The sequence below is a fragment of the Acidovorax lacteus genome, from assembly GCF_039540375.1.
Classification (GTDB): Bacteria; Pseudomonadota; Gammaproteobacteria; order Burkholderiales; family Burkholderiaceae_C; genus Acidovorax_G; species Acidovorax_G lacteus.
Genome location: NZ_BAABEX010000003.1, coordinates 1 through 176,156 on the forward strand (window position 1 = coordinate 1; position 176,156 = coordinate 176,156).

The 176,156-nt window shown below is 68.0% G+C and carries 141 protein-coding genes, 1 tRNA gene and 2 pseudogenes; 68 read left to right on the forward strand and 76 right to left on the reverse strand.

What is annotated here, in order from left to right; genetic code table 11:
* Positions 1-156: 156 nt before the first annotated feature.
* From ABD866_RS01365 to ABD866_RS01380, 4 genes are read right to left on the reverse strand one after another with little or no spacing between them, the layout of a single operon-like run.
* Positions 157-951, reverse strand: coding sequence for a type II secretion system protein (locus ABD866_RS01365; protein WP_345060476.1), 795 nt, complete (start codon positions 949-951; stop codon positions 157-159).
* 22 nt (positions 952-973) lie between these two features.
* Complete coding sequence (locus ABD866_RS01370) at positions 974-2,197, reverse strand: type II secretion system protein (protein WP_345060478.1); 1,224 nt, start codon at positions 2,195-2,197, stop codon at positions 974-976.
* Positions 2,194-3,321, reverse strand: a complete 1,128-nt coding sequence (locus tag ABD866_RS01375) for a hypothetical protein (RefSeq protein ID WP_345060480.1) — start codon at positions 3,319-3,321, stop codon at positions 2,194-2,196. Before ABD866_RS01375 ends, ABD866_RS01370 begins: the two co-directional genes overlap by 4 nt.
* Positions 3,318-5,477: a hypothetical protein gene (locus ABD866_RS01380; RefSeq protein ID WP_345060482.1), complete on the reverse strand. Its 2,160-nt coding sequence runs from the start codon at positions 5,475-5,477 to the stop codon at positions 3,318-3,320. Before ABD866_RS01380 ends, ABD866_RS01375 begins: the two co-directional genes overlap by 4 nt.
* Between ABD866_RS01380 and ABD866_RS01385 the strand changes: the two genes are divergently transcribed.
* Entirely contained in the window at positions 5,445-5,720 is a 276-nt protein-coding gene (locus ABD866_RS01385) for a hypothetical protein (RefSeq protein WP_345060483.1), read from the forward strand. The two genes, ABD866_RS01380 and ABD866_RS01385, sit on opposite strands and share 33 nt — an antisense overlap.
* A 153-nt stretch (positions 5,721-5,873) precedes the next feature.
* Here ABD866_RS01385 and ABD866_RS01390 read toward each other — a convergent pair whose 3' ends face one another.
* The 14 genes from ABD866_RS01390 to ABD866_RS01455 form a co-directional block, all read right to left on the reverse strand.
* Complete coding sequence (locus ABD866_RS01390; RefSeq protein WP_345060485.1) at positions 5,874-7,139, reverse strand: type II secretion system F family protein; 1,266 nt, start codon at positions 7,137-7,139, stop codon at positions 5,874-5,876.
* 3 nt (positions 7,140-7,142) lie between these two features.
* A complete protein-coding gene (locus tag ABD866_RS01395; protein WP_345060487.1) occupies positions 7,143-8,852 on the reverse strand; it encodes a GspE/PulE family protein in 1,710 nt (569 codons plus the stop codon).
* Complete coding sequence (locus ABD866_RS01400) at positions 8,836-10,314, reverse strand: ExeA family protein (RefSeq protein WP_345060489.1); 1,479 nt, start codon at positions 10,312-10,314, stop codon at positions 8,836-8,838. The genes ABD866_RS01395 and ABD866_RS01400 overlap by 17 nt, the downstream gene beginning before the upstream one ends.
* Positions 10,311-10,913, reverse strand: coding sequence for a tetratricopeptide repeat protein (locus ABD866_RS01405; protein ID WP_345060491.1), 603 nt, complete (start codon positions 10,911-10,913; stop codon positions 10,311-10,313). The genes ABD866_RS01400 and ABD866_RS01405 overlap by 4 nt, the downstream gene beginning before the upstream one ends.
* Positions 10,914-11,266: 353 nt before the next feature.
* Positions 11,267-13,117 (reverse strand): pilus (MSHA type) biogenesis protein MshL, encoded by a 1,851-nt coding sequence (mshL, locus tag ABD866_RS01410; RefSeq protein ID WP_345060494.1) that lies wholly within the window; start codon positions 13,115-13,117, stop codon positions 11,267-11,269.
* Between the two features lie 39 nt (positions 13,118-13,156).
* Positions 13,157-13,921, reverse strand: coding sequence for a type II secretion system protein (locus ABD866_RS01415; RefSeq protein WP_345060495.1), 765 nt, complete (start codon positions 13,919-13,921; stop codon positions 13,157-13,159).
* Positions 13,918-14,508, reverse strand: coding sequence for a hypothetical protein (locus ABD866_RS01420; protein ID WP_345060497.1), 591 nt, complete (start codon positions 14,506-14,508; stop codon positions 13,918-13,920). The genes ABD866_RS01415 and ABD866_RS01420 overlap by 4 nt, the downstream gene beginning before the upstream one ends.
* Positions 14,505-15,086 (reverse strand): hypothetical protein, encoded by a 582-nt coding sequence (locus ABD866_RS01425; RefSeq protein WP_345060499.1) that lies wholly within the window; start codon positions 15,084-15,086, stop codon positions 14,505-14,507. Before ABD866_RS01425 ends, ABD866_RS01420 begins: the two co-directional genes overlap by 4 nt.
* The gene (locus ABD866_RS01430) at positions 15,083-16,396 is read right to left on the reverse strand and encodes a hypothetical protein (protein WP_345060501.1); all 1,314 of its coding nucleotides are present in this window, start codon (positions 16,394-16,396) and stop codon (positions 15,083-15,085) included. The genes ABD866_RS01425 and ABD866_RS01430 overlap by 4 nt, the downstream gene beginning before the upstream one ends.
* Positions 16,393-16,878, reverse strand: a complete 486-nt coding sequence (locus ABD866_RS01435; RefSeq protein ID WP_345060503.1) for a hypothetical protein — start codon at positions 16,876-16,878, stop codon at positions 16,393-16,395. The genes ABD866_RS01430 and ABD866_RS01435 overlap by 4 nt, the downstream gene beginning before the upstream one ends.
* A gap of 7 nt (positions 16,879-16,885) precedes the next feature.
* Positions 16,886-17,815, reverse strand: coding sequence for a type II secretion system protein (locus tag ABD866_RS01440; RefSeq protein WP_345060505.1), 930 nt, complete (start codon positions 17,813-17,815; stop codon positions 16,886-16,888).
* 38 nt (positions 17,816-17,853) lie between these two features.
* Positions 17,854-18,675, reverse strand: coding sequence for a type II secretion system protein (locus ABD866_RS01445; RefSeq protein WP_425549529.1), 822 nt, complete (start codon positions 18,673-18,675; stop codon positions 17,854-17,856).
* A gap of 172 nt (positions 18,676-18,847) precedes the next feature.
* Complete coding sequence (locus tag ABD866_RS01450; protein WP_345060509.1) at positions 18,848-22,354, reverse strand: AAA family ATPase; 3,507 nt, start codon at positions 22,352-22,354, stop codon at positions 18,848-18,850.
* Entirely contained in the window at positions 22,344-25,688 is a 3,345-nt protein-coding gene (locus ABD866_RS01455) for an AAA family ATPase (RefSeq protein WP_345060511.1), read from the reverse strand. Before ABD866_RS01455 ends, ABD866_RS01450 begins: the two co-directional genes overlap by 11 nt.
* A gap of 501 nt (positions 25,689-26,189) precedes the next feature.
* Here ABD866_RS01455 and ABD866_RS01460 point away from each other — a divergent pair.
* Positions 26,190-27,890: a methyl-accepting chemotaxis protein gene (locus ABD866_RS01460; protein WP_345060513.1), complete on the forward strand. Its 1,701-nt coding sequence runs from the start codon at positions 26,190-26,192 to the stop codon at positions 27,888-27,890.
* A 29-nt stretch (positions 27,891-27,919) separates the two neighbouring features.
* Here the strand turns inward: ABD866_RS01460 and ABD866_RS01465 are convergent, their stop codons facing one another.
* Positions 27,920-29,548, reverse strand: a complete 1,629-nt coding sequence (locus ABD866_RS01465) for an ABC transporter permease (protein ID WP_345060515.1) — start codon at positions 29,546-29,548, stop codon at positions 27,920-27,922.
* A gap of 148 nt (positions 29,549-29,696) precedes the next feature.
* On the opposite strand from ABD866_RS01465, the gene ABD866_RS01470 reads away from it, so the two are divergent.
* Positions 29,697-30,809: an ABC transporter ATP-binding protein gene (locus ABD866_RS01470; RefSeq protein ID WP_345060517.1), complete on the forward strand. Its 1,113-nt coding sequence runs from the start codon at positions 29,697-29,699 to the stop codon at positions 30,807-30,809.
* Positions 30,810-30,911: 102 nt separating this feature from the next.
* Here the strand turns inward: ABD866_RS01470 and ABD866_RS01475 are convergent, their stop codons facing one another.
* From ABD866_RS01475 to ABD866_RS01500, 6 genes are all read right to left on the reverse strand, one after another.
* Complete coding sequence (locus ABD866_RS01475; protein ID WP_345060519.1) at positions 30,912-31,649, reverse strand: lysophospholipid acyltransferase family protein; 738 nt, start codon at positions 31,647-31,649, stop codon at positions 30,912-30,914.
* A 1-nt stretch (position 31,650) separates the two neighbouring features.
* Positions 31,651-32,943, reverse strand: coding sequence for a dihydroorotase (locus ABD866_RS01480; protein ID WP_345060521.1), 1,293 nt, complete (start codon positions 32,941-32,943; stop codon positions 31,651-31,653).
* Between the two features lie 185 nt (positions 32,944-33,128).
* A complete protein-coding gene (locus ABD866_RS01485) occupies positions 33,129-34,091 on the reverse strand; it encodes an aspartate carbamoyltransferase catalytic subunit (RefSeq protein WP_345060523.1) in 963 nt (320 codons plus the stop codon).
* 2 nt (positions 34,092-34,093) lie between these two features.
* Positions 34,094-34,615 (reverse strand): bifunctional pyr operon transcriptional regulator/uracil phosphoribosyltransferase PyrR, encoded by a 522-nt coding sequence (gene pyrR, locus ABD866_RS01490; RefSeq protein WP_345060525.1) that lies wholly within the window; start codon positions 34,613-34,615, stop codon positions 34,094-34,096.
* Complete coding sequence (ruvX, locus tag ABD866_RS01495; RefSeq protein WP_345060527.1) at positions 34,612-35,031, reverse strand: Holliday junction resolvase RuvX; 420 nt, start codon at positions 35,029-35,031, stop codon at positions 34,612-34,614. The genes pyrR and ruvX overlap by 4 nt, the downstream gene beginning before the upstream one ends.
* Complete coding sequence (locus ABD866_RS01500) at positions 35,028-35,627, reverse strand: YqgE/AlgH family protein (protein ID WP_345060529.1); 600 nt, start codon at positions 35,625-35,627, stop codon at positions 35,028-35,030. Before ABD866_RS01500 ends, ruvX begins: the two co-directional genes overlap by 4 nt.
* A gap of 23 nt (positions 35,628-35,650) precedes the next feature.
* Here ABD866_RS01500 and ABD866_RS01505 point away from each other — a divergent pair, with 23 nt between their 5' ends.
* Positions 35,651-37,117, forward strand: a complete 1,467-nt coding sequence (locus ABD866_RS01505; RefSeq protein ID WP_345060740.1) for a cryptochrome/photolyase family protein — start codon at positions 35,651-35,653, stop codon at positions 37,115-37,117.
* A 401-nt stretch (positions 37,118-37,518) separates the two neighbouring features.
* On the opposite strand, the gene ABD866_RS01510 is transcribed toward ABD866_RS01505, so the two are convergent.
* Genes ABD866_RS01510 through ABD866_RS01535 form a run of 6 tightly spaced genes read right to left on the reverse strand, consistent with a single transcriptional unit; the run spans position 37,519 to position 47,761 of the window.
* Positions 37,519-43,884 (reverse strand): hybrid sensor histidine kinase/response regulator, encoded by a 6,366-nt coding sequence (locus tag ABD866_RS01510; protein WP_345060531.1) that lies wholly within the window; start codon positions 43,882-43,884, stop codon positions 37,519-37,521.
* A 47-nt stretch (positions 43,885-43,931) separates the two neighbouring features.
* Positions 43,932-46,211, reverse strand: a complete 2,280-nt coding sequence (locus ABD866_RS01515) for a methyl-accepting chemotaxis protein (RefSeq protein ID WP_345060533.1) — start codon at positions 46,209-46,211, stop codon at positions 43,932-43,934.
* Between the two features lie 21 nt (positions 46,212-46,232).
* A complete protein-coding gene (locus ABD866_RS01520; protein ID WP_345060535.1) occupies positions 46,233-46,760 on the reverse strand; it encodes a chemotaxis protein CheW in 528 nt (175 codons plus the stop codon).
* 14 nt (positions 46,761-46,774) lie between these two features.
* A complete protein-coding gene (locus ABD866_RS01525; RefSeq protein ID WP_005796104.1) occupies positions 46,775-47,140 on the reverse strand; it encodes a response regulator in 366 nt (121 codons plus the stop codon).
* On the reverse strand, positions 47,140-47,538 hold the full coding sequence (locus ABD866_RS01530; protein ID WP_345060537.1) for a response regulator: 399 nt from the start codon (positions 47,536-47,538) through the stop codon (positions 47,140-47,142). The genes ABD866_RS01525 and ABD866_RS01530 overlap by 1 nt, the downstream gene beginning before the upstream one ends.
* Positions 47,539-47,587: 49 nt before the next feature.
* Positions 47,588-47,761 (reverse strand): rubredoxin, encoded by a 174-nt coding sequence (locus tag ABD866_RS01535; protein ID WP_338795771.1) that lies wholly within the window; start codon positions 47,759-47,761, stop codon positions 47,588-47,590.
* A gap of 94 nt (positions 47,762-47,855) precedes the next feature.
* On the opposite strand from ABD866_RS01535, the gene thiD reads away from it, so the two are divergent.
* A complete protein-coding gene (thiD, locus tag ABD866_RS01540) occupies positions 47,856-48,803 on the forward strand; it encodes a bifunctional hydroxymethylpyrimidine kinase/phosphomethylpyrimidine kinase (RefSeq protein ID WP_345060542.1) in 948 nt (315 codons plus the stop codon).
* The gene (gene hemL, locus ABD866_RS01545; RefSeq protein ID WP_345060544.1) at positions 48,787-50,091 is read left to right on the forward strand and encodes a glutamate-1-semialdehyde 2,1-aminomutase; all 1,305 of its coding nucleotides are present in this window, start codon (positions 48,787-48,789) and stop codon (positions 50,089-50,091) included. The genes thiD and hemL overlap by 17 nt, the downstream gene beginning before the upstream one ends.
* 334 nt (positions 50,092-50,425) lie before the next feature.
* Here the strand turns inward: hemL and garD are convergent, their stop codons facing one another.
* From garD to kdgD, 4 genes are all read right to left on the reverse strand, one after another.
* Positions 50,426-51,967 (reverse strand): galactarate dehydratase, encoded by a 1,542-nt coding sequence (gene garD / locus ABD866_RS01550; protein ID WP_345060546.1) that lies wholly within the window; start codon positions 51,965-51,967, stop codon positions 50,426-50,428.
* Positions 51,964-53,289: a glucarate dehydratase gene (gene gudD, locus ABD866_RS01555; RefSeq protein WP_345060548.1), complete on the reverse strand. Its 1,326-nt coding sequence runs from the start codon at positions 53,287-53,289 to the stop codon at positions 51,964-51,966. Before gudD ends, garD begins: the two co-directional genes overlap by 4 nt.
* Before the next feature lie 9 nt (positions 53,290-53,298).
* Positions 53,299-54,258, reverse strand: coding sequence for a Bug family tripartite tricarboxylate transporter substrate binding protein (locus tag ABD866_RS01560; RefSeq protein ID WP_345060550.1), 960 nt, complete (start codon positions 54,256-54,258; stop codon positions 53,299-53,301).
* Positions 54,259-54,454: 196 nt separating this feature from the next.
* Complete coding sequence (kdgD, locus tag ABD866_RS01565) at positions 54,455-55,372, reverse strand: 5-dehydro-4-deoxyglucarate dehydratase (protein WP_345060552.1); 918 nt, start codon at positions 55,370-55,372, stop codon at positions 54,455-54,457.
* 134 nt (positions 55,373-55,506) lie between these two features.
* On the opposite strand from kdgD, the gene ABD866_RS01570 reads away from it, so the two are divergent.
* Together ABD866_RS01570 and ABD866_RS01575 are read left to right on the forward strand one after the other, a co-directional pair.
* On the forward strand, positions 55,507-56,271 hold the full coding sequence (locus tag ABD866_RS01570; RefSeq protein ID WP_345060554.1) for a FadR/GntR family transcriptional regulator: 765 nt from the start codon (positions 55,507-55,509) through the stop codon (positions 56,269-56,271).
* A gap of 124 nt (positions 56,272-56,395) precedes the next feature.
* Positions 56,396-57,868, forward strand: coding sequence for an aldehyde dehydrogenase (NADP(+)) (locus tag ABD866_RS01575; RefSeq protein ID WP_345060556.1), 1,473 nt, complete (start codon positions 56,396-56,398; stop codon positions 57,866-57,868).
* A 222-nt stretch (positions 57,869-58,090) separates the two neighbouring features.
* On the opposite strand, the gene purH is transcribed toward ABD866_RS01575, so the two are convergent.
* The 3 genes from purH to dusB form a co-directional block, all read right to left on the reverse strand.
* Positions 58,091-59,704, reverse strand: a complete 1,614-nt coding sequence (gene purH, locus ABD866_RS01580; protein WP_345060558.1) for a bifunctional phosphoribosylaminoimidazolecarboxamide formyltransferase/IMP cyclohydrolase — start codon at positions 59,702-59,704, stop codon at positions 58,091-58,093.
* A gap of 105 nt (positions 59,705-59,809) precedes the next feature.
* Positions 59,810-60,043, reverse strand: a complete 234-nt coding sequence (locus ABD866_RS01585; RefSeq protein ID WP_345060560.1) for a Fis family transcriptional regulator — start codon at positions 60,041-60,043, stop codon at positions 59,810-59,812.
* On the reverse strand, positions 60,040-61,092 hold the full coding sequence (gene dusB, locus ABD866_RS01590) for a tRNA dihydrouridine synthase DusB (RefSeq protein WP_345060562.1): 1,053 nt from the start codon (positions 61,090-61,092) through the stop codon (positions 60,040-60,042). Before dusB ends, ABD866_RS01585 begins: the two co-directional genes overlap by 4 nt.
* Positions 61,093-61,395: 303 nt before the next feature.
* On the opposite strand from dusB, the gene ABD866_RS01595 reads away from it, so the two are divergent.
* Positions 61,396-61,878 carry a YqaA family protein gene (locus tag ABD866_RS01595; RefSeq protein ID WP_345060564.1) on the forward strand — a complete coding sequence of 161 codons (483 nt, stop codon included), beginning with the start codon at positions 61,396-61,398 and terminating at the stop codon, positions 61,876-61,878.
* Here ABD866_RS01595 and ABD866_RS01600 read toward each other — a convergent pair whose 3' ends face one another.
* The 7 genes from ABD866_RS01600 to ABD866_RS01630 form a co-directional block, all read right to left on the reverse strand.
* A complete protein-coding gene (locus tag ABD866_RS01600) occupies positions 61,879-63,108 on the reverse strand; it encodes an efflux RND transporter periplasmic adaptor subunit (protein ID WP_345060566.1) in 1,230 nt (409 codons plus the stop codon).
* A 14-nt stretch (positions 63,109-63,122) separates the two neighbouring features.
* Positions 63,123-65,498 (reverse strand): ABC transporter permease, encoded by a 2,376-nt coding sequence (locus ABD866_RS01605; RefSeq protein WP_345060568.1) that lies wholly within the window; start codon positions 65,496-65,498, stop codon positions 63,123-63,125.
* 7 nt (positions 65,499-65,505) lie between these two features.
* On the reverse strand, positions 65,506-66,243 hold the full coding sequence (locus ABD866_RS01610) for an ABC transporter ATP-binding protein (RefSeq protein WP_345060570.1): 738 nt from the start codon (positions 66,241-66,243) through the stop codon (positions 65,506-65,508).
* A gap of 175 nt (positions 66,244-66,418) precedes the next feature.
* On the reverse strand, positions 66,419-67,594 hold the full coding sequence (locus tag ABD866_RS01615; RefSeq protein WP_345060572.1) for a GGDEF domain-containing protein: 1,176 nt from the start codon (positions 67,592-67,594) through the stop codon (positions 66,419-66,421).
* Positions 67,595-67,792: 198 nt separating this feature from the next.
* On the reverse strand, positions 67,793-68,686 hold the full coding sequence (gene rarD, locus ABD866_RS01620; RefSeq protein ID WP_345060574.1) for an EamA family transporter RarD: 894 nt from the start codon (positions 68,684-68,686) through the stop codon (positions 67,793-67,795).
* Between the two features lie 119 nt (positions 68,687-68,805).
* Entirely contained in the window at positions 68,806-69,900 is a 1,095-nt protein-coding gene (gene ychF / locus ABD866_RS01625; RefSeq protein WP_345060577.1) for a redox-regulated ATPase YchF, read from the reverse strand.
* A 177-nt stretch (positions 69,901-70,077) separates the two neighbouring features.
* Positions 70,078-70,947 (reverse strand): MOSC domain-containing protein, encoded by an 870-nt coding sequence (locus ABD866_RS01630; RefSeq protein ID WP_345060579.1) that lies wholly within the window; start codon positions 70,945-70,947, stop codon positions 70,078-70,080.
* A 94-nt stretch (positions 70,948-71,041) separates the two neighbouring features.
* Here ABD866_RS01630 and ABD866_RS01635 point away from each other — a divergent pair, with 94 nt between their 5' ends.
* From ABD866_RS01635 to miaB, 7 genes are all read left to right on the forward strand, one after another.
* Complete coding sequence (locus ABD866_RS01635; protein WP_345060581.1) at positions 71,042-72,184, forward strand: FAD-dependent monooxygenase; 1,143 nt, start codon at positions 71,042-71,044, stop codon at positions 72,182-72,184.
* A 39-nt stretch (positions 72,185-72,223) separates the two neighbouring features.
* The gene (locus ABD866_RS01640) at positions 72,224-72,937 is read left to right on the forward strand and encodes a DsbC family protein (protein WP_345060583.1); all 714 of its coding nucleotides are present in this window, start codon (positions 72,224-72,226) and stop codon (positions 72,935-72,937) included.
* Positions 72,938-72,999: 62 nt separating this feature from the next.
* Positions 73,000-74,823 carry a M61 family metallopeptidase gene (locus tag ABD866_RS01645; protein WP_345060585.1) on the forward strand — a complete coding sequence of 608 codons (1,824 nt, stop codon included), beginning with the start codon at positions 73,000-73,002 and terminating at the stop codon, positions 74,821-74,823.
* A gap of 179 nt (positions 74,824-75,002) precedes the next feature.
* Entirely contained in the window at positions 75,003-75,782 is a 780-nt protein-coding gene (locus ABD866_RS01650; RefSeq protein ID WP_345060586.1) for an enoyl-CoA hydratase, read from the forward strand.
* Positions 75,783-75,953: 171 nt separating this feature from the next.
* Positions 75,954-76,030: transfer RNA gene (locus ABD866_RS01655), tRNA-Met, on the forward strand.
* 153 nt (positions 76,031-76,183) lie between these two features.
* Complete coding sequence (locus tag ABD866_RS01660) at positions 76,184-76,687, forward strand: hypothetical protein (RefSeq protein ID WP_345060588.1); 504 nt, start codon at positions 76,184-76,186, stop codon at positions 76,685-76,687.
* Between the two features lie 93 nt (positions 76,688-76,780).
* Entirely contained in the window at positions 76,781-78,124 is a 1,344-nt protein-coding gene (gene miaB, locus ABD866_RS01665) for a tRNA (N6-isopentenyl adenosine(37)-C2)-methylthiotransferase MiaB (RefSeq protein ID WP_345060590.1), read from the forward strand.
* A gap of 323 nt (positions 78,125-78,447) precedes the next feature.
* Here the strand turns inward: miaB and ffh are convergent, their stop codons facing one another.
* Positions 78,448-79,830: a signal recognition particle protein gene (ffh, locus tag ABD866_RS01670; protein WP_345060591.1), complete on the reverse strand. Its 1,383-nt coding sequence runs from the start codon at positions 79,828-79,830 to the stop codon at positions 78,448-78,450.
* Between the two features lie 95 nt (positions 79,831-79,925).
* Here ffh and ABD866_RS01675 point away from each other — a divergent pair, with 95 nt between their 5' ends.
* From ABD866_RS01675 to ABD866_RS01710, 8 genes are all read left to right on the forward strand, one after another.
* Positions 79,926-80,723 carry a cytochrome C assembly family protein gene (locus ABD866_RS01675; RefSeq protein ID WP_345060593.1) on the forward strand — a complete coding sequence of 266 codons (798 nt, stop codon included), beginning with the start codon at positions 79,926-79,928 and terminating at the stop codon, positions 80,721-80,723.
* Positions 80,720-80,950 carry a PP0621 family protein gene (locus tag ABD866_RS01680; RefSeq protein WP_345060595.1) on the forward strand — a complete coding sequence of 77 codons (231 nt, stop codon included), beginning with the start codon at positions 80,720-80,722 and terminating at the stop codon, positions 80,948-80,950. The genes ABD866_RS01675 and ABD866_RS01680 overlap by 4 nt, the downstream gene beginning before the upstream one ends.
* A gap of 11 nt (positions 80,951-80,961) precedes the next feature.
* Positions 80,962-82,671, forward strand: coding sequence for an ATP-binding protein (locus ABD866_RS01685; RefSeq protein WP_345060597.1), 1,710 nt, complete (start codon positions 80,962-80,964; stop codon positions 82,669-82,671).
* Between the two features lie 11 nt (positions 82,672-82,682).
* Positions 82,683-84,179, forward strand: coding sequence for a sigma-54-dependent transcriptional regulator (locus ABD866_RS01690; protein WP_345060599.1), 1,497 nt, complete (start codon positions 82,683-82,685; stop codon positions 84,177-84,179).
* On the forward strand, positions 84,166-84,768 hold the full coding sequence (ampD, locus tag ABD866_RS01695) for a 1,6-anhydro-N-acetylmuramyl-L-alanine amidase AmpD (protein WP_345060600.1): 603 nt from the start codon (positions 84,166-84,168) through the stop codon (positions 84,766-84,768). The genes ABD866_RS01690 and ampD overlap by 14 nt, the downstream gene beginning before the upstream one ends.
* Positions 84,769-85,162: 394 nt before the next feature.
* Positions 85,163-88,090, forward strand: coding sequence for a ribonucleoside-diphosphate reductase subunit alpha (locus tag ABD866_RS01700; RefSeq protein WP_345060601.1), 2,928 nt, complete (start codon positions 85,163-85,165; stop codon positions 88,088-88,090).
* 147 nt (positions 88,091-88,237) lie between these two features.
* On the forward strand, positions 88,238-89,413 hold the full coding sequence (locus ABD866_RS01705) for a ribonucleotide-diphosphate reductase subunit beta (RefSeq protein WP_345060603.1): 1,176 nt from the start codon (positions 88,238-88,240) through the stop codon (positions 89,411-89,413).
* Positions 89,414-89,593: 180 nt separating this feature from the next.
* Entirely contained in the window at positions 89,594-90,016 is a 423-nt protein-coding gene (locus tag ABD866_RS01710; RefSeq protein WP_345060605.1) for a histone, read from the forward strand.
* 415 nt (positions 90,017-90,431) lie between these two features.
* Here ABD866_RS01710 and ABD866_RS01715 read toward each other — a convergent pair whose 3' ends face one another.
* From ABD866_RS01715 to ABD866_RS01745, 7 genes are all read right to left on the reverse strand, one after another.
* Positions 90,432-91,337 (reverse strand): carbohydrate kinase family protein, encoded by a 906-nt coding sequence (locus tag ABD866_RS01715; protein ID WP_345060607.1) that lies wholly within the window; start codon positions 91,335-91,337, stop codon positions 90,432-90,434.
* Positions 91,338-91,369: 32 nt separating this feature from the next.
* A complete protein-coding gene (locus ABD866_RS01720) occupies positions 91,370-93,151 on the reverse strand; it encodes a DUF3426 domain-containing protein (RefSeq protein ID WP_345060608.1) in 1,782 nt (593 codons plus the stop codon).
* Positions 93,152-93,205: 54 nt separating this feature from the next.
* Positions 93,206-94,099, reverse strand: a complete 894-nt coding sequence (prmA, locus tag ABD866_RS01725; RefSeq protein WP_345060610.1) for a 50S ribosomal protein L11 methyltransferase — start codon at positions 94,097-94,099, stop codon at positions 93,206-93,208.
* A 76-nt stretch (positions 94,100-94,175) separates the two neighbouring features.
* On the reverse strand, positions 94,176-95,525 hold the full coding sequence (gene accC / locus ABD866_RS01730; protein ID WP_345060612.1) for an acetyl-CoA carboxylase biotin carboxylase subunit: 1,350 nt from the start codon (positions 95,523-95,525) through the stop codon (positions 94,176-94,178).
* Positions 95,526-95,915: 390 nt separating this feature from the next.
* A complete protein-coding gene (accB, locus tag ABD866_RS01735; protein WP_345060614.1) occupies positions 95,916-96,377 on the reverse strand; it encodes an acetyl-CoA carboxylase biotin carboxyl carrier protein in 462 nt (153 codons plus the stop codon).
* Positions 96,378-96,537: 160 nt separating this feature from the next.
* Entirely contained in the window at positions 96,538-97,146 is a 609-nt protein-coding gene (locus tag ABD866_RS01740) for a TlpA family protein disulfide reductase (protein WP_345060615.1), read from the reverse strand.
* Entirely contained in the window at positions 97,143-97,739 is a 597-nt protein-coding gene (locus tag ABD866_RS01745) for a hypothetical protein (RefSeq protein WP_345060616.1), read from the reverse strand. The genes ABD866_RS01740 and ABD866_RS01745 overlap by 4 nt, the downstream gene beginning before the upstream one ends.
* 143 nt (positions 97,740-97,882) lie before the next feature.
* Between ABD866_RS01745 and mpl the strand changes: the two genes are divergently transcribed.
* On the forward strand, positions 97,883-99,385 hold the full coding sequence (gene mpl, locus ABD866_RS01750) for a UDP-N-acetylmuramate:L-alanyl-gamma-D-glutamyl-meso-diaminopimelate ligase (protein ID WP_345060618.1): 1,503 nt from the start codon (positions 97,883-97,885) through the stop codon (positions 99,383-99,385).
* Positions 99,386-99,439: 54 nt separating this feature from the next.
* Here mpl and ABD866_RS01755 read toward each other — a convergent pair whose 3' ends face one another.
* Both ABD866_RS01755 and ABD866_RS01760 read right to left on the reverse strand, forming a co-directional pair.
* Positions 99,440-99,751: a hypothetical protein gene (locus tag ABD866_RS01755; RefSeq protein ID WP_345060619.1), complete on the reverse strand. Its 312-nt coding sequence runs from the start codon at positions 99,749-99,751 to the stop codon at positions 99,440-99,442.
* Between the two features lie 166 nt (positions 99,752-99,917).
* Positions 99,918-101,039 carry a 3-deoxy-7-phosphoheptulonate synthase gene (locus tag ABD866_RS01760; protein ID WP_345060621.1) on the reverse strand — a complete coding sequence of 374 codons (1,122 nt, stop codon included), beginning with the start codon at positions 101,037-101,039 and terminating at the stop codon, positions 99,918-99,920.
* Here ABD866_RS01760 and ABD866_RS01765 point away from each other — a divergent pair.
* The gene (locus ABD866_RS01765; RefSeq protein WP_345060623.1) at positions 101,038-101,217 is read left to right on the forward strand and encodes a hypothetical protein; all 180 of its coding nucleotides are present in this window, start codon (positions 101,038-101,040) and stop codon (positions 101,215-101,217) included. The genes ABD866_RS01760 and ABD866_RS01765 overlap by 2 nt on opposite strands.
* A gap of 118 nt (positions 101,218-101,335) precedes the next feature.
* Here ABD866_RS01765 and ABD866_RS01770 read toward each other — a convergent pair whose 3' ends face one another.
* The 4 genes from ABD866_RS01770 to rodA form a co-directional block, all read right to left on the reverse strand.
* Positions 101,336-101,878 (reverse strand): hypothetical protein, encoded by a 543-nt coding sequence (locus ABD866_RS01770; RefSeq protein WP_345060625.1) that lies wholly within the window; start codon positions 101,876-101,878, stop codon positions 101,336-101,338.
* 100 nt (positions 101,879-101,978) lie between these two features.
* Positions 101,979-103,463 (reverse strand): metalloprotease TldD, encoded by a 1,485-nt coding sequence (tldD, locus tag ABD866_RS01775; RefSeq protein ID WP_345060627.1) that lies wholly within the window; start codon positions 103,461-103,463, stop codon positions 101,979-101,981.
* Between the two features lie 63 nt (positions 103,464-103,526).
* Complete coding sequence (locus ABD866_RS01780; RefSeq protein WP_345060629.1) at positions 103,527-103,868, reverse strand: YegP family protein; 342 nt, start codon at positions 103,866-103,868, stop codon at positions 103,527-103,529.
* Between the two features lie 127 nt (positions 103,869-103,995).
* Positions 103,996-105,156 (reverse strand): rod shape-determining protein RodA, encoded by a 1,161-nt coding sequence (gene rodA, locus ABD866_RS01785; protein WP_345060631.1) that lies wholly within the window; start codon positions 105,154-105,156, stop codon positions 103,996-103,998.
* Between the two features lie 294 nt (positions 105,157-105,450).
* Here rodA and ABD866_RS01790 point away from each other — a divergent pair, with 294 nt between their 5' ends.
* Positions 105,451-106,035, forward strand: coding sequence for a YqiA/YcfP family alpha/beta fold hydrolase (locus ABD866_RS01790; protein WP_345060633.1), 585 nt, complete (start codon positions 105,451-105,453; stop codon positions 106,033-106,035).
* 19 nt (positions 106,036-106,054) lie between these two features.
* Here the strand turns inward: ABD866_RS01790 and ABD866_RS01795 are convergent, their stop codons facing one another.
* Entirely contained in the window at positions 106,055-107,668 is a 1,614-nt protein-coding gene (locus tag ABD866_RS01795) for a PglL family O-oligosaccharyltransferase (RefSeq protein ID WP_345060635.1), read from the reverse strand.
* A gap of 114 nt (positions 107,669-107,782) precedes the next feature.
* On the opposite strand from ABD866_RS01795, the gene ABD866_RS01800 reads away from it, so the two are divergent.
* The 8 genes from ABD866_RS01800 (at position 107,783) to ruvC (ending at position 115,335) form a co-directional block, all read left to right on the forward strand.
* Positions 107,783-109,864: a ribonuclease catalytic domain-containing protein gene (locus ABD866_RS01800; protein WP_345060637.1), complete on the forward strand. Its 2,082-nt coding sequence runs from the start codon at positions 107,783-107,785 to the stop codon at positions 109,862-109,864.
* Positions 109,861-110,721: an energy transducer TonB gene (locus ABD866_RS01805; protein ID WP_345060639.1), complete on the forward strand. Its 861-nt coding sequence runs from the start codon at positions 109,861-109,863 to the stop codon at positions 110,719-110,721. Before ABD866_RS01800 ends, ABD866_RS01805 begins: the two co-directional genes overlap by 4 nt.
* 45 nt (positions 110,722-110,766) lie before the next feature.
* The gene (gene aroE, locus ABD866_RS01810; RefSeq protein WP_345060641.1) at positions 110,767-111,606 is read left to right on the forward strand and encodes a shikimate dehydrogenase; all 840 of its coding nucleotides are present in this window, start codon (positions 110,767-110,769) and stop codon (positions 111,604-111,606) included.
* 17 nt (positions 111,607-111,623) lie between these two features.
* Positions 111,624-112,358 carry a transglycosylase domain-containing protein gene (locus tag ABD866_RS01815; protein WP_345060643.1) on the forward strand — a complete coding sequence of 245 codons (735 nt, stop codon included), beginning with the start codon at positions 111,624-111,626 and terminating at the stop codon, positions 112,356-112,358.
* A 19-nt stretch (positions 112,359-112,377) separates the two neighbouring features.
* Complete coding sequence (locus ABD866_RS01820) at positions 112,378-112,878, forward strand: flavodoxin family protein (protein ID WP_345060644.1); 501 nt, start codon at positions 112,378-112,380, stop codon at positions 112,876-112,878.
* A 60-nt stretch (positions 112,879-112,938) separates the two neighbouring features.
* On the forward strand, positions 112,939-113,715 hold the full coding sequence (locus tag ABD866_RS01825; protein ID WP_345060646.1) for a lysophospholipid acyltransferase family protein: 777 nt from the start codon (positions 112,939-112,941) through the stop codon (positions 113,713-113,715).
* A 4-nt stretch (positions 113,716-113,719) separates the two neighbouring features.
* Positions 113,720-114,700, forward strand: a complete 981-nt coding sequence (locus ABD866_RS01830; protein WP_345060648.1) for a phosphatidate cytidylyltransferase — start codon at positions 113,720-113,722, stop codon at positions 114,698-114,700.
* 86 nt (positions 114,701-114,786) lie between these two features.
* Complete coding sequence (gene ruvC / locus ABD866_RS01835) at positions 114,787-115,335, forward strand: crossover junction endodeoxyribonuclease RuvC (RefSeq protein WP_345060650.1); 549 nt, start codon at positions 114,787-114,789, stop codon at positions 115,333-115,335.
* Positions 115,336-115,355: 20 nt separating this feature from the next.
* Here ruvC and ABD866_RS01840 read toward each other — a convergent pair whose 3' ends face one another.
* Entirely contained in the window at positions 115,356-115,853 is a 498-nt protein-coding gene (locus tag ABD866_RS01840; RefSeq protein ID WP_345060652.1) for a CZB domain-containing protein, read from the reverse strand.
* A 271-nt stretch (positions 115,854-116,124) separates the two neighbouring features.
* Between ABD866_RS01840 and ABD866_RS01845 the strand changes: the two genes are divergently transcribed.
* Complete coding sequence (locus ABD866_RS01845; RefSeq protein WP_345060654.1) at positions 116,125-117,156, forward strand: LLM class flavin-dependent oxidoreductase; 1,032 nt, start codon at positions 116,125-116,127, stop codon at positions 117,154-117,156.
* 29 nt (positions 117,157-117,185) lie between these two features.
* Here the strand turns inward: ABD866_RS01845 and ABD866_RS01850 are convergent.
* Positions 117,186-118,135, reverse strand: a pseudogene (locus ABD866_RS01850) (SDR family oxidoreductase).
* 68 nt (positions 118,136-118,203) lie between these two features.
* On the opposite strand from ABD866_RS01850, the gene gspF reads away from it, so the two are divergent.
* The 3 genes from gspF (at position 118,204) to ABD866_RS01865 (ending at position 120,873) form a co-directional block, all read left to right on the forward strand.
* Positions 118,204-119,427: a type II secretion system inner membrane protein GspF gene (gene gspF / locus ABD866_RS01855; protein ID WP_345060656.1), complete on the forward strand. Its 1,224-nt coding sequence runs from the start codon at positions 118,204-118,206 to the stop codon at positions 119,425-119,427.
* A gap of 11 nt (positions 119,428-119,438) precedes the next feature.
* Positions 119,439-120,356, forward strand: a complete 918-nt coding sequence (locus ABD866_RS01860) for a 5'-nucleotidase (RefSeq protein ID WP_345060658.1) — start codon at positions 119,439-119,441, stop codon at positions 120,354-120,356.
* Between the two features lie 238 nt (positions 120,357-120,594).
* Positions 120,595-120,873, forward strand: coding sequence for an EF-hand domain-containing protein (locus ABD866_RS01865; RefSeq protein ID WP_345060660.1), 279 nt, complete (start codon positions 120,595-120,597; stop codon positions 120,871-120,873).
* Between the two features lie 190 nt (positions 120,874-121,063).
* On the opposite strand, the gene ABD866_RS01870 is transcribed toward ABD866_RS01865, so the two are convergent.
* The 3 genes from ABD866_RS01870 to ABD866_RS01880 all read right to left on the reverse strand — a co-directional run bounded on the left by ABD866_RS01870 (position 121,064) and on the right by ABD866_RS01880 (position 124,479).
* Positions 121,064-121,495 (reverse strand): hypothetical protein, encoded by a 432-nt coding sequence (locus ABD866_RS01870; protein ID WP_345060662.1) that lies wholly within the window; start codon positions 121,493-121,495, stop codon positions 121,064-121,066.
* A 175-nt stretch (positions 121,496-121,670) separates the two neighbouring features.
* A complete protein-coding gene (locus ABD866_RS01875) occupies positions 121,671-122,153 on the reverse strand; it encodes a cyanophycin metabolism-associated DUF1854 family protein (RefSeq protein ID WP_345060663.1) in 483 nt (160 codons plus the stop codon).
* A gap of 13 nt (positions 122,154-122,166) precedes the next feature.
* Positions 122,167-124,479, reverse strand: coding sequence for a cyanophycin metabolism-associated ABC transporter (locus ABD866_RS01880; protein ID WP_345060665.1), 2,313 nt, complete (start codon positions 124,477-124,479; stop codon positions 122,167-122,169).
* A 193-nt stretch (positions 124,480-124,672) separates the two neighbouring features.
* Between ABD866_RS01880 and ABD866_RS01885 the strand changes: the two genes are divergently transcribed.
* From ABD866_RS01885 to ABD866_RS01895, 3 genes are read left to right on the forward strand one after another with little or no spacing between them, the layout of a single operon-like run.
* Entirely contained in the window at positions 124,673-126,877 is a 2,205-nt protein-coding gene (locus ABD866_RS01885; protein ID WP_345060667.1) for a cyanophycin synthetase, read from the forward strand.
* Positions 126,878-126,918: 41 nt separating this feature from the next.
* Positions 126,919-129,495, forward strand: a complete 2,577-nt coding sequence (gene cphA / locus ABD866_RS01890) for a cyanophycin synthetase (RefSeq protein ID WP_345060669.1) — start codon at positions 126,919-126,921, stop codon at positions 129,493-129,495.
* Positions 129,492-129,983 carry a CreA family protein gene (locus ABD866_RS01895; protein WP_425549528.1) on the forward strand — a complete coding sequence of 164 codons (492 nt, stop codon included), beginning with the start codon at positions 129,492-129,494 and terminating at the stop codon, positions 129,981-129,983. Before cphA ends, ABD866_RS01895 begins: the two co-directional genes overlap by 4 nt.
* Positions 129,984-130,080: 97 nt before the next feature.
* Here ABD866_RS01895 and ABD866_RS01900 read toward each other — a convergent pair whose 3' ends face one another.
* Positions 130,081-130,758 (reverse strand): DsbA family oxidoreductase, encoded by a 678-nt coding sequence (locus tag ABD866_RS01900; RefSeq protein ID WP_345060671.1) that lies wholly within the window; start codon positions 130,756-130,758, stop codon positions 130,081-130,083.
* A gap of 419 nt (positions 130,759-131,177) precedes the next feature.
* Here ABD866_RS01900 and ABD866_RS01905 point away from each other — a divergent pair, with 419 nt between their 5' ends.
* From ABD866_RS01905 to ABD866_RS01915, 3 genes are all read left to right on the forward strand, one after another.
* On the forward strand, positions 131,178-132,266 hold the full coding sequence (locus ABD866_RS01905; RefSeq protein WP_345060673.1) for a DUF533 domain-containing protein: 1,089 nt from the start codon (positions 131,178-131,180) through the stop codon (positions 132,264-132,266).
* A gap of 142 nt (positions 132,267-132,408) precedes the next feature.
* Positions 132,409-133,761, forward strand: coding sequence for an SPOR domain-containing protein (locus ABD866_RS01910; RefSeq protein WP_345060675.1), 1,353 nt, complete (start codon positions 132,409-132,411; stop codon positions 133,759-133,761).
* A gap of 195 nt (positions 133,762-133,956) precedes the next feature.
* A complete protein-coding gene (locus ABD866_RS01915; RefSeq protein ID WP_345060677.1) occupies positions 133,957-136,434 on the forward strand; it encodes an EAL domain-containing protein in 2,478 nt (825 codons plus the stop codon).
* A gap of 21 nt (positions 136,435-136,455) precedes the next feature.
* Here ABD866_RS01915 and ABD866_RS01920 read toward each other — a convergent pair whose 3' ends face one another.
* Positions 136,456-138,174, reverse strand: a complete 1,719-nt coding sequence (locus tag ABD866_RS01920; protein ID WP_345060679.1) for a PAS-domain containing protein — start codon at positions 138,172-138,174, stop codon at positions 136,456-136,458.
* A 275-nt stretch (positions 138,175-138,449) separates the two neighbouring features.
* Between ABD866_RS01920 and ABD866_RS01925 the strand changes: the two genes are divergently transcribed.
* Together ABD866_RS01925 and ABD866_RS01930 are read left to right on the forward strand one after the other, a co-directional pair.
* The gene (locus ABD866_RS01925) at positions 138,450-139,541 is read left to right on the forward strand and encodes an alpha/beta hydrolase family protein (protein ID WP_345060681.1); all 1,092 of its coding nucleotides are present in this window, start codon (positions 138,450-138,452) and stop codon (positions 139,539-139,541) included.
* A gap of 207 nt (positions 139,542-139,748) precedes the next feature.
* Positions 139,749-140,339, forward strand: coding sequence for an IPTL-CTERM sorting domain-containing protein (locus ABD866_RS01930; RefSeq protein WP_345060683.1), 591 nt, complete (start codon positions 139,749-139,751; stop codon positions 140,337-140,339).
* 8 nt (positions 140,340-140,347) lie between these two features.
* Here ABD866_RS01930 and ABD866_RS01935 read toward each other — a convergent pair whose 3' ends face one another.
* Positions 140,348-140,803: a hypothetical protein gene (locus tag ABD866_RS01935; RefSeq protein WP_345060685.1), complete on the reverse strand. Its 456-nt coding sequence runs from the start codon at positions 140,801-140,803 to the stop codon at positions 140,348-140,350.
* Positions 140,804-141,167: 364 nt separating this feature from the next.
* On the opposite strand from ABD866_RS01935, the gene ABD866_RS01940 reads away from it, so the two are divergent.
* The 3 genes from ABD866_RS01940 to ABD866_RS01950 all read left to right on the forward strand — a co-directional run bounded on the left by ABD866_RS01940 (position 141,168) and on the right by ABD866_RS01950 (position 144,899).
* Complete coding sequence (locus ABD866_RS01940; protein ID WP_345060687.1) at positions 141,168-143,150, forward strand: methyl-accepting chemotaxis protein; 1,983 nt, start codon at positions 141,168-141,170, stop codon at positions 143,148-143,150.
* Between the two features lie 157 nt (positions 143,151-143,307).
* The gene (locus ABD866_RS01945) at positions 143,308-143,616 is read left to right on the forward strand and encodes a c-type cytochrome (protein ID WP_345060689.1); all 309 of its coding nucleotides are present in this window, start codon (positions 143,308-143,310) and stop codon (positions 143,614-143,616) included.
* 11 nt (positions 143,617-143,627) lie between these two features.
* Positions 143,628-144,899 carry an FCSD flavin-binding domain-containing protein gene (locus ABD866_RS01950; protein WP_345060691.1) on the forward strand — a complete coding sequence of 424 codons (1,272 nt, stop codon included), beginning with the start codon at positions 143,628-143,630 and terminating at the stop codon, positions 144,897-144,899.
* Positions 144,900-144,988: 89 nt separating this feature from the next.
* Here the strand turns inward: ABD866_RS01950 and ABD866_RS01955 are convergent, their stop codons facing one another.
* Positions 144,989-146,053: a YeeE/YedE thiosulfate transporter family protein gene (locus ABD866_RS01955; RefSeq protein ID WP_345060693.1), complete on the reverse strand. Its 1,065-nt coding sequence runs from the start codon at positions 146,051-146,053 to the stop codon at positions 144,989-144,991.
* A 151-nt stretch (positions 146,054-146,204) separates the two neighbouring features.
* Here ABD866_RS01955 and soxY point away from each other — a divergent pair, with 151 nt between their 5' ends.
* Both soxY and soxZ read left to right on the forward strand, forming a co-directional pair.
* Positions 146,205-146,660, forward strand: a complete 456-nt coding sequence (gene soxY, locus ABD866_RS01960) for a thiosulfate oxidation carrier protein SoxY (protein ID WP_345060695.1) — start codon at positions 146,205-146,207, stop codon at positions 146,658-146,660.
* Between the two features lie 19 nt (positions 146,661-146,679).
* The gene (gene soxZ / locus ABD866_RS01965) at positions 146,680-146,997 is read left to right on the forward strand and encodes a thiosulfate oxidation carrier complex protein SoxZ (protein ID WP_345060697.1); all 318 of its coding nucleotides are present in this window, start codon (positions 146,680-146,682) and stop codon (positions 146,995-146,997) included.
* 68 nt (positions 146,998-147,065) lie between these two features.
* Here soxZ and ABD866_RS01970 read toward each other — a convergent pair whose 3' ends face one another.
* Positions 147,066-147,485, reverse strand: a complete 420-nt coding sequence (locus ABD866_RS01970) for an Lrp/AsnC family transcriptional regulator (RefSeq protein WP_345060699.1) — start codon at positions 147,483-147,485, stop codon at positions 147,066-147,068.
* A 136-nt stretch (positions 147,486-147,621) separates the two neighbouring features.
* Here ABD866_RS01970 and ABD866_RS01975 point away from each other — a divergent pair, with 136 nt between their 5' ends.
* From ABD866_RS01975 to ABD866_RS01985, 3 genes are all read left to right on the forward strand, one after another.
* The gene (locus tag ABD866_RS01975; protein WP_345060701.1) at positions 147,622-148,800 is read left to right on the forward strand and encodes an ornithine cyclodeaminase; all 1,179 of its coding nucleotides are present in this window, start codon (positions 147,622-147,624) and stop codon (positions 148,798-148,800) included.
* A gap of 1,022 nt (positions 148,801-149,822) precedes the next feature.
* A complete protein-coding gene (locus ABD866_RS01980; protein WP_345060703.1) occupies positions 149,823-151,148 on the forward strand; it encodes a hemolysin family protein in 1,326 nt (441 codons plus the stop codon).
* A gap of 424 nt (positions 151,149-151,572) precedes the next feature.
* The gene (locus tag ABD866_RS01985; RefSeq protein WP_345060705.1) at positions 151,573-152,211 is read left to right on the forward strand and encodes an exopolysaccharide biosynthesis protein; all 639 of its coding nucleotides are present in this window, start codon (positions 151,573-151,575) and stop codon (positions 152,209-152,211) included.
* A 60-nt stretch (positions 152,212-152,271) separates the two neighbouring features.
* Here the strand turns inward: ABD866_RS01985 and ABD866_RS01990 are convergent, their stop codons facing one another.
* Complete coding sequence (locus ABD866_RS01990) at positions 152,272-153,696, reverse strand: short-chain fatty acyl-CoA regulator family protein (RefSeq protein WP_345060707.1); 1,425 nt, start codon at positions 153,694-153,696, stop codon at positions 152,272-152,274.
* A 124-nt stretch (positions 153,697-153,820) separates the two neighbouring features.
* Between ABD866_RS01990 and ABD866_RS01995 the strand changes: the two genes are divergently transcribed.
* The 5 genes from ABD866_RS01995 (at position 153,821) to ABD866_RS02015 (ending at position 160,330) form a co-directional block, all read left to right on the forward strand.
* Positions 153,821-154,234: an acyl-CoA thioesterase gene (locus tag ABD866_RS01995; protein ID WP_345060709.1), complete on the forward strand. Its 414-nt coding sequence runs from the start codon at positions 153,821-153,823 to the stop codon at positions 154,232-154,234.
* The gene (prpC, locus tag ABD866_RS02000; protein WP_345060710.1) at positions 154,215-155,384 is read left to right on the forward strand and encodes a bifunctional 2-methylcitrate synthase/citrate synthase; all 1,170 of its coding nucleotides are present in this window, start codon (positions 154,215-154,217) and stop codon (positions 155,382-155,384) included. The genes ABD866_RS01995 and prpC overlap by 20 nt, the downstream gene beginning before the upstream one ends.
* A gap of 113 nt (positions 155,385-155,497) precedes the next feature.
* Positions 155,498-158,128 carry a Fe/S-dependent 2-methylisocitrate dehydratase AcnD gene (acnD, locus tag ABD866_RS02005; protein ID WP_345060743.1) on the forward strand — a complete coding sequence of 877 codons (2,631 nt, stop codon included), beginning with the start codon at positions 155,498-155,500 and terminating at the stop codon, positions 158,126-158,128.
* A 39-nt stretch (positions 158,129-158,167) separates the two neighbouring features.
* On the forward strand, positions 158,168-159,394 hold the full coding sequence (gene prpF, locus ABD866_RS02010) for a 2-methylaconitate cis-trans isomerase PrpF (RefSeq protein WP_345060712.1): 1,227 nt from the start codon (positions 158,168-158,170) through the stop codon (positions 159,392-159,394).
* A 75-nt stretch (positions 159,395-159,469) separates the two neighbouring features.
* Complete coding sequence (locus ABD866_RS02015; protein WP_345060714.1) at positions 159,470-160,330, forward strand: isocitrate lyase/PEP mutase family protein; 861 nt, start codon at positions 159,470-159,472, stop codon at positions 160,328-160,330.
* A 270-nt stretch (positions 160,331-160,600) separates the two neighbouring features.
* Here ABD866_RS02015 and ABD866_RS02020 read toward each other — a convergent pair whose 3' ends face one another.
* Complete coding sequence (locus ABD866_RS02020; RefSeq protein WP_345060716.1) at positions 160,601-161,515, reverse strand: LysR family transcriptional regulator; 915 nt, start codon at positions 161,513-161,515, stop codon at positions 160,601-160,603.
* 121 nt (positions 161,516-161,636) lie between these two features.
* On the opposite strand from ABD866_RS02020, the gene metE reads away from it, so the two are divergent.
* Positions 161,637-163,931, forward strand: coding sequence for a 5-methyltetrahydropteroyltriglutamate--homocysteine S-methyltransferase (gene metE / locus ABD866_RS02025; protein WP_345060718.1), 2,295 nt, complete (start codon positions 161,637-161,639; stop codon positions 163,929-163,931).
* 521 nt (positions 163,932-164,452) lie between these two features.
* Here the strand turns inward: metE and zigA are convergent.
* Positions 164,453-165,664 (reverse strand): zinc metallochaperone GTPase ZigA, encoded by a 1,212-nt coding sequence (gene zigA / locus ABD866_RS02030; RefSeq protein ID WP_345060720.1) that lies wholly within the window; start codon positions 165,662-165,664, stop codon positions 164,453-164,455.
* A 538-nt stretch (positions 165,665-166,202) separates the two neighbouring features.
* Entirely contained in the window at positions 166,203-166,604 is a 402-nt protein-coding gene (locus ABD866_RS02035; RefSeq protein WP_345060722.1) for a hypothetical protein, read from the reverse strand.
* 147 nt (positions 166,605-166,751) lie between these two features.
* Here ABD866_RS02035 and ABD866_RS02040 point away from each other — a divergent pair, with 147 nt between their 5' ends.
* On the forward strand, positions 166,752-167,744 hold the full coding sequence (locus ABD866_RS02040) for a GlxA family transcriptional regulator (protein WP_345060724.1): 993 nt from the start codon (positions 166,752-166,754) through the stop codon (positions 167,742-167,744).
* A gap of 16 nt (positions 167,745-167,760) precedes the next feature.
* On the opposite strand, the gene ABD866_RS02045 is transcribed toward ABD866_RS02040, so the two are convergent.
* Positions 167,761-168,690, reverse strand: a complete 930-nt coding sequence (locus tag ABD866_RS02045; RefSeq protein ID WP_345060726.1) for a LysR family transcriptional regulator — start codon at positions 168,688-168,690, stop codon at positions 167,761-167,763.
* A gap of 115 nt (positions 168,691-168,805) precedes the next feature.
* On the opposite strand from ABD866_RS02045, the gene ABD866_RS02050 reads away from it, so the two are divergent.
* The 5 genes and pseudogenes from ABD866_RS02050 to ABD866_RS02070 all read left to right on the forward strand — a co-directional run bounded on the left by ABD866_RS02050 (position 168,806) and on the right by ABD866_RS02070 (position 173,224).
* Entirely contained in the window at positions 168,806-169,498 is a 693-nt protein-coding gene (locus ABD866_RS02050) for a type 1 glutamine amidotransferase domain-containing protein (protein WP_345060728.1), read from the forward strand.
* A 35-nt stretch (positions 169,499-169,533) separates the two neighbouring features.
* Entirely contained in the window at positions 169,534-170,640 is a 1,107-nt protein-coding gene (locus ABD866_RS02055) for an NADH:flavin oxidoreductase/NADH oxidase (RefSeq protein WP_345060730.1), read from the forward strand.
* Positions 170,641-170,695: 55 nt separating this feature from the next.
* Entirely contained in the window at positions 170,696-171,949 is a 1,254-nt protein-coding gene (locus tag ABD866_RS02060) for an L-dopachrome tautomerase-related protein (protein ID WP_345060732.1), read from the forward strand.
* A 9-nt stretch (positions 171,950-171,958) separates the two neighbouring features.
* Positions 171,959-172,316 (forward strand): annotated as a pseudogene (locus ABD866_RS02065) (VOC family protein).
* Positions 172,313-173,224 (forward strand): aldo/keto reductase, encoded by a 912-nt coding sequence (locus tag ABD866_RS02070; protein ID WP_345060734.1) that lies wholly within the window; start codon positions 172,313-172,315, stop codon positions 173,222-173,224. The pseudogene ABD866_RS02065 and the gene ABD866_RS02070 overlap by 4 nt, the downstream one beginning before the upstream one ends.
* A gap of 7 nt (positions 173,225-173,231) precedes the next feature.
* On the opposite strand, the gene glmS is transcribed toward ABD866_RS02070, so the two are convergent.
* Positions 173,232-175,154: a glutamine--fructose-6-phosphate transaminase (isomerizing) gene (glmS, locus tag ABD866_RS02075; protein WP_345060736.1), complete on the reverse strand. Its 1,923-nt coding sequence runs from the start codon at positions 175,152-175,154 to the stop codon at positions 173,232-173,234.
* Between the two features lie 140 nt (positions 175,155-175,294).
* On the opposite strand from glmS, the gene ABD866_RS02080 reads away from it, so the two are divergent.
* Positions 175,295-175,789, forward strand: coding sequence for an Lrp/AsnC family transcriptional regulator (locus ABD866_RS02080; RefSeq protein WP_345060738.1), 495 nt, complete (start codon positions 175,295-175,297; stop codon positions 175,787-175,789).
* Positions 175,790-176,156 lie beyond the last annotated feature (367 nt).

Below are 176,156 nucleotides of genomic sequence, written 5' to 3' on the forward strand. Positions count from 1 at the left end.
CGGATTCGCCGATCTGCTCGTAGCTTTTCTTGTTGATCATGATGGCCTCATTCTGGAAGGTGTTGCACTTCAGATTTGAGGGCGCCAAGCACGAGCAGCCTTTTTGATGTTTAGCCCCGCTTGGCCGCCCTGGACCAGCCTTGCCCGCACAAGGGCTCAACGGGCCATGAGCACGTAGGCGGTCATCACCGTGACCTGGTCTTCGTCACGGCGCGTTTCGGTGTTGCTGGCGTCGCCGAAGGCCACGGTGTCCTGCGACGGCCAGTCGCGCGAGGCGGTGATGGCCGTGCTGTTGGCCAGGCCTTCTTCGCGCACACGGCCAAAGCGGGCGTCGGCCTGGGTGTCGATCTGGGCGTCGATCATGCGCGCGAGCGAGGGCGTGAGGCCACTGAGCACCATGACGTTGCGCGGCAGCGAGACGTAGGTGCCCACGGTGGCGCCGGGTTCGGCCCACATCACGTTGCGAAAGCAGACGCGCACCTCCTGCGGGTTGCCGTTGCTATCCAGATAGACGTAGCGGTTGTTCTGCCCTTCGGCACGGCCCTGCGGCAGGCGGATGCCTGCGGCCAGCATCACGTTGAGCAGGCTGTCGGCGGCGGCCGGGTTGGTCGTGTTGTCGCACAGCGCAGTGCCTGCGGTGGTGGCGTTGGCCCGGCTCGCATTGACGGCCCCCGTGGGAGCGGTGGCGCTGTCGCCCGGGGCGCGGCCGGTGACGTTCCAGTACACGTCGTAGCCCATGAGCCAGCCTTGCACGAATTCGTTGCTCAGCCGCTGGTACACGGCGTTGCGCTGCACGTCGCGCCCCACAGCCACGGCCCCGAGGATGAGACCGATGACCACGAGCACCACCGCCAACTCCATCAGCGTGAAGCCGCGCTGGCGCGACCGGCGCTGGCGCGAAACGGAGTGGCGGGATGCCGTGAATGGCGCGGAACAGAGGGTGTCGGGCATGGGCATGCGAAGAATGGCGTCGTCAGAAGCCGTCAAGGTCGGCCTGGCGGAAGTTGTCGCCCACCGAGGTGTCGAGCGAATTGCCCAGCGTGACCAGGGGGGCGACGTTGTTGTAGCGTTCGTCGGCCTCGACCTTGAACGCTATGGCTGTGGCCAGTACACCGGCGGCGGTGACGGTAGCCGCGGTATTGGCGATGACGGCCGCCACTCCCGCGGCGATGATGCCGCTGGCAGCCCCGGTGCTGAGCAAGGCTACAGATGTATGGTCCAACGTGGTTGCAATTGCGTTGGAGAGACCTGCACCGGACATCAGCACCTTGGCGGTGGCGGCCGCCACGCCCGCACCGGCCGCGTCGGCCAGCAGCTTGAGCTGGCGGCGGTAGTCGTTGATGCCCTGGCGCATCATCGCGGCGCTCAGGGCGGCGTTGGCGTGGGTGTGGCCGATGGCGCTCAGGCCCTGCGGGCAGCCCAGTTCGCTCATCAGGTCTTCAAAGGTGCCGGCCACCACGGTGTCGTCGTAGGCCTCGCTGGCAGCGCGCGTTGGCAACTCGAAAGCCGGGCTGGCGTTGCTGGCGGAGGTGTTGGCACCGTCCAGGCGCTGGCCGTCGCCGTCGGCGTCGAGCAGGCCGCCCGAGGCCAGCACATAGGCCACATGCCGACGGCTGGCCGCCTCGCCGGTGCGCCAGACGCTGAGCTGGGTGGTATCCACGGTACGGCCGGGGCGTGATGCCAGGTCCAGCGAGCGGCAGATGTCCAGCAGGTTGTTGCGCCCGAGCAGAATTTCGTCCGCCGCAAGGGGTGCGCCTTGGGCCACCAGCGGCGGGAAACGGTCCATGTCGCGTGTCAGGTCCACATCCAGGCGGTGGTCGCCCGCATTGGCGAGGCGGTACACGCCATAGCGCATGCCCCGCACGGCCGGGTTGAACACGCCCACCGTCTTCCAGGGGAAGCCGCCCACCTGCGTGCCTGCGGGGCACACGCCGCCCGTGCCGTCTTCCACGCCGTCGCCGTCTGCGTCGGGGCATGGCAGGCGGTAGCGCGCCTGGGCAAAGACCATCAGCGCGGCTCGCGCGTCCAGAGAGGCATCGCGCGCCGCCTGGGCCACGGTGTGGCGCGTGCTGTAGGCCCAGTAGGCGACGGCTGCCGACACCAGCAGCCCGAGGATGGCCAGGGCGACGCCCATTTCCACCAATGAATATCCGCGCTGGCTTTGGGGTCTGACCGCGCGCAACAGAAATTGCTTCATGGCCGAAGCCCTTTCTGGTCGGCAGCTACGGCCTGGGTGTAGGACACAAGATAGCGCGATCCCGCCGCGGTGAGCTCCTGCTCAGCCGCAAGCCGTTGGGCTTCAGCTTTTTGCTCCGCGATGATGGCGGTGGCAAGGCTATACCCCGCAGCGCCCGCCGCACCCACTGCCACCGCGATGGGCACCACCAGTTTGCCCGTTGCCACCAATGATGAACCCGAGCCTGCGCCTGCAGCCGCAGTGATGGCAGCGCCGGTGATCTGTCCAGCCACCGCGTTGGCAATGTCCACAACTGCAAAGGCTAGATTGGCTGCAGCGAACTTGACATTGGTCTCTCGCACCCGATGGGCATACACCCGGAACTGCCAGAACTCGTCGGTAAGGCGATACATGTCATAGCTCGCATAGGCCGCCCGTACCCTTCCCTGGGCTTCTGCGAGCCGTTGCACACATCCCAGACGGGCTGCCAACTCTGCACCTGATTGCGCCGTCACACTGTCGTCGTAAAGCGGCGTCACAGACTGCGGCTTGCCCGGAACATCGAAACCGCTGGCATTGGCTCCATCGAACTGCCCATTGCCCCCCGGATGCGCAACGGCCCACGCGAAGGGAGCCCCATCGATCAATGCCCCCCCCGCAGATGCCACCTGGCCGCGCAGTGTTTGGCACAGATCCAGACCATTGACCAGGGTGATCGGTGAATAGCCCGCCGCGCTGTAGCCTGAAGGCGCAGGCGGAAGGTTGGGCACATAGCTCGCACTGGGCTGCAGCAGACTGGAGGCCCCTACACCGTACTGCAACACTGCAGTCTCCGAACCCAAGCCCAGGTCACGCCAAGGCAAGCGTCCACGCGTCGCCCCTGCAGCGCAGTCCTCGCGCCCTTGCAAGTCGCTGGCCGGGCAAGGCAGACGGAACTGCCGCTGTGCAAAGCCCAGCATCGCGCTCTCGACATCGGTCATGACCCGCTGCTGTCGGGATTCATCCTGCAGGGCCTGCTGACGTGGCAGTACCCCCCACAGCAATAAGCCCACCACGGCCGTGGCCGCCAGGCCTATGCCCACTTCCAGCAGGCTGAAGCCTCGCTGGCCAATGTGCGGCACTGGGCGGTGGTGTACTCGCTTCATCGAATGCCTCCCTTGGCGTCGGCACGCCGAAGGATGTCGGCAGCCCCACTCCAGACCGGTATGCCACCCGCGTTGGTACCCGACAGGGCCTGCACGGTTGACAGCGCATCGGCTTCGTCCTGCTGAGCCTTGTTCAACGTGGCCTGTGCTTCCTGTACTTCGCGATTGGCCACCGCCCAGTCATAGCGCGTGCTCACGATTTCGTTCAGCAGAATGTCGTACTCCTTCCAGAAGCACAGATACAGAGACCCCAAGAGAATGGGTGCACAGGGCGCCGTTGCCGCGGGCGGCTCCCGCGTCTGCAACTGGCGGGTCACGATCCTGTCATTGGCGATCGCGTCATAAGTGCGCTGGGTGCAGACCCGTGTCACCTTGTCGGGCTGCCCGTTCGATCCAGGTTCCACCCTGTTTTCACAGACCGTGTAAGGCATGGCCGAGAGCAGCGCGCTCAGTTCAGACTTGCGAGCATCCAGGGCAGTTTGCGCCGCATTGCGCTGCCCGAGCGCGATGTCACGCAGGTTGCGAGCCGTCGCCACATCCAGCCCCAGGCTGTCCAGTTGCTGTTGCAAGGTCGTCAGCAATGTAGCGGCCTGCGCACGTTGCTGCTGCAACATGCTCCGGTTAACGCACCACTGACGCTGCGGATCGTTCGGCGGCAAGGGATCGCAAACGGTGCTGCCCAACTGACCGTTGAGCGTGGCAATCTGAGCGTCGTAACCATCAATCTGACCCTGCAATTCAGTGATGCGATTGATCAGGTCCGTGCGACGTTGTGCAGTGTCGGTGTTTCCGCTTTGGCCCTGGCGCTGGTCCAGGTAGGCAATCGCTTGATCGAGTGCCGCAACGCGTGCAGTGTCACCAGCCGCCAATGCCGTTGCCCGCTGCTGCTGCAGATCGGCCCGCACCTTGGCGAGTTCCTCGATGGCGCGGTCCGGAAGGGGCGCGTTTGAGGTAGGCTGGTTGCTGGGGTAGTTCGGATCATTGCCCAGCGCACGCTGGTAACGATCCTCTGCATCTCGATAGGCCAGTTCACGTGCCGAGAGCGTGTCGATCGCCGCCACGATGGCATTGACTTGTGGCTGGTAGGTGGCCAAGGTCAGTGGCGGAGCGCAGTTGGTGTCGCCTTGCGCAGGATCGCAGCGGTTCATGGCCGTGACCTGCGCAGCAAAGCTACTCACCTTGCCTTCGAAATTCGCGATTGCCGCGTTGTACCGCGGCGTTTTTTCGGTATCCCTTGCCCGAATTGCCTTGGCAAGGTTCGACTCTGCGTCCTGGCGCCGCTGCACCGCGTCGTTATAGGAAGTTTGAGCCTCGGCTCGCGCCTTGTCGAGGTCGATCTCCCCGCCAATCTCGGCCCCGGCCTGCACCGCCACCGCGATGGACAGGCTCATCGCAACGATCGAGGACGCAAGCGACGCGGCCATGAGTGCGATGGTGGCCGTGTAGGCGGCAATGGCGGCCACGGCAGCGGCCACCGCAGCTGCGTACACCGGAATCAATCCGCAGCTGACCAGGAACACACAGCCCGCGATGGCACCTGACAAGGCAGCAGCAGCGGCAGCCAGATGACTGATGGAATTGGCGAGGCCGCTGGCAGCCAACGCCATCTTGATGCCGGCCACCACCACCGACACACCATTGATGGTCGACGAAATGATCGCCGAGTTGCGGGTGGACTCCTTTTGCTCGTTGACCTCATCCACCCATTCGGTGGCAAAGCCCATGAGGCGGGAGGACGCGAGCAGACGCTCGCATTCGAGCGCCGTGGCCATGCCCGCATAGGTTTGCACCCACACGCGGTCGTCGTACACACCCGGCGTCCAGCCGCGCTGCGGGGGCTCGACCGCCACCACCGAGGTGGCCACGCGGTTCAGACCCTCGAAGCCCTCGCCCGTCCCGCTGAAATCACCGCGCCCCGGGTGCACCAGCGCATAAGCCAGCGCACGCCCGTCGGTCTGCGCCTGGCCGCCCGACAGGGCCACGCTGCGCGCATTCTCGATGCCCTGGCAGATGTCGGTCGTGGCAATCTGGTTGAGCGGGCGCACACCCGAATACTGGCCTGTGGCCGTATCAAAGGCTGGCGGGTTGTGCCGCACCGGATCGGCCAGCCCCAGGTCCTGCGCTTGGCGTTGCACCAGGTACAGCAGGCGCGGCATGGCGCCCTGGTCGGTGCCCGTGCCATCCAGGCCCAGCGTGGTCAGCGGCAGCCACCCTTTCTGGCCGGCTGTGGCGCTGCAGCCGGTGCCGGTCGCCAGCGCATCTTCGCGGCCGTCGCCATCGACGTCCGGGCACGGCAGGCGGTTGCGCTGGGCCACAAACGTGATCACTGCGCGGTCGGCACGGCGCAGGTTCTGCTCGGCCGCCTCAGCCTGCTGCGACTGCTGCAGCGTACGGAGTGACACGAGGCCACCCAGCACCATGCCACCGAGGAGCAGCGTGAGCAGGACCACCTCCAGCAGGCCCAGGCCCTGCTGGCGTGCGGGCGCTGAGCCGCGGTGGCGGCGATGCCCGAGCGGGCGTTTTGGCAGGCGAAGCAGGGATGTGTGCATGGTTCACCCCAGGCTTTGGGCCACGGTCTGCCGCACCAGGTCGTAAATCGGCAGCAGCAGCGCCACGATCAGGAAGATGAACATCCCGCCGGCGATCAGGATGATCACGGGCTTGAAGATCTCGGCCAGCGAACGCACGAGCACATCGAGCCGCTTGCGGTATTCGTTGGCGAGGTGCTGCAACTGCTCGTCCAGGCTGCCGGCCTCCTCGCCCACAGCCACCATGCGCACGGCCATGGCGGGGAATCCGCCCACGCGCCGCATCGACTGCGCCACCGATTCGCCGCGCCCCACGGCCGCAGCCACCTGCTCCAGCCGTACGCGGTAGTAACGGTCTTTGGTGGCCCGCGACAGGGTGTGCAGCGAGGCCATCAAATCCAGCCCGGCGCGCACGAGGATGGCCAAGTGCTCGGTGATGTGGGCCATGCCCGAGCAGGTGAGCAGGTTGCGGATGATGGGCACCCGGTGCATGACCGAGTACGTGACCAACTGCACCCGTTCGGACTGGCGAAAGGCGACCACAGCCACGATGACCAGCAGCACCACTGCCAGCGTGAGCCAGGGCAGGTGCGTGGTCACAAGATCGGCAAAGTCCACCAGCGCTACCGTGATCGGCGGCAGCTTGGCCTGCAACTGCTTGAAAAGCCGCGCCATATTGGGCACGACGTAGTAGATCCAGAAGAACGCGACGCCAAGAATGGTGGCGAACACAAAGGCCGGATAGATCAGCGCGGTGCGGATATCGCGGCGGATGTGGATCATGCGCTCCACATGTTCGGCGGCCTCGCGCAGCATGCGGTCCATCGTTCCAGACTGCTCACCGATCGCCACCAGGTTGCGCACAGTTTCCGGAAACACATCCGGGTGGCGGTTGAAGGATTCGGTCAGGCCCACGCCGCCATTGAGGTCGTCGCGGACATGCCGCGCCAGCTGAGCAACCGCGCGCTGGTTGCCCTGTTCGCCTTCGTCGATCAGCGTGCGCAAGGCTTCCATGGCAGGCACGCCTGCGCCCATCATCAGACCGAGGTCGCGCAGAAACCCGACCAGGTCTTCATCGCGCAGCCGGTTGCGAAACAGCCGTGCCAACCAGTCCACCACAAACGCCAGCCAGTTGGGCAGGCGCCACAGGGTGATGACGGTGCCGTCCGTCTGGGCTTCCAGTCGCAGCCGGACCGATAGCTCCCGCTCCACCGCCAGCCGCAGCAGGCCGCGCTGCATGGCCCCGTGGGGCAGCAGCACACGATAGAAGTAACTGTGTACCGCGGCCATGCGTCAGCCCGTTGCGCCCACGGTGCGCAAGATCTCGTCCACGGTGGTCTGCCCGGCCAGCACCCGGCGGCGTGCCTGGCGATGGATGGGTTTGAGCCCGGCCGCCATCGCATGGGTGCGCAGTGTGGCGCGGTCGGCGTCGACCGCGATGGCGTCTGCCATGTCGCGGCCCACCTCCAGCAGTTCGTACACCGGCAGGCGCCCGAGGTAGCCTGTGTGCCGGCAGGCAGGGCAGCCAGCGCCGTGCGACAGCGTTTCCGGTACGGGGGTATCGAGCGGCCCGACGGACTCAAGCCACTCGCGCTCGGCCGGTGTCACGGGATGCTCGGTCGCGCAATGCGGACAAATACGCCGCACCAGGCGCTGGTTGACCACAGCCAGCAGGTTTTCGGCCAGGGTTTCGGTGTCCACCTCCAACAGCTTGAGGCGAGGCACGACCCCAAAGATGCCACCGACGTGCAGGGTGGACAGCACGAGGTGGCCGGTCGAAGCGGCGTCCACGGCCGCACGTGCGGTCTCGCCATCGCGGATTTCACCCACCAGGATCACGTCTGGGTCGTGGCGCAGGAAATGGCGCATCGCATTGGCAAAGTCGTAGCCCGCACGGCGGTTCACCTCGGTCTGGCAGGCCACTGGCACGCGGTACTCCACCGGGTCTTCCACCGTGACCACGTTGCGCTCAATCAAAGGCTGCATGCGCAAGGCCGCATGCAGCGTCGTGCTCTTGCCAGAGCCAGTAGGTCCCGTCATCAGGATCAGGCCGTGCGGCCGCGCGAACACCTTGCGCAGCGTTGCCACGTCCTCTTCCCAGAATCCCAGGTCTTCGAGCTTGTCCAGGCTGGCGCGCTCGGGCAACAGGCGCAGCACCATGCGCTCGCCAAACTCGGAGATCAGCGTGGACACCCGCACCGTGTAAGGCTGCTCCAGCACCCTGGCGGTAAAGCTGCCGTCCTGCGGCAGGCGCTGCTCGCTGGCCTCCATGTCGGCCTGCAACTTCACGTACACGATCAGCCGGTCGAGGGCGGGCGAGAGCGCAAACATGGGCCGCAGAACACCGTCCACCCGCAGCAGCACCGAGCGGCTGTGCGCGGTAGGCGCCAGGTGCACGTCGGTGGCGCGTTCCTTCACCGCAAGGTGCAGGATGTGATCCAGCAGCCGCGCCGGACTGTACGCGCGGTCCACATCGGCCTCGAGCTTGCGCACCTCGGTTTCGATGAGCTTGGCAGGCGGGTTATCGGCAAAGTAGTAGAACTGATGAATAGCCTGCGCAACGCGATCAAACTCGCCTTGCAGGAAGTCACATTCGCGGCCCAGCTTGCGGCGCACCTGGTCGGCGACCGCCTCGGTACTGGCATCGCCCAGCAGTACCTGCACGCGCCCGGCATGCTCGCCGAGCGGCAAAAAGCCGTGCGACAGGCACAGCGCACGGTTGAACACCCCGGCAACAGCCGGATCTGGCTCTGGCATCGACGCGGGGTCTACAAATGGAATGCCGCGCTGTGCTGCCAGTTGCCGGGCCACTTCCTTGGCACTTGCAAATCCCAGATCGATCAGCAGATGCCCGAGCGGCTGGCGCTCGATCTTCTGCTTTTGCAGCACATAGTCGATGGCCACAGGCGCGACCACACCCGCCTGAACCAGGCGGTCTCCAAGGCTTGAGCTTCCAAGGCCCGCACCGGCCAGGGCGGCCGCCGGATCATCGTGCAGCCGCATGGGCCACCTCCAACAGGTAAAGAGTCCACTCGTCGAGTTGCCCGGTGGGCGCAAGGCCGTGCTGCTGCTGGAACCGCGCAAGGGCCTGCCGCGTCATGGGACCCAACAGGCCATCGGCGGGCAGTTCACTCCAGCCCTTGGCCCGCAGTTGCAGTTGGGCCGCCTTGACGATGCGCTCGGCGGCCTCGATCTGCGCCGAACGCCCAAGATCGGCCCACGCCACCTGGGCCGATCCTGCTTCATCGAAGATGCAGAGGCCGGCCCCCGGTTGCACCTGCCCGCGAAGCGCCTCCGGAAGAGCGCGCACTTGTACGGCCGCGGCTGGAATGCTGTGGCGCTCGCTGAGCGCCTGCACGCAGGACTGCCGCGCCGAGGGCTCGGCGACCACTGCCGCACCAACCAAGGCAGCGGACGCCGCCTCGGATGCAGGGGCTTGTACCAACGGTGCGGTGACAGTGGCCTGGCCAGGACCCTGCGGCACTGATACCGTGGCCGCGGCAGTCTGCGGCCGGCTCTGGGCGTCCTGCTGCCACCAGTGCCAGGCACCCCACGCGGCCATGCTGGCCAGCCCCAGGCCGGCGCCCAAAGCGGCCGCCCGCCAAGGCTGGAAGCGCCGTACAGAGGCTGCGGCAACACCTTCAGGCACTGGCCCCAGTTCGGGCACGTCGGCAATTGCCTTGCGCATGATGGATTCGTCCACCGTGCGGCTGTGGGCACTGACCAGACCATAAAGGCAACGATCCAGGACCAGATGCAACTGCCGCAGATTGCCCGCGCTGCGCTCGTGCAACAGACGCGCAGCACCCGGAGCCAGCGTGAGCCGCCCACTGCTGCCCGCCGCATTCACCCGGAAATCGAAGTACCGGCCCAGTTCATCCAGCGTCAGCCCCTTGAGCCGCGTGTGCTTGATGATGCGACTCTTGAGCTGCCGCAGTCCGGGCTGGGCCAGCGTGGTTTCCAGTTCGGGCTGTCCAACCAGAAGGATCTGGAGCAGTTTCTCCTGCGCAGTTTCCAGGTTGCACAGAAGGCGCACCAGTTCGAGGCTGGACGGCGTGAGGTTTTGCGCGTCGTCGATCACGAGCAGGCAGGTCACGCCATCGCGGTGGCGCTGCAGCAGGAACTGGTTGAGAGCATCCAGCCCCTCTCCCAGGCCCTGGCCCGCCGGGAGCCCGAAGTCCCGCAGGATCGCGTCCTGTAGCGCCTGGTCTTGCAAGAAGGTGTTGAGCACCAGCGCGCTGTGCACCTGCTGCTGCTCAAGCCCAGCCAGCAAGCGCCGCACCAGCGTGCTCTTGCCCAGACCGACCTCCCCTGTCACCAGCACGAAGCCTTTGCGGCTCAGGATGCAGTGCTGCAACTCCGCGATTTCGGCCTCCAGGTCCGGCGTATAGAAGTACGACTCGGCGTCTGGCGTCGGCGGAAACGGGTTGCGGGTCAGGCCCAGGGCTGCAAGCACGTTGTTCACGGACGCACCTCCGGCGTGAAGCGACGCAGCGCATCACGCAAACGAGGAGCATCCGGGCGAATCTGCACCGCCTGCAGCAAGACCTGCCGCGCGGCCTCACCCTGGCCCTGGCGCGACAGGACGCTGGCCAGATTGATGGCGGCTTCTTCATCGCCCGGCAGGCGCTCCAGCAATTGCTGGTAACCCTGGCGTGCCGAATCCAGCTCGCCACGCTGCAGATCAAACCAGGCCTGCGCACGCAGCAGCCCTGCAGCCTGCGGTGGAAGGCGCTTGCGGAGCGCATCAAGCTGCTGCTGTGCGCCGCTCCAATCCTGTGCGTTCATCGCCACCATGAACTCGGCAAAGCGCTGCTCAACGGGCTTGTCGTCCACCGCCTCAGGCGCGGGCGCGGGCGTCGCTGGCGCAGACGCGACGGCCTTGCGCGGGGCGCGCGCGACCGGGTTGGCAGCACCTGCTGGCGGCCGAGGGCGCTCTGTCGCAGCGGGTGAGGCGGGGGCCACGGAAGGTGCCGCTGGCGCAGCCGCCACCGGCGTCACACCGGCCGCCATCGACGGGGTAGCGTGCGCCACACCGGGCGGTGCAGCTGTCGCTGTGGGCATGGCAGCGGTCACGGCCACTGGCGGCGTCGATGCCGACGCAGCAACAGCCGGTGCGGTTGCGGGCCTTGCTGCTGGTGACGGTGCCGGAGCAAGCGGCGCGGCTGCAGGCCCCACCGCCGCGGGCGGCACGGCCAGGCTCGTCGGCGCCTTGGAAGCAGCGCCTGGGCCCAACAGCATCCAGCCCCCCACACCGGCTGCCACCACCACACCGAAGGCGGCCACGCCACCCAGCCAGTCGGAGTAAGAGCGTCCCCCGGCGCGCGGCTCTGGTGCCCTCATAGCAGGCGGGACCGATCCAACAGGCGACTTTTGCGCCCCTGTGTCCATGTCGCGCAATGCGTCGTGGATCAGGCTCATAGGACGTGCACCCGCATCACGATGACCAGTTCACGGCTGGTGTGGGTCTTGCGCTCGTTGCCGAACAGCTTGCCCAGAATCGGCACATCCGAAACCCCGGGGGCACCCCGGTCCACGCCGGAGTGGCGCTGGTCGATCAGGCCACCAACCACCACCACATCGCCATCGGCCACATTCAGGGTAGTGGTCAGGCCCTTGAAGCTCACCTGAGGCAGCGTCACCACATTGCCCCCACCGACCTGCACCAGTTGCAGGCTTGCAGGGTCTACATCGCTCTGCATCGGGTTGATCAGAACCTCCACCCGGCCGTCTTCGCGCACCAACGGCAGAACACCCACCATCACACCCGAGAAGACGGTGTCGGTCTGAACGTTCGAGGCCGTCGTCGTTGCACCGCCACCGGGTGCCGTCTGCGTCGTGGACGACTGCGAGATGTAGCGCGCGCTATTGCCCACCGACAGCAAGGCCGGTGTGCCATTACGCACCTGCACATTGGGATTCGACAGGATCTTCAGATTGCCGAACGAGCGCAGGGCGTTGATGATGATGCCGTAGTTGCTGCCCTGGTACGACAGCCCCGCCGCCGGCCCCGACAGGCTGCCGATCAGGCGTGACGGGATGGTGAGGGTCCGCCCGCCGAAATCACCACCCGCGCCGTTGGGCATGGTGGTCGTACCGCCCCCGAGCTGCATGGGGGTGGCACCAAACCCCGCCGCCAGACGGCTGCGCAGGTGCTGCCAGTCCACGCCAAACTCGAAGTTGTCGCTCAACTGCACATCGATCAGCTGGGCCTCCACGTACACCTGGCGCGTCAGCATGGACTGCACCTGCTCGATGAGCTTCTCCACCGCGCGCATCTTCGAAGGCCGTGCCTTCACGTAGAGCGTACCGGTCATCTTGTTGAGCGAGAAGCCGCCCTCTTCGCTCAAGGTGTTGGCAGGGACAGCCAGTGCGCCGGGCGCGACACCCGGCGTTCCCCCTGGAGGCACCACACCAACGCTGCCAGCCGCACCCGGGACCTGCACGCCAGCGGGCATCGCCCCGGCTGTAAGACCAGTGGGCACGGCCTGCACCACGCCTGCACCCGAGCCCTGCGGACGGATGGCATCGCCCAACAGGTTCTTGAGAGCCGCTTCCAGCTCCTGGTAGGGGTCTGAAGAAAAGCCTCCGCCGCCCGCCAGCGTCAGCGTGCCCTGTTGCGCGCTGTTGCTGCTGTTCGAGCCAGTGCTGCCGAACACGTTGCCCCCCGAGCCGAGTTGCAGGCTGTTGCGGGTGTTCAGAAAGCTGACCTTGAAGAACTTTTCCTCGGTGAGATTGACGCGCAGCGTATTGCCGTTGATCTCGCCGACCACGTCGTACGTACGCAGCACTTCGTGCAAGCCCTCGCGCAGCGTGACATTGCGCAGGAACATGTCGGCCAGCTGTCCGCCCTTGAGCACATGCGGATCCACGATGAGGTTCAGCTTGCCCGCATCGGCAAAGGCCTGCAGCACCGTGCTGATGCTGGCTTTGGACATGGCCACATTGATGAGCTTGCCTTCCAGGGGATCAAAGCGCGGTGCGACCGGCGCGATCACAGGCTGCTCCGCCTTGCGATTGATTTCTTCCCGCAGCTTTTGCTGGTGCTCCAGCAGCCGCTGGGCCTCCTGGCGCATTTGCTCGCGCAGGCGGTCTGCAGCCACCGTGTCCGGCGGCGTCAGGGCCTCTGCGCTGCGCGGCGGATTGCTGGCGCAACCAGCGAGACCGCCAGCCAGACACACGGCCACCGCCAACGCACAACGGCGCAGGACACCCGGATTGCGGCCACCTGCCGCGCGGGGGTGAGCTTCAGAGTCGCCAAGCATCATGGAGTTTTCCTTCACAGTCATTTCCTTGCCCCGGGGGGATCACCACGCCCGGGCTTGCAACCAGCCCGCCAGGGCTCCAAAACCTTCGGCCAGCACCACGTCGTCCTGCGTGTGGCGCATGGCAGCACCCGGGGCCTCGCTGCACAAACCCTGCAGCGTGTGTCCCCCGTCAAAGCGGCTTGCGTCGCCGTCGCGATCCTTAAGTGGCACCAGCACCCGGAACGCCACGTTGTCCCGGGGCAGGCCCACACAGTCGATGGCGCCGGCCTGCCCGCCGTTGCCCGTCAGGTGCGGCTGGGTCGTGATCACGCCACCGGCCTGTGCCGCAGCAAGCGCAGCCGCGTTGTTGAGCCCGCGCACAAGATCAAACACATCCTGATAAGCAAGCGATCCGGGCGCATCGCCCGTGCGCTCACGCTGCACGGCCAGGTCAGCGTCCTGCCCTGGGGAGGCGACGTTGGCCAAACGGAACACGGCATAGGCCGCACGCAGTTCCTCGGCCGGCAAATCAAGGCCCAGTGCCCGGTAGGGCAACCAGCCGGTCATGGCGGCTGCGCAGCTGCCAGCGGCGTCCCCTTCCCAGCCCTGACCTGTGAGGTCTGGGCACGGCAGGCGGCGGTTGTGCAGGGCAAATGTGCGCAGGCGGTCGCGCCAGGCCTCGGCCTGCTGCAGCGCCCGGTCACGGTCCTGCCGCGCCTGCCCACCTTCCAGCACCGAGAGGCCGCTCCATGCGAGCAGACCCACGATGGCCAACACCATCGCCAACTCCAGCACCGACCAGCCGCGCTGCGCCTGAAGGATCACGGTTTGCCTCCTGGCATGGCAGAGGCTGCCGCCATGAGCCCTTTGACATCCATGGTCGCCTGCACCTGCCGCATCTCGGCCACCAGGGCCTGCAGCTTCTGCACGTTCTCCGGCGTCGGGTCGGCTGCCAGCGGCTTCATCTGCTCGCTCAGCTGCTGGATGCGCGCAGCCGCCTGCAGGTTCTTGCGGATCAACTGCAGATCCACTCCGCCCATCTGACTGCCGCCGTTGTAGCGCTCGAGCTTTTCGAACACGGCATCCAGTTCCTGCGGTTGCGGCGTGCGTCCGCCTGCGCTCAGGGTCTGCAGCTCCGCTTGGATATCTTCAAGCTTGGGACGCGAAGGGTCTGTGGCGGCGCCGGGCACACGCTGCGCCGGTGCCGACGCAAGGCCCGCTGGAGCGCGAGGCGAGAGGCCTGCCGTACCATCAGCAGGCCCACTTGGCATCGGCATGCCCACCGGTGCGTTGACAGCCGCGACGCTGGAGGGTGGCGTATCGGCTACGGTTGTGCTGCCAGACCACCACACGGCGGCCAATGCCAGCACCAGCAGGCCGAATGCGCCGCCCCACAACACGGAACGGTTCATCGCACCGCCTCCGGTTTGGCTGCTGCCGGACCCTGGCGATAGGCCTGTGTGGCCACGCTCGCCGGAGTGCCGTCGGGCCAGCGCAAGGTTCCCACGCCCAGCCGATCCACCGACATGTCGAGGCGCTGTCGGCCCTGTGCCTCGGAAATCAGCGCCTGATAAGGTTGCACGCGGACCAGCCGTCCGCCTTCGCTGAGACGGCTTCCGGGCTGTACCACCCGCTCGTCCACCGAGACGATATGCCGGTCATCCGCCAGCGATTCAAGATACAGCGACAGCGACCGGCGCGGCATCTGCACACTGCCCGCAACCTCGGTGCCCGGCGCGGGAAGCGCCAAGGCAGGGGCTGGGCCCTGACCCTTGAGCACCTCGCCAGACTGCAGGCGCGCTATGGCTTGCAAGCCGGCTGCCAGACGCTCCTGATTGGCCAGCGCCGCCGGGGTCAGTGGCCGCAACTCCAGCGCATCCCGCGGAGGCGGCGGCAGTCGGCGTGCATCCGCCTGCAATGCCCCCCAGCCCACGGCCGCGAGCACGGCCGCCGAGACACCACAAAGGGCCAGTGCGTAATAGCGGATCATGTACGCCCCTCCGACTTCACCACGGCCTGCTGCCGTGTGACTTCATACGCCCACGCCCCCGGCACCGTGTCGGTAGGATCAATCGCGCGCAGGCGCCAGCCGCCTTGTTCCATGGCCAGCACCCAGCGCATCACGGCCGCCGAATCGGCCAGCGCAGCTTGCCCCTCCACGCGAAACGCTTTGCCCTGTCCGTTGGCCAGCGGTTCTAATCGCAGGCGCTGCACACGGACTTCCGGCGATGTGAGTCTTTGCAAATCCGACAAAAGACGCATTGGATCCAGCAGCCGACCTTCGTCCAGCTTGCGTGCGAACTCGGCCGTTTCGACCAGCACCGGAGAGGGCTCTGTCTGCCCAAGCTGGGCCAGGCGCTGCTCCACCTGAACCGTCTCCTGGGACCAGCGCAGGCTCTGCGCCCGCAGCTCCTGGGTCTGCAACTGCGCGTACCAGGCCGCGCCCATCAGGGTTGCAGCCACCAGGGCGACCACCACCGTCAGCCGTCCCACCCACGATTCGGCCTGCCAGGCCAGCTTGGCAAGGCCCGGATTGAGCACGTGCTTGCGGGTGGCCGACAAAGCCAGGGCGGGCATGGACGACTGCCATGCCGCCTGGGCGGTCTGTGCGGCCTGGTAGACATCGACATGGTCTGCACGGGCGGCCACACCACTCGCCTGCGCCAGCGCCTGTGTGAGCGCATCCGCAGCCACCGCGTGCTCCAGACCGAGCACCCCAACCTGTACACGCTCGACACCAGAACCCAGACCTGCCCATTGAGAGGCAAGCAGGCGTGCTGCACCCAGATAGGCGTCGTCACCCGACGAACGCGCGACCACACGGGCCGTGAAGTACGCCAGACCCGAGGGCGCCTGAACCAGGGCAGACCAGCCACGTACCCCTACCAGCGCCCGTGCACCGTTGGATGGCAGTCCATCGGCCAGGAGCGCCGCTGCGTGCAGCAGCACGCAGTGGTCTTGCTGTGCAGCCGCCCAGGTGCTGGCCTGCTGCCAGACGTCCAGCGGCATCGCCGAGAAGAACGCCTGAAACCCGCCAGGAAATGCCTGCACCTTGTGCAACACGATATGCGCGGAGCCATCAACCAGCCCCTCGGTACGCACCCGCTTCTCGATGAGGGCCGCGGCATATTCTGGTTTGCCCTCGAAGCGCCACACGTCGGTGTGACTTTGCTCCAGGTCCAGCACCACCACGGCCGGCCGGTCCAGACGCGACCATGGGCTGAGCTCGAACCACGGTTGACCAGGCGGCAATGCGCGCCAGCCTTCATCCGTGACATGCAGAACCAGGGCCTGTTTCATGGCTGTACGCTGTTGAGTTGAAAGTACTGGGTGGCCGCAATGCCGAGCGACAGCCCCTCGTCCCCCGGCTGGGGGGTGTGGAACAGACCGGCGCCAGCGGTCACCGTAGAAAGCTCGAAGGAATCGGCCACCAGCACACTGGCAGCCCCCTTGGGGGCCAGTGCGTCGATCACACGGGCCACGTCGACACGCGAGCCCTGGCTCAGCGCACGCCGCACGCGGCGCTCACCCCAGCGGTTGCGGTCAAAGCCCTGATCTGCAACCTGCGCAGACAGTGCCTGCACCTGCCGGGCCATGTCTTCGCGGCGCTTGAGCTCGGGCAACAGGGCCTGGGCCGATTGCCACCGCTGCTGGGCCTGCGCAGCCCGCACCTGTTCGGCGCGCCAGGTTTGCCATTGGCCGTGCATCAGCCATGCAGAGGCCGCCAGCAAGGCCGTGGCACCGGCCAGTGCCGCCAGTTGAACGAATCGAGCGCCGTTCATGGGCAGATCACTGTTCCATGGTCCAGTGGGCCGTCAGCAGGATCACGCGGTCTTCGTCGTAGCGGCGGCCGTTGGCCGTGCCCGCATCAGAACCCGCCGTGTTGGTGATCGTGCCGCGGTTGTCACCGCCCACCATGCTGCTGTTGCCACCCGCAATGTTCACGCCTTGCGTGTTGTTGGCCTCCCACTGCGTGCCCGGGGCGTTGGCCTCGGTCGCACCCTGGTGCGCGCCACGGCCCTGGATGCGGAAGCGCCCTTCGCGGGAGTCCGGCTTGCCGTCGATCACCTGGTCCAGGAAGCGTGCCAGGTCGGGCGTCAGGCCACGGATGACCATCACGTTGCCTGCGCCACTGGCCGTGCCCGACGTGTTCCACTGGAAGCACACCTGCAGTTCCGTGGCGTTGCCGTTGGAGTCGATGTAGAGGAACCGGTCCTCATGGCCTTCGCCACGGCCCGGCGGCATGCGCACACCGGCACGCGTCATCAGATCGCGCAGATCCTGCTGCGACAGCAGTTCCGGATCGCCCAGACCCACCGTGTTGCGCGCATAGCCCTGACCGTGGCAAATGCGGCGTCCGGTATTGGTGAAGTTCTCCGGAATGCCGGCCACGCCGGACGCACCGGCACGCGTGCAGGCCGGCTGGCTGTTGAGTTCGGTCTCAACGCCATTGACCATGTAGGTCGGTGCCTGCTGGCAATCGCCGACCACCACGCCGGTGCGCTGGTAGTACTGGTCGTAAGCCATCTTCCACTGGTAGGCAAACTTGTTGGCCACCTTCTGGTATTCGGCGTTCCGCTGTACGTCTTTGGCGATGGCAACGGCACCGATGATCAAGCCGATCACGGCCAGCACGATGGCCAGTTCCACCAGGGTGAAGCCGCCCTGGGCGGCAGCCCGCCGCAGGCTGCGACGCAGGCGCATGGAGGGATGTGTCATGGAAGCAGATCCTTTCGGGTTTGCAGCGGTACGCCGCATCACTGGTTCATCTTGAGCACGCCGGCCACGGTGAAGACCTGGTCTTCATCGAGCGTGCGGCCATTGGTGGCAGCGGTGGTGGTGGCAGCGCCGATCTGGTAGGTGTTGTTGGCGGTCCACTCGATGCCAGGCTGGTTGGCTTGGCCTGCGGCCTGGGTCACGCCGAACTGGCGGAAGCGGCCTTCGCGGGCATCGGGCTTGCCATCGACCATCTGGTCGATCGAGCGGGCCAGGTCGGGCGTGAGTCCCGTGATCACCATCACGTTGCCCGCACCCGAAGCCGTGCCCGGGGGCTGCCACAGGAAGCAGACCTGGATTTCCTGGGGGTTGCCGTTGCTGTCGAGGTACACGTAGCGGTCTTCAGACCCTTCGGCACGGCCGGGGGGCATGCGCACACCCACCCGCAGGAACTGGTCGCGCAGCGTGGTCTCTGTCGTCCCGGGCAAGGCCAGGGAGCCGCCACCCAAGGCCGCTGCGGCCGGGCCTGCATCGCGGCACACCGCACCCGGCGACGTGACGCCCGTCATGTTCCCACCCGAGGTCGGGGTCCCCGTGGCGGCTGTGTAGTTGGCACCGTTGACCATGAGCCGCGGTGCCGTCTGCGAATCCCCCAGCACCACGCCCGCGCGCTGGTAGTACTGGTTGTACGCCTGTTCCCACTGGTCGATGAACTTGTTCTTGATCTTGGTGTACTCGGCGTTGCGCTGCACATCCTTGCCGATGGCCACGGCGCCGATGATCAGGCCAATGACCGCGAGGGCGATGGCCAGCTCGACGAGTGTGAAACCCGCCTGACGGCGGGCATGGAAACGCTGGCGCATGCCTTGGGCGGCCTGCTGCCGGAAACGGGGTTGTGAAAGCATCGGGTGTCCTCGCGCAATGGTGTTGACGCAGGCGCAGACCCTGTCTGCACCGCTGTCACCACTCTAGGCAGGCACCGTTTGCAAAACGTTTGCAGTCCGCTGCAACGGGCGATGTAACCGTTTGCAAACGTTACAGGGCGTTTGCACCGTGGCGTTTCAACCACCCTCGCCAGCCCAGCCGACGGGCATGCGACAGCGCCAATTGGCGCGAAGACTCGGCGCGGGCCGCCTGACCCGCCGTGTCCAGAATCTGCGCCTGCAGCCACAGGGTGTCGGCCCAGAGGATCGAGCCGCCCTCAGCCCTCTGCCGGTCCAGCGCCGCCTCCACCAGGGGCAGCGCCCGCACGGCGTCTCCGGACGCCACCATCGCACGGGCCGCCAGCCACCAGGCCAGCGGCGCAGCCGAGGGGTAGTTGTCCAGCACCCTCCCGTAGGGTTGCGCTAACCCATCGGCTGTGATGTCCCGGCCATCTTCGGCCGCCTGCAAGGCCTCGTAGCACGCGGCAAACGCCAGCCAGAACTCAAACCCCTCGGACTCCGCCCGGGTGCGCGCCTGTTCGATGTGCCCCCGGCGCCGCTCCGGCGTTTCAAGCAGCTCGCTGAGCAAAATGCTGAACACGTCGAGGATCACGCGGTCTTGCACGCTTGCATCCGGCTCTGCAGTCAGCGATTGCGCAAGGTCGATGGACTGGCGCGCCTGCGCATACTCACCCAGCAGGGCCTGCGCCCAGGCCCACTGCAAACAACAGAAGACCAAGGGATCGGACGGGAAGTAGCGCTGGCGCTGCACCCGGGGCAGCTGGACGCCAGCGTCCAGCACCTGTGCAAACCAGGGTGCCGCCTGCGCCAGATCACCAAGCCAGAAGTGTGCGTTGGCCATCGCCCAGTGGGCCGTCATGCGCGCTGCCGGGGCATCGGCCAGGGCCAGCATCTGCTGCCCTGCCAACAGCGCAGTGCGATGGCTGCGCCCGCTTTCCCGCAGGTACTGCAGGGCGGTGACTTCGTAGCCCAGCTCCGGATCCAGATCGGCCGAACGCTGCCGCAACTGGTGGGCCAGTTCGTCGGCAATGCGGTGCGCGCGCGGGTTCGCATAGCCGTGGCGGGCCAACAGTGCGCGGATATGCACGATGCGCGCCTCCACGCCCCGCTGCCCCTCGGGATATCCCAATTCGCGCAGGGCCTCGGACAGCGCTACGGTCGCATCCAGATCGTTGCAGGCTGAAGCCTGCTGCAAGGCCTGCAGCAGGGCCGTGCGGGCCAACGTCTGCTGCCCCGCCTGTTGCCACAGATCGGCAGCGCGCGCGTGGTCGCCCTGCGCCGCCAGATACTCAGCGCAGCGGCCGCTGTCGAGCATGCGCTGCTCAGGGCTGCAAGAGGCCAGCAGGTGCTCCCGGATGGCGGGGTGAAAGAACGCCAAGTAGCCCGGGTCCCGCGGAAGCAGCAGCCCCTGTCGCGTGGCCTCACGTACCGCCGCCAGTGCCACGTCTTCGCCCAGCAGCAGCACGAGGTCGCGCACTGCGAACCGCATGCCCAACCGCGCTGCCAGGCGAAGCGCCGGACGGTGGCGGTGCAACTGGTTGATCCAGGCCTCGCAATGCTCGGCCACACCGGGTGCGCCACCGCCGTGCTGTGCCTCGGGGGCAGACATCAGGAACAGGGGCACCCCCCGGGCCAGCGCCACACGCTGGCGCCGCTGCTCGGGTGTCCAGCGGTGGGCGTTCTGGAGGGACGCAAGCAACGCCTGGGCGTCCGCATCGGCCAACGGCCCCAGCCGCAGCACGGACGGAGGACTCTCCTGGCACAGGGGTTCGATGGCACTTTCACAGCCTTCCTCGCAGCGCTCCAGCACCAGGCAGATCAGCGCAGGACGACAGGCCAGCACGCGCCGCAGCAGTTGCAGGCTGGCCTGATCCAGCCATTGCACATCGTCCACCACCACCAGACTGGGCGCCGGTGTCGTGCGGTCATCCTGCGCAGACCACCAGCGGGCCAGCCCACTGGCCAGCGCATCCAGCTCAACCTGGGCCACGGTGCCGTCGTGCACAAAACGCTGCAGCGCCTGGCCTTGCAGTTCGGTCAGGGCCACCCCCCAATCGGCGAGCGCCGTGCGCAGGCCCGCCGCTACGCCCGGAGCGCGCAAATGCCGCAGCAGGGTCTGGTGCAGTGCACGCCAGGCGATGGTGCGCAACTCGGGCTGCGCCGCAATCCACCAAAGCTGACCACCCTGCTGTGCCACACGGCGGGCCAGTTCGGCCGCAAGACGTGTCTTGCCGTAGCCCAGCGGTGCCAGCAGCCGGGCCTCGACAGGCGCTGCCCGCACGCCGCAGCCGCGATACAGCGCCCACAGCTCGGCCAGGCTGTCGTCACGTCCGACAAAGGTGGGCGCTGCAGGGCCGGTGCCCACCGGCAGCAGGCTGGCGTCCAGGGACACCAGCGGCACGCTGCAGACCTCGACCGCTTCGGTCAGGTCGCGAAAATGCACGACGTGTTGTTCCAGGCCGTCGCAATCGCCCAGCAGATCGGTCCAGGAAGCCGGGCACGCCAGCGTGTCTGGCTCGGCCCACAGGGCCAGCGACTCCAGTAGACGCAGGCGCCATCCCGCCACATGGACCGCGTCGTTCTGGCGCTGTACGGCGCTTCGCCCTTCGACCGCGGCCATGCGCACCGACAGGCCATGTTCTACAAAACACTCAAACGCCTGGTGCATGGACTCCAGCGTGCGCCAGCGTTGCCCGGCGTGCATGCTGCCCAGGCCCAGCACCAGTGTCATGCCCCACTCGCCCGAGTCGATCACCATGGCCCCCAGCGCCGCCACACGGGCGGTGACCTGAGCACACGCTGCAAACCAGCCAGATCGCCCGCCACCGGCGGATGCCGCGCCATCGTCCACTGCAGACCACAGCGGCGCGGGCTCGCTCTGGTCCAAGTCCCAGACCGGCTCGATGCGCCAGAGCACCAGGTGGTGCACGCCAGACTGGATGTCTGTCGGGGTCGGTGCGACCACAGGCTGGGACGCAGGGGCTGGCAGCGTCGGCAGATCGGCCTCGCGCTGCAGGGCTGCCGCACCCTGGGCCAGGCGCTCGCGCAGGCTCTGCAACATGCCCACCAGTTCGCCATCGACATCGACGGGCAGGGTGTCCCCCCAGTGCTGCGCCTCTCGCGCCGCCAGCAGTTCCTTCCAGCCGGCCGGCGGGGCGGCGCCTGCGAGGGGCGCTCCGCGCAGCGCATCGATCTCTGTGACCAGGGATACATCGGCCAGCAGTTGCAGGCTGTCCCGCTGCACCGACCACAGCGCGGGCAGTTCGGCAGCCTTCCACACCGCCTGCAGATCGGCCAGCAGCACCCGCAGATTGGCCCTGGCCTGCGCCACGCTGGCCTGCGGCCACAGCCAGGCGGCCAGCCGGGAGCGGTCGAGCGGACGCCCCCGATGGGTGGCCGCGAGCAGCCAGAGCCAGCCCGTCTTGCGATAGCGCCATGACAGGGACCGCGGCATCAGCGTGCCAGGATTCCAGGCCTGCACCGGCTCGGCAACACTCACCCAGAAAACGCCGCCAGGGTGCGCCAGCGCCTCAGGCACCGCAGGGTCTGCCGCACCGGTCTGTACGGGCTGCGATCGCCCGCCCCGCTCAGTCGTCATGCCCCCCCCGGACGACCGCCACACCGTGCCAGCGCTGGAGCCATCCTTTCAGCCCCGCAGATTGCGCCACGGCCCAGGCCTCAGCCCAGGCCTCGGCGGCCTCCTCGTGCTGCCCCAGTGCGGTGTGGCACTGCGCGCGGATGCGGTGTATGTCCATCAGGCAGTGGCGGTGCTCCTGTCTCGGCATGTCCGCAATCCAGGCCGCGCACAGGTCCAAGGCGGCCTGTGCTTGCCCCGACAAGCGCAGGATGTCGGCCACCATCCACTGGCCTGTGGGCACGCCCGCGGCGTAGCCCACTTGCAGCCCGTGCAGACGCGGTGCAAGTGCCTCCAGATCAGGACGCTGGCCCAGGTGGGCCTGGGCGACGGCCCACTGCAAGGCCGCGATGGCCGCCCATAGATCGAAAGACTCCTGCTCCGCCACAGCCTGCGACTGACTGGCGTGGCGCGCCATCGCGTCAAAATCCCCCTCGGTGTAGCTGCGGAAAGCGGCCATGCAGTGATACACGCAGCGGTCCTGCGTCTGCGGCAACGCACGCAGCTGCTCTTCGGCCTGGCGGGTGTCGCGTGCAAGGGCCTCGGCGTCGTCGCCGCGCAGCGATCGCAGCCAAAGCCACTGCGCGCGCGCAAAATTCAGCGGGTCGGTCACAAACAGGGCACTGCGCTCGGCCAGCGTGGTCTGGGACTCCAGCGACAGGGCCGTTTCGAGCCATTGCAGGGCCTCACCGGGGTTGCCGTGCCACAGCCGCGTGTTGCCCTGCGCCCAGGCGGCCACCAAGCGTTGGGCGGGCGTCCGGGCCCGAAGCCACAAGTCGGCGGCCTGGGCCAGTCCGTCCACCGATCCGTTTGAACTGCAGCCCATGTACTGCAGAAAACGCACACCGAAGTCCAGCTCCGGATCGGCGGCCGCAGCGTCTGACGCACCGGCGTGGCTCAGCAGGTCATCGGCCAATTGCTGCACGCCGGGGTCGCCGTATCCCTTGACCAGCAGACGGGCCTGGGCGTGGGCCAGGCGCAGGGCAACGGCACGCGACGGATCGGCATCACCGCCGTAACCGCAGGCGCGCAGAGACTCGAAGTGCGTGAGCGCCGCCTGGTGGTCGTCCTGTTCGACGGCCTGCAGCGCCGCCTGGGCCCAGCAGGTGGTCGCACGCGCAGCGTCGTCTGCACGTTGCCACAAGGCTGCAGCGAGTGCCCATTCGCGCTGGTGCTCGCGCAGCAGCGCCACGCGCGCCGCCTGCTGCTGCAGCCGCGCAGCCGTCTGCACGTCGAGCAGAAACTCCCGGATGGTCGGATGGAAAAACGCCATCCACTCGGTGCCACGCGGCACCAGCAGTTCCATCCCCACGGCGGTCTCCAGCACAGCCGATACCGCCTCGTCGCCGACCAGGGCGCTCAGGTCGTCCACCCGCCACACCAGCCCCAGCAGCGCGGCGGTTTCCAGCACTTCGCGGCCTGCCCCCAGGGCGTTGCAGCGGGCCTGGCAGTACTCGGCAAAGTGGGGCGCGGGGCCGTCGGCCTCCGCGCACAGCAGGTACAAGGGCCGCCCACGGGCCGCCTGCAATTGGACGCGGGCGGCGGGCGGCAGGTCGGCCAGAGGCTCCCCGTGTGCGGCCTGCCACAGCGCGAGAGCGTCGGCATCCCTCAGCGGGGGCAGGTCGATCGAAGTGGTGTGCAGCCGGGGCAGGTCTGCAGGCGCCGGCGGCAGCGCCGCATCGGAGGCCACCCGCTGCGTCAGCAACCAAAGCGTCTGACGCCGCTCGGACATCAGCCAGGCGAGCACCTGCCACGACGGCTCATCGATCCACTGCACGTCGTCAAGCACCCACAGCAATGGGCCGTCGGCCACCAGCGCGGCCACGGCCTGGCGCAGCGCATGGCGCTCGGTCTGTCCCACGCTACCCGTCAGACAAAAGCCCTGCAGCAGTGCCAGCGGCCCCGGAGCCAGCGCATGTGGCCGAGCCCCCAGACGCTGGACCACCCAGGCCCGCAGAGCGGCCCACGGTTGCTCACGGGCCTCTGGCCGACCCTCGATCCAGGCTGCGCCACCGTGGGCGGCGGTCTGGTCGCGCCAAAGCTCCACCGCCAGGCGCGTTTTTCCCATGCCTGAAGGTCCACGCAGCCAGACCACTCGGCTCTCGCCACTGCTGGCCGCACGCAAGGCCGTGCGGAGCACCGCCAGCGTGTCGTCGCGCCCGACCAGCGCGCGGTGCGCCTGGCCCAGCACCACGGGCATCACGTCCTGAAGCTGCGCCAGCGGCGTGCGGTAGAGCCGGAAACGCCGCTGGAACCCCCGGAAGCTGCGCTCACCCAGCGCGTCGAAATGCAGGAACTCCGCCTGATCGGCGCAACTCTGGTCGCAGACCAGTTCGCCCGGTTCGGCCACTTGGGCCAGACGGTCCACCAGCCGCAAGCGCCAGCCAGCCACCGGGCCCGGGCCATCGACCAGCACCGGGCCGAAACACAGGCCGACGCGCGCTGGCAGGCCCGCAGCCTGGGCGACGGCATGCAGGCCACCGGCCAACTGCAGCGCGGCCGATCGGTACGAGGGCGACAGGCTGTCCAACCCCACGACAAAGCTGCTGGCCAGGCTGTCGGTGGCCAGCGTGCGCGCCCCGAAACGGGCCAGCAATGCCTCGACCCGCTCCTGCACTTCGGCGCTCGGGTACGCCCCCTCGCCGATGTCAGCGCTACTGGTACGCGGGTCGATGCGCTGCCAGTGCACGCGCAGCAGCGCCACCAGGCGCAGGCTGGGCGTGTTCTGCTGGGCAGCCGCGCGGTCCTGGCCCAGCCACCAGGCGCGGAAGTCCTCCGACACGCTGTCACCGGGGCCCGCATCGGCAGCGCCCCCTTCGGTGCTGGGCGCGGGTGGCATGTCCGCCGGCAAATGCACGCGCACACGGTCGGCATGGTCCCAGCGCACCCAGTCGCGCTCCACGCGCAGGGCCTGCGCCTGACCCAGTTGGCGCAGCACCTGCTGCACATCGGCCAACAGCACGCGCAGGTTGCGCCGCCCATCGCTGCCGTCCTGCCCGGGCCAGAACCACTCGGCCAGCGACTCGCGGTAAATCAGCCGCCCTGGGTTGCTGGCGGCGTAGCCCAGCAACCACACGCCTTTGCGGTAGCGCAAGGCCGCACGGGCTGTGGGTTGACCCGGTGCCGTCCAGAGCAGCGCCTGCCCTTCAAAGCCCAGCGTATGGACCACGACAGGCCGCGTGACGGCCGCTGCGCTGCGTCCCCCCGCATCGCCCGCGGGCAGCGGGCCTGGGGTGCTGGCGGCACCCGCGGGGCCAGGGGCGGTCGGGTGTTCCCAACGGCGAAGGGTCTGCTGCATGGTGGAGACGGAAGCGGTGAAACAAGAGGCAATCCGGCGATGGTCCCCCAAGAACGCCGCACTGCCAAGCAGAAAATTAGACACCAATCCCCGGCCTCCTTGGCGCTCGACCTTCGCGCCAGCTGCCCGCGCCGCACCTGCCAGTCAAGTCCACGGCAATTGCTACAAAAATGATAGCTGCTCGTGCTTATGAAGAAAGCACAAAAGGCTGATTTCGTCCACCTTTGACGACGCACCAAGCGGCCACGCACCACCACAGTGCAAAGGGCGACAGCCGGGCAGGCGTCCCCTGCCCCGCGCCTGCCCGGGGATCCCGCGGCCGGCGCAAGGCCCCGCACAGCCCGGCGTGGGTGCAAAGCGGCACGCCATCACCGCCCTGTCACAAAGCGCTGATGCAATCCGGGCACAGCCCGGCGTGCCCGCCCACGAGGCGGCGATACGCGCGGGCTGCAACCGGCCCACGGGCCCCTGGCGGCCTGCGCCCCTTTTGCTGTGGTTTGCATGACTGACACCTCCCTGCCCAAGCCCCCCTCCAACCTGCCACGCAATGTCCTGGGCCGCCGGCTCGTGGGCGCGTTTTCGCTGGTGCTGCTGCTGGCCCTGGCCGGCTCGGGCATCGGTGCCTGGTGCCTGCAGCAGGTCGACGCCGCCGTGCGCCAGGCGCTGGCCGGGCATGTGGCCACCGAGCGCATCGTGGCCGACGCCTACCGCCTGCAGGCCATGAACGCCGCACGCTACAAGGCCATGGCACTGAGCGCCGAGCCCGAGGTGGGCGAAGCCCTGCAGGCCGAGATTGCGCGGACACATGCGGAATACACCGCCCTGCTGCAAGCGCTGCAGGAGCGCCTGCACAGCCCAGCCGACCAGGCCCTGCTGGCCACACTGCGCACCGCCGAGGGCGACTTCCAGCAGGCGGTGGCCGAACTGGTGCAGGCGCGCGATTTCGGCCTCACGGCGCGCATCCAGCAGGTGCTGCATGAGCGCTTCGCTCCGGCCAGCAGCGCGCTGCTGGGCGCGGTGGGCGCGCTCGCACAGGCGCAGCGCACCGCCATCGACACCGCCGGCGCCGAGGTGTCGGCGCTGTCGCAGTCGGCCCAGTGGGCGCTGCTGCTGTTTGGCCTGGCGGCGCTGGCGGTGGGGGCCGTGCTCACGGCCTGGCTGGTGCGCAGCATCTCGCAGCCGCTGCGCACCGCGCGCGACACCGCCCAGCGGGTGAGCGCGCTGGACCTGCGCCACGACATCGCCGGCCACGGCCGCGACGAGGCCGGCCATCTGCTGCTGGCCCTGGCGCGCATGCAGCAAGCCTTGCGCGCATTGGCAGCCGACGTGCGGGCTTCGGCCCACAGCGTGCGCCACGCCGCGCACGAGATGGCCCAGGGCAATGCCGACCTGTCGCAGCGCACCGAGGCCACCGCATCGAGCCTGCAGCAAACCGCGGCGGCGCTGGAGCAGATCACGCTGCACCTGCAGCAGTCCACCGACGCGGCCGACCAGGCGCACCAGCTCTCAACCAACGCCGCCACCGTGGCCGAAGAAGGCGGGCGCACCGTGCAGCAGGTGGTGCAAACGCTGCGCGGCATCCAGCAATCGACGCGCGAGGTGGTGGACATCACCGGCGTGATCGACGGTATCGCCTTCCAGACCAACATCCTGGCGCTCAACGCCGCGGTGGAAGCAGCGCGCGCGGGCGAGGCCGGACGCGGCTTTTCGGTGGTGGCGGCCGAAGTGCGCCAGCTGGCCACGCGCGCGGCCGAGGCGGCGCGGCGCATCCAGGCGCTGAGCGCGCAGTCGGTCGCGCAGGTGGACGAGGGCGTGCAGCGCGCGGGCGAGGCCGGTGCCACCATGCAGCGCATGCTGGGGGCGTCGCGCGAGGTGGTGCAGGCCATCGGTGCCATCCACAGCGCCACGCAGGCGCAGATGCAGGACATCCGGCAAATCCACGGCGCGGTGTCGCAGCTCGACCAGATGACGCAGCAGAACTCGGCGCTGGTCGAGCAATCGGCCGCGGCCTCGGAAGGCCTGCGCCAGCAGGCCCACGACCTGACGGAGCTGATCAGCCGCTTTGCGCTGCCCGGCGAGGCCGCCCACGCCGAGGCACCGCCGCCCCTGGCTCAGCGCATGGCCCCCACGCACCGCACAGGTGCGCCCGCACCGGCGCCCATGACCGCAGCCCGCCGCACGCCCTTGCTCTCGCGGGGCTGAACAGCCCAGGCTGCGGCCGGGCGGCTGCCTCAGGCCCGGCTGCGCAGCGTGCGGCTGAGCAGGATCACCGGCACCAGGCCCACAGCCACCAGCGCGAGCGACGGCAGCGCGGCCTCGCCCAGGCGCTCGTCGCGCGCGAGCTGGTAGGCCACCACGGCCAAGGTGTCACTGTTGAAGGGGCGCAGCACCATGGTGGCGGGCAGCTCTTTCATCACGTCCACAAACACCAGCAGCGCCGCTGCCGCGGTGGAGCGGCGCAGCAGCGGCCAGTGCACGCGCGCGAGCAGCGCGCCCGGGCCCATGCCCAGCATGCGGGCTGAATCGTCCAGGCTGCGCGGAATGCGCGCATACCCGCTTTGCACCGACTGCAGCGCCACCGCCGCAAAGCGCACGAGGTAGGCCCACACAATGCCCACGGCGGTCGAGGTGACCAGCGCCGCCAGCCCCCAGTGCGGCAGCGCCGCCTGCAGCCAGCCCACGGGCAGCAGCAGGCCCACCACGATCACCGCGCCCGGCACCGCATAGCCCAGGCTGGCCAGCTGCACCACGCCGCGTGTCAGCGCATCGGGGCGGCGGCGCACGGCAAAGGCCAGGGCCAGCGCCACGCCCACGGCCAGCGCGGCGGTGATGGCGCCCAGCCGCACGCTGTGCCAGGCCCACTCCACAAAGCGGTCCCAGGGCAGCACCGACCAGTCGGCCGCCAGCGGCCGCAACATGAAGGCCACAGGCGCCACAAAGCCCATGAGCACCGGCAACGCGCACAACACCAGCGCCAGCACGCCCCAGCAGCCACGCAGGCGCAGCGGCTGCGCTTCGGCCGAGCTGGCGCGGCCCACGCCCTGGGTGGCAAAGCGCATGCGCCGCTGCGCGCGGTGCTCCAGCTGCAGCAGCACCACCACCAGCAGCAGCAGCATGGTGGCCAGCTGCGCCGCAGCCCAGCGGTTGTCCATGGCCAGCCAGGCTTTGTAGATACCAGTGGTGAAGGTCTGAATCCCGAAGTAGCTGGCCACGCCGAAGTCGGCCAACGTCTCCATGAGCACCAGCGCCACGCCCGCGGCCACGGCCGGGCGCGCCAGCGGCAGCGCCACCGCGCGGATGCGCCGCGGCAGCGGTGCGCCCAGCAGCCGCGCAGCCTCCATCAGCTGGGGCGCGCGCTCGCTCAGCGCCGTGCGTGCCAGCAGGTACACATAGGGATAGAGCGAGAAAATAAACACCCACACCGCGCCGCCCAGGCTGCGCACCTCGGGCAGCAGGCGGCCTTCGAGCCCGAAATGCGTGCGCAGGCCCACCTGCAGCGGGCCGCTGAACTGCAAAAAGTCGGTGTACGCATAGGCCGTCACATAAGCGGGCATGGCCAGCGGCAGCAGCAGCATCCATTCGAGCGTGCGCCGCCCGCGAAAGTCGAACAGCGTGACGGCCGCGGCCGTGGCCGTGCCCACCACAGCCGCGCCCAGGCCCACCCACAGCGCCAGCCACAACGTGGTGCCCGCATAGCGCGGCAGCACCGTGGCCGCCATCTCGCGCAGGATAGCCCCGGCCTCGGCCCCGCCCGGCGTGCCCGGCCACCAGGCCGAGAACACCGCCAGCACTGGCAGCACCAGCAGCCCGGCCAGGGCGAGCAAGGCGGCAGAGCGCAGCAGGTGAAGGAGTCGGGGCATGAAGGGGAGCGTCAGGGGCGGCCGCAGTGCGCGCGGCGGGGGCCACCCCCTGCGCAGGCCGTGGGCCGCCGGGCGGGCAGCGCCGCAAGCAGGCCGCGCAATGCAAATGCGAATTCTAAGCATTTGCCTGTCGCCCTAGAATCCTAGGATGTTCCTCGAAGTCTCGCAGCTCGACGTGCGCTACGGCGCGCAGCCGCAACCGGCCGTGCGCGGCGTCACGCTGGGCCTGCGCGCGGGCGAGATCGGCGTGCTGATTGGCCCTTCGGGCTGTGGCAAGACCACGCTGCTGCGCGCGGTGGCGGGGCTCGAACCCGTGAGCCACGGCGCGGTGCGCCTGGCCGGCGAGGCCGTGAGCCGCCCCGGCGCGAGCGTGCCGCCAGAGCAGCGGCGCATCGGCATGGTGTTCCAGGACTACGCGCTGTTCCCGCACCTGAGCGTGGGCCGCAACGTGGCCTTTGGCATCCACCGCCTGCCGCGCGCCGAACAGGCCGCGCGCGTGGCCGAGGTGCTGGCGCTCGTCGGCCTGGCCGGCCACGCCGACCGTTACCCGCACGAGCTGTCGGGCGGGCAGCAGCAGCGCGTGGCGCTGGCGAGGGCGCTGGCGCCGCGCCCGCAGCTCATGCTGCTGGACGAGCCTTTTTCCAACCTCGACGTGGACCTGCGCGAGCGCCTGGCGCACGAGGTGCGCGGCATCCTGAAGGCGGCCGGCGCCACGGCGCTGTTCGTCACGCACGACCAGCTCGAAGCCTTTGCGATCGGCGACCGCATCGGCGTGATGCACGAGGGCCGCCTGCACCAGTGGGACGACGCCTACACCCTCTACCACCGCCCGGCCACGCGCTTCGTGGCCGAGTTCATCGGCCACGGCGTGTTCGCCCCGGCCACGCTGGTCCAGCGCGGCCACAACGTGGTGGCGCAAACCCCGCTGGGCGAGCTGACGGACCTGGCCGAATGCCCGCTGCCCGCCAGCTACCCCGGCGGCGAATGCGATGTGCTGCTGCGCGCCGATGACATCGTGCACGACGACGACGCGCCGGTGCAGGCGCGCATCGAGCGCAAGTCGTTCCGCGGCTCGGAGTTTCTCTACACCCTGCGGCTGGCCAGCGGCCACCAGCTGATGGCCCATGTGCCCAGCCACCACGACCATGCGGTGGGCGAATGGATCGGCATCCGCGCGCAGGTGGACCATGTGGTGACCTTTGCACGCAACGCCCAGCCGGGCGCAGCCCCGGCCCCGGCGGCACCGGCGCGTGCAGTCTGAGCGCTTCAAGCCGCAAGCCAAAACGGCCTGCAGCCCAGCAAAGTCAAGCACAAGCAGCTACTGATTGAATAGCAAACAAGCCCGCATGCATGCGGCCTGCGGTCAAGCCTGGCGCAGCGCGTCCACAGTGGCCTGCAGGTGCTCGGCCCACGTGCGGCGGTCGCGGCCGTCGGCGCGCTCGGGTGGGCCGAAGGTCACCACGGCCTCGATGGGCCGGGCGCTGAGGGTGCGCCACAGCGAGCCCAGCAGGGTTTCGTCGCCGATGTAGCTGGGCGCATGGCTAGTGGCCTGGCTGGCGCGGTCCACAAAGCGCAGGCCCACGGGCTGCACGGGCGCATCGGCGGCCAGCGCGGCCTGGATCAGGTTGGCATGGAAGGGCAGCAGCGTGCGGCCGTCGCCCGTGGTGCCCTCCGGAAACACGGCCACCACCTCCCCGCGCTCCAGCGATTCGCGCAGCGTGCCCACCATGCGCAGCGCGTCGCGGCGCGAGCGGCGCTCGATGTAGAGCGTGCCCGCCGCCGTGGCCAGGGTACCGATCAGCGGCCAGTCCTGCACGTCGGATTTGGAGACGAAGCGGCAGTAGCGGGCCGCATGCATCACCGGAATGTCGAGCCACGAGATGTGGTTGGCCACGAGCAGTACCGGCCCGGTGAGCGCAGGCGTGCCCTGCACGCGCAGCGACACACCCGCGTGCGCCAGCAACTGCAGCGACCAGGCCTGCACATGGGCCTGCTGCTGCTCGGGCGGCAGGCGCGGAAAGCGCAGCGCCACGATCCACAGCCCCTGGGCGATGTGGACCAGCAGGCGCAGCAGCCGCCAGCCGGCACGCAGCAGCTTCATGTCAGCGCTCGAACGCGACCTGACCGCCCACCAGCGTGCAGCGCACGCGGCCCGGCAGTTCGTAGCTGCCAAAGGGCGTGTGCTTGCCCTGGCTGCGCAGCGCCTCGGGCTGCACCGTCCAGGCGGCCTGGGGGTCGAACACGCACAGGTCGGCCACGCCGCCTTCGGCAATGCGGCCCACGCTGGCCTGCAGCGTGCCCAGTGCCGGGCCCAGCACGCGCGCGGGTTCGCTGGTCACGGTGGCGATGGCGCGGGCCAGCGGCACGCGGTCGTCCTGCGACCACTTGAGCGCCAGCGACAGCAGCAGCTCCAGCCCGGTGGCGCCAGGCTCGGCCTCGGCAAACGGCAAGGTCTTGGCGTCTTCGTCCACCGGGTTGTGGTCGGACACCAGCGCGTCGATGGTGCCATCGGCCAGTGCGGCGCGCAGTGCGTCGCGGTCGCGCTGCTGGCGCAGCGGTGGCGACAGGCGAGCACGGCTGTCGAAAAAGCCGATGTCCACATCGGTCAGGTGCAGCGAGTTGATGCTCACGTCGCAGCTCACGTTCAGGCCCTCGGCCTTGGCGCGGCGCACCAGCTCCACCCCGGCCGCGCTGCTCAGGCGGCACAGGTGCACATGACCGCGCGTGCTGCGCATCAGCTCAAAAATGGTGTGCAACGCAATCGTTTCAGCCGCCACCGGCACGCCCGACAGGCCCAGCCGCGTGGCCAGCGGGCCGCTGGCGGCCACGCCCTTGCCCAGGTGCAGCTCCTGCGGGCGCAGCCACACGGTGTAGCCAAAGGTGGCCGCGTACTGCAGCGCGCGCTGCATCACCTGCGTGCTGGCCAGCGGCACCTCGGCCTGGCCAAAGCCCACGCAGCCGGATTCGGTGAGTTCGGCCATCTCGGTCAGCACCTCGCCGGCCAGGCTGCGCGTGAGCGCGCCCAGCGGAAACAGCCGCGCCTGGTGCAGCTTTTCGGCGCGGAACTTGAGCATTTCCACCAGGCCCGGCTCGTCGAGCACGGGGTCGGTGTCGGGCGGGCAGACCAGGCTGGTCACGCCCCCGGCCACGGCGGCGGCCATTTCGGATTCGAGCATGCCTTCGTGCTCGTGGCCCGGCTCGCGCAGGCGGGCCGACAGGTCCACCAGGCCTGGCAGCACCCAGCAGCCGCGGGCGTCGATGACGCGGTGCGGCGCAAAGTCGGCCGGGGCGCGCTGCAGGCCCACCACGCGGCCCGCGGCCACGGCCACATCGCCCACCTGGTCGAGCCCAGTGGCGGGGTCGATCACGCGGCCGTTCTGGATCAAGAGTTTCATGCTTAGGGTCCCCAGAGGCCACTCGTGCTTATTTATCAAGCACGAGCAGCTATCAAATAAATAGCAATCTGCAAGGCATCAAGGTCGGCCTGCTCCGCCCCGCGCCAGTGCCCCCGTGGAGCCGGCTTTGCCGGGCCACTGGGGGCGTCCCCCCTGGGGGGAAGACGCAAAGCGGCACAGGGGGGTCATGCCTCGTTCCCGGCGACGATGCTCATCACCGCCATGCGCACGGCGATACCGAAGGTCACCTGCGGCAGGATCACGCTCTGCTGGCCATCGACCACGGCGGAGTCGATCTCGACACCGCGGTTGATGGGCCCCGGGTGCATGACGATGGCGTCGGGCTTTGCGTGGCGCAGCTTCTCGGGCGTGAGGCCGAAGCTCTTGAAGTACTCCTGGCTCGACGGCAGCAGCGCGCCGCTCATGCGCTCGTTCTGCAGGCGCAGCATGATGACCACGTCACAGTCCTTGATGCCTTCTTCGAGCGTGTGGAACACGCGCACGCCCATCTGCGCCATGTCGGCCGGCACCAGCGTGCGCGGGCCCACCACGCGCACCTCGGCGCAGCCCAGCGTGGTCAGCGCGTGGATGTCCGAGCGCGCCACGCGCGAGTGCAGCACGTCGCCCACGATGGCCACGGTGAGGTTGGCAAAGTCCTTCTTGTAGTGGCGGATGGTGTACATGTCGAGCAGCCCCTGCGTGGGGTGCGCATGCCGCCCGTCGCCCGCATTGATCACGTGCACATGCGGGGCCACGTGCTGCGCGATCAGGTAGGGTGCGCCCGATTCACTGTGCCGCACCACGAACAGGTCGGCCGCCATGGCGCTCAGGTTGGCAATGGTGTCGAGCAGCGATTCGCCCTTGCTGGCCGAGCTGCGCGCGATGTCGAGGTTGATCACGTCGGCCGACAGGCGCTTGGCGGCGATCTCGAAGGTGGTGCGCGTGCGCGTGCTGTTCTCGAAGAACAGGTTGAACACGCTCTTGCCGCGCAAGAGCGGCACCTTCTTGACCTCGCGGTCGTTCACGCTCACAAAGTTGGCGGCGGTGTCCAGGATGTGCGTGACGATGTCGCGCGGCAGCCCTTCGATCGACAGCAGGTGGATCAGCTCGCCGTTCTTGTTGAGTTGGGGATTGCGCTTGTGCAGCACGGTCAGGCCTCGTTGACTTGGAAGTGGAAGGTGCCGTCGGCCGCGCGGGCCAGCGCCAGCGACTGCGCGGCGGGCAGTGCCACGCGCGCGGCCGCAAAGTCGGCCTGCACGGGCAGCTGGCGGCCGCCGCGGTCCACCAGCACCGCCAGGCGCACGCTGGCCGGGCGGCCGTAGTCGAACAGTTCATTGAGCACCGCGCGGATGGTGCGGCCGGTGTAGAGCACGTCGTCGAGCACCAGCACGTCGGCGCCGTCCACCTCGAAGGGGAGCACCGTCTGCGCGCTGGCGGCCAGGCCGCGCTGCGCAAAATCATCGCGGTGCAGGGCCGACGAGAGCACGCCGGGCGCGCCCTCGCGGCCCAGGTCACGCTGCAGGCGTTCGGCCAGCCAGGCACCGCCCGAGGTGATGCCCGCCAGGTGCGTGGCGGGCGTGAGCATCTGGCGCACGCCGCGCAGCAGTTCGCGGTACAGGGCTTCCGCGTCCAGCTCCAGGCGGCCGGCGGCGGGGGTCGGGGGGGCACTCATGAAAGACTCCTCAGAAACTGTTCCAGGATGATGCAGGCCGAGGCCGCGTCGGCGTCGGCCGCTCCGGCCGCGTGGGCCTCGGTGGTGCTGTAGCGCTCATCCACCTCGTACACCGGCAGCTTGAAGCGCCCGTGCAGCTGGCGGCCAAACTTTTGCGCGCGCGCCGTGTTCTCGTGCGGCGCACCGTCGGGGTGGTAGGGCACGCCGATCACCAGGGCGTCGGGCTGCCAGGTGCGGATGCGCTCGGCCACCTGGGCAAAGCGGGCGTCGCCCTCGGCGCGGATGGTGGGCTGCGCCGTGGCCGTGCGCAGCAGGCGCGTGCCTACGGCCACGCCGGTGCGCTTGAGGCCCAGGTCAAAAGCAAGAAAGGTCTGGAAATGCGCAGGAACAGGCGGCGGTGGCACCGGCCCGCTCATGCGTGCCCCACCTCGGGGGACAGCATCCAGGACTGCAGGCCCAGCAGGCCCAGCGCGCGGTCGTAGCGCTCGCCGACCGGCGTGTCGAAGATCACGGCCGGATCGGCCCCCACGGTGAGCCAGGTGTTCTCGGCAATCTCGGATTCGAGCTGCCCTTCGGCCCAGGACGCATAGCCCAGCGTGACCAGCACGCGGCGCGGGCCCGCGCCGGTGGACAAGGCTTCGAGCACGTCCTTGGAGGTGGTCATCTCCAGGCCGCCCGGAATCTGCAGGGTGGAGGCATAGGGCGTTTCATCGTCCGCCGAACCTGGCGGCAACAGCGGCTCGTGCAGCACAAAGCCGCGTTCGGTCTGCACCGGACCGCCCTGGTACACAGGCGCTTGCTGCAGGTCTTCGCGGCCGAGCGACAGATCGACCTTGTCGAACAGGCCCTTGAGGCTCAGGTCCGACGGCTTGTTGATGACCAGCCCGAGCGCGCCGCGCTCGCTGTGCTCGCACAAATACACCACGCTGCGCGCGAAAGACGCATCGTCCAGACCGGGCATCGCGATCAGGAAATGATGGGTCAGGTTGATGGGCGCAGAATCGGAAGCCATTGCCTGCAATTTTAACGGTGAAGATGGAACCCACCCTGGCCCGCGGCCTTGTCTGGCTGCGCCGCGACCTGCGCGCCCACGACCATGCGGCGCTGCGCCTCGCGCTCTCGCAATGCGCGCAGGTGCACTGCGTGTTCGTGTTCGACCCCCACATCCTTGATGCCCTGCCCCGGCGCGACCGGCGCGTGGCCTTTTTGCAGGCCACCGTGGCCGAGCTGGACGCCACGCTGCGCTCGCTGGCCGGGCAGGCCGAGGCCGGCCTGATCGTGCTGCACGCCGTGCCGGAAGACGCCATTCCGGCGCTGGCGCAGCGCCTGGGCGTTCAGGCCGTGTACGCGAGCCACGACGACGAGCCCTACGCCCTGGCGCGCGACGCCCAGGTGCGCACGCACCTGGCCGCCCAGGGTGTGGCGCTGCACACCGTCAAAGACCATGTGGTGTTCGAGCGCAGCGAGGTGCTCACGCAGGCGGGCCGCCCGTTCAGCGTGTTCACGCCCTACAAGAACGCCTGGCTTCGGCAGCTCACGCCCACGCAGCTGGCCGAGCAGCCGGTGGCGCCGCTGGCCCACCGCCTGGCCCCCCGCCCCGCCGACCTGCACGCTCCTGTGCCCACGCTTTCGGCGCTGGGGTTTGAGCCCGTGGAGCTGCCCCTGGCCGCCGGCACCAGCGGCGCGCGCGCCCTGCTGGACGACTTTTTGGCGCGCATGGACCACTACCACGAGCGGCGCGACTTCCCGTCCGTCAAAGGGCCCAGCTACCTCAGCGTGCACCTGCGCTTTGGCACGCTGTCGGTGCGCGAACTGGCCGGCGCCGCCCATGCGCGGGCGCAAGCGGGCCAGGCCGGGGCCGTGGCCTGGCTCAACGAACTGATCTGGCGCGACTTTTACGCGCAGATCCTGCACCACTGGCCGCATGTGGTGGAACGCAGCTTCAAGCCCGCCTACGACGCCATTGCCTGGGAGCAAGGGCCTGAGGCCGAGGCCCTGTTTGCCGCTTGGTGCGAGGGCCGCACCGGCTACCCGCTGGTGGATGCGGCCATGGCCCAGCTCAACCAGACGGGCTACATGCACAACCGCCTGCGCATGGTAGTGGCGAGCTTTCTGGTCAAAGATTTGGGCATCGACTGGCGCTGGGGCGAGCGCTACTTTGCCGAAACCCTCAACGACTTCGACCTGGCCTCCAACAACGGCGGCTGGCAGTGGGCGAGTTCCAGCGGCTGTGACGCGCAGCCCTACTTCCGCATCTTCAACCCCGTGAGCCAGAGCGAGAAGTTCGACGCCGACGGCAAGTTCATCCGCCGCTACCTGCCGCAACTGGCCCGCCTGCCCGCCAAGGCCTTGCACGCGCCCTGGGACGCCCGGCCGCTGGAGCTGGCCGATGCGGGCGTGGTGCTGGGGCGCGACTACCCGCTGCCCATCGTGCGGCACGACGCAGCACGCGAGAAAACACTGGCGCGCTACGCGGTGGTCAAAGCGACTGCCAACGGCTGAGCAGACGACCGGCTGCGCGGGGGGCACGAAGGGATCGCCCGCGCCGGGTGCAGGGCCGATGCGGTGCCTGCGCGGGACCGATGCAGTGCCGAGACGGCCTCCGTGCAGCGCCGGTGCCAAGCCGAAACCCGGCCAGCCCCGGGCGGGGGGTGGCGCGCTGCAGGCCCACCGCCTGGGCAGCACCCCGGAGCCCTCTGCGGAATGCTGACGTTTTGTGCCGCTCGTGCTGACGAATCAAGCACGAAAAGCTACAAAAAGCATAGCATTGACCACTCCAGCGCCTCTAGCCCCCACGGCCCTGGCGGCTTTCAACCGCCCCAAAAGCACCGGGGCCCCACAGGGCCCCGGTCGGGTGCAGCGGCGAGCCGCGGGCACACAAGGCGGGCGCAGGGCCCGGGCGCTCAAGCGGCGCTGGTCGCCTCGGCCCCCGCCTCGGCTTCCTTTCGCGCGTAGTGCTGGATCAGGCTCAGCAGTTCCTCGTCGGAATACGGCTTGCCCAGGTAGTGGTTCACCCCCAGCTCCATCGCATGTTCGCGGTGCTTTTCAGCGATGCGCGACGTGATCATGATGATCGGCAGGTCGCGCAGCGCCGCATCGGCGCGGATGTTGCGCGCCAGATCGAAGCCGTCCATGCGCGGCATTTCGATGTCGGACAGCACCACCGTGGGCCGCTCTTCCTGCAGGCGTTCGAGCGCCTGCAGACCGTCGGCCGCCATGGCCACGCGGTAGCCTTCACGCTGCAGCAGGCGCTGGGTGACGCGGCGCACCGTGATGGAGTCGTCCACCACCAGCACCAGCGGCACCTGCTGCGCCGCCGTGAGCGTGCTGGGCAGGGCCCCGGCCGCACGGGCAGCGGCAGGCGTTTCGGCCTCGATGACCGCAGGCAGACCCACACTGGCAGAGCGCACCTGATCGCCGTACACCGTGGCCAAGGCCACAGGGTTGTAGATCAGCACCACAGCACCAGACGCCAACACCGACATGCCCGCCAGACCCGGAAGGCGCGACAGCTGCGGCCCGAGGTTCTTCACCACCACTTCCTGGTTGCCCAGCACTTCGTCCACGTGCATCGCAATGCGCTGTGCGGCGCTTCGGAACACCACCACCGGACGCGTCTTGTTGCCCGCCTCGATGCTGCGCGTGGAGGCCTGCAGCAAAGCGCCCGCCCAGAAGAAGGGCAGCGGCTCCAGTCCGTCGTCGAAGCTGCCGCTGCGGTAGGCCTGCTCCAGATCGGGCACCGAGGTGCGGCGCACGATCTCGACCACGTTGGCGGGCACGCCGATCGTGAGGTCGCCCGCACGCAGCATCACCACCTGCGTCACGGCCGTGGTCAGCGGCAGCACCATGCGGAACGAAGTGCCCTGACCGGGCTCGGTAGTCGTCTCGATGCGACCACCCAACGCGTTCACCTCGGAGCGCACCACGTCCATGCCGATGCCACGACCGGCCAGGCCGGTCACTTCGGTGGCCGTGGAGAAGCCCGGCATGAAGATCAGGTTGGCCGCCTCGGCGGTGGACAGCAGCGCATCGGGCGCGATCAGCCCCTGCGCCACGGCCTTGTCGCGGATGCGTGCCAGGTTCAGGCCCACGCCGTCGTCGCGGAATTCGACCGACACGTCGTTGCCTTCCTGACGCAGCGCCACTGTGATCGTGCCCACCGCGGGCTTGCCCGCTGCGGTGCGCGACTCGGGCGCCTCGATGCCGTGGGCCACGCAGTTGCGCAGCAGGTGCTCGAACGCCGGGGTCATGCGGTCCAGCACGCCGCGGTCCATTTCGATGGAGCCGCCGGTGATGTCGAGCTTGATCTGCTTGCCGGTTTCCTTGGACGCCTGGCGCACCACGGCGTACAGGCGCTCGGCAATGCCTTCAAACTCCAGCATGCGGGTGCGCAGCAAATCGCGCTGCAGCTCGCGGGCCTGGCGACCCTGGGCGATGAGATCGTCTTCCGCGCCTTCCATGGCGCGCTGCAGGTTGCGCTGCACGGTGGCCACGTCGTTCACCGACTCGGCCATCATGCGGGTGAGTTCCTGCACGCGGGTGAAGCGGTCGAACTCCAGTGGGTCGAAGCCCACGGCCGAATCCTTGGACTGCGCAAGGCGCGACTGCATCTGGGTTTCGGCCTGCACCTCCACGTCGCGCAGCTGCTGGCGCAGACGGTCCAGGTTGCCCGACAGATCCTGCAGCGAACTGCGCAGCTGGGACAGGCGCACATCGAGGCGCGAGCGGCTGATCAGCACTTCGCCCGCCTGGTTCACCAGACGGTCGAGCAGTTGGGCGCGCACACGCACCGACTGGTTGGCCGCCGCGCGCACCGGCTGCAGCTGCGTGGCGCCCACGGGGCGTGCCAGCGGCGCTGCCGGCGCGACCCGGGCGGCGGTGGCAGCCGACGCGTCTGCCGATGACGGCGGTTCGGCAGCAGCCGAAGGGGTCACTGCAGCGGGTGCCAGCACCACCGGCGCGTCGGCCGAGCCCTGCTCGCCGATGGCGCGCAGCGCGTCGAAACTGGCCTGCAGGGCGTCCAGGCTCACCAGCAAGGGATCGATCTGCTCGGAGGTGACGGCTTCGGGGTCGAGTTGCTCGATAGCCGATTCGAGGCGGTGGGCCATTTCGCCCAAGCGCATGGCACCTGCCAGACGGGAACTGCCCTTGAGCGTGTGCAAGGCCCGCAGCACCTCGGTGCGTGACGCATCGTGGTCAGGGTTTGCCGACCACTGGCGCAGAGCGCCGCCGAGGCGGGGCAGCAGCTCGGCCGCCTCTTCCTCGAAGATGGGGAACAGATCGGGGTCGATGACGTCGATCGCATCGATGTCGTCGTCCACATCGGAGGCCAGCGCCACCGCGTGGGCGATGGCGTCGTCCACACGCTGGTCGGCGTCGCGCTCGGCCGCATCACGGGCCGACAGCGCAGGGGCCACATAACCAGGCACCACGGCGGGCGCAGCGGCTTGCGGCTCGGGCTCGGCCTCTGGTTCGGCCTCTGCAGGCAGGCTCTCCGCGGTGGCCAGCAACGCCTCCTCCGCCTCGAAAGGCAGCACCGCCCGCACCGACTCGTCGGCCAGCGCCGAGAGGCCGGAATCCACCTCGGTGGCCAGCACTTCGCGCAGCGCCTCCAGCACTGCCGGCTGGGGCTCCTTGAGGAAGCCCGCCGCAAACTGGTGCAACAGGCGACGGATGTCCTCCGACGCCTCCAGGAACACTCGGGCCTGGACTTCGGTGCCGCGGCTTTGCAACTGCACATGCTGCAGCGCGTGCTCCAGCAGCCGAGACAACTCCGACAGCGCCGAGAAGCCCACTGTGGCCGAACTGCCCGCCAGCGAATGGGCCAGCGCCACCGCCGTATCGGGCAGCGGTTCGTGCAGTTCCAGCGCCCATTCCTGCAGGCAGGTGGCGAGGCGGCGCGACCATTCGTCGGCCTCGTTGAGGTACACGTTGTAGAGCGGAATACCGATGCGCAGGCTTTCGATGACCTTCACGGCCTCATCGCCCGACGCCTCGGCACCGGCCGCAGACGCTGCAGGTTCTGCCGATGCGTCGGCCACATCGTCCGCTGCCAACGCGTCGTCGGTTGCGGATTGCGCCGCCGGGACTGCATCAGGCAGGGCATCCGGCGATTCCGCGGCGATCGCTTCGGGTGCAACTTCTGCATCGCCCAGACTTTCGGTGGATTCGGGCAGCAGGGCCTGGCCAAGATCCACCGCATCGTCCACCACGGCGGGCAACACGGGCTCTTCGGTGTGTACGACCGCGGCGGGTGCAGCATCGCCCAGCGGCAGGTCGGGCAACAGATCCAGCGCCTGCGCATCCTCGCCGGCCCCAACAGCCACAGGGGTCACGGCATCGTCGGGCAGATCCAGGCTGGGCAGTTCGATGGCGTCGACTGCGGGCACCTGCGGCGCAGCCGTGTCCGGCGCTACCGCCAGCGCATCGGGCTCGGCCGGCAGCATCAGGTCGGGCAGTTCAAGGTCGATCGCGTTGGCGTCCGGGGCGGCACCTGCCGCCGCCGCAGCGGCCTGCGCATCGGCCTGCACGGCCGCCTCGAACACCGAGAAATCGATGTCTTCGGCCACGGGTGCCAGCGCTTCTGCCACCACCGGTTCTGCGGGACGCTCCTCGCCAATCTCGGTGGAAGCAAAATCCACATGCGCCAGCGCGTCAGCGTCCTCGGCATCCAGCACCAAAGGCGGGGTTTCCAGCGATTCGGCAACCGGACCGGGCTCGGCCAAGGCGACCGCCGGGGCTCCTGCATCCGGCAGCGCCACTGGGGGCTGGTCAACAGACTCGCCAGGCGCATCGCCCAGCGGCAGGAAACGGCCCTCCAGTCGCATCACGTCCGCCGAACGGCGGAACATCTGCGGGTCCCACGCGCCCGCCTGGCCTGCCGCAATGTCGTCGGCCCAGCGGGCGAACGACTGCAGGGCCTGGGTGGACAGCGCCAGCAAGGGTGGTTGCACCGGCTTTTGCTCAGCCAACCAGGCGTTGAGCACCTGCTCCATCGACCAGGCGGCTTCGCCAAAGTCGTTGAGGCCCACCATGCGCGAACTGCCCTTGAGGGTGTGGAACGCGCGGCGCAGCGTGGTTTGCTCGCCCAGGTTGCCGGGCTCGGTTTCCAGCGAGGCAATCGCGCCCAGGCCATTGCCCACCACCTCGCGCGCCTCTTCGAGGAAGATCTCGAGCAGTTCGTCTTCGACCTCGGCCTCGGCCGCCACAGGAACGGCAGGCGCTGCCACCGGGGCTGCGGGCGCCGCCGGCACGGCAGGTTCGGCAGCCTGGGCCGCGGGCTCGGGCGCAGGCTGAGGAGCGGCGTCGAAATGGATCTCGGGGGCCAGGTCGGGCGCAGGCGATGCAGCCGGTTCGGGCAGCATGTCGAGCAGCGCAAAATCGGTGGGCGCACTGATAGGCTCTTCCACCGGGAAGCGGGGCACCACATCGGGCAACGGTAGGGGCGCGCGCTCTTCGAGCTTGGCCGGCACTTCTTCGGCCTGATCGCTCGCACGGCCACGCGCACGGCCGGTGAGAATCCGCAGTTCGCCGAGTTCCTCGTCGTACACGAACAGCTTGCGCGCCATCGTGCGCTGGTAGCTGAGCATGTCGATCAAGAAGCCCAGCGCGCCCAGGCTGTTGCCCAGTTTCTCGAACAGAGGCTGACGTTCCGCCTCCTCTACAGCGTTGACCAGCAGACGGTCCACCGTGTCGCGCATGCGCACGACGGCCAGCGAGGCCTGGTCCAACCCCAGCACCGAAAGCACCCCGCGCATCTGCGCGAGATGACCGGGCACGGGCGCAAGCGGCGCGACGTCCGTGGGGCTGCGGAAGAACTGGTCGAGCGCCTTTTCCACCTCGCCCAGGGTCGAGCGCAGCTCGTCCACCACGCTGCCCATGGTCTGGTTGTCGCTCACGCGGCGGTAGAGCTCCTCCATCCAAGGTTCCAGAGGCTCGGGTTCGGCACCACCGCCCACCGCATCCAGGCGCTCTGCCAGACGGCTGGCGCGCACGGCCATCTGCTCGTCCGCAGCATCCAGCTCTTCGAAAGCCGCCTGCAAGTACAGCACCGAGGTGGCTACTTCCATGGCCAGCGCGGGCGAAGGGGGCTCGCCAGTTCGTACAACCGACTCCACAGCGCGGCCCAGCGCGGCTGCGAGGGGCTCGCTGCCCGGGTGCAGTTTGCGCAGCGAATCGCACACCAGACTGAACTGGTCCGAAGCGGGCTTGACCTTGTTGCGATCACCGCCTGCCAACGCCGACCAGGTTTCCGTGGCTGCGGCGATGCGCTTGCGCGCCTGCGCCAGGAGCGCAGGGTCGAAACGCCCGAAACGGGCGGTTTCGTAGTCCACCGGCTGGAAACGGTCCAGCGCAAAAGCCTGGCGCACGGCCTGCAGGGCCGGCAGTTTGTCCGGGTCTGAAGGGCGCGCCTGGGAGCAGAAGAACAGCAGGTCCTGTACCAGACGGTCGGCCACCGCCGGATCCCCCTTGGCCAGGGTCGCGTACTGCAGCAGCACGCGGGACGCCACGCGCTTGACGTACACATCCGGCGCCAGTTGCTTGTGCGCCACGGCCTCGAAGAAGCCTGCGCAAATCTTCCAGAAAGCACGCGCCTGGCGGTCGGTCTGGGCGGCCACAAAGCCGTGGCAGGTATCGCGCAGACTGCGAGCGGCCTTGGCGTCGCCGGTCTTGACGATCTTGAGAACGGCAGCGTCCAGGCGCGCACGCGCCTCGGCGCCGTAGGGCAGCGGCGCGGCCGATGCCACCGTGGCAGGCTCGCGGAAGCGGCGCTCAACAGGCCACAGATCGGCCGGGTGCACGCGCTCGGCACCCGTCAGCGCCTGCGCGTCACGGTACTGCGGAAACAGCGACACCGGCGAGACGGGCTTGCCCGCCAGGACGCTTTCCAGGAATTCAATCAGCGCAAAGCTGGCACGCTCAATGACGGCAGCGGCCTGGTCGGAGCATTGCTCGGGGCGCTGCACGTACTTTTGGACGGCGGCCTCCATGGAGCGCAGCAGCAGGGCCGGCGGCCCCATGCCCACCATTTCGAGCGCGCCGCTGGCCTGGTGCAGTTGCTGGCGTGCAATCCGCAGCGGCCCCGCGTCCAGCGAGGCGATGTCCGACTCGCGGGCAATCTCGGCATCCCGCACAAAGCGGCGCAGTGCTTTGACCGCGCCGTCGAGCGACTTGCGCAACTCATCCAGCACCCAGGCCAATGGCCCGAGATCCTGTTCCCCCTGGGACCAGTCTGCCGGTGGTGCGTTGTTCATATCAGTAGATGACATGGCTTCATCCCCGGCTGCGACGAGCCAGAAGGTTGGTCACAGACGCGTCAGGCAATCTTGAATCGGGACACCGACTGGCGCAGTTCCTCGGCCATCTGGGACAGCTCACGCACCTGCTGGGCCGTCGTCCGCGTGCCCTCGCCGGTCTGTTCGGTCACGGCGAAGATGTGCTGGATGTTGTCGGCCACTTCGTTGGCCAGAACGGCTTCCCGAGAGGCAGAGTTCGAAATCTGCTCAATCAGTTCAGCGAGGCGGCGCGACACGCGGTCGATCTCGGAGAGCGCGGTACCCGCGCTGTCGGACAGTCGGGCCCCTTCCACCACACCCTGCGTCGAGCGTTCCATAGCGGCCACGGCATCCTGGGTGTCGGTCTGAATCGCCTTCACCAGCGCCGAGATCTGTCGCGTGGCGTCTGCGGAACGTTCTGCCAGTCGCTGCACTTCTTCCGCCACCACCGAGAAGCCGCGGCCGGCTTCACCAGCGGACGCGGCCTGGATGGCAGCGTTCAGGGCCAGCACGTTCGTCTGTTCGGTAATGTCCGAAATCAGCTCGGTGATTTCACCGATCTCCTGCGACGATTCGCCCAGACGCTTGATTCGCTTGGAGGTGTCCTGAATCTGGTCGCGAATGGCGTTCATACCGCCGATGGCGTTCTGCACGGCTTGCAGACCTTGGTCAGCGGCCTGCAGCGATTGGCGGGCCACCGTGGCAGATTCCTGCGCTTGCGTGGACACCTCGTTGATTCGGGTCGCCATGTCCAGCACCGACCGGCCGGTTTCGCGAATTTCACGCAGCTGCTCGGTCGAAGCAGCCAGCAGTTCGGTCGAGGTGGTATCCACCATCGCGGTGGTTTGGGCCACGCGGGTGGCCGTGTTTTGCACCGAGCCCACCAGCAAACGCAGTTCTTCCACCGTGTAGTTCACCGAGTCGGCGATAGCGCCGGTGATGTCCTCCGTCACCGTGGCTTCCTGCGTCAGATCGCCTTCAGCCACTGCCTGCAGTTCGTTCATCAGTCGCAAAATGGCCGCCTGGTTCGCGTCGTTGATGCGCTTGGCTTCCTGCTCCTGGCGCTTGGCTTCGCGCTGCTGCATTTCAGCGGCCGCTTGGCGGGCCCGGCTGTCCAGCAGCTGAACACGCGAAATCCCGATACCGCACAGCAGCACGAACAAGCCGGCCAGCGCCAGCGCTGCGAACTGACCTGCGCCCAGGCCGGTCTGTGCCGACAGCTTGGACTGCAGGTTTTCAAGTTGGCGACGCAGGGGTTCACTGTCGGCAATGATCGCAGACTGGGCTTCACGCGCAGACACCAGACCCTGGAGGTTGCCCAGAATGGCGCTGGCTTGCGTGCGTGTCTGCTCGTACAGCTTGATCAGCGCTTCCAGTTGCTCGCGGGTCTGCGGGTCCTTGGTGGCACCCAGGCGCAATTCGGGGCTGCCATCCAGCAGGCCCTGGGCGATTTCCTTGAACGAGTTCAAGTCCTTGCCCAACAAGAACACGGCCTCGGGGCTCACGCCTTCCATGGTCTGGAACTCGTTGGCCGACTTGCCGATACGCTGCGTCAACATCACGAGCTGGCCTGCAGCCGAGATTTCTGTGGCGGGGGCGTTTTGCTGGAGCTTGAGCGACGACACCGTCTCGGCGATTTCCAGCAGGTCCGACGACTGGCGGTTGATGGTGCGCAGCGCATCGCCAACCTGGGTCAGGATCTTCTGCTGCCCCATCACCACGCTGGCGTTGCGCTCGGCGCGCTCCATCAGCGGGTTGATGGCGTCCAGTTCGGGCTTGAACGGTTCGCCCAGCGATTGCACAGAGAGTTCGTCGTCGCCTGCGTTCAGGGCGCGCACGTTGCGGGCCAACACGCCCGAACTGTCCACCACATCGGGGAAGGCCTGCGGGCTGCCCACCAGCGCCTGCGACACCGACTTCGCAAGGCGCTGCGACTGCATCAGCGACTGGCCGGTAGCGGCAAGCTGCTGGGCCGATTTCTCAGCCTGCTGCAGCACCCAGCCGGCGATCAGGCCCAGCACCACCACGCCGATGGCCAGCAAGGCCAGCAACCGGCGCTGGTGCGCGGCGGCGGTTGCCGCACCGAGCAAAGGCAGCGTGATCTGGTCCTGCAGCGAATCACTGTCTTGGCTGTCGTCAATCAGGCCACCCGACTCACTGCCCTGCACACTGTTGAGAGCCTCGAGCTGGTGCACATCGCGCAACTGGGCATCGTCCAGCGGTGTTGCAGAAGCCTGGCCTTCACCGCCGGCCGGCGCGCCGCCTTCCGGCTCTGCGGGCTTGCGGTTGAACAGTTTCCCAATTTGATCGACGAACGACATGGTGCAGCCTTACAGAAAAACTCAAGCACTGATGCTCAGGAAGACAGGAGATTGGGACAGGGCCTGCAGGTCCAGTTCCTGCCAACGCACACCCTGTGCATCCACGTAGACAGAACCGTAATACGCTGGCGAGTCCTCGGCCGGCAATTCCGACCGCACGAACGCTTCGACGCTGCGCAGGCCCGCAAGGCGGTCCACCAACAACGCCGCGTTGACCTCCAGCGCGGCGTTGAACGCCAGCAGGCTGGAGTCGGCCAGCGCCTGCTCGGTGCGCGTGGCGGACTGGCCCATCAGGCCGGCCAGATCGACCACGCCGACCAGACCGCCGCGCAGGTTGGCCACACCCAGAAACCAGCTCTGGGTGTAGGGCACGGGCTGCGTCGAGGTCCATGGAAAGATCTCGCCGGCCTGCCCAAGGGGCAACAAATAGGGCTGGCCCGCCGCTTCGACGGCGAGCCAGGATGAAACGGAAAGATCCTCCCCCTTGGCGGCCTGCAGGCGGCCGGCCAGTCGGGCTTGGAGGTCTCTCAGGGCTTCGCGATTGGCCATGAAAGCGCGCGGCCTTAGTTCAGCGCGTCAATCTTGGCTTGCAGTTCGGCAGGATCGACCGGCTTGGTGATGTAGCCCCGCGCGCCTTGGCGCATGCCCCACACCCGGTCGGTTTCCTGGTTCTTGCTTGTGCACATGATGATTGGCACATCGGCGTAGAGTGGGTCGCGGGTGATGGCACGCGTGAGCTGGAAACCATTCTGGCCGGGCATGACCACGTCCATCAGGATCAGGTCGGGCTTTTCTTCGGCCAGGCGGCGGAACGCCTCCTCGGCATTCTCGGCCGTGCGCACCTGCATCCCTTTCTTTTGCAGGAGGTCGGTCAGAAACATCAACTCGGTCTTCGAATCGTCGACGACGAGAACTTTCTGAATGGGCATTACGTGGCTCCTTGTTGGGGATTGCCGAACTGCTGCACGGCCTGCAACAGTTGGTCCTTGGTAAATGGCTTGGTGAGATATTCCTGGCAGCCGACCATGCGGCCACGCGCCTTGTCGAAAACACCGTCCTTGGAGGACAGCATCACGACCGGGGTATCTGCAAAACGGGCGTTGCGCTTGATGATCGCGCAGGTCTGGTACCCGTCGAGCTTGGGCATCAGGATGTCGCAGAAAATCAGCTGAGGCTGGTAATCATTGACCTTGGCCAAAGCATCGAAGCCGTCGTCAGCCAACAAGACTTCATGCCCCCCCTGCTTGAGGAAAATCTCGGCGCTTCGCCGGATGGTGTTGCTGTCATCCACCACGAGCACTTTGAAAGATGCGCCTGTTGTAGTCAATTGTCACTGCTCCTGATGGAAAAAAACGCGACGCAGCAGGAGCCGCGCTTCAAATCTGAACCATCTCGAAGTCTTCTTTGCGGGCCCCGCATTCAGGACAGGTCCAGTTCATCGGAACCTGGTCCCAGGGAGTATTGGGTGGAATGCCGTGCTCGGGAGAACCCGCAGCCTCGTCATATATCCAACCGCAGATCAGACACATCCAAGTTTTAGAGTCGGTCACAGCTTAAAGGGCCTTCACATAGAATGCAACGATTGTATCTAGACACCTCCGGGCGCCGCAGCTTGCCCCAGCGCCCCGACGCGGGAGCCGATTCATGACCACGCCCAGCTCCCCCCTCAGCACAGTCGCCCTTACCGACGAAGACGATGCCGACGCCACGCGCCCGGCATGCGTGCTGGTGTTCAATGCCAACGACCCGAGCGGCGCCGCCGGACTCACCGCCGACATCACCGCCATGACCTCGGTCGGCGTGCATCCGGTCGCGGTGGTCACCGGCGCGTATGTGCGCGACACGACCGAGGTGGCCGACCATTTCTCACTGGACGACGAAGCGGTTTCCGAACAGGCGCGCATGGCGCTGGAGGACCTGTCGGTTCAGGCCATCAAAGTGGGTTTTGTCGGCAGTCCGGAGAATATCGCGACCATCTCCGAAATAGCGACTGACTATGAGGAAATCCCGGTCATTGCCTATATGCCAAATCTATCGTGGTGGCGCGAAGATTTGATTGATGCCTATCTGGACGCTTTTCGCGAGTTGCTGCTCCCCCAAACGTCGGTGTTGGTTGGAAACCACAGTACCCTGTGGCGCTGGCTGCTGCCGGACTGGTCGGGCGAGCGCAGCCCCACCGCCCGCGACATTGCCCGGGCTGCCTCCGACATGGGGGTGGCCTACACCCTGGTCACCGGCATCCCGCTGCCCGAACAGCGCGTGGACAACGTGCTGGCCAGCCCGCAAACCGTGCTGGGCAGCGGCCAGTTCGAACTGTTTGACGCCAGCTTTGCCGGCGCGGGCGAAACCCTGTCGGCCGCGCTCACGGCCCTGATCGCCTGCGGCAACGACCTGGGCGAGGCCACGGCCGAGGCCCTGGCCTACCTGGACCGCAGCCTGGACGCCGGTTTTCGTCCGGGCATGGGCCACATCGTGCCCGACCGCATGTTCTGGGCCCACCCTGACGACGACGAAGACGACGATGACCCCGACACCGACCCCGAACCGGGCGTGGAGGGATTTGTGATGCCACCCCATGACACCCAGCACTGACCTCAACATTCCCCTGTTCGAACGCGCCAAGGCCCTGATTCCGGGCGGCGTGAATTCCCCGGTCCGCGCCTTCAAGGCCGTAGGCGGCACGCCGCGCTTTGTGCAGCGCGCGCAGGGCGCCTACTTCTGGGACGCCAACAACCAGCGCTTCATCGACTACATCGGCTCCTGGGGCCCGATGATCCTGGGCCACGGCCACCCGGCGGTGGTCGAAGCCGTGCAGAAAGCGGCGCTCGAAGGCTTCAGCTTCGGCGCCCCCACCGAGCGCGAGATCGAGCTGGCCGAAGAAATCCTGCAACTCGTGCCGTCGATGGAGATGATCCGGCTGGTCAGCTCGGGCACCGAGGCGGGCATGAGCGCGATCCGCCTGGCGCGCGGCGCCACGGGCCGCAGCCGCATCATCAAGTTCGAGGGCTGCTACCACGGCCATGCCGACGCGCTGCTGGTCAAGGCCGGCTCGGGCCTGGCCACCTTCGGCAACGCCACCAGCGCCGGCGTGCCGCCCGAGGTGGTGCAGCACACCATGGTGCTCGAATACAACAACATCACGCAGCTCGAAGAAGCCTTTGCGCTGTATGGCCGCGAACTGGCCTGCGTGATGATCGAGCCGATCGCGGGCAACATGAATTTCGTGCGCGCGAGCGTGCCCTTCATGCGCCGCTGCCGCGAGCTGTGCACCGAATACGGCGCGCTGCTGGTGCTCGACGAGGTGATGACCGGCTTCCGCGTGGCCCTGGGCAGCGCGCAAAGCGTGTACGCCCGCGCAATTCCTGGCTTCAAGCCCGACATGACCGTGCTGGGCAAGGTGATCGGCGGCGGCATGCCGCTGGCGGCCTTTGGCGGCCCGCGTGCGGTGATGGAGCAACTGGCACCGCTGGGCGCGGTGTACCAGGCGGGCACCCTATCGGGCAACCCGGTGGCCACGGCCTGCGGCCTGGCCACGCTGCGGCAGATCCGCCAACCGGGCTTTTTCGATGCGCTGTCGGCGCGCACGCGCTCCCTGGTCGAAGGCCTCTCGGCCGCCGCTGCGGCCGCGGGCGTGCCCTTCTGCGGCGACAGCGAGGGCGGCATGTTTGGCTTCTTCCTGCTGCCAGAGCTGCCGCAGAACTACGCCCAGGTCATGCGCACCGACGGCGCGCGCTTCAACCGCCTGTTCCACGGCCTGCTCGACCGCGGCGTCTACATCGCCCCCGCGCTGTACGAGGCGGGATTCGTGAGCGCCGCCCACACCGCCGACGACATCGCCGAGACCGTGGCCGCAGCGGCCGAAGTCTTCAAGACGCTTTGAGAGATGGGATGGGCACGCAGCGCTGGACTGCCCAGCGCCGTCGCCCGACCGGCAGGGGTACCCCGGCAATCCGTTTTGCTATTGTTTTGATAGCTGCTCGTGCCTGACCATTAAGCACAAGGGCACTATTTGATGCTTATTCGGGGGGCCGCCCGGTTTTCCGCACCCGCGCCCCTGCCGACCAGGGTCGCGGACTGCGCCAGAGCCTGGCTGCGTTGGCGCGCAGCCTGCTGGCCGACATTCCACGGCGTCTGGCCGGTGCCGAGTACAGGGCCGAGGCTGCGCGCAGCCCCTGCCAGCGCCGACCGCAGGGATGCCGCGCTTTCTGGGATGCTCAGGTGATGGGTGCGGGGTTGAACAGCACCAGGTCGTTGTGCAAACCCCAGCGTTCGGCCCAGGTCCTTTCGCCGCTGGCCACGGCCAGCATGCGGTGGAACAGCTCCCAGCCCAGCGCCTCGATGGTGGCGTCACCGCTGGCAATGCGGCCCGCGTTGAAATCCATCAGGTCGTGCCAGCGGCGCGCCAGGTCGTCGCGCGTGGCCACCTTGATCACCGGGCACTCGGCCAGGCCATACGGGGTGCCGCGGCCGGTGGTGAACACATGCAGGTTCATGCCGGCGGCCAACTGCAGCGTGCCGCAGATGAAGTCGCTGGCCGGTGTGGCGGCAAAGATCAGGCCTTTCTGCGTGGCCCTCTCGCCGGGTGCGATCACGCCGTGGATGGGCCCGTTGCCGCTCTTGACGATCGAGCCCATGGCCTTCTCGACGATGTTCGACAGCCCGCCCTTTTTGTTACCCGGTGTGGTGTTGGCACTGCGGTCGGCTTGGCCGCGCGCCAGGTAGGCGTCGTACCAGCCGAGTTCGCGCACGATAGCGTCGGCCACTTCTTGCGTCGCGGCGCGGCGCGTGAGCTGGTCCACCGCGTCGCGCACCTCGGTGTTCTCGCTGAACATCACCGTGGCGCCTGCGCGCACCAGCAGGTCGGTGGCAAAGCCCACGGCCGGATTGGCGGTGACGCCGGAGAATGCGTCGCTGCCGCCGCACTGCACGCCCACCACCAGGTCGCTCGCCGGGCAGGTTTCGCGCTGGCGTGCGTTCAGCCGTTCAAGATGGTCTTGGGCCTGCGCGAGGATGCTGTCGATCATCGACATGAAGCCGACGTGTTGCTCGTCCTGCAGCACGACCACATCCGGCACCGGGCGTTCGTCGCTGATCGGGATGCTGCCTGGCGGCAGCAGCCGCTCGGGCTGCAGCTTCTCGCAGCCCAGGCTGAGCACCATGACCTCGCCGCCAAAGTTGGGGTTGCGGGCCAGGTTGCGCACCGTGCGGATAGGGATGATGGCGTCGGGCGCGTCAATCGCCACGCCGCAGCCGTAGCTGTGCGTGAGCCCCACCACGCCGTCCACATTGGGGTACCGCGGCAGCAGGTCCTTCTTGATGCGCTCCACGGCGAATTCGAGCACACCGGCCACGCACTGCACCGTGGTCGTCACCGCCAGCAGGTTGCGCGTGCCCACGCTGCCGTCGGCATTGCGGTAGCCCCGGAAAGTAAAGCCTTCCAGCGGCGGCAGGTCGGCCGGCGGTTGTGGTGCCGGCAGGCCCTGCAGCGAGCGCGCCTCGGGCATGACCAGCCGCTGTTCGTTGACCCAGCCGCCAGCGGGAATGTCCACCGCCGCGTGGCCGATGACGACGTTGTAGCGGCGCACGGGGGTACCGGCGGGCAGGTCGGCCAGTGCGACCTTGTGGCCCTGCGGCACGGCCTGCACCAGCGTCGGTCCGCCAGGCAGCGCGGTGCCGGCGGGCAGGCCGCCGTCATTGGCCACCACGGCGACGTTGTCGGCCGGGTGGATGCGGATGGTTCGGGGCACGCTGCTCATCGCACGAGGCAGGGGCGCTTGTTGTCAAACTTCCAGCCCGGGATCAGGTACTGCATGGCCATAGCGTCGTCGCGCGCGCCCAGGCCGTGCTGCAGGTAGAGCTGGTGGGCCTTCTCGACCTCTGCCATGTCGATCTCGATGCCCAGGCCGGGCTTACTGGGCACCTGCACCCAGCCGCCTTCGATTTTCAAGGGGTCTTTGGTCAGGCGCTGGCCGTCTTGCCAGATCCAGTGCGTGTCGATGGCCGTGACCTTGCCCGGTGCGGCCGCACCCACGTGGGTGAACATGGCCAGCGAAATGTCGAAATGGTTGTTGGAGTGGCTGCCCCAGGTCAGGCCCCAATCGCGGCAGGTCTGCGCCACCCGGACCGAGCCGGCCATGGTCCAGAAGTGCGGGTCGGCCAGCGGGATGTCCACGCTTTGCAAAGCCAGCGAATGTGCGAGCTGTCGCCAGTCGGTGGCCACCATGTTGGTGGCGGTGGGCAGGCCCGTGGCGCGGCGGAATTCGGCCATTACTTCGCGGCCGCTGAAGCCCTCTTCGGCGCCGCAGGGGTCTTCGGCATAGGCCACAACGCCGCGCATCCGCTCGCCCAGGCGGATCGCGTCTTTCAGCAGCCAGCCGCCGTTGGGGTCCAGCGTCACGCGCGCTTCGGGGAAGCGTTCGTGCAGCGCAGTCACGGCTTCGACCTCGGCGTCACCGGCGAGCACGCCGCCCTTGAGCTTGAAGTCCTGGAAGCCGTAGCGCTTCTGCGCGGCTTCGGCCAGTCGCACCACGGCCTCGGGCGTCATGGCCTTCTCGTGGCGCAGGCGGCACCAGTCGTCGGCGTTGTCGGGTTCGCTCGCGTAGGGCAGGTCCGTTTTCAGGCGGTCGCCCACGAAGAACAGGTAGCCCAGCATCTGCACCGCGTCCCGCTGCTGGCCTTCGCCCAGCAGGGCCGCGACCGGCACGCCCATGTGCTGTCCCTGCAGGTCCAATAAGGCCGATTCCACCGCGGTGACGGCATGGATGGTGGTGCGCAGATCGAAGGTCTGCAGGCCGCGCCCGCCGCTGTCACGGTCGGCGAACTTCACACGCATCGCGTTCAAGATCGCCTGCAGGTTGCCAATGGACTGGCCTTCGACCAGGGCGCGCGCGTCTTCCAGCGTCTGGCGGATCTTCTCGCCACCCGGCACTTCACCCAGGCCGGTGTGGCCCGCGTTGTCCGTCACGATGACGATGTTGCGCGTGAAAAACGGCGCATGCGCGCCCGAGAGATTGAGCAGCATGCCGTCCCGACCAGCGACCGGGACGACACGCATCGACAGGATGATCGGTGCGGTCATGGGCGTTTTTCAGTCTGCCTTGATGTTGCGGGCCGTGATGAGCTTGGCCCAGCGGGCGTACTCGCTGGCCTGGAACGATGCAAACTGCTCAGGCGTGTTCAAGACGATTTCGAACCCCAGCTCCGTCAGCCGTGCGGTGGTGGCGGGCTCGCGGACGATGGACACGATGGCTTCGTGCATGCGCTTCTTGATGTCGGCCGGCAAACCCTTGGGCGCTGCGATGGCCTGCCAGGACTGCACGCCCGCGTTCTTCACGCCGCTCTCTTCCAGGGTGGGCACGTCGGGCAGAAGCGGCGAACGCTTGTCGCTCGTGATGGCCAGTGCGCGCAGCTTGCCCGCCTTGATCTGCGGCATGGCGGTGTTGATGTTCATGAACGACGACTCCACCTGGTTGCCCAGCAGATCCGTCATCACCGGGCCGCCGCCACGGTAGGGCACATGCACGCCACTGGTGCCCGTTTGCTGCCAGAACAGTTCCGCCGTCAGGTGATCGCTCGAACCATTGCCTGAGGAGGCAAACGTCATCTTGCCGGGGTTGGCCTTCAGGTAAGTCATCACATCCGCCAGTGACCGGTGGGGTGAGACGGCTGTCACGACCAGCACGTTGGGCGCCTGCACCACCACGGTGATGGGGTCCAGATCCTTGATCGCGTCGTAGTTCGTCTTGATCAGGTGGGGCGCGATCACGAAGGGGCCCAGCGAGGCCACCAGGAAGGTATGGCCATCGGCCGGCGCACGCGCCACCTGCGTGGCGCCGATGGTCCCCGTGGCGCCTGCCTTGTTGTCCACCACCACGGTCGCACCGCCACCCAGCTTTTCTGGCAGCTTGGCCGAGATCGTGCGGGCAATCATGTCGGTCGAACCACCGGGCGGGAAGGGAACGACCAGGGTAATGGGCTTGTCGGGCCAGGCAAAGGCGGACACGCTCGTGGCCGCAGCCACCACAAAGGCGATAAGTGACTTTTTCATGGGTTCTGTCTCCGTCAGGTTGATTGCAATGGGATTTGTTCTTCGCGCACGATCTGGGCCATTTTTGGGGCAGCGCTGCATGCAGCACGGTGGCACCCTCGGTGCCGCTCATCCGGTATCCCTTCAGGCTCCGCGACTCGGCTTTCGCTCACGTCCGGCCAAAGGCAGCGCTGCGCTGCGGTGTGGATCCACTCGCTTACTGCGGGCCGAGCGCGTCAATCAGCGCCTTGAGCTCATCCATCTCGCCGGGTTTGAGGTCCGACAGGGGCGCGCGCACGGGGCCGGCATCGTGGCCCACCAGACGGGCGCCGGCCTTGATGATGCTCACGCCATAACCTTCCACGCGGTTCCGAATCTTCAGGTAGGGCATGAAGAACTGCTTGAGCAGGCGGTGTTGCGTGGCCATGTCATCGGTGCGCACGGCTTCGTAGAACTGCATCGCGGTCTTCGGGATGAAGTTGAAGACGGCGGACGAATACACCGGCGTGCCCAGCGCCTTGTAGGCAGCCGCATAGACCTCGGCCGTGGGCAAGCCACCCAGGTAGGCAAAGCGGTCGCCCATCTTCATGTAGATGGACGACATCAACTCGATGTTGCCCATGCCGTCCTTGAAGCCGATCAGGTTGGGGCAGCGCTCGGCCAGGATGGTCAGCGATTCGGGGGTGAATCTGGTGCGGTCGCGGTTGTAGACGATGACGCCGAACTGCACGCTTTTGCAGACCTGCTCCACATGGGCGATGAGACCTTCCTGGCCGGCTTCGGTAAGGTAGTGCGGCAACAGCAGGATGCCGTGCGCCCCCAGGCGCTCGGCTTCCTGCGCGTGGGCAATGGCCGTGCGCGTGGGGCCGCCGGCACCCGCGATGATGGGCACCTTGCCACGGCAGGTTTCCACGGCGGTGCGGATGATCTGGCCGTATTCCTCACCGTACAACGAGAAATATTCCCCCGTCCCGCCCGCAGCGAAGAGCGCGCTGGCACCGTAAGGGGCTAGCCATTCCAGACGGGCCGCGTACGACGCGGCGTTGAACTCACCATGGGCATCGAAGTCCGTCACGGGAAAGGACAGCAGGCCGGACGACATGACTTGCTTGAGGTCTTGAGGGGTGTATTGCATGAAGGTATGGGGCCGCGACGGACTGAGGCCTGCTTTGTTACAGTACAAAAAGAGGTTCTAGTGATCAGTTGTATGTTGTCATACAACTTGGCATGATTGTGAAAACCCGTGCGCAGGCTGTCAAGGAAAAAACCATGCACCCAGTGAAAACCCTAGGCGATACCGACTTCACGGCTGAACGACCGCGGCGCCCACGCGGCCTGGTGCCCGAAATCGTGGCCGCACTGCAGAACGACATGACAGAAGGCCGCCTGCAACCGGGCGCCAAACTGCCGACCGAAGCTGCGCTGATGGTGCGCTTCGACGTCAGCCGCACCGTCGTGCGCGAAGCCATTTCCCGCCTGCAGGCGGCCGGCCGGGTAGCGACACGGCATGGCATTGGCACCTTCGTCACCGACCAGACCGAGCCCACACCCACCTTCCGCATCGCACCAGAAGACTTCGCCACCGTGGCGGACGTCATTTCGCTGCTGGAGTTGCGCATCAGCCTGGAGAGCGAGGCCGCCAGCCTGGCAGCCCAGCGCCGGGAGGACTCCCACCTTGCCGCCATGGCCGCGGCGCTGGCCGCGTTCGAAGCGGCCATCCGCGCCGACTCCGACGCGGTGCCCTCGGATTTCCAGTTCCATATGGAAGTGGCCCGCGCCACAGGCAACCGCCACTTCGCCGACCTCATGACCTACCTGGGCACCGTGATCATCCCGCGCACCCGCCTGAAGACCGCGGCCAATGCGCCCGAGGGCCGGCTGGCCTATCTGGAACGCGTGCACCATGAGCACGAGAGCATCTATCGCGCCATTTGCGAACGCGATGCCGAGGCTGCCCGCGCGGCCATGCGCACGCATCTGGCCAACAGCCGCGAACGGCTGCGCAGGGCACAGGCAGCGGACGCAGGCGCCTGAGCATCCGCGTGGCGATTCCTGGGAAGACGCCGGCGGAACTCCATTTGTTGTCAGACATCCGTTAACATAGCATGGGTCCTGGTAAATCCCTCCCGGGCCCAGTTTTTGTACGGACCGTTTCCCCATGAACCCACTTTTTTCCTTCAATGCCCGCACAGGGGAACCCCTGGGCGAGCCGCTGGCCACCTCCACACCGGCGCAGATCGATGCCACCGTGCAGGCCGCGCACGCCGCGTTCGATGATTGGGCCTGCAGCAGCGGCGCGCAGCGCGCCGCGCTGTTGCGGCATCTGGCCGACGGGCTGGAAGCGCAGCGCGAGGCCCTGGTCGCGCTGGCCGATCTCGAAACCGCACTCGGCCCGGTGCGGCTCAATGGAGAACTCGACCGCACGACCTTCCAGCTGCGCCGCTTTGCCGACATGGCGCAGCGCGGCGAGCCCTTTGCCGTGCTGGACGACCCCGCTGTCGCCGGCAACCCGCCGGTGGGCCACCCGGCGATGCAGTTGCACCGCATGCCGCTGGGGCCCGTGGCCATGTTCGCGGCCAGCAACTTTCCGTTTGCCTTCTCGGTGCTGGGGGGCGATACCGCCTCGGCCTTGGCTGCCGGCTGCCCGGTCGTGGTCAAAGCCCACCCCGGGCACCCCGCCCTGTCGCGGTTGACCTTTGAGATCGCTGAACGCGTGCTCCAGTCGCTCGGGCTGCCTGCGGGGCTGATCGGCCTGGTGCAGGGCGCGGGTGTCGAGGTAGGCGTGCAGCTCATTCGCCACCCGCTGATTGCAGCCGGCGCCTTCACCGGCTCCACCCGCGGTGGTGCCGCACTGCAGGCCGAGGCCAACGCCCGGCCTCGCCCCATCCCGTTTTACGGCGAACTCGGCTCCATCAACCCGCTCATCGCGCTGCCCTCGGCATTGGCCGCCCGGGGCGCGGAGCTGGCGTCCCTGCTGGCCGGGTCCATCACGCTGGGCTGCGGCCAGTTTTGCACCAACCCCGGCCTGCTGGTGCTGGTGGATGGCCCCGAAACCGACACCTTCGTACCCCAGTTGGCAGAGGCATTGGGCGCCCTGCAGCCGCACCCCATGCTGGCCGCAGGCATGCGCAAAGCCTTCGACACCGGGGTGCAGGCGTTCATCGACGCTGGTGCCGTGCCCTTGCTGCAAGGCCCAGGCACGGGGCTGGCGCCCGGCCCCCAACTGCTGCAGGTGAGCGCGCAGCGCTTCATCGAAGCGCACGCGCTGCGCGAGGAGGTGTTCGGGCCGTCCAGCCTTATCGTGCGCTGCGACAGCCTGGCGCAGGTGCAGGATGTGCTGGCCGCCGTGGCGGGCAGCCTGACGGTGACGATCTGGGGCGCCAACGAGGACACGGCCGAGCACCGCGCACTGGTGCGTGCCGCGATGCGGATTGCGGGGCGTGTGTTGTTCGCGGGCGTGCCCACCGGGGTGGCTGTGACTGCCGCCCAGCACCACGGTGGCCCCTGGCCCGCCAGCACCGCGCCCATGACAACCTCGGTGGGTGACGCTGCACTTCAACGGTTTTTGCGTCCCGTATGCCTGCAGGACGCGCCGGCCTGGCTTCTGGAGCGGGCCGGGCGACCCTGCTGAGGGCGCACCGCGTTGCATCACGCGGGCCAGCGGGCCGGGTCGGCTGGCTGTGCGTCGTCGGGCCAGGCGCCCCCAGCGACACCTCTAAAACTGGCGCGGCCTTAAAGCACGGGCAGCCCAGCAAGGGGCGCCCCGCAGCGAGGGCTGCGTCCCCCTTCCCGAACGGTGCAGCCGTTCGAGAGAAGGGGGAAGGCGCGCAGCGCCTCAGGGGGATGCGCGCTATCAATGCCGGAAGTGCCGCACCCCGCTGAACACCATGGCCACGCCACGCTCGTTGGCGGCGTCGATCACTTCCTGGTCGCGCATCGAGCCGCCCGGCTGGATCACGCAGGTCGCACCGGCATCGACCACCACATCGAGCCCGTCGCGGAACGGGAAGAACGCGTCGCTGGCGACCACCGTGCCCTGCAGGCTCAGGCCTGCGTGCCCGGCCTTGATGCTGGCGATGCGGGCCGAGTCGAGGCGGCTCATCTGCCCTGCCCCCACGCCCATGGTCATGCCGCCCTTGCAGAAGACGATGGCGTTGCTCTTGACGTACTTGGCGACCTTCCACGCGAACAACAGGTCTTCCATCTCTTCGAGCGAAGGCTGCTTCTTCGTGACGATCTTCAGGTCCATCAGCGACAGCTCGTGGTTGTCGGCCGTCTGCAGCAGCAGGCCCGAGCCGATGCGCTTGCTGTCCATGGCGTTGCGGCCGCGCTCCCAGTCGGTGCGGTTCGCGGCCTTGGCCGCGTGGGCGGGCAGCGCAATCTTGAGCAGGCGGACATTGGCCTTGGCCTTGAAGATCTCCAGCGCTTCGGCCGTGAACTCGGGCGCCATCAGCACCTCGACAAACTGCTTGCTGACCTGGGCGGCGGCCGTGCCGTCTACCACGCGGTTGAAGGCGATGATGCCGCCGAAGGCGCTGGTCGGGTCGGTCTGGAAGGCCTTGCTGTAGGCACTGAGTGCGTCCAGACCCACGGCCACGCCGCAGGGGTTGGCGTGCTTGACGATCACGCAGGCGGCGGCGTCAAAGCTCTTGACGCATTCCCAGGCGGCGTCGGCGTCGGCGATGTTGTTGTACGACAGCTCCTTGCCCTGCAGTTGCTGCGCCGTCACCAGCGAGCCCGGGGCCGGGTACAGGTCGCGGTACAGCGCGGCCTGCTGGTGGCTGTTTTCGCCGTAGCGCAGGTCCTGCACCTTCACGAAGGTGCCGTTGCTCTGGCCCGGGAACAGCGTGCGCGCGGGCACGTAGTCCTCCGACAGCTTGTCTTCTTCAAACGTGATGGACGAGAGGTAGTCGCTGATCGCGGCGTCGTACTGGGCGATGCGGTTGAACGCCGCCACCGACAGCGCAAAGCGCAGCTTGTGCGACAGCGTGCCGCCCGCCTGCAGTTCGGCCAGCACGGCCGGGTACTGGTCGGCCGCGGTGACCACGCCGACGTCCTTCCAGTTCTTGGCGGCGCTGCGCACCATGGCCGGGCCGCCGATGTCGATGTTCTCGATGGCGTCGGCCAGCGTGCAGCCCGCCTTGGCCACCGTGGCCTCGAACGGGTACAGGTTGACCACCAGCAGGTCGATGGTGTCGATGCCGTGTTCTTGGAGGGCCGCCATGTGCGCGGGCACATCGCGGCGGGCCAGCAGGCCGCCATGCACCTTGGGGTGCAGCGTTTTCACACGGCCGTCGAGCATCTCGGGGAACTGCGTGACCTCGGCCACCTCGGTGACGGGCAGCCCTTCCTTGGCCAGCAGCTGGGCGGTGCCGCCGGTGGACAGCAGTTGCACGCCCAGCGCATGCAGCGCGCGGGCGAAGTCGACGATGCCGGTCTTGTCAGAGACGGAGAGAAGGGCTTTCATGGGGCGGGACGTGGTTAGGATGAAATCGGGTGCTCGTGCTTATGAATCAAGCACGAGCAGCTATGTTTTTGATAGCAAACACCAGGGGAGCCGGGAAGGCGTGCCTTACAGCAGCTTGTGCTCGAGCAGCTTCTTGCGCAGCGTGTTGCGGTTCAGGCCCAGCCATTCGGCCGCGCGCGACTGGTTGTGGTCGGCGTGGCTCATCACCACCTCCAGCAACGGCTTTTCGACCACGCGCACCAGCATGTCGTACATGCCGTCGGGCGTCTCGCCGCCCAGGTCGCGGAAGTAGCTCTGCAGGCTCTCCCGCACGCACTCCTCGATGTTCTGCTTGCTCATACGGCCAATCCCTCGGTGGTTTCGTTCGGGTCTGCGTCCGCCGCGGCGGTGGCGGGCGGCAGCCGGTCCATGCGCGCGGCCAGCGCGTCCAGGAAGTCGGCCGTGGCCTGCCACTGCGTGGCGCAGTCCTCGATGGTGTTGATGTGGTCCCGGAAGGCCTCGCCCCCGGGCAGCGCGCGCAGGTACCACGCAATGTGCTTGCGCGCGCTGCGCACGCCGGTGCTCTCGCCGTACAGCCGGTAGTGGTCGTGCAGGTGCTCCAGCAGCAGGCGGCGCAGCTCGGCCACCAGCGGCGGGGCCAGGTGTTCGCCCGTGGCCAGGTAGTGGCCGATCTCGCGGAATATCCAGGGCCGCCCCTGCGCCGCGCGGCCAATCATGATCGCATCGGCCCCGGTGTGCGCGAGCACCTGGCGCGCCTTTTCGGGCGAGGTGATGTCGCCGTTGGCCACCACGGGCACGCGCACCGCGGCCTTGACGGCGGCAATCGTGTCGTACTCGGCCTCGCCGCGGTAGCCCTGCTCGCGCGTGCGGCCGTGCACCGTCAGCATCTGGATGCCCACGTCCTCAAAGCGGCGCGCCAGCACCACGGCGTTGCGGTGCTGCGCGCACCAGCCGGTGCGCATCTTGAGCGTGACCGGCACGCCGCGCGGCGCGCAAGCGGCCACCACGGCCTCGGCAATCTCCACGGCCAGGGCTTCGTTCTGCATCAGCGCCGAGCCCGCCCATTTGTTGCAGACCTTCTTGGCCGGGCAGCCCATGTTGATGTCGATGATCTGCGCACCGCGGTCGATGTTGTAGAGCGCCGCCTCGGCCATCATGGCCGCGTCGGTGCCCGCAATCTGCACGGCGATCGGCCCGCTTTCGCCCTCGTGGTTGGCCCGGCGCGAGGTCTTGAGGCTGTTCCACAAGTCCTTGCGCGAGGTCACCATCTCGCTGACCGCATAGCCCGCCCCGAGGGCCTTGCAGAGCTGGCGGAACGGCCGGTCCGTCACGCCCGCCATGGGGGCAACGAACAGCCGGTTGGCCAGGGTGTAAGGACCGATCTGCATGGAGGGGGCGAACGCAGCTGCTGAAAAAGGAGGCAGGATTGTACCTGCTGAAAATTTCAGCAAATGAAATGCGCGCAGGCCCGCAGGCAGCGGGCGCTTGCGGGGCCGCGGCGGGCCGTGTGGCTGCCGCCTTCCACCTGCCGACACCCGCCCCGCAGCGGTCGGTCCGCCACCTCAGTGGGGCGCCTGCCCCGGGCCAGGTGCTGGCGGCGCACATCGCCGGGCCGCCAAATCCCTGCGGCGCGCGGTTGCACCGGCCGCCGCCGCGCGGCGCGCGCAGGTGGCTCCCCTACACTGCGCGCCATGGAAGCCTGGATCGCCCCCGTGCTCGCGTGGCTGGCCTTGCCGCAGTTCGGCCTGAGCACGGTGTTTTTCGTGGCCATGCTCTCGGCCACGCTCTTGCCCATGGGCTCGGAGCCGGCCGTGTTCGGCCTGGTCAAGCTCAACCCCGACCTGTTCTGGCCGGCCATCCTCGTGGCCACGGCGGGCAACACCGTGGGCGGCGCGATCAGCTGGTGGATGGGCCTGGGCGCGCACCACGCGGTGGACAAGGCGCGCGGCAGCCCCACCGAGCTGCGCGCGCTGGAATGGCTGCGCCGCTTTGGCGCACGCGCCTGCCTGCTGAGCTGGCTGCCCGGCGTGGGCGACCCGCTGTGCGCCGTGGCCGGGTGGCTGCGCCTGCCCTTCTGGCCCTGCGTGGGCTACATGGCCGTGGGCAAGTTCCTGCGCTACCTGGTGATGACCAGCGTGCTGCTGTACTTCATGCCCGGGCAGTTCACACCGTAATCAACCCGGGTCGCGCACCCGCACACGCGCGCCGTCGCGCAGGCTGGCCGGCGGATACACCACCACCCGGTCGCCGGGCTGCAGGCCTTCGCGCACCCAGGCCAGGTCGGTGCCCCGGGCGTGCAGCTGCACCGGCTGCAGCACCGCGCGGCCGCCCTGCAGCACGAACACGCCCAGTGGCGGGTCGGCCGCCGTGCCCGCCGCGGCATCGCGCACGGCCTGCGGCCACGGAAACAGCGCGCCCACCGGCACGCGCACCGCATCGGCCTGTGCCTGCATTACAAACTGCGCTACCACCCGAAAACCGTCGCCCAGCGCCGCGGGCGGTTCGCCCAACCATTCCACCACCACGGGCACGCGCTGTTCCTCGACGCCCAGGGCCGACACCTTGGTGCTGGCCGCGGGTTCGACCAGGCGCACCCGCGCGGGCAAGGCCCCGGGCCCGCCCCAGCGCACGATGCGCACCGGCGTGCCCGGCTGCAGCAGCAGTGCGTCGGTGGTGAGCAGCGGCGCCACGACTTCGAGCCGCGCGGTGTCGCCCAGCTCCAGCACCACGGCCCCAGCGGCCACCGGGCCTTCGCTGGTTTGCGGCACGCGCAGCACGCGGCCGGCCACGGGGGCGCGCAGCTCCAGCACGCGGCCGCTGGATTCGGGCCACCAGGCCTGCGCGGCCCGCGCCTGTTCGCGCTCGGATTCGGCCATGCGCTGCTCTTGCGACGCGGCCACGCGGTTGCTGCGCGCACTGCGCAGCGCAAGCTCTGCCACCTCGCGCTGCGCGGGGGCCACAAAGCCCTGGCGTGCCAGTGCGTCGGTGCGCGTGGCGTCGGCCTCGGCCTGGGCCAGGGCGGCCTCGGTGGCCTGCACGCGGGCCCGCGCGCGCTGCACCCCGGCATCGGCCGCCTGCAGGCGGGCCTGCAGCTCGCGCTGGCTGCGGGCGTCCAGCAGGCCGGGGCTGGCGGGCTGGATACGTGCGACCACCGCCCCGGCGGCCACGGCGTCGCCTTCGCGCACGGCCATGCGCTGCAGCCGCCCGGCCACGGGCGCGGCCAGCACGTAGCGCTCGCGCAGGCGGGTGCGGGCGTCTTCTTCAATGGTGCGCTCAAACGCACCGCGCGTGACCTCGGCCACCTCGACCGGCTGCGGCCGGGGGGCAAATGCCCAGGCCAGCAGGCCGACTGCGGCCAGGATGCCGGCCCCCAGGGCCCAGCTCTTTCGTGTCAGCAGGGGCATGCCCTCCTCCTTCGTCATTCGCGCGTCTTGAGCGCGCCCACCATGTCGAGCCGGTCCACCTCGCGCCGCACCACCAGCGCACTGGCCAGGCCTGAGGCCACCACGCACAGACCCGCCCAGGCGTAGGTGGGCGGCCGGATCACCACCGGAAACAGAAACTGGTCGTTCTGCATCAGCTCCACCATCAGGTGCACCAGGCCCCAGCCCAGGCACATGCCCAGCGGCAGGGCCAGCGCGATGCCGATGGCCAGCTCGCCCAGCAGCAGGGCCGACACTTCAGCGCGCGTGAAGCCCAGCACGCGCAGGCTGGCCAGCTCCCAGGTGCGCTCGGCCAGCGCGATGCGCGCGTTGTTGTAGACCACGCCCACCGCAATCACCGCGGCAAACAGCGTGAGCACCGTGCTCATGATGCGGATGTTGCGTGCGCTCACTTCTTCCATGTTGCGCACGAGCGTGGCCTTGCTGAAGGCCCCGGCCACCGCGGGCCGCAGCTTGAGCGCGCGCAGGAATTGCGGCTCGCTGCCCGGCAGCAGCGCCACCGCAAACTGCGTGGCCAGGTCGTCGTCGCGCAGCCAGCGGTTGAGCAGGTCGCGGTGCGCATAGGCGTTCAGGCCCATCATCTCGCGCGCGGTGCCTTCCACGCGCACGCGCACCGTCTCGCGGTGGCCTTCGAGCGGCTGCACCTCCACCCAGTCGCCGACCTGCACGCCGAGCTTGGCGGCCAGCCGGTCGGTGAGCAGCAACCCGCCTTCGGGCACGCGGGCCTGCCGGCCCTGCACGTCGATCACGCGCTGCAGCGCGGCGGCGGGCTCCAGCCCCTGCAGGTTGATGCGTTCGCGCCGGTGGCCGTGGGCCAGGTGCACCGCGGCCGTGCGTGCGGGCTCCACCGCCATCACGCCGGGCAGGCGGGCGATTTCGCGCGCGGCCGAGGCCTGTACGGGCTCGGCCACCCACACGTTGACGTCGGCGCGCATGGCCAGCGCAAAGCTCGCATCGACCATGAAATCCATCGCGTCGCTGAAGAAGTTGCCCATCACGACGATGGCCACGGCCGCGGCCGTGCCGCCTATGGTGAGCGCCGTGCGCAGCGCGCGCCGCTCCATGTTGCGCAACACCATGCGCAGGCTGGCGGGCAGGCCGCGCACCCCCAGGCGCTCTGCCAGGGTGCGGCGGTACACGCCCGGCGCGGGCGGCCGCATGGCCTGGGCCGGGGCCAGGCGCACAGCCTGTGACACCGCGGCCAGGGTGCCAGCCAGGGCTGTGCCCAGGGTCACCGCGCTGCCAGCCGCCACCAGGGTCAGCGGTAGCAGGTGGTCGAGCTGCGGAAACCGGAAGAACTCGGCGTACAGGCCGGTGAGCAACGCGCCCAGCACTTTACCCAGCGCCACGCCCAGCAGCAGCCCCACGGCCACGATCACACCCACGAGTTTGAGGTAGTGCGTGGCCAGCGCCGCGTTGCCGTAGCCCAGCGCCTTGAGCGCGGCGATCTGCTCGCGCTGCGTGGCAATCAGCCGCGTGAGCACCACATGCAGCAAAAAGGCCGCCACCGCCAGGAAGATGCTGGGCAGCAGCGTGCCCATGATGCGCTGCTGGCGGATTTCGTCGTCCAGCATGCGGTGCGAGCCCTGCTCGTCGCGGCCGTGCACGTCGCGCCCGCCGTAGCGTGCCAGGCGCTGCGTGAGCGCGGCGCGCGTGGCGGCCTCGTCGGCCCCCGGCGCATAGCGCACCGCCAGGCGGTTGAAAGCGCCTTGCAGGTCGTACGCGGCGGCCAGCGCGTCTTCGTCGAGCCAGAACACGCCGAAGCCGCGCACGTCGGGCACACCGGCCATGCCGCCAAAAATGGTGGCCGGTGACAGGGCCGTGCCTACGATGCGCAGCGTGCGCCGCTTGCCGTTGACCAGCGCCTCCACCGCGTCGCCCGGGCGCAGGCCGCGTGCGTCGGCAAAGCCGTCGGCCACCAGCACTTCGAGCGCGCCGCTGCCGCCGCCGGTCTGCGTGGCAGACACGGGCATGCGGCCGTGGCGCACGCTCACGCGGTTCAGGCGCTGCGGCGCACGCAGGTTCAGGCCGGTGAGCTGGCCGATCACGGCGTCGTCCGAGCCGGGCACGTCGATGCGCACCACCTGCTCGATGCTGGCCTCCACCTCGGCCACGCCGGGCAGCGCGCGCAGCACGTCCAGCTCCGAGCGGGGCGCGCGCCGCACCTGGCCGAAGGCGTCGGCAAAGCGGCCTTCGGCATAAAAGCGGCTGCGCGCGGCGTCCAGCGATTCGACCGCCGACAGGCTGGTGAGAAAGCCGCCCAGGCCGCTGGCCACCACCAGCGCAATGGTGAGCGCCTGGCTCCAGAGGCGGCGCAGGTCGCGCAGCAGCTTGCGGTCGAGCGCCTTCATCGCGCGGCTACCACGACAGCTCGGCCGCCGACAGGCGCTGCGCGTTGCGCTCGGTGCGCAGCACGGTGCCGTTGCCCAGGTACACCACGCGGTGGGCCATGCCCGCAATGGCGGCGTTGTGGGTGATGACCAGGGCCGTGGTGCCCAGTTCGGCGTTGATGCGCGCGATCACCTCCAGCACGCGCTGGCCGGTCTGGCAGTCGAGCGCGCCCGTGGGCTCGTCGCACAGCAGCACGGCCGGGCGCTTGACGATGGCGCGCGCAATCGCCACGCGCTGCTGCTCGCCGCCCGACAACTGTGCCGGAAAGTGGTGTTGCCGCGGCGTGAGATCCACCAGCGCAATCGCCTCGTCGATGGGCATGGGGTTGCGCGCGATGTCGGTGACCAGCGCGACGTTCTCGCGCACCGTGAGGCTGGGGATCAGGTTGTAGAACTGGAACACGAAGCCCACGTGCTCGCGCCGGTAGGCGGTGAGCGCGGCCTCACCTGCGCCGGTCAGCGGCTGGCCGTTGAACTCCACCACGCCGGTGCTGGCCACGTCGAGCCCGCCCAGAATGTTGAGCAGGGTGGACTTGCCGCAGCCCGACGCGCCAAGCAGCACGACGAACTCGCCGCGCTCGATGTCCAGGTCCACGTCGTGCAAGGCGTGCACGGCCACGGGGCCGACCTGGTAGGTCTTGCCCAGGCCGCGCACGCGGAACACGGGCACGGCCGTGGGTGCATCGGAGCAGGGAGCATCGGACATGGCAGCCACGACGGTACGGCAGCCAGACCTCCGCGGGCTTGACGCGGATCAACCCTGGCGCTGACCGTGGACCGGCCGCCCCAAAAGACTGGTCAAATCGGCTGCTCGTGCTTCATAACCAAGCACGAGCAGCTATCAAATCAATAGCAATGTGCCGCCCCAGCGGTGTGGGCGGTCAGAAGAAGCCGCGCGCCGACGAATCCAGACCCTGCGTGTCCTCGCGCGAGACGGGCTCTTCGACCACCACCTGGTTGCGCCCGCCCTCCTTGGCCAGGTACATGGCGGTGTCGGCGCGCGAGAAGAACTCCAGCAGCGATTCGCCCACCACGTACTGGGTGACGCCGATGGACACCGTCACCGGTCCGGGCAGCGCCGCATCCCAGGCGTGCGCCTCGACATGCGCGCGGATGCGCTCGCAGGTGTTGAGCGCAGGCAGCAGTGCCGTCCCCGGGAAGATCAGCAGAAACTCCTCGCCCCCGTAGCGGCCGAACACATCGCCACCGCGCACGCCCTGCTGGGCAATGCGCGCAAACTGGCGCAGCACCTCGTCGCCCGCCAGGTGGCCGATGCGGTCGTTGATGCGCTTGAAGTGGTCGATATCAAGCACCGCCAGGCACAGCGGAATGCCGCCCTCGTCGGCCAGCTGCTTCTGCTGCTCCAGCGCCGCTAGGATGTAGCGCCGGTTGTAGCAGCCCAGCAGCGTGTCGCGCTGGGCGTCCTGCTCGATGCTGCGGATCTTGCGGCTGGCCTGGTGCAGGCGGCGGTACAGCTTCTGCACCTTGGCCATGAGCACAATGAACGCAGGCAGCGCCAGCGCCAGCGCGAGCAGATGCATCACCTCCAGGCGCAGCAGGGCGCTGTTGCGCTGCTCGGCATAGTGCACACCGATGACCACCGCATAGCCCACCACCAGGGCCGCGGCCACACGCAACAAGCCGCGTTGTGAGGTGGTGAACAGCCCCCAGGCAAAGGCAATGAACGCGAAGGGGGCGAGCAAGATTTGCGAGGCGGGCTCCAGATAGAGCAGGACTAGCAGGCCTGCCAGCGCCGTGACCACAATGGGCAGACGCCACTGTGGGTCGCGGCTATCCAGGTGCCACCCCCGGTGAAACGCAAAGAAGAACCCTGCGAAGCCCGCCCCCGTCATACCGGCCACCCAGAGCAGCAAACCGGGCGACAGCACTCCCAGCGCCGCAGACCCACCCAGCGCCAGGGCATACAGCCCAATCAGCAGCGCGGGCACCAGCCAGCGTGGCCGCGCGCCGCGGGGCTCTGCGTCGCTGTGGCGGCGTGCAGGCCGATCGTCGGACGTGTCATCGAACCACTGCGAGGTGTCGGTGACCGGAAACACGTCGGAATGGGGGAACGCGGGTCTGCGCCGAAAGAACATGGTGACACGGGGCGCCGGAAGTTCCACACCGCCGGGTTTGTGACCCGGCAGCGCCTCCCGCGTGGCGGGTGCGGCTGAACGGCGGCCCCGCATTCTTTCGCCAATCGGTTGCAAGACGTTACCGGGATTTCCAGAAGGCCGGCACAGGGCGATGTGTGGTCACGGTACAGCGGCAGCCCCGGCGGTCGGGCGGCGCGATTGCCACCACCCCTCAACCGAATACAGCACCAACGCCGCCCAGATGAACACAAAACCCGCCAATCGGGCCGGATCGAACGCCTCGTGGAACACCCAGACACCCAGTGCGAACTGGAGCGTGGGCGAGATGTACTGCAGCAAGCCCAGCGTGGCCATCGGAATGCGCCGCGCACCCGCCGCAAACAGCAGCAGCGGAATGGCCGTGGCTGGCCCCGCCAGCACCAGCCACACCACGAGCGACGGCGGCCCCAGCACCAGAGCGCCCTGCCCCTGCGCGCCCCACCAGGCCAGCAGCACCGCAGCCACGGGCGCAAGCAGCAGTGTCTCGAGCGCCAGGCCTTCCAGCGCGCCCAGCGACGCCGTTTTGCGCAGCAGGCCGTAAATGCCAAACGTCAGCGCCAGCACCAGCGCAATCCAGGGCAGCCGCCCGGCCTGCAGCGTGAGCCAGGCCACCCCCAGCGCCGCCAGCGCCACGGCCGCCCACTGGCCGCGCCGCGGGCGCTCTTTGAGCACCGCATAGCCCATGGCCACATGCATCAGCGGCAGGATGAAGTAGCCAAGACTCGCGTCCACCACATGCTGGTGGTGCACCGCCCACACATAGGTCAGCCAGTTGGCCGCCAGCAGCAGCGCCGACAGCGCAAACGTGCCCAGCACGCGCGGCGAGCGCAGCGCCGCCCCCAGCCAGGCCCAGTGCCGGCGCACGGCCAGTACCCCGAGCAGCAGCACCAGCGACCACACGGTGCGGTGCATCACCACCTCGAGCGCCGGGACCTGCGCCACCTGGTGAAAGTACAGCGGAAACAGGCCCCAGCACACATAGGCCAGGGCGGCGTACACGATGCCGGTCTGCATGCGGCGGACTCCAGAACAAAACACGGGGGACACAGCCCCGCCCCAAAAACGCACGGGGGCCCAGGGCCCCCGCAAAGCCGGCCACCGCCCCATGGGCACGGGCCAGCGGTCTGTGGATGTCAGACGTTGAACAGGAAGTTCATCACATCGCCGTCCTTGACGATGTATTCCTTGCCTTCGGCGCGCATCTTGCCCGCGTCTTTGGCGCCCTGCTCGCCCTTGAACTGCAGGTAGTCGTCAAAGGCAATGGTCTGCGCACGGATGAAGCCGCGCTCGAAGTCGCCGTGGATCACACCGGCCGCCTGGGGCGCGGTGTCGCCTTTGTGGATGGTCCAGGCGCGGACTTCCTTCACGCCAGCGGTGAAGTACGTCTGCAGGCCCAGCAGGTCGTAGCCCGCGCGGATCAGGCGGTTCAGGCCCGGCTCGGCCAGGCCCATTTCTTCGAGGAACATGGCCCGGTCGTCGTCGCTCATCTCGGCCATCTCGGCTTCGATCTTGGCGCAGATGGCCACCACGGGTGCGTTCTGGGCGGCCGCGTATTCGCGCAGCTTGTCGAGCAGCGGGTTGTTCTCGAAGCCGTCTTCGCTCACGTTGCCCACAAACATCGCGGGCTTGGCGGTGATCAGGCAGAACTGCTTGAGCAGGGGCGCGTCTTCCTTGCTTACCGGCACGCTGCGCGCGGGCTTGCCTTCGTTGAGCGCGGCCTGCAGCGGCGTGAGCAGCGACACGAGCTTGGCGGCCTCTTTGTCGTTGCCGCTCTTGGCGGCCTTGCTGTAGCGCTGCAGCGCCTTTTCCACGGTGGCCAGGTCGGCCAGGCAGAGTTCGGTCTGGATGACTTCGATGTCGGCAATCGGGTCCACGCGGCCCGCGACGTGGATCACGTTCGGGTCTTCAAAGCAGCGCACCACGTTGACGATGGCATCGGTCTCGCGGATGTGCGCCAGGAACTGGTTGCCCAGGCCTTCGCCCTGGCTGGCACCGGCCACCAGGCCGGCAATGTCGACAAATTCGACGATGGCGGGCACGACGCGCTCCGGCTTCACGATCTCGGCCAACTGCGCTAGGCGCGGGTCGGGCACCTCGACCACGCCGGTGTTGGGCTCGATCGTGCAGAAGGGATAGTTCTCGGCGGCGATGCCGGCCTTGGTGAGCGCGTTGAAGAGGGTGGACTTGCCGACGTTGGGCAGGCCCACGATGCCGCATTGCAGGGACATGGATGGAATTCCTTGGGGGAGATCGGGAGGCCCGGCCACCGTGGGAGCAGTGGCCTCCAGCGGGCGGGCAGCCAGGGGGCCGGGCCGCGCCCGGCGGCGGGGCGTTTGGGGTGGGATTGTAGTGACTGGGCGTGGGCCCGGTCTGCGCAGCCGTACGGGCGACCCTCAGGATCTGGCTTAGCCGAAGTCCAGGTCAGCCGCCACCGGCTGGCCCACGCGCAAGCGCAGCCCGGCCCCGGCAGTGACGATGGCATTCATGCCGAAGGTGATCGCACCGTCGAGCCGTGCGTCGGCCCGGTAGCCGCGCAGGGTTTGGCCCACGGCGGGGTGGCTCTCGGCGGTGGCCGGGTCAATGTCTGGGATCGGGCAGCGCGCGCAGGGCTTGACCAGGGCCAGCGTCGCGGCCCCGCCCTCGGCCGCAATGTGCAGCTCGGCCACGCGGTCTTCGTCGTGCGCCTCCCAGCCGCCCACCACCAGATTGGGCCGAAAGCGCTCCACGCCCACTGGCGCATGTCCCGCCTGCTGCAGGCGCTGGTTGAGCGCTTGCTGCGCCGACTCGGTGACCACCAGCAGCGGATAGCCGTCGGAAAACAGGTTGGGCGCTGCGCGACCCCCCGTCCAGCGCAGGCTGGAGAGGCGGCGCACCGACGGATCGAAGCGCACCAGGGTGCAGGTCTCGCCCAGAAACGCGCTGAACCAGCGCGCAGCCGCCGCGCCCATGTGCAGCCCCAGCACCGTGTCGCCCCACACGCGCACGGGCATGGGCGCGCCGGCGGTTTCGCCCGACACCGGCAGGGGCGCGTGGCCGGGCGCGTGCAGCACCAGACCCGTGCCGTCGATCTGCGGGCGGATGAGGGCCATGCGCGGGTGGGTGCGCTGCGACAGGAAATCGCCCCGCGCATCGACCACCATGTATTCGCGGTCGCCCGCCAGGCCGGTGGGCGTGAGCACGGACTCGGCCAACGCCACCCCGGCGCACGACTTGACCGGGTACACAAAGAGTTGCCGGACCTGGCCGACCAGGTCGCTGGAAGAAGGAAACGCCACGACAGAACCTCCACCGAAGACCGCCGCAGCAGCCCAAAGAGCGCCATGCTACCGCCGCCGCGCGGGGTATGCGGGCACTCCTACAATGCCGCGCATGGCCCTCCCCTATGACATCTGCATCCGCGGCGCGGGCATTGTCGGCCGCACGCTGGCACTGCTGCTGGCCCGCGACCGGCTGCGCATCGCGCTCGTGCCCGGCCCCATCCCGCAGGACGAGCCGCCCGACGTGCGCGCCTACGCGCTCAACGGCGCCTCGCGCAGCCTGCTCGAAGGCCTGCGCGCCTGGCCGCAAGCCGAACATGCCACACCGGTGCTGCGCATGCAGGTGCAGGGCGACCCGGGCGCGGCCGTGCAATTTGACGCCCACGAGCAAGGCGCAGAAGCGCTGGCCTGGATCGTGGACGTGCCCGCGCTGGAGCAACGCCTGGCCGACGCCGTGCATTACCAGCCGCAGATCGAGACGGTGGATGCCCCGGTGAACGCTCCGCTCACCATCGTCTGCGAAGGCAAGGCCAGCCGCACCCGCGAAGAATTCGCCGTGGCCTACGACGTGACCCCCTACCCCCAGCACGCACTGGCCACGCGGCTGCGCTGCAGCGAAGCGCACGGCCAGGTGGCCCGCCAATGGTTCCTGGACGACGGCATCCTGGCCCTGCTGCCGCTGGGTGGCCCGCAGGGGCATGAGGTGGCGGTGGTCTGGTCGGTGGGCCCGGCACAGGCCGCCGAGCTGTCAGCGCTGCCCGAGCCCGAGTTCGCGCTGCGCCTGCAGGCGGCCTCACAGGGGGCGGTGGGCACCGTGGCGCTCAGCGCCCCCCGCGCCGTCTGGCCGCTGCAGAAGGCGCAGGCCCAGCGCTGGTGCGGCCCCTGGCCCGGGGCACAGCCAAGCCCGGGCGCAGCCCGCAGCTGGGTGCTGGCAGGCGATGCGGCCCACACGGTGCATCCGCTCGCAGGCCAGGGCCTCAACCTGGGGCTGGGCGATGCGGCTGCGCTGGCGCGCGCGCTGCACGGGCGCGACTACTGGCGCAGCGTGGCCGACCTGCGCGTGCTGAGGGCGTACGAGCGCGAGCGCAAGGCCGCCGTGTGGCCCATGCTGCTGGCCACCGACGGGCTGCAACAGCTGTTTGGCCGCAGCGATGAGGCGCTGGTGCAACTGCGCCGCTGGGGCATGGCCGGTTTTGACCGCAGCGGCCCTCTCAAGCAATGGATCGCACGCCAGGCCATGGGAACCTCTGCCTGAGCGCGCACTCCACCCGACACTGATTTTCCGGAACCCTCCATGAAACTGCTTCCCACCCTCCTGGCCGCCGCCACCCTGTGGCTGGCCACCGGCGCATCGGCCCAGGAGGCCGTGATCCGCAAGACCCTGGCCGAGCGCATTCCGCAAATGGAAAAGATCGACGAGATCCGCCCGACGCCCATGCCGGGCCTGTTCGAGGTGCGCATCGGCACCGATCTGTTCTACACCGATGCCAAGGGCAACTACGTGATTCAGGGCGAGCTGATCGACACCAAGGCGCGCCGCAATCTGACCGAAGACCGCATCAACAAACTCACGGCGGTGGACTTCTCGGCGCTGCCGCTCAAGGATGCTTTCACCCTGGTGCGTGGCGACGGCAAACGCAAGCTGGCCGTGTTTGAAGACCCCAACTGCGGCTACTGCAAGCGCTTCGAGCGCGACATGCAAAACGTCGACAACGTGACGGTGTACCTGTTCCTGTACCCAATCCTGAGCCCCGACTCTGCGGAGAAATCCCGCAACATCTGGTGCGCCAAAGACCGCGCCGCCGCCTGGAACGACTACATGCTGCGCGACAAGAACCCGGCCGCGGCCAGCTGCGACACGGCAGCCCTGCAGCGCAACCTGGCCTTTGGCCGCAAGCACAAGATCACCGGCACGCCCACGCTCATCTTTGCCGACGGCACGCGCGTACCGGGTGCGGTGCCGGCCGCCGAAATCGAGCGCCGCCTGGCCGAAGCCGGTCCCAACTGAACTAGCCTGCCGTCAAGGGCCCCGCGGGGCCCTTTGTTTTTGCCCTGATGGAACGCCGCCCCATGGCCCGAAGCACCCCCCGCCCCCCCGCCGTGCAGTACCGTATTGAAGCACCCGACCTGCACACACACTGCTACCGCGTCACCCTCACGGTGGCAGAGCCAGCCGCGCTGCAGCAGGTGTCGCTGCCGGTGTGGATTCCGGGCAGCTACCTGGTGCGCGAGTTCTCACGGCATCTGCAGCGCCTGACGGCCCGCCAGGGCCGGCGCAACGTGGCCGTGACGGCGCTGGGCAAACAGCTGTGGCAGACCGATTGCCGCGCCGGGCAGCCGCTGGTGCTGCAGTACGAGGTGTATGCGTTCGACACCTCGGTGCGCACCGCCTGGCTTGATGCGACGCGCGGCTTCTTCAACGGCACCAGCCTGTGCCTGCGTGTGCACGGGTGCGAAGACGCGCCGCACCAGATCACGGTGGAGCGCAGCCCCGCCATGCAGGGCTGGCAGCTCGCCACAGGCCTTGCCGCTGAAGCTGTGGACGCCTACGGTTTTGGCAGCTACCGCGCGACCGACTACGACGAACTGGTGGACTGCCCGGTAGAGATGGGCCGCTTCTGGAGCGGCGAATTCCGCGCAGGCGGCGTGCCGCACCGGCTGGTGGTGGCCGGGGCCGCGCCCTCGTTCGATGCCCAGCGCCTGCTGGCCGACACGCAGAAGATCTGCGAGACCGTGATCCGCTTCTGGCACCCCACGGGCAAGCCGCCCATGAAGCGCTATGTGTTCCTGCTCAATGTGGTGCTGGACGGCTACGGCGGCCTGGAGCACCGCAACTCCACCGCGCTGATCTGCGGCCGACGCGACCTGCCGCGGCTGGACGAACCCCAGCGCAGCGACGGCTACACCACGCTGCTCGGGCTCATCAGCCACGAGTACTTCCACACCTGGAACGTCAAGCGCCTGCGCCCGGCCGAGTTTGCGCGCTACGACTACGACCGTGAGAACTACACGCGCCTGCTGTGGTTCTTTGAAGGCTTCACCAGCTACTACGACGACCTGCTGCTGCGCCGCGCCGGGCTGCTGGACGATGCGGGCTACCTCAAGCTGCTGAACAAGACGATGCACCAGGTGCTGCAGGCACCGGGTCGCCACGTGCAGAGCGTGGCCGAAGCAAGCTTTGACGCCTGGATCAAGTACTACCGCCAGGACGAAAACACGGCCAATGCCACCATCAGCTACTACACCAAGGGCGCGCTGGTGGCCCTGTGTCTGGACCTGGCCCTGCGCCGCGAAGGCCGCACGACGCTGGACGCTGTGATGCGCGGCCTGTGGGCCCGCTGCCAGGGCGGCCCGATGCGCGAGGACGACTTGCTGGCTGAGCTGGCCGCGCACAGCGGCCGCAGCTGGGCCGCCGAGATCGCGCAATGGGTGCACAGCACGGACGAGCTGCCGCTGTCCGAGCTGCTGGCCGCGCACGGCGTGGACATGCAGCCCGACCGGCCGCAATGGGCGCAGCGCCTGGGCCTGCGCGTGGCCGAATCGCAGGGGGTGGTCGTCAAGCAGGTGCTGCGCGGCGGCCCGGCCGAGCGCGCAGGCCTGGCCGCGGGCGACGAATGGCTGGGCGTTGAAACGCCCGAAGGCGGCTGGCGGCTGCACAAGCTCGACGACCTGCCCCTGCTCACCGGCCGCGCCCACGCCTGCACCGCGCTGGTCGCGCGTGACGGCCGCCTGCTGCGCCTGCCGCTGCAGTGGCCTGCGCTGCCCGGCACCGCGCCCGCAGCGGCCGGCAAAGCCCCACGCAAAGCCGCCCGCCCGGCCCCGCCAGCCACACCCGACACCGTACAGCTCAAGCCGCGCGACGGCGCCGCCGTGGGCCGCTGGCTCGCGGGCTGAGGCCCGAGCCACCCACGCAACGCGCAGGCCGCACCGTTGGCAGGATCGATGTCGGCCGTGGCCGGGTTTGCAACCCGGCTGTCGCGGCGGGGGCCAGCGCAGGCCAGGGCCCTTGGGTATAGTCGTTTGCGGCTGGGCCCGTGCATGGGCCCTTTGCAGCACACCACAAGGAGATCACCATGGCCTACGAAATGATCGAGGTCCGCACCGAAGCCGAGAAGGTGGGGATCATCACGCTCAACCGTCCCAAGCAGCTCAATGCGCTGAACGACCAGCTCATGAACGAACTGGGTGCGGCGCTCAAGGCCTTCGACGCCGACGAAAAGATCGGCTGCATGATCATCACCGGGAGCGAAAAAGCATTTGCCGCCGGGGCCGACATCGCCGCCATGGCCAAGTACAGCTTTGCAGACGCCTACAAGGGCGACTACATCACCCGCAACTGGGAAGCCATCCGCTCGGTGCGCAAGCCAGTGATCGCTGCGGTCAGCGGCTTTGCGCTGGGCGGCGGCTGCGAGCTGGCGATGATGTGCGACTTCATCATCGCCGCCGACAACGCCAAGTTCGGACAGCCCGAGATCAAGCTGGGCGTGATCCCCGGCGCTGGCGGCACGCAGCGCCTGCCGCGCGCCGTGGGCAAATCCAAGGCCATGGACATGGCCCTGACCGGCCGCATGATGGACGCGACCGAAGCCGAGCGCTCGGGCCTGGTCAGCCGCGTCGTGCCCTACGACAAGCTCATGGACGAAGCCCTGGGCGCGGCCCTCATCATCAGCGACTTCTCGCAAGTGGCCGTGATGGCCGCCAAGGAATCGGTGAACCGCGCGTTCGAAGGCACGCTGGCCGACGGCGTGATGTTCGAGCGCCGCCTGTTCCACGCGCTGTTTGCCACCGCTGATCAGAAGGAAGGCATGGACGCCTTCCTGGGCAAGCGCAAGGCCACCTTCCAGCACCAGTGAAGCGGCAGCGCCGCTTGTGCGGCGCTCGCAGTTTGAAGGCAAATTGGCTGCTCGTGCTTACAAAACAAGCACGGGCAGCTATTAAAGTAATAGCAAACCGATCATCAACCCCTGCAGCCTCGCCACACGCACGCCAACGGCGCGAAAAATGTGGCTATAATTGAGGGCTCTGGCGCTTTAGCTCAGTCGGTTAGAGCGATGGAATCATAATCCACAGGTCCGCGGTTCGAGTCCGTGAAGCGCCACCACATTGAACCCCGCTGCCGCAAGGCAGTGGGGTTTTCTCTTTGGCGGTCCGGCCAAGGCCACGCGCCCACAGTCCGGAGGGCGCAACACCTGCGCAGGCCGGGGCTTCAGCCCCCCTGCCGTAGAATCCGCCACCCAGCCCCTGGATGAACACCATGACCCGCTGCACGCCCCCAACCCCCTCCCAGGCCCTGCGCCACCGCCTCACACGGCCCTTGCTGCCGCTGGGCCTCGGCATGGCGGCCCTGCTCGCCACCACGCTGCCCGCCCAGGCGCAGAGCGGCTCCACGCCGCTGCCGGTGCCCATGGGCCTGGGTGGCGAACGCACCTTTCCCGATGCCGCGCGCCGCGGCGCGCTGCAGATCGCGCCCGGCCCGCAGGTGCTGCTCAACGGCCAAGTGGTGCGTACGGCCCCGGGCCTGCGCCTGTTCAGCCCGCAGAACACGCTGGTGATGCTGCACACCGTGGTCGGCCAAAGCTTCCGTGTGAACTACGTGATCGAGCACGCCACCGGCATGCTGCTCACGGCCTGGATCCTCACCGAAGGCGAGGCCGCGCGGCCGCGCCCCACCCCGGCGGGTAGCAGCCCCGGTGCGGTGATGGACGCCGACGGCGTGCTGCGCAACTACCGCACCGAATCCGACACCCCGGTGCGCTGAGCACCGGCCACGCTGCGGCCCGGCCTGTGCCGGGCCGACCGCCTGCCCGCGCCGCACCGAACGGCGCTCCCCCGTATCTGCCAGGAGCCTGCCATGGCCAAAAAAGTCTTCATCAAAACCTTTGGCTGCCAGATGAACGAGTACGACTCGGACAAGATGGCCGACGTGCTGGGCGCAGCCCAAGGCTACGAGCCCACGACCAATGTCGAGGAAGCCGACCTGATCCTGTTCAACACCTGCTCGGTGCGCGAGAAGGCGCAAGAGAAGGTGTTCTCGGACCTGGGCCGCGTCAAGCACCTCAAGGCCCGCGGCGTGAAGATCGGTGTGGGCGGCTGTGTGGCCAGCCAGGAAGGGGCCGAGATCATCCGCCGCGCGCCCTATGTGGACGTGGTGTTCGGCCCGCAGACCCTGCACCGCCTGCCCGAGCTGCTCAACGCGCGCGAGCGGCAGGACCAGCCGCAGGTGGACATCAGCTTCCCCGAAATCGAGAAGTTCGACCACCTGCCGCCCGCACGGGTCGAGGGCGCTAGCGCGTTCGTGTCCATCATGGAAGGCTGCAGCAAGTACTGCAGCTACTGCGTGGTGCCCTACACCCGCGGCGAGGAAGTGAGCCGCCCGTTTGACGACGTGCTCGTCGAGATCGCGGGCCTGGCCGACCAGGGCGTGAAGGAAGTGACGCTGCTCGGCCAGAACGTCAACGCCTACCGCGGCGCAATGGGCGGCACGGCCGAGATCGCCGACTTTGCGCTGCTGCTCGAATACGTGGCCGACATCCCGGGCATCGAGCGCATCCGCTACACCACCAGCCACCCCAACGAGTTCACGCCCCGCCTGATCGAGGCCTACGCGCGCATTCCCAAACTGGTGAGCCACCTGCACCTGCCCGTGCAGCACGCAAGCGACCGCATCCTCATGGCCATGAAGCGCGGCTACACGGCCATGGAATACAAGAGCACGGTGCGCAAGCTGCGCGCGATCCGGCCCGAGCTGTCACTGAGCAGCGATTTCATCGTGGGCTTCCCGGGCGAGACCGAAGACGACTTTGCCAAGATGATGAAGCTCATCGAAGAGCTGCATTTCGACAACAGCTTCAGCTTCATCTTCAGCCCCAGGCCCGGCACCCCGGCGGCCGGCCTGCCGGACGACACTCCGCACGACGTCAAGCTGCGCCGCCTGCAAGAGTTGCAGGCGCTGATCAACCGCCACATCCGTGAGATCAGCGAGCAGCGCGTGGGCACCGTGCAGCGCGTGCTGGTGGAAGGCGCCTCCAAGCGCGACGCCAGCGAGCTGATGGGCCGCACCGAATGCAACCGCGTGGTCAACTTCGCGGGCCAGCCGCGCCTGGTGGGGCAGATGGTGGATGTGCGCATCACCGAAGCCAAGTCGTACACCCTGCGCGGCGAGGTTTGCACCCAGGAGACCGTCTCCGCGCTGTGAGCGCCGGCGGGTCTGAAGGCCCGCACAGCTGCCCATCCGCCCCCCGGGGCCAGCGCATCGCGCCGATGCGGCCACCGCCGCCTGCGCCCCGTACGGCGAACCCCCGGCGCCTGGCTGGCATGGAGCCTGCACCGGGCCTGGACTGGGCCTTGCGGCAGATTGCTATCAAAAAGTGAGCTGCTCGTGCTTGATTGCAAAGCACGAGCAGTCTATTTAACCTCTGAAAAGCGCCAGCGTGCGGCGGGCGGGGCCGTGTGGTGCGCGTGCGGTGCGACGCGCGTGCTGTGTGGTGCGCCGTACTGCGCCGGGGCCGTAGCAGGGCTTCAGAAAGGCAGCTTGGGCATACCGCCTGCGCCGCCCAGGCCCTTCATGCCGCCCATCTTCTTCATGAGCTTCATCAGGCCGCCGCCCTTCATCTTCTTCATCATGTCCTGCATCTGCTCAAACTCCTTGAGCAGGCGGTTGACTTCCTGCACCTGCACGCCCGCCCCGGCGGCAATGCGCTTCTTGCGCGTGGCCTTGATCAACTCGGGCTTGCGGCGCTCCAGCGGCGTCATGCTGCAGATGATTCCCTCCTTGCGGCGGATTTCCTTTTCGGCCTTGTCCAGATCCACCTGACCGGCCTTGGCCGTGAGCTGGGAGGGCAGCTTGTCCATGAGGCTGGACAACCCGCCCATCTGCTTCATCTGCTGGATCTGCGCCAGAAAGTCGTTGAGGTCGAAGCCATCGCCGCTCTTGACCTTGGCTGCGAGCTTCTGCGCGGCCTCAATGTCCACCCCGGCCGTGACTTGCTCGACCAGGGCCACGATATCGCCCATGCCCAGCACACGGCCCGCGTGGCGCTCTGCGTCAAACACTTCGAGGCCGTCGATCTTCTCGGACACGCCCGCAAACTTGATGGGCGCCCCCGTGATGCTGCGCACCGACAGCGCCGCACCGCCGCGCGAGTCGCCGTCGAGCTTGGTGAGCACAATGCCGGTGAGCGGCAGCGCCTCCTTGAAGGCCTTGGCCGTGTTCACCGCGTCCTGGCCCTGCATGGCGTCCACAACGAACAGCGTCTCCACCGGGTTCAGCACCGCATGCAGGTCCTTGATTTCCTGCATCAGCACTTCGTCAATGGCCAGGCGGCCCGCCGTGTCGACCAGCAGCACGTCAAAGTAGTGCTTGCGCGCGTAATCGAGCGCGGCCAGCGCAATGTCGCGCGGTTTCTGCTCGGGCGTGCTCGGGAACCATTCGGCACCGGCCTGCTTGGTCACGGTCTTGAGCTGCTCGATGGCGGCAGGACGGTACACGTCGCCCGAGACGGTGAGCACCTTTTTCTTGCGCTTGTCGATTAGGTGCTTGGCCAGCTTGGCAGTGGTGGTGGTCTTGCCCGCGCCCTGCAGGCCGGCCATCAGGATCACCGCGGGCGGCTGGGCCGCGAGGTTGATGTCGGACACCCCCTCGCCCATGGTGGCGGCGAGTTCGCGGTGCACGATGCCCACCAGCGCCTGCCCGGGCTTGAGCGAGCCCAGCACCTCCTGGCCCAGGGCTTTTTCCTTCACACGGGCGATGAACTCGCGCACCACGGGCAGCGCCACGTCGGCTTCGAGCAGCGCCATGCGCACCTCGCGCAGCATGTCCTGCACGTTGGACTCGGTGATGCGGGCCTGCCCGCGCATCTCCTTGACGAGGCGCGAGAGTTTGTCGGTGAGGGCTGAGGCCATGGCGTGGGAGATCCGGGGGTTGGGGCTGCGGCAGGTGGCCTGCCACCAGGCAGGGCACCCGAGGCAACGGCGGGGCAAGAGGCTAAACTGTGCCGATGATTTTATCCGGCGCCTCCCCGCTCAGCTGGCTGCTCACCCTGGCTGCAGCAGCCGCGTACGCGGTGCCCGCGGCCATTGCCGCCCGCCTGGGCGTTGCCGCCGCGCGCAATGCCCTGGTGGCCGCCTGGCTGCTGCACGGCGCGGTGCTGGTGTGGGGCCTGTGGGGCGATAGCCCGCGCTTCGGCTTTGCCCCGGCGCTGTCGATGACGGCGTGGCTTGTGCTCACGGTGTACGCGGTCGAGCAGCAGTTGTTCCCGCGCATGCGCGCGCGCTGGATGCTGGCCATCTTCGGCGCGGCCGCCGTGCTGCTGGCGCTGGTGTTCCCGGGCACGCCGCTGCCGCAAACAGCCTCGGCCTGGCTGCCGCTGCACCTGGCGCTGGGCATTGCCTGCTACGGCCTGCTGGCCGCCGCTGTGGTCCACGCCTGGCTGATGACGCGGGCCGAACACCACATCCGCCAGGGCGAGGACCCGCACAGCGGCATCCCGCTGCTCACGCTCGAGCGCCTGACCTTCCGCTTTGTGGGCGCGGGCTTCGTGCTGCTCACGGCCACGCTGCTGGCGGGCTGGTGGTTTGGCGAATCGCTGTACGGCAAGGCCTGGCGCTGGGACCACAAGGCGGTGTTCTCGCTGCTGTCGTGGCTGACGTTTGCCACCCTGCTGCTGGGGCGCTGGCGCTTTGGCTGGCGCGGCCGCAACGCCGTGCGCGTGCTCTACGCGGGGGCCGCGCTGCTGCTGCTCGCCTATGCGGGCTCGCGCTTCGTGCTCGAAGTGGTGCTGGGGCGCAGCGCATGAAGTACCTGGTGTTGCTGCTGGTGATCGGCGTGGCCGTGGCACTGTGGTCGTCACAGCGCCGCAGGCAAGCCCCGGCGGCCCAGCGCCGCCCCGCGGCGCCGCCCTCCCCCCAGGACATGGTGGCCTGCGCCCACTGCGGCGTGCACCTGCCGCGCAGCGATGCCCTGCTGCTGGGCAACCACAGCTTCTGCTGTGAAGAGCACCGCCGCCTGGGCGCGCGCAGCTGAACCCGAGGGCCATGGAGTCGCCTCTGCTCGCCAGCACGAGCGGCCTGCCCGAGTCGCCCTTTCTGCGGCTGTGGCGCGGATTCCTGACCGGCCGGGTCATGGTGGCCCTGTGTCTGCTGCTGCTGCAGGTACTGGGGCAGATCGTGAGTGCAACGGCCAACGTGCCCGTGCTGGGCCTATGCCTGCTGTATCTGGTGGCCACATTGCTCCTGCGCGTGATGGCCCACGAGCGCCCACCTGCGCCGGGCGCTGGCGCGCAATGGCTGCCGTCGATCGGGGTGGACCTGGCCCTGATTGCAGGCCTGCAACTGCTGCAAACCGGGCCGCTGAACTTCACGCCACTGTTCGGACTGCCGGTGCTGATGGCCGCGGTGCTGGGCACACTCACGCTGGCGCTGGGCACGACTGCCGCAGTCACCTTGCTGCTATTGGGCTGGGCCTGGTGGAGCGGCCACCGCCTGGGCCTGGACGACGCGCAGTCGTACCTGCAAAGCGCGCTCACCGGGACGGGCTATTTTCTGGTGGCGTTTCTGGTCCACCAGCTCGCCACACGGCTCGCACGCGAGCAACTGCTGGCCGAGCGCAGCCAGATGGCGGCGCGCGCGCAGGCCGAGGTCTCGTCCCTGGTGATCCAAAACCTGCACGACGGTGTGCTGGTCGTGGACGACCACGACACGGTACGCGCGGCCAATCCAGCGGCGCTGGTGCTGCTGGGTGGCAGCTCATACGCACAGCCGCCGTTTGATCTGACCCTCGACGCAGCCTGGACTCCGCTGGTGCAACTGGCGCGGCGCAGCTTTCGCCGGGCGGCACCACAGGCGGCCGACGTCGATCTGCTGCACCCGGGCCAAAGCCCGACCGGGCTGCATGTGCGCACTTGGCTCACATCGCCGCGCGACCCGATCCATGAGCCCGCCGCCAGCTTTGAACGGCTGTGCGTGATCTTCCTGCACGACCTGCGCGAGATGGAGGCGCGGCTGCGCACCGAGAAGCTGGCCGCCATGGGTCGCATGTCCGCCGCTGTAGCGCACGAGATCCGCAACCCGCTGGCGGCCATCATGCAGGCCAATGCGCTGCTCGACGAAGACTTGCAGGACCCGGGGCACAAGCGTCTTGCCACCATGGTGCGCCAAAACGCCGAACGCCTGGCACGCATCGCAGAAGACGTGCTCGACATCGCCCGCGTGCAGCGGCAGATCGGTGACGTGGCCGCCGCCACGCTCTCGCTGGACGACACCGTGGCCCAGATCTGGCAGGACTGGTCACGCCACGACCCGATACGCCGCCGCGCGCAGGTGCTGCTGGAAGCTCCGCAGGCCCAGGTCGAGTTCGACACCGAGCACCTGCGGCGCGTGCTGGTGAACCTGCTCGACAACGCCCTGCGCTACATGGGCAACCAGGAAGACTCGCTGGTGGTCAACACGCGTGTCAGCCCCGCCGGACAGGCCGTGCTGCAGGTCTGGAGCGACGGTGCACCGCTCGACCCCTCCATCGAGCGCCACCTGTTTGAGCCGTTTTTCTCCTCCGAGAGCCGCTCCAGCGGTCTCGGACTCTACATTTGCCGAGAGCTGTGCCAGCGCCACGGTGCGTCCATTGCCTACCAGCGGGTGCAACGCACCCTGGCACGCGGCGTCACTGGCGGCAATGCGTTTGCGGTATCGTTCCGCCGAGCCACCCGGCCTGTGCAGACCCCCTCCTTGTTCGACACTCCGGTCGTCTGATCTCTGCTTCCATGAACGCTCCCGCCGCCTCCATCCTCGTGATCGACGACGAGCCCGACCTGCGCACGCTGTACGAGCTGACGTTGCTGCGCGAGGGCTACCGGGTGGAAACCGCCGCCAGCGTGCAGGAAGCCCGCGAGCAATTGCGCGAGCGGCGCTTTGACGCCGTGATCACCGACATGCGCTTGCCGGACGGCTTCGGGCTAGAAGTGCTGCAGGACCTGCGCGAGCAGCAGCGCAAGGAACGCTGCGTGGTCATGACGGCCTATGGCTCGGCCGAGAACGCGGTCGAGGCCCTGCGCGCCGGGGCGTTCGACTACCTGACCAAGCCGGTCGATCTCAAACAGTTTCGCTCAGTCGTGGCTTCGGCCATTCAGGGCACGGGTGGCGTGCCAGCGCCCCGCGGCGGACGTACCCCGGCCAATGCCCGCAATACGGGCGCGAACGATCCCGACGCCCGCGCGCAGACGGCGCTGGAACGGCTTGTCGGGCAATCGCCCGCCATGGTGCTGGTCAAGCAGCGGATTGCCAAGGTGGCACGCGGCATGGCGCCGGTGCTGATCCACGGCGAGTCGGGCACGGGCAAGGAACTTGTGGCCCAGGCGCTGCACGCCTGCAGCCAGCGCGCCGATGGCCCGCTGGTGGCCGTGAACTGTGGGGCGATCCCGGAAAACCTGCTCGAAGCAGAGTTCTTCGGCGCGCGCAAGGGGTCCTACACCGGCGCGACGCACGACCGCGAAGGCTACTTCCAGGCCGCGCGCGGCGGTACGCTCTTCCTCGACGAGATCGGCGACCTGCCGCTGGCCATGCAGTCCAAGCTGCTGCGGGTGATCCAGGAGCGCAGCGTGCGCCCGCTGGGCTCCACCCAGGAGGAAACCATCGACGTGCGCATCCTGAGCGCTACCCACCGCGATCTGGCCAATGATGTGCAGACGGGCCGCTTCCGCCAGGATCTGTACTACCGGCTCAACGTGATCGAGATCGTGGTGCCGCCTCTGCGCGAGCGGCGCGACGACCTGCCCGCGCTGTGCGATGCATTGCTGCGCCGCATCGCGCAGGACTCGGGTATGCCGGTACCCACCCTGACGCCCGCAGCGCGGCAGGTGCTGGCGCAGCATCCGCTCACGGGCAACGTGCGCGAGCTCGAGAACCTGCTGCACCGCGCCCTGGCCCTGAGCGAAGGCGGAGCCCTGGAACTGGAATGTGCGGCGGCACAGGCTTTGGGGTCGCCGCATGCCGCGGGCCACACGCCCGAGGCAGGCGCCGACTGGACCGCCATGGGCATGAGCACCAGCGACCCGTCCACAGCGCTGCCCAACGACCTGCAGGCCTGGCTCGACCAGCAGGAGCGCGCGATCCTCGTGCGTGCGCTGCGCGAGTCAGGCTACAACCGTACGGCGGCGGCTTCGCGCCTGGGCATCAGCCTGCGGCAGATCCGCTACCGCATCGAGCGGCTGCAGATCACCGTGCCCACCGCCGACTCGGACCAACCGGATGAAGCGGCCTGACACACGCAACGCGGCGTCTGCCGATTCGCCCTGGCGGCAGGGGTGGCATACGGCAGCGCATGTGTGCCCCTCCCCCAACCACGGGGTACGGCCCGACGGCGCGCAGATCGATCTGGTCGTGGTGCATTCAATCAGCCTGCCGCCGGGCGAGTACGGCGACGACAGCGTGGCCCGGCTGTTCACCAACACGCTCGACTGGGATGCACACCCGTATTTCCAGAGCATCCGGGGTCTGGAGGTATCGTCACACTTCTGGATCCGGCGTGACGGGACGCTGTGGCAGTTCGTGGACACCGACCGGCGCGCCTGGCACGCTGGGGCCTCGTCGTACCGCGGTCGCGCGCAGTGCAACGACGACTCCATCGGCATCGAGCTGGAGGGGCTGGAGGGCGACCGGTTCGAGCCTGCCCAATACGTGTGCCTGGCGCGCCTGTGCCAGGATCTGGCACTGCGCTACCCGATTGCCCATGTCGCCGGACACGAGCACATTGCCCCGGGCCGCAAGTGCGACCCGGGCCCCGGATTTGACTGGGCCCGGTTGCAGGACCTGCTGGGTTGGCCGCCCGAACGCTTTCCTGTCAAGGATTGACCCGGGGCCCGTGTCGGTTGCTGCGGCGCACGATGTCGCGGGTTTGCATCAAATCGCAACCGCGGGAAATTCCTGAGTACAACCCGTACCCGCGAAGCCGTGCGGCCTGCCGCTGCACAACCGCTCGCCAGGCCGCATGCAGCCTACGCCGCACAGCACAAAGTCTTGCCCGGTATCGCTCAACAGCCACTCCAACGCGGGGGATCCGCCTGCCGACCGAGCCCGGGGGCCGCAAGTCGCATCCATTCCGGCGTACACTACCCCTAGTGTGTTGAACGCATCCGAAACACTATAGGTAGCGTCTTGATCGCCAGCCCACCCGACCGGGGTGCCCTCTTGCTGGCCTTGCGCACCGCCCTCCCCCCATACCCGACAGCCGACCCGAGAGGACTCCATGCACGCTGCACAGACCACCACCTCCCACGCCCCCAGCACGCCTCACGACACCCTTGCCGCGACCAGCAGCCCGAGCGCTGCTGTCGGCACGATGGGCCACTACCAGATCATCCGCCGCAACGGCGCCGTGGTGCCTTTCGAGCCGCAAAAGATCGCTGTGGCCATGATGAAGGCGTTCCTGGCGGTGCACGGGACGCAGGGCGCGGCATCGGCCAGCGTGCGCGAAGTGGTGGACACACTCACGCAGAACGTAGTGCGCGCGCTCATGCGCTCGCGTCCTGGCGGCGGCACGTTTCCGATTGAGGACGTGCAGGACCAGGTCGAGCTCGGCCTGATGCGCGGTGGCCACCACGAAGTGGCCCGTGCCTATGTGTTGTACCGCGAGCGCCGCGCCCAGGAGCGCGCGCGCCAGGCTGAGCAGCAAGCGCCCGTGGCGCCGCAGTTCCATGTGCTGGACAACGGCGAACGGGTGGTGCTCGACCTGCAGCGCCTGCAACGCCTGATCGAAGAAGCCTGCGACGGCCTGGGCGCCGATGTGAAGGCCGACCCCATCGTGGCCGAGACCATGCGCAACCTGTACGACGGCGTGCCCGTGGACGAGGTGTACAAGGCCTCGATCCTGGCTGCACGCACGCTGATCGAGAAGGACCCCGACTACACCTACGCCACCGCCCGCCTGCTGCTGCATACCATCCTCAAAGAGGTGCTGGGCCGCGAAGTGCCGCGCGATGCGATTGGCGCCGCGTACACCGAATACTTCCCGCAGTTCATCCAGAAGGGCGTGGACAACGAACTGCTGGACGAGCGCCTGCTGCAGTTCGATCTGCCGCGCCTGGCGGCCGCCCTCAAGCCTGAGCGCGACCTGCGCTTTGACTACCTGGGCCTGCAGACCCTGTACGACCGCTACTTCCTGCATGTGCGCAAGACGCGCATCGAGCTGCCGCAGGCTTTCTTCATGCGCGTGGCCATGGGCCTGTCGCTGGGTGAGATCGACCGCGAAACCCGTGCCATCGAGTTCTACGAGGTGCTGTCGAGCTTCGACTTCATGAGCAGCACGCCCACCCTGTTCAACAGCGGCACGCTGCGCAGCCAGTTGTCGTCGTGCTACCTCACCACGGTGCCCGACGACCTGGACGGCATCTACGAATCGATCAAGGAAAACGCGCTGCTGTCCAAGTTTGCAGGCGGTCTGGGCAACGACTGGACGCGCGTGCGCGCACTGGGCAGCCACATCAAGGGTACCAACGGCGAATCGCAGGGCGTCGTGCCGTTCCTGAAGGTGGTCAACGACACGGCCGTGGCCGTGAACCAGGGCGGCAAGCGCAAGGGTGCGGTGTGCACGTATCTGGAAAGCTGGCACCTGGACATTGAAGAGTTCCTGGAACTGCGCAAGAACACCGGCGACGACCGCCGCCGCACGCACGACATGAACACGGCCAACTGGATTCCCGATCTGTTCATGCGCCGCGTGATGGAAAAGGGCACCTGGACCCTGTTCTCGCCCTCCTCGGTGCCCGACCTGCACGACCTGTTCGGTGCCGATTTCGAAAAGGCCTATGTGGCCTACGAAGAAAAGGCCGCGCGCGGTGAGATCAAGCCCAGCAAGGTGGTGCAGGCCACCGACCTGTGGCGCAAGATGCTGACCATGCTGTTCGAGACGGGGCATCCCTGGATCACGTTCAAGGATGCGTGCAACGTGCGCTCGCCGCAGCAGCATGCCGGTGTGGTGCACTCCTCCAACCTGTGCACCGAGATCACGCTGAACACCAGCGACACCGAAACGGCTGTGTGCAATCTGGGTTCGATCAACCTGCTGCAGCACCTCAAGGACGGCCAGATCGACCACGAGAAGCTCAAGCGCACCGTGTCGGTGGCCATGCGCATGCTCGACAACGTGATCGACATCAACTACTACGCGGTGAAGAAGGCCCGCGACTCGAACCTGCGCCACCGCCCCGTGGGCCTGGGCCTGATGGCCTTCCAGGACGCGCTGTACGAGTTGCGCATTCCCTATGCATCGGAGCAGGCAGTGGAGTTCGCCGACCGCTCGATGGAAGCGATCTGCTACTACGCCTACTGGGCCTCGACCGAACTGGCACGTGAGCGTGGCAAGTACTCGAGCTACAAGGGCTCGCTGTGGGACCGCGGCATCCTGCCCTTCGACACGCTGGACCTGCTGTCGCAGGCGCGTGGCGGCTATGTGGAAGTCGATCGCTCCGCGAGCCTCGACTGGGATGCGCTGCGCAAGAAGATCGCGCAGGACGGCATGCGCAACTCCAACTGCGTGGCGATTGCGCCCACGGCCACCATCTCCAACATCGTGGGTGTGGACGCGTCGATCGAGCCGTCCTTCGGCAACCTGTCGGTCAAGTCCAACCTGTCGGGTGAGTTCACGGTGATCAACGGCTATCTGGTGCGCGACCTCAAGCGCCTGGGGCTGTGGGACGACGTGATGATCATGGACCTCAAGCACTTCAAGGGCTCGCTGCATCCGATCGACCGTGTGCCGCAAGACATCAAGGCGCTGTATTCGACGGCCTTTGAGGTCGAGCCGCGCTGGCTGGTGGAAGCCGCATCGCGCCGCCAGAAGTGGATCGACCAGGCGCAGAGCCTGAACATCTACATGGCCGGCGCCTCGGGCAAGAAGCTCGACGAGACCTACAAGCTCGCCTGGATTCGCGGTCTCAAGACCACCTACTACCTGCGCACGCAGAGCGCCACACACGTGGAGATGAGCACGGTGAACACCCGCCAGCTCAATGCGGTGTCCACATCGCCCGAAGGCGGTATGCAGGCGGCTGCAGCAGCACGTCCGAGCGCGCTCGAAGCCGCTGCGGCACAGGCCGCTGCGCAGGCCGCCGCACTGCCCGCCACCGATGTGAAGTTCTGCGCGATCGACGATCCAACCTGTGAGGCCTGCCAGTAAGCAGGTCCCCGTATCCGCGATGGCGCATCCAGGGCCTTCCCAGGGTGCGCTATTCGTGTGCCATGTGGCAACAAAACAAGGCCGCAAGCCGCTCCAGTGCTTTGCTTTTTGCAGCACTGCTTTCATAATCCGCTCACTGGAAAACCTATGCTGACCTGGGACGAAGAAGTCAAGCCCGTACCGACCACCTCGATGGACGGCCTCGCACCGCGGGGCCTTCCGGCCGGACAGCCGGCCCCTGCTTTGCAGACGGTGGCTTCCAGCACTGCGCACGCATCGACAGACACCACCGCAGCCACCGCACACCGCCGTGTGAACGTGGCCGACAAGCGCATCATCAACGGCCAGACCGATGTGAATCAGCTGGTGCCGTTCAAGTACAAGTGGGCCTGGGAAAAGTACCTTGCCACCTGCGCCAACCACTGGATGCCGCAAGAGGTCAACATGACCCGCGACATCGCGCTGTGGAAAGACCCGAACGGCCTGACCGAAGACGAGCGTCGCATCGTCAAGCGCAACCTGGGCTTCTTCGTGACGGCCGACTCGCTGGCCGCCAACAACATCACGCTGGGCACGTACCGCCACATCACGGCACCCGAGTGCCGCCAGTTCCTGCTGCGCCAGGCGTTCGAGGAAGCAATCCACACGCACGCCTACCAGTACATCGTGGAATCGCTGGGTCTCGATGAAGGCGAGATCTTCAACGCCTACAACGAAGTCGCCTCAATCCGCGACAAGGACGAGTTCCTGATTCCGTTCATCGACGCGATCATGGACCCGAACTTCAAGACTGGTACGCCCGAAAACGACCAGACGTTGCTGAAGTCGCTGATCGTGTTCGCCTGCCTGATGGAAGGGCTGTTCTTCTACGTGGGCTTCACGCAGATTCTGGCCCTGGGCCGCCAGAACAAGATGACCGGCGCTGCCGAGCAGTACCAGTACATCCTGCGCGACGAGTCGATGCACTGCAACTTCGGCATCGACCTGATCAACCAGCTCAAGCTGGAGAACCCGCACCTGTGGACGCCCGAGTTCAAGGCCGAGATCAAGGAGCTGTTCCTCAAGGCCGTCGAACTCGAATACCGCTACGCCGAAGACACCATGCCGCGTGGCGTGCTCGGCATGAATGCGTCGATGTTCAAGGGCTACCTGCGCTACATCGCCAACCGCCGCGCCACCCAGATCGGCCTGGAAGCGCTCTTCCCGAACGAGGAAAACCCGTTCCCCTGGATGAGCGAAATGATCGACCTGAAGAAAGAACGCAACTTCTTCGAAACCCGGGTCATCGAGTACCAGTCTGGCGGCGCCCTGTCCTGGGACTGACCCCCCGCGCCCTCGACGCCATGGCAACCTTCCTCGCGCACCGACCCCACACCGCCCGCACCGGGCACGTGGGTCGCGCTCCTGTATTCATGGCGACGGGTTCGTACCCGGTGCCATGGGTCGCTTCGTGCCCGCAGAAGGCACGGGGTGTTGTTTGACCACTGACCCAAGGAGAACATGATGGCAACTGCGAAGAAACCCGCCGCCAAGAAGGCTGCCCCGGCGAAGAAGGCCGCCCCCGCGAAGAAGGCTGCTGCACCCAAGGCCGCCGCACCTGCGAAGAAGGCCGCCCCGGCCAAGAAGGCTGCTGCGCCTGCGAAGAAGGCCGCCGCTCCTGCCAAGAAGGCTGCTGCGCCCGCGAAGAAGGCCGCCGCTCCTGCCAAGAAGGCTGCTGCGCCCGCGAAGAAGGCCGCCGCCCCTGCCAAGAAGGCTGCTGCGCCCGCGAAGAAGGCCGCCGCTCCTGCCAAGAAGGCTGCTGCACCTGCGAAGAAGGCTGCGCCCGCAAAGAAAGCAGCTGCACCCGCTGCAGCCCCTGCGCCTGCTGCGCAGACGACGCTGAACCCCCAAGCCGCCTGGCCTTTTCCGACCGGCTCCAAGCCCTGAGATCGGCCCCTCGGCCCATCCCAACCCGGCGTGACCCGCCGGGTTTTTTTATGGGTCCGGCAGGCTGGCGAACACGCGCAGACACCCCCCGGCGCAGTGAAGCAGCACGCGCGCCGGGCCGCACCCCGGGTTCGCCCACACCCTGCGGCGCGTCCCATGTCACACATGGTCGCCTGCGTCGGCGGCACAGCGGCATCACGGGCTGTGGCACAACAAACGGCTGCACAGCCCTTCGGGGCGTCTCCTGGGGCGCCACATCAGGAATTGCATCAAAACAGCCCGAAAACCAGCAAATTCGAGCACGACAAGATATCATTTTGATAGCAATATCATCGCACGAGAAGCACTGTGCCGATCACCGCGCAAGACCCGGGACCGCCGCCGCTGCGGGCCAGTCGCCCCGGTTCGAGAGGGCTCAGGCCTGCTGGGCCAGCGCAGCGGGCACGGTGTAGTTCTGCGGCCCGCGCTCGGCGATCTTGAGGGCCCCCAGGGCATTGCCCAGCCGCGCGCAGCGGGCCAGGTCCCAGCCCTGCTCCAGGCCCCAGAGCAGGCCGCCGCGCCAGGCGTCGCCGCAGCCCGTCGGGTCGACCACGGCCGCGGGCTGTGCGGGCGGCACCAGCGTGCGCTGGCCATCGGTCCAGACCTCGCAGCCCTGTCCGCCCAGCGTGACCACCAGGCCGCGCACCTTGCGCGACAGCGCCTCCAGCGACCAGCCGGTGCGGTCGCAGAGCATCTTGCCCTCGTAGTCGTTGACGGTGACCCAGCTGGCCTGTTCGACAAACCGTGCGAGCTCTTCGCCGTTGAACATGGGCAGGCCCTGCCCCGGGTCGAACACGAACGGAATGCCCAGCGCGGCCATCTGCTCGGCGTGCTGCAGCATGGCGTCGCGCCCGTCGGGGGCGATGATGCCCAGGCGGATGCTGCCGTCCTGCACCACCTGCAGCGTGTGCGCGTGCATCATCGCACCGGGGTGGAAGGCCGTGATCTGGTTGTTGTCGCGATCGGTCATGATCATGGCCTGCGCGGTGTAAGTGGCGTCGGTGCGGCCCACGTGCTGGGTGCGGATGCCCAGCGCCTGCAGACGCTGCACGTAGGCGTCGCCATCGGTGCCGAGCATGGCCATGGGCACGGGGTCACCGCCCAGTTGCTTGAGGCTGTAGGCGATGTTGCCCGCGCAGCCGCCGAAGTCGCGGCGCAGCGAGGGCACGAGAAAGGACACGTTGAGGATGTGCAGCTGGTCGGGCAGGATCTGCTCGGCAAAGCGGCCCTCGAAAGTCATGATGGTGTCGAACGCAAGCGATCCGCAGATGAGGGCAGCCATGTGGGGGCAATCGGTTGGAAGGTTGAAAAAGCTCAGGGATAGAACACGAGCATGCGGTAGCCAGCCACGCGCGCACCGCCCGTGGTGACCACCACGCCGACGGACGCATTCCACTCGCCGCGCGCAGGCAGTTCGGGCGGGGCAAGCATGTCCTGCGGCGTCAGCACCTTGCGCAGCACGGGCTGGTCTTGCGCATCGGTGAGCGTGAGCTCGATGGCGGGCGTGGCCACCGGATGGGTGGCACGGTTCTTCACGGCCATCGCAAGCTGGTAGCTGTCGCCCCGGCCCTTGGTGAACGAGGAACTGTCGATGACCACGGCGTTGATGTCGCGCAGCGGCTCGATCTGGCAGCCCAGCGGCTCGCACAAGGCCTGCAACCAAGGGCGCGTGCGCGGGTCGAGCGCTGCGATGCGGTCCCGCTCCTGCACGGCGATCTGACCCGCCAGCAGGGTGGCCAGCGACAGGCCGACCAGGCCCAGCACCAGCCGCACCAACGGCCGCCGCCAGAAGGCCTGGCGGCGGGCTGCGCGGACAAAACCCACGTCTACGGCCTCATCCGGGCTCTCGGCGGGCTCGGCGTCCTCGGTGGCCGCATCGGCCTCGCGGCGGCGTTTGCGCCGTGAAGCGCCGGCGCTCTGGGCGCTGGCTTCGGGCGGTGGGTCGTCGGGCACCAAACCCTCTGCCGCGGTCACGCTGTCGCTGTGCAACGCAGGGGCGGCGGCGGCCAGCAGGTCTGCCGATGCGCTCTCGTCCTGCGCGCGCCCCAACGACTCGGCCGGGCCGGGTGCTTTCGGCTGCGGCTGCGGCTGCGGCTGCGGCTGCGCATCATGCACCGGGGCAGCCGGGCGCGACGGCTCGGGCGGCGGTGGCGTCACCAGAGGCGCTGCTGCCATCTGTCGGCGGGCGGCAGCGGACTCCGGTGTGGGCGCCAGTTCGGGCATTTCAATCGGCGGCAGCGGCTCCAGATCGGCCGGTGGCTGCCAGCGGCTTGCAGGGGCCTGCGCCACAGGGGACGTATCGACGGGCGGGGCCACCGTGGGCAGTGCGGGAACTTCGGGGACGACCGGCAGCGCCACCGACACTGGTGCCGGGCCTGGGGTTGGGGCCGGAGCGGGTTCGGGCACCCTGCTCCTGGCGGATGGCGTTGCGACCGCCGGTGAACGCGCGGGCGTCGAGTCGGCAGATGGCACCGCAGGCGGCAACGATGCCGGAGCTGGAACCGGTGCCAGGGGGCCGGGCGGCAGGGCCGAACTCGGCAGGCTGCGGGGCAGGCCCTGGTCGCGCCACGGGTCGCGCGACGCTGGGGCGAGGGTCCACGCAGGCTCACTGGCCAGCGGGGGGGCCCCCTTGGCCAGATAGGCCGGAATCTCGGCCGGCGCGGGCGCAGCAGTGGGGCGGGGCGCAGCCGCTGCATCGGTCACCGCACGCGCCGATACGGTGGGTGCTGTGGGTGCCGATGCAGCAGAAGCAGCCGGGGCGACAGGCGCCACCGGGGCCTGCCGAGGCACCGTGTCGCTGGCGGCCGGGGCAGCCAACGGCTGTGACAAGGTGACCCCTGGCGCGCGTGGCACGGCACTGCGCGCAGCAGGCGTAGCTGTCGGGGTGGCAGCTGGGGTGGCGGTGGCTCTACCGTCGGTGCGGCCCAAGGGCATCGATGGCAGCAGATCGGGCTGCGCGGGCACCATGAGATGGGCCACGGCATCGAACACCTGCTTGCATTGGCCGCAGCGCACCCAGCCTTCGGAAATGCGCAGCTGGTCGGGGACGACCTTGAATTGCGTGGCGCACGCCGGGCAGCGGGTGATCTGGCTCATCGGCTCGGATTGTAGGAGCGCGCGAGCGCCAGCACGCCCCCGCGCACGCAGCGCTCAGCGCTGAGCGGTCATGAGGATCCAGCCGTCCTCGGAGTCGTGGACTTGCAGCGACACCCAGGGCGCGTAAGCCTGCTGCAGCTCCTCGGCCTGGCGCTCCAGGATGCCCGCGAGCACCAGGTGGCCGCCAGCATGCACATGGGCGCACAACAGCGGCGCCAGCACCTTGAGCGGCGTGGCCAGGATGTTGGCCAGCACCACGGCGTATTCGCCCTGGGCCAGATCGGGCAGGCCGGTGCGCATCTGCACCCCGTTGGCATCGGCATTGCGCGCGGCCGATTCGACCGCCGCCGGGTCGATGTCCACCGCATCGATCTGCGTGGCACCGTGCTTGGCCGCCCCGATGGCGAGGATGCCCGAGCCGCAGCCGTAGTCGAGCACACGGCCCCAGGTGCCATCGGCCACGGGCGTGTGCCGGGCAATCCAGCGCAGGCACATGCGTGTGGTTGGGTGCGTGCCGGTGCCGAAGGCCAAGCCCGGGTCGAGCCGGATGCTGCGTGTGGCCCCGGCGGGCAGTTCGTGCCAGGTGGGCACGATCCAGAAGCTGGGCGTGATCTCCACCGGCGCAAACTGCGACTGCGTGAGCCGCACCCAGTCCTCATCGGGCACGCGTGTGAGTGCCACCACCGCGCAGTCGGCAAAGAAATCCTGCAGCACCAGCAAGTTGCGCGCCTCGGTGGCGGCCTCTTCGGTGGGGAACAGCGCCACCACGCGGCTGCGCTGCCAGCCCTCTTTGGGCGGGGGCATGCCGGGCTCGCCGAACAGGGCCTGCTCGGCCTCGGTCTGGGCGTCGGCGTCTTCCACCGAGACGCTCAGGGCGTCGAGCGCGTCGAGCGCGTCGCTTACGTCCTCGATGCGGGGCTCGGGGCACAGCAGGGTCAGTTCAAACACGGGCAGGTCCTTGGAGGGGCAAAAAACAAAAGGCGGGCACCCCGGGTGCAGGGGCCCGCCAGCGCCAGTCAGAACTTTAGCGCTTGTGCTGCGACAGCCACTCTTCCAGGTAGTGGATGTTGGTGCCGCCCGCGATGAACTTGGCGTCCACCATCAGCTCGCGGTGCAGCGGCACATTGGTGTTGATGCCTTCGATCACCGTTTCGGACAACGCCGTGCGCATGCGGGCCAGCGCCTGCTCGCGCGTGTCGCCGTGCACGATGAGCTTGCCGATCATCGAGTCGTAGTTGGGCGGCACAAAGTAGTTGGTGTAGGCGTGCGAATCGACGCGCACCCCGGGGCCGCCCGGCGCGTGCCACATGGTGATGCGGCCCGGCGAGGGAATGAACTTGTACGGGTCTTCGGCGTTGATGCGGCACTCGATCGCATGGCCGCGGATTTCGATCTGGCGCTGGGTGAAGGGCAGCTTCTCGCCCGCAGCCACCATGATCTGCGTCTTCACGATGTCGACGCCGGTGATCCATTCCGTCACCGGATGCTCCACCTGCACGCGGGTGTTCATCTCGATGAAGTAGAACTCGCCGTTCTCGTACAGAAACTCGAACGTGCCCGCGCCGCGGTAGCCGATCTTCTTGCAGGCCGCCACGCAGCGCTCGCCGATCTTCTCGATCAGCTTGCGCGGAATGCCCGGGGCCGGAGCCTCTTCGATCACCTTCTGGTGGCGGCGCTGCATGGAGCAGTCGCGCTCGCCCAGGTACACGGCGTTGCGGTGCTTGTCGGCCAGCACCTGGATCTCGATGTGGCGCGGGTTCTGGAGAAACTTCTCCATGTACACCGCCGGATTGCCGAACGCCGCCCCGGCCTCGGCCTTGGTCATCTGCACGGCATTGACCAGCGCGGCCTCGGTGTGCACCACACGCATGCCGCGGCCACCGCCGCCGCCGGCGGCCTTGATGATCACCGGGTAGCCCACGGCCTTGGCAATGCGGCGGATCTGCACCGGATCGTCGGGCAGTTCACCATCCGAACCCGGCACGCAGGGCACGCCCGCACGGATCATGGCCTGCTTGGCCGAGACTTTGTCGCCCATGATGCGAATCGACTCGGGCGTGGGGCCAATGAACTGGAAGCCGCTCTTTTCCACGCGCTCGGCAAAGTCGGCGTTCTCCGAGAGGAAGCCGTAACCGGGGTGGATGGCTTCGGCATCGGTCACCTCGGCCGCCGAGATGATGGCGGGCATGTTGAGGTAGGACAGCGGGGAAGGCGCAGGGCCGATGCACACCGCCTCTTCGGCGAGCTTGACGTATTTGGCGTCGCGATCGGCCTCGGAATACACCATCACGGCCTTGATGCCGAGTTCTCGGCAGGCGCGCTGGATGCGGAGGGCGATTTCGCCGCGGTTGGCGACCAGGATCTTCTTAAACATAGGCTACCTCGCGGCTCATCGCCCGCACGCTGGCGCGTGCCAGTGCGATGTGCTTCGCCTTGCCCGGGGCAAGAACGCCGCGGTTGGCGACCAGGATCTTCTTAAACATAGGCTACCTCGCGGCTCATCGCCCGCACGCTGGCGCGTGCCAGTGCGATGTGCTGTGCCTTGCCTGGGGCAAAAACACCAAGGACGACGAGATTCTTTTTAAACATCGTGTATTTCACGGTTCGCCGCACAGTACGCGGCGCTTGAAAGCGGCACGACACCCTCCAGGGCCGCCGCGCAAGGGTCGCCCCGCCGCGCCGGCGGCGTCCCCCTTCCAGCAGGGCGCAGCCCTGCGGGAGAAGGGGGAAGCGCCGCAGGCGCTCAGGGGGTAGCCTCCCTCAATCACTCGATGATGAACAGCGGCTGACCGTATTCGACGGCTTGGCCGTTTTCACCCAGGATGCGCGTCACCGTGCCCGACTTGTCGGCTTCGATCTCGTTGAGGATCTTCATCGCTTCGATGATGCACAGGGTCTCGCCCTCTTTGACTTGGCTGCCGATCTCCACAAACGGCTTGGCTCCGGGGCTGGACGAGCGGTAGAACGTGCCCACCATGGGCGACTTGACCACATGGCCGCTGGGTGCGGCCGGGGCGGCGGCGGCCGGCGCTGGCAGGCCGGCCACCGGGGCGGCGACCGGCGCGGCAGCCGCGGCGGGGGCTGCAGGGGCTGCGACCACCTGCTGGACCACGGTGCCCGCGCTCTTGACGATGCGGACCTTGCCCTCGGCCTCGGTGATTTCCAGTTCGGAGACGTTCGACTCCGACACGAGGTCAATGAGGGTCTTGAGTTTTCGCAGATCCATGGAAGCTCCAACGGCGTTCAAATTGAATAGGGCGCGAATTTACTCCAATTTCGCCCTTTCGCCGCTTTCATGGATCAATTTTCACGAACTCCATTATCCCCAACAGGGGCATGCAGAGCCGCTGGACCACCGCCCGGCAGGGCCAGAGGCCCGATGAAACTCAGCCTTTGGCCCAGACTTCGAGGTCTTTGGCAGTGACTTGGCCCATTTTACGGTCTTGGATCTGCCCAGCCGCGTTGACCACCACCGTAAACGGCAGCCCGCCCGTCAGATTGCCCAACGAACGGCCCAGGTCGGTGCCCGATAGGCCCGCGAGGCCCACCGGAAAATCGAGCGGTAGCTTGGTCAGGAACTGGCGCACCGAGGAAGGCTGGTCAATCGCCAGGCCCACCACCTGCCAGCCGTGCGCGCTGTGCGTGCGGTAAAACGTGTTGAGCAGCGGCAGCTCGTCCACACAGGGCGGGCACCAGGTGGCCCAGAAGTTGATGAGCAGGGGCTTGCCGGCAAAGCGGCGCATGTCCAGCGTGCCGCCCTCAGGCGTGTCGAACTGCAGGCCCCAGAGCGCCTGTTCGGCCCCGGGGGCTACATCGTGGGGGCGGAACTTCCACCACGCGAACGACGCTCCGGCCAGGCCTGCCGCACCGGCCACCCCGGCAAACAGCAGGCGGCGGCGGCCGGCCGCAGGCGGCGTGGTACTTGGGCTTGCGGCCGGATCGGCGGCGGTGGCGTCGGACGAGGGGGACGGCGTAGGGGGCTGGGATGGGGTCATGGGGCAGGTTCCTCCAACAGGCGGCGTACGGCCGCCAGGTCGCCCCGCGGCGTGCGGCCCTGGGTGTCGGGGCGCAGCGCACCGCGCAGGTCGTCCAGGTCGTACACCATCAGGTGCACGCCGATCATCTCCTGCAGGGGGCGCGACAGGCTCGACAAGCTCAGGGCCTCGACCGACTCGCCATGGAAGCCGGTCACGGTGCGGGGTTCATAGTCGACATGGTGGTCGATCAGCGCAATCTCTGCCGACTTGGGGTCATCGCAGAAGAGCTGGATGTGGATGTCCGAGCGCCGGGTGGCCGTGCCATGCCACACCGCGCCGGCCAGATGCGGGCGAAACGCCTGCATGCGCTCCATCCATACCAGCGCCAGCTCGCGCAGGGCGCGCAACTCGGCAGGCTGGGTGTCGGCGCAGAACAGCCCGATGTATTCGCGCACCGCGGCTTCCACGGTGTCGTTGTCGGGCAAGGCGGTGCGCGCAGGCAGGCCGAGGTCGCGCAGCGCGCGGCGCTTGGCAGGCCCCCACTCCAGCCCCTCCTCCACGATCAGACGGGCGGCGGCATGGGCGATTTCGTCGGCGGCAGAGGCAGGCATGGCGGGCACTCGGGCAAACCCGCATTGTGGCCGGGTGCGCCGGGGCACCGGCACCACCCGGCCGGTTACTATCAGTTTGATAGCTGCTCGTGCTTATAAAATAAGCACGAGCAGCCTGTTTGAGGCCCAACCGGACACCACCAATGCACATACATATCCTGGGGATTTGCGGCACCTTCATGGGCGGGTTGGCCGCGCTGGCGCGCGAGGCGGGCCACCGCGTGACCGGCTGCGATGCCGGGGTCTACCCGCCGATGAGCGACCAGCTGCGCGCGCTGGGCATCGACCTGATCGAAGGCTACGGGGCCGACCAGATGGCGCTGAACCCCGACGTGTTCGTGGTGGGCAACGTGGTCAGCCGTGCCCGCCTGGCCGACGGCTCGCCCAAGTTTCCGCTGATGGAAGCCATCCTGGACGCAGGCCGCCCCTACACCAGCGGACCGCAGTGGCTGGCCGACCACGTGCTGCAGGGCCGCCACGTGCTGGCCGTGGCCGGAACGCACGGCAAGACCACCACCACCTCGATGCTGGCCTGGATTCTGGAGTGCGCGGGGCGCCAGCCCGGCTTTCTGATCGGCGGGGTGCCACTGGATTTCGGCGTGTCGGCCCGCCTGGGAGGTAGCGCCCCCACGCTCCCTGCTGCGCATGGTTCGCTGCCCCCCGAGGGGGCCCTCACCGCCTTGGGGCGGCCCAGCGGCGGTTCGTCCGAGCCGGGGGCCGACGCAGCCCGGCCGCTGTTCGTGATCGAGGCCGACGAATACGACACGGCCTTTTTCGACAAGCGCAGCAAGTTTGTGCACTACCGGCCGCGCACGGCGGTGCTCAACAACCTGGAGTTCGACCACGCCGACATCTTCGACGATCTGGCGGCCATCGAGCGGCAGTTTCACCACCTGGTACGCACCGTACCGCCGTCGGGCCGCATCGTGGCCAATGGGCTCGAAGAAAGCCTGGCGCGGGTGCTGCACCGCGGCTGCTGGAGCGAGGTGCGCCACTTTGGCAGCACCGTGAGCGACTTTGCGGCCGATGGCCCACCCGAGGCGTTTGACGTGCTGCACGCCGGCCGCGTGGCCGGGCGGGTGGACTGGGCGCTGTCGGGCGTGCACAACCAGCTCAATGCGCTGGCCGCCATTGCCGCGGCCGAGCACGTGGGCGTGCCGGTGGCCGAGGCGGCGGCGGCCCTGGGCCGTTTTCGCAACGTACGCCGCCGCATGGAGCTGCGCGGTACCGTGCAGGGCGTGGCGGTGTACGACGACTTTGCGCACCACCCCACGGCCATCCGCACCACGCTCGACGGGCTGCGCCGCCGCGTGGGGCCAGGCACGCGCATCCTGGCGGTGTTCGAGCCGCGCAGCAACACCATGAAGCTGGGTGCGATGAAGAGCCAGCTGCCCTGGGCGCTGGAGACCGCCGACCGGGCGTTTTGCCACATCGCAGGCCTGGACTGGGACGCCGCAGAAGCACTGGCTCCGCTGGGCCTCGGGCCCGAGGGCCGTGCCCGCACGGCGGCCGACATCGACACCCTGGTGGCCCAGGTCGTGGCCGAGGCCCGGCCGGGCGATCAGGTGGTGTGCATGAGCAACGGGGGCTTTGGCGGCATCCACGGCCGCCTGCTGACGGCGCTGGAAGGTCTGGGCGCGCGCTGAGCGCAGGCGCGCCGCACACACCCGGGGGCGAACGCCCCGGGGCGCGGGCCGCGCTCAGTAGCTGACGGCCATCGAGGGCACGTCCACCCGCACCACGGGGCGGGCCAGGGCTGCCGTGGCGGCACGGCCAAAGTCGCGCAGCCAGGTGGCATCGCCCAGCAGCGCCGGGCCGGCGGCGCGGGCCACCACCAGCACCTTGTCGGCCAACAGCACCTTGCCGCTGGCGCGCAGGGGCTCGCAGTCGAGGCTGGTGAACTGCTCGTCCAGCCAGCGGCGGGCGGTTTCGTGGTCCAGCGCCTCGGCGCTGGAAAGGTCTACACGGTATTCCTGGTCGGCGCTCAAGCGCACGGTCACTTCGCTTTGCATGGCAGGTTCCTCGGGCAATGTCAGGAGCCGGCCCTGCGGCCTGCTGGCACCTGCGCTGCAGGCCAGGCCGGGGCCGGACGGTGGGTCAAGCTTACACCGCCCACCCAAGCCTGGCCTGTGCCACATCAAAGCCCAGGCCGCAGCAGGGCGGCCGGGCAACGGCGCCTCAGCGCGCGCGGCGGGCCTGCACGGCCGCCGACAGCTCGGCCAGCGACTGCAGCGAATCGTCCCAACCGAGGCAGGCGTCGGTGATGCTCTTGCCGTACTCAAGCTTGCAGGGGTCGTCCTTGCCGGGCGTGAACTTCTGCGCACCTGCGTGGAGGTGGCTTTCGATCATCACGCCGAACACGCGGCGCGAGCCGCTGGCGATCTGCGCGGCGATGTCGCGCGCCACCACGAGCTGGCGCTCGTGCTGCTTGCTGCTGTTGGCATGGCTGCAGTCCACCATCAGCGTGCCCGGCAGCTTGGCGGCTTCGAGTTCCTTGCAGGCAGACTCGACGCTGTCCGCGTCGTAGTTCGGGGCCTTGCCGCCGCGCAGGATCACGTGGCAGTCCTTGTTGCCCTTGGTGTTGACAATGGCGACCTGGCCGTTCTTGTGCACCGACAGGAAGTGGTGGCCGCGGCTGGCGGCCTGGATGGCGTCGGTGGCGATGCGGATGTTGCCGTCGGTACCGTTCTTGAAGCCGATGGGCGCCGACAGGCCCGAGGCGAGCTCGCGGTGCACCTGGCTTTCAGTGGTGCGCGCGCCAATCGCCCCCCAGGAAATCAGATCGCCGATGTACTGGGGCGAGATCACGTCCAGGAACTCGCTGCCCGCGGGCATGCCCAGGCGGTTGATGTCGATCAGCAACTGGCGTGCGATGCGCAGGCCTTCGTCGATGCGGTAGCTCTCGTCCAGGTAGGGGTCGTTGATCAGCCCCTTCCAGCCCACCGTGGTGCGGGGCTTTTCGAAGTACACGCGCATCACGATCTCCAGCGTGTCGGCGTACTGCTCGCGTACGGCCATCAGGCGACGGGCGTAGTCGAGCGCGGCCTGCGGGTCGTGGATGGAGCATGGCCCGATCACCACCAGCAGCCGGTCGTCGGTGCCGGACATGATGTTCTGGATGGACTTGCGGGTGCGGGTGATCAGGGTCTCCAGCGGCGTCCCGCTGATGGGGAAGAAGCGGATCAGATGCTCGGGCGGAGGCAACACGGTGATGTCCTGGATACGTTCGTCGTCGGTCTGGCTGGTTTTCTCGACGCTGCGGTACCAGGCATCGCTGGTGGGGTTGGCAAGAGCGGTCATGATCGTCCTCGTGGATGTTGAAGTGGAAAAACGGAAGGCCGGAAAAACAAAAACCGCCGGGCTTTTCAGCTTCGGCGGTTGTGTGGGGGAGGTGTCAGTGGGGGCTGCGCGTCGTCCTCTCATCCGCCGGGGACAGAGATCCAAAACCAAAAATAAAACGCGCTGCGGTGAGCCATAGCGTCGCAATGTAGCACAGCCGCGCAACCGGCATGCGGCGGGCCGTCGGCTGGCCGCAACACCACAACACCGCCACAGCGGGCGGCCAGCGCGGCGTGTGGGTGTGGGGCGCCCGCCGCTCAGCGCCGCGACCACCAGCGGCGCAGACGCTGCCACCAGCCCGGGTGGGGCCGGGCCGCCACCACCGGGGTGGGCTCTGTGGGGGGACCACTCTGCTGGCCGTACATGTCGAGCAGCAGCAGGGCTTCGCCCAGCGCGCGCCAGGCCAGCTGCTCGAATTGCTGGAAGGCCTGCCCCTCGCGGCGGCTGCGCCGCTCCAGCGTTTGCACCCAGGCGGCCAGGGCATCGCGGCTGGCCTGCAGGGCTTGTTCGTAGGCTCCGAACTCGTACAGCGCCGCCCAGGCCGAGCCGAGACCGGTCACCGTCTGCTGGTGGTGTCGCAGGCCGGCCTGCAGCCGCCGCGCCTGCGTCAGGATGGCGTCTGGCGCGCCCTGCGCACTGCGGCGCAGCGTGACAAGCTCGTCGATCTGGGCCGACAGCGTGCCCAGGCTTTCGCGGAAGTCGCGCGTTTCCTCGTCGGCCACGCCCTGACGCAGAAACCGGCTGATATCGCCGAACGACTGCAGCGAGGTGCGATCGGGAGGGAGTGCGCTGGAGGGCATGCCGCCATTGTGCGGCCGGCCGCGGGCCGCGGTGCAGGGCAAAGCAGCGCGCTGGTGCGCGTGCGGCGCGCACGCCACGCCGGGCGAGCCCCGGCGGCGCTCAGGCCGTGCCGCCCACCGTCAGGCCTTCGATGCGCAGCGTGGGCTGGCCCACGCCCACGGGCACGCTCTGGCCTTCCTTGCCGCAGGTACCCACGCCACTGTCGAGCTTCATGTCGTTGCCGATCATGGTCACGCGCTTGAGCGACTCGGGGCCGCTGCCCACGATGGTGGCGCCCTTGACGGGATAGAGGATCTTGCCCTTCTCGACCCAGTACGCCTCACTGGCCGAGAACACGAACTTGCCCGAGGTGATGTCCACCTGCCCACCGCCGAAGTTGGTGGCGTACAGGCCGCGCTCGATGCTGGCCACGATCTCGGCCGGGTCCTTGTCGCCGCCCAGCATGTAGGTGTTGGTCATGCGCGGCATGGGCAGGTGGGCGTAGCTTTCGCGGCGGCCGTTGCCCGTGGGGGCCACGCCCATGAGGCGGGCGTTGAGCGAGTCCTGGATGTAGCCGCGCAGGATGCCGTCTTCGATGAGCACGTTGCGCTGGCTCGGGTGGCCTTCGTCGTCCACGTTGAGCGAGCCGCGGCGGTCGGCAATGGTGCCGTCGTCGAGCACCGTGACGCCCTTGGCCGCCACGCGCTGGCCGATGCGGCCACTGAAGGCGCTTGATCCCTTGCGGTTGAAGTCGCCTTCGAGCCCGTGGCCCACGGCCTCGTGCAGCAGGATGCCAGGCCAGCCCGGGCCGAGCACCACGGTCATCTCGCCCGCAGGCGCGGGGCGCGATTCAAGGTTGGTCAGCGCCGACTGCACGGCCTCGTCCACATACTGGCCGATCTGTGCGTCGTCGAAATACGCAAGGCCAAAGCGCCCGCCGCCGCCCGACGAGCCCATCTCGCGCCGTCCGGCCTGCTCGGCAATCACCGTGACCGACAGCCGCACCAGCGGGCGTACGTCGGCGGCCAGCGTGCCGTCGGCACGGGCGACCAGCACCACGTCGTACTCGCTGGCCAGGCCCGCCATCACCTGCACCACGCGCGGGTCTTTGGCACGGGCACGCTGCTCCACCTGCTCCAACAGGCGCACCTTGGTGGTGCTGTCCAAGCTGGCGATCGGGTCCACCTCGGGGTAGAGGCTGCGGCTTTTTGCTATCTTTTTAGTAGCTGCTCGTGCTTTACTTTGCTGGGCCACAGCCGAAATCGACCGCACAGTCTGGGCGGCGTCGAGCAGCGACGCCCAGGAGATGTCGTCTGAATAGGCAAAGGCCGTTTTCTCGCCGCTGACGGCGCGCACGCCCACGCCCTGGTCGATGCTGAAAGAGCCGGTTTTGACGATGCCTTCTTCGAGGCTCCAGCCCTCGCTTCGCGTGTACTGGAAGTACAGGTCGGCGTCGTCCACCCGGTGGGCGCGGATCTCGGCCAGCGCGCGGCCCAGATGCGATTCGTCGAGACCGAAAGGTTCCAGCAGCAGGGCCCGGGCAATGGCCAGGCGCTCGGAGGTGGGCGCCGTACGGGGCGCGCCGGGCAGGGGGCGGGTTGTCATGCGGCGATTTTAGGCCGCGCCCCCGGCGGGACTGTGCGGAGCGCCCCAAGCCCCCGGGCGGGCTCAGGGCTCCGGGTTCAGATCGCGCACAGGCGCCTGCGCCACCAGGCGCTGCGCCTGGGCAATGCCTTCGTCCCGGGCACGCGCCCCTCTAAAGCGCGGGCTTTGCGCCAGCACCTGGCCGTTGCCCGCCTTGAGCGTGAAATACGGTGAGCCGTCGCGCGCGCTCAGGCGGCCATAGCGCGCATCGAGCGCACCGTGCTGGCGCAGTGCATCCAGGGCGCCCAGCGCGGCCGCGCGCGTGGGCAGGGGCTCGCTGCGCAGCAGGCAGTCGCCCTGCTCGCCCTGGAGGCTGATGCGGTAGCGTCCGTCGCTCTCGCGTGCGATCTCGAAGCAAGCGGCCATGGGCATCCTCTGGCGGAATTGAGCTGCTGCCGTTGTAGCCGACGCGGCCGCGCACGGCCATTCGGGTCTGCCCCACAGCCGCATCCCAAGGTGGCAGCAAACAAGCCCAGGCTTGGGACGGCCAGCGTCAGGGTTTGGGGTCGCCCAGGCGCTCCGCGCGGGCCACCGACATGAGGATGCCGAGCGCCAGCCCCAACGTGACCATGGCAGTACCGCCATAGCTGATGAAGGGCAGCGGCACGCCCACCACGGGCAGGATGCCGCTGACCATGCCCATGTTCACGAACGCGTACACAAAGAAGATCATGCCCACCGCCCCGGCCATGAGGCGACCGAACAGCGAGCCAGAGCGCAGCGCAATCGCCAGCGCGCGCCAGATGAGGGCGATGAAACCGACAAGGATGAGCACATTGCCCGCCAGGCCGAACTCTTCGGAGTAGGCGGCAAAGATGAAGTCGGTGGTGCGCTCGGGAATGAACTCCAGGTGGGTCTGCGTGCCCGCCATGAAGCCCTTGCCCCACAAACCACCCGCGCCGATGGCGATCATGCCCTGGATGATGTGAAAGCCCTTGCCCAGCGGGTCGCGGGTCGGGTCGAGCAAGGTACAGATGCGCTGCTGCTGGTATTCGTGCAGCACACTCCAGCGCACACCTTCGGCGCACAGCTGCGGCTCCATGGCCACCAAAACCACGATGCCCACAGCGCCCAGCAGCACCGGCGGCAGCACCAGCTTCCAGGCCAGGCCAGCAAAAAAGATCACCGACAGCCCAGATGCCAACACCAGCAGGGATGTACCCAGATCCGGCTGCTTCATGATGAGCCCCACAGGCACTGCCAGCAGGACGGCTGCCACCACAAAATCCAGCGCACGCAGCTGACCCTCGCGTTTCTGGAACCACCAGGCCAACATCATGGGCATGGCGATCTTGAGGATTTCGCTGGGCTGGATGACGATGCCCACGTTGATCCAGCGCGTAGCGCCCTTCTTGGTGATGCCCGCCAGTTCCACGGCCACCAGCAGGACCACGCCCACCACATAAAGCGGCACCGCCGTGGCCATGATCCGGGACGGTGGCACCTGGGCCGCCATGAACAGGATGGCCGCCGCAATCAGCATGTTGCGCGCATGGTCCACAAAGCGCGTGCCATGGTCGTAGCCCGACGAATACATGGCCGTTAGGCCCACGGCCGAAAGCATCAGAATGATGAGCAGCAGCGGCAGGTCAAAGCCCCGGAACAGCGGCACGGCGCGCTGCAGCAGGGAGGGCTTCTCGAAAACGGCGGACATGGCGTGATTATCGGTGGACGGGCCCACGGGCTGCCCACCACCCCGGACGAACCCAGCGCCTTTCGCGCTCCGCAGCCCGATGCGCCTGAGCCCGCTACGCGCGGCATGCCCAGCTCGCGCGCCGGGCAACCGTCCACGGCCTAGCGACGAACGACGGGAACATGAGCGGACAATCGGCCACCGCTCGGTGCCTTCCGGACGGTGCCCCCGAGTTCAGCGCGCCTGCGCGCCCTGGCCCCCTCTGCAGCCCCGCCCAAGCCTTATGAGCCACCACCACTGCCCAGGACCTTGACTGTGCCCCCCACCCACCTGCTCTACCTGCACGGCTTCCGTTCATCGCCGCTGTCCGCCAAGGCGCAGCGCATGGCGGCCCATCTTGCGCAGCACCACCCGCACACGCATTGGTGGTGCCCGCAGTTGCCACCGTCCCCCCAAGCGGCCATGGCCTTGGTGGTGGAAGGCCTGCGCGACTGGCCGCGGAACCGGATGGTGGTCGTGGGGTCGTCGCTCGGGGGCTTTTATGCGAGTTGGGTGGCCCACCGGTACGCTTGCCCCAGCGTGCTGCTCAATCCGGCGGTGGACCCGGCGCGCGACCTGGCGCACTACATTGGCGAGCAGAGCCACTGGCACCGGCCGGAAGACCGGTTCGAGTTCCGGGCCGAGTACATCGCCGAGTTGCAGGCGTTGGACGTTCGAGGCCTCCCTGCCACGGGCCCCGAACTGGCCATCATCGCCAAGGGAGACGAGTTGCTCGACTGGCGGGAGATGACCGCCCGTTACCCGCGCGCGCAGACGGTGCTGCTGGAGGGCGGAGACCATGCGCTCAGCGACTTCGAAGCCCATTTGCCCACCATCGACCGCTTTCTGCGAAGCCTCTGACGGCCACCTAGGGCCCGCGTCAGGGCGCAGGTCCAGCGCGGGCCGCCGATGCCGATCCGTCCAGCCGCGACTGCCAACGGGCGTAGTCCTCGGGGTACGCCCGCTGGTACTTGCGCCGATGTAGCGCGGCCTCTTCAAGCTGCCCCGTCCATTCAGCGCTCTGAATCAGGATTTCAATCACCCGGGGCTCGGGTGAGAAATGCAGCAGGCCACGCGCCAGCACCAAAGAGGCGCCCGCGGTTTCGGGCGCCAGGCGGCTGACCGACAGCATGGCGAAGTCCACCTGATTGGGAAAGAGCACGCTGTTGGACACCTTCTCGAAGGTCTGCTCCTGATAGTCAGGCGCACGCAAATGCACGGGGCGATACAGCTGGCTGATCCGGTGGTAATCCCAGGCCACATACACCCACACAGCCACAAACACCGACAGCAGCAGCGGCACACGCTGCCAAGAGGCCCAGGCAGGCCAAGCGGCGGGACGCCGCCACAGCAAGGCCAGTGCGGCCAGCGTCACGATCTGGAACGGGCCGTACCAGAGCGGAAACTCCAGCATGCTGTGCAGACCCACCAGCGCCAGCACACCCCATGCGAGCTGCCGCACCGGATCGGACTCGGCCCACGGCCGGGCCTGCAGCACCCACCACAGTGCCACCCCGCACCAGAGCACCGCAAGCGGAACGCCCAGTTCGACCGCCAGATGCAGGGGGAGGTTGTGGGCGTTGTCGAGCAGCACACAAAAGCGCATACCGTCGAAGTCGGCCACGTAATGGGCATAGCTGAGACCTCCCCAGCCCCAGCCGGTCCAGGGCCGCTGTGCAATCAGCTCCAGCATGTTGGCCCACAGCACCGCCCGCGACACGCAGGCCTCCTCATCGCCCAGCATCCGCCCGAACAGTCCGGGCGATTCAACGCCAGAAAACTCCCGCAAAGCGTGCGGCAGCGCCCAGGCCGCCAGCAGCATCAGCACCAGCGCAACCGCCGCCATGCCCAGCACCTGCGGCCGCCGGCGGCCCCACCACACGCCCACCAACAGCACCAGCATCGCCCATTGCAAGGCCCCCGTGCGTGAGGTGGTCGCGGCGGCGGCCAAGGCCAGCCACAGGACAGTCCAGGCAAACGGCAGGGCCAGCCAGCGCTCGGCCAGACTTCGCACCGGCCCCTGACCGAGCCGCATGCGCGCGCCCCACCACAGGAGCGCCCACAACCCCAGGCTGATCAGCGTGGCCTGCTGGTTGCGTTGCCGCAGATTGCCAATGGCCTGTCCTGGCTGCGAGGGATAGACCCAAGGTGCCAGACCCGGATCGCCGACGAAATACTGCAGCAAGCCGATGCCCGCAGTCACCACTGCGGCCAGCAGCAGTCCGGCCGCGAGCACCTGGGCCGCCCGCATTCGCAGCCCCTGCACCCGTGAGCGCACGGCCCAGGCCATGGCCACGAGCACAGCACCACAGGCCCACGACACCATGAGGGGCCAGAAATTCGAGATGGGCGCTTCAAGCCAGGCCCACCAGAACGGCAAGGCCACCATGCCGGTGGCCAGCATGGCCAGCAGCCAGGCCAGCGGCGCAGGCCCAGTGGGCAACGACGCCGCGCGGGGCAGATCGGCCGGAAACACGGAAGAAGGGGAGGACATGAGACGCTCGGCATCATAGGGCCAGCGCCCCGTGCCGGCCGCCGGAATGCGCCCCTGGGCTGGCAAGATCACGCACGGCCAGGGGCCTCAGCCCAGTGTGAAACAATCCTCCGGATGTTTGCATTATTCGAAGATGCCGGAAAGTTCCGTGCCGGCAAGGTGCTGTCGGAAGCCGAAAGCTCGGCGCAGATTGAACTGGACAGCGGCAAGCGCGTGAAGGTCAAAGCCGCCCATGTGCTGCTGAAGTTCGACAAGCCCGCCCCTGCGGAGCTGCTGGCCCAGGCCCAGGCGCTCGCACCGTCCATCGAACTGGATCTGGCCTGGGAGTTCGCCCCGGAAGACGAGTTCGGCTTCAGCGATCTGGCGCGGGACTATTTCTCCGACCCAGCCAGCGTGGTGCAACAGGCCGCAGCCCTGCTGCGCCTGTACGAAGCGCCGCACTACTTTCGCCGCGCGGGCAAGGGGCGCTTTCGCAAGGCTCCGGCCGAGATCCTGCAGCAGGCGCTGGCCGCCATCGAGAAAAAGCGCCTGATCCAGGAGCAGATCGCCACCTGGGCCGAGGCCCTGGGCCAGGGGGAGTGCCCGGCGCCGATCCGCGAGCAGCTCTACCGCATCCTCTTCAAGCCCGACAAGAACGCGCCCGAATACAAGGCGGTGGTCGAGGCCAGCCGCGCCACGCACACCGCGCCTCTGGCGCTGCTGCAGCAGGCCGGAGCCATCGATTCGGCCTACCAGTTCCACTGGAAGCGCTTTCTGTTCGAGCACTTCCCCAAGGGCACGGGCTTTTCAGCGCTACAGGCCCCCGACATTGCCGACGAGCTGCCGCTGGCCCCGGTGCAGGCGTACTCCATCGACGATTCGCACACCACCGAAATCGACGATGCGCTGTCGCTGCAAGGCCTGGGCACGGGCACGGTGACGCTGGGCATCCACATCGCCGCGCCAGGCCTGGCGATTGCGCCGGGCAGTGCCATCGACCAGGTGGGCCGCACGCGCCTGTCTACGGTGTACATGCCGGGCTACAAAATCACCATGCTGCCCGACGAGGTGGTGCAACGCTACACGCTGCAGGAAGGCCGCCCCTGCCCGGCCGTATCGCTGTATGTGACGATGGACGAGGCCACGCTCGAATTCCGCGCGCACGAAACCCGGCTGGAGCGCGTGCCGATTGCGGCCAACCTGCGGCACGACCAGCTCGACAGCATCGTCACGCACGAATGGCTGACCGACCCGGCCACGGCAGCACCGGCCTCGGTGGCCGACGGCCTGCGCACTGAGCTGGCCTTCTTGTACCGCCTGGCGCGCGAGCTCAAGACCCGGCGCGAAGTGGTGCGCGGCAAACCTGAAAACTTCAACCGGCCCGACTACACCTTCCGCCTGGTGGGCAATGAGGGAGCGGAGCCCACCGGGCACGAGCAGGTGCAGATCGGCGTGCGCCGCCGCGGCGCCCCGCTCGACTTGATCGTGGCCGAGGCCATGATCGTGGCCAACAGCACCTGGGGCGGATGGCTGGCCGAGATGGGCGTGCCCGGTATCTACCGCAGCCAGGCCAGCATGGCACCGGGCGTGAAGGTGCGCATGGGCACCAAGGCGCTGCCGCACGCGGGCATTGGCGTGCCGAGCTACGCCTGGAGCACCTCGCCGCTGCGCCGCTACACCGACCTGGTCAACCAGTGGCAGATCATTGCCTGCGCCCGCCATGGCCGCACGGCGGCCCTGGCGGCGCCCTTCAAGCCCAAGGACGCCGACCTGTTCTCCGTCATCAGCAGCTTTGACGCGGCCTACACCGCCTACAACGGCTACCAGGCGAGCATGGAGCGCTACTGGACGCTGCAGTACCTGCGCCAGAACGGCATCACCGAACTCACGGCCAGCGTGGTCAAGGACGGTGTGGGCGGCGGCCTGCTGGTACGCGCCGATGAACTGCCGCTGGTCTTTCCGGTGCTGGGTGCGGGCAACGTGCCTCGCGGTGCGCGCCTGCGCGTGCGCCTGGGTGCCATCGACGACATCGCGCTCGACGTGAACGGTACGCTGATCGAGCGCCTGGACGCCGACGCCCCTGCAGAAGGCCCAGCCGACGAGGACGACGAAGAACCCGTGGCCGGCCCGATTGCCATCGCCGTGGACGTGAACGAAGCGCCTGAAGGCGAAAGCGGCGACAGCGCGGGCGCGAAGCCCGATAATCCCGCACCGTGAAAACGCCCGCTTTCCTGTCCCAGATCAGCACGCTGCAGCTGGCGCTCGGCTTTTCGGTGGCCGTGCACGCTGCGCTGCTCACGGTGCGCTTTGTGGACCCGGAAGGCTTCAACCGCGTGTTCCAGGACACCCCGCTGGAGGTGATCCTGGTCAATGCGCGCTCGAATGAGCGCCCCGAGAAGGCCCAGGCCATTGCCCAGGCCAACCTGGCGGGCGGCGGAGACGCCGCCAGCGGCCGCGCCACCAGCCCCCTGCCCTACTCGGCGCTCACGGCCATTGGCGACGAGATGGAAGAGCAGCAGCGCCGCATGGACGCCATGGCCGAGCAGCAAGCACAGCTGTTGGCCCAGGTGCGCGCACAGGTGGCCGCGCAGCCGCTGCCCGACCCGCGCCAGACCAGCACCGACCCGCAGCAGGCCGAAGCCGAACAGAAGCGCCGCCAGCTGCTCAAGCTGCTGGCCGAGATCGAAAAGCGCATCCAGGAAGAAAACGCCCGGCCCAAGAAGCGCTTTGTGAGCCCGGCCACCCAGGAAGCGGCCTACGCCGTGTACTACGACCAGGTGCGCCGCCGCGTGGAAGACAAGGGCACCGAGAACTTCCCTGAGCAGGGCGGGCGCAAGCTGTATGGCGAGCTGATCATGACGCTCACCGTCAACCACGACGGCCGCGTGCTCGATACCCGTGTCGAGCAGGGCTCGGGCAACGCCACGCTGGATCGGCGCGCCCAGGCGATTGCGCGCGGCGCAGGGCCGTTTGGCCCCTTCACGCCCGAGATGCGGGCCAAGGCCGACCAGATCGCGCTCATCGCCCGCTTCAAGTTCACGCGCGACCAGACGCTGGAGACGAGCGTGCGCTGAGCGCGCGCCCGGCCTCCGGCCCAGCCCCTTAACTGCCGCCATCGCATGCACTCCCATCCAGACCTGTACTGCGTGTTCGGCAACCCGATTGCGCACAGCCGCTCGCCGGTCATCCACGCGCGCTTTGCCGAACTCACGGGCCACCGCATCACCTACGAACGGCGCCTGCTGCCCGAAGGCGGCTTCGATACAGGACTTCAGGCCTTCATGGCCGAAGGGGGACGCGGCTGCAACGTCACCGTGCCCTTCAAGCACGACGCGGCCCGCGTGGCCACCGAGCGCAGTGCGCGGGTGCAACTGGCTGGCGCGGCCAATACCCTCGTGCTGGCCGGCGAGGACATCTACGCCGACAACACCGACGGCCTGGGCCTGGTGGCCGACATCGAGCGCAACGCGCAGGTGCCGCTGCTCGGCCGCGACGTGCTGTTGGTGGGCGCGGGCGGCGCGGCCGCCGGGGTGCTGGGCCCGCTGATCGAAGCCGGCGCGCGCCGCGTGGTGGTGGCCAACCGCACACTGGCCAAGGCCGAGGCCCTGGTGGCGGCCCATGCGGCGCTGGCCGTGCAGTACGGCGCGGTACTGGCAGCGGCCGAGCCGCAGGCCGTGGCCGGGGCGTTCGATGTCGTCGTCAACGCCACGGCCAGCAGCCTCAGCGGTGCGGCCGTGCCCGTGGCCGCCACCGTGCTGCGCCCGGGCTGCCTGGCCTACGACATGATGTACGGGCCGGCCGCGCAGGGTTTTCTCGACTGGGCGCGCCAGCACGGGGCCGTGCCGCGCGACGGCCTGGGCATGCTGGTGGAGCAGGCCGCCGAAGCCTTTGCGCTGTGGCGCGGCGTGCGGCCGCCGTCGGCCAAGGTGCTGGCCGAGCTGCGGGCGCAGTCCGCCTGAGCCAGCCTGGGGGTGCGATGAAAGGCCTGTGGCGCTGGCTGGGCTTGCTGGTGTGCGCGCTGCTCGCGCTGCAGCTGTTCTTTGTGGGGCGCATTGCGCTCATGGCGGTGGTAAACCCATCGTCCACCACGTTTGAGCGCTCGGAGGCCTGGGCACTGGCCCAGCGCGACGGGCGGGTTCGCTGGCGCCAGGAATGGGTGCCGTATGCGCGCATCTCCGACCACCTCAAGCGCGCCGTGATCGCCTCGGAAGACGACCGCTTTTCGGTCCACGACGGCGTGGACTGGACCGCCATCGAAAAGGCCTGGGAACGCAATGCCAAGGCCGAGGCACAGGCCAGCCGCGCCCAGGCGCGCGCTCCTGAGCGCCCCGCGCGCGCGCCCAAAATCCGCGGTGGCTCCACCATCACGCAGCAGCTCGCCAAGAACCTGCTGCTGTCGGGCGAACGCACGCTGCTGCGCAAGGGCCAGGAGCTGGTGCTGACCTTCGCGCTGGAGCAACTGCTGAGCAAGGAGCGCATCCTGGAGATCTACCTCAACCATGTGGAATGGGGCGAAGGCGTGTTCGGTGCCGAAGCCGCAGCGCAGCACTACTTTCGCAAAAGCGCCGACCGGCTCACGCCCGCCGAAGCCGCCCGCCTGGCGGTGATGCTGCCCGCGCCCAAGCGCTTCGAGAAGATGCCGAATTCGGCCTACCTGGCCGGACGCACGCGCACCATCCTGGCCCGCATGGGCAGCGCCGAGCTGCCCTGACCACCGGCCGGCAAGCCCCATGGCCACCATGAAGACCCTGCTCATCGTCTACCACTCGATGACGGGCGGCACGCGCCAGATGGCCGAGGCCGCGGCCGCAGGCGCAGCCCAGACGGGCGATGCCGTGGTGTGGCTGCGCAGTGCCACCGCCGCGGGCCCGGCCGAACTGCTGGCCGCCGACGGCTACCTGTTTGCCACCCCCGAGAACCTGGGCAGCATGGCCGGGCTGCTCAAGGACTTTTTCGACCGCAGCTACTACCCGGCGCTGGGCCGCATCGAAGGCCGGCCGTATGCCAGCCTGGTGTGCGCGGGCAGCGACGGCGAGGGCGCAGCGCGCCAGATCGCCCGCATTGCCACCGGCTGGCGGCTGCGCGCCGTGGCCGAGCCGCTGCGCGTGTGCACCCACGCCCAGACGCCCGAGGCGATCCTCGCGCCCAAGCAGATCCACGCAGCCGACCTGGAACGCTGCCGCGCGCTGGGCGAAGCCCTGGCCACGGGCCTGGCGCTGGGCGTTTTCTAGGCGGCCACCCCGCACATCCCCGAAGGCGCGGCGCGCAGGGCCGCCCGTATGATCCCCGCCATGCTTGCCAAGATGATGAGCCTCTTCCTGCTGGGGCTGGTGCGCTTTCTCACGGGGGCGCAGGCGCGCTGGTACGGCTGCCCGCCCAAGGCCGAGCAGCGCATTTACTTCGCCAACCACCAAAGCCATGCCGATCTGGTGCTGATCTGGGCTGCGCTGCCCGAAGAGCTGCGCAGCATCACGCGCCCGATTGCCGCGCGCGACTACTGGACCAAGACACCGTTTCGCCAATGGATCACCACGGCCGTGTTCAACGCCGTGTACGTGGAACGCCAGGGCCCTGCCCAGACCGCCAAGGCCGAGCCCGCCCCCGCAGCCGTGCCCGCCCCTGCGCTGGACGCCCTGGCCGCTGCCGTGGCCGAGGCCGACCAGGCCGCCGCAGGCGGGCCCGACCCGGCCCCGGACCCCGTGCCCGAACCCACGCCCGAGGCGCTGCGCGCCGCCCTCTCGCCCGACGACCCGCTGGTACCGCTGGTGCGCGCGCTCGAAAGCGGCGACTCCATCGTGATCTTTCCCGAAGGCACGCGCGGCCACGGCGAGGAGCCGCAGCCCTTCAAGTCGGGCCTGTACCGGCTTGCGCAGATGTTTCCGCAGGTCGTGCTGGTGCCGACCTGGATCCACAACGTCCAGCGCGTGATGCCCAAGGGCGAATATGTGCCTGTGCCCATCCTGTGCTCGGTGACCTTTGGCGCGCCCGTGGCGCTGGAGGATGGCGAAGAGCGCCGCCCCTTCCTCGACCGCGCACGCCGCGCTGTCATTGCGCTGCGGGAGGTCTGAGGCCATGAACAGTTTTCTTCGCAGCCTCACGGTCACGCAGCAGGTGGGTGCGCTGTTCCTCGTGGTGTTTGGCGTGCTGGCGCTGGTCACGGTCTGGAGCTTTGTGCGCAGCCTGCGCGAAACCCCGGCCGACGAGGTGCAGGCGCTCGAATGGAAGCGCTTCCACGGCCTGCTCAAGACGAGCTGGTTCATGGTCACGGTGTTCTGGTTCGCCTGGGTGCTGGGCGACGTGGTGGCCACGGTGCTGTTCGCAGTGGTGTCGTTTCTGGCGCTGCGCGAGTTCATCACGCTCTCGCCCACGCGGCGCGGCGACCACCGCAGCCTGGTGCTGGCCTTCTTCGTGGTGCTGCCGCTGCAGTTCGTCATCGTGGGCACGCGGCACTTTGACCTGTTCACCGTGTTCATCCCGGTGTACGTGTTCCTGGCGCTGCCGGTGGCGAGCGCGCTGGCCAACGACCCCGAGCGCTTTCTGGAGCGCAACGCCAAGCTGCAGTGGGGCATCATGGTCTGCGTGTACGGCATGAGCCATGTGCCCGCGCTGCTGCTGCTGGACTTTCCGGGCTACCAGGGCAAGGGCGCGTTCCTGGTGTTCTTTGTGGTGTTTGTGGTGCAGACCTGCATGGTGGTGCAGCACCTGCTGGGGCGGCGCTTTCCGCACAAGGCGGTGGCCCCGCGCGTGAGCCAGAGCTTCCAGTGGGCCAGCTGGCTGGCCGGGCTGGCTGTGGGCGGGCTGGTGGGCGGGCTGCTGTCCTTCATCACACCCTTCAAGCCCGGGCAGGCACTGGGCATGGCGCTGCTGGCCTGTCTGGCGGGCAGCCTCGGGCATCTGGTGATGAAGGCGCTCAAGCGCGACCGCGGCGTGACCAGTTGGGGCATGCAGGGCGCGTCGGTCACCGGGGCGGGCGGGCTGCTCGACCGGGTGGACGCGCTGTGCTTCGGCGCGCCGGTGTTCTTCCACTCGGTGCGCTGGTACTTCGGGCTGTGAGGGGCCCAGGGCCCTGCAGCATTCAAGGTGTTTTTGGCCGCTCGTGCTTAATATTCAAGCACGAGCAGCTATCAAATCAATAGCAAATGCGCATTCTTGGCATCGACCCGGGCCTGCAGACCACGGGCTTTGGCGTGGTGGATGTGGACGGCCACGCGCTGCGCTACGTCGCCAGCGGCACCATCCGCACCACGGGTCTTGACCTGGGCGACCTGCCGGGCCGGCTCAAGGTGCTGTTCGACGGCATCTCGGAAGTGGCCGCGCGCTACGAACCCGACCAGGCCACGGTGGAAATCATCTTCGTGAACGTGAACCCGCAGTCCACGCTGCTGCTGGGCCAGGCGCGGGGCGCGGCCATCACCGCGCTGGTGGCACGCGGCCTGCCCGTGGCCGAATACACGGCGCTGCAGATGAAGAAGGCCGTGGTGGGCCACGGCCGCGCCGCCAAGAGCCAGGTGCAGGAGATGGTGCGCCGCCTGCTGCAGCTGCCGGGCCTGCCGGGCACCGACGCGGCCGACGCGCTGGGCCTGGCCATCACCCACGCCCATGCGGGCGCGGCCATGGGCCGCCTGGGCGAGGTGGCGCCGCTGCGCCGCCGCCAGCACGCCATGTACAAAAGCGGGCGCAGCTACTGAGCCTGCGCAGGCCGCCGCGCTCAGCGCTGCAGGCCGCGCTGCAGCTCGCGCATCAGCAGCACCACCTGGTTGGACGCATGGCGGCAACTGCCCTGCACGCGCTGCAGGGCGTGGGCGGGCTGCCCGGCCTGGGCCAGGGCCACGGCCGCCGCGGCCTGCTCGTGAAAGTACCGGTGCCGCGCCACCAGGATCTGGAACGCCGGGTAATGCCCCAGGCGCTCGCGCCCGCTGCCATGCAGCCACTGGCCGAGCATGCAGCGGTCGTCCTGGAACAACGCCTCAGGCTGCCAGTGCGGTGGCACCCCACCCTGGGCTGCGGCCACCACGGCGGCCTGCAGCTGGTCGCGAAACGCCAGGTGGTGGGCCAGCGCACCCTCAATGTCCACCTCATCGAGCAGCGCCGCCGCCTCCGCTTCGTGCAGCACCAGCTCGGTGCCGCGCTCGGACGTGGCCCAGCCGCTGTCAGGGTGCTGCGGATTGCGTTCGCGCAAGCGGAACCAACGCCTGAAAAATCCCATGGTGTTCCTCTCGTGTGCGGGCTGGCCGGTGGCGGTACTGATGGCGGGGCTTGGGGTCATGGCGCAGCGGTGTGGGCGGCCGGCCTGCGCGGTCCACGTGCCGCGCAACGTCCGGGCACCCGCCCTGTGCCTCGCATTGTCAAAGTGCGTGGTTGCGCTGGCTACAAAAAAATGCGCACGCTGGCACGGGCCGGGTTGGCCAACCCTGCGTAGCCTGCGGTTTCGTGCGGGCGACAGGTGCCCAGCCGCCGCGCGCCGCACAATCGCGGCCATGACCGCTTCCCGCCTGCCCCGCCTGTCCATGCTCGATCTGGTTGCCGTCCGCGAGGGTGGCACCGTGGCCGATGCGCTGCAGATCGCCCTGAACACCGCCCGCCATGCCGAGCGCCTGGGCTTTGTGCGCTATTGGCTGGCCGAGCACCACAACATGCCGGGCATTGCAAGCTCTGCCACGGCCGTGCTGGTTGGCCACATCGCGGGCGGCACCGAACAGATCCGTGTCGGTTCGGGCGGCATCATGCTGCCCAACCATGCGCCGCTGGTGGTGGCCGAAGCGTTTGGCACGCTGGCCGAGCTGTACCCGGGCCGCATCGACCTGGGCCTGGGCCGCGCGCCGGGCACCGACCCGGCCACCATGCGCGCGCTGCGGCGCGAACGGGTGGAGACGGAAGACGACTTCCCGCGCGACGTGGCCGAACTGCAGCGCCTGCTGGCCCCGGCCACGCCGGGCCAGCGCATCGTGGCCATGCCCGGCGAAGGCACCGAGGTGCCAATCTGGCTCCTCGGCTCCAGCCTGTTTTCGGCCCAACTGGCCGCGCAGCAGGGGCTGCCGTATGCCTTCGCCTCGCACTTTGCGCCGCGTTTTTTGCACCAGGCGCTGGCGCTGTACCGCTCGCTGTACCAGCCCTCGGCGCGCTGGCCACGGCCGTATGTGGCCATTGGCGTGCCGCTGATCGCAGCGCCCACCGACGACGAAGCGCAGTTGCTGGCCAGCAGCACCCAGCAGCGCGTGCTGGGCATCCTCACGGGCCAGCGCGGGCGGCTGGCACCGCCGGTACCGGGCTTTATGGCGCAGTTGCCGGTGCAACACCGGGCGGCCATCGACGACTTTCTGGCCACGGCCATCATCGGCGGGCCCGACACGGTGCGCGCGGGCCTGCAGGCCCTGGCCGAACAGACGCAAGCCGATGAGTTTTTGCTGGTGAGCGACGTGTACGACCCGGCGCTGCGCCTGCGCTCGCTCGACATCGCCGCTGAGGCGCTGGCCTCGCTGGCCCGCCCGGCGGTGGCGGCCGTGGCCTGAATCCGGCGCGCACGCCGGGGTGGCCCGCCTCAGCGCGCGAGGTAGCCGCCGTCCACCGGGTAGTAAGCCCCGGTCACGAACGAGGCCCGGTCGCTGCCCAGCCAGGCGACCAGCTCGGCCACCTCTTGGGGCTGGCCCAGGCGGCCGATGGGATGAGACCCCACCAGCATGGCGTTGACGCCTGCGTCCTGCTCCAGTGCGGCAATCATGGGCGTGTGGATGAAGGCCGGCCCCACCGCATTGACGCGCACGCCGTGGGCGCTGTATTCGAGCGCGGCGGCCTTGGTCAGCCCCAGCACGCCGTGCTTGGCGGCGGTGTAGGCGGGGGCCGGGGAAAGGCCACAGCGCCCAGGATGGACGCGATGTTGACCACCGAACCGCCACCGCCCTGCAGCATGGCCGCGATCTGGTACTTCATGCCGTAGAACACGCCCGAGAGGTTGATGTTGATGACCTGCGCCCAGCCGTCGAGCGGATAGTCGGCCGTAGGGGCCTGCGGCCCGCCGATGCCGGCGTTGTTGCAGGCCACGTCCAGGCGACCGTACTGCTGCACGGTGCGCTGCACCAGCGCCTCGCAATCGGCCGGGTTGCCCACGTCGCAGGGCACGAACAGCGCCTGCCCGCCCTGCGCGCGCACCAGGGCCGCGGTTTCCTCGCCGCCGTCCGCCTGTACGTCCGACACGACCACACGCGCGCCTTCGCGAGCGCCCACCAGCGCAATCGCGCGGCCGATGCCCGACGACGCGCCGGTGACAAGAAGCACTTTGTCTTTGAGCAGCATGGAGAACTCCTGAGAGAGGGATGACACAGGCGGAGCGCGGCCGTCGGCCGTGCGTTGCGGGCCATTGTGGACAGCCTGTCGGCCCACCGCCTTGACTTGCGTCAGGACTGCCCCTGCGTCGCCGCACTCAGCATCCGAGCTGCCGATCAAAAGGCCCCAAGGGCCTCTCAGAGCATCGGGGCCGCCAGCCGCTACCATCGCGTCTGGTGCGGGCCCGCGGGGCCCGGCCGTGCAGGCGGCTTGCGCCTGCCCCACCCCCGATCCGGATGCCTGCCTTTTCTTTTGAAGCCCTGGACGCCCAGGGACACACCCGCAAGGGCCTGCTCGAAGCCGACAGCGCCAAGGCTGCGCGCAGCCTGCTGCGCGCACAGGCGCTGGTACCGCTGGCGGTGGAGCCCGTGCGCGCGGGCGACGCCGAGGGCAGCGGCCCGCGCAGCAGCCTGTGGAGCCGCCCGGTGTTCAGCCCCACGGCGCTGGCGATCTGGACGCGACAGCTGGCGGGGCTGGTGTCGTCGGGCCTGCCGCTCGAACGCGCGCTGACGGCGCTGTCCGACGAAGCCGATGACGAGCGCCAGCGCCTGCTGGTGGCCGCGCTGCGCGCCGAGGTGAACGCGGGCGCCACCTTTGCCAGTGCGCTCGGGCAACATCCGCGCGAGTTTTCCGAGATTTACCGCGCGGTGATCGGTGCAGGCGAGCACAGCGGCAACCTGGGCTTGGTGCTGGACCGCCTGGCCGACGATCTGGAAGAACGCCAGGCGCTGCGCGCCAAGCTGGTGGCCGCAGCGCTGTACCCGGCCATCGTCACCGTGGCGGCGCTGCTTATCGTGCTGCTGCTCATGGGCTACGTGGTGCCGCAGGTGGCCGGGGTGTTCACCGGCACCAAGCGCGCACTGCCCACGCTCACGGTGGTGGTCATGGCCATCAGCGATGCGGTACGCGCCCACGGGCTCACGCTGCTGGGCCTGTTGGTGCTGGGCGGGCTGGCCGCACGCTGGGCGCTGGCACGCGAGGCGGTACGCCTGCGCTTTGACGCCGCCTGGCTGCGCCTGCCGGTGCTGGGCAAGCTCGCGCGCGGCTACAACGCGGCGCGCTTTGCGTCCACACTCGCCATGCTGGCGGCCGCGGGCGTGCCCATCCTCAAGGCGCTGCAGGCGGCGGCCGACACGCTCAACAACCGCGCCCTGCGTGCCGACGCGCTCGATGCGCTGGTGATGGTGCGCGAAGGCGCGCCGCTGGCGTCGGCCCTGGCACAGAAAAAGCGCTTCCCGGGCCTGCTGCCCATGTTTGCCCGGCTGGGCGAGCAAACCGGGCAGCTTGCGCCCATGCTGCAGCGCGCGGCGGTGCAGTTGGCCACCGAGGTGCAGCGCCGATCGGTGCAACTGGCCACGGTGCTGGAGCCCGTGCTCATCGTCGCCATGGGCGTGGTGGTACTCATCATCGTGCTGGCCGTGCTGCAGCCCATCATCCAGCTCAACCAGTTCGTCAAGTAAACGGCCCCACCATGCCCCTGACCCTGGACGACAAGCTCGTCGTAGCGATTTCCTCGCGGGCGCTGTTCGACTTCGAGGAAGAAAACCGCGTGTTCGAGCACGGCAACGACGCCGCCTATGTGGAACTGCAGCGCAGGCGGCTGGACATCCCGGCCGCGCCTGGCGTGGCGTTTTCGCTGGTGCGCAAGCTGCTGGCCTTCAACACGGCCGAGCACCAGCGCGTGGAAGTGGTGGTGCTCTCGCGCAACGACCCGGTCAGCGGCATGCGCGTATTCCGCTCCTGCCAGGCACACGGCCTGGCCAGCATCCAGCGCGGCGTGTTCACCCAGGGGCGCGATCCGTTCCGCTACCTGCGGCCGCTGGGCGCGCACCTGTTCCTGTCGGCCAACGGGGCTGATGTGCGCGAGGCACTGCTGCTCGGCTACCCGGCCGCCCGCGTGCTCACCGAATCGGCGCAGGCCGCCGACTCCAACCCACTGGAAGTGCGCATCGCGTTCGACGGTGACGCGGTGCTGTTCTCGGACGAAGCCGAGCGCGTGTACCAGGCCCAAGGGCTGGAGGCCTTCCAGCAGCACGAGACCGACAAGGCCGCGCTGCCGCTGCCCGAGGGCCCATTCAAGCCCCTGCTGGCCGCGCTGCACCGGCTGCAGCAGGCGGGCAGCACGGGCATGCGCATCCGCACCGCGCTGGTGACGGCGCGCAGCGCCCCGGCGCACGAACGCGCGATCCGCACGCTGATGGACTGGGACATCGCCGTGGACGAGGCCATGTTCCTCGGTGGGCTGCCCAAGGGCGAGTTCCTGCGCGAGTTTGAGCCCGACTTTTTCTTCGACGACCAGACGGGCCATGTGGCCTCGGCTGCGCGCCATGTGCCAGCGGGGCATGTGAGCAGCGGCATCGCCAATCTGCAGGGTCCCACGGGGGGCTGAGCGCTTGTCACGCCTCGCAACACCTGGGGCAGAACCTTGGATTCCGGCCGGACTCCGTCTGTCCATGGCCTTCCGCAATGTTTTCGCAACGACCACCCTTCTGAGCCCAGGGGTCACCCGGCTGGCTGCATGCGCGGTTTTGCTGTGGGGCCTGTGCGGTGCAGCCGTCTCACCGGCCTGGGCGACAGACCCCGCGCCCAGCGCCCCATCAGCGAGCCACCCGCAGGGCACGGACGGCGTGAGTGCGGGGGAGCTCAAGGCACAGCGTGAATTCAAGCTGCTCGACTTCAACCGGGACGGACGCCTGAGCCGGCAAGAGATCGCACTGGTGCCCCGGCTGGCCGCGGTGTTCGATGAGGCCGATACCGATCGCGATGGGTACGTGAGCTACGACGAGGTGCGGGCCTACGCGGCCCAGGTGCGTGCGCGGCGCGACCGAGATCGCCTGCAGGCGTCCACACCACCTGCCGAGCAGCCCACGCCGCCCCCGGGCGACGCCGCCGGTGTACGGCGCTGAGCGCAGCGCCCCGAAAGCCCGCGCCACAGCCCTTTCGAGGAGCAGACGCCAAAAGGGCCTCTCGTGCTTGATAATCAAGCACGAGCAGCTACACATTTCATAGCAAGCCAAACCCTGCTGCACGGCGATCCTGCCCGGACAGACCACGAAAGGCCCCGTCGGTCGCATCCCCTCTGGCCACCCGCGGCCCTCACAGCCCGCTGGTGCGCTTGATCTTGGGGTCCGAGTAGGTCAGAGGCTCGTTGCGCACCTGATTGGCCAGGCGCTCCTGCAGGGCGGTCTTGTTGACCTCCTGCGCCATGTCCACCGCCGTGCCGCTGGCCCGCCACATCGACTGGATGAACTCCAGCAGCTGCTTGTAAATCGGCTCCTTGGGCGGCTCGGGCGGTTCCTCAGTGGTTTCCTTTTTCTTGACCTCGGTCCAGTCGCGGTTGGGCGATTCGGGAGCCGACGGCTTGTCGGGCTCGCGCACCACGGCGCCCTCACCCAGCCGGTCGAGCGACTCGACCGGATTGGCCAGATTCACCGGCCGCACCGGCGGAGCGCCGGAAGCCCCGGTCGAATACAAATCAGCGCCCTGAGGACGCCATACCGGCGAACGGTCAACAGGAGGGATTTGCATGACAGTGGCCCATGAAGTTCGGAAGGGGACGGACTTCGCCCGTCTTCGTACTTCATTACGGCAAAAAGAAAGGGAAATTGAGCCCTTTTTTCACCTTTGCACACCCTTACGTAGTTATACGTAAGAACAAACTCCGCACATTCTTACGCAGGCCGCATGGCGACTGGAAGTCTTGCTACAAAAACCGTTCGAGCAGGCGACGCGATGCGCGGTCGAGCGCCGTGGAATCGGGCACCAGGAACTGCAATCCGTCGCTGCCGGCGATCAGCAGACGGGTACGGCCCGCAAGGCGGCGGATGTCCTCTTCGGCCTTGAGCACCAGCCGCGACGGGCCGCGGTCGGTCTCGACCTGCCAGGTGCTGGGCGTGGAAAAACTCGACACCGACAGGATGCGTTGGATGGTCGGCACGAACTCGCGCACGGCCAGGTCTTCTTCGATCAGAGTGCGCACCGGCGCGGGCAAATCGGCCAGGCGGTCGATCCAGGCCAGCTCGTGCCCGTCGGCGCCCACGAGCGACAGGCCTTCGCCGGGCGCAGCAATGGGAAAGGCGCGCACGGGCACCACACCCTCGTGGGCCGTACCTTCGGCCAACGTGAGCACCAGGCGGCCATGGGCGTTGCGCGCAAGCGCGAGCGGAGGAAAGGTGGAAGCGGTCATGGCGGGTTCCGGATCAGGACTGGCCCGCAGGGTGGGCGGGGTGGCGCAGGCTGCTGTCGATGAGCACGCCCGCCGCCTGGGCGTCTTCTTCGGCGCGGCGGGCCTGGGCTTCGTACAGGCGCCAGTACGCGCCCTGCTTGTCCATCAGTTCATCGTGCGGGCCGACTTCGACAATCTCGCCGCGGTCCATCACCACCAGGCGGTCGGCCTTGCGCAGGGTGGACAGGCGGTGTGCGATCGCAATCGTGGTGCGGCCCTGCACGAGGTTGTCGAGCGCACGCTGGATCTCTTTTTCGGTCTCGGTGTCCACGGCCGAGGTGGCCTCGTCCAAAATCAGGATGCGCGGGTCGATCAGCAGCGCGCGCGCAATGCTGATGCGCTGACGCTCACCGCCCGACAGGCCTTGCCCGCGCTCGCCCACCAGGCTGTCGTAGCCATGGGGCAGGCGCAGGATGAACTCGTGGGCATGCGCTGCGCGCGCCGCGGCCACGATCTCTTCGCGCGTGGCGTCGGGCTTGCCGTAGGCGATGTTCTCGGCAATGGTGCCGAAAAACAGGAAAGGCTCCTGCAGCACCAGACCGATGTGGCGGCGGTAGTCGGCCACTGCAAAGCGGCGGATGTCCACGCCATCGACCTGGATGGATCCATCGCTCACGTCGTAGAAGCGGCTGATGAGGTTGACGAGCGTGCTCTTGCCAGAGCCGCTGTGGCCCACGAGGCCGATCATCTCGCCCGGGCGGATGTCCAGGTCCAGGTCCTTGATCACGGCCCGGCTGCCGTAGCGGAAACCCACGTTGCGCAGCGCAATCGCGCCTTCGACGCGCTCCACGCGCACCGGCTGGGCCGGATCGGGCACATTGCTCACGTGGTCCAGGATGTCGAAGATGCGCTTGGCCCCCGCCGCCGCTTTCTGCGTGACCGAGACGATGCGGCTCATCGAATCCAGCCGGCCGTAAAAGCGCCCGATGTAGGCAATGAAGGCGGTGAGCACACCCACCGTGATGTCGTTGCGCGACACCAGCCAGATACCGAAGCCCCAGACGACCAGCAGGCCGATTTCGGTGAGCAGCGACACCGTGGGCGTGAACAGGCTCCAGGTCTTGTTGAGCTTGTCGTTGACTTCGAGGTTGTGCTGATTCGCATCGCGAAAGCGCTGGGCTTCACGCTTTTCCTGGGCAAAGGCCTTCACCACGCGGATGCCGGGAATGGTGTCGGCCAGCACGTTCGTCACTTCAGACCAGACGCGGTCGATCTTCTCAAAGCCGGTGCGCAAGCGGTCGCGCACGGTGTGGATCATCCAGCCGATGAACGGCAGCGGCACCAGCGTGACCAGGGCCAGCCACGGATTGATGGAGAACAGGATGACCGCCGTCATGGCGATCATTAGCACATCGGTCACGAAATCAAGCGCGTGCAGCGACAGGAACACGTTGATGCGGTCGGTCTCCGACCCGATGCGCGCCATCAGGTCGCCCGTGCGCTTGCCGCCAAAGTAGTCGAGCGACAGGCGCAGCAGGTGCTCGTAGGTGGTGGTGCGCAAATCGGCACCGATGCGCTCGGACACCAAGGCCAGGATGTAGGTGCGCGCCCAGCCCAGCCCCCAGGCCACCAGCGCCGACAGCAGCAGCCCGCCCAGGTACAGCAGCACCAGCATGGGATCGATCTTCTGCCCGTTCTGGAACGGGATCAGGATGTCGTCCATCAGCGGAATGGTGAGGTACGGTGGCACCAGCGTGGCCGCGGTGGATGCCAGCGTGAGCGCCAGGCCCGCGGCCAGCTGCTTGCGGTAGGGCCGCGCAAAGCGCCACAGGCGCAGCAGCACCCAGGTGGAGGTCTGCGGTGCCTGCTGACGCGCGCAGGCCGGACATTCTTCGGTGTCTGGCGGCAGCGGCGTGTGGCATACCGGGCACGCGGGATCTTCCTCCACCGCGGTGTACTGCCGGCCGCTGGCCTGGCGCTCGCACTGCTGCTCGAAGCGCTGCACCAGGCGCAGCGCCTGGGCATGCGCGCCGAGCGTGAAGCGCCACAGCGCCAGGCGCGCGTCGGGCGAATGCAGCTCCAGCGTACCCACGCCGCCGTGGTCCAGCAGGCGCAGGCTCAGGGCGGCCGACAGGTCCCACCCCTGCCACTGCGTGCCGCCGGGCTCGCAGGCCAGCAAGCGCTTGGACGTCACCACCACGGCCCCGGCTGCAAACTGCAGCGAGGCCGACAGGTCAACCGCCAGAGCCGCGAGCACGTTCTCATCGGAAGCGAGCGCCGCTCGCAGGCTGGCCCCCAAGGGGCCCGAAAAGACACCCGAGGCGTCCACAGAATGGTGATGTTGCATAGTGTTCGGAACCGTCCCGCCGCACGCTGCGCCAGGGTGGCGCGGGCCGCGGGAGCCGGAATTTTGACCGAAACCACCGCGCTGCGGCGCCACACGGCCGCGCGCACCGCTTGATTTTTCGGCCCCAACCGGGCGCACAATCACCCCCTTGAGCCGGCCCGACCGGCACCTCCCACCCGAACCTGCCCCATCCATGGCTTCCTTCGACGACATCCGCCTGCTGCGCATCCACTACCTGCGCGGCCCCAACATCTGGACCTACCGCCCCTGCCTGGAAGTCTGGCTGGACCTCGGGGCCCTCGAAGACCACCCCTCCAACACCCTGCCGGGCTTCAACCAGCGCCTCACCGCCTGGCTGCCCGCGCTGATCGAGCACCACTGTGGCGTGGGCGAGCGCGGCGGCTTTCTGCAGCGGCTCGAAGGGGGCACCTGGTGTGGCCATGTGCTGGAACACATCGTGATCGAACTGCTGAACCTGGCAGGCATGCCCACTGGTTTTGGGCAGACGCGCAGTACGAGCCAGCGCGGCGTGTACCGCATGGTGTTCCGCGCCCGCGACGAGCGCGTGGCCCGCGTGGCGCTGGAGCAGGGCCACCGGTTGATCATGGCGGCCATCAACGACACCCCGTTCGACGTGCAGGCCGCCGTCTCGCGCGTGCGCACGGAGGTGGACGACCAGTACCTCGGCCCCAGCACGGCCTGCATCGTCACCGCCGCCACCGACCGCGGCATTCCGCACATCCGCCTGAACGACGGCAACCTCGTGCAGCTGGGCTACGGCGCGCGCCAGCGCCGCATCTGGACGGCCGAGACCGAGCACACGAGCGCCATTGCCGAAGGCATTGCCAGCGACAAGGACCTGACCAAGAGCCTGCTCAAGTCCTGCGGCGTGCCGATTCCGGAAGGCCAGATCGTCAACAGCCCCGAAGAAGCCTGGGAGGCCGCGCTCGACATTGGCCTGCCGGTGGTCGTCAAGCCGTCGGACGGCAACCACGGCCGCGGCGTGACGCTGGACCTGCGCAAGCGCGAAGATATCGAAGCCGCCTACCACGTGGCCTACCCCGAGGGCAGCGACGTGATGGTCGAGCGCTACATCCCGGGCGACGAGCACCGCCTGCTGGTAGTGGACGGCAAGCTCGTGGCCGCCGCGCGCGGCGAGGTGGTGAGCATCACCGGCAACGGCCGCAACACCGTCAAGGAGCTGATCGACAGCCAGCTCAACTCCGACCCGCGCCGTGGCTACGAAGAGGAATACCCGCTCGAGATCATCGATGTGGCCACCGACGCCAAGGTGCAGCTCGAACTCAAGCGCCAAGAGCTGGACGCCGATTCGGTGCCCGCTGCAGGCCGCCAGGTGGTGATCGAGCGCAATGGCAACGTGGCGGTGGATTGCACCGACGACGTGCATCCCGAAGTCGCCTACATGGCCGCGCTGGCGGCCAAGGTGGTGGGCCTCGACATCGCAGGCATCGACCTGGTGGCGCAGGACATTCGCAAACCGCTGCACGAGCAGGGCGGTGCCATCGTCGAAGTCAACGCCGGCCCCGGGCTGCTCATGCACCTCAAGCCGGCCGTGGGCGCACCGCGCCCCGTGGGCCAGGCGATTGCCGAGCACCTGTTCCCCAGCACCGACGACGACCGCGACGTGGGCCGCATCCCCATCGTGGGCGTGGCGGGCACGCGCAACACCACCCTGATCGCGCGCCTGGTGGCCTGGCTGCTGCACCTGGGCGGCCGCCACACGGGCCTGGCCTGCCGCGACGGCCTGTTCCTCGACCGCCGCCGCGTGCAGGCAGGCGACTGCGCCCACTGGGAAAGCGCCCACCGCCTGCTGATGAACCAGATGGCCCAGGCGGCGGTGATCGAGAACGACGCCCGCACCATCCTGCGCGACGGCCTCGCCTACGACCGCTGCCATGTGGGCGTGGTGACCGACATGGATGGCTGTGAAGCCCTGGGCGAATTCGACATCCGTGAGCGCGAGCAGATGACCCGCGTGCTGCGCACCCAGGTAGACGTGGTGCTGGACCACGGCGCGGCCGTGCTCAACGCTGCCGACGCGCAAGTGGCCGACCTGGCCCTGCTGTGCGACGGCAGCGTGGTGCTGTATGCGATCGACGGCACGCTCCCCGTGGTGGCCGCGCACCGTGCCCAGGACCAGGGCCGTGCCGTCTACGTGCGCGGCGGCCAGGTGATGCTGGCCACGGGCAGCGCCGAGCAGCCGCTGGGCGCGCTGGCCGACCTGACCTTTGGCCGCAACGCCGTGGTGCCCGACACCGAAGCCCTGCTGGCCGCCGTGGGCGCGGCCTGGGCCATGGACATTGCGCCCGAGCTGATCGCCGCCGGCATCAAGACCTTTGAACCCGACCTGCCCGCTCCTGCAGGCGCGCGCGCCTGAGCAGCCCGCCCGGCACCCCCGCATCCAAGAAAGACACTGCGATGGAAGTCACCCGTACCCGGGCCCTGCGGGGCCCCAACCTGTGGAGCCGCCACCTGGCCATCGAGGCCATCGTGCACTGCAGCGAGGCCGAGCGCTCGCTGTCCACCCTGCCCGGCTTTGAAGACCGCGTGCGGGCGCTGTTTCCCGCCATCGGCGTGCTGCACACCGCGGGCAGCGACCAGCCCGTGTCGCTGGCCCACGTGCTGCAGGCCGCGGCCCTGGCACTGCAGGCCCAGGCCGGCTGCCCCGTGACCTTTGCGCGCACCACGCCCACGGTGGAACCCGGCGTGTACCAGGTGGTGGTGGAGTACAGCGAAGAGGCCGTGGGCCGCCAGGCCTTTGACGACGCGCAGCGCCTGGTGCAGGCTGCGCTCAGCGGCGGCAGCTTCGACGCCGAAGCCGCGATTGCGCAGCTGCGCGAACTCGACGAAGACGAACGCCTGGGCCCTAGTACCGGTTCCATCGTCGATGCGGCCGTGGCACGCGGCATTCCGTACCGCCGGCTCACGCGCGGCAGCCTGGTGCAGTTTGGTTGGGGCTCCAGGCAGCGGCGCATCCAGGCGGCGGAGGTCGATTCGACCAGCGCCGTGGCCGAATCGATTGCGCAGGACAAAGACCTGACCAAACGCCTGCTGCACGCGGCCGGTGTGCCGGTGCCGCTGGGCCGCCCGGTGGAGTCGGTGGACGAAGCCTGGGCCGTGGCCCTGGAAGTGGGCCTGCCCGTGGTGGTCAAGCCGCAGGACGGCAACCAGGGCAAGGGCGTGACGGTGAATATCACCGAACGTGCGCAGCTCGAAGAGGCCTACCGCACCGCGGTCGAATACGGCACGGTGATGGTCGAGCGCTTTCTGCCCGGGCACGACTTCCGCCTGCTGGTGGTGGGCAACCAGCTTGTGGCCGCAGCGCGGCGCGACCCGCCCCAGGTGCTGGGCGACGGCCAGCACACGGTGCGCCAGCTGGTCGAGCAGGTCAACCAGGACCCGCGCCGCGGAGAGGGCCACGCCACTTCGCTCACCAAGATCCGCCTGGACGACATTGCCGTGGCCCGCCTGGCCATGCAGGGCCTCACGCCCGACGCCGTGCCCGCCAAGGGCCAGCGCGTGATCCTGCGCAACAACGCCAACCTCTCGACCGGCGGCACCGCCACCGACGTGACCGACGACGTGCACCCTGAGGTGGCCGCGCGCGCCGTGGCCGCGGCGCAAATGGTGGGCCTGCACATCTGCGGCGTGGACATGGTGGCCGAGACCGTGCTGCGCCCGCTCGAAGAGCAGGGCGGCGGCTTTGTCGAGGTGAACGCCGCGCCCGGCCTGCGCATGCACCTGGCCCCCAGCTACGGCAAGCCGCGCAACGTGGGCCAGGCCATCGTGGACAAGCTGTTCGCGCACGGCGAGGACGGCCGCATCCCCACCGTGGCCGTGACCGGCACCAACGGCAAAACCACCACCGCGCGCCTGATTGCGCACCTGTTCACCGCGCAGGGCCTGCGCGTGGGCATGACCAACACCGACGGCGTGTACGTGAACGGCCGCCAGATCGACAGCGGCGACTGCAGCGGCCCCAAGAGCGCGCGCAACGTGCTGCTGCACCCGGAGGTGGACGCCGCCGTGTTCGAAACCGCGCGCGGCGGCATCCTGCGCGAAGGCCTGGGCTTTGACCGCTGCTCGGTGGCCGTGGTCACCAACATCGGCGCGGGCGACCACCTGGGCCTGAACTACATCACCACGGTGGAAGACCTGGCCGTGCTCAAGCGCGTGATCGTGCACAACGTGGCCACCGACGGCTACGCAGTGCTGAACGCGGCCGACCCCATCGTCGCGTCCATGGCCTCGGCCTGCCCGGGCAAGGTGATCTTTTTTGCGGCCGACCGCCACCACCCGGTAATGGCCACGCACCGCGCCCAGGGCCACCGCACGGTGTACGTGGATGGCGACTCCATCGTGGCCAGCGAAGGCTCGTGGCGCGAGACCATCCACCTGCGCGACGTGCCCATCACGCGCAACGGCAAGATCGGCTTCCAGGTCGAGAACGTAATGGCCTCGGTGGCCGCCGCCTGGGGCGCGGGCCTGCCATGGCAGACCATCCGCCGCGGCCTGTCGGGCTTTGTGAACGACAGCGACAACGCCCCCGGCCGCTTCAACGTGATGGATTACAAGGGCGCCACCGTTATAGCCGACTACGGCCACAACCCCGACGCCATGCGCGCGCTGGTGCAGGCCGTGGGCGCGCTGCCGGGCAAGCGCCGCAGCGTGGTCATCAGCGGTGCGGGCGACCGGCGCGACGAAGACATCCGCGAGCAGACGGTGATCCTGGGCGAGGCCTTCGACGAAGTCATCCTCTACCAGGACGCCGCCCAGCGCGGCCGGGCCGACGGCGAGGTGATTGCGCTGCTGCGCGAAGGCCTGAAGGACGCGAGCCGCACGCGCCATGTCGAAGAGATCCGTGGTGAATTCGTCGCCATTGACCGTGCGCTCGAGCGCCTGTCGCCTGGCGACCTGTGCCTGGTGCTGGTGGACCAGGTGGAAGAAGCCCTGGCGCACCTGGCCCAGCGCTGCAGCGAAGGGGCCACGGCGTGAGACGCGCCGGGCTGCGCCACCTGGCCGCCGCAGGCCTGCTGGGCCTCGCGGCCGGTGCGGTGCTGGCCGCGGGCGAGAAGATCGGCACCGTGGACACGGCCTTCAAGCTCATCGGGCGCGACCACGACATCCTGGTCGAGGCCTACGACGACCCGGCCGTGCAGGGCGTGACTTGCTACGTCTCGCGCGCCCGCACGGGCGGCATCAAGGGCTCGCTGGGCCTGGCCGAAGACCGGGCCGAGGCCTCGATCGCCTGCCGCCAGACCGGACCCATCGCCTTCCCCAAGCCCCTGCCCAAGCAGGAAGAGGTGTTCAGCGAGCGCATGTCCATCCTGTTCAAGCGCCTGCGCATCGTGCGCATGGTGGACCCGGCGCGCAACACGCTGGTCTACCTCACGTATTCGGAAAAGCTCATCGACGGCTCGCCGCAGAACAGCATCACCGCCGTGCCGGTGGACCGAGCCACGGCCATTCCGCTGCGCAACTGAGCGCTGGCAACTTCAAGCCAAATCGGCTGCTCGTGCTTAATAATCAAGCACGAGCAGCTATCAAATCAATAGCAAATCAATCGAGGCACACCGCCGCTCAGGCTGGTGCGGCTTCGCCCTTGCCTGTGCTGGCCGCAATCTGGCGCAGCGCCTGCTCGAACACCTCGACCGGCTGGCCGCCCTGGATCAGGTGGCGGCCGTTGACGATGATGGACGGCACCGAGCGGATGCCGTGGCCGGTGAAAAACGCCTCGCGCTCGCGCACCTCGGCCGCATAGCGGTCGCTGGCCAGGATGGCGGCCGCCTCGTCGCCGTCGAGCCCCACGCGCTCGGCCTGCGCGCGCAGCACGGCGGGGTCGCCCGGGTCTTGTCCGTGGGTGAAGTAGGCCTCGAACAGTGCGCGCTTGAGCGCCCGCTGCAAGCCACCGCCCTGCTCGCCCGCCCAGTGCAGCAGGCGGTGCGCGTCAAAGGTGTTGTAGATGCGGGCGCGGCGGCCCATGTCGAAGGTGAAGCCCAGCTCGGCACCGCGGGCGCGAATGGCCTCGCGCGTGCGTTGGCTCTGCTCGGGCGAGGCACCGTACTTTTCGTGCAGGTGCTCGTCGATCTCCTGCCCGCCCGGCGGCATCTGGGGGTTGAGCTCAAAGGGCTGGAAGTGCACGTCCAGCGCCACCTCGCCCGCCAGCCGCTCGGCCGCCTGCTCCAGCGCCTGCAGGCCGATGATGCACCAGGGGCAGGACACGTCGGACACAAAATCGATCTGGAGGCGGGTGGTCATGGCAGGCTCCTGGGGCGCAAGGGCAAAGGGCAGATGGCGAAGGGGGCGATGGTAGCGCCGCCCGCCGCGCCCTGCTGGCGCGCACCGGCCGCCCCTGGCGTCTGCGGGGCTGGGGGCGTGCAAGGCGCTGTGGCGATACGGTGTGGCGGTACGCAATGCGGTGTGTCGTGAGGGGGCTGCATACCGCTGGCGTGTGCGGGGCCGGGGTGGGCCATGCGGCCGTCGGGGGCTGGGTTGAGCGGGCTGGCGGGAGACATGAACCCCTGCAGCCCACACCCCACGCACCACCGTCTGCGGAACCTCGGCTGCGCAGCAGGGTCATTGCACGGGTGGGTACGCTGTGCGTGCACGTGCGGCGTACGCCCCCCGCCGCCTCGCTTGCCTTTATCGCTCTTGTTCCACTTTTGTAGCGCCCGACCATGACCCCTGACCAGCAACGCGCCCTGCTCACCATCGCCCTGCACGCCGCCTTTGCCGATGGCCGCAAGGACGACGCCGAACGCGAGGAGATCCGCCGCATCGCCGAAAGCCTGGCGCTGGAGGGCCAGCGCCCCGACCTGACCCGGCTGGTGCAAGACGTGCTGCTGCAGCGCGCGCCGCTGGAGGCGTCTGCCGCGCTGCTGCAAGAAGGCGCGCACCGCCACCTGGCCTACGAAATGGCCGTGTGCGTGTGCGACGTGGACGGCCAGCAAAGCGATGGCGAGCGCGCCTTTCTGGCACGCCTGCGCCCGCTGCTGGGCCTGGACGCGCAGGAAGCCGCCACGCTGCAGCAGCAGCCTGACGCACTGGCGGCAGCCGCCGACGCCATGGCCACGCCCTACGCCCACGGCCCGGCACCGGCCCCGTCGCCTGCCGCGTCGCCCGCGGCCGGGGGCCTGGGCGGCTGGGCCGCGGCCGCGGGTGCTGCTGCCGCGGCGGCCGCAGGCCTGGGCATGGCCAAGGCGGGCGCCCCCGCCCCGCTGCCGCCCGAGGCCACCACGCCCTCGGCGGCGCTGGCCAGCGGGGTGGACAAGACCATCCTGAACTACGCCATCCTGACCGGCGCGCTGGAGCTGCTGCCGCAGTCCTGGGCGTCCATGGCCATCATCCCGCTGCAGATCAAGCTGGTGCACAGCGTGGGCAAGGCCTACGGGGTGGAGCTGGACCAGGGCCACATCAAGGAGTTCATTGCCGCAGCAGGCGTGGGCATCACCTCGCAGTACCTGGAGCAGTTTGGCCGCAAGCTGCTGGGCGGCCTGCTGGGCCAGGTGGCGGGCCGCACAGGCGCGCGCATCGGCAGCGCGGCCACCGGCATGGCGTTCTCGTTTGCCACCACCTATGCGCTGGGGCAGGTGGCACAGCGCTACTACGCCGGGGGCCGCACCATGAGCACGGCGCTGCTGCGCCAGACCTTCCAGGACCTGCTGGGCCCGGCCCGCGACCTGCAGCCCCAGTACCTGAGCCAGATCCGCGAAAAAGCCGCCACGCTCGACGCCGCGCAGGTCATGGCCATGGTGCGCGGGCGCTGAGCGGTTGGTACCACCACCAGAACGCTCCTGATTTGATAGCTGCTCGTGCTGGAGAAATAAGCACGAGCAGCCATTTTGACCGACCCGACCCGCTGTCAGCAGGTCCCGCAGCCCGCCGCCGGGCCGCATGCCACAATCGGCCATGGTTTTCGTGCCGCCCACCGACGCCTATGCCCAGGCCAGCGCTGCTGCGCAGCCCTCCTCCAGCGCCGCCCCCGATGCCCCGGCCGCCACCCCGGCCATGACCACGCTCTACGGCCATGCGGTCGGCCCGCTGAACACCGCCTACTACCTGGACGTGTTCGACCGGCTCGACGGCTCGGGCCGCAGCACCGTGGGCTGGAACTGGGCGGCTGCGCTGTGTACGCTGAACTGGCTGATCTACCGGCGGCTGTGGAACGCCGCCCTGGTGTATCTGGCCGCCGCGGAAGGCCTGGCCCTGCTGGTGTTTGGCGTGGGCCGCCCGCTGCTCGACTGGCCTGCCCCGGTGGAATGGGGCGTGATCGGCGCGTTCGTGCTGGCCAGCATCGTCGTGCCCGGCTGGTACGGCAACGGGCTGATGTACGCCGAGGTGCGCAAACGCATCGACCGCGCGCTCACCGCCTCGGCCACGGTGGCCGAAGCGGGTGAGCGCCTGGAGCGCGAAGCCCCCACGCGCCGCCGCCTGCAGTGGATCGTGGCGGCCAATGCGGCGCTGGCGCTGCTCGCCGTGCTGGCCGCGCTGTGGTGGCCCAAGGGGCCGATTCCCGGGGCCAGCCCGCAGCCCGAGCCCCGGGTGTGGGATGGCAGCGGGTCCGCGGGCCCCGCGCCTGCTGCGTCGGCGGCTGCTACAGCGCAGGCCGCGGCCCCCGAGAGCGCAGCATCGGCTGCGGCCCTGCCCACCAGCGCTGCGGCAGACACGCCAGCCAGCCCCCCGCAAGCGGCAGCGCCTGCGGCGCAGCCCCTGTCACAGCCTGCATCACAGCCCGCCCAGGCCAGCGCTGCCACCGAGACACCGCAGGCCGCAGCACCCGCACCCGCTTCGGCACCCGCCTCTGCCCCTGCGGCCACAGCCGCACCGCCCGGCCCGAAGGCGTCGGCACCGGCCCCCACAGCCTCCACCCCGCCCAGCCCGCAGAGCCGGAGCACCGCCCGCGAGGCCAGCGCTCCCGAATCGGCACGCCCCGCCGCACGCGAGACCGCCCGCGCCACCGAACGCAAGGCGAGCGGCCCAGCCCCGGCCGCCAGCCGCGACCAGGCCCTGGTGCCGGTGGGCAGCGCACCTGGCTTCTATCTGAACGTGGGCCTGTTTGCGGACGAGGCCAACGCCCGCAAGGCGCAGGCGCGGCTGCTCAACGAGGGGTTGCCAGCATTCCGTCAGGAACTCGACACCACCCAAGGACGGCGCATCCGCGTGCGCGTGGGGCCCTACGCCACCCGGGCGCAGGCCGAGCGGGCCGCGGCCTCGGTGCGCGCCCTCTCGCTCGAAGCCGTGGTGTTTCAGAAGAAGCACTGACAGTGCATCGTGCGCCGAACGGCGCACGGCGGACGGGCAAAGTCAAGCCCCCGAAGAGTCCGACGCACAGGCGGACACCAACGCTCACGAACCGTCACAAATGCGCTATGGTTCGGGGTGCCCTGAGTTTTCACAGGGTCTTCGAGGCGGTGCCGGGTCGGCATGCGCCCCCGAACTCTCCAACACCTGTCATCTGTGGACGCTCTCCCGGACCTCCAGCGCCGCAAGCTCGCACTGTCGCTCACCCCGGCAGACGAGGCGCTTTTGCAGCAACTGTGCGCACACATCGGCACGGCGGCACCGGCGTTGCTAGCGGGTTTTGAGCAACGCCTGGCGGCTTTCGACGAAGCGCAATCCCCACTGCCCGACAGTGCGCGCCTGCTGCTGCATGAGACGCTGCCCCAGGTGCTCGATCGCCTGCTCAGCGGCGCGCTGGACGCAGACTACGGACGCGAGCGCTGCCGTATCGGGGCCGAACATGCCCAGATGGGTATTTCGCCGGTCTGGTACCTCGGCGCTTACGCGCATTACCTGACCCACCTGATGCCGCAGCTTGAAGCCAGCGGACTGCCGCCCACCCGTGCCGTGCAGGCACTGCTCAAGGCGGCCCTGCTGGACCTGAGCCTGGCGCTGGACTGCTATGTGACGCACCGCGATGCGAACCTGGCAGAGATGCACGACCACCACGGCGCGCTCGCGCACCTGCCCATGGCCACCCTGGTGGTCACGGGCGAGTTGGACATCGTGTATGCCAACCCCGCATTCGGCGGCATGTTCGGTACCGAGTCAGCGCTGCTGCGCGGCCTTCCGCTGGGCCACGTGATCGACACGATGCCGCTCCAGGCGCTGGTGCGACAGGCCATGGAAGCCGACGTACCCGCGCAAACACTGACCTTGCAGGCCACGAACGGCCAAGCCTCCGTGCCAGCCCTGGTCACCGTCCAGCGCATTCGCCATCAGGCGGCCGATGCCGCCCCCGTGCGGATGCTGCTGGTGATGGAAGACCGCCGCGCGCAAGCGCAGCTCACGCGCGATCTGTTCAACGCCCAGACCGTGGCCGGTATCGGCACCTGGCAGGTTCAGACGCCGGGCATGTTCGAGCTGACCCCGCAGGCTGCGCGCCTATTTGGCTGGACACCCGGTGTGCCGGCCACGCTGCAAGACCTGCTGGGCTGTGTGCATCCGGAAGACCGCGTGCGGGTGGAGCAGGAATGGCACGCCGCCCTGACCACCGGCCGCTTCCGTGAAGAGTGCCGCGTGCACACCAGCGCCCGGATTCGATGGCTGGAACTGCGCGGCAGCCTGGAGGCTGACAGTACACGCCGCCTCATTCACGCACATGGCACGGTGCTCGACATCACCGAACGCAAGCGCGCCGAGCACACGATGGAGCGCCTGGCGTTCTACGACACCCTGACCGGGCTGCCCAATCGCACCAACGGCACCATGCTCGCGCAGCGGCTGCTGGAGCACGCCCGCGCGCAGCAGTGCGGTGCCTCGGTGATGTATGTGGACCTCGACCGGTTCAAGGACATCAACGATGCCCACGGGCAATCGGTCGGCGATGCGGTGCTGCTGAGCGTGGCCCACCGCCTCGGAGGTCTGTGTGGCCCACGGGACGTGCTGTGCCGTGTCGGCAGCGACGAGTTCATCTGCGTGCACCTGCGCGAGCCAGGCGAGGACCCACAGCTCCAGGGTCAGCGCATTGCCGAGGCGATCTCCACCCCCGTCACCGTGGAACACCTGACCTTCCACACCTCCGCAAGCATCGGGGTGGCCCTCTTTCCCGAGCATGGTGACGAGGTGGAGCACCTGTTGCAGCAGGCCAATGCGGCGATGGGCGACGTCAAGGCCCGGGGCGGCGGCGTGCTGCTCTACACCACGGCCCTGGGCGAGCGTCTGCAGCGCCGCCTGGCCCTGGGCGCGCGGCTGGCCCAGGCGCTGGCCCAGGGCGAACTGCAGTTGTACTACCAGCCCAAGGTGCATCTGCCGTCTGGCGAACTCAGCGGTGTCGAGGCCCTGGCCCGGTGGCACACGAGCGAGTGGGGCTGGATCAGCCCGGCGGAGTTCGTCCCCATTGCCGAAGAGCGCGGACTGGTGGGCGCACTGGTGGAGTGGGGTCTGGCCCGTGCGTCGGCCGATCTGCGGCAGTGGAAAGCGCAAGGCGCACGCAGACTGCCGCACATTGCCGTCAACGTGTCGGCTGCGCAGATGATGGACGAGCGTTTTCCTGAACGCGCCTTGCAGATCGTGCGCAGCCACGGTGCCGAGCCCGCCCAGATCGATCTGGAGCTCACCGAGTCTGCGCTGATGAACGATCCGGACCGGGCGCGTCAGATCGCCTCGCAGCTCGTGGCCGCAGGCTTCCGCCTGTCCATCGACGACTTTGGCACGGGCTATTCGTCGCTGGCGCGGCTGCAGGGATTTCCGGTGGCACAGCTCAAGATCGACATGTCTTTTGTGCGCACCATGGTCAGCGACAGCGGCAGTCATGCCATTGTGGCCACCATCATCAGCATGGCCCGGGCCCTGCGCCTGCAAACCGTGGCCGAAGGCGTGGAAGAAGAGAGCCAGGCACAGGCCCTGACCCAGTTGCAGTGCGACGAGGCGCAGGGCTACCTGTTCGCCAAACCCATGCCCGCCGACGCCCTGTGGGAGCAATGGCTGCGCTGAGACAGCGCCCAGGCTGTCAGATCACGCTCCGGCTCTGCGCCGGGCCTTGTCGGCATACATGGCGCGGTCGGCCTGGCTGAGCAAGGCCTCGGCATCCATCGCATCCCCCGGGCACGCCGCCGTGCCCACCGAAAAGCCCAAGGTCACCACCAGATCGCCCAGGTGGCAAGGCTGCCCAAATGCTTCGCGCAGGCGGCGCACCAGGGCGGGGGTGCTGTCTTCCGGGCGCAGGCCGCGCTGCAGCACCACGAATTCGTCGCCCCCCAGGCGCGCCACCACGTCGGATTCGCGCACCACGTCACGCAGGCGCTGCGCAGCCCAGACCAGCGCCCGGTCGCCCACGGCATGGCCATGCCGGTCGTTGATCGGCTTGAAGCCGTCCAGGTCCAGGTACAGCACGGCACAGCCAATGCCGGTGCGACGGGCCATGGCCACCTCGCTGACCAGGCGGTCCATGAACATGGCACGGTTGAGCAAGCCCGTGAGCACGTCGTGGCTGGCCAGGTAGCGGATGTTCTCTTCCTGGTGGCGCCGCTCCGTAATGTCGGTGTAGGTGCGCAGCATGCTGCCGTCCCGCACGGCAATCGAGCGCACCTCGATCAGCCGACCGCTGCGCAGGCGTCGCTCGTACACCTTGGGAATCTGCAGCTGCTCGGGAGACGACAGATAGCGCTGCACCTCGGGGGAGACGTCGGAAAATTCGCCGCGCTGACGCTGGTACGCGATCATGTCCGCCAGCCTCGGCCGGTTTGCCAGCACCTCGGCGGGCAGATCCAGCAGCTCCGACACGCGGCCGTTGCACAGCTCGACCACGCCTTCGGCGTTGACCAGGGTCACGCCCTGGTCCATGTTCTCCAGCGTGGCCTCCAGCAAGGCGGACTTGTGCCGCAGCTGCCGCTCGCTCTCACGGGCTGCGGCCTCGGCCTCGGCCAGCAGGCGCTGCTGGCGCTTGAGCTCGGAGATGTCCACGTGCGCGTAGAACACCGAACCCTGCGCACCGGGCCGTGCAATGACCCGGAAACACCGGTGCCGGGGCATGGGCAGCTCGAACGGAGCCCCCGCAAAACGCATGTTCTCTGCCAGCGTCCCCAGCCCTTCGCGGAACACCGGGTCGTGCGCCTGGCCACACTGCTGCCAGGCGAGGCGATAGACCGCCTCCAGCGTCAGCCCGCGCACGACACACCGGCTGTCGAAACCATACAAGGTGAGGAACGACTCGTTGCACCATTGGATCACCCCGTCGGCGCCGCACACCATCAGCCCGTCGGGCACCTGGTCGAGCCATTCCATGCTCGGCCCTGCCGCCGGCGTCGCATCGGGCCATGGAGCATCCGGGGGACCCGACAGCACCCGCCACAGGCGCACCCGCCCCAGACGGGCCAGCGGAAGCGAAGACACCTGGATGCGCTGGCCCAGGTGCTCAAAAATGAAGGGCTGACCCTGGCTGCGATGGCGCTCCAGACCGGCGGCGATGTAACGGTCCATCTGCGGCCTCTCCTGAGCGGTCAGCCGTCCTGCGTAGAAGCGGCGCAGGTTGTCTGCGTAGGGCTCCCCGACGTGGACGTGGCCTTCATGTTCGGGAAACAGCCGCAGGAAGGTCCGATTCCAGGCCAGGGTGCGGTCTTCGGTATCGAATACGCACAGGGCCACGTCCAGCCCGTCGAGCATGGCCGCCATGGACCGCAGCAACTCGAGTTCCGGGTCATCGGGTCGGGCGAAAACGTCCGGCGAAGAGTTCAAGGACAACGACATGGGCGGGCAGACGACGCGGCGCGTGCAAACCATCGTAGCGCCTCGGTGGGCGTCACAACGACGGAATGTCCCAGTATCGTCGTCGAATGATCTTGCACGACCCTTGCAGCGGGGCCCATGGCGGCGCAGTGCATGGCCCACCCAGTGCGGCGCAGGGGTATGCATGCCACCGGACACAGCGCTGCCCGCGCGGGGGCACACTCCAAAACCGTGCACTGGCGTGCGGTGTGGGCCGCGCGCAGCCGCACCTGATGGAGTTCTGCATGCCCCCACCTTCTGCCCCCCTGATCCGCCGTCGCAGCCTGCTGGCTGGCCTGGGTCTGGCCAGCGGACTGGCCACGCTGGGCTGCGCCTCGCACAACGCCCCCGCCCGCAGCACCACCGCCACCGACCTGGAAGGCGATGGCTGGACCGCGCTGGAAGCCGATTGGCACGACGCCACCCGCGCGCGCGACGTGCCGGTGCGTCTGTACCTGCCGCAGCGGGCCGCAGCGGTGAGCTACCCCCCCACCGCTGTGCTTCAGGCAGGCACCGGCGCGCTGCCGCTGGTGGTGTTCTCGCACGGCATCGGAGGGTCGCGCAGGGGCTACCGCTACCTGGGCCAGCACTGGGCCCAGCAGGGTTTTGCCAGCCTCCATGTGCAGCACGTGGGCAGCGACCAGCGCCTGTGGCGTGCGGGCAGTCTGTGGAGCCTGCCCGAGCGGCTGCAGACCGCGGCCCAGACGGCCGAGGCCCTGGACCGCGCATACGACGTGCGGTTTGCGCTCGACACCCTGCTGACCAGCGCCTGGGCCGCCGTGGTCGATGCCTCCCGCATGGCCGTGGCCGGCCATTCGTACGGGGCCAACACCGCTCTGCTGCTGACCGGCGCACGGGTGGAGCGCCCCGGACAACCCTCCGACCTGCGTGACCCACGCCTGCGCGGCGCGGTGCTGATTTCGGCCCCGCCGCTGTACGGCGAAGCCGACCCGCAGCGCATCCTGTCGCCCGTGCAGGTGCCCACGCTGCACATCACCGCCACCGACGACGTGATCCGCGTCCCGGGCTACTACAGCCCCGCTGCCGACCGGGTGGCCGTGTACGAACAGGTGGGCAGCCCCCACAAAACGCTGGCAGTGTTCAGCGGCGGCTCGCACAGCATGTTCACCGACCGCCTGCGCACGGGCGGTGCAGCGCTCAATCCGCGCGTGAAGCAGGCCACGCAGGCGCTGACGACGGCGTTTCTGGACGGACTGCTGCGCCAGGGCAAGCCGCCTGCGCTGCAGGACTGGGCCCACCAGCACGCGCCGCTGCTGGCACGCTTCGAGCAGCAGGGCATGCCTTTGCACGTCGGCACCCGGCGGCTCGATAGCTGAGCGCGGCAATCGTCTCCGCTTGAGGTGTTTTTGGCTGCTCGTGCTCATAAAACAAGCACAAGCAGCTACTAAATTAATAGCAAAAGGCTCTGGAAGCGATGCCTTGTGCGCTTGTGCAGGCCTGCGCCATCCCGCCCATGCGGGATCGCACACCAGCAGGCCTCTTGCCACCATGGGCGGTACACACCTTTTGCGCCCTGCCCTGCCATGCCCCCTGCACGCCGCGCCCTTCCCCTCGGGGCGCTTGCCATCGCCGCGCTTTGCGCCAGCCTCCCGGCTGCGGCCGCCTTCACCGGGGCCTACGCTCCGGCCAACTGGACGCCCTTCACCCAAACCTTTGGCTGTGGTTCGTCTACCATCGATGTGAGCGGAGTGCCCAACACCGTGGCGCTGCGCACCGTGACGGGTTGCGCCAACATTGCCGTCAGCTATTCGCTCACAGGCAACATCCCCGCAACCGGCACCCTGTCGTTTGACTGGAGCTACACCAGCAACTCCTTGGCGGTCACGCGCATCGCCAGCTATACGCTCAATGGCGTCACCACCAACCTGGCGACCGGTCTCGGGCCGGCCAATGGAACGGTGACGATTCCCGTGACCGCAGGCCAGCCGTTTCAGCTGACGCTGCAGGGCGGCACCAATGCCTCGCTGACGATCACCAACTTCAACGCGCCTCAGCCGCCCGCACCGCCCCCGGGGCCTGCGGCGATTCCGACGCTGGGCGAGTGGGCGCGCATCGGGCTGGCGGGCCTGCTGGGCCTGCTGGCCTGGGGCACGCTGCGCCGCCAGCGCCGCTGAGCACTCCGTCAGCCCAGGCCTGTGACCTGGCGCAGAAACTTCTGGAAATCGTCCTGGCGCCGTCCGTAGAGGCTGCCGTAGTGCTCCTGCTCGCGCAGACGCTGTGCCGCCTGCACGGCCTGCAGGGCCTCGGTCAGCCAGGGCTCGAAACGGTCACACACGAGCGGAATCGACAACCAGGCCGACCACAGGCACTCGGCCTCCGCCAAGCGGTACACGCGCGCACCGGAACCCACCTGCTCGGCCAGTTCGGCCACAGGTGGCCCAATGGTGATCCCCCAGCCGTCGGGCGTCTGCCAAGGCAAGGCCCGCGCCGTGGGCCGCCAGAGCACATACATCCACTGTTCAGGGTAGCGGGTGCCGCGGTCGCCTTCCCACTCGATGCGCGTTTCACACAAACGGATGCTGGCGGTGCACCAGCAGCCGGGCTCCCAGTGGGACAGTTCTTGCAGGGCGGAAGTCATGGGCGTACCCGATCAAACGGCGGTCGCGCGCATTGTTCCACAGCGTCCACCCCCCACTCGGCATGCGCCGGTCGCCCAGCACGGCGGCTCCGGGTCCCGCCACAACATCCCCCACCCCTCTCCACCGCACGGGTTACCAGCACAGCACGCTCTTGATCTTGCTCAAGGCTTGTGTCTGTGCGGCACTGTCCTGTCATCCTGGCGCAAGTTCGGTCCGGATAATCCAGAACGGTAGGCGACGAGGAGGTGCGTGCGGCACTCCAGGCCCGCGACGCGGGCACAAGTCCCTCCGCCCATGGCCGGGCAAGCGCTTGGCCCCGTCGGCTGTCGCACCGGCCTGTCTGCTCCATACCCTCGCTCCTGCATGTTCGCTCAACTGAAAATCGGCTCCCGACTGTCCCTGGCGTTTGCCATTGTTCTCACGCTGTCCCTGTGCATGACGGGACTGAGCATCTGGCGGCTGGAAGGTCTCAAGAGCGCGATCGTGCAGCTCAGCGAAGTGGACATGGAAGAAGCGCAGCTGGCCCAGCAGTGGCGCTCGGCCATCGACCTGAACTGGGTGCGTGCCTCTGCGGCGCTGAAGTCTTCCGATGCGGGACAGATCCAGCAACTCAATGCCGACATGGCCGAAACCTCGCGTGGGGCCTCCGAGCTGCAAAAGAAGCTCGAAGCGCTGGCACTGGACGCCCAGAGCAAAGCCTTGCTGGCCGATGTGGCCGTGCGGCGCAAAGCCTATGTAGACGCCCGGGCCGGACTGCTGGAGCGCAAGAAGTCCGGGGCCGACGTTGCGGCGGCGGTGGACAGCGACCTGAAGCCGCTGGCAACCGCCTACATCGCAGCCCTGACAGCGGTGAGCGAGCACGCGCACCGCCAGGCCGACCAATACGCCCAGGAAACGCGCGACCAGGCCACGCTGAGCGAAGCCATGCTGGTGGTGGGCGCCGCGCTGTCGGTGCTGCTGGGCGCCGTGTTCGCGCTGTGGGTCACCCGCTCGATCACACGGCCGGTGTCAGAAGCCGTGCGCCTCGCGCAGGCCATCCGCTCGGGCAACCTGGTGCACTCGATCGAACCGCGCGGCCAGGACGAAATGGCCGAACTCGTGACCGCACTCAATGGCATGCAGGACCACCTCGCGCAGATCGTGCGTCAGGTCCGCGATGGAGCAGAGTCGGTGGCCACGGCTTCGCAGGAGATCTCGCAGGGCAACCACGACCTGTCGGCGCGTACGGAGCAGCAGGCCACGGCGCTGGAGCAGACGGCGGCCTCCATGGAGGAGCTCAACAGCACCGTCCGGCAGAACGCCGACAACGCCCGCAGCGCCAACCAGTTGGCCGTCCAGGCTTCCACAGTGGCCGAGAGCGGAGGATCGGTGGTGGCGGAGGTGGTGCACACCATGCGGGACATCCAGGCCAGCAGCCAGAAAGTTGCAGACATCATTGGCGTGATCGATTCGATCGCGTTCCAGACCAACATCCTGGCACTCAACGCGGCGGTCGAGGCCGCCCGCGCGGGCGAGCAAGGGCGTGGATTTGCCGTCGTGGCGGGCGAGGTTCGCTCACTTGCGCAACGCAGCGCCGAATCGGCCCGCGAGATCAAAAGCCTCATCACCGCCAGCGTTGAACGCGTGGAGCAAGGCAGCACGCTGGCCGACAAGGCCGGGCACACCATGCATGAGGTGGTGCTGGCCATCCGCCGCGTGACCGACCTCATGGGAGAGATCAGCGCGGCCAGCCAGGAGCAAAGCCAGGGGGTGGGTCAGGTGGGCACAGCGGTCGCACAGATGGACCAGGCCACCCAGCAAAACGCCGCACTGGTCGAGGAAATGGCAGCCGCCGCCAGCAGCCTGCACACCCAGGCCCAGGAGCTGGTGCAGACCGTGGCGGTCTTCCAGCTCTCCCCCGAAGCCTCGCAGGCACAGCGGCCGCAGTTTGCGGCGGTACCGCGCGCCGCTGCGCACGGACCTCGCGCGCTGGCGGCCCCCGCACCCGCTCTGCAGGGCATCAACCTGGACTCGGCCATCGAGGCCCATGCGCAATGGCGCGCCAAACTGCGCCAGGCCGCACAACGCCATGAACAGCTCGACGCAGACACGATTGGGCGCGACGACTGCTGCGCACTGGGCCAATGGCTGCACGGAGCGGGACAGTCGCGCTACGGCCGTCGTCCCGCGTTCGTGGCATTGGTGGAGCGGCACCAGGAATTCCACCGCTGCGCGGGCCAGGTCGCCCAGCTCATCAACCGCGGCGCTTACCAGGAGGCACAGGACGCGCTGCTGGGCAACACGGCGTTCTCCCGCGCTTCCAGCGAAGTGGGCGCTGCCATTGTGCGGCTGCGCAACGAAGCCTGAGCCGGGACGGCCCGCGCCACGCTGCGGGCCGTGCATATCCCTGACGGACGGCGGGGCATAAGCAACCAACGAACTCGTATTTGCGGCGCGGCGGTGGCTGTGCCAGCATCGCGGCTCACGCGGGCGCTGTGGCCTGCGCCCCACGAGGAGATCCCCGATGAAATCGACCACCCTGGCCCTGCTGGCGGCGCTGATTGCGGCCCCGGGTCTGGCTTCTGCCCAGGCCGTAGACCCGCTGCAGGTGCGCAGCTGGGCTGCCGCCTGCGCCAACTGCCATGGCACCAATGGCCGGGCCCAGCCGGGCATGCCCAGCCTGGCCGGTATGCCGCGCGACGAGCTGCTGCGCAGCATGCTCGAATACAAGAACGGCGTGCGCCCGGCCACCATCATGCACCAGCTCGCCAAGGGCTACACCGACGAACAGCTGGCCGCCCTGGCCGGCTACTTTGCGGCGCTGCCGCGCTGAGGAGCCCCGCCATGCAACGACGACATTTCCTCTCGGCCAGTGCGGCACTGGGCATTGCCGGTCTGGGCACGGGCTGCGCCAGCGTGGGAGGTGCACGCCCCAAGGTGGTGGTGGTGGGCGGCGGCTACGCCGGTGCCACGGCCGCCAAGTACCTGCGCATGTGGTCCGACCAGTCGATTGACGTGACCCTGGTCGAACCCAATCCGGCGTTCGTGTCCTGCCCCCTTTCCAACCTGGTGCTGCAGGGCTCCAAGACGCTGGCCGACGTCACCACGCCCTACGACAACCTGAGCCGCCGCCACGGCGTGGTGCGCGTGCAAGACCGCGTGACCGCCATCGATCCGACCAAGCGCGTGGTGCGCCTCGCCGGGGGCAGCGAGCTGCCCTACGACCGCGTCATCGTGTCGCCCGGCATTGATTTCCAGTGGGAGAGCCTGCCGGGCCTGCAGGACCCAGCCGCGCGCGAGCAGGTGCTGCACGCCTGGAAGGCAGGCCCGCAGACCGTGGCGCTGCGCAAACAGCTTGAAGCCATGCCCGACGGCGGCGTGTTTGCCATGAGCATTCCGCTCGCACCCTACCGCTGCCCGCCCGGCCCCTACGAGCGCGCGTCGCTCGTGGCCGCGTACTTTGCCAAGGCCAAGCCGCGCAGCAAGGTGCTGATTCTGGACGCCAACGACGACGTGACCTCCAAGGGGGCGTTGTTCAAGAAAGTATGGGCCGAGCGCTACAAGGGCATCGTCGAGTACCGCCCCAAGCACCGCGTGGTCGACGTGGACGTGGCCACCAAGACGCTCAAGTTCGAGTTCAACGACGACCTGCGCGCCCAGGTGCTCAACGTCATCCCGTCGCAGCGCGCGGGCGACGTGGCCGTACAGGCAGGCCTGGCCACCGCCAACAAACGCTGGTGCGAGGTGGACTTCCTCACGTTCGAGTCCAAGGCCCTGCCGGGCGTGCACGTGATTGGCGATTCCATCCAGCTTGCCCCGGGCATGCCCAAGTCGGGCCACATGGCCAACCAGCACGGCAAGACGGTGGCTGCTGCCGTGGTGGCGCTGCTGGCGGGCCGCGCGCCCAACACGCAGCCCATCTACAACAACACCTGCTACAGCTTCGTGGCCGAAAACGAGGTGGTGCACGTGGCCAGCGTGCATGTGTACGACGCCGAGAAAAAGACCATGGTCACCGTGCCGGGCTCGGGCGGGCTGTCGCCTGCGCCGAGCGAACTCGAAGCCCTGTACGCCCATGCGTGGGCGCGCAACATCTGGGCCGATTCGTTGGCCTGAAGCGTCCACGGCCTGCGCATGCAGGTCGCGGTATCGCCTGCAAAGCCCGCCCACCGGCGGGCTTTTTTTTGTGCCCCCCGGGGCCCCGCTTACAGCGGCCAGCCCCGCGCCCGGGCCACCGCGCGGCCCACGCCCACACCGGCCGCCATGGCCAGCAGGGCGATCAGCGAGGAGGTGGCCCCCAGCGCCATGCCGCTGAGCCCATGGCCCACGGTACAACCGCCGGCCAGCACGGCACCAAAGCCCATCAGTACGGCGCCCAGCAGATTGGCCCCCACGCGATGCTCGTGGCCATAGCCTTGCCAGGCCCATTGCCGAGCGGCCACAGCGGCCAGCAAGGCGCCCAGCACGGTGGCGGGCAGCAGGCCTGCATCGAAGCCCCAGGGCGGGTGGAACTCGGCCTGCAACTGTGCGCGGATCAGCCACTCGGCCGCAGGTGCGCTGTAGTTGAGGCTTTGCACCGCCACCGGGTCGAAGGAAGCGCTGGCCACCCAAGCCGTCCAGCCCCAGCCTGCAGCCACCATGGCGCCTGCCAACGCAGCCGCGGCCACAGCACCGCGCTGCAGGCGTGCCGGTTCACGCCGCAGCAGCCACACCGCCAGCACCAGCAACCCCAGGCCCAGCGCCCAGCCCCAGCCGGTGCCGGTCGCCGTGAGGCGGCCCAGGTCACGCAACGGCCCGGGGTCGATGCGCCACGCATCGGCCACCCATTGGCGCGGCGCCGACAAGGCCCCGGTCAGCGTGGCCTGCACCACCACACCAAACACCAGCACGCTGACCAGTGCGCGCAGGTTGCCGCTGCCTGCCAGTACCAGCAGCCGTGCAGGGCAACCTCGCGTGAACACCATGCCCATGCCGAAGAGCGCCCCGCCTACGATCACCCCCGACAGGCTGGCCGGCGCCCCCACCAGGCGCGACTGCGCTGGCTGTAGCCAACCAGCCGCCACCAGCGCCTGCACGCCCAGGCAGGCCACCGCCAGGGCCACCAGCCACACCCCGGTGCGTGCGCCCCACTCGCGTTGCCAGCATTCCAGCAGCGCCGCGCGTGTGCACAGCCCGCTGCGTTGCACGGCCGCGCCAAACAACAGCCCTGCGAAGGCCGCGCCTGCCATCAGCAGACTGCCCGTGCCAAAGCGGTCGATCCAGAGTCCCATGTCCACGGTTGTGCTCCTGCATGCGCCGCACCAGCCCTGGGTGCGGAGAAGCCGGTATTGTGGCGGCACGGATGTCCCTTCCGCCCCACGGGCCGCCAGAGCTTGCGACAATCACGCACCTACCGCAGAACCTGTCAACACCTCGACCCGCATGCATTCGCCCTCCCGACGCAACACCCTGCGCCAGACGGCCGCTCTGGCCACCCTGCTCGCCACGGCGGGGGTGGCGCCCTGGGCCCATGCCAATCCGCGCAACGCCTTTGACACCAAATCCGTGCCCGACGCCGTCAAGGCGCTGGGCGGAGGTGCCCTGGCGTCGCACGCGGGCGTGACGCTGCAGGCCCCGGACATTGCCGACAACGGCGCCGCCGTGCAGGTGACGCTGGCCTGCAACCTGCCCGGGGTGCGCCGCCTGCTGCTGCTGGTGGAAAAAAACCCCGCGGCCTTGGTCGCATCTTTTGCCGTCACCGAATCCATCGAGCCCAGCCTGACGCTGCGCACCAAGATGGGCGAAACCTCCGACGTGTACGCCGTGGCCCTGATGGCCGACGGGCGCGCGCTGTTCGCCAAGCGCGAAGTGCGCGTCATCCAGGGCGGCTGCGGCTGAGCAGACAGGAGTTCACACCTTGACCGAAGCCACCCGAATCCGCGCGCAACTGCAGGGCGACAAGGCCCAGGTGCGCATCCTCATGGCCCACGAGATGGAATCCGGCCAGCGCCGCGATGCATCGGGCAAAGTCGTGCCCGCCTGGTACATCCAGGAAGTGACTGTGACGCACAACGGCCGCACCTTGCTCAGCGCCGACTGGGGCCCGGCCGTCTCCAAGAGTCCGTACCTGCAGTTCATGCTCAAGGGCGCCAAGGTGGGCGACCGCATCGGTGTGAGCTGGAAAGACAACCGCGGCGCCACCCGCAGCGATGAAGCGGGCGTGCTGATCGCCTGACCCGATCGACCCGCCTTGCCCTGTGGCAAGGCTTGTAGCCTGCCGCAGTCGCACGGCGGGCGGCCCCCTCAGCGGTAGCTGGTGAGGTGGATGTTGGTCTCCGTGCCGCGAATGCCGCTGATCAACCGGATGCGCTCTAGCACATCCGACAGCTGACGCATGGACGACGCCTCGATCTCGGCCAGCAGATCCCACCGGCCGTTGGTGTCATGCAGCGACACCACGCCCGGCTCGCCCAGCAGGCTCGCAATCACCTGCCGGGTGGTGTTCCCCTCCACCTGCACGCCCATCCAGGCGCGGATGGTGTCGGGCTCGTGCTCGGGGCGCAGGCGCACCGTGTAGCCCAGGATGACCTGCTGGTCTTCGAGCTTTCGCAGGCGGTTGTTGACCGTGCCGCGTGAGACACCCAGCTTGTGCGCCAGATCGGCAATGTTCAGCCGCGCGTTCTGCCGCAGCAGCGCAATCAGTTGCTGGTCCAAGTCGTCCATGCACTAAATTGTCAGCGCTAGCTGTCAAAACGTCAAAAAATCGGCGGTTACGCCAAGTTTTTGCCGCTGTGCATTGACACGGACTGTCCCGACACTTCTCCGAAAGCCCCTTCCAGAAGTTTTTTGGAGACACACCATGCGCCATCCCACCCCCTGGACCCATCCGCTGTACTTGAGCGTACCCGCCGCTGTCGCACTGGTGCAAGAACGCGGAGTTCCCGCCGTGTTGGCCGGTCTGGCACGCTACATCGAAGACGACTTCGTGCGCTGGAACGACTTTGACAAAACCGCCCGCGTGGCCCACCACACGCGTGACGGCGTGATCGAACTCATGCCGGTAGGCGATAGCGCCCGGTATGCGTTCAAGTACGTGAATGGACACCCGCGGAACACGGCCCTGGGTCTGTCCACCGTCATGGCGTTTGGTGTGCTGGCCGACGTGGCTACCGGCGCGCCGCTGTTGCTCAGCGAGCTCACGCTCACCACCGCACTGCGTACGGCGGCGACATCGGCCTTGGCCGCGCGCACCCTGGCGCGCCCTGGCAGCCGGGTGATGGCGTTGATCGGCAACGGCGCGCAAAGCGAGTTCCAGGCGCTGGCTTTCCAGCACCTGGTGGGTATCGACACCGTGCGGCTGTTCGACATCGACCCCGCAGCCACCGCCAAGCTGGCCACCAACCTGAAGAGTTCAGGCCTGCAGGTGCAGGTGTGCGCGAGCACCCGCGACGCTGTGCAGGGTTCCGACATCGTGACCACGGCCACGGCCGACAAGGCCCATGCCACCATCCTGACGGACGACATGCTCGCGCCGGGCATGCACATCAACGCCGTGGGTGGCGACTGCCCGGGCAAGACCGAGTTGGATGCCGCCGTGCTGCTGGCCGCCAAGGTGTTCGTGGAATACGCGCCGCAAACACGGATCGAGGGCGACATCCAGCAAATGCCCGCCGACTTCGCCGTGACCGAGCTGTGGCAGGTGCTGACCGGACAGTCCCGAGGCCGCGACCATGCCGCGCAGATCACCGTGTTCGACTCGGTGGGCTTTGCGCTGGAGGACTATGCAGCGTTGCGTTATCTGTACGACGCAGCCCTGGAGAGCCATACCGGCGAGCGGCTGGCGCTGATTCCGCAACTGGGCGACCCCAAGAACCTGTTTGGCCTGCTTGCCGATGCCCCCGGGATGGGCACGAGCCAAGCCCCCGCCAGCGGCCGCTGGCCAGTGGAGGCACAACCGCACGACGGCCGCCATGCGCGCAATGGTGAACACCGCGCCCCACAACGCCTGCGGGAACCGTCTGCACACGAGCCCCTGTGAGCCAATGCGGCCACCGGCGCCAGCGGCCAGACGGGTCGTGCGCTGGCGGCGCCAGGGGTACGGTTCGGCCACGCCGAAGGCACCGTCCAGCCAGACGACAGATCGCCCGACACGCTACGCAACGCCCCGGGGCATGACGGGTCGGCGTGCGTCGCACTCAAGGTGCGCGCCACACAGGACACATACAATCACCGGACCATGCGTCGCGGCCTCATCGCAATCTTTGCACTGCACTTTCTCGTGAATGTGGTGTTTTTTGCGTTCGGTAAGATTGAGACTGCGAAAGCGTGGCAGCCCGCACAAGTGGCTGCATCCCTGCTGGAGCCGTCCGAGCCCGCCCATGAAGACGACCTGCTCGGACACGCCCACGATCATGGCTTGACCGATACACAGCCAGAGTTGCCCGAATGGCTGCATCTGAACCTGGGGCCTTTCACATCGGCTTGTGATGTAGCCCCCCCAGTGGCTGCGCTTCGTCACCCAGCGGCATCGCCCCCTCTCGAAGGGCTGCAGCGCCCACCTCGGGCGAGCGCGCAAGCGTAAGGCCACGCCAGCGCCGGTCGTGAGAGCCGATCGGCATCGGCCCCTTGACGTCGGCGGGCGGTCTGCACCCAGCACACCCCCTGCCCGGGCAACCGCCCGACAAGAGGCCTGCAGCGCCCATACCAGGCTGCACAAGCTTGTATCGAACCGCCCGTGCAGCCTGCCGCCCGCAACAGGGTTGGAGGTCTGTTTCGCAAGCGCCCTCCACACGCCCCGGCTTACATGAACACCATGCTTCGTTCTTCAACTCAACACTCGGCTTCTCCGCCAAGAGGGCCCCTGGCAGCGACGGCCGGCCCTCTGCCCCCGGGCCTGGCATCCGTGATCGGCTGCTGGGCCTGTCGCGGGGCCATCGCTTGCTTTGGTCGCCCCAGCGGCGCGCGCAGCCTGATATCCCAACAGCTCGGCCGCCTCGCGCTGCCTCCACGTCTGCGGGGCGTGAGCGCCCTGGCGGTCTGAAAGTCGCTTCACGATTCATCATGGAAATTGCCATACTTTTTGCCCTGATCCTCCTCAACGGTCTGTTTGCCATGTCGGAGATCGCCTTGGTGACCGCGCGCAAGACGCGGATGCAGAAACTCATAGACGAAGGCGATGGCGCTGCAGCCGCAGCGGTGAAGCTGGGCGAAGACCCTACCCGTTTCCTGTCGACCATCCAGATTGGCATCACGTCCATTGGTGTCCTGAACGGGATCGTCGGCGAGGCGGCGCTCGCAGCACCATTGGCCATCTGGCTGGAGTCCATGGGCTTTCCGGCGGGGTACAACCAGATCGTGGCGACCGGCCTGGTGGTGGTGCTGATCACCTACTTTTCTATCGTGGCGGGCGAACTGGTGCCCAAGCGCATCGGTCAATCACACCCCGAGACCTTGGCACGCCTGGTGGCACGTCCGATCGATTGGCTGGCAGTAGCCACGAAACCCTTCGTGCTCCTGCTGTCGATGTCCACGCGTGGGCTGCTCAAGCTGCTGGGCGTGAAGGAGAACACGGGCAATGCCGTGACCGAGGAGGAAATCCACGCCATGCTGGCCGAGGGCACCACAGCAGGCGTGATCGAATCGCATGAGCACACCATGGTGCGCAACGTGTTTCGCCTCGATGACCGCCAGATTGGCTCGCTCATGGTGCCGCGCGGCGACGTGGTGGTGCTCGACCTGGAGCAAAGCTTTGACGTCAACATGGCCCGCGTAGAAGCCTCCGACCATGCGCGCTTCCCGGTGGTCAAAGGCAGCATGGACCATGTGCTGGGGGTCGTGAATGCCCGCCAATGGTTGTCCAAAGCCCTGCGCGGGGAAGACCGGGAACTGGACAGCCAACCGCTCCAACCCCCGCTGTATGTGCCCGAAACCATTACGGGCATGGAGTTGCTGGACAACTTCCGCCAGTCCGACGTCCACATGGCGTTCGTCATTGACGAGTATGGCGAAGTCCAGGGCATCGTGACCTTGCAGGACCTGGTCGAGGCCATCACGGGGGAGTTCAGCCCCCGGGATCCAGAGACATCGTGGGCCATGCAGCGCGACGATGGCTCGTGGTTGCTCGACGGGCACATTCCGGTGCCGGAGCTGAAAGATCGCCTGGATCTGGAAAGCGTCCCAGACGAGGAACGGGGTCGCTACCACACCCTCAGCGGCATGATGATGCTGCTCACGGGACGGCTGCCCAAGGAACGCGACACCGTGACCTGGGAAGGCTGGCATCTTGAAATTGTGGACATGGACGGACGCACGATTGACAAAGTGATTGCCACACGGGTTGCCCGGGACGAATCCACCTCCACAGGCTCCGTTGCCACAGCCCCATGAACCGCAACAGGGTGCCGGACGCCCCGCCTGCCACATCCCGCGGGTGCCGTGGTCCCCGCCAGCACCCCCCGCTGCATGCGGCGTCCGGCGCTTGCGAAAACAGGCATGGACAGTACGCCCCTGCCGCGCAAGCGCCTGGAACTCCACGCGCAGCACACGCTCGGACCACGCATCGCGTCTGCGATGGAACCGCCCCGCTCCTCACAGGCACGCACGCCTGCCACATCCTGCCAGCGAACCCCACAAACCCCATGGAACGCACCAAGAACCTCGGGCAGCCCCACACTGTGGGCCCGTGCAACGCCCCACGCACATTAGCCCATGCGGTGAAGGTGGGCATGGACGACCACAGAAAGGACACCTACGCAATGCGATCGCTGTCAGAGCGCTCCCGTGCTCGCTGCGTACTTTCAGGGTCTTGCCCATGAGCACGGACCCCTCCTCCCTGCGTGGCGCTGCAACCGGGCAACCACTGTCGGTGGTGTTGCTTCAGCTCGCGCAAGACCGCAGCCGGTCGCGCGTATCGGTGGCCGATCTGCTCGCACTGCTGGGGGACCGCGCCATTGGCGCCCTCATGTTCATCTTTGCAGCGCCCAACATCCTGCCAGTGCCACCAGGCGTATCGGCCATTCTGGGCGCCCCGCTGATCTTCCTGTCGGCCCAGTGGATGCTGGGTATGCGCCCCTGGCTTCCCAAGTTGGTGCGGGAGCGCTCCCTTTCTCGCGAGGACTTCGCGGCGCTGACGTGGCGGGTCGTTCCCTGGCTGGGCAAGGCGGAGCGCCTGCTGCGGCCCCGCTATGGCTTTCTGGCCAAGCCGCCGATGGAGAACCTCGTGGGCGCCGTGTGCCTGCTGCTCGCGCTGGTGCTCGTATTGCCCATTCCGCTGGGCAACACGCTTCCTGCCTTGTCCATCAGCCTGCTGGCCTTGGGTGTGCTGGAACGTGACGGGCTGTGGATCGTCGGTGGTCTGATCGCCAGCACGATTGCGGCAGCCGTGGTGTCGGGGGTGGTTTTTGCCCTGGTGAAAGCGGCCTTGTTCATGCTGGCCAGCGTGTGGCCGTAACGCCTGCCGACTCGACCGCCGATCGAAGCCCCCACGGCAGCGAGCCTCGACAGCCCGCCGCTACGGCGGCATGTTGGCGCCGTAAGGGGAGAAGCTGCTGACGTTTTCGTTCACCTCCAGCGCCCTGCCCACGTAAGGAAAGGCGCGCTGAGGACAGTCTGTGCGCTCGCACACCTTGCAACCCATTCCAATGGGAATCGCCGCGTCCGGGTCCGTGAGATCCAGCCCTTTGGCGTATACGAGCCGATGCGCATGGCGGACGTCGCAGCCCAGGCCGATTGAGAACATCTTGTCGGGGGAGCCGTAGCCTCGGCAAGCGCCACTCCTCACAGTCCGGGCGATCCACAGGTAGGTACGACCATCCGGCATACGCGCCAACTGCGCAAGCACACGCCCGGGCTGCGAGAAGGCTTCATAGACGTTCCACAGCGGACAGGTGCCCCCCGCGCGACTGAAGTGGAAATGCGTGGCGGATTGCCGTTTGGAAATGTTCCCCGCGCGGTCCACTCGAACGAAGAAGAAGGGGATACCCGGCTCGCTGGGCCGCTGCAAGGTGCTCAGCCGATGGCACACCGTTTCAAAGCCAACGGCAAACCGTTGCCCCAACAAGTCGATGTCATAGCGCAGCGCCTCTGCCGCGCGCAAAAAAAGGCCATAGGGCAGCAGCAACGCACCCGCGAAGTAATTGGCCAGCCCGATGCGGGCCAGACGCACGGTGGGCAGGTCAGCCGCAAAGGGTGCCGTCTGGGTGAGCGCATCGATCAACGCGGCGGCCTCCATCAGCCCAAGTTGGGTTGCCATCTGGAAGGCCTGCTGCCCCGCATCCAGCGTGTACGACAAGCGCAGCGTACGGCTGCGCGGGTCGTACTGTCGCTTGTCAGCGTCCGCACTGTCCGCGATCACTAGATGCACCTGATGTCGCTCCTGTAGGCGCCGCGCCAACCAGGGCGCCAGGGCGCCACCCGCCAGGTCCGCCTGTTGCGCCAGGGCCTCGGCAGCGCGGTCGAGCGCATCGAAATGGTTCTGGTGCGCAAAAAAGAAGTCCCGCACCGCCTCGAATCCGGTGACCCGGGAGGCGGGCGCTGCCTCCACGCGATCGTCGCCCATGCGCAAGGCCATCGCTTCAAGGTGGGCTGCCGACTCCACGTTGCGGCGGTACATGGCGACGATGGCCCGCCCAAGGGCTGGCATCTGGGTCACCACCTCTTGCAACTCGGGCAGGCTGATGGACTCCGGTGCGTCCGCCAGTGCTTCGCGCAACGCGGCGATCAGACGCGCCTCCTCATCCTCCGAAAACTGCTGAATGTCCACGCCCAGTGCGCGGTTCAGCTTGAGCAGCAGGCTGACCGTGAGCGGCCGCTGGTTCTGCTCCACCTGATTGAGGTAGCTGGGCGAGATACCCAGCGCGTGTGCCAGCGCAGTCTGCGACATGCCGCGCTCCGAGCGCAGCCTGCGCAGCTTCACCCCCATGAAAGTTTTCGCCATCACCTGTCTTTCAAACAGATCTCATCCGGTATTCGCAAAATTTGCAAAACGAAGCGCACTTCTTCGCAATCATTCGCTTTTTTAGTGCTATCGCGAAAGATGCGCGTTGCGTAAATTGCGAAGTATGACAACACCCCCAGGCACTGTCGAGGTTCGCGAACTTGTTCTGCCTGCGCACGCCAACCACCACGGCACGCTGTTTGCCGGTGAGGGTTTGCAGCTGATGGCCAAGACGGCCTTTCTGGCAGCCCGCAGCCTGGCGCACCGCGAGGTGGTGATGGCTGGCGTGACGGGCGTTCAATGCCTGGCCCCTGTGCCTGTGGGCTACCAGCTCACGCTGCAGGGCTGGGTCAGCCGGGTCGGTCGCAGTTCGATGACGGTCTGTGTGCGCGGCCTGGCCGATCGTCCGGAGGTGCCCGCGGAGCACGTCCTCACGGGGGTGTTCGAGATGGTCGCGGTGGACTCCGCCGGTCGTCCTGTTGCCATTGATTCTTCCTACCTGAACCCGGAGACATCGCATGAACACCACAACCCCTGAGCCCACGGCCACCACCCCGTTCAAGCCGAAAAAGTCCGTCGCCCTGTCGGGCGTCACGGCAGGCAACACCGCGCTGTGCACCGTCGGGCGCACGGGCAACGACCTGCACTACCGAGGCTATGACATCCTGGACATGGCCGAGGCCTGCGAGTTCGAGGAAATCGCCCACTTGTTGGTGCACGGCAAGCTGCCCACCCGCGCCGAGCTGAAGGCCTACAAGGCCAAACTCAGAGCCCTGCGCGGCTTGCCCGGCAGCGTGAAGGCCGCGCTGGAGCAGCTCCCCGCCGCCAGCCACCCCATGGATGTGATGCGCACCGGCGTCTCGGCCCTGGGCTGCGCATTGCCTGAAAAAGACGACCACAACCTGCCCGGCAGCCGCGACATTGCCGACCGGCTGATGGCCAGCCTGGGCAGCATGCTGCTGTACTGGTACCACTTCAGCAACTCGGGCCGCCGCATCGCGGTCGAGACGGACGACGACTCCATCGGGGCCCACTTCCTGCACCTGCTGCATGGTGAAAAGCCACCTGCGCACTGGGTGCGCGCCATGCACACCTCGCTGAACCTGTATGCCGAGCACGAGTTCAACGCATCCACCTTCACCGCACGCGTGATTGCGGGCACGGGCAGCGATATGTATTCGAGCATCGCAGGAGCCATCGGGGCGCTGCGCGGCCCCAAACACGGGGGGGCCAACGAGGTGGCGTTCGAGATCCAGAAACGCTACGACAGCCCGGACGAGGCAGAGGCCGACATCCGCCGCCGCGTGGAGGCCAGGGAAGTCGTCATCGGGTTTGGCCACCCGGTCTACACCGTGAGCGATCCGCGCAACGTGGTCATCAAACGGGTGGCCAAGCGGCTGTCGGAGGCGGCGGGCTCCACCAAGATGTTCGACATTGCCGAGCGGCTTGAGGCCGTCATGTGGGAAGTCAAGAAGATGTTCCCCAACCTCGACTGGTTCAGCGCCGTGAGCTACCACATGATGGGAGTTCCCACCGCGATGTTCACCCCCTTGTTCGTCATCGCGCGCACCAGTGGTTGGGCCGCTCACATCATCGAGCAGCGCGTGGACAACAAGATCATCCGCCCCAGCGCCCACTACGTCGGCCCCGAAGACCAGACGTTCGTGCCCATTGAAGCCCGTGGCTAAAAAAACCATAGCAGCCTGCGCTTGTACACAGTCGGCTTGAGGTCACTGACGCCTGCGATTGATGTTTTACTAGCACGAGCAGCTATCAAAAAGAGAGCACACCCCGCTACATGATGAACACCGCCCACCGCAAGCCGCTGCCCGGCACGGCCCTGGATTACTTCGATGCACAAGCGGCCGTCGATGCCATCGAACCCGGTGCCTGGGCCCGACTACCGTACACCGCCCGCGTGCACGCCGAAAACCTGGTGCGCCGCGCCGACCCGGCACAACTCGACGCCTACCTCGGGCAGCTCATTGGGCGCAAACGAGACATCGACTTCCCGTGGTTTCCTGCGCGCGTGGTCTGCCACGACATCCTGGGCCAGACAGCGCTGGTGGATCTGGCCGGGCTGCGCGACGCCATTGCCCAAGAAGGGGGCGACCCCGCAGCGGTGAACCCCGTGGTGCCCGTGCAGCTCGTCGTGGACCATTCGCTGGCCGTGGAGTGTGGCGGCTTTGACCCGGACGCCTTTGCCAAAAACCGCGCCATGGAAGACCGCCGCAACGAGGACCGCTTTCACTTCATCGAGTGGACAAAAAAAGCGTTTGCCAACGTGGAAGTGATCCCGGCGGGGAATGGGATCATGCACCAGATCAACCTGGAGAAGATGTCGCCCGTGGTGTACGTGCAGGGCGACGCTCAGGGCCAGGTCGCCTTCCCAGACACCTGCGTGGGCACCGACAGCCACACGCCCCACATCGATGCGCTGGGCGTGATCGCCGTGGGCGTGGGCGGGCTGGAGGCCGAGAACGTGATGCTGGGCCGCGCCTCGTGGATGCGCCTGCCCGACATTGTGGGCGTGGAGCTGACGGGGCACCGCCAGCCCGGCATCACGGCCACCGACATCGTTCTGGCCCTGACGGAATTTCTGCGCAACCAGAAGGTGGTGGGGGCGTATCTGGAGTTCTATGGCGACGGTGCGCGCAGCCTGAGCGTTGGCGACCGTGCCACCATCTCCAATATGTGCCCCGAGTACGGAGCCACGGCTGCGCTGTTCTACATCGACGACCAGACGCTGGACTACCTGCGGCTGACGGGGCGCGAGGATGCGCAGATCCAGCTGGTGGAGCGCTACGCCAAGACCGCTGGTTTTTGGGCCGACACGCTCAAGACCGCAGCGTATGAACGCGTGCTGACCTTTGATCCGTCCACCGTGGTGCGCAACATGGCCGGGCCCTCCAATCCGCACCGCCGCCTGCCCACATCGGCGCTGGCCGAGCGCGGCATTGCGGTGGATGGGCCCCAGGCCCGCGCGCAGGAGGCGCAGGGCCTGCTGCCGGATGGGGCCGTCATCATCGCGGCCATCACCAGTTGCACCAACACCAGCAATCCGCGCAACGTGATCGCCGCCGCGCTGCTGGCGCGCAACGCCCGTCGCCTGGGGCTGACGCGCAAGCCATGGGTCAAGACCTCACTGGCCCCCGGATCCAAGGCCGTGGAGCTGTACCTGCAAGAAGCCGGGCTGCTGGCAGATCTGGAAGCCCTGGGGTTCGGCATCGTCGCGTTTGCCTGCACCACCTGCAACGGCATGAGCGGTGCGCTCGACCCGAAGATCCAGCAGGAGATCATCGACCGCGACCTGTACTCCACCGCCGTGCTGTCGGGCAACCGCAACTTCGATGGCCGCATCCACCCGTATGCCAAGCAGGCGTTTCTGGCCTCGCCGCCGCTGGTGGTGGCGTACGCGCTGGCAGGCACGGTGCGCTTTGACATCGAGAACGATGCGCTGGCCGTGGTGGAGGGCCGTGAGATTCGCCTGCAGGACCTGTGGCCCAGCGATGCAGAGATCGACGCCATCGTGGCCCGGGCTGTCAAACCCGCGCAGTTCCGTGCGGTGTACGACCCGATGTTCACCATCCGCGTGGACGACGGCCAAACGGTGGCCCCGCAGTACGACTGGCGCCCGCAGTCCACCTACATTCGCCGGCCGCCGTACTGGGACACAGAAGGCGTGGGCGCCCTGGCCGCCCACCCGCGCACGCTGCAGGGCATGCGCCCTCTGGCGCTGCTTGGCGACAACATCACCACCGACCACCTGTCACCCTCCAATGCCATCCTGCCGGGCAGCGCTGCGGGCGAATACCTGGCCGCGATGGGCGTGCCCGAGGAGGACTTCAACTCGTATGCCACACACCGCGGTGACCACCTGACGGCCATGCGTGCGACCTTTGCCAACCCGCAGTTGGTCAACGAAATGGCCGTGATCCGCGGCAAGGTACAACAAGGCTCATGGGCCCGCATCGAGCCTGAAGGTCGCGTTGCGCGCATGTGGGAAGCCATCGAAACCTACCTGCTTCGGCGCCAGCCTCTCATCATCGTCGCGGGGGCCGACTATGGCCAAGGCTCCAGCCGCGACTGGGCCGCCAAGGGCGTGCGTCTGGCCGGTGTGGAAGCCGTCGTGGCCGAGAGCTTCGAACGCATCCACCGCACCAACCTCATCGGCATGGGCGTTTTGCCGCTGGAGTTTTTGCCGGGTGTGAGCCGTCTGACGCTCCAGCTGGACGGTACGGAAACCTACGACGTACACGGCACACTGCGGCCAGGCGCCCCGCTGGCGCTTGTGGTGCACCGCCGCAGCGGGGAAACACTGCAGGTGCCGGTGACCTGCCGCCTCGACACCGCCGAGGAGGTGTCGGTGTACGAGGCCGGCGGTGTGCTGCAGCGCTTTGCGCAGGATTTTCTAGCGACAAATCGGGCTTGAAGCCATACAAATCAAGCACGAGAAGCTATCAAATTTGATATGACCCAGCATCCCCAGCAACTCAGGATTCCTGCCACCTACATGCGCGGCGGCACCAGCAAAGGCGTTTTCTTTCGTTGGGCCGACCTGCCTGCCCCCGCGCAGCACCCCGGACCCGCGCGAGACCGGCTGTTCCAGCGCGTCATCGGCAGCCCCGACCCCTACAGTGCCCACATCGATGGCATGGGCGGCGCCACGTCGAGCACCAGCAAGTGCGTCATTCTCAGCAAGAGCACGCGCCCCGGGCACGACGTGGATTACCTCTACGGCCAGGTGGCCATCGACAAGGACTTCGTGGACTGGAGTGGCAACTGCGGCAACCTTTCCGCCGCTGCCGGAGCGTTTGCCATCCACGCTGGCATGGTGGACACACAGCGCATTCCACAGCGCGGCACCTGTGCCGTCCGCATCTGGCAGGCCAACATTGGCAAGACCATCATCGCCCACGTACCCGTCACGGACGGCCAAGTGCAGGAAACCGGCGACTTCGAGCTGGACGGCGTGACGTTTGCGGCCGCCGAAATCGTGCTGGAGTTCATCGACCCATCGGACGAGGGCCCCGAAGGAGGTGGCGCCTTGTTCCCCACGGGCCGGCTGGTCGACCCGCTGGAGGTGCCGGGCATCGGCACGCTGGAGGCGACTCTGATCAACGCGGGAGTTCCCACAGTGATCGTGAACGCAGCCGACCTCGGCTACCAGGGCACAGAACTGCGGGAGGACATCAACCACGACCCCGCGCAGCTGGCACGCCTGGAGCGCATTCGAATCGCCGGTGCGCTGCGCATGGGCCTGATTCACACCCCCGAGCAAGCGGCCTCGCGCCAACACACGCCCAAGCTTGCCTTCGTCAGCCCCCCCCGGCGCTATCGCACGAGCAGCGGCAAGGTGGTCGAGGCCGCGGACGTGGACCTGCTGGCACGCGCCGTGTCCATGGGCAAGCTGCACCACGCCATGATGGGCACCTGCGCTGTGGCCATGGGCGCTGCGGCGGCAGTGCCCGGCACGCTGGTGAACCGGGCCGCAGGCGGCGGCACGCGCAATGCAGTGCGCCTGGGGCACCCTTCCGGCCTGATGCGCGTCGGAGCACAAGCCAGGCAGGTGGGCGGCTCCTGGACGGTCACCCGGGCGGTGGTGAGCCGCAGCGCCCGCATCCTGATGGAGGGCTGGGTGCGCATACCTGCCCATGCGCCTCACGCAGGCATGAGCGCGCACTGCCACAGCGAGTGATTCGGTTTTTGCAGGTGTCCGCGGCGTCTGCGTCCAGGCCGCCTGTCGTTCCTTTTTTCAGCATTGGAGTGGTCCATGTCCCCCCGCACACAACTCAAGCAACTCGTGGAGGCGCGCAACGGCCTGCTGGTGCCTGGCGTCTTCAACGCACTGTCGGCCAAGGTCGCGGCCGATCTGGGCTTTCAGGCCCTCTACGTGACCGGCGCGGGCGTCACCAACATGTGGTTTGGCATGCCCGATCAAGGCTTCATGGGCCTGCACGAGATCTCCGAGCACACAGCTCGCATCCGCGACGCGGTCGGTGTGCCACTGATCGTGGATGCCGACACCGGCTTTGGCAACGCGCTCAACGTGATCCATACCGTGCGCACGCTGGAGCGCGCCGGGGCGGACTGCATTCAACTGGAAGACCAGGTGGCGCCCAAGCGCTGTGGGCACTTTTCAGGCAAAGAGGTGATCAGCACCGCAGAGGCCGTGAGCAAGATCAAGGCGGCAGTGGACGCGCGCCGTGATGAGAGCCTGCTGATCATGGCCCGCACCGATGCCGCGGCCGTCCATGGTTTTGAGGCGGCGGTCGAGCGCGCTGAACGTTTTGCAGAGGCTGGCGCCGACATCTTGTTTGTCGAAGCCGTGACGCAAGCCGAAGACATCCGCGCGCTGCCGCAACGCCTTGCCAAGCCCCAGCTCGTGAACATGGTCATCGGCGGCAAAACACCCATCCTCAGCGCGGATCAACTCGGGGCATTGGGCTTTGGCATCGTGCTGTACGCGAACGCAGCCCTGCAGGGCGCAGTGATGGGCATGCAAAAAACCCTCGCCACGCTGCGCGACGAGCGGGAAATCCAGGAAAGCAGTGGGCTGGTCACACCCTTCGCCGAGCGCCAGCGCCTGGTCGAAAAGCCCGCCTGGGATGCCCTGGAGCAGGCCTACGCCTGAGCGCAAAGCCAGGGCCTACCGGTACGGCCCAGTCGCCTCGCCCGGATGGCCGATCTGAGCGCGATCGTGCACCAGGCACCTGCCTGACCGCTGGCGGCAAGCGTTCATGGGGCAGCTCTGCATCACCCTCGCGAGGATGCACGGGTGCGGGTCGATATGGGCCGCGAGGCGCTTTTTGCGGCCCACAGCACGTTATGGGCAAGAAAAGCAACGCAGCCAACCGCCCGAGGCCGTGCCAGCGCAGACCGCAGGGCGTCAGGCAGAGCTTCCCTAGCGCTTCGCGCCCAAAGCCGCCCCCGCAGCAGACACGCCCCGCGCAAAGTCCACGAACGCGCGCAGATAGTCTGTCGCGAGATCGTTGGCCCGAGCGCCCAGGTGGATGCTTTTGGCAATGCCCTGACGGCCCAGCTTGACGGGTACGACATCCATGGTCTCGGCGTACTCCAGCGCCAACCAGCGCGGCAGCGCCGCCACGCCACGACCGCTGGCCACCATCTGCAGCATGATGTCCGTAGTCTCAATGGTCTTGTGACGGCGCGGCGCAACCCCTGCAGGCGCAAGAAACTGCGTGTACACATCCAGCCGTTCGGGGCTCACCGGATACGTGATGAGCGTTTCGCCCGCAAGCTGCGTCGGCTTCACATAGGCCTGCTCTGCGAAAGCGTGGCTGCCTGCCACCACCAACACCTGTTCATAGTCGAACACTGGCTCGAAATGCAGGCCGGGCTTGTACAGCGGGTCGGGTGTGACCAACAAGTCGATTTCGTAGCCCACCAGCGCACCGATGCCGCCGAACTGGAATTTCTGTTTCACGTCCACATCCACATCCGGCCAGGCGGCCAGATAGGGCGAGACGATCTTGAGTAGCCATCGGTAGCAAGGGTGGCACTCCATGCCGATGCGCAGCGTGCCGCGCTCGCCCTGAGCCAACTGGCGCAATCGCTCCTCGGCCACCTCCAACTGCGGCAGCACCCGGTTCGCCAAGGCCAGCAAGTACTGGCCCGCCTGTGTGAGGCGCAGGCTGCGCCCCTCGCGCAGCCAGACGTCGGTGCCCAGTTGCTGCTCCAACTTTTTCATGCAGTGGCTCAAAGCCGACTGCGTGACGCAGAGCTTGTCGGCAGCAGCGGTCAGTGAGCCCAGGCGCTCGACTTCCTGCACCACAGCAAGGTGGATACGCTCCAGCATGGTCAATGAGCAAAAGTAATCGATTATTGAGATAAGACCATTTTACTTCATTGATTTGGGTGCCTACGATCCGCTCGTTTCTCTCGTTCCCCTCTCATTCACTGCTTGACGCAACAACGACATGACGACGATCCACAACCTTGGTTTTCCACGCATCGGCGCCCACCGCGAATTGAAGTTCGCCCTGGAGGCGTATTGGAAGGGTGAGTCCTCGCGCGACGCACTCCAGACCCTTGGCGCACAACTGCGTCAGCAGCACTGGGCGCAGCAGGCTGGCCTGGATCTGGTTCCCGTCGGGGATTTCTCTTTCTACGACCAGGTGCTGGACATGAGCTTCCTGCTGGGCAACCTGCCCGAGCGCGTGCGCGGCTTCCACGGCGACCCGTTGGACAACTACTTTCGCGTGGCACGCGGACGCTCGGCCCCGAGCACCGAGGACGACAGCGCCTGTTGTGGCAACGTGGCAGCGGGCGAAATGACCAAGTGGTTTGACACCAATTACCACTACATCGTCCCCGAGTTCCATGCCTCCACCGAGTTCTCGCTCGACGCCGCACGGCTGCAAGCGCAACTGGCCGAAGCCAAGGCCCAGGGTGTACAGGCCAAGCCCGTCATCATCGGCCCCGTGACCTACCTGGCGATCGGCAAGAGCAAGGACGAATCGAACAAGCTGGCACTGCTGGAACGCCTGCTGCCGGTGTACGCAGAGTTGCTGGACACCCTGGCAGCCCAGGGCGTGGAATGGGTGCAGATCGACGAGCCCATCCTGGTCACGGAACTGGATGCGGATTGGCAGCACGCATTCAACCTTGCGTATCACCACCTCAAGGCCACCAAGGTCAAACTGCTGGTCGCCACCTACTTTGGCCCGTTGCAAGACAACGCCTATCTTGCTGCCAATCTGCCTGTCGCGGGCCTGCATCTGGATGCCGTCAACGACCCTCAGGGAGTACGGACCCTGCTCAACCTGCTCTCTCCGCACAAGGTGCTGTCGCTGGGCGTGATCAACGGACGCAACATCTGGAAAACCGATCTCACCGCTGTGCTGGACTGGCTGGAACCACTGGCGCAGCGCCTGCAGGAGCGCCTTTGGCTCGCGCCGTCGTGCTCGCTGCTGCATGTCCCGGTCGATCTGGACATTGAGCAGCGGCTCGACAGCGATGTGAAGTCTTGGCTGGCTTTCGCCTTGCAGAAGCTCGATGAGCTGCGCGTACTCGGCAAAGCGCTTCGGCAAGGACGCGATGCCGTAAGGGCTGAACTGGCGGCCAACGTTGCGGCGCTGGCCGCGCGCCGCTCGTCGGCGCGCGTACACAACCCTGCGGTGCATGCGGCGGTGTCCCGTGTGGACACCCATCTGGGCCAGCGTGAGAGTGCCTACGCCCGGCGTGCAAGCAAACAAGCGGCGTTGCTGCGGCTGCCCACCTATCCCACTACCACCATCGGATCGTTTCCCCAAACGGCTCAGATCCGCCATGCGCGCAGTGCGTTCAAGGCGGGTCGCATGGACTTCGTCGAGTACCAAGCCGTCATGCGGGCCGAGATTGAACGCAGCGTTCGCGAGCAGGAAGCACTCGACCTGGATGTCTTGGTACATGGCGAGGCGGAACGCAACGACATGGTGGAGTATTTCGGCGAGCAGCTCGATGGCTATGCGTTCAGCCAGTTCGGGTGGGTCCAATCGTATGGCTCTCGGTGCGTCAAGCCACCCATCCTGTTCGGCGACATCAGTCGTCCAAAAGCTATGACCGTGGACTGGATCACCTACGCACAGCAGCTCACCACCAAACCCGTGAAGGGCATGCTCACCGGGCCCGTGACCATGCTCAACTGGTCGTTCGTACGTGACGATCAACCCCGCTCAGTGTCGTGCACACAACTGGCGCTGGCGATCCGCGCGGAAGTGCTGGACCTGGAAAAGGCTGGGGTACGCATCATTCAAATTGATGAGGCCGCGCTTCGCGAAGGGCTGCCACTGCGCAAGACGCAATGGCAAGAGTACCTGGACTGGGCCGTGGAGTCGTTCCGCATCGCCGCCAACGGTGTACGCGATGAAACCCAGATCCATACGCACATGTGCTACTCCGAGTTCAACGACATCATCGCGTCGATTGCCGACATGGATGCCGACGTCATCACCATCGAAACCGCTCGCTCGGACATGGAACTGCTGGACGCATTCGAGCACTTCCAGTACCCCAACGAGATTGGCCCCGGGGTGTACGACATTCATTCGCCCAACGTGCCGACGCAAGAACGCATCGTGCAGCTCATGCAGAAAGCTGCAGAGCGCATACCAGCCGAGCGCCTGTGGGTGAATCCGGACTGTGGCCTCAAGACACGGCAGTGGTCAGAAGTGACTCCTGCGCTGGCCAACATGGTCGCGGCCGCCAAAATCCTGCGCGCAGGCGCCGCCTGACCGGAGGTGCGCTGCTCATCGCAGCGAGTCGCATCGGCCGTCGATGATGCGGCGGGGTGGACGTCAGGTCCCCATCACAGCGCCCTGACTGACGAGCAACCGACGGCGGGGGGCCATCGCTTCGGCGAGCAGGATGCCCCCGATGGGCGCACGCAGGCGATGGCGGTTCCGCTGTGACGGTTGCGTTCCGTGTGAACCGCCTCCGCCAGGCAAGCAGCGGCAGCGTCACGCCTTCGCAGGGCGATGGTGGGAGCGACCCGGCGCAGCCCCCCCTGGGCCGTTCCAAGGCGGCCCTGGATCCGTGCACCTGCGAACGCGCCACCGCAGCTGGGCTACAGGGCAAATGGCTTGCTGTGTGGACCGCCTGAGGCGCCCGGTGTTTTGAGTTAAGCAGCCCCATCGCGTCGATTGGAGCCAGAAGGGCCGGGAAACCGACCAGCGCCACATCGTGCAGCTGTGCGCCCCGGGTGCCCGCACGGGGCGCTGGACGAAGACATGCAGTCCATGTCCAGGCGTTCAGATCATTCCCACGCAGGGAACGGATCCTCGTAGGCAGCCCAAGCTTGAGGGCCTTCGCCCATCTCCCTGTCGGTGAGCAGGCAGGCATCAAAGCGGGCCCTGAGCGCGGCTTCATTCATCCCGATGCCGATGAGCACCATTTCCTGGCGTGCATCGCCCGTTTGGGTGTCCCAGTGCTTGCGAATGTGGGCGACGGCCTCGGGGTCTACCGGCCAGTGCTCTGGAGGCACAGCCGCCCACCAAAACCCTGCGGCTCCGTGCCGCGCCACCGCACCGGCCTGCGACCATGAGCCCGCATACGTGGGCCTGCTCGCCAACCAGAAGAATCCTTTGGAGCGCACCACCCCTGGCCATTCACTTTCGACCAGATGGAAGAATCGCTTGGGGTGAAAAGGCCTGCGTGCTCGATAGACAAAGCTGCTGATGCCATATTCCTCCGTCTCCGGCGTATGCTCGCCGCGCAGTTCCTTGAGCCACCCAGGCGCTTTGGAGGCCTCCTCGAAGTCAAACAGGCCTGTGTCCAACACCGTGCCGAGCGCCACCTTGCCGAACTCGGAAACTTCGATTTTTGCGCGCGGATTGAGGCCATGCAGCATGCCCATCAACTGCTCGCGCTGCTCGAACGTGATCAGATCGACCTTGTTGAGCACGATCACGTCACAGAACTCAATCTGCTCGATCAACAAGTCAACCACCGTGCGCTGGTCTTCGTCCCCCAGCGATTCGCCTCGTGACTGCAGGCTGTCGCGGGAGCTGTAGTCCTTCAGAAAGTTGAAGGCATCCACCACAGTGACCATGGTGTCCAGCCGGGCCACATCCGAAAGACTCTTGCCGTCTTCTCCTGCGAAGGTAAAGGTCTCTGCCACCGGCAAAGGCTCGGATATCCCTGTGGACTCAATCACCAGCTGGTCGAACCTGCCTTCTTCGGCGAGCCTTTGCACCTCGATGAGCAGGTCCTCACGCAACGTGCAGCAGATGCAACCGTTGCTCATCTCCACCATCTTCTCGTCCGTTCGCGAGAGTTCGGCGCCGCCTTGGCGCACCAGCTCGGCATCGATGTTCACCTCGGACATGTCATTGACGATCACCGCCACCCGGCGACCTTCGCGGTTGTTCAGGATGTGGTTGAGCAACGTGGTCTTGCCCGCACCCAGGAAACCCGAAAGCACGGTGACGGGGATACGGTTCGTATGTGGCGCAAGTTCGTGAGGCATGGTCAGGTTCGTAGTCTTCAAGACGGTTACATCGTGTGCATGGCAGCCATCACGCACGATGCGTGCAACAGGCCCTGGCGGAGCCGAATGAATGCGCGACGCGCTCGGTTGTCTGGCCACAAACGCCACAAGGTCCCCATCCCACCTGGCGCACGAATCGGTTCAAACGCTTCGCCAGGTGGCCGGCCTTCTACCTTGAGCATTCAGCGGCGGCTGCGCCCCGCTCTGCCCCGCCCCCGGCAGGCACAGCGAATGCGCGCCATGGCGCTCTCCACAAGGAAACGAAGGCACCGTGCAACGGAGACCACACCGAGGCGACTGCGCTTGGCGCACTCGGGTTCAAGGCAGCCACTGCATCGATGCCGCGGACAAGCACAGCAGGCCCACGCAGCAGCACACAAGCAGAAAGCCGCCGTCGCTGCATTGACCACACGTCTGCAAACCCGCGCTTTTATCGCAACTGGATTGCAGTTTAACCGATAACGCAACTTTGTTGCGTTATGAGTCTGTTGGCAACAGGTCGTGGCCTTGAAGCCGCTTACCCCTTGTTGCGCATGAGAAACAGGCCCAACAAGACCACCGCATAGACCGCGATCAGACCTGTCTGGGCCCAGTACACCAATGTCGAGCGCCCGTCCAGGACCGTTGCCAGCGCGTCTGATGCGTTGACGGCACTCAGGCCCAACACCGTGACACCAAGGGCCACCAGCGCCGCTGGCACGACATCCGGGATGCGAGCAGCCGAGGCAAAAAGGCAGGCGTACGCCACCACGGCGAACGAGATGATCTTGTCCTGATAGGCGTGGTACGGCACGTCGTAGTAAACGAACAACAAAGGCACCTTCAGGCCGAAGAAATGCGCAGTGGCCATGGCGCAAAAGTAGGCCACGCCGGCCCAGAGGGCCAGGGTGAGCAGCTTGGAAGAGGTCTGTGGGTTCACGTGAAGCCCTTCAAATGCAAAGGGTTCGAATCGTCTGCCAGAGAGGCCCCTTGTGTCCGTGGCCCGATGGACAATTAACGAAACCATCGGGCCAAAATATGGTTTTGGCCCGACAGCGCCTCGCGACACTCCCTCACACCACCGCCAATGCCCAGGCCCAGCAAGACCTTGCCCACGCCTGACCAGCCCGCCGTTCGCGTGGTGGTGGTCGCCTTCGACGGTATCAGCCCCTTCCACCTGGCCGTGCCTTGCGTGGTGTTCGGCGATCGCCACCCCGGCGTTGCGCCCTTCGATTTCCGCGTGTGCGCCGCGGACCGCCGCTTGCGCACCACCGTGGGCTACGAGCTGCGCGTGGACCGGGGGCTGGCAGCATTGCGGCGGGCCGACGTGGTGATCGTGCCCAGCTGGCGTGACCCGGCAGAAACGCCGCCCGAGCCGTTGACCCAAGCGCTGCGCGCCGCCCACAGGCGCGGCGCGCGGCTGGTCGGATTGTGTCTGGGGGCCTACCCTTTGGCGGCCTCCGGACTACTCGATGGCCGCCGCGCCACGACGCACTGGTCGGTGGCGGACGATTTCGCGCAGCGCTTTGCGGCGGTGCAGGTCGACCGCGAAGTGCTCTATGTCGACGAGGGCGATGTCGTCACCTCGGCCGGCACCGCTGCGGGCATGGATTGCTGTCTCCACATCCTGCGCCAGCTGCGGGGTGCGGAAGCGGCCAGCCGCGTGGCGCGCCATCTGGTCATTGCGCCGCACCGCGCTGGCGGGCAGGCGCAGTTCATCGAGCAGCCGGTGCCGGTGGCCGCTGCCGATGCCCGACTGGCGCGCGTGCTGGAGCAGGTCGCGCACGACTTGGCGGCGCCGCACACGGTGGACAGCATGGCCGCGCTGGCAGCGATGAGCCGGCGCAGCTTCACACGGCACTTCCGCCTGGTCTGCGGCACGACACCGATGGCCTGGCTGGCGGCCCAGCGGCTGGCCCAGGCCCAGCGGCTGCTGGAGCAGTCCGAACTTTCGATCGACGCCGTGGCCGAGGCGGTGGGCATGGGCACTGCTGCGGCCTTGCGCCAGCAGTTCCGCCAGCACATCGGTGTGTCGCCCACGGCGTGGCGCAAGAGCTTCGCTTATCGCGCGGGTCGCTGAGTTCGTCGCCGCGGCTTCAGTCGTGGCGGGTGGACGGTCCGACGGCTGTGGCCAGGTACTGCACAAAGGCCCGCACACGTGCCGACAGGTGCCGGTTCTGCGGGTACAGCACATGGAACGGCCGCGACCGGCCGCTGTGGCCGTGCATCACCTCCACGAGCTGGCCCGTCTTCACCGCCTCGCGTGCCACGAAATGGTAAATCTGGAACAGCCCGCCGCCCGCCGCGGCCCAGCCCACGCCGGCCAGCACGTCCTCGTGCACGCGCTGTCGGCTCTTGAAGCCGAAGTCGATGTCCTCGCCCTCGGGCGTGCGCAGGATCCAGGGCATCGGTCTGCCAGTGCTGGGCACCACGAACTGGATCAGGTCGTGCTGGCGCAACTCGTCGAGCGTCTTTGGCTTGCCACGGCTCCGCAGGTAGGCGGGTGATCCGAATATGCCCACGGTGGCCTCTTCGAGCTTGCGCGAAACCAGGCGCGAGTCCCTCGGCTCACCCAGTCGAATGGCAAGGTCGTAGCCGTCTTCGACGAAGTCAACGTTGCGATTGGAGACGTTGAGCTCCACCTCGACGCCTGGGTAGGCGGCCATGAAGCCGGGCAGCATCGGCACCACGCGGTGGTGCCCGTACACGGTGCCCACGCTCACGCGCACCAGACCCTTGGGCTCGGCCTGCTGGCCGGTCAGTGCGCGCTCGGCCTCGGCGATCTGCTCCAGGGCCTGCTGGCACTGCGCGTGGTAGAGCTCGCCCCCCGGGGTGAGCCGAACGCTGCGGGTGGTGCGGTTGAACAGCCGCACGCCCAGCCGCATCTCGAGCCGCCCGATGGAGCGGCTCACCGATGCCGGCGTCAAACCCAGCGCTTCCGCTGCACCGGTGAAGCTGCCGAGCTCGGCTGCCTTGCAGAACAGTTCGATGCTGCCCAACTGCACGGGCTCAAAGGTGCGCGCCATTTATTCAGCAGAGTAATTAATGAATTTCGAGAATGCCAGTTTATTGGACCCTGAAGAATCAATAAAGTCCTGACCATCGCGCCACAGTGGCGCGGCAACTCCATAAGGACACACCATGACTTCCCGCATTCTGATGATCGTTACTTCCAACGCCCGTATGGGCGAAACCGGCAAGCCCACAGGCCTGTGGGCTGAAGAGTTGGCCGTGCCGTACTACGCGCTGGCCGATGCCGGCGTCGACGTGACACTGGCTTCCCCGGCAGGCGGCCCCGCGCCCATTGACCCGGGTAGCGTCAAGCCTGTCGGCCAGAACGACCCGGTGGTCGAGCGCTTCCTGGCCGATACCGCCCTGCAGGCGCGCATTGCCGCGACCCCCAAGGCCTCTGAATTTGACGGCGCTGAGTTCGATGCCGTGTTCTTCCCCGGTGGCCACGGAACGATGTGGGACCTGCCGGTGGAAGACGGCGTGACCCGCGCGGTCGAGCGCGCCTTCGCCGCGAACAAGCTGATCGCTGCGGTCTGCCACGGTGCAGCAGGCCTCGTCACGGCCAAACGTCCCGATGGGCAATCGATCGTGAAGGACTTGCGCGTCAATTCGTTCACCGACGCTGAGGAAGTTGCCGTTGGCCTGGAGAAGGTAGTGCCCTTCATGCTGGAGACACGCCTGCGTGAACTGGGCGGTCGCTTCGAGGGCGCGGGCAATTGGCAAGCCTTTGCGATCCGCGATGGTCAGCTGATCACCGGGCAGAACCCACAGTCGTCCCACCTCGTGGCGCAGGAGCTGTTGATGGCCCTATCGGATCGCTAAAGAAACCTTTACTCACTTGCATCTGGAGAGCAGCCTTGGCAGCTTTGTTTGAACCGCTGACGATCAAAGGCGTGAGGTTGCGCAACCGTATCGGCGTGCCGCCGATGTGTCAATACATGGCCCAGGACGGCCTGGCCAAAGACTGGCACTACACCCACTACGCCATGCTAGCCCGCGGGGGGGCGGCCCTGGTGACTGTCGAGGCGACCGCGGTGTCGCCCGAGGGGCGCATCACGCCGGCCTGCCTGGGCCTGTGGAACGACGCCCAGGCAGAGCCCTTGGCGGCCATCGCACAGTCCATCCGCCAAACCGGTGCGATTCCCGGCATCCAGATCGGACATGCCGGCCGCAAGGCCAGCGCCCATCGACCCTGGGAAGGCGATGACCACATTCCCGCGGGCGACGCCACCGGCTGGCAGCCGATCTCGCCGTCGGAGGTCGCCTTCGGTGCCCACCTCGACCGCGTACCGCAGGCGATGAGCCTGGACGACATCCAGCGCGTGCAGCTGGACTTCGTGGCCGCGGCCCGCCGCGCTCGGGACGCGGGCTTCGAATGGCTGGAACTGCACTTCGCGCACGGGTACTTGGGCCAGAGCTTTTCCTCCACTCATGCCAACGCGCGTGACGATGCTTATGGCGGCAGTTTCGAGAACCGCAGCCGCTTCCTGCTCGACACGCTGCGCGCGGTGCGCCGCGTCTGGCCCGAGCGGCTGCCGCTGACCGCCCGCTTCGGTGTCATCGAGTACGACGGTGACGACGAACGCACCTTGGCCGAATCGATCGCGCTGGCCCGCCAGTTCAAGGCGGAAGGGCTGGACCTGCTCAGCGTCAGCGTCGGTTTCTCCACGCCCAAAGCGCAGGTGCCCTGGGGTCCTGGTTTCCTGGGTCCGGTGGCTGCTCGGGTCCGTCGCGAGGCGGGCATACCGGTGTCTTCGGCCTGGGGTTTCGAGGACCCGGCGGTGGCGGAAGCAGCCATTGCCCAGGGTCAGCTCGACTTGGCGCTCGTCGGCCGCGCCCACCTCGCGAATCCACATTGGCCCTATGCCGCGGCGCAGGCGCTCGGCCAACCCCGGGCCGCCTGGGTGCTGCCACCGCCCTACGCCCATTGGCTAGAGCGCTACCGCCCCAGCGACGTTCGCTGAAACCACCAACACATCACCCAAGCCGTGACCGGCTCTTGAACCCTCTTAAACCCATATGAAACTCACAAAAACGTCCTCCGCGGCTGCCTGGGGTGCTGTCACTGTGCTGGCGTTGCTCAGCGCCTCGACCATCGTGCTGGCGCAACCTCTCGCGCCCCTGCCCGCCGCTGAAGTGCGCCACGCCTGGACCCGCACGCAGTGGGACTTTCCCACACCAGCGCAGTCCGATGCCTACAACGCCGAGCGGCTCTACACCAAAGCACCGCTGTACGGAGTGAAGGTGGACCGCAGCGGCCGAGTGTTCGCCAGCGTGGCACGCATCCTGGACCCTCGTGTGCCGGCCACGCTCAATCTTGTCGTGACGAAGAACGGCCAATCGGTGTTGCAACCGTTCCCGAGCTGGGAAGCCAACGACGCCAGTCGGCCCGGGGGCTTGCGCAGCGTGCTGGGCTTCACCATCGACAGCCACAACCGACTGTGGGCTCTGGACATGGGCTACACCGGCGGCGAATCGCGTGCCACGTCCGAGGGGCAGAAGGTGGTGGTGTTCGATCTGGACAGCGGCCGTGAACTGCGGCGCATCGCCCTGCCCGATGCCGTGGCCGATCCCGCCACGAGCTTCCTGAACGACATCGCGCTCGACGAGCGCCGGCAGGTGGCCTACATCAGCGACAGCGGCAATCGCGCTGAAGGCGGTGCGGCCAGCGGCATCATCGTTCTGGACCTGAAAACCGGTAATGCCCGACGCTTGCTCGATCGCTCGCCACTGACCAGTGACGATCCCGAACGCCCGCTGCGGGTCAATGGCGAGCCGGCCATTCCCGGTGTGGCACTCAAGGTCGGCATCAACGGTATCGCACTCAGTCCGAACGGCCAGCACCTGTACTGGTCGATCACCACGGGCGATGCGGTTTACAGTGTCGAGACCCGGCACCTGCGTGACGCCAATCTGCGCGACAGTGACATCGCGCGGCATGTCAGCGGTCCGATCCGGATCGGCGGTGGATCGGATGGCATCGCCGTCGGCCGTGATGGCGGCGTCTACGTCACCAACGTCACGCTCAACCGGGTTCAGCGCATCGACCCCCAGACCCGGACAGTGGCGACGATTGCCGAAGGCCCCGAGTGGATCTGGCCCGACACCATGGCCTTCGACGCCGAAGGGGCGCTCTGGGTATCGACCAACCACCTTAACCATGTCTTCTCAGGCCGAATGGACTTCGACCAGGCAGGGCCCAATTTCCGCATCATGCGAATCCGACTTGACGCACCAGCGTTGGTGCAACCTGGACCGACCCGCACGAGGTGATGCCACACCATGCTCCGTCTTCGCCGCATCCACCATGTTGCCCTTAGCTGCGCCGACTACGAACGGTCCAAAGCGTTTTACGTGAACGTTCTGGGCCGGCGCGTGGTGGCCGAACACTACCGCGAGTAGCGTCAGTCGTACAAACTTGATTTGGCGTTACCCAATGGGGAGCAGATTGAGCTGTTTTCATCTCCGGCACCGCCGCCGCGACCGTCGGTCCCCGAGGCACAAGGCCTAGCATGAGTTGCACGGTGTCGCGGTCGAGCCGGTACGCGTCGATCAATACACTGGCCGGCGCTTCACCTTCTTTTCCGATCCCGACGGCCTGCCCATCGAACTCCACGATGTAGTTCCTTCCACGACATGACCTCTGACACCCTTGCGCCTGTTGCGCTTTCCAACCATGGTCCCCGTCTCTCGCCCATCGTCGCCGGCGCCTGGCGCATGGGCGAATGGGGCATGAACGTTGAACAGCGCGTGCGCTGGATCGAGCAATGCCTCGACCTGGGCATCACGAGCTTCGACCATGCCGACATCTACGGTGGCTACACCGTCGAAAGGTTGTTCGGCGAAGCCCTTGCAGCGCAGCCGTCGCTGCGCTCGCGGATGCAGCTGGTCACCAAGTGCGGCATCAAGCTGGTGTCCGAACGACGACCGGGGCACGCCATCAAGTCCTACGACACCTCCAGGGCGCACGTGCTGGCCTCGGTCGACGAGTCGCTGCGAGCCCTGCATACAGACCACATTGACCTGCTGCTGATACACCGGCCCGACGCACTGATGGACCCGGACGAACTGGCCCACACCTTCGAGGGCCTGCGGGCCGCAGGCAAGGTGCTGCACTTCGGCGTGTCCAACCACACACCTTCTCAGCTGGCGTTACTGAACAACCGCATAGGGCTGGCCACGAACCAGATCGAACTCTCGCCCCTTCACCTCAACGCACTGACCGACGGTACTCTGGATCAGTGCTTGGACCTTGGTATCCGTCCGATGATCTGGTCCCCGCTCGCGGGCGGTCGTCTTTTCAAAGCGGGCGACGAGGCTGCCCAGCGCGTGCGAACTGTGCTCGAAGCCCTGGGTCGCCAGCACCAGGTGTCAGTGGCCACGATGGCCTACGCCTGGATCCTGCGCCACCCCAGTCGCCCGGTGCCCATCACCGGCAGCCAGCGGCTGGAGGCGCTGCAGGAAGCCCTAGCAGCTCTGAGCTTGCCGCTGGCGGCCGAAGATTGGTATAGGGTCTTGGAAGCCAGTTTGGGGCGCTCCGTTGCCTGAACCCGCTTCACTCCACCGTCACGCTCTTGGCCAAGTTCCGCGGCTTGTCCACGTCGGTGCCGCGTGCGCAAGCCGTGTGATAGGCCAGCAGTTGCAGGGGCACCACGTGCAGCAGCGGGCTCAGGGCGCCGTAGTGCTCGGGCATGCGGATCACGTGCAGCCCCTCGGCGCTTTCGATGTGGGTGTCGGCGTCGGCCAGCACGTACAGCACGCCGCCGCGGGCACGCACTTCCTGCATGTTGCTCTTGAGCTTCTCCAGCAGCGCATCGTTGGGCGCCACGGTCACCACCGGCATGCTGCTCGTCACCAGCGCCAGCGGGCCGTGCTTGAGTTCGCCCGCCGGGTAGGCCTCGGCGTGGATGTAGCTGATCTCCTTGAGCTTGAGCGCGCCCTCCAGCGCAATCGGGTAGTGCAGGCCACGACCGAGGAAGAGCGCGTTTTCCATGCGCGCAAAGTCCTCGGCCCAGCTGATGACCTGCGGCTCCAGCGCCAGCACGGCCTGCAGGGCCACGGGCAGGTGGCGCATGGCGCGCAGGTGCTCGGCCTCCTGCTCGGGCGACAGGCGGCCCTTGGCCTGGGCGAGCGCCAGCGTCAGCAAGAACAGCCCCGCCAGCTGCGCGGTGAAGGCCTTGGTGCTGGCCACGCCGATCTCGACCCCGGCGCGCGTGATGTAGGCGAGCTTGCATTCGCGCACCATGGCGCTGGTGGCCACGTTGCAGATGGTGAGCGTGTGCTCGTGCCCCAGCGACTGGGCATGGCGCAGCGCGGCCAGGGTGTCGGCCGTTTCGCCCGACTGGCTGATGGTGACCACCAGCGTACGCGGGTTGGGCACGCTGGTGCGGTAGCGGTATTCGCTGGCCACTTCGACCTGGGTGGGGATGCCCGCCAGCGATTCGAGCCAGTAGCGCGCCACGCAGCCGCTGTAGTAGCTGGTGCCGCACGCCAGAATGAGCACGCTGTCGATGGCCTCGAAGCTGCGCCAGGCGGCCGCGTGGGCGCCGTCAAACAGCTCGGGCACGATGGCCTCCAGGCCTTCGAGCGTGTCGGCAATGGCGCGCGGCTGCTCGAAGATCTCCTTTTGCATGTAGTGCCGATAAGGCCCCAGCTCGGCCGCGCCGCTGTGCGCGTGAACGGTGCGCACGGGGCGCTCGGCCGGGGTGAGCGGCTGGCGCGCGTCGCGGCCCGGCGCATGGCCCACGATCCAGTAGCGGCCCAGTTGCAGGTCCACTAGGTCGCCTTCCTCGAGGTACACGATCTGGTCCGTCACGCCCGCCAGGGCCATGGCGTCGCTGGCGAGGAAGTGTTCGGCCCCGCCCGCCCCCACGCCCAGCACCAGTGGCGAGCCCGCGCGCGCACCCACCACGCGGTGCGGCTCGTCGCGGTGCACCACGGCAATCGCGTAGGCGCCGTGCAGTTGCTGCACCGCCTCTTGCACGGCGGCAAACAGGTCGCCGCTGTAGAGGCTGTCGATCAGGTGGGCGATGACTTCGGTGTCGGTCTGGCTCGCAAACACGTAGCCGCGGGCCTGCAACTGGGCGCGCAGGGCTTCGTAGTTTTCGATGATGCCGTTGTGCACCAGGGCCACGCGGCCCGGGCGCGCAGGGCTGGCGGCGTCTGCATCGGCGCCGCCCGGCCCATGGCTGAAGTGCGGGTGCGCGTTGTGCACGGCCGGTGCGCCGTGCGTGGCCCAGCGGGTGTGGGCGATGCCGGTGGCACCTTGCAGGCTCTCGGTGCGCACCTGCTCCAGCAACTCGGCCACACGCGCTGTGCTGCGCGCACGCACCAGTTGCGCGGGGCGCGCAGCGTCGAGGCTCGCGCCGTGCACGGCCACGCCGCAAGAGTCGTATCCGCGGTATTCCAGCCGCTGCAGGCCCTGAACGAGGACGGGGACGATATCGCGCGTGGAAACCGCGCCAACGATGCCGCACATGGTGGTGCTCCGGTGAAATGAAGGGATGGGTGCGATCGTAGGAGCGGGAGAAAGAAATGTTGGATCGAAGTATCGCGTTTCGTGATTGAATATTTCAGATGGCCACGTACTCGGAATATTCTTTCATTTCCGCAATTTAAATGGAATCCATCACGCTCGACGCCACCGACCTGCAGCTGCTGGACTGGCTGCAACGCGACGCCACCCTGCCCAACCAGACCCTGGCCGAGCGGGTGCACGTCTCGCCCCCCACCTGCCTGCGCCGCGTGCGCCGCCTGCGCGAGGCCGGGCTGATCGAGCGCCAGGTGGCCGTGCTCGACACGCACCGCCTGGGCGCCCTTTTGGGCTACGGGCTGTCGTGCATCGTGGAGGTGTCGCTCGACCGCCAGGACACCACCGCACTCGACGCCTTCGAGGCCCGCGCCGTGGCCGACGCCGAGGTGCAGCAGTGCTGGCGTGTGTCGCCAGGCCCAGACTTTGTGCTGGTGGTGCATACGCGCGACATGCCCGGGTATCTGGCGCTGTCGCAGCGACTGTTCACGGCCGATGCGAATGTGCGCAATGTGCGGGCGTTTTTCAGTACGAAGCGGGCGAAGATGGATACGCGGGTGGGATTGCCGGTGGGTGAGGCTTGAAGGTTTTTGGGCTGCTTGTGCTTGTTTCTTCAGCACGAGTAGCTATGGAATTCATAGCATCTTGTGGCTGGCGATAGTTCGCTGCTGTGCTTGTGCTGTGTTCTGGGGCCGGGATGTGCGCCCGGCGGCGCACCTTCTTTCTTTTGGGTCGCCAAAAGAAAGAAGGCAAAGAAAAGGCGACCCCACGCCTGCGTCCCTGCGCTGCGCTCCGGGCATCCTGCGGTGCTCGGCCCCAGGGCGTGCTGCGGAACTCGCTGCGCGCTTGCAGCGCTCCGCTCGGACAACCGCAGCAAGCATGATCACGATGCGGGTGTGTCCTGCGGCACACCCGCCGCCCCGCGCCCTGCGCTCCTCGTCGCAGCCGAGG

Excerpts from the sequence above, each read along its gene's own strand:
- ABD866_RS01365 (WP_345060476.1), bottom strand. The coding sequence starts at position 951 with ATGCCCGACACCCTCTGTTCCGCGCCATTCACGGCATCCCGCCACTCC.
- ABD866_RS01370 (WP_345060478.1), bottom strand. The coding sequence starts at position 2,197 with ATGAAGCAATTTCTGTTGCGCGCGGTCAGACCCCAAAGCCAGCGCGGA.
- ABD866_RS01375 (WP_345060480.1), bottom strand. The coding sequence starts at position 3,321 with ATGAAGCGAGTACACCACCGCCCAGTGCCGCACATTGGCCAGCGAGGC.
- ABD866_RS01380 (WP_345060482.1), bottom strand. The coding sequence starts at position 5,477 with ATGCCGCGCCTGCTGTACCTGGTGCAACGCCAAGCGCAGGACCTGGGG.
- ABD866_RS01390 (WP_345060485.1), bottom strand. The coding sequence starts at position 7,139 with ATGGCCGCGGTACACAGTTACTTCTATCGTGTGCTGCTGCCCCACGGG.
- ABD866_RS01395 (WP_345060487.1), bottom strand. The coding sequence starts at position 8,852 with ATGCGGCTGCACGATGATCCGGCGGCCGCCCTGGCCGGTGCGGGCCTT.
- ABD866_RS01405 (WP_345060491.1), bottom strand. The coding sequence starts at position 10,913 with ATGCCCACAGCGACAGCTGCACCGCCCGGTGTGGCGCACGCTACCCCG.
- mshL (WP_345060494.1), bottom strand. The coding sequence starts at position 13,117 with ATGATGCTTGGCGACTCTGAAGCTCACCCCCGCGCGGCAGGTGGCCGC.
- ABD866_RS01420 (WP_345060497.1), bottom strand. The coding sequence starts at position 14,508 with ATGAACCGTTCCGTGTTGTGGGGCGGCGCATTCGGCCTGCTGGTGCTG.
- ABD866_RS01425 (WP_345060499.1), bottom strand. The coding sequence starts at position 15,086 with ATGATCCGCTATTACGCACTGGCCCTTTGTGGTGTCTCGGCGGCCGTG.
- ABD866_RS01430 (WP_345060501.1), bottom strand. The coding sequence starts at position 16,396 with ATGAAACAGGCCCTGGTTCTGCATGTCACGGATGAAGGCTGGCGCGCA.
- ABD866_RS01435 (WP_345060503.1), bottom strand. The coding sequence starts at position 16,878 with ATGAACGGCGCTCGATTCGTTCAACTGGCGGCACTGGCCGGTGCCACG.
- ABD866_RS01440 (WP_345060505.1), bottom strand. The coding sequence starts at position 17,815 with ATGACACATCCCTCCATGCGCCTGCGTCGCAGCCTGCGGCGGGCTGCC.
- ABD866_RS01445 (WP_425549529.1), bottom strand. The coding sequence starts at position 18,675 with ATGCGCCAGCGTTTCCATGCCCGCCGTCAGGCGGGTTTCACACTCGTC.
- ABD866_RS01450 (WP_345060509.1), bottom strand. The coding sequence starts at position 22,354 with ATGACGACTGAGCGGGGCGGGCGATCGCAGCCCGTACAGACCGGTGCG.
- ABD866_RS01455 (WP_345060511.1), bottom strand. The coding sequence starts at position 25,688 with ATGCAGCAGACCCTTCGCCGTTGGGAACACCCGACCGCCCCTGGCCCC.
- ABD866_RS01460 (WP_345060513.1), top strand. The coding sequence starts at position 26,190 with ATGACTGACACCTCCCTGCCCAAGCCCCCCTCCAACCTGCCACGCAAT.
- ABD866_RS01465 (WP_345060515.1), bottom strand. The coding sequence starts at position 29,548 with ATGCCCCGACTCCTTCACCTGCTGCGCTCTGCCGCCTTGCTCGCCCTG.
- ABD866_RS01470 (WP_345060517.1), top strand. The coding sequence starts at position 29,697 with ATGTTCCTCGAAGTCTCGCAGCTCGACGTGCGCTACGGCGCGCAGCCG.
- ABD866_RS01475 (WP_345060519.1), bottom strand. The coding sequence starts at position 31,649 with ATGAAGCTGCTGCGTGCCGGCTGGCGGCTGCTGCGCCTGCTGGTCCAC.
- ABD866_RS01480 (WP_345060521.1), bottom strand. The coding sequence starts at position 32,943 with ATGAAACTCTTGATCCAGAACGGCCGCGTGATCGACCCCGCCACTGGG.
- pyrR (WP_345060525.1), bottom strand. The coding sequence starts at position 34,615 with ATGAGTGCCCCCCCGACCCCCGCCGCCGGCCGCCTGGAGCTGGACGCG.
- ruvX (WP_345060527.1), bottom strand. The coding sequence starts at position 35,031 with ATGAGCGGGCCGGTGCCACCGCCGCCTGTTCCTGCGCATTTCCAGACC.
- ABD866_RS01500 (WP_345060529.1), bottom strand. The coding sequence starts at position 35,627 with ATGGCTTCCGATTCTGCGCCCATCAACCTGACCCATCATTTCCTGATC.
- ABD866_RS01505 (WP_345060740.1), top strand. The coding sequence starts at position 35,651 with ATGGAACCCACCCTGGCCCGCGGCCTTGTCTGGCTGCGCCGCGACCTG.
- ABD866_RS01510 (WP_345060531.1), bottom strand. The coding sequence starts at position 43,884 with ATGTCATCTACTGATATGAACAACGCACCACCGGCAGACTGGTCCCAG.
- ABD866_RS01515 (WP_345060533.1), bottom strand. The coding sequence starts at position 46,211 with ATGTCGTTCGTCGATCAAATTGGGAAACTGTTCAACCGCAAGCCCGCA.
- ABD866_RS01520 (WP_345060535.1), bottom strand. The coding sequence starts at position 46,760 with ATGGCCAATCGCGAAGCCCTGAGAGACCTCCAAGCCCGACTGGCCGGC.
- ABD866_RS01525 (WP_005796104.1), bottom strand. The coding sequence starts at position 47,140 with ATGCCCATTCAGAAAGTTCTCGTCGTCGACGATTCGAAGACCGAGTTG.
- thiD (WP_345060542.1), top strand. The coding sequence starts at position 47,856 with ATGACCACGCCCAGCTCCCCCCTCAGCACAGTCGCCCTTACCGACGAA.
- hemL (WP_345060544.1), top strand. The coding sequence starts at position 48,787 with ATGACACCCAGCACTGACCTCAACATTCCCCTGTTCGAACGCGCCAAG.
- garD (WP_345060546.1), bottom strand. The coding sequence starts at position 51,967 with ATGAGCAGCGTGCCCCGAACCATCCGCATCCACCCGGCCGACAACGTC.
- gudD (WP_345060548.1), bottom strand. The coding sequence starts at position 53,289 with ATGACCGCACCGATCATCCTGTCGATGCGTGTCGTCCCGGTCGCTGGT.
- ABD866_RS01560 (WP_345060550.1), bottom strand. The coding sequence starts at position 54,258 with ATGAAAAAGTCACTTATCGCCTTTGTGGTGGCTGCGGCCACGAGCGTG.
- kdgD (WP_345060552.1), bottom strand. The coding sequence starts at position 55,372 with ATGCAATACACCCCTCAAGACCTCAAGCAAGTCATGTCGTCCGGCCTG.
- ABD866_RS01570 (WP_345060554.1), top strand. The coding sequence starts at position 55,507 with ATGCACCCAGTGAAAACCCTAGGCGATACCGACTTCACGGCTGAACGA.
- ABD866_RS01575 (WP_345060556.1), top strand. The coding sequence starts at position 56,396 with ATGAACCCACTTTTTTCCTTCAATGCCCGCACAGGGGAACCCCTGGGC.
- purH (WP_345060558.1), bottom strand. The coding sequence starts at position 59,704 with ATGAAAGCCCTTCTCTCCGTCTCTGACAAGACCGGCATCGTCGACTTC.
- ABD866_RS01585 (WP_345060560.1), bottom strand. The coding sequence starts at position 60,043 with ATGAGCAAGCAGAACATCGAGGAGTGCGTGCGGGAGAGCCTGCAGAGC.
- dusB (WP_345060562.1), bottom strand. The coding sequence starts at position 61,092 with ATGCAGATCGGTCCTTACACCCTGGCCAACCGGCTGTTCGTTGCCCCC.
- ABD866_RS01595 (WP_345060564.1), top strand. The coding sequence starts at position 61,396 with ATGGAAGCCTGGATCGCCCCCGTGCTCGCGTGGCTGGCCTTGCCGCAG.
- ABD866_RS01600 (WP_345060566.1), bottom strand. The coding sequence starts at position 63,108 with ATGCCCCTGCTGACACGAAAGAGCTGGGCCCTGGGGGCCGGCATCCTG.
- ABD866_RS01605 (WP_345060568.1), bottom strand. The coding sequence starts at position 65,498 with ATGAAGGCGCTCGACCGCAAGCTGCTGCGCGACCTGCGCCGCCTCTGG.
- ABD866_RS01610 (WP_345060570.1), bottom strand. The coding sequence starts at position 66,243 with ATGTCCGATGCTCCCTGCTCCGATGCACCCACGGCCGTGCCCGTGTTC.
- rarD (WP_345060574.1), bottom strand. The coding sequence starts at position 68,686 with ATGCAGACCGGCATCGTGTACGCCGCCCTGGCCTATGTGTGCTGGGGC.
- ychF (WP_345060577.1), bottom strand. The coding sequence starts at position 69,900 with ATGTCCCTGCAATGCGGCATCGTGGGCCTGCCCAACGTCGGCAAGTCC.
- ABD866_RS01635 (WP_345060581.1), top strand. The coding sequence starts at position 71,042 with ATGGCCCTCCCCTATGACATCTGCATCCGCGGCGCGGGCATTGTCGGC.
- ABD866_RS01640 (WP_345060583.1), top strand. The coding sequence starts at position 72,224 with ATGAAACTGCTTCCCACCCTCCTGGCCGCCGCCACCCTGTGGCTGGCC.
- ABD866_RS01645 (WP_345060585.1), top strand. The coding sequence starts at position 73,000 with ATGGCCCGAAGCACCCCCCGCCCCCCCGCCGTGCAGTACCGTATTGAA.
- ABD866_RS01650 (WP_345060586.1), top strand. The coding sequence starts at position 75,003 with ATGGCCTACGAAATGATCGAGGTCCGCACCGAAGCCGAGAAGGTGGGG.
- ABD866_RS01660 (WP_345060588.1), top strand. The coding sequence starts at position 76,184 with ATGACCCGCTGCACGCCCCCAACCCCCTCCCAGGCCCTGCGCCACCGC.
- miaB (WP_345060590.1), top strand. The coding sequence starts at position 76,781 with ATGGCCAAAAAAGTCTTCATCAAAACCTTTGGCTGCCAGATGAACGAG.
- ffh (WP_345060591.1), bottom strand. The coding sequence starts at position 79,830 with ATGGCCTCAGCCCTCACCGACAAACTCTCGCGCCTCGTCAAGGAGATG.
- ABD866_RS01675 (WP_345060593.1), top strand. The coding sequence starts at position 79,926 with ATGATTTTATCCGGCGCCTCCCCGCTCAGCTGGCTGCTCACCCTGGCT.
- ABD866_RS01680 (WP_345060595.1), top strand. The coding sequence starts at position 80,720 with ATGAAGTACCTGGTGTTGCTGCTGGTGATCGGCGTGGCCGTGGCACTG.
- ABD866_RS01685 (WP_345060597.1), top strand. The coding sequence starts at position 80,962 with ATGGAGTCGCCTCTGCTCGCCAGCACGAGCGGCCTGCCCGAGTCGCCC.
- ABD866_RS01690 (WP_345060599.1), top strand. The coding sequence starts at position 82,683 with ATGAACGCTCCCGCCGCCTCCATCCTCGTGATCGACGACGAGCCCGAC.
- ampD (WP_345060600.1), top strand. The coding sequence starts at position 84,166 with ATGAAGCGGCCTGACACACGCAACGCGGCGTCTGCCGATTCGCCCTGG.
- ABD866_RS01700 (WP_345060601.1), top strand. The coding sequence starts at position 85,163 with ATGCACGCTGCACAGACCACCACCTCCCACGCCCCCAGCACGCCTCAC.
- ABD866_RS01705 (WP_345060603.1), top strand. The coding sequence starts at position 88,238 with ATGCTGACCTGGGACGAAGAAGTCAAGCCCGTACCGACCACCTCGATG.
- ABD866_RS01710 (WP_345060605.1), top strand. The coding sequence starts at position 89,594 with ATGGCAACTGCGAAGAAACCCGCCGCCAAGAAGGCTGCCCCGGCGAAG.
- ABD866_RS01715 (WP_345060607.1), bottom strand. The coding sequence starts at position 91,337 with ATGGCTGCCCTCATCTGCGGATCGCTTGCGTTCGACACCATCATGACT.
- ABD866_RS01720 (WP_345060608.1), bottom strand. The coding sequence starts at position 93,151 with ATGAGCCAGATCACCCGCTGCCCGGCGTGCGCCACGCAATTCAAGGTC.
- accC (WP_345060612.1), bottom strand. The coding sequence starts at position 95,525 with ATGTTTAAGAAGATCCTGGTCGCCAACCGCGGCGAAATCGCCCTCCGC.
- accB (WP_345060614.1), bottom strand. The coding sequence starts at position 96,377 with ATGGATCTGCGAAAACTCAAGACCCTCATTGACCTCGTGTCGGAGTCG.
- ABD866_RS01740 (WP_345060615.1), bottom strand. The coding sequence starts at position 97,146 with ATGACCCCATCCCAGCCCCCTACGCCGTCCCCCTCGTCCGACGCCACC.
- ABD866_RS01745 (WP_345060616.1), bottom strand. The coding sequence starts at position 97,739 with ATGCCTGCCTCTGCCGCCGACGAAATCGCCCATGCCGCCGCCCGTCTG.
- mpl (WP_345060618.1), top strand. The coding sequence starts at position 97,883 with ATGCACATACATATCCTGGGGATTTGCGGCACCTTCATGGGCGGGTTG.
- ABD866_RS01755 (WP_345060619.1), bottom strand. The coding sequence starts at position 99,751 with ATGCAAAGCGAAGTGACCGTGCGCTTGAGCGCCGACCAGGAATACCGT.
- ABD866_RS01765 (WP_345060623.1), top strand. The coding sequence starts at position 101,038 with ATGATCGTCCTCGTGGATGTTGAAGTGGAAAAACGGAAGGCCGGAAAA.
- ABD866_RS01760 (WP_345060621.1), bottom strand. The coding sequence starts at position 101,039 with ATGACCGCTCTTGCCAACCCCACCAGCGATGCCTGGTACCGCAGCGTC.
- ABD866_RS01770 (WP_345060625.1), bottom strand. The coding sequence starts at position 101,878 with ATGCCCTCCAGCGCACTCCCTCCCGATCGCACCTCGCTGCAGTCGTTC.
- tldD (WP_345060627.1), bottom strand. The coding sequence starts at position 103,463 with ATGACAACCCGCCCCCTGCCCGGCGCGCCCCGTACGGCGCCCACCTCC.
- ABD866_RS01780 (WP_345060629.1), bottom strand. The coding sequence starts at position 103,868 with ATGGCCGCTTGCTTCGAGATCGCACGCGAGAGCGACGGACGCTACCGC.
- rodA (WP_345060631.1), bottom strand. The coding sequence starts at position 105,156 with ATGTCCGCCGTTTTCGAGAAGCCCTCCCTGCTGCAGCGCGCCGTGCCG.
- ABD866_RS01795 (WP_345060635.1), bottom strand. The coding sequence starts at position 107,668 with ATGTCCTCCCCTTCTTCCGTGTTTCCGGCCGATCTGCCCCGCGCGGCG.
- ABD866_RS01800 (WP_345060637.1), top strand. The coding sequence starts at position 107,783 with ATGTTTGCATTATTCGAAGATGCCGGAAAGTTCCGTGCCGGCAAGGTG.
- aroE (WP_345060641.1), top strand. The coding sequence starts at position 110,767 with ATGCACTCCCATCCAGACCTGTACTGCGTGTTCGGCAACCCGATTGCG.
- ABD866_RS01815 (WP_345060643.1), top strand. The coding sequence starts at position 111,624 with ATGAAAGGCCTGTGGCGCTGGCTGGGCTTGCTGGTGTGCGCGCTGCTC.
- ABD866_RS01820 (WP_345060644.1), top strand. The coding sequence starts at position 112,378 with ATGGCCACCATGAAGACCCTGCTCATCGTCTACCACTCGATGACGGGC.
- ABD866_RS01825 (WP_345060646.1), top strand. The coding sequence starts at position 112,939 with ATGCTTGCCAAGATGATGAGCCTCTTCCTGCTGGGGCTGGTGCGCTTT.
- ABD866_RS01830 (WP_345060648.1), top strand. The coding sequence starts at position 113,720 with ATGAACAGTTTTCTTCGCAGCCTCACGGTCACGCAGCAGGTGGGTGCG.
- ruvC (WP_345060650.1), top strand. The coding sequence starts at position 114,787 with ATGCGCATTCTTGGCATCGACCCGGGCCTGCAGACCACGGGCTTTGGC.
- ABD866_RS01840 (WP_345060652.1), bottom strand. The coding sequence starts at position 115,853 with ATGGGATTTTTCAGGCGTTGGTTCCGCTTGCGCGAACGCAATCCGCAG.
- ABD866_RS01845 (WP_345060654.1), top strand. The coding sequence starts at position 116,125 with ATGACCGCTTCCCGCCTGCCCCGCCTGTCCATGCTCGATCTGGTTGCC.
- gspF (WP_345060656.1), top strand. The coding sequence starts at position 118,204 with ATGCCTGCCTTTTCTTTTGAAGCCCTGGACGCCCAGGGACACACCCGC.
- ABD866_RS01860 (WP_345060658.1), top strand. The coding sequence starts at position 119,439 with ATGCCCCTGACCCTGGACGACAAGCTCGTCGTAGCGATTTCCTCGCGG.
- ABD866_RS01870 (WP_345060662.1), bottom strand. The coding sequence starts at position 121,495 with ATGCAAATCCCTCCTGTTGACCGTTCGCCGGTATGGCGTCCTCAGGGC.
- ABD866_RS01875 (WP_345060663.1), bottom strand. The coding sequence starts at position 122,153 with ATGACCGCTTCCACCTTTCCTCCGCTCGCGCTTGCGCGCAACGCCCAT.
- ABD866_RS01880 (WP_345060665.1), bottom strand. The coding sequence starts at position 124,479 with ATGCAACATCACCATTCTGTGGACGCCTCGGGTGTCTTTTCGGGCCCC.
- ABD866_RS01885 (WP_345060667.1), top strand. The coding sequence starts at position 124,673 with ATGGCTTCCTTCGACGACATCCGCCTGCTGCGCATCCACTACCTGCGC.
- cphA (WP_345060669.1), top strand. The coding sequence starts at position 126,919 with ATGGAAGTCACCCGTACCCGGGCCCTGCGGGGCCCCAACCTGTGGAGC.
- ABD866_RS01900 (WP_345060671.1), bottom strand. The coding sequence starts at position 130,758 with ATGACCACCCGCCTCCAGATCGATTTTGTGTCCGACGTGTCCTGCCCC.
- ABD866_RS01905 (WP_345060673.1), top strand. The coding sequence starts at position 131,178 with ATGACCCCTGACCAGCAACGCGCCCTGCTCACCATCGCCCTGCACGCC.
- ABD866_RS01910 (WP_345060675.1), top strand. The coding sequence starts at position 132,409 with ATGGTTTTCGTGCCGCCCACCGACGCCTATGCCCAGGCCAGCGCTGCT.
- ABD866_RS01925 (WP_345060681.1), top strand. The coding sequence starts at position 138,450 with ATGCCCCCACCTTCTGCCCCCCTGATCCGCCGTCGCAGCCTGCTGGCT.
- ABD866_RS01930 (WP_345060683.1), top strand. The coding sequence starts at position 139,749 with ATGCCCCCTGCACGCCGCGCCCTTCCCCTCGGGGCGCTTGCCATCGCC.
- ABD866_RS01935 (WP_345060685.1), bottom strand. The coding sequence starts at position 140,803 with ATGACTTCCGCCCTGCAAGAACTGTCCCACTGGGAGCCCGGCTGCTGG.
- ABD866_RS01940 (WP_345060687.1), top strand. The coding sequence starts at position 141,168 with ATGTTCGCTCAACTGAAAATCGGCTCCCGACTGTCCCTGGCGTTTGCC.
- ABD866_RS01945 (WP_345060689.1), top strand. The coding sequence starts at position 143,308 with ATGAAATCGACCACCCTGGCCCTGCTGGCGGCGCTGATTGCGGCCCCG.
- ABD866_RS01950 (WP_345060691.1), top strand. The coding sequence starts at position 143,628 with ATGCAACGACGACATTTCCTCTCGGCCAGTGCGGCACTGGGCATTGCC.
- ABD866_RS01955 (WP_345060693.1), bottom strand. The coding sequence starts at position 146,053 with ATGGGACTCTGGATCGACCGCTTTGGCACGGGCAGTCTGCTGATGGCA.
- soxY (WP_345060695.1), top strand. The coding sequence starts at position 146,205 with ATGCATTCGCCCTCCCGACGCAACACCCTGCGCCAGACGGCCGCTCTG.
- ABD866_RS01970 (WP_345060699.1), bottom strand. The coding sequence starts at position 147,485 with ATGGACGACTTGGACCAGCAACTGATTGCGCTGCTGCGGCAGAACGCG.
- ABD866_RS01975 (WP_345060701.1), top strand. The coding sequence starts at position 147,622 with ATGCGCCATCCCACCCCCTGGACCCATCCGCTGTACTTGAGCGTACCC.
- ABD866_RS01980 (WP_345060703.1), top strand. The coding sequence starts at position 149,823 with ATGGAAATTGCCATACTTTTTGCCCTGATCCTCCTCAACGGTCTGTTT.
- ABD866_RS01985 (WP_345060705.1), top strand. The coding sequence starts at position 151,573 with ATGAGCACGGACCCCTCCTCCCTGCGTGGCGCTGCAACCGGGCAACCA.
- ABD866_RS01990 (WP_345060707.1), bottom strand. The coding sequence starts at position 153,696 with ATGGCGAAAACTTTCATGGGGGTGAAGCTGCGCAGGCTGCGCTCGGAG.
- ABD866_RS01995 (WP_345060709.1), top strand. The coding sequence starts at position 153,821 with ATGACAACACCCCCAGGCACTGTCGAGGTTCGCGAACTTGTTCTGCCT.
- prpC (WP_345060710.1), top strand. The coding sequence starts at position 154,215 with ATGAACACCACAACCCCTGAGCCCACGGCCACCACCCCGTTCAAGCCG.
- acnD (WP_345060743.1), top strand. The coding sequence starts at position 155,498 with ATGAACACCGCCCACCGCAAGCCGCTGCCCGGCACGGCCCTGGATTAC.
- prpF (WP_345060712.1), top strand. The coding sequence starts at position 158,168 with ATGACCCAGCATCCCCAGCAACTCAGGATTCCTGCCACCTACATGCGC.
- ABD866_RS02015 (WP_345060714.1), top strand. The coding sequence starts at position 159,470 with ATGTCCCCCCGCACACAACTCAAGCAACTCGTGGAGGCGCGCAACGGC.
- ABD866_RS02020 (WP_345060716.1), bottom strand. The coding sequence starts at position 161,515 with ATGCTGGAGCGTATCCACCTTGCTGTGGTGCAGGAAGTCGAGCGCCTG.
- metE (WP_345060718.1), top strand. The coding sequence starts at position 161,637 with ATGACGACGATCCACAACCTTGGTTTTCCACGCATCGGCGCCCACCGC.
- zigA (WP_345060720.1), bottom strand. The coding sequence starts at position 165,664 with ATGCCTCACGAACTTGCGCCACATACGAACCGTATCCCCGTCACCGTG.
- ABD866_RS02040 (WP_345060724.1), top strand. The coding sequence starts at position 166,752 with ATGCCCAGGCCCAGCAAGACCTTGCCCACGCCTGACCAGCCCGCCGTT.
- ABD866_RS02045 (WP_345060726.1), bottom strand. The coding sequence starts at position 168,690 with ATGGCGCGCACCTTTGAGCCCGTGCAGTTGGGCAGCATCGAACTGTTC.
- ABD866_RS02050 (WP_345060728.1), top strand. The coding sequence starts at position 168,806 with ATGACTTCCCGCATTCTGATGATCGTTACTTCCAACGCCCGTATGGGC.
- ABD866_RS02060 (WP_345060732.1), top strand. The coding sequence starts at position 170,696 with ATGAAACTCACAAAAACGTCCTCCGCGGCTGCCTGGGGTGCTGTCACT.
- ABD866_RS02070 (WP_345060734.1), top strand. The coding sequence starts at position 172,313 with ATGACCTCTGACACCCTTGCGCCTGTTGCGCTTTCCAACCATGGTCCC.
- glmS (WP_345060736.1), bottom strand. The coding sequence starts at position 175,154 with ATGTGCGGCATCGTTGGCGCGGTTTCCACGCGCGATATCGTCCCCGTC.
- ABD866_RS02080 (WP_345060738.1), top strand. The coding sequence starts at position 175,295 with ATGGAATCCATCACGCTCGACGCCACCGACCTGCAGCTGCTGGACTGG.